The sequence below is a fragment of the Lacinutrix sp. C3R15 genome (genome assembly GCF_018860825.1).
GTDB lineage: Bacteria > Bacteroidota > Bacteroidia > Flavobacteriales > Flavobacteriaceae > Oceanihabitans.
In genome coordinates this window covers 1-230686 of record NZ_JAHKPZ010000034.1, presented here as the reverse complement: position 1 = coordinate 230686, position 230686 = coordinate 1, and the positions used below count along the sequence as shown (strand labels likewise).

Genomic DNA, 230686 nt, shown 5'->3' with positions numbered 1-230686 from the left:
GATGTTTCTGATTATATCATAGAAGATATTGTAGTTGCAGATGCTGTATTACAAAGCTATGTTGGTGCCTATCAAATAACTCCAGAGTTTATTATTACAGTCACCAAAGAAGGAAGCCAATTAAAAACACAAGCAACAGGACAACCTGTTTTCAATATTTTTCCAAAATCGGATACTGTATTTTATTTAAAAGTAGTTGAAGCGCAATTAACTTTTAATAAAAATGAAGCAGGAGATGTGGTAAGTGTAACCCTTTTGCAAGGCGGAAGAGAAATAACAGGAATTAAAATGTAAAACAATTATTATTTTCATACTAAAAAACCCTGGATGCTACTACAGGGTTTTTGTTTTTTATGCAGTAATACATAGGGAATGCTAATAGAAATCTACTTGTAATTTTACTTAAAGCCCTCTGTAATAAAAACCTAAAGCATCCTTTTTAAAATTTATTTAGAATTGTTATAAATAATTTGGTCGTTTTGTAATACATATATATTTTTGCTATTATTTATAAATAGTCTAAATAAGAATTAATGAAAAGTATTATACCATTTTTAGCTTTTTTCTTGCTAACAAGCGTAGCGTTTGCTCAAAACGCAAGCATATCTGGAACAGTTACAGATAATAACCAAACTCCTTTATTAGGAGTTAATGTGTTGCTAAAAAACACTTCTAAAGGATCACAAACCGATGAAAACGGAAAATTTGAAATTAATAAACTTCAAAATGGAGATTATGTAATTACCATATCTTATTTAGGGTTTAAAACCAAAGAAGTAAAAGCAACAATAACTAATAATCAAAATCTAGAGCTAGGAAACATTACACTTTTTGAAGGTAATGAAATATTAGGCGAAGTTTTTTTAGAGGGAAATAGAAAAAATAAATTTTCAAGAAAGCGAACAGCTTATGTTTCTAAAATGCCTTTAAAAAACATTGAAAATGCTCAAGTATACAATACCATTACTAATCAATTAATGATTTCTCAATCGGTAAATACTTTTGAAGATGCATTAAAAAATGCTTCAGGTATTAGTAAATTATGGTCTTCTACAGGAAGAAGTGGTGATGGAGCAGGATATTATTCTAGTAGAGGTTTTTCGGTACAACCACAATTAGTAAATGGTGTTGCTGGTATTACTAACGGATTTATAAATCCTTCAAACGTAGAAAGAGTAGAGGTTATTAAAGGCCCTTCTGGTACTTTATTTGGTAGTACAGTTACCTCTTACGGAGGATTAATAAATATTATTACTAAAAAGCCATACAATACTACAGGAGGAGAAATTTTAGTTTCTGGTGGTACTAATGATTTTGCTAAGCTAAATGTAGATGTAAATTTAGCTGCTAATGATAAGTTTTCTTTACGATTAAATGGAGGTTTTCAACAAGAAGATAGTTTTCAAGATGCTGGTTTTAAAAAATCGGTATTTATAGCTCCATCTATTTCTTATAAATTAAACAATAAGCTAACGTTTAATTTCTCTTATGAAGCTTCTGCAAATGAACAAACCAATGAAACATTTCTATTCTTAAATAGATATGGACCATTAGCATTTGATTCTATTGAAGATTTAAACTATGATACAAACTTATCTTTTACAAATGATGATGTAACTATAGATAATGTAACGCAAAACTATCGTGGTGAAGTTGCTTGGAAAATTTCAGATAACTGGTCTTCTCAAACACTTATTGCTGGTGGTTTAGCTAAGTCTTTAGGTTTTTATACGTATTTATGGAATGCTGCAGATTATTCTAACCCTACTGCTCCTGTAGGAACAGAGAATTTTAGCTTATATGCACAAGATACAAATGCTAGAACCAAAACCGTAAACCTGCAACAAAACTTTACAGGAACTTTTAAAATTGCAGGGCTAGAAAATAAATTATTAGTTGGTTTTGATTACTTAGACTCTAAAATTATAGACAATAGCTCTAATTGGGGATATTTACATACTATAAACTTAAATGGAGATTTAATTTATGGGGAGCCAGAAATTAATGCAGATAATTTAAATACAGCGCTTTCTGGTTTAGGTTTTGTAGATAGTGATGTACGACAAAATGTACTTGGTGCTTATGTTTCAGATGTTATTAAAATATTACCTTCTTTATCTGTAATGGCAAGTGTACGTTATGATAGATTTGACTACCAAGGAGATAGAAATACCAATACAGATGATGATACGGAATATACAGAATCTACATTTTCTCCAAAATTGGGTGTTGTTTACCAACCAATTATAGATAAGGTTTCTGTATTTGCTAATTACCAAAATGGTTTCTCTTATGTAAATCCACAGTACATTACAGATTTTACTACAGGAGATGTGGCTTTACAGTCTTATGATGTAGAACAAGCAAACCAATTTGAATTTGGTGTAAAAACTAACTTATTAGACAGTAAACTAGAAACAACATTAAGTTTTTATAACATAAATGTAGATAATAAATACTATTGGTCTACACAAACCCAAGATTTAGAAGTTAATAGTAAAGGTGTAGAATTAGAAGTAAATGCAAACCTAATTGAAGGTTTAAATATACATACTGGTTTTAGTTATAATGACTCTGAAATTACAAATTCTCCTTCTGCAACCTTTTTAGAAGGTAACAGATATGGGGAGTCAGGACCAGAATTTACCTACAACTTTTGGGCAGATTATAAATTTTTAGGAAACTTTGGTCTAGGAGCTGGTTTTAACGGTCAATCGGAGTATGACACTATGGTAGATTACAAAACAGTAACAGGAAGTTTTTATATTCCTGCTTATACTATATTTAATGCATCTGCTTATTATGATACAGATAAATTTAGAATTGGAGTGAAAGCAAATAACTTAACAGATGAAACTTATTATTCTGGTTGGAGTACAGTTACACCACAACAAACCAGAACACTTTTAGGTACTTTTAGTTATAAGTTTTAAGAAGTAGGTAACCTATAAATACAGTATATAATTATCCTGTCTGGAATGTAAAATTATTGATGTTTTTTATTCCAGGCAGTATTTATTTTAAAAAATAATGAGGAAAAAAATTCTAGTATTGCATAAAATTCTTGGTCTAACTACAGGAATTGTTGTTTTTGTTGTAGCAATAACAGGTTGTTGTTGGGCTTTTAGAGATGAAATTGAAAGTTTGTATGATGATTATAAAACTGTAACACCACAAGAAACTGCTATCATTACACCAACGCAAGCAAGAGAAATAGCGCAAAGCGTTTTTCCTGATAATTCTATTCATGGTACATTATTTAAAAACTCTGATGCTGCAGCTGTAGAAGTTATTTTTTATGACGCCGAACCAGAATTTTATCAGAGTGTATTTTTAAATCCGTATTCTGGAGAGATAATTCAAGTAGACAATCATATGTCTGGTTTTTTTGCCTTTATTTTAAAAGGACACATGCGTATGTGGTTACCAAAAAGTATAGGAGAACAGGTAGTACGTATTTCTATTTTAATTTTTCTATTTATTATTATTTCAGGTATTGTTTTATGGTGGCCTAAAAAGAGAAAAAATTTAAAGCAACGTGTTACTTTTGATTGGAAAGCTACTACACGTTGGAAACGTAAAAACTTCGATTTACACACTGTTGTAGGCTTTTATATTTGTTGGTTAGCTTTTATAATAGCTTTTACAGGATCTGTTATTTCTTATGATTGGTTAAAATATGTGGTGTACGTATCTACAGGAGGAGATAAAGTGCCTGCTTTTATTATTCCAGAAAATGTAAGTGAAACTCCAAAAGATGCTTATGCTGTATTACCAATGGATAATTTAATTACTAAGTTGAAAAAGGAAGCGCCTCACGCAGAAAGTTATGAGTTGCATTATCCTGAAAGCGATAGTACGAGTGTTTATGTAGAGGTTTCTAACACCAAAGGTCTTTATTATGATTCTGATTATCGTTTTTTTGATCAAAATACATTAGAAGAAATTGAAACACCTGCCATTTTTGGTAAATACAAAGATGCTAAATTTGCCGATAAAGTTTTACGAATGAATTATGATATTCATATTGGTGCCATTGGTGGTATTGTTGGTAAAATAATTGCTTTTTTAATTAGTTTCATTGTAGCAACATTACCTGTAACTGGTGTATTATTATGGTATGGACGAAATTATAAAAACAAAAAGGCTTAGTATTAAAAGTAAATTGTTTAAAAACCTTTAAAAATAGTTTTCTTTATTTCTGGCCATTCTTCTTTTAAAATGCCATAATAACAAGTGTTGCGCTTAAATCCATCACGCATAAGTGTGTCTTTACGTAATAGACCTTCAAAAGTACCTCCAATTTTTTCTACGGCTTTTCTAGATCTTAAATTACGTTCATCTACTTTAAATGCTACTTTATCAAATTTTAATGTTTCAAAAGCATATTGTAGCATTAAAAATTTTACTTGTGTATTTAATCCAGAACCTTGAAAATTTTTGCTAATCCATGTCCAACCAATGTATAGTACTTTATTTTTATGGTTTATTAATCCAAATCGTGTGCATCCTGCATATACTTGTTTTTTCTTATTATAAATAAGAAACGGAATTGCTGTTTTGTGGTAGTAAGCATCTACAGCAAGTTGTACATATTCTTTTAGCTTTTCAGGAGGAGAAATAGCACTAGGTGAGTAGTATACTAAATCTTTTTCTTCTGCAATTGTAGCTAGATGTTTATAGTTACTCAGGTCTAAGAGCGAAAGTTTTACATACTCGTTTTCAAGATGAGGTGTATACATTTATACTAATTGATTTATCAATTCAACATTAACCACATGCTTGCCTTTAAAAGAAATAATATGCAATCTATCTGTAAATAATTCTTTTGCTCTATTGGTTTCGTAGACAATGCGTGCTTCATTTAAATACTCATCTTCTGTACCATAAATCATAGTTACTTTTGCTTTTAAAAAGCTAAAGTCTTCAGGTTTTAATTCTTTAGGTATACTTCCAGAGTGCAATATTAATTGCGAACAAGATAGTTTTCGTTTTGCAACATATCGCGTTGCCACACTCACACCTTGTGAGTATCCTAAAACAATAAGGTTTATGTTTTTTGGTAAGGCTTCGGCAGCTAAAACAGCATCAAAATTACGCATCACGTTTTCGGTTTCTGTTGCGGTGTTTTCTTTGGTTAGCCAGCTTGCGCCAACATGTTTAAATTTTGGAGTACTATAATATTTACTTTGTGCTTGTGGTGCAATAATATAGTTCTCGTCTTTATTTAATCCTTCAAAATACCTTAAAAAATACCTGCTTAAATACCCCATTCCGTGACATACAAACCAAACATTTTTAGTCTTGTCGCTTAATGTGTTTAAAGTAGCATAACTATTGGTAGTTGTGTATGAAATTTCTTTTTCTTCTAAATTCATTTTGTACTTTTACAATCCGACAATAAAAATACATATTTATATGCAATTAACTAAAGAAAGCGTTTTAGCAAAAGCAAATGAGGCTAGTAAAAACACCTTAATGGAAACCTTAAATATTGAAATGGTAGATTATGGCGAAGATTTTTTAGTTGCCAGAATGCCTGTAGATTCTAGAGTGTATCAGCCAGACGGAGTTTTGCATGGTGGTGCTACTGCAGCTTTAGCAGAAAGTGTTGGTAGTTTTGCGTCGCATATTTTTATAGATACCGAAAATAAATTTGTTCGTGGTTTAGAAATTACGGCAAACCACTTAAAAAGTGTTACCGAAGGCTTTATCTATGCAAAAGCTACTTTTTTACACAAGGGTAGAACCACACAATTATTAGATATTAGAATTACCGATGATCATGATAATTTAATATCTATATGTAGATTATCAACCATTTCATTACCTAAAAAGAAGTAATGAATTCTACTGATTTTATTGAAGAAATACAACAGCATTTTAATCGCGCATTACCATTTGTAGTTTACAGAAAACCAAATAGGTTAGAGGTGTATGCAATGCTTCAAAAGGATGAAAAACTGCATATTATACAAGATTATACTGAAAGCGGATTTGTTTTTTCGCCTTTTGATGCTAAAGAACAAGCGGTTTTAATTCCTTCAAATTCTTCAGAAGTATTAAAAACAGATGATGTGATCTCGTTTACAACAGAAGCATCTAGCATACACAAAAATACTTCAGAAAAAAACAAAGAAGCGCATGTACAATTAGTGCAAAAAGGAATAGATGCTATAAAAAATAAAGATTTACAAAAGGTAGTTTTGTCTAGGTGTGAAACACAAGAACTTACAGAAGAAAATCCTTTAAAAATTTTTAAAAATTTATTACAAAAGTATGCTACAGCATTTGTGTACTGTTGGTATCATCCACAAGTAGGTTTGTGGTTAGGTGCAACACCAGAAACTTTGTTGAAAGTGCAAGGAAATAGGTTTAGTACTATGGCTTTAGCAGGAACGCAAATATACTCTGGAACAGAAGATGTAGTTTGGCAAAATAAAGAAAAAGAAGAACAGCAAATAGTTACAGATTTTGTAGTAAACAGCCTGAGTTTTGCGGTAAAAAGTATAAACGTATCTCAAGTAGAAACGGTTAGAGCAGGAAGCTTATTGCATCTTAAAACAGCAATTTCAGGAACTTTAAATAAAGAACTTTTCTCTTTTAAACAGTTACTTTCTAGCTTGCATCCAACTCCTGCAGTTTGTGGTTTTCCTAAAGAAAGTGCAAAACAATTTATTATAAAAAATGAAAATTATAAAAGAGGTTTTTATGCAGGTTTTTTAGGAGAATTAAACATAAAAGAAACTAAATCTAGAAATACAAACAGACGCAATGTAGAAAACAACGCATACGCATCTATAAAAACAGTTTCTAATTTATATGTAAATTTACGTTGTATGCAACTAACAAATAAACAAGCTTTAATTTATGTTGGTGGCGGAATTACAAAAGATTCTATTGCCGAAAATGAATGGGAAGAAACGGTAAATAAAACACAAACAATTAAGGCTGTTTTGTAAATAAGTTGCAATACGATGTAATTGTAAATAGTTTATTATAAATATTTTTTTTAATACTAGTTTACTTCATATATAAATTGCAAAATACGTTCGTGTATTACTCGCAAAAACTTACATTTGTATATACCTTTTTTTTAATTTAAAAAGACTCCCATTTTCATGGGAAGTACACATGAAATACCCAAAAATCCCTTTAGCACAAACCGTAATACAGCTTTGTAAAGCAAAGCATATTAAGCATATTGTAATTTCTCCAGGTAGCAGAAGTGCACCTTTAACTATAGGTTTTACACATGATGCGTATTTTTCCTGTTACAGCATTGTTGATGAGCGTTGTGCTGCATTTTTTGCTTTAGGTATTGCGCAACAAATACAAAAACCGGTTGCTGTAGTTTGTTCTTCTGGTAGTGCTCTGTTAAACTATTATCCTGCCATTGCAGAAGCTTTTTATAGTAATATACCATTAGTAGTTTTATCTGCAGATAGACCAAAACATTTAATAGGAATTGGTGACGGACAAACCATTAACCAAGAAAATGTGTATGAAAATCACATTCTCTATTCTGCCAATTTAAAGCAAGATGTTAAAGCAGAAAATAGCTTTGCACCACAAGAAGAGGTGCCAATTTTTAAGAATATTGAAACTAAAATAGAAAAACTTTTAGGTCTGCAACAAAATATTCAAACGCAAAACGAAGCAGAAATAAATAAGGCTTTAAATGTGGTGACACATAAAAGCGGACCTGTACATATAAATATTCCGTTTGATGAACCTTTATATGAAACTATAAGCTCCTTAACAGTAAACCCTAAAGTAGAAGAAGTAACTGTTAAATCGAACAAAATAGAAGCCTTACAGGTGGCAGATTTAGTTTCTAATTGGTATGATGCTAAAAAAAAGCTAATTGTTGTAGGTGTTAATAAACCTAACAGTATCGAGCAGAAATGGTTAGATGAATTGGCAGAAGATGAAAGTGTTGTGGTGTTTACAGAAACTACTTCTAATTTACACCATCCTCAGTTTTTTTCAAGTATAGATAAAATAATTGCGCCTTTAGATACAGAAGAATTTAAAGCCTTGCAACCAGATATTTTATTGACTTTTGGAGGATTAATAGTATCTAAAAAAATTAAAGCTTTTTTACGTACTTATAAACCAAAGCAACATTGGCATATTGGTACAGAAAAAGCTAATGATACTTTTTTCTGTTTAGAACACCATATTAAAATAGCTCCAAATCAGTTTTTTACACAGTTTTTACAAGAAGTAAAACACCTAACAAAAAGTGATTATCAAAAATATTGGAGTCACATAAAAAAAGTTAGAAAAAAGAAGCATGCTGCTTTTTTTGAAAACTTAGAATTTTCAGACTTAAAAGCATTTCAATTTATTTTAAAATCTATTCCAGATAATAGCATTTTACAATTAAGTAACAGTTCTACTATTAGATATGCACAACTGTTTAATATAAATAAAACGCTAGAGGTTTTTTGTAATCGAGGTACTAGTGGTATTGATGGTAGTACAAGTACTGCTGTTGGTTGTGCTGTTGCTAACACAAAACAAACGGTATTTATTACAGGCGATTTAAGTTTCTTTTATGATAGTAATGCACTTTGGAATAATTACATTCCTAATGACTTTAGAATTATTGTAATAAATAATCAAGGAGGCGGTATTTTTAGAATTCTTCCTGGAGATAAAAACTCTGAAAATTTTGACACTTATTTTGAAACGAAACACCAATTATCAGTAAAACATTTATGTGATATGTATGGTTTTGAGTATGTAAAAGCATCTAATATTGATACCTTAAAAGACACATTGCAGTCTTTTTACTTAGCGTCTGATTCCCCTAAAATATTAGAGGTTTTTACACCAAGAACAATCAATGATACTATTTTGCTGCGTTACTTTAAGGCATTAAAGTAGATTGGTCGGTAAATACTAACTTTTAATCGTTAAAATAAAGTATTTAAGAATTAATTAATTGGTGTACTGTACTTTAATTCTTATCTTTAAGTTACTTAAAAATCATTAACTAAAAAATAATAAAAATGAGTAAAAGAGACGATTTAATTGTAAAGTATGCAGCAGATTTAAAAGATAAAATTGGTGTAACACCTGATATGGATTTACTAACTAAAGTTACTATTGGTTGTGGTCCATCTATTTACAATGCTGATGCTGCAACAGTTTCAGGATCTGATGCCTCTGAGTTAGCAACAGTTAAAAATAATTTTTTAATTAAAAAATTAGGTTTAAAAGATAGTGAAGAATTAGACAAAGCTATAGATACTGTAATGGAAAAATATGGTAAATCTAATAGAAGTAAATACAGAGCAGTTGTATATTATTTATTAACACAACATTTTAAAAAAGAGTCTGTTTATAAATAGAATCTTTATCAAATTTATTAAAGCGCTACTAAAAAGTAGCGCTTTTTTCTTTTCTAGCAATTTCGTAATTAAAAAAAAGCATTTTTAATTTTTAATATCCTTACTTTTGTAGCATGATACAAATAGGAAAATACAATACACTTGCTATAATACGTGAAACAGAACCAGGATTATTCTTGAGTGATGATGATGACAATGAAGTTTTACTACCAAATAGATATGTGCCAGAAGAATTTAAAATTTGGGACAAGTTAGAAGTGTTTGTTTATTTAGATAATCAAGAACGTTTAGTAGCAGTTACAGATAAACCGTATATACAACGTGGTGAATTTGCATTATTACGTTGTAATGAAGAAACAAAACATGGTGCTTTTTTAGATTGGGGAATGGTAAAAGAATTATTCTGCCCTTTTAAAGAGCAAGCCTTTAAAATGAAAAAAGGAGGTTGGTATTTGGTATATTGTTATCTAGATGAAGAAAGTAATAGATTAGTCGCTTCTAGTAAAACCAATCAATTTTTAGATAATAGAGAGTTAACCGTTTCTGAGTTTGATGAGGTAGATTTAATAGCTTCGCATCCTAGTGATATTGGTTGGAATGTGATTATAAATAAAAAACATTCTGGTTTAATATATACCGATAATATTTTTCAAGATATTAGCGTAGGAGACAAGCTAAAAGGAATTGTTAAAAAAATAAGACCAGGAAATAAAATAGATATTATTTTAGGGCAAGTTGGTTATAGAAATATTGAGCCAAATGCAGATAAAATAATGAAGCATTTACAAGATAATAGTGGGTTTTTAAATCTTACCGATAAATCAAACCCAGAGCTTATTAAAGAGATGCTGCAAATGAGTAAAAAAAGTTTTAAAAAAGCTATAGGTACTTTATATAAACAAAAACTTATTGCAATTAAGCAAGATGGTATTTATTTAATATAATAGATTGTTACTTTTGGTTTTTTTTATATAAAATTTGCTGTTCTAAATTAATTGTCTTTACCCAATTTACAGCTTCAAAAATACTATTGAAGCGTTCTATTTTTGATTTAAAAAACAATTTTTCAACAGCCACATTTGCCCAGGATTTTTCAGTATAAGATACAACAGCAAGACCATTTAGCTTCCTTCCAGATTTAAAAAAATGCTGCCAACCTAAAGGGTTTATAGAGTATTGGTTTATTCTGTTAGATATTAAGCTTATAACAGGTCTGTTTTTGTAATAATTAGTAGCTATATTTATTATTTCTTGAGAAATTTCCCAGTTATAAACAACACCTTCATGTATCTCTGAAACAATAAAATCTTTAAAAAAATAGTAGTTTCCATGTTCTAAAAAATGAGCATCTTCTATAAATTCTTTTAAAGTAGTATCTGTAATTTTCATTAATAGCCAATTTAAATTATTAGTAATCTGTAGTTTCGAATAAATGTTATTTAACCGAAAAAAGTAGGTAGGTAGATTTGAGGAATTTAAGTAAGCTATTGGTAGATAGAATAATTAGTTTTTAGGAGGTTCTATCTATAATCAGGGCTTTAAACAATTACGCTATTAATTGTATTAAGCAATTTTTCTATTAGGTATATTTGAAATGGTACATATAGCATCATCTAAGTTTTTAAAACATTCTGTTTTACACTTAATAAATTTTTCTTCTAGTTTAGCATTTAAATATGCTAATTCATTATAATAAACAAAAGAGACACTTTTTAATTGGTTAGCATTTTTGTTCTTATAAAAATTAAACCAATATGTTGGTACAATAGAATAATTATTTACTCTATTAGATATTACATGTAAATTATAATTAGGTCCATAATAATCAAAAATTAATGCTGTTAATTCTTTAGAATAGTTTAAATCAAAAATAACCCCTTCATTTATTTCGGTTACAATAAAATTATCAAAGCAATACACCATGCCAAAACCTGTTTTAAAAGCATTTTTTATTAATTGATTGTATTTGGTATTAGATAACTTCATTAATTAACCTTAAATTTTAAGCTAAATTATATGCTGTAGTTTTCAATTTTAAACTGAAAAATTACAAATACGCAATACACGATGTAATGCTTGAAATGTTCGATGAAATACAATGTTTGTGTAAGAAAATACGCTTTTATTAAATTTTGAATGATTTTTAACCTTCTGTTTTGTAGTGTTTTACAAAAATCAAGTGTACTTTTCAATATTTTTAAGTTGTAACAGTGTTAAAAAAAAATAGTATTTTTACTCACCAAAAAAAAAATATGAGTCAATTAAACTGGGAAACAGCTAAAGAGTACGAAGACATTACCTATAAAAAATGTAATGGAGTTGCAAGAATTGCTTTTAACAGGCCAAATGTAAGAAATGCATTTAGACCCAAAACCACTAAAGAATTATATGATGCATTTTATGATGCAGGAGAAGATACTAGTATAGGTGTAGTTTTATTATCTGCAGAAGGTCCTTCTACTAAAGATGGTATTTGGAGTTTTTGCTCTGGAGGCGATCAAAAAGCAAGAGGGCATCAAGGATATGTAGGAGATGATGGTTACCACAGATTAAATATTCTAGAAGTACAACGTTTAATTCGCTTTATGCCAAAAGCAGTAATTGCAGTTGTTCCTGGTTGGGCAGTTGGAGGAGGTCATAGTTTACATGTGGTTTGCGATTTAACTTTAGCAAGTAAAGAACACGCTATTTTTAAACAAACAGATGCAGATGTTACTAGTTTTGATGGAGGCTATGGTTCTGCATATTTAGCCAAAATGGTTGGTCAGAAAAAAGCACGTGAAATCTTTTTCTTAGGAAGAAATTATTCTGCACAAGAAGCCTATGAAATGGGAATGGTAAATGCTGTTATTCCTCATGAAGAATTAGAAGAAACTGCTTATAATTGGGCGCAAGAAATATTAGAAAAATCACCTACATCTATTAAAATGTTAAAATTTGCAATGAATTTAACAGATGATGGTATGGTTGGTCAACAAGTATTTGCTGGTGAAGCTACACGTTTAGCTTATATGACAGACGAAGCCAAAGAAGGTCGTGATGCTTTTCTTGAAAAGCGCAAGCCTAACTTTCCTAAAAAGTGGATACCATAATCTATGAGTACTTTTTCATATTGGATAGAAGCTGCAAGATTAAGAACATTACCGCTTTCTTTATCCGGAATTATAGTTGCTTCGGCATTAGCAGCTTATAATAACGTTTTTAATTGGACCATTTTTATATTGGCTATTTGTACTACCATAAGTTTTCAAGTTTTATCAAATTTTGCAAATGATTATGGTGATGGTGTAAAAGGAACAGATAATGAAGATAGAATAGGTCCTGAACGTGCGTTACAAAGCGGAAAAATTTCTGAGAAAGCAATGCTAAAAGGGATAAAAATTAATATTGTTATAGCAATTATCTTATCTTTTGTATTAATTCTCGCTGCTTTTGGTACTAGTCACTTACTATATACATTGGTGTTTTTTATTTTAGGCTTAGCTTCTATTTATGCAGCAATTAAATATACTATGGGAAACAATGCTTATGGCTATAGAGGTTTAGGAGATGTTTTTGTTTTTGTGTTTTTTGGCTTGCTAAGTGTAATAGGAGGCTATTTTTTATATAGTAAACAAATAGATTTTATTACTTTTTTGCCAGCTTGCACCTTAGGTTTTTTAAGTACTGCAGTATTAAACCTTAATAATATGAGAGATATTGCATCTGATAAAAAAGCAAATAAAAATACCTTGGTAGTTAAATTAGGTAGCGTAAAAGCTAAAAAATACCATTATCTTTTAATTGTTTCAGCAATGCTTCTGTCTTTACTTTTTGCAATTTTATATTATAACTCCATATTTAATCTAATATTTCTTATAGCTTTTGTTCCTTTATTTATACATCTAAAAAAAGTAAAAAATAATACAGAGCCTGTACACTTAGATCCTGAACTAAAAAAAGTAGCACTTAGCACCTTTTTATTAGCTATTCTTTTTGCTATAGGATACATATTGTAATCTGTTTCTTGTTAAATATGCTAAAAAGCATAATTTTAACCATAATTATTTGTAAATCAAACAATTATGGTTAACTTTAGACTATTGATACTTCATGGTAAAGTAAAAATACTAAGTATTAATTTCAATTTTGGGGATTGAGAAACTCAGACAAATTCTACAATTGGTCTGAGTTTTTTTTGTAATTTACTTTTTTTAAAAATTAATTATGAAAATAACATTTTACGGTCACGCCAGTTTAGGTATTCAAATAGAAGATATACACATTCTTGTAGATCCATTTATAACAGGAAACCCAAAAGCTTCGCATATTGATATAAATACGCTAAAAGCAGATTATATTTTATTAACGCATGCACATCAAGATCATATTCTTGATGTAGAAGCAATTGCAAAACGCACAGATGCTGTTATCGTTTCTAATTTTGAAATAGTAACACACTTTCAAAATTTAGGTTTAGAAGGTCACCCAATGAATCATGGTGGTACTTGGGATTTTGATTTTGGTAATCTTAAATACGTTAACGCTATTCATACTTCATCTTTTCCTGATGGAAAATATGGAGGACAGCCAGGAGGATTTGTGTTAGAAAGTGAACATAAAAATATTTACATAGCAGGAGATACAGCCTTAACTATGGATATGAAATTAATACCAATGCAAACCAAGTTAGATTTAGCTATTTTACCTATTGGTGATAATTTTACCATGGGAATTAATGATGCTATTCTTGCTAGTGATTTTGTAGATTGCGATAAGGTTTTAGGGTATCATTTTGATACTTTTGGTTATATAGAAATAGACCATGAAAATGCTAAAAAACAGTTTTTTAATAAAAATAAAGACCTTATGTTGTTAGCAATAGGGGAAAGTATTGAACTTTAAAACTAAAATTAATGAATTGTTTATAGTTGTTAAAGAAAGAAAAGCACTTGAACAAGTTCGTAAACTATTAGAGAATAATCAGGATGATTTAAGCGAATGCAATACCCTTAAAGGAAGTATAAATAATAGATTCTATATCATTGCATAATACAATACCTATAAAGAATAGTATTATTCTTCTAGTTCCTCTAAAGCCATATTATAATCATACTGTAAATCTTCATGCAAACCTGAGATGATTTTTTTTATCGAAGTGATTTGTCTATCGTAAATATTGATAAGTGTAACGTTTCTTTGTATAGATGGTTTAAAATCTTTAAGTTTTTGGCAGAAGTAGAGTAGTAGCTCTACTTCTGTTTCCTTTTTTAAAGAGTATCTGCTAAACTTTTTAATCAGTCTTAATATTTTACGAACGCTTTTTTTTATGTAAAAATAACTGTCTGTATTAATGGTTTCAAACTGTAAATCAATTTCTTGTTTTACGTTTTCAATATAACCAGCTTCGTCATGTGCTTCAAAAAGTAAATAGGTAAGTAATTCTTTATTTTCCTTTTTAAAGCGAGATAAACGCAAACAAAGATTCATTAACTCTTCGGTAGAGTTATGCTTTAGTTCGTCTTTAAGTTGTTTTACAGTAGCTGTTTTCATTGAAGAAAGGGAGTTTTTTATTTTCTTAAATCTTAGAAAATTCTAAACAAAATTGTTTTTTATTATAGGTAAATTAAACCTTATAATGTTTTTTAATAGTTTTTTTTACTAAAAATAATCTAACAATACCAATAAATAGTATTACTGGAGAAGTAGCAACTAGTAGAATTCCAAAAGTTTCTAATTCTGTAAAAAGTTCTAATTTTAAAATAGCAAGTCCTGTTCCTAGAAAGACTACAAAAGTTCTAAAATAAGCTAAAAAAGTACGTTCATTTGCTAATTTTGTTCTTTCTATTGCTAGCCAATCTCTTGTTGTTAAGCTGTTTTCTTCTGTCATTTTAATTGTGCCCTTTTAATAAATTAATACTTACTGTTGCTAAATTGTTATTAGGAAATTTTGAAAAATAGTTGTTATCAGGATGTAAACCAACCTCTGTTGCTATTTTATTAAAAACATCTATTTCTAAAATATATTGATCGCTATAACCATGCGTAGCATCATAAGCAGTAGCAGCAGTTTTACCAAGATTTGTTGCTGTAAATTTAGGATTAATTGTGTGTAATTCTATAATTAACAAGCCAAATTTTTCAACATAGGGTTTCCATTTTTGCAAATGTTCACGTAATGAATCTTCTACCAAATTATTACTAAGGCGTTTGCCTTGGCTAGAAAAGGCACCAGAAGAAGAACTTGTTTTATTGGTGATGGTTTTAGGGGTTTCCCAAATTCTGTTATGATCTAAAAAAGTACGTACATTAAGCAAATCTTTAAGTTCAATATTATAATCTTCTTTTAAGTCTTTAGCCAATAAATCTGGTCTGCCAATATCTCCCCAAATTACTTTAGCCCAAATATCTGCTTTAATTAAATTGGCTCTGGTTACTTTTAATGCTGCTTGATTAAAATCTGCGCCAACCAATAATAATGGATGTTCTTCAAGTATTTTACCACGTAATGTTTGGTGTTCAATAACATCAAAAATATGGTTAATAAAAGCACCATTACCACAACCCATATCTAGAATACCTTTAGGCTGTTCTTCAATAGGTTTATTAAAGAGTTTAATAATTACTTGGTCTATAACTTTAAAGTAGGTAGCATGTGCACCACCACTTCCCCAAACATTCATTTCTCTATGCACGTGTTTTTCGGTTTCGTCTGGAGCGCTTGTTTTTAGTACCAAAGGATTACCAAAAAGTAATTGGTCTAGTTGTAAAAAGGTTGGTAAGTATGAAACGGTTACACCATACGCACTTGCTCTTTTTGCAAAAAATAATCCTTGATCTGTAAACTGGTAGGTGTTTTTCTTTTTAGTAAACCAGCCTAAATGTGAAAAGAAATCTAGTATTTTTTTAAAACTTTCTGGGTCTTTATGATATTCCTCAGCTGTAAAAGATGCTTCCATAAAGTATTTATGAAACAAACCATTTACACCTAACATGACAATTATAGGAGCAACAATGCAGCCTTCAATATGTTTTAAGACTTGTTGTTCTATTGCTGTATTTGCTTGTAAATTAAAACTTTTTTGATAATTTTTAAAAATACGTTCTAAAGCTATAAAGGCATCTGCACTAACATGTTTTTCTGGAAAAGTAACCGAATAGGAGAGTAACTTTATAGCTTCTTCATATAAAGGTGCTAGTTTAAAAGCTTTTTCACTATTTTGGTTGGTTTGGTAAGAGACAATATTGGTAGTGTTGTTTATATCTTGTACCAACCAACCTTGTGCTGCTAAAACGCGTAAGGCAATGTTTAAATAGCCTTCATTAGCTTTAAATGTTGCAGCAAGATCTGTTGTGTTTATATTTTTGTTTTTTAGTAAAAAATCTAAAACCCCTTTTTTATGTAGTGCAAAAGTTGTTGTTGCAGTTGCTATACCATCTAAATGTCTAAAAATTGTTCCTCTAAGCTGTTCTTTATCTTTTTTGGTAAGCATTTGTTGTTGGTTTGATTTACTATAAATATAAAAAAAACCTTTCAAGTATTTCTTGAAAGGTTTTTTTAAGTATATATAAATCTTATGGTTATCTTAATTTTGGATAATTATTAGGATTAGCCTCATGCATTACTTGATATACAGCTTCAAAAATATCTTCGTGCGATGGTTTTGAAAAGTAATCACCATCTGTACCATAAGCAGGACGATGGCTTTTTGCAGTTAAAGTTTGAGGCTTACTATCTAAAAACTGGTAAGCATTTTGCGTATTTAATATTTCGTTTAAAATATAAGCAGATGCTCCTCCAGGAACGTCTTCGTCAATAACCATTAGACGATTTGTTTTTTCAATGCTTTTAACAATATCGTGATTTAGATCAAAAGGAAGTAAAGATTGCACATCTATAACTTCTGCATCAATACCAACTTCTACTAATTCTTTAGCAACTTGAGCTACAATATTTAAAGTAGAACCATAAGAAACTAAAGTAATATCATTTCCTTCTTTTACAGTTTCGACAATACCTAAAGGTGTTTTAAAGGCACCAATATTGTTTGGCATTTTTTCTTTTAGTCTGTATCCATTTAAGCATTCTACAATTAAAGCAGGCTCGTCACTTTCAAGTAAAGTATTATAAAAACCAGCAGCTTTGGTCATGTTTCTTGGTACTAAAACATGAATACCACGAACAAGGTTAATAATACCACCCATTTGTGATCCAGAATGCCAAATACCTTCTAGTCTGTGCCCACGTGTTCTAATAATTAATGGAGCTTTTTGTCTACCATGTGTTCTATAGTGTACTGTAGCTAAATCATCACTAATTATCTGTAATGCGTATAATAAATAGTCTAGGTATTGAATTTCTGCAATAGGTCTTAAACCACGCATAGCCAACCCAATTCCTTGACCTAAAATAGTAGCTTCTCTAATTCCTGTATCAGAAACACGAAATTTACCGTATTTTTCTTGCATGCCTTCAAGACCTTGGTTTACATCACCAATATGTCCTGCATCTTCACCAAAAATTAAAACTTCAGGGTGTTTGGCAAAAAGCGCATCAAAATTATCTCTAATTACTAGTCTTGCATCTACCATTTTAGCATCTGCATCATAGGTAGGTTTTACTTCTTCAACTTGTAAAGCAGAACGGTTTGATTGGCTATATAAATGCGAGCTGTATTTAGGTTGTATGGTATTAATATAATTATTTATCCAATTAACAAGTTGTGTTTTTTCTGCTGAATTTTCGCTAATTACATAGCGTAAAGCTTTTCTAGCAGTAGAAAGGTTGTCTTTTCTTATTGGCTCTATAATAGCAGTTAAATCATTTTTAAGTTTAGTTATAAAAACTTTATTAGCACTAGTATTAGCAATATTTTCTAAAAGCGAAATAAGTTCACTACGTTCTTGAATAATAGGGTTGCTATAGGCAGACCACGCAGCTTTTTTACCTTCGCGAACACGCTTTTTTATGTCTTTTTCAATTTCTCTAAGTTCTTCTTTGGTTGCAAAATTATTTGCAATTATCCATTCTCGCATTTTAAGGTTACAGTCATGATCTGCTTCCCAATTAAGTCTTTCTGCATCTTTGTAACGTTCATGTGATCCTGAAGTAGAGTGTCCTTGAGGTTGTGTTAATTCATTAACGTGAATTAAAACAGGAATATGGTTTTTTCTGGCAATTTCACCAGCTTTTTGGTAAGTTTCTATTAAGTTAGGATAATCCCAACCTTTTACTCTTAAAATTTCGTAACCATTAGTATTATTTTCACGTTGAAATCCTTTTAAAATTTCAGAAATGTTTTCTTTGGTAGTTTGGTGTTTTGCGTGTACAGAAATTCCGTATTCATCATCCCAAACACTTATTACCATAGGTACTTGTAAAACACCAGCAGCGTTTATGGTTTCAAAAAACAGACCTTCACTAGTACTCGCGTTACCAATGGTTCCCCAAGCTACTTCGTTACCATTAACAGAAAAGTTAGAGGTATCTATACCTTCAACATTTTTATAAATTTTTGAGGCTTGTGCTAAACCTAGTAAGCGAGGCATTTGTGCAGCAGTAGGTGAAATATCTGCACTAGAGTTTTTTTGTTGGGTTAAATTGTTCCAATTTCCGTTTTCATCTAAACTATGTGTAGCAAAATGTCCTCCCATTTGTCTACCAGCAGACATTGGGTCTTTGTTTATATCTGTGTGTGCATACAAGCCAGCAAAAAATTGCTCGATGGTAAGTTCACCAATAGCCATCATAAAGGTTTGATCTCGATAATAACCAGATCTAAAATCTCCATTTTTAAAGGCTTTAGCCCAAGCTAGTTGTGGTATTTCTTTACCATCACCAAAAATTCCAAATTTTGCTTTTCCTGTAAGAACTTCACGACGACCTAATAAACTGCATTCTCTGGAGGTTACAGCAATAGTATAATCTTTTAAAACTTCAGCTTTAAAATCGTTAAAAGAAATGTCTTCAATTGTTTCTGGATTTGTTGTCATTTTTGATGCTTTCATAAGTGGCAAATTTACATAAAATAAAGCGTTTTTGCAATATACTAATGTCTTTAAGTATTGCGAAATTAACAATATAAAGGTGTTAATTTTATAAATAACAAAATATAAACCATTAATATAGAAAATTTATGAATATATTTTAATGCATTTTCAACTTAAATATAATTTATTTAACTATTTAAAAGGAAGACTTTTATAGCTGTTAATATACTTTTTTTCGATAAATTTTAAAATAGATACAAGTATAAAACTTTAAAAATGATGTTATATGCTTGTAGTTGCGCTTTCGTTTTAAGGTAAAATAGAAATTAATACCAGCGTCTTCTAAACAGGCCGAGTAGCGATTGTATATCTGCAGTAAATTTAAAACGTATTTTTTGGCTGTACTGTGGTTGTGCAATTTCCCATCCTAGATTTGAGTATACCGGAAAGTAAATTTCAAAATAATCTTCTACTAAATTTATTCTTAAACCTGAATCATAAATTAATTTAGCTTTTTGATTTTTGTTTTTTAATGTTCCTAAATCTCCATATGCATGAATGTATTGCCAAATAGATGTACTTATGTTTGTAGTTGCCATCCATTGGTTGGCAAAAGGAGTTTCTAGTTTAGACTTAAAACCACCTTCAGCAATAATTAGTTCCTGACTAAATATACCAGTGCTTTCAGACCTTCCTAAATAACTATAATCAAATAAATAATCAGTAGGTCTGTCCAGGGCAAAACTAAAATAATTATTACTTGCTAGGTTGTTGTTTTTTAAGAATGCTCCTGCAAAGAATCTAACATTAAGTTGTCTGTTGTTTTGGTATAGCTTTCTGTATTCGTAATTAAAAGATATTTTACTAAACGTTTGTGATGCTTGAAAATCTGCAAACCAACTAGAAAACTCTATTAAACCAGGGTTTTTGTTTATATATCTTAAATTAAATACATTATAGTTTGGTTCTGCTTCGTCTAATAGAATGTTATTAATGTCTTTATCTCTTCTAATACTAACATATCTTACATTTAAATAGCCTCTTTTATTTGCTCGTAAATTTTCGGTATCTCTAAAATGAAAAGTTATAGATGGTTTTATTGAGGTTACAAAAAGATCAGGAGCATAACTATCATAACTACCTGTTAGTACATATTGAATTTTAAATAAATTTCTGTTGCTATTATTATATTGATGGTATACAAGGTTAGCAGAACCAGTTAAAGCATTAGATTTTAAACCATACTGAGGAGCAATTTTATAGGTGAAATCTTTTTTAAGTACGGTTTTATTGTATGCTTTTGTACCTACCACAATACCATCATAAATATTGTTAAACTCTAAAATTGGCATAATTAAAACTTGATTATACCTAGTATCTTCAACGTCTTTTAACAGTCTTATTTGTAGTGGTTTGTTGAATAGAGAATTAGTTAATGATTGTGTGTTGTTTCTATTATTTAGCTCTGGTGTTAAGTTGTCTTGATTAATAACAAGTTTTGTAGCGTTGTTTTTTGGTAGTTTTATAGTGTCATAAAGAGAATTGTTATTAATCCAATATTTAGCTGTAATACTATCTTTATTTAAAGTAAATAATGAAGTAGGCATGCTTGTTTTGCTTTTATTTTTAATAACAACTTTAATAGAGTCTCTACTTTCTTCAACCTTTTTTATTTTGTAATCTATTTTTTTTGAGGTTTTTAAAAATTCATCAAAAAACCAATTAATGTCTTTAGAAGCTTTTGTTTTTATAAATTTTTCAAAATCTTTGGTTGTTGTAGCTTTTAGTTTTTGATTGGTTAAAAATTCAGGTATAGATTGATTTAATTGTATACTTTCATCATAACTATTTAAATACTCTAAGCCTATTGCAGCTTTGTTTGGGTTTGCTATGTTTTTGTTGAATTTTAATAAGGAATCTTTTTGCTTGGTAAGTGGTTGGTCTTGGTTCCCTCTTGCCATATTCATATATAATAAATTATACTGATCATTAAAATTAAGTTGTGCAGCACGAAAAGATTTTATTCCCCAGATATTAGAAAGGCTTCCAAAGATTTTCATATCTGGATAATATTCTTTCACGTATTTTTTTAAGAAATATATTTGAAAACCATCTACTAACCACTGGTCTTTTCTTGGGTTTATTAAAAGTGTGTTTTCTAAATAATTGTATAAGGCTGTTTTTAATAATTTTAATTCGTATTGAAAGCTATCTGGAAATGGACGAAAAAAGTCTGGTAATAGGTTTAAACCATAAATAGGTTTTTTCTTATAATCTGTGTTTGATACTAATAAACGTTCGTGCGGATAATTGCCAAGGTTTTTAGTTATGAATCCAGCAACCTTATCTGTAATTAATACTCTTTCTGTTTGCGATAAATTTACATCACCAATACTAGATACCACACTAAAATAATCTGTTTGTACTGTATTAAAACGAGGTTCTTGAAATAAAAATAATTTGGTGTTAATTCTATCTTTTCCTTTTAAAGTGGTTATAATGTTGTTGTTACGCTTCGTGCTTCCTACTTCATTAAGTTCTGAGGTTAAGATATAGCTTTCTGGATATGTAATTTCAAAGGTTTGATCTGCTTTAGGTATGTATGCATCTTCAATACCTTTGTTACTAAAGTAATGCCAAGTACCATCATAAACAGCAGGAGTTATATACCAATATTTTAAATTTATATTATTATCACTGTCTATACCATAGCGTGTAAATTTAGCATTAGGTATTTGTATAATATAATTTAAGTGCAGTGTATAGGTTTGGTTTGGTGCTAATGCAGTATTTAATCTTACTTTTATAATATCTAATTGATTTTTTAATCTTTCATGACTTACCTCTTTATTGTCCTGCTTTAAAGAAGTAATAACAGTGAAACCTCTGTCTTCGTTTTTTGCAAAGTGAAAATCATTTTTATATTCTTCGGCAAAACGTTTGGCTAAAGGAGTGTTTTTTGTAGAATAGCTATTGCTCCAATCTGTTAAATAAATATATTGTAATGTATTGTTTGATGTGTTTTGATATTGAATAGTTTGTTCTATTTTAATTTTTTTACTTTCCACATCAAAAGTTGCCTTTAGGTCAATGGTGTTTTGACTAAAGCTTAAAAAATTCACTAAGGTGAATAGAAAAAAAAGTAGGTAGCGATTTATCAATTTACTTTCACAAACTTTAAAGGTTCTTTATTAAAATTAGGGGTCACTATATAATATATTCCATTAGTTAAATTAGAAACGTCTATATAATGTGTTTTTGTATTATTTAAACGAATTGTTTTTACTAATTGACCTAAAGTATTAAAAATATTTAGTTTTTTGTTATTGATTTCTTGATTGTTAGTTTGTAAATTTAAGGTATTAGAAATAATATTAGTGCCAATTATTTCATAATAATTTGATGTTATATATTCTGGAATGCTTAAAAATTGCTGATTGGTTTGTATTTGTAAGGTAACTGGAAGATGGTCACTAAAATTATATAAAGATTCTCTAATTTCTAACGAATAATCTGTTGTGTTAGGATTGCTGTCTTCTGCACAATTTGCCGAATTGATTTCTTGATTATAGCAGTTTACATTAGCATTGTTGCCAAATACTTGATAAGAATTTTCTACAAAAAACACATCAGAATTTTCTCCTGAAGCATTACTCATGCTTTCTGATGCTAATATAAAATCAAACCTATCATCAAAACCACCTGTAGCACCACCTAAACCTGTTGTGGTCCTGGTAGACTGTGTAAATACATCTATATAATTGGTGTTATTATGCCAAGAGCCTATTTTATCAGCTGGATCTGTAAATATAATATGGTTTTGTGTATTTATTAATTCTTGAAAAGCAGGTTCAGAACTTCTATATAAATTTAAATCACCAGAAAGTAATATGTGACTGTCTTGTGGCAGATTGTTTAAATAATTTTCTAAATCTTCTACCATTTGTAAACGTAATGCTTGGTTGTCAACACCATCTGAAGCTTTTAAATGGCCAACTATTACTTCAAGATATAAAGGGTTTACGTCTTGGTCTGTAGTATTAAGTTTTAATTTATAATGATTAAAATCTCTATAAATGGTTGTAATTATGGTTTGGCTTTGTAAACTAAACTTGGTGTTATCAAAAAAAAGAAGGTTTTGCAAATCGTTTTGATTGCCTAATGTATCATCAGAAGTGTTTAACTCAAAGTTTGCCATGGCATAGTTTGGGTTTATTTCTTGCTGCATCATATTAATAATGCTATTGGCACCTGCTTGGCTATTTAATTCACAAACCATAAAAATATCGGGTTTGTAGTCGTTTAAAATAATGCTTAAATAATCTATTCTGTTTTCAGGTACGGTTTGCAGAGGGAAATTTAATACATTATAAAACATAGCATTAAAAGTATCTTGAGATAAGACACTTTTAATGCTTAGTAAACTTATAAAAACTAGAAGTAGTTTTTTATTAAATTTAGTAGTAATCACTAATTAAAAATTAGGGCTAAAGCCATATTCTTTATAGAAGGCATCTAAGATATCTATAACTTCATCTTCTGTATCTACTAGATGAATTAAATCTAAATCTTTAGGACTAATATTATTAAATTTAGCTAATAAGGTAGATTTTACCCAATCAAATAAACCTTCCCAGAATTCTCTACCAACTAAAATAATTGGAAATTTTTCAATTTTATTAGTTTGAATTAAAGTAATTGCTTCAAATAACTCATCTAAAGTACCGAAGCCTCCAGGCATTACCACAAAACCTTGTGAGTATTTTACAAACATAACTTTACGTACAAAGAAGTAGTCAAAATCTAAACTTTTGTCATGATCTATGTAAGGGTTATCGTGTTGCTCAAAAGGTAATTCAATGTTTAAACCAACCGAAGTACCACCACCAAGGTGTGCTCCTTTATTACCAGCTTCCATAATTCCTGGTCCTCCACCAGTAATTACACCATAACCATGATCTACAATTTTATGTGCTACTTTTTCTGTTAGTTTATAGTATTTATCTTCAGGTTTTGTTCTTGCAGATCCAAAAATGGATACACAAGGACCAATTTTACTTAATTTTTCATAACCATTAACAAACTCTCCCATTATTTTAAAAATGGCCCAAGAATCATTTGTTTTCTTTTCATTCCATCCTTTTGGATGTTGTTCTTTTCTCATGTATTTTAATATTTATTTTTAGTATTTTGTTTTTTCAGCAACTTGCTAATTTAGTTCTTTTTTTAGCACAGTAACAAAACTAGATACTATTTTTTAATTCAATTCTTTCTTTAAAAACTTGGCAGTATAGCTGGTTTTATGTTTTGCCACTTTTTCAGGTGTTCCTTCTACTAAAACTTCACCACCATTTTTTCCGCCTTCATAACCAATATCTATAATGTGGTCTACGGTTTTAATAACATCTAGATTATGTTCAATAATTAAAACGGTATTTCCTTTGTTGGCTAGCTTGTTTAATACAATCATTAGCACTCTAATGTCTTCAAAATGTAATCCTGTAGTAGGCTCATCAAGAATATAAAAAGTGTTTCCTGTATCGCGTTTACTTAATTCTGTAGCTAGTTTAATACGTTGTGCTTCTCCTCCAGAAAGGGTGGTACTTTGTTGTCCGAGTGTAATATAACCCAAACCAACATCTTTAATGGTTTTTAGTTTTTTATGAATTTTAGGAATGTGCTCAAAGAAATCAACAGCTTCATTAATGGTCATGTTTAAAACATCACTAATGCTTTTTCCTTTATAGCGAATTTCTAAAGTTTCACGATTAAATCTTTTTCCTTGACAAGTTTCGCATTCTACATATACATCTGGAAGAAAATTCATTTCAATAACACGTAAACCACCACCTTGACAGGTTTCGCATCGTCCTCCTTTTACATTAAAACTAAATCTTCCTGGTTTATAACCACGAATCATTGCTTCTGGTATTTTAGCAAATAAACTACGTATTTCGCTAAATGTACCTGTATACGTAGCAGGATTACTACGTGGTGTTCTACCAATTGGAGATTGGTTTATATCAATTACTTTATCTATGTGTTCTAAGCCTTTTATACTTTTGTAAGGCATTGGTTTTTTTACGCCATTAAAATAATAGGCATTAAGAATAGGATAGAGGGTTTCATTAATTAAAGTAGATTTTCCGCTACCAGAAACTCCTGTTACGCCAATCATTTTTCCTAAAGGAAATTTTACAGATACATTTTTTAAATTGTTTCCTGTACAGCCTTTAAGTTCTAAAAATTTTCCGTTTCCTTCTCTACGTGTTTTAGGAACTTCAATTTGCTTGCTTCCGTTTAGGTATTCTGCAGTGAGTGTATGGTGTTTTAAGACTTCTTGAGGAGTACCTTGGCTAATAATTTCGCCTCCATGTTTTCCTGCATGCGGACCAATATCAATTACATGATCTGCTCTTAAAATCATGTCTTTATCGTGTTCTACAACAATAACCGAGTTGCCAACATCACGTAAAGCTACTAATGAGTTTATTAGTTTTTCGTTATCGCGTTGGTGTAAACCAATACTAGGCTCATCTAAAATATAAAGTACACCAACTAATTGCGAGCCTATTTGAGTGGCTAAACGAATTCGTTGTGCTTCTCCACCAGAAAGGGTTTTAGAGCTTCGGTTTAGTGAAAGATAATTTAAACCAACATCTAATAAAAACTGTAATCTTGCTTTGATTTCTTTGATGATTTCTTCGGCAATTTTTAGTTGTGTTTTAGATAGGTTTTTGTGTAAATCTTTAAACCATGCTGCTAAATCAATTATATCTTTATTGGCTAATTCTGCTATGTTTTGGTTGTTTATTTTAAAGTAAAGCGATTCTTGGCGTAAACGTGCGCCATGACATTGACCACAATCCACTTTATCCATATACTCTTTTGCCCAACGTTTTAACGAGGTAGAATCTGCATTTGCATATTGGCTTTCTATAAAGTTAGCAACACCTTCAAAATCTATTTTGTAATCTCTTTTAATACCTAGTGTTTTGCTATCTACCGTAAATTTTTCGTTTCCACCATATAAAATCATTTGTTTGGCTTCTTCCGGAATATCTTTATAGGCATCACTTAATTTAAAGTTATAGCGTTGTGCAATTAATTCTAACTGTTTAAAAATCCATGAATTTTTTTCTGGACCATGAGGAGCAAGGGCTCCATTTTTAATAGAAAGGGATGGGTCTGGAATTATCTTTTGTTGGTTAACTTGATACAAAGTACCAATTCCGTTACATTTAGGACAAGCACCTTTTGGTGAGTTAAACGAAAAATTATTAGGTTCTGGGTTAGGATATGAAATACCGGAACTAGGACACATTAAACTTCTGCTGAAGAATCTAGTTTCGTTCGTGTCTTGATCTAAAACCATAAGTACGTCATTACCATGATACATGGCAGTATTTATGGTTTCGGTTAAACGTTTATCATTATCTACAGATGTATCAATTTTTAATCTATCGATTACAATTTCAATATCATGATTTTTGTATCTGTCTAGCTTCATACCTTTTACAAGGTCTTTTATTTCGCCATCTGCTCTAACCTTTACAAAGCCTTGTTTTGCAATTTGCTCAAACAATTCTCTATAATGCCCTTTACGGGAACGCACAACAGGAGCCAGAACATTAATGCGTTTACCCGAAAAATTTTCTATTATTAAAGCTTTTATTTGCTCATCATTATAGCTTACCATTTTTTCGCCAGTGTTGTAACTGTATGCATCACTAGCTCTAGCAAAGAGTAGACGTAAAAAATCATAAATCTCAGTAATGGTGCCAACGGTAGAACGTGGTGATTTGCTAGTTGTTTTTTGCTCTATAGCAATAACAGGAGAAAGACCATCAATTTTATCTACATCAGGACGCTCTAGGCCACCAAGAAACTGTCTTGCATAGGCAGAAAAAGTTTCAATATAACGTCTTTGCCCTTCGGCATAAATGGTATCAAAAGCTAATGAGGATTTTCCGCTACCAGATAAACCAGTAATAACCACTAGTTTTTCTCTAGGAATAGTAACATCAATGTTCTTTAAATTATGAACACGAGCACCTTGAACTTCTATATTTTCTTCGAATTTGGACATAAATTTGCAAAGGTGCGAAGATACAGCTTTTACTTGTCTTTAAGAAAGGTAATTAGTTAGGATTTTATTAAAACTAGGATACTAGATAACTTTAAAATTTAATTTTTGTTTTGCATTTTAAAGGAAACATTACTTTGTGTTTTAGCGTGTTTTAGTAAATAATTTGGTAAATAAATTACAGATAGAAAGTCTGCGACAATTTTTTGTAAGTAGGCTAGAACTAGCAATAAATTATATAGGATGTTAGCTTTTAGTATTTTTAGCTAAATATGTTTTGTCTAATTCTTTTGCTATATCAATTGCTTCTTTGACAACCTCTTTTGGATAATCATTAATTTCAAGTATTCTAATAGCGTTTCTGTTTTTTAATTTTCCTACTTTTAGTTTGTAATCAAAACCTACATTCTTGTCATGTACTGTTTCGCTAAAATGAAACAATTCGTATGCATTTGAAAGCATATCTGTTAATTCTATGTCGTGAGTTGAAACCAATACTTTATTGTTATGCTTTGTTAGAGCAGATAAAACAGATTTTCCAGCAGAAATACGCTCTACTGTATTTGTACCTTTAAATAGTTCATCTAAAAGAAAGAGGTTTTTATTTTTGTTTTCACTCTCTTTAAGCATTTCCTTAATAGTTACTACTTCTTCAAAATAATAACTTTTATCATTCATTAAATCATCACTTATTCGGATGGCTGAAAACACTTTTAATAAAGGAAAACTCATTGATTTTGCAAAACAAGTATTAATGGTAAGTCCTGTGATTATATTTAGTCCAATGGCACGAATAAAAGAAGTTTTTCCAGACATATTTGAACCTGTAAGAAGTATGGATTTTTCAGCTATTTCAATACTGTTTGTTGTGCAATTAATAATTAAAGGATGACTGATATCTTTAACAATAATTTTATCTCCATCATTAATAGTTGGCAAACAGAATGTTTCAAGTCCGTTTCTTAAAGACGCTATTGAAATTAGCATATCCATATGTCCAACAAAATTAAATACATTTTCTATGTCTCCTCTTTTGTTATTTAGCCTTTTTAAAACTCCAAATAATAATAAAGGTTCAAGTAAAAACAGTGTTTTAAAAATCTCAAATACAAGCCAAGCTATGATTTCAAATTCTCCTTGAAGTTTGGCTTCAAGTGAAAAAAATGACATTTTACTTTTAACTTGATTTATTAATTTGATGGACTTTGGTAAGTCAGGATTTATTTTTTTAAATAATGGGTTGGTAAATAAATGAGAAGCGACATTATTAAGTCTTAAAAGTTGCGGAATTGAACTCACATACTGAACTAAATTATTTTTGTTCCAATAATGTAACACAAAATTCACACAAAAGATACCTAATAAAACTATGAAAAATATAGGATTAAAATAGGCAAAAATCAATGAAACTAAACTTGTAAACGACAATAATTTTATAACAAAAAACCATTTTGGTGGATTTATATGCTCTTCTTGAAATAATGTAGTTATGTAGTATGCATCTTTATGTTTTAGTTTTTCAATCTTTTTTTGAACCGAAATTCTTAATTCTGGGTTTTCAGATAATTCAGTTATTATTTCTTCGTTCAGCTTGGTTTGCTTTTTATTTACTTTTATTGTCCGAAGAGTATTGTATAAGTATTGTTGACCAACTTTTGAATTCGTTCGGTCAAGAAACATAAATAAATCATCAAAATCTAAGTCGTTACAGGTTTTATCTGATAATACTTGATGTGCTTTTGAATTGTCTTTTTTTCTGAAGTATTTTTCAATGCTGTCAAAGTCAAAAGAATCATCTTTCAATGCTCCAAAAGATTCTTTTAACCTTTGGTTTATCTCTTTTTTTCTATTGAATTTTAGTTGAGAAAAAGTGTATTTAATTTGAAATAATATGTCTTTAATCATTAAACAATTAGTGTATAATTTCTATTTAATGTTACAAAACATGTTTCGTTTCATGTTTGTTTGGTGAGTTTTTGCATTTCTGTAAGGCTGTTGTTTTTTGCAGAAAAAGCAGACGTTACAAAAGCGCAACGACGTTGGTGTTAGCTAGAGCTATTTTTAAGGTATTAGGATTTATTGCTTTCTTTTGATGTATTTTTTTTATCAAGTGTGGTTCCTATTCCGACTCCAATAGCTATTCCTAGACTAAGCCATAATCCTAGATTATCGGTTGCAACTCCAACAGCGGTTCCTATTCCAACTCCAATCGCAATTCCAATTGCTAGTTTGTTATTTTTTTCATAAAGATCTTATTATTTAAATTTTTTGATGTCTATTTTGTTCAAGATATAATGTCATTACAGACACCAATATTATTAGTACTCTTGTGGTATTAAATGTTACAAATCTTATTTAGAATCTTTAGTATATTGCTTATAAGTGTTTTTAAAATAATTGTATCTAGCGTTATTGATTATGAGTTCGTTACGTATTTAGGTGACTAATTTAGCCAAAAGAAACCGAATATAAATTTGTGATGATTTTTGTAAGTAGGCTAGAACTAGCAATAAATTATATATGTTGCTGTATGTAGTTTATTATTCAGTAACTCTAATGTGGTTTTCCCAATAATCTCCTCTTACAATACTAAGAGTATCGCTTATAAAAGTAAATTCTGAAGTGTAATCAAATCCAAACTCAATTTTAAATATTGCCCTATTAGCAATAAATAAGGTGTCTGTTATTAAATAAGTAGATTCTACTTCAATTATGTTATTTATTTTTTCAACGTATTCAAGGTTGTTTTTGAATTCAACCATTTTTGTGTAATCTCCTGTTGAATACCAACAATCATCGGCAATTCCTCCACAGCTTGAAACCATATTCCATTTTCCAGTTATACTTGGGTATTCTAATTCGGTATCTTCATTAGTTATAACTGTTTCATCATCAGCGCTACACGAAACAAGGCTAATTCCTAGAATGAGGATAGAAACAAATTTTTTCATAAGGTTTGTTTTTTTTAAGATACTTTAATTCTCATTTGGTTGCGTTAAATTACAACGTTGATGTATAAGAATAGTGCGGTTTTGTGTGCGAGGATTTTCCGAAGGAAAATCAGACGTAACAAAAATGCACTGACTCTTGATTAAGCACTAAACTACGCATTATTTTTATACGGTGTTGTGCATAGTTTTTATTTTTCCTTAATCAATTCTGTTATCAATAATTCATTCTCTAAAAACGGATTCATAAATTCATTTCTAAAATTCATAATAGCTTTATGGAAATTCTGACAATCATTTTTAGTGATAAGTTCGATATGATTATTATTTTTTAATTCAATTTCTTTCCCAAGCTCTAAATCTTTATGCAAATCTAATTCCGTTGTTTGAAGTAAAGGTTTTTTATGTAAAATCTTATTCCTCAACGAAATCAGTTTTTCAAGAGTCTTTATTGTAAAACAGTCGGAATTAAAATAATATTTCGATTTAGTAACTATGTTTGGTGTTGAGTGTAGTTTGTTTTTAAAGCTTATGTTTATAAGACTATCTGCGAAATTTTTATAATCAACAGGTCCAAATTCGTTTATATAATAATGAAAAATGATATAATTCAATGAAGCTTCTAGGGTACTTGAACATAAAGTAACATATGCGAAATTCATATAATTTATATCATATTCACTCTCTAGATAGTTGTAAACACTTTCTAAATTCCGATAATAAATTTCAGTATCATCAAGATGGAAATAATTTTTTCCATTTTGTTTAAACATTGAAACTTTTCTTTTCATTTGAGTGAGTTTAAATTATGCACAACTTATTTATACACGTGTATAACCAACGCTTTATTTCTATTATAGGTTGTATAAAAGTGGTTTTTATTGAAACGATCTAAATAATACAAAGGTTTTATGAATTCAATATATTAATAGCGAGAACAATATAGGAAATTTCTTCTTTTGTTTATTAAGGAAAATCGTAGTTTATTTATTATACCTAATATTTTATTACTATGTTTTTTCTGCAACTAAAACGATGACTGACGAACACTTTATTACTTGCCTAGTTTGATTTTGAAGTTAGTACAAAAGATGAAATAAAGGATAGGTTGTGTTTTTGTAAAAGATATTGGTTGTAGTAATGTAGCCTATATTTAGGACGGGTCATAATTAGAATAAAATAGCAAAAAAAAGCTTATAAAATCAATGGTTCCATTTAATAAGCCAATATTATAGTGTCTAAATTTAATGAAGAAAAGTGTTTTTTTTTACCTGTGTTCTTTGTTGGGCACTGGCTTTTTAATTTTTTAGTCAAAAACTTATAATTTGGTCAGTTTGTATTTATTATATTTTCCTAAATTAATCTCACTTATTTCGGGGTTTCTTTTGGAATAAACTACTTTGAATGTCATTCCAACACATCCTTTCTTATTATTATCTTCCTCATCGCATTTAAAAGAAGAAACAGCCTCCTGTCCTTCATATTCAATTCCATCAACAGAGTATTTATAAGTAACCCAGTTTTTACCTTGACTACCATAGGAATAATTTATGATTTTAGTATTAGTAGAAACACCAAAATCAATGACCTCTCTTTTTTGTTTGTAGTTAAAAAAATAATACAAAACACAAATGGCGACAATTATCAATATCGCTGTTATTTTGTTTTTATTCATTTTGTAATTCCGATAGATTTAGTTTACTCACTTATTTTAGTTTTTCACCCAGTTCCTCAGCTTGTGCCCAACTACTTACTAAAGATAGTTGTTAATAAATAATTTGATTGTGATACTATAAACAGCTTATGTCTTCTAGTTCTATACCTAAAACTAAAAGTTTATGAAAAGTAGGAAGCATTGCACCTGTTTTTGTAATTGTCCAATTGCTCCAAGAAGCTTCTAAACCATCAATAGGTAAAATAGAGGTCCATAATTTAAAACTTGTTGGTTTACCAGAAGGATCTAATTCCCATAAATAAGAGTCTCCAGGAGTAGAGCCTCCAGAAGTGTAGGTAATAAGTAAAGCGTCTTTATTATCTTTTGTTTTAACCAATCTTCGTTCTGTACCTGGATCTAAAACTTTGTAAGGAGCTACTAACCAAAAAGTATCGTTGTTAAAATAGCTTGTAGCTTTTTGTATGAAGCTTGTAGCATCTTTAGCAGCAACTTTTTGCTCTCCTTTAAAGGCTTCGCTTTTAGCAGTATTGTTAAAATCTAAATATACTTTATAGTTTTTCCAATAGACTTCACAAGTGTTTTCTTTTTTATTCCATTTATAATGGTGTCTTTTTTTAAAGGTAAACTCTATATAATCTGTAGCTTTATATTTTTTATAATCTAAGGCATCTAGCATTTTATAAGCTAAAGCATCTGCTTGTTCACCTTGTATTCCTGAAGGTAATTCTTGGTTGTATTTAAAATATAAAAAACCAAAAAAAAGAAAGCTAGGTAAGGTGAAGAAAATAATTACTCCTGCTATTATTTTTAGTATTTTTTTTAGGTTTGTTTTTTTAGCCACTTTCTTTGTTTTTATGTCTATTAGTTTAAAAGGTATATTAGATAATTAAAAGTTTAATTTATATTAATTTTCTAATTGCTTCTCGTGTACTTAAAGGTTTTAAGTTATTTGATTTTACAAAGGTAAGCACATCTTTTGGATTATAACTACCATATTCTCTAAGTGCCCAACCAATAGCTTTTTGAATGAAAAACTCATTAGAATTTTTATGTTTTAAACATTGATTAAAAAGTAATTGTTTGTTGGTGTTTTCTTTATAACCCAATTGAAAAATAATGCTGCATCTGTTTAGCCACATGTTATTAGAGTTTGAAAAATCACGTATTATCTTTTCTGTTTCGTTAGGATGAATAATCAAGTATTTTCCTAGAATTTGTTTGGCAATAAAATCTACAGAATCCCACCATGAATTTGTAGTTATTAGTTTTTCAATTAAATAGATGTCTTCTTTTTTGTAAGATTTGCGCAGTTGTTTTTCAAACAATTCTATGGCACATAAATGCATTTCACGTTGCTTAAATTGATATAAATCAAAAGTTAAGGTTCTTATGGTATCTCTAATTTCTAATTGGTGTTTTTGAGCCAAAGGTTGTAGTAAGTCTCTACGCAGCTTAGCTTTTATGCCATAAAAATCAAACCTGTTTTTTAAATAGGCTTTCATTTGAGCAGCAAATTCTAGATTTTCATTTTTGCTAAAAGTATTGTCTAGTGCTGAAATGAAATTCATAATAAGCAGTAGTTTTATTTGTTATTAAAATCCAGAAGCAGCATCATCACCACGTCTGTCTGCGCCACCTTCTAATTTGCCATTATCTAAAACTAAAATAGCATCAACTTTACCTATAACAGGAGCATCTTCTTCATTAATGGTATAGCCTTTTTCTTGTAAGTTTTTAATGGTTTGGTCTGGAAAAGAATAAGGTTCCATCATGATTACATCTGGCAACCATTGGTGGTGAAAACGAGGTACATTTACAGCGTCTTGCATATTCATTTTGTATTCATGAACATTTAAAATGGTTTGCATTACCGAAGTAATAATAGTAGAGCCTCCAGGAGAACCAACAACCATATGTAGTTTACCGTTTTTTTCTACAATGGTAGGTGTCATTGAGCTCAACATGCGCTTTTCTGGTAAAATACTATTGGCTTCTGCACCAATTAAACCATATACATTAGGTATACCAGGTTTACTAGAAAAATCATCCATTTCATTATTTAAAAAGAAACCTAGTTCACTACAATACAATTTAGAACCATAGCCAGAATTTAAGGTGGTGGTTACAGAAACTGCATTACCAAAAGGGTCTACAATAGAGTAATGTGTGGTTTCATTACTTTCTATAACCTCTACTGTTCCATGAGATACGTCTGTAGATTTTGTAGCTTTTTCAAACGAAAAATCTTGCATTCTGCCTTGTAAATAAGCACTACTAATTAATTGTTGTTGTGGTACATTAACAAAATCAGGATCGCCTAAATAAAAACTTCTGTCTGCATAGGCACGACGTTCGGCTTCTGTAATAATCTGGATAGCTTTAGTAGAGTTATGTCCTAGTTTATCTAAATCATAAGGTTCAATCATTTTCATAATTTGTGCCAGACAAATACCACCACTAGAAGGCGGAGACATGGAAATGATGTTTAAATCATCATAAGAAAAAGTAATAGGTGTACGCCATTTAGGTTTGTAATTTGCTAAGTCTTCTTCGGTTATAATACCTCCATTATCTTGAATGTGTTTTGCTAGTATTTTTGCCGTTTGTCCTTTGTAGAATTCATCAGGACCATTTTTCATGATTCTAGTTAGGGTTTCGGCAAGTTTTGGAAACTGAATAACATCATTTTCTTTCCAATCTTTGGTAAAAAGAAAATCAGATTTATTGGCTAATTTAAAGTCTTCTTGTTTTTCCGCTAGGCGAATTTCCTGTTTTTTGGTTACTATTATCCCTTTTTTTGCAAGTGCAATAACTGGTTTCATAATAGTTTCAACAGGTAGTTTCCCAAAACGTTTATGTGCTTCAAAAGTACCAGCAACAGTGCCAGGAATACCTACAGCCATAGCACCACGAGTACTTAAGTTAGGAATGATATTACCAAGCGAATCTAAATACATGTTTTTGGTTGCAGCTAAAGGAGCTTTTTCTCTATAATCTAAAGCACCAATTTCTCCGTTTTCTAATCGATATACCATAAAACCACCACCACCAAGATTTCCTGCATATGGATAGGCTACTGCTAAAGCTAAATCTGTAGCAAGCATAGCATCAAAAGCATTACCACCTTGTTTCATTATAACTGCACCAATTTTTGAAGCTTCTTCACGCGCAGAAACAACCATTGCTTTTTCTGTAATTAGTCGTGTTGTAATTTTTTCTTCTTGTTTTTTACAAGCGCATAAAACAATACTTATGAGTAGAAATAAAATGTGTTTTTTCATAATAGTTTCGTTTTGTTTAAAATTGCATGGTGGCAAGCAAAGTTATTTTATTGTTTTTATCTGGTTTGTAATTCTAGTAATTTGGTTTTTGAAAAAGCAATAAGTTCTTCAAAAAACCGTGTAAATTCATCCTCAAATTCGTTATAAAATTCAAGTAGTTCTTTTACTGCTAGATTCATTTTAGAGCGGTTTTCTGTTCTTCGGTTCATTCCTTCTAAAACTTTGCTAATACCTTCAATAGAGGCATAGCTTAATAACCAATTATCTGCTATCATATAAGGCATCATTTTTTGAATTCTTGTAGGTAAAATTTCAAAATTATCTTGTAACGAATCGTAAAAATTATTGGCATAATTTTCTAACGGAATGTTGCAATAGTTGCTCCAGTTTTTAGCAAGAAAATGATCGTATAATATATCTACAATAACTCCAGAATAATGGCTGTAATTTTTATGCAAACGTTTGGTGCTTTCTCTAACCGTTTTATGTGCATCTGTAAAGGTATCTATTTCCCTATGTAATAGTATACCAATTTGTATGTCTTTAGAGAATTCTTGATACTTTTTACCTCTAATGCCGTCGGCAATAAAGTTACCAATAGTAATTAATTCGTTGTTTCCAGAAAGGTAAATGTGTGCTAAAAAATTCATTCTGTGAATTTACAAATTCATAACATAAGATTCCCAATTTGAAATATTATATTTGTTGCAAACATTAAATATTTATGACTTTAATAAAATCAATTTCTGGAATTAGAGGAACTATAGGAGGGCAAGTAGGTGATAATTTAACACCTTTAGATGCTGTAAAATTTGCAGCTGCATATGGTACATGGTTAAAAGAGCAACGCTATAAAGAACACTATAAAGTTGTGGTTGGTAGAGATGCTAGAATCTCTGGTGAAATGATTCAGAATTTGGTAATGAATACTTTAGTTGGTCTTGGTATTGATGTGGTAGATTTAGGTTTGTCTACAACACCAACTGTTGAAATTGCTGTGCCAATGGAACATGCAGATGGTGGTATTATTTTAACGGCAAGCCATAATCCAAAACAATGGAATGCTTTAAAACTTTTAAATGCAAAAGGCGAATTTTTAAATGGAGTAGAAGGAGAGAAGATTTTAAAAATAGCAGAAGCAGATACCATGCAATTTGCCGAAGTAGATGACTTAGGAGAAATAACAAAAAACCAAGCATATATAGATTTACATATTGATGAAGTTTTAAATTTAGACCTAGTAAATGTAAAAGCTATTAAGGATGCTAATTTAAAAGTAGTGGTAGATGGTGTGAACTCTACAGGAGGAATTGCTATTCCAGAATTACTAGAGCGTTTAGGTGTACATCCTGTTAAATTGTATTGTGAGCCTAACGGACAATTTCCGCATAACCCAGAACCTTTAAAAGAGCATTTAACCGACTTATCTGAAATGGTAGTTAAAGAAAATGCTGATTTTGGTATTGTAGTAGATCCAGATGTAGATAGATTGGCATTTATGGATGAAAATGGGGAAATGTTTGGAGAAGAATATACCTTGGTTGCTTGTGCAGATTACGTTTTAAGTAAAACGCCAGGAAATACAGTAAGTAACATGAGTTCTTCTAGAGCTTTACGCGATGTTACAGAAAAGCATGGAGGTACTTATGAGGCTAGTGCTGTTGGAGAAGTAAATGTGGTAGCTTTAATGAAAAAGAATAAGGCAGTAATAGGAGGTGAAGGTAATGGCGGAATTATCTATCCAGAATCTCATTATGGTAGAGACTCTTTAGTGGGAGTAGCTTTGTTTTTAAGTCTTCTAGCCGAAAAAGAAATGCAGGTAAGCGAATTACGTAAAACCTACACGAGCTATTTTATGAGCAAAAAGAAAATTCAACTTACACCACAAATTGATGTAGATGCGGTTTTAAATACCATGCAATCGCGTTATGCAAATGAAAATATCACCACTGTTGATGGTGTTAAAATTGATTTTGCTGAAAATTGGGTGCATCTTAGAAAAAGTAACACCGAACCAATAATTAGAATTTATACCGAAGCAAAATCACAAGAAATTGCAGATGCTTTAGCAGATAGGTTTATTGCAGAACTAAAAGAAATTGCAGGAATTTAATAGACAATAAAAAAAATCCTTAAAACAATGTTTTAAGGATTTTTTTTACTTAAAGTTATTTAAACTTAGCAGGAACTTTATCTTTATGTTTCCAGCGTTTATGTGTCCATAAATAATATTCAGGAGCTTCTAGTATTTGTTTTTCTACTAATTTTAAAAACATATCTGTAATTTCATAGTCTTTATAGTCGTTGGCATTTAAAGCGAGGGTTTTAAATGAGGTTTCATAATAGCCACGTTTTATTTTTTTAACACCAAAGAAAACTACAGACATATCTAAACGTTTAGCAAGCATTTCTGCTCCTGTGTGTACAGGAACTTTAATGCCCATAAACGCATTCCAGTGAAAAGCTTTTTGCGCTTTTGGTGATTGGTCAGATACAAATCCGCTAATAGATAGTTCTCCGGTTTTTTTAGATTCTAATAAAGTAGGAATAGTTTCTTTAGTAGTAATTAAATAGCTATTGTATCTAGCTCTAATACGTTTAACCAAAGCATCAAAATATTTGTTGGTTAAGCGTTTGTATACCGCATAACCTTTTCTGTTAACGTAGGTTTGTAGTATAAAAATCCATTCAAAATTTGCATAATGTGCACACATTAAAGCAATGTTTTTATCTGTTTTTTCTAACTCTTGAATAAGTTCTACATTAGTAAATGTGAAATGTTTTTTCATTTCCTTTTCAGAAATAGTTAATGATTTTATAGATTCTAAAATCATATCACATAAATGGTGAAAAAATTTTTTAGAAATGCTAATGCGTTCTTTTTCGGTTTTATCAGGAAAAACAAGTCTTAAGTTATACATAACTGTTTTCTTTCTGTAACCAATTACATAATAGACTAAAACATATAAAATATCTGAAATAAAGTATAATACTTTAAACGGAAGAATAGAAATAATCCATAAAAATGGATAAATTAAAATGTAAGCAAGAAATTGCATGAAATAATTTTAGATTTGCAAGAGCAAATATATGTTATATTTGATTTAAAAGTTTCAAATTTATGGGCAATTTAAGTATTGTAACAATAGTAATTATTGTTGCAAATGTGTTAATCTCTTATAAGGGGTTTAATGATTTTAATTTTTTTGATACATATAAGTTTCATGTAGGAGGTATAAAACGTGGTGAAAAGTTTAGAATGTTTAGTTCTGGTTTTTTACATGTTGATACACAACATTTATTGTTTAACATGTTAACCTTATACTTTTTTGCCGATATTGTTATACAAGATTTAGGTACCTTAAGTTTCTTATTTGTTTATATTGGCAGCTTGTTACTTGGTAGTTTATTGTCTTTATATTTTCATAAAGACGAGTACCATTATAGTGCTGTTGGAGCTAGTGGTGCTGTAACCGGTATTTTATATTCTGCTATTTTATTGCGTCCGGAAATGAGTTTGTATATGTTTTTTGTACCTATACCAATACCTGCTTATGTGTTTGGAATAGGATACCTTTTATATTCTATTTACGGAATGAAAAATAAAGTGGGTAATATTGGGCATGATGCCCATTTTGGAGGTGCAATTGGTGGTTATATAATTACACTGTTTTTGGCTACTTGGCTTTTTAAAACAAACTTGTTAATGATTGGTTTGTTAGCAATACCAATTGTATTATTGTTTGTTTTAAAACGAATGAATAAGATGTAAAAAGAAGAAATAAACTAAAAAAAAGCTGAAAATTAATTCAGCTTTTTTTTATATAATAATTTGGTATAAAAACAAGTTTCCTTGCTTATTAGTTTAGCAATGCTGCTATCTTTTCTTCTAAAGCAGGACCTCTTAAATTTTTTGCAATTATTTTACCCTCTGCATCAATAATAAAGGTTGCAGGAATAGCATTGATATTAAACTCTTTTGCAATAGGGTCATTAAAATATTTTAAATTAGAAACATGATGCCAAGTTAAATTATCTTTTTCAATAGCATCTAACCAAGCTTGTTTAGCATCTTTTTGTTGTGGTGTACCATCTAAAGAAACACCAATAATTTCCAGCCCTTTTTCATGGTATTTTTCATATACTTTTACCACATTTGGGTTTTCTTTTCGGCATGGTCCACACCAAGCAGCCCAAAAATCAATAATAGTAACCTTTCCTTTAATTTCGTTTAAAGAAATTGTTTCACCTTCAGGATTTGGAGCAGAAAAATCTGGAACTATACTGCCAACTGCTGTTTTTTCATTTGCTTTAATAAATGTGGCTATGGCTTTTCCGGCTCTTGTGTCTTTTATTGTTTGGTCAAAATTAGCATATAACTCTTTTCCTTTTGCAAATTCAATTTTGTTGCCCATTAAAGCGCGTTCTAAAATAAGAGCAGATAAAGTGGCGTCTTTATTTTTTGTCATGAATGCAATGTCATTCTCGTCGTTTTCTTTTAAAATGCCTTCATAAGTTTTTCTAAGTTCATTTATTTTAGCTGTATCTTGATTTCGCTTTGCAATATTAAACTCTTCAGATAGCTTTTTGTTTTTGTTACGTAGTGTTTGAACAAAATCCTGATATTCATTAAAATAATCGTTTTGTTTTCCTCCTTGAATATCTGAAGCAAAAATACTATCTGTATAAATATTTAAATTAATCTTTTCATTATCAATTATAAACGGAAGACTACTCTTTACTCCGTTAATGGTAAGAAATACCATGTCTGAGCTCTCTACTTTTCCGTTTAGGGTAAATGTATTATTGGTAACTCTTGCAGTGTCTAAAAGCACTTTTTTTCTGCCGTCTGCTTTTAAAAGTTGTACTAAACTATTGTCTTGCGGATTGTCTAATTTTCCATGAATTACATAACCTTCATTTTTTTCTTTAGAACAAGAAATTAAAAAAAGAGAAATACATAATACGGATATAATTCGTTGCATAAAATTGTTTTTTTTACCACAAATATAAGAGTTATAACTAATTTATTTTCAAAATGTAAATATGTTAGTTTTATTTTAACAATTGCTTACTTTTGTATCATGATATTAAATGATACAATTGTTGCACTAGCAACTCCTTCAGGAGCAGGAGCTATTGCTGTTATAAGACTTTCTGGACCTGAGGCAATTACTATTTGTTCTACATTTTTTAAATCAATTCACAATAAAGATTTAAGTAAACAGAAAACACACACCATTCATTTAGGTCATATTATTGAAAACAACAAAACTTTAGATGAGGTTTTAGTTTCTATTTTTAAGAATCCACATTCCTATACAGGAGAAAATGTTATAGAAATTTCTTGTCATGGATCTATATTTATTCAGCAAGAAATTATACAATTGTTTTTACGTAATGGTTGCAGAATGGCTAATGCAGGAGAATTTACTTTACGTGCTTTTTTAAACGGAAAATTAGATTTAAGTCAGGCAGAAGCTGTAGCAGATTTAATTGCTAGTGATAATGAAGCATCGCATCAAATAGCTATGCAACAAATGCGTGGAGGTTTTTCTTCAGAAATTGCGAAACTACGTGAAGAGCTTTTAAACTTTGCTTCTTTAATAGAATTAGAACTTGACTTTGCTGAAGAAGATGTAGAATTTGCAGACAGAACACAATTTAAAGATTTAGTAAATAGAATTGTTTTTGTGTTAAAACGATTGATAGATAGTTTTGCCGTTGGAAATGTGATTAAAAACGGAATTCCGGTTGCTATTGTAGGGGAACCTAATGTTGGTAAATCTACATTACTTAATGCCCTTTTAAACGAAGAACGTGCCATTGTTAGTGAAATAGCAGGTACTACTAGAGACACCATTGAAGATGAAATAGTTATTGGTGGCATTGGTTTTAGGTTTATTGATACTGCAGGAATAAGAGAAACAGTTGATGTGGTGGAAAGTATTGGTATTAAGAAAACTTTTGAAAAAATAGAACAAGCACAAGTAGTAGTATACCTATTTGATGCAGAACAATTTAAAACCGATAGTGAAAAATTTATTGTTGAAATTGAAAAAATAAAGAATAAATACCCTTTAAAACCATTGGTAGTAATAGCTAATAAAGTAGATAAATTATCCAATACAGAGGTAGAAACATTAAAAGCAACTATAAATAATCTACATTTATTATCTGCTAAAACAGGAGTTGGAGTAGAAGAGTTAAAAGAAAAACTTTTAGGTTTTGTAAATACTGGAGCTTTACGTAATAACGAAACTATTGTTACTAATTCTAGGCATTATGATGCACTACAAAAAGCATTTGAAGAGGTAACCAAAGTAAAATATGGTTTAGAGTCTAGTTTGTCAGGAGATTTGCTTGCCATAGATATTAGGCAAGCTTTATATCACTTTGGTGAAATTACAGGAGAAATTACAAGCGATGATTTATTAGGTAATATCTTTGCTAATTTCTGTATCGGGAAATGATAATTGGTTGTACTTATATTTAAATAATTCATTTATTTAAAATAAATCTTTAACCTCTTTAAAGGTTATTTCTTTAAAACTTGAAACCACTTTATTTGCTAATGTATAATCTTGGTTTTTAGAGTTTAAACTATCGTAACCAATACAATAAATTCCAGCATCATAAGCTGCTTTTATTCCGTTAGTAGAATCTTCAATTACCATGCATTCTTCTCTTTTATAACCAGAAGCTTCAGCTGCTTTAATAAATATTTCAGGATGCGGTTTAGAGGCCTTCAAGTCTGCTCCACTTAATTTTGCAATAAAATACTGGTCTAAATCAAAACGAGTAAAAACATTGTTAATAGTAAGCATCGATGCAGAAGAGGCTAGCACTAAGGTTAATCCGTTATTGTAGTAGTCTTTAATTATGTCATGTACACCATCAATTAAACCTAAACTAGAATCATTAAAAAAAAGATCTTTAAAATGATATCGTTTTCTATCAACAAGTTCATTAGCAGGAACATCTAATTTAAAATGGGTACATAATCTTTTACAAACATTTATTGTAGATTGTCCTGTAAAAGACTGGTATAAAGCATCATTAACTTCTAGTTTATAGTCATTAAACATGCCGTAATATGCTTTGTAATGTAGCGGCTCTGTGTCTACAATTACACCATCCATATCAAATAAAACAGCTTTTACCATTATAAATATATTTTTAAAAGCGAAGATATAAAAGCTAATTTGTTTTCTTTCATATTAGGCGTTACATTTAAGTTATTTATATAACTTTGTAAGGGTAAAATTGTTATTATGCTAGAAGAATTACAACAACATTATGGTTATTTATTTGAAGATGAATTGCTTCAAGAAATTAATAACGTTGGTACGTTTAAAGATATTCCTGAGGGTTTCAAGTTAATTGAAATAGGCGATTATATAAAGTCTATGCCTCTTTTGGTTAGTGGTGCCATTAAAATTTTAAGAGAAGACGATGATGGAGATGAACTTATTCTTTATTTTATAGAACAAGGGGATACTTGTGCTATGACATTATCTTGTTGTTTAGGAAATTCTAAAAGTGAAATTAGAGCCATAGCAGAAACAGACACCAAGTTAATTATGGTACCAGTTTCAAAAATGGAAGAGTGGTTAGGTAAATATAAAACATGGCAACAATTTGTATTACAAAGTTACCATAATCGCATGTCTGAGTTACTGGAAGCCATAGATACTATTGCGTTTTTAAAAATGGACGAGCGTTTATTTAAATACCTAAAAGATAAAGCAATGGTTAACCATAGTGAAGTAATTCATGTTACACATCAAGAAATAGCAAGAGATTTGCATACGTCTAGAGTGGTGATCTCTAGGTTGTTAAAAACTTTAGAAATTAACAAAAAAATTGAATTGCATAGAAATAATATAAAAGTTATTGATTTGTAAATATGTAACCTTTGTTACTATAAAAGCTAAATATGCTAACTAAATTTGGCTTTTAATATTATTTAAATGGACTTACAACAAATAATAACTTATTTAGGTGCTTTTTTAATTGGAGCCATATTAGGATTAATAGGAGGAGGAGGCTCTATTTTAACCGTACCCTTATTAGTATATTTTTTAAGTTATAACCCCGTTATAGCTACTGCTTATTCCTTATTTGTTGTTGGCTCATCCTCATTGGTTGGTGTTATTCAAAAACATCAAAAAGGATTAGTTGACTTTAAAACTGGATTAGCATTTTCATTTCCATCTTTTATTGCAGTTTATGTTTCAAGAAGATTTCTTGTTCCTGCAATTCCTGAAACACTTTTTTCTATTGGAGGCTTTTCTTTAACTAAAGAAATGGCAATCATGATATTTTTTGCCATAATCATGTTGCTAGCAGCTATTTCCATGATTAAATCTAAATCTAAAAATCAAACAAGTAAAGGTGCACAACCCTATTACAAAACTTTTAGTCAAGGTGTGGTTATAGGTGTTATTACAGGGTTAATTGGTGCAGGAGGAGGTTTTTTATATGTGCCAGCATTAGTCCTTTGGGCAGGTTTAGATATGAAAAAAGCTGTAGGTACTTCATTAATAATTATAGCATTAAATTCCTTAATAGGTTTTTTAGGTGATGTACAAATATTAGATATTGAATGGCATTTTTTACTGACCTTTTCTTTTTTAACAATTATAGGCATTTTAGTAGGTGGTTACTTTTCTAAGTTTATATCCAATAAAAAATTAAAAAAGAGTTTTGGCTGGTTTGTATTAGCCATGTCTGTTTACATTGTATTAAAAGAGTTAGTTTTTTAATTATGTAACTAATGTTGCTGTAAAAACTTAAAAACATTAGTAAATTTGAAGAATAAAATAGATAAAATGTCCTAAACCGAAAGGTGAACACAATTTTACCAAATTTTAAAAAGAATTAGAAAATGAAAATAGAGCAAATTTATACAGGTTGTTTAGCACATGCGGCTTATTATATTGAAAGTAATGGTGAAGCAGCAATTATTGACCCATTAAGAGAAGTACAGCCTTATATTAATAGAGCAAAATTAGATGATGCTAAAATAAAATACATATTTGAAACACATTTTCATGCAGATTTTGTTTCAGGTCATTTAGATTTAAAAGAAAAATCGGGAGCACAAATAGTGTTTGGCCCAACAGCAAAACCTTCTTATGATGCTATAATTGCTGAAGACGGACAAGTATTTGAAGTTGGTGATTACAAAATAAAAGTCATCCATACTCCAGGGCATACTATGGAAAGTACTACCTATTTGTTGATAGATGAAAACGAAAAAGAGCATGGTATTGTTACAGGAGATACATTGTTTATTGGTGATGTTGGTCGTCCTGATTTAGCACAAAAAATTGTTTCAGATTTAACACAAGAAAAATTAGCAGGCTATTTATATGATTCTCTTCGTAATAAAATTATGCCTTTAAGTGATGATTTAATTGTGTACCCTAATCATGGTGCAGGTTCTGCTTGTGGTAAAAACATGAGTAAAGAAACTACAGATACTTTAGGGCATCAAAAAGAAGTAAATTATGCATTACGTGCAGATATGACTAAAGCCGAATTTATAGCCGAACTATTAGATGGTTTGTCAGAGCCTCCAGCATATTTTCCGCAAAATGTAATGATGAATATTCAAGGTTATGAAAGCTTTGATAAAGTAATGACAAAATCTCAAAAACCATTAGCACCAAAAGCTTTTGAAGCTGTAGCTAATGACACAGAAGCTATAGTGTTAGATGTGCGTCATCAAACCGAATTTGTAAAAGGACATATTCCGCGTTCTATTTTTATAGGAATAGATGGTGGTTTTGCTCCATGGGTTGGTGCTTTAATTGCAGATGTAAGTCAGCCTATTTTATTAGTAGCTCCAAAAGGTAGAGAAGAAGAAGTAATTACACGTTTATCTCGTGTTGGTTTTGATAATGTTATTGGTTACTTAGAAGGTAGTTTTGAAGCTTGGAAAAAAGCAGGAATGGAATATGATACCTTAACATCTATTTCTGCAGAAGAATTTGAAAAGCGTTATGAAGATAACAAAGATGTTGTTTTTGATGTTAGAAAAGATGGAGAGTTCACAGCAGAGCATGTAGATGGAGCAAAACACACTGCCTTAGATAATATTAATAACCATTTAAGTGAATTTCCAGAAGATAAACCTTTTTATGTACATTGTGCAGGTGGTTATAGATCTGTAATTGCAGCTTCTATTTTAAAAAGTAGAGGTATACACAACTTAATAGATGTTGCTGGTGGTTATGATGCCATTAAAAAAACATCCTTACCAAGAACAGATTTTGTTTGTCCTACCACATTAAAATAATTCTTAGTTTTTTTAGTTCGTTAAAAGCGCATATTACACTCTTGTAGTATGCGCTTTTTTGTATATAATATGTAACAAAAGTTACCTGCTATGGTTTTATAATTTATTAACTTTATAGAAATATAAAACACGTTATAAAGAGTAGATTTACAGTGATTTATGTTGTTTTTTTGCTAAGGCATAAAATTAGCAAAAATAAATCTTAGTCTTAAGGGTGAACCCATTTTACCATAATATAAAATTATAACAAAAATGAAAACTTCAATAATAGTACAAAATTTAAAATGTGGTGGTTGTGCACATACTATTACTACTAAACTTTCAGAAATTGAAAACATATCAAACATTACTATAGATGTAAATGATAGTAAAGTATTTTTTAATTATATTAATGAGGCAGATGCTTTAGCTGTAAAAGATAAGCTTAAAACTTTAGGTTATCCTTCTATTGATGATGCTAATTCATTAACCTCAAAAGCCAAATCTTTTGTAAGTTGTGCAACAGGTAAGCTTTCAACATAAAATATCATAAAATGAAAAAATCAATAGTACTCACTTTTTTATCTATTTTAATTTTTAGCTGTAATAATTCTAAAAGCAAAGAATATACAGCTTTTGAAAAAAAAATGGAGGCCAAAAAGCACCCTGGAAAAAAATTAATGGAAACCAATTGCTATACTTGTCATAGTCCAACTGCTAGCCAGGAAGATAGAATTGGTCCGCCAATGGTTGCTATAAAAAAACATTATATTAACGAAAACACCTCAAAAGAAGAATTTATAGCTGCAATGCAATCTTGGATTAAAAACCCAAATGCAGAAGATGCAAAAATGTTTGGCGCAGTAAAACGTTTTGGGGTTATGCCAAAACAAGCATTTCCTGAGGAGACCATTTTTCAAATTTCAGATTATATGTTTGATTTTGATATAGAGCAACCAGAATGGTTTGAAAACCATTTTAATCAAGAAAGAGGAAAAGGTAAGGGACAAGGAAAAGGTAAAGGTATGAACATGCAGCAAGCACAAACAAATTTTGATACTTTACCTTATGGAGAACGTGGTTTAAAATATGCATTATCTACTAAAGCTGTTTTAGGTAAAAACTTAATGGGAACCATTCAAAAAAAAGGAACTTTAGAAGCTTTAGCATTTTGTAACGAAAAAGCATATCCTTTAACAGATAGTATGTCTGTAGTACATCAAGCTACTATTAAACGTGTTTCAGATAAACCTAGAAACCAAAATAATAAAGCAAATAATAAAGAATTAGCATATATTAATTCTTTTAAAAAAGATATAAAAAACAATATGGAGCCAAAACCTATTGTAGATCAGCTAGACAATAAAGTACATGTATATTACCCTATTACAACAAATGCCATGTGTTTACAATGTCATGGCAAACCAGAACAAGATATAACGAAACCTACATTAAGTAAACTTACTAGTTTATATCCTCAAGACAAAGCTACAGGTTATACTATAAATGAGGTTAGAGGTATTTGGAGTATAACTTTTGATAAATAAATAGTATCAGGTATGAGCAAATTTTCAGAATTAATAAATAAAGACACTCCTGTATTAGTAGATTTTTATGCAGAGTGGTGTGGACCATGTAAAATGATGAGTCCTATTTTAAAGGATCTTAAAGATACTTTAAAAGATAGAGTATCTATTATTAAAATTGATGTAGATAAAAATCAGGCTCTTGCAGCAAAATATCAAGTAAGAGGTGTGCCTACAATGCTTTTGTTTAAAAATGGAAAGCAGGTATGGAGACAATCTGGTATGCTTCAAAAAGAAGAATTAATGAACGTAATTACAGCGCCTTATTAATGGATTTGACCGAAGGTTTTTGGGATAATAGATATAAAACATTGGATATTGGTTGGGACTTAGGAAAAATATCTCCTCCTTTAAAAAACTATTTTGATCAATTAACCAATAAAAATCTAAGAATATTAATTCCAGGAGGTGGTAATAGTTATGAGGCAGAGTACCTTCATCATAAAGGGTTTAATAATGTGTATGTAGTAGATTTATCTAAAACAGCACTTAAAAATATTAAAACTAGAGTACCATCATTTCCTTCATCACATCTTATTCAAAATAATTTTTTTGATGTAGATATGCGTTTCGATGTAATTATAGAACAAACTTTTTTTTGTGCAATACATCCTAGTTTAAGACTTTCTTACGCTGCCAAACTTTTTGAAATCTTGCATGCAAAAGGCAAAGTTGTAGGTTTACTTTTTAATGTTCCTTTAAAGGATACAAAACCACCTTTTGGAGGATGTAAAAAAGAATATTTACAACATTTTAATCCTTATTTTGATATTAAAATAATGGAAGAAGCTAAAAACTCCGTGGTAGCAAGACAAGGAAAAGAGTTGTTTTTTATTATGCAGAAAAAAAAATTAAACCACTAAAATTTATTAGTTATACTATATGTAACTTATGTTACTTACCTCCTTTAACTAATGTCTTACATTTGAAAAATAGAAGTTGTTCTTGCAACTTAATGATTGATTAATAGCAAAAAAAGCATCTTAACCCCTTAAGATGCTTTTTATTTCCTGACAAATGTCATATTTATAATTAATGATTAATAGTATTTTTACATTGTTAAATACTAAAAAATAATTTTATGATATCTCAAAGCATTGCATTATCTAATTGGAATAACGGAGTTATAATAATTGCTATTTTTGGATTGGTTTGTCTAGCACTTGTTGGTTTTTTAATAAAGTTTATGGCTACAAGTGACAGAAATAAAAAAGATGAGCCTAAAGAAAGATAACTTTTATTAAAGATAAAGAGTACGTATAAAGAATAATTTATATTTAAATACTAAAATAAAAAAGTAGCGCATATATACATGCGCTACTTTTTTTATGCAAGCTGTGTTGTATTAAAATTTATATTGTAAAAAGGCTGAAAAATTACGACCTGGTTCTGTAATTGGTGTTCTTCCAAAGTCTGCTTGGTTTGTAAACGAAAAGTTTAAATGGTTGTTATATGCTTCGTCTAAAACATTAATTACTGCTACACCTAAAGTAATATTATTAATAGGTTTTACACCAAAACGTACATCTAAAGTTTGGTAACCATCAGTTTCTGTTTCTCCAAAACTTTCAGATATATTTTCTTGTTTAGATACTACGTTGTATTGTATGTTTCCCCATAATTTTTCTTTTTGAAATCCTAAACTTAATGTAGTATTAAATGGAGGAGTTAAAGGTAGTGACTCTTTTAAGTCTTTGTTTTTTGCATACACATAGGCAAACGCTGTTTTAAAATAATAGTCTTTTAAAAAGTCTAATTGCGCCATTGCTTCAAAACCAGTTTTATAAGCTTCGTCTATGTTTTTAAATACTTTTACGCTTGTAGGCTCTGCTGTGGCATTAAACTTTTTTGTAATGGTTGGGTCTATTACACCAACAATATAATTTTCAAAAAAGGAATAATAAAAAGAAGTTTCATAAGTAAATCTATTAAAGCCGTTTTTTAAAGTTTCTTTTCCTTTAAAACCAATTTCAAATTGATTATTTACTTCTGCTTTTAAATTTGGGTTACCAACATACTCATAAGGATCTTGACCAACAGTAAAGTGATTAATAAAACGTTCAATCATATTTGCAGAACGTACACCACGACCATAAGCAGCTTCTAATGTAAAATTATTTGATACTTTGTTTTTAATAGAGAAGGTTCCGCTTACATTGTGTTCTGTTTGCTTTTCTAAATCATACATAGCAGCAAAATCTGCTTCAGGATCTTGTATGTCTGATGTTACATTGTCATAACGTATTCCTGCGGTAAATATGGTTTTAGTATTTATAGTGTATTTTGCTTCTGTAAATATCCCTAAATCTGTAATGTAAGCGTCTTGCCAAACTTTATCATTAAATGTCATAGGTGTTGTTAACATATTTCCATTCATTATTTTAACTAATCTAGTTCTTCCGCCATCTCTAGCAATATGCATAGCATCTAAACCAGAAAATAGGTTTAGTTTTTTTAATGGTTTCCAGTTTAGTTCTAATTTTCCACCAATGGTTGTAGCATCTACAGCAGATGAGGCTTCGGTCATCATAAATGAAGGTCTATTGGCATTAGTCATTAAATGATCTACATAACTGTAATAGGCTTTTGCTGTTAATGATGTAGCTATTTTACCCATATTATCTAATTTATAATCTAAAGATAAAATACTACTATCATCATACTCTGTGTCCATTGCTAATGCAGCATGTTGTACATCACGACCAAAAGATTGTCTCCAATGGGCTTGCAAACGTTGGTTATCTGTGAAATTATAACCTAATTTAATTCCGTAATCTGTACTTCTAAAAGACGAAGGGATTTCGGTTCCATCACCATCTTCGTAATTGCCAAAATCTCTGTAACCAGCGTTAGCAACAATATCATATTTTTCTTGAATGTATTGTAATTGCGCAAGGTTAACTAAAGAGTTTCCGTTGCTTTCATAGCCAGCAGAAATTTTTCCGTGTAAGCCATAATCTTCATAATCTGGTTTTTGCGTTACTAAATTAACAATACCTCCAAAAGTAGCTCCATATCTTACAGTATAAGGGCCTTTTATAATTTCAATTTTCGATATTTCTTCAGGAATAATATGTGTTGTTATAGGATCCATTCTGTTTGGGCATGCATGCATTGCCTTTGTACCACCATCATATTGAATATTTAATTGTTCATACTGCGAAGCTCTAAAGGAAGGATCTATAGCATAGTTACCTCTTTTAATAACCGAAAAACCGTTGATATTATTAAATAAGTCGGCAACGTTTTTAGGTTGTACAATTTTTTCGTCATATTTATTAGATACAATTGTTAGCACTGGATCTTTTTTTAAATCTCCGGTAACAATAACTTCATCTAAGGTGGTTAATTTTTTTTCTGTACTGTCTTTTTTAGTTTCTTTCTGTTCTTGACCAAAAGACATAGCTGTAATTAGTGTGCATAATAACACACCATATAATGTTTTCATGTATAGTATTTTTATGTTTTATTTCTGTGTTTGCAGTATAGATTACTGCTGTCTACGTTATAAAATCTATACTTGAGGAGGATGAAAACAATCGTTTGTTTTATTAAACGAATATAGGTTTTGATATGCTATTGCGTTTTGTTTTTTAAGATATGTTGTTTTAGTAAATACAAATGTTTCTAATGGGTTTGTATAAAAGATTAATACTTTAAAATCAATAATGTTTTCTGGTGTTTTTTGCTCTTTATCTTGTGTTTGTGCAACTTTTTTTAAATGACATTTACCATTACATTTTAATTCTGGTTTATCTTGGTTTATACAAAAGGACTCTATAAAACCAATAGTATCTATATTATAATAAGCATAAGTTAAAGATACTCTTGTACTATTTACTAATAGGAGTAGTGTTAAAATAATTGCAAATATGTACGTGCTTATTTTCATAATAGCAAAAATAAGATATAGTGTTAGTATCAAAGATGATTTTTATCATGTTTAGCTTTAATAAAGACCTTTTTATCCAATATTGTTAATGCTTATAATACTATAGGTATTTGATATGGTTTAAGTGATATTTGTTACACATTATCAGGTACTTATAAGGTAATTTTACATTATTGATAATTAATAAAACACGACATATTATGAATACATTAGAAACAACACAAGAAGAAACATCAGCAATGCCAAGAATTGGAGATAAAGCACCTCAATTTAAAGCAGTAACAACACAAGGAGAAATTAATTACCCTTCAGATTATAAAGGAAAATGGTCTATACTATTTAGTCATCCTGCAGATTTTACACCAGTGTGTACATCAGAGTTTATGACCTTTGCACATTTAGAAGAAAAATTTGAAAAAGCTAACTGTAGCCTTATAGGTTTATCTATTGATGGTTTATATAGTCATATTGCTTGGCTTAGAACTATTAAAGATAAAATGGAGTTTAACGGCATGAAAAACATAGAGGTTAAATTTCCTTTAATTGAAGATATTTCTATGGAAGTGGCTAAAAAATACGGAATGATTCAGCCAGGAGAAAGTAAAACTCAAGCGGTTAGAGCTGTCTTTTTTGTAGATCCAAATGAAACTGTTAGAGCTATTATTTATTACCCATTAAGTTTAGGTCGTAATTTTGATGAGTTATACAGAGCCTTAATAGCAATGCAAACTTCTGATAAGTTTAACGTTGCAACTCCTGCAGATTGGAATCCTGGTGATGATGTTATTGTATCTCCAGCAGGATCTTGTGGTGTGGCTGAAGAACGTATGACATCTACTGAAGAATTAGATTGTAAAGATTGGTTCTTCTGTACCAAAAAACTAGGTAAAGAGGAAGTTTTAGACGCAATTCTTAAAAAGTAAAAGATAGATTAGGTGTAGATAAAAGCCTCATTTTGAGGCTTTTTTTTATAAAAGGCTTTAGGATTTGCACTTGCTTTTAGTTATATTTCTATAAAGCGATTTTTTGATTAATACATAAAATAATCATTGTTTAATGTTACTATATATAGTAGCAATTATAAACCATTAAAAAGAAAATTATTATGAAGGTTATACAATTTGAAGACAAACCATTAGCGCATTATTCATACGCTATTATTAGTGGTAATGAAATGGCTTTAGTAGATCCAGCAAGAGATCCAAAACCCTATTATCAATTGGCAGAAAAGCATCATGCTACAATTAAAGCTGTTTTTGAAACACATCCTCATGCAGATTTTGTGAGTAGTCATTTGCAAATTCATCATGAAACAGGAGCAAAAATTTATGTTAGTAAATTAGTAGGTGCTAATTATAAACATGAAACTTTTGATGATGGTAAAACAATCACTTTAGGTAAAGTTGTCTTTTCTGCAATCAATTCTCCTGGTCACTCTCCAGATAGTATAACTATACTAGCTGTAGATGCTAAAAATAATCATGCTATGTTCTCTGGTGACACTCTCTTTATTGGTGATGTAGGTCGTCCAGATTTAAGAGAAAAAGCAGGTAATATGAAAGCTAAAAGAGAAGAATTAGCAAAAAGCATGTATCATACCATGCAAACTAAATTTAATCATTTACCAGATACTACAATTGTATATCCTGCTCATGGAGCAGGTTCTTTGTGTGGTAAAAATATGAGTTTAGATTCTCAAAGTACCTTAGGAAGGGAACGCAAAGAAAATTGGGCGTTTAAAAATATGGCCGAAGAACAATTTGTAAACCACATTTTAAAAGATCAGTCATTTATTCCTTCGTATTTTGGGTTTAATGTGGATATTAATAAAACTGGTGCAAATAATTTTAATTCTGATTTTTGTCGTATTCCATTTCAATTCAGAATTACAACATTTATACCAGATAGTAATGTAATTGTAGATGTTAGAAAAGCTTCAGATTTTAAAGAAAACCATTTAAAAGGAAGTATCAATATAATAGCGGAAACCGAAGATGATAAGCTGGAAACTTGGTTAGGATCTATTATAGCACCTAATGAAGGTTTTCATTTGGTTATAAATTCTGTAAACGATTTAAATACTATACTTAGCCGAATAGCTAAAATTGGGTACGAAAAACAAATACAATCTATAATTACTTTAGGAACAAAGCGTTTTGAAACTTTTAAAGACTTAGATCTTAAAGATTTCAAAAATAATCCAGAAAAATTCACAATTATTGATATTAGAAATAAAAGTGAAGTAGCGGAAAGCAAAATTTTTGAAAAAGCTATTTCCATTCCTTTACATGAATTAAGAAATTCAAAAGATAAAATCCCAACCAATAAGCCAATCGTTGTTCATTGTGCTGGAGGTTACAGAAGTGCTGCAGGAAGCAGTGTGATTTCTAATATATTAGAAAACAAAACGGTTTATGATTTAAGTGATGATGTAGAACAATTTAAAGAGTAGAGGTATTGAAGTCTAAAAATGATTATAGGTGTCTTGCTATTCAATCAGTGCTTTTTGTAGTCTATTATCTTCGGTTAAAACCTACAGTAATTTTTTCAGATTGATTACGCTATCAAATATTAACAAATACATAAAAACAGAATTAACAATGAACAAATCAAAATATCTATTCTTAGTGCTAACTATGGTTTTGACTTTTATAGGTTGTAAAGAAAAAAAGGACCATCCTAATGCAAATCATCACACCAAACAAGACTCGAAAAAAGAGGAAGGCCATCATGGACATCATCATAAATCGGACAGTTCAAAAACGGCAAATGACTATATGCACCAATCAAATACTGAAGATTTAATAGAACGTTTTGAATCAAAAGAGCGTGATGACTACCAAAAGCCAGAAATAGTGCTTGAATACCTTGGAGATTTAAAGAATAAAAAAATAATGGATATTGGTGCAGGTTCAGGCTATTTCTCAGTAAAACTAGCAGAAAAAGGAGCACAAGTTATTGCAGCTGATGTTAGTGATGAATTTCAAGAGGTCATACAAAAACGCATAGAAGATAATAAACTAGAAAATATAGAGCTTCGAAAAATTCCATACGACAGTCCAAATTTAGCAGATAATGAAGTTGACATGGTGTTAATTGTAAATACCTATCATCATATTGAAAACCGAATCGATTATTTTTTAAAAGTTAAAAAAGGAATCAAACAAGAAGGTGAATTGGTTATCATCGATTATTTTAAAAAAGAACTTCCGGTTGGCCCACCAACAAACCATAAAATTGATTTGGAAACTGTAAAACAAGAATTAACAAAAGCAGGTTACACACAATTAGATGTCAATGTAGATTTACTGCCTTACCAATTTATCATTAGAGCAAAGTAATTATGAAAGACTTTTGGAATGAACGGTATGCAAATGAAGAATTTGCTTATGGTACCGAACCTAACGTGTTTTTTAAGCAACAATTAGATAAACTAAAACCAGGAAAACTATTGCTTCCGGCTGAAGGTGAAGGTCGAAATGCAGTATATGCAGCCGCTCAAGGTTGGGAAGTAACTGCTTTTGATATGAGTGTAAAAGGTAAAGAAAAAGCCTTACAATTAGCAAAATTGAAAGGCGTTGCTATTACTTATGAAGTTGTAGGTGTAGAAGAATTTAAAACCGATGAGAAGTTTGATGCTATAGGTTTAAGTTTTGTGCATTTTCCAGTAGAAATTCGTAAAAAGGCACATCAAAATTTACTTCCATTTTTAAAAGTTGGAGGAGAAGTTGTTTTAGAAGGTTTTGCAAAAGCGCAATTAGGTAATGCTTCTGGTGGACCTAAAAAGGAAAGTATGTTGTTTTCTATAGAAGAAATAAAAGAAGATTTTTCGGCATTAGAGGTTAAATTGTTACAAGAGAATACTATCGAACTTTCTGAAGGTAATTATCACAAAGGAAAAGCAGAAGTGATACGGTTTTTGGGTGTAAAGCCTTAAAAAAATATAATTAGAATAATAAAAAAAAGCCTCCTAAGAGGCTTTTTTTTATTAAAACAGTTATGCTTTATCCATCTAGGTTTACCGTTTTAATGAAATTCATAATCCGTTTGAGGTACTGTTGAAAAAGAATACTCACCAAGATAATCACAGTATGCTCTTCCTTCTAAAGTTGGCGATACAGGCGAATTCTTTTTTAAGTATTCTTCAACAGCTTCATGTATGGTGTAATCTTTTACTTCAACATCCTTAACATTTGCCATTCTACATAAATTGTCAATTGGATCACCAGGACGCACACATGCAGAAATGGTATAATATGCATCGTCTTGCATTTCTTTTCCTTTCACAATTATAGATTTAATTCTTTTTCCTCTTTCCTTCTGACTATTAAAATCTACTTTCATACCAGAAAAACGTACCAACCAACCTCCAAAACGTTCGGTTGGGTCTTGCGAAAAGGCATTATGCATTTCTTTTTCTAACCACTCTTTAATTTGTTTACCAGTTGCTTTTCCTGTTTTTACAGGCTCATTTACAGGAAGTAAATTCCATAAATTAGCTCTTGTAATTGGAGCTGGTTTACCATCTGCAGGAACTATTGGGTTTCCAAAACGAAAACCATTAGATATAGAAATATCTACACCAGTTTTCCAACGTGCAGCATCTGTAATCATATTATCCATTGGGTTTTCAACCGTTAAGTATCTGTAAATTGGTGTGTTGGTATATCCAATAATGGTTTCTAAATTTTCTTTGTAAGGTGCTTTTTCGGTATCTATAAGATCCTGAATCGTTTTGTCTGCAGGATATACTTCAGGATCTACATCAATAAGTTTATAATCATCTCCTACTAATTTGCCATCTACAAAATGCAAGGTTAGCTTACCAACAAAAGAACCAAAGGCACCTGGTTCTGTAACTTTAGCATATTTTCCTTGAATCATTTCACGTACACGTTCATGCGTATCGTTACCTAATATATAATCGACATGTTCTGCAATAGGATTATTAGCCAATTCTACTTGTTTAAAAATACCAATATGTGTTACCAAGAAAAGGACATCTATTTTTTCTTTAATCTTGATATCATCTACCATTTTTTTAAGTTTTTCATCCAAACCACTAAAACCAATACCTTTACTAAAAATAGGGTTTTGTCTAACAGGAACGTCTGGATCATTAATGCCCACAAAACCTAAACGGATGCCATCGATTTCTTTTACAGCATATGCAGGAAATAATGGTTTTTCATCATCATCATTAAACATATTTTGAACTATAACGTTGGTTTCGTAACCTTTCATAATTTCTAGCATCATGTCCTTGCCATAAACCACTTCCCAGTTACCAGGAATAATAACATCGTAGCCCATGTTTTTAACAACATCTTGCATTACTTTACCTTCAGATAAAGCAGCATAACCACTTCCTTGTATTAAATCGCCTCCATCTACAATAATGGTTTTGTTTGGGTTTGCTTCACGTTCTTTATCAAAAAGGGTTTTAATATTGGCAAGACCACCACGATTTTTAAAGACAATTTTTTCGTCTTCCCAAAATAATTCGGGATGTGTGTCTAACTGTCCGTGAATATCTGCAGTTTGTAAAATGCTTATACTTAAAGTGTCTTTTTTGGTTGTACTAATATCTGCTTTTTGATTTTTCTTTTCCGAATTACAAGAAAAGATTGAAGCTAAAATTCCTAAAACAAAAACAGTTTTAAAAATTAATTTTTTATTGGTTGTCATAATTAAAGGCTTAAGTTTTTATAATCTTGTTTTTGAAGTTGGAAGTTGTATAAAATTCCGTTTTCAACAATTTTAATTGCTTTAGGAACAGATGCTCTTTCTATTTTAAATTTATCAAGTGAAAATCCGCAAGCAACTATAGTTACTCCAGCTTTTTCTGCTTTTTCAATGAATTTATTAATTTTCTCAGGATCTGTTATATCTCCAATATTTTGACCGCAAATAATAACTTCAAAATCACCAAAATCTTTTCCTTCTTCGGCTTTTAGCGCTTCAGCAGTTAAGATAATAGGTTGTAATTGTGCTACTTTTTTTGTTACTACTACGTAATCATTTTTTGTATGATTTTGTGAGTTTTGTGCTTGAATGGTAGTACTAACAAATAATGTAAGTACTAAAAGTATTGAAGTATAAAATATGTTTTTCATTTTTAATTTTGTTTTAAGAGGTTGTTGGTGTCGTTCAGTATAAAAAATAGAAGTCCACCTAAAATTGCTATGTTTTTAAATAAAGGCCCAAGTGTGGTAATTTGACCAACTTGAATGGTTAAGGTAATAGGTACTAAAACTGCCACCAATACAATTGCTGCCCATTTGGTTTTGTAACCAATAAGGAATAGAAATCCAGCGATAAGCATTACAATACCAGAAAGTATAATTAGCCATTTTGGTTCGCCAAAAAAGTAAGCGATACCTTTAAAACTGGCTTGTTCTATTCGTTGCGTAGTTTTTTCTATATGAAGCAAGTGGTTAAAACCAGCTATTAGAAATATGCCACTCACCAATATGCGTAACAATTGTATGGAACGACGGCTTATTAAAATTTTTGTCGCCATTATTAAATAGTATAAAATGAGTATTAAATATGTGAAAACTATCTTTGTGAGATGTTTTTCAGGTTGCTGCTATCACAAACGATAGCATGAATTAAAACATTAAATTATACCAAACGAGGAGGAGGAGCAATATGCTCTAAATATCTAAAGCTTAATTTTGAAGAAAAATGTTCATTAAAAACGGTAAAGGGTTCGTTATATAGTATATCCCATGAAAATAACTGAAATTGAAATTGAGATGTACAATAACTGTCTAAACTAATCATTTGTGTAGATAAAGAATTAGTTTGTAATACATTTATATTATCTTTTGCTAGTTTTGGAGAATTCTTCTTTTTGCAATTTGGTTTTACAAAAGTGATTTCATTACCACTAAAAAGAAAATTTAATCCATTAGCATCTATTGCACCTAATTTCACCAAAAAGAGGAGCATTAAAATTATTGATATGTATGCTTTTGTTTTCAAAATAAATACAATTATATAATAAAATATAGGTTTTAAGTGTAACTAATGTTACTTAAAAACGTTAATACGCTGTTAAACACATTTTTTTAAATTTTACTAAGGGTATTCGAGTTTTAACACATTTTAGTTACTTATGTTACATAGTATAAAAAGGATTTAAAATATCTTTACAAAATAAATTTATTGTTTAAAAAAGTCTTTTCAATATGGAGGATATGCTCTTTTACGATAGAATGCAGTTTGCATTTACTATTACATTTCACTATTTATTTCCGCAATTAACCATGGGATTATCATTAATGATAGTCTATTTTAAAGGTAAGTTTCTATTTTCTAAATTGGAAAAATATAACGATGCTGCAAAATTTTGGATGAAGATTTTTGCGCTTAACTTTGCTATGGGTGTGGTTACAGGAATACCAATGGAGTTTCAGTTTGGTACCAATTGGGCTAAGTTTTCAGAGCTTACAGGAGGTATTATTGGCCAGACTTTAGCCATGGAAGGTATGTTTTCCTTCTTTTTAGAATCGTCCTTTTTAGGACTCTTTTTATTTGGCGAAAAACTAATGGGTCATAAACTGCATTTTCTCACTGGTTTCCTTGTTTTTTTAGGTTCCTGGGCAAGTGGTTATTTAATTATAGCAACCCATTCTTGGATGCAACATCCTGTAGGTTATGAGATTATAGAGAACGGGAGATTTGTATTAAATAACTTTGGCGCTTTATTTTCTAACCCTTGGTTGTTACCTTCTTATTTGCACAATCAAGCTGCTTCTATTGTTACTTCTTCCTTTGTGGTTGCTGCTATTGGAGCCTTTTATTTACTAAATAATAAGCATAATGAATTTGGTAAACTATTTGTAAAAACAGGTGTTGTTTTTGGTTTAATTTCTAGTTTGTTAGTAGCTTTTCCTACAGGAGACTGGACAGCTAAAAACGTAGTAAAACACCAGCCTGCAACATTTGCAGCTATGGAAGGGATTTTTGAAACCGAAGAGGGTGGATCAGAAATTGTATTGATTGGGCAGCCTAATATGTTAGAGAAAAAACTAGATAATAAAATAGCTGTTCCTAATATTTTAAGTTTTTTAACCTATCAAGAATGGGATGCGCAAATAAAAGGTTTAAATGAATTTGATGAAAGTGTACACCCAACAAATGTTCCTGGTTTGTATTACTCTTACCATATTATGGTTGGTTTAGGAACCATTTTTATTGGGTTAATGTTAATTGCTGCAGTACAGTTGTTTAGAAAAAAACTATTTAAAACAAAATGGATTTTATGGTCGCTCATGTTTATGTTACCATTTCCTTATATTGCTAATACAACAGGTTGGTACACTGCAGAATTAGGAAGACAGCCTTGGCTTGTTTATAACCTATTGCGTACTGCAGATGGCGCATCGCCAACAGTATCTTCTGGTAATACTTTATTTACCTTATTAGGTTTTATAGGTTTATACTTACTTCTTGGCTTACTATTTTTAATGTTAGCAGGAAAAATTATTAATAAAGGCCCACAACTAAATCAACACTAATTATGGAATTATTTTGGTATATCGTTTTAATGACAATGTTAGCTGTTTATGTAATTTTAGATGGTTATGATTTTGGAGCAGGAATTATTCATTTATTCTTTGCTAAAAAAGAAAAAGATAAAAAAGCAATCACCAATGCCATTGGTCCTTTTTGGGATGCTAATGAAGTTTGGCTAATTGCAGCAGGAGGTGTTTTGTTTTTTGCTTTTCCTACTTTATATGCTTCTTCTTTTAGCGGCTTTTACTTACCCTTAATAATGATTCTTTGGCTGCTTATTTTTAGAGCTATAGGCTTAGAGTTAAGAGGGCAAATTCACAATACTATATGGCAATCTATTTGGGATAAAGCTTTTGGTATTTCAAGTTTACTTTTAGCACTCTTTTTTGGTGTGGCTTTAGGTAATGTTGTAAGAGGAGTTAATTTAGGAAGTGTGGTTAATGGTGTGTCTACACATGAGGCGCATTATTTTTTCTTACCGCTTTGGAATCCAACTTTTAGTCCGCAAGCAGAACAATTAGGAATTCTAGATTGGTTTACGGTTTTATTAGGAATTGTTGGAGTAGTCGCTTTAACCATTCATGGTGCCAATTGGATTATATTTAAAACCAATTCGGACTTAAATGAAAAATTAAAACGTGTCGTTTTTAATCTTAATTTTGTGCTTTTAGCTTTAGTAATTATTTCATTGCTGGTTTGGCATATTATTGAGCCAAAACCGTTTCATAACTTTTTAGATACACCTTGGTTATGGATTTTTCCTATAATTACATTTACAGGATTATTTGGGTTATTTAAAGTAAAATCATTTCAAAAACACGGAATGGGGTTTTTGTTTTCCTCTTTGTTTTTATTTGGTGGTTTAACATCAACCGTAGCTTCTATTTTTCCAAAAGTATTGCCCTCTACAAATAATGTCAATCCAGATTTAACCTTATACAATGTAGCAGCTCATGAATATGGCCTATCGGTTGGTGTATATTGGTTTGCAATAGCAGTGGTTTTAGTTGCTGCTTATATGGTAATTCAATATCGTGTTTTTAAAGGAAAAATGGATGATGTTGGTTATGGTGAGCATTAATTAAAATTTAAAATTATGACAGGAACATTAATTTCTTTAATTAGTATTTTCATAGGAATCTTAACCGCAAATGTATTTGCTTACATTAAAAAACAATATTCTTTTGGCTTTACAGGAAACACATTAGTAGGTGTTTTTGGTAGCATTTTTTTAATCAAATCTTTTGGTAGGTTAGGTTTTGATCCTTGGTCTATTATGCAAAACGGAACATTTCACAGTTCATTATTTATTATTAACTGTTTGGTTTCTGTTTTAGGAGCTATTTTAGGGCTTATTGCTGTTAAATTTATAACACGCAAATTAAAGTACTCTACCTAAAATATTATATAAAGTAAATAAAAATAATCAAACCGTATTATGTTTGATTATTTTTTGTAAATTTATTAACCAAATGGTTAAACTATATAGTTGATAATGAAAAGAGCAAAAGACGAAAATACCGAAGAGAGAATTTTAGAAGCGGCAAAAAATATTTTTCAATCTAAAGGAATGAATGGAGCACGCATGCAAGAAATTGCAGATAAAGCAGGAATTAATAAGGCAATGCTTCACTATTATTACAGAAATAAACAGTTGTTGTTTGAAGCAGTTTTTAAAAATGCATTTTCCTTATTAGCACCTCAATTAAATGCTGTTTTAAATGAAGATTCTTCCATTGAAGAAAAAGTAAAAAAATTTACTTTAAACTATATAACATTCATTGTTAAGCATCCGTATTTACCAAATTTTATCATTCAAGAACTGAATAGAAATCCAGATTTTATTTTGCAAATGAAAAATAACGAAGGTTTTCCAAATCTAGATATATTTAAAAAACAAGTAGATAAAGAAGTGAAAAAAGGTACTATAAAACCAATTTCTGCTGAACAATTGTTTATCCATATTCTAGCCCTAAATATTTTTCCTTTTGTAGCAAAACCATTAATCATGGCTTTTACAAATGTAGATGAAAAAGCATACAAACAATTAATAGAAGACCGTAAAACGGAAGTTGCTAATTTTATTATCAACTCCATAAAGAATATTTAAAATGAAACATGTAATAGTCCTTTTTATAATCTTAATTACATTATCAAGTACAGCACAACAAAGTATTACTTTACAAGAATGTTACCAGTTAGTTGATCAAAATTATCCGTTAGTAAAACAAAATAAACTTTTAGAGGAGCAAAATAAATTAGATTATCAAGTTTTATCTACATCTAAATTACCTCAAATTAGTTTAGATGCTAAAGCTACCTATCAATCTGATGTGATAGAAATACCTATTGCAAATACAAGTATAGAGCCTTTAAATAAAGATCAATATCGAGCAACACTTTCTGTAAATCAATTAATTTTTAATGGAGGAGCAACAGATGCTTCATTACATTTAAAAACTACACAATTAAAAACAAAACAAAAACAGGTAGAGGTTAGTTTGTATCAACTAAAACAACAAATTAACCAACTCTATTTTTCGGTTTTATTAACTCAAGAAGCTGCCTTGTTATTAAACGCTAAACAAGCGCAATTACAAGCAAAATTAAAAGAAGTGCAATCTGGTATTACATATGGTGTTATTTTACCTACTTCTGATAAAATCTTACAAGCAGAACTATTAAAAATTAAACAACAATATCAAGAGTTAATAAGTAATAAAAGAACACTTATAGAAACGTTATCTAGTTTAATTAATCAACCATTACCAGTTGCAACACAATTTCAAAATCCATTAGTAGAAACAACATTAGAACAGGATTTAAAAAGACCTGAATTAGCACTTTTTGAGCTTAAAAAAGAGGAAATTGAAAATTCAGAAAGTTTATTATCTAAACAAAATGCGCCAAAATTTATTGGTTTTGCAACAGGTGGTTATGGTAATCCAGGATTGAATATGTTAGATAATTCATTTCAAACATTTTATACTGTTGGTGTTTCATTGCAATGGAATGTTTTTGATTGGAATTCTAATAAAAAGCAACGTGAATCACTTATTATTAATAAAGATATTATTGATATAGAAACCGAAATTTTTAAACTAAATACCAATATAGAACTGAATAAACAAATAAAAGAAATTGCTAAAATTGAAACTTTTATAGCTTCCGATGTAGAAATAATCAACCTAAGAAAAGAGGTGCTAAAATCTGCAGATTCACAACTTAAAAATGGTGTGATTACTTCTTCAGCATATATAACAGAATTAACCAATTTATATGAAGACGAAAATACTTTAGTAAAACATAAAATGGAGTTACAACTCGCAAAAGCAAATTATAATATTATCAAAGGACAATAAAAAGAAACAGATGAAAAAATACAAATATATATTAGGAGTAAGCATACTAGTAATTAGCTTGTTTTCTTGTAAAAACGACAAAGGTAAAGCAGATGGTTACGGTAACTTTGAAGCTACTGAAATTACTGTTTCTGCTGAAAATAACGGAAAACTTATACAGTTTGCTATTAATGAAGGAGACCACCTTGAAAAAGAACAATTTATAGGTTATATAGATACCATTCCGTTAGCATTAAAAAAAGAACAGTTAATAGTTAATAAAGCAGTAATTAGTTCTAAATCTAAAGGAGTACTTTCTCAAATAGCTGTTTTAAATGCGAAATTAAAAACAGCAAAGACCAATAAAAATAGAGTTAAAAATTTAATAAAAGATAATGCAGCAACGCAAAAGCAATTAGATGATGTTTCTGGAGAAATTGATGTGATAAAAAATGAAATAAGAAGCGTAGAAATTAAAAATGCACCTGTTGTAAACGAATTAAAATCTATAGATGTGCAACTAAAACAAATTGATGATCAAATTGAAAAAAGTAAAATTAAAAACCCTATTAAAGGTACCGTTTTAACCAAATATGCAGAGCCTAATGAAATTACAGCTTTTGGAAAACCACTATATAAAATTGCCGATTTAAACACTATGCAATTGCGAGTTTATATTAGCGAAACCCAATTAGCGAATATAAAAATAGGGCAAGAGGTAACTGTAAAAATTGATAATGCAGATGCTATGAAAACGTATAAAGGAAAAGTAAGTTGGATAGCTTCAGAAGCAGAATTTACACCAAAAATTATTCAAACCAAAGAAGAACGCGTGGCTTTGGTGTATGCTACAAAAGTAGATGTTAAAAATGATGGTAGTCTAAAAATAGGTATGCCTGCAGAACTATGGTTAAACAATACAACAGAAAATAATTAATAATTAAAAATATAAGAATATGGATAAGCATTCTTACAGCGTTACAATAAACTGGTTACAAGACAGAAAAGGTACCATGTGTTCCCCAGAATTAAATAATAACATAACCAATGAAACAAATTGTATAGAAGTAGCAACACCTCCAGGATTTCCTGGAGGAATGCCTAATATTTGGTCACCAGAACATTTGTTCACAGCTGCTGTTAGTAGTTGTTTAATGACTACTTTTTTGGCGATTGCAGAATTTTCAAAATTAGAATACCTGAGTTTTAAATGTGACTCAAAAGGAATTTTAGAGAAAGTAGACGGCAAATTTATAATGAGCGAGGTGCTCTTGTTTCCAGAAGTTGTTATTACTGACGAATCTAAACGTGAACGTGCAGCACGTATTGTAGAAAAAGCAGAAAAAGCCTGTTTGATTTCAAACTCTATTACTTCTAAAATAACGATGAAAACTAATATCATTATCAAATAGAATTAAAAACAAAATACTATGAATTTAAAAGATCTTCATACCGAAAATAAACCAGTTCAAACGCACTTGTTGTTTGAACCTAAAGAATCAAGCGTTTTATCCATGCAAATTGAAAACGGCCAAATACTTAAAGAGCATGTTTCAAAAACACCAGCATTATTGGTTTGTGTTTCTGGAAAGGCTGTTTTTTCTAATGAAATAGGTCAAATCATCAATCTATCATCTGGTAGTTATGTCAAGATTGAAGTGAATGTTAAACATGAAGTCAAAGCTATTGAAGAAAGTAATTTTTTATTGATTAAATAATGAGTATCAGTGTTTCTAACATATCAAAATCTTACAAAAACGTAACAGCCTTACAGGATATTTCTTTTAATGTCAAGGCTGGAGAACTTTTTGGTTTAATTGGACCTGATGGCGCAGGAAAAACCACCTTATTCAGGATTTTAACTACACTGTTAATTGCTAATAAAGGCATAGCTACAGTTGCTGGTTTTGATGTGGTTTCCGAGTATAAAAAGATTAGAAATAATGTTGGTTACATGCCTGGAAAATTTTCACTCTATCAAGATTTAACTGTTGAAGAAAACCTTGAGTTTTTTGCTACAATCTTCGGTACAACTATTGAAGAAAACTACGATTTAATAAGAGACATTTACGTGCAAATAGAACCCTTTAAAGATCGTAGAGCAGGAAAATTATCTGGCGGAATGAAGCAAAAACTAGCTTTATGTTGTGCATTAATTCACAAACCTAAAGTCTTATTTTTAGATGAGCCAACTACAGGAGTTGACCCAGTTTCGAGAAAAGAATTTTGGGAGATGCTAAAGCGTTTACAACAAAAAGATATTACCATTTTGGTGTCTACACCTTATATGGATGAAGCAGCTTTATGTGATAGAATTGCATTAATTCAAGACGGAAAAATTTTACAAATAGACACTCCTCAAGCTATAGTAAAACATTATCCAAAGCAAATTTACAATGTAAGTGCTAATGATACTTATCAGTTACTAAAAAGCTTAAACGCTTATTCATATAACCATAGTGTGTATCCTTTTGGTGAGTTTGTGCATTACACAGATAGCAGAGCCAATTTTAATCCTAAAGATTTAATAGCTTATTTAGAATCAAAAAAACTATCAAATATAGAAATATACAAAACAGAACCAACCATTGAAGATACCTTTATGGAATTAGCTAAATAATGAAAAACAATAATGTCATAGAAGCTCAAGAATTAACCAAAATGTTTGGCGATTTCGCAGCAGTAAACGCCATTTCTTTTAACGTTAAAAAAGGAGAAATATTTGGTTTTTTAGGCGCAAATGGAGCAGGAAAAACAACAGCTATGAAAATGCTAATAGGAATTTCTATTCCTACCTCAGGAAAAGCTAAGGTAGCAGGTTTTGATGTGTTTACCCAAGCAGAGGATATTAAAAAAAATATAGGGTATATGAGTCAGAGATTTGCTTTATATGATGATTTAACGGTTAAAGAAAATATTACATTCTTTGGAGGTATTTATGGTTTATCACGAAAACAAATAAAAGAAAAAGCTACAGTTTTAATAGAAGAATTAGGTTTAGAAAAGGTAGCAAATACTTTAGTTGGCGCTTTACCATTAGGCTGGAAACAAAAATTATCCTTTTCGGTATCCTTACTTCACGACCCTAAAATTGTTTTTTTAGATGAACCAACAGGAGGAGTAGACCCAATTACTAGACGTCAATTTTGGGAAATGATTTATAAAGCTGCTAACCAAGGAACAACGGTTTTTGTTACTACACATTATATGGATGAAGCAGAATATTGTGACCGAGTTTCTATTATGGTTAATGGAAAAATAGAAGCTTTAGGCACTCCCAAAAAATTGAAAGAACAGTTTAAAGCAGATAATATGAATGATGTGTTTTTAAAACTAGCAAGAGGATGAAAAGATTCATAGGCTTTATAAAAAAAGAATTCTACCATATATTTAGAGATAGACGTTCCTTGTTTATCCTCTTCGGGATGCCTATTGCTCAAATTATGTTATTTGGCTTTGCTATAACAAATGAAATCAATAATGTAGATATTGCTGTTTTAGATCATTCTAAAGATGCCATAACCGAAGAAATTATCAATAAAATTTCTGCTTCAAAATATTTTAGTATCCATCAATTTATTGAAAAAGAAAGAGCTATTGAAGCTGTTTTTAAAAAAGGAAAAATAAAAGCAGTTTTAAATTTTGAAAAAGAGTTCAGTAAAAACTTAGTTAAAGAGCACAAAGCAACCATACAAATTATTACAGATGCTACAGATCCAAATACTGCAAATACTATCAGTAATTATGTAAACGCTATTCTTATACAGTATCAACAAGAATTAAACAAAGACATTACTATTGAATATCAAATAGTGCCACAAACACGCATGGTTTATAATCCAGAACTAAAAAGTGTGTACATGTTTGTTCCAGGTGTAATGACTATTATTTTAATGTTGGTTTCTGCAATGATGACTTCTATTTCTATTACAAGAGAAAAAGAATTAGGTACCATGGAAATTCTTTTAGTATCGCCTTTAAAACCAATTCAGGTTATTGTTGGTAAGGTGTTTCCGTATATTTTTCTATCTGTCATTAATGCCATTGTCATCGTTTTATTAAGTATTTTTATTTTTAAGATGCCAGTGCAAGGAAGCTTGTTTTTACTTGCAATAGAAAGTGTTTTATTTATCATATCAGCATTAGCCTTAGGTATTTTAATTTCAACCATTTCAACAACCCAACAAACAGCTATGATGATTTCCTTAATGGGGCTCATGCTTCCCGTAATATTACTCTCAGGATTTATTTTTCCAATATCAAGCATGCCTTTACCATTGCAAATCATTAGTAATATTATTCCAGCAAAATGGTTTATCATCATCATAAAAGGTATTATGCTAAAAGGAGTAGGGTTGCAATTTATTTGGAAGGAAACTTTGATTTTGTTAGCTATGACTGTGTTTTTTATAGTATTAAGCGTAAAAAAATATAAAATTAGATTGGAGTAGCGAAGCAAGTCATCCTTCAGGATTTTAATAACCTTGTTGGCATTATTAAAAAAATAAAAAGATTTTCACTTTCGTGGAAAAAGTTATGAAAACAATTCTATACATCATACAAAAAGAGTTTAAGCAAATCTTTAGAAATAAAGGCATGCTTCCTATTATTTTTGTGTTGCCAATATTGCAATTGGTTATATTATCAAATGCAGCCACTTTTGAAGTAAAAAACATCAAATTTGGTTATATTGATAATGATCACTCCTCAACTTCTAGAGCATTAGTTGAAAAATTTAATGCGTCAACCTATTTTAATGTATTAACTGTTTTTCCTTCAGAAGCAATAGCAAGTGCAGCAATGTTAAAAGGAGAAGTAGATGTGCTTTTGGAAATTCCGAATTATTTTGAACGCGATTTACAAAATGAAAAACGCAATAATTTAGGTATTACTATTAATGCTATTGATGGTGCAGCTGCAGGAATTGAAAATGTATATGTAACACAAATTGTACAAGGTTTTAATCAAAATATAAAAATGGATGTGTTACAAGTATCAGATAAACAAATACAACCAATTGTAATAGAAACGATTCCTTTATTTTGGTATAACAAAACTTTAAATTACAAAACCTTTATGGTTCCTGGTATATTGGTTTTATTAGTAACTATGATTACTTTATTTCTTTCAGGAATGAATATTGTAAGAGAAAAAGAAATAGGAACTTTAGAGCAAATTAACGTTACACCAATTAAAAAAAGTCAGTTTATTATTGGTAAACTTTTTCCTTTTTGGGTAATAGGAATGGGCTTATTAACCGTTGGTTTAATTTTAGCTAGACTCATATTTAATGTACCAATGCTTGGTAGTTTAGCACTCATGTATTTGTATACTTCTATTTATATTTTAGTGATTTTAGGTATTGGTTTATTCATTTCAAATTTTACAGATACGCAACAACAAGCTATGTTTATTGCTTGGTTTTTTACTGTTATTTTTATTTTAATGAGTGGGTTATTCACTCCTATAGAAAGCATGCCAAAATGGGCACAAACCCTTACCAAATTTAACCCAATACGATATTTTGTTGAAGTCATGCGTATGGTAATGTTAAAAGGTTCTGGCTTTACAGATATTCTACCACAATTATTTAAAACAGCTCTTTATGCTTTTATAATGAACGGCTTGGCTGTTTGGAGTTATAAGAAAACAAATTAAAATACTTGTGTAACAAAAGTCACTGTATAGTGTTTTAGTTGAATTTATCTTTACATAAAAATAACAATCATGTCTAAAATAGTCATTCTAGGAGCAGGAATTTCTGGTCACGTTGCGGCAACTCATTTACGTAGAAAACTGCAAAAAAAACACGAAGTTGTTGTGGTATCTCCTAATAGTAATTATCAATGGATTCCTTCAAATATTTGGGTAGGAATTGGTAGAATGAAATCCAAAAAAATCTTATTTCCATTAGCTCCTTTGTATAAAAAGAAAGGAATAGAGTTTAAACAAGCCAAAGCAATTTCCTTTTTTCCTGAAGGAGATAAAACAGAAGAAAAACCATATGTTTTGTCAGAATATGTAACAGGAGAACATAAAGGAAAACAAGAAAAAGTAACCTATGATTATTTAATTAATGCTACAGGTCCAAAATTAAATTTTGAAGCAACTGAAGGCTTAATTCCTGGTGAAAATAAAACATATTCTGTTTGTACGTATACACATGCAGATCATGCATGGCAAGGGTTGAGTGCTTTAATTAAGCAAATGAAAGCGGGAAAAAAAGCTAAAATTTTAATTGGTACAGGACACGCAAAATCTACCTGTCAAGGTGCTGCTTTTGAGTATATTTTAAATGTAGAACAAGAATTACGCAACCATAATGTGCGTGATATGGCAGAAGTTATTTGGATTTCTAACGAATACCAATTAGGTGATTTTGGTATGGATGGTATGCTTTTAAGCTACGGAAGTTTATCTATGAAATCTCATGAAATGATTGAAATGATTTTTGAAGATAGAGGCATTAAATGGATTCTTGGTGCTGGAGTAAATAAAATTGAAGATGGTGTAGCGTATTATGAAAACTTAGATGGTGAACACAAATCAGAAACTTTTGATTTCGCCATGTTAATACCTTCTTTTTCAGGACACGGTTTTAAAGCCTATGATAAAAATGAAAAAGATATTACAGAAAAACTTTTTAAAGGTTTTATGCTAGTAGATGCAGATTACACACCAAAACCTTATGAAGAATGGTCTGTTAAAGATTGGCCAGAAACCTATCAAAACCCAAGTTATAAAAACATATTTGCACCAGGAATAGCCTTTGCGCCTCCTCATGCTATTTCTAAACCAAGAAAAAGCAAAAATGGTACAGATATCTCTCCTGCGCCACCACGTACAGGAATGCCTTCTGGTATTACGGCAAAATTGGTTGCAGATAATATAATAGATAGCATTAAAAGCGGAAAAGAATCCTTAAACCATAAAGGTTCTTTAGGTAATATGGGAGCAGCTTGTATTGCGTCTGCAGGTTTTGGAATGACTACAGGAAGTGGTGTAAGTATTACTACGTATCCCATTGTTCCAGATTATGAAAAATATCCAAAAACTCAAGGTAGACATTTAGGTAAAACCTTTGGTGATATTGGTTTAGCAGGTCATTGGTTAAAATTAGCTCTGCATTATGCTTTTATTTATAAAGCAAAAATGAAACCTTTTTGGTGGCTGATTCCCGAGTAAAATTTATTTACTCATTGTACCACGACATAATAAATACGTATAGAGATTTAAAATTTTTAATAGAATATCATGACACAAAGAATATCAAAATATAAAAGATTTAAAATGATGAATCCTATTCTTCAGTTTTTCAAGTTTATTTATTTAAGTATAAAAATAATGCTTGTAGTAGCAGGAGGACATGGAGGTACTAGAAAAACAAACTGATTTATTAGGTTGTTTTTGCATGGTTAGTGAAAAAGCATTTATAAGTTATTATAAGTGCTTTTTTTATTAAAATAGAATTAGCTGTATTTTAAAGTTAACTAAATAGATGCTGAGGTAACCATCTTAATTCCCATAGTAATCATGCTTTTTTTAAGATTTTCAAATTCTTTAGTATCCAATGCTTTAGAAGCATCTTCAATAAAAAAGCAGGTAAAACCTTCTTTAAAAGCATCAATAATAGAAAAATAAACACAGATGTCTGAAGCTAAACCACATAGAAAAAGCTGTGTGGTTCCTTTTTCTTTTAAATAACCTGTCAATCCTGTAGATTTTAAATGTCCATTGTCATAAAATGCACTATAACTATCTATGGTTGTATCTGTTCCTTTTCTAAAAATGGCTTCCATTTTTTCAGTATTTAAATCCCGATGAAATGCTGCACCTTCTGTGCCTTGTATGCAGTGGTCTGGCCATAATGTTTGTGTTTTACCATAAATTTCTATTTCATCAAAGTTAGATTTTCCTTCATGGTTATTGGCAAAACTCACATGATTTCTAGGATGCCAATCTTGTGTAGCAACTATCAAATCAAATTTATCTTGTATCGCATTAATAACAGGTACAATTTCATTTCCGTAAGGAACAGGAAGTGATCCACTTGGCATAAAATCGTTCTGTACATCAATGATTAGTAGCGTTTTCATAAGTAATTTTTTTTTGAATTGCTTTATAAAGCTGGTGAATTGTATATTTTTTTTGAAATTATCAATATTAGAACTTGTGTTTTTTAATTAAAGAATCTCGTTCTTTTTTTAGCGCTGTACTTAGTCCAATTTTGTATATATGCGGATTCTGAAAACGCTTATATTCATTAGGAAGTTGCTTTAATCGCGATTGCGAAAATTTTGAAATTTCACTAACAGATCGAGAAGGAACTATTTTTTTTCCGTCTTTCATCACCTGTTCTAGCAAAGGCTCTTTTGTAAAAGAATTTAGTTCTAAACTTTTAGTAATATCAAAGGGATGCTCCATTACAGTTACTTCATTTTCTGTAGAAAGTGTTATTGCATCTGCTCCGTAAAACATTCCTTTGTCGTCTATCATTCGGTACACTTGTTTTTTAAAAGGAAGCGATATTTTAATTATATTTTCAGAAAGTTTGATTCTTGGAGTATCATTATATTCTGCTAATTTATACACACCATCTAAGGCAGCATCTGGTTTTCCTGTAACCAGGTTTGTACCAACACCAAATATATCAATTGGTGCACCTTGTTCTTTTAGACTTTTAATTACATATTCATCTAATTGGTTAGAGGCTACAATTTTTACATAATTTAAATTGGCATTATCAAGTATCTCTCGTGTTTTTTTAGATAAATAGGCTAAATCACCACTGTCTAAACGTACGCCTAATAATTGCTCGCCTCTCTTTTCCATTTCTTTAGCTACAGCAATGGCATTTGGTAGTCCACTTTTAAGAGTATTGTAAGTATCAATTAAGAGAACACAATTTTCTGATCGCATTTTAGCAAAGTCTCTAAAAGCCTGTAATTCGTCGTCATAACTTTGTATAAAAGAGTGAGCCATGGTACCAGAAGAAGGAATGTTATAATCTTCGGCAGCTTTAACATTACTTGTTCCGTCAAAACCACCAATAGCAGCAGCTCTAGACGCATAGTATCCACCTGTGGCATGTGCGCGACGTAAGCCCATGTCTAATAGAATTCCGTCTTTAGCGCTAAATTTTATTCTGCTGGCTTTTGTAGCAATCAAGGTTTGAAAATTAAGAATGTTTAGTAAAACCGTCTCAATAATCTGGGCTTCTATAATATTAGCTTCTACTTGTAATATAGGTCGGTTTGGGAACACGACATCACCTTCTTTGTTAGAATAAATGTTTCCTTTAAAACGAAAATTCTCTAAATACTCTAAAAAATCACTTTCAAATCCCTTTTGTTTTAAATACGAAATATCTGAGGCTGTAAACTCTAAAGTTTCAAGTATATCTAAAACATCTTCTAGTCCAGCAAAAATGGAATAACCACTGTTAAAAGGATTGTGTCTAAAATAATAATCGAAAACCGCTCTTCCTTTGGGTTTCGTTTTAAAATAAACTTGAGCCATTGTAATTTGATAGAGGTCTGTATATGCAGCTGTAATATTCATGAGAATTTTAAAAAAAATTAAGGGAATAAATTTAAGGATATTTTGCCTCACCAAGAACGAAGTAGTAAGAAATATTGTATTTGTTTATTTATAAGTTAGATTTCATTATAATTTTTTTCTTGCGTAACATTAGTTACTGAAGGTTATTATATGTTGCCTTATTTTTGTGATATAAAGTAATTTTTTGTTGGGCTTTAATAAAAATATAAGCGTTTTGTAATATTTACAAACGTTTGTAATGACACAAAGAATTATAAAATATTAAAGGTTTAAAAAGAGGCATCCTATATTTTCTTTTTTCAAGTTTCTTTATTTAAGTATAAAAATAATGCTTGTTGTAAGATATGGAGGCTCTCTAAAGGTTAACTGATGTGGTTATCAGTTTTTTTGGTTGATTGGTAAAAAGCATTTATAATTATTTATAGATGCTTTTTCGTTAAAATTATTTTTTAATTTCCCTTTACACGTTGCCACAATTCGTTTATCAATTTTTTACCATCTCTATTGTTTTTTTGTTCTTCAGTAAATGTAAGTTTACCAGAAGCATCAACATCTATTCTATATTTAAAAACAAAGTTGTTAGATTTTGGTGTTAAACTTAATAACCCAAAACGTAAATCGTTAAAATATAGAATACCTTCTTTTTTAGTAATAGTATACCAACCTTCAGAAATAGCAATCATACGTTGTACTTTTTCGTTTGTAATTAAATTACCTAATAACTCATGCTGTTTTGGGTAAGTTTCAAAAGATATTGCTTGTGTATCAAAAAAAGAATAATTCCCTAATAAATATGCTTCTTCCGTTTCTACATTAGCGCTCCAAAGTATGGTGTTTAAAGGAGAAGGTCTGGTGTCCATATCTAAATAAGCAATATTTTGATTGGCTAAAGCAGATTCAAATTTACGGTAAGCAATGCCTTTTAAAAGAAACGTTAATACTAAATAAGAGGTACTTATTATTAAACCTAACTTGTTATAAAAATGACGTTTGTTAGCCGTGCGTTTTTGTAGCATAGCCAAAATTAAAAAGACTAAAAAAGGTACAGTGTATAAAGGGTCTATAACAAAAATGGTTTTAAATGCTAACCGTAAATCTAAAGGCCAAAACAATTGCGTTCCCCAAGTAGTGTGTGCATCTAAAATAGGATGCGTTACAAATGCCCAAAAGAATAGCCACGACCAGTCTTTAAAATTTTTATAGGTTTCATACCTAGTAACTAACCAAGCTAAAATGGGAGCAAAAAGTACAGAAAACACAATAGAATGTGTAAAACCTCTGTGTATAGAAAGTGCAGAAACCGTATCTGTAAAATAAGAAGCAAATACATCAAAATCAGGAATGGTTCCAGCAACAGCACCATAAAGCATGGCTTTGTTTCCTATTTTTTTACCTAAAACAACTTCTCCTACAGCTGCTCCTAATACTATTTGCGTTAATGAATCCATATAGCATGCAAAAGTAAGTGATACTAGTATAATTACAATACCACTTTGTTTTTATGTCATTTCTCTTGGTAACTTATGTTACTGACTTCGGTGTTTTTCTAATGTACATTTGTACAGTAAATTAATAATTAATGAAAAAATATATTTATATACCATTGTTCTTTTTGGTTTGCACAATTTCTGTGCAAGCACAAGATTTAGTGCCTATTGCTAAAACAGATGTTTTGGCAAAAGTGTCTGAAAACAATTCAAGTATTAAGATCTCTGAAGAAGAGTTTAAGCAAGCAAAAGCAGATTACAGACAAACAAACGCTGTATTTTTACCAAATATTACAGCAAGTCATACAGGAATTGCCACTACCAATCCGTTAATGGCTTTTGGATCTAAATTAAATCAGGAAATTTTAACACAAAATGATTTTAGTCCTGCATTATTAAATGACCCTTCTCAGATAGAAAATTACGCAACAAAGTTTGAGTTTCAGCAACCACTAATAAATTTAGATGGTATGTATCAACGTAAGGCTGCTAAATCTAAAATGGAAGCTATGTCTTTAAAAACAGAACGTACCCAAGATTATTTAGCCTTTGAAGTAGAAAAAGCATATATGCAATTACAACTGGCATATAAAGCAGTTGCTGTTTTAGAAAAAGCATTAGATGCTGCCAATGCTAATAAAAAATTAGCCGATGATAGTTTTAAACAAGGCTATTTACAACGTGCAGATGTATTAAATGTAGAAGTGCGTGTAACCGAAGTGCAAAACCAGTTGCAAACAGCAAAAAGTAATGTGCAAAACGCTTCTAATTATTTGTCTTTTTTAATGAATGATGATACCTATGTTATATATACACCTACAGATGAATTAGTAGTTTCTTCATTTACAATGCAAGACAAAAAAGTGTCTGAAAACCGTTCAGATATTAAAGCCATGCAATTAGCATCTAATGCTTATGAAGCCATGAATAAAGCCGATAAAATGGCCTTTTTACCAAGACTAAATGCTTTTGGTAGTTATGAGCTGTATGACGATCAAGTTTTTCAAGGCGATGCTAATGGGTATTTATTTGGAGCACAATTAAGTTGGGATATTTTTCAAGGTTCTAAACGTTTTGGAAAAGCGCAAAAAAGTAAAGCCGAATTTGAAAAATCAAAACTAGAATACACACAATATGTATCACAAAGTAATTTAGAATTAAATAAGGCAAGACGTGCTTTTTTAGATGCTGAAAATAAGTTGAAATTAACAACTTTAGCCTTAGAGCAATCGGAAGAATCTTTACGAATAAGAACCAATAGATTTAAAGAAGGTCTAGAAAAAACATCCGATTTATTAATGGCTGAAACACAATATGCGCAGAAGCAATTAGAATATTATCAAACCATTTTTGAATATAATTATGCACAAGCATACTTACAATTTTTAACTAAAGAATAATTTTAATGATGAAAAAAACATATACAATCCTAGCATGTTCTGTTGCCTTGTTACTAGCAAGTTGTGGTAACGAAGAAAAAAAGCCAGTGGTAGACAATTCGCCAGCAATTAGTGTAAAAACAAATCAGGTGGTTGCTAATGATAATAGTCCGTTTTTAAGTGTAAGCGGAAAAATACAAGCTACCAATAGTGCAGATTTAAGTACAAGAATGATGGGATACGTGAATAAAGTACACGTAAATGTTGGAGATAAAGTACGCAAAGGACAAATATTAGTATCTATTAATAATAGTGATTTACAAGCTAAAAGAGCACAAGTAAACGCTAGTATAACTGAAGCTACAGCAGCTTTTAATAATGCGCAAAAAGATTACAATCGTTTTAAAAGCTTATTTGCAGATAATAGTGCATCGCAAAAAGAAATGGATGATATGACTGCCAATTTTAATATGGCAAAAGCACGTTTAGAAGGAGCTAAACAAATGAAAAACGAAATCAATGCCCAATTTACCTATAGTAATATTACGGCTCCTTTTAGTGGTACTATTACAAGCAAGAATGTAGAAGCAGGAAATATGGCTAATCCAGGAATGCCATTAATTAGTATGGAAACTCCTGGTAGTTTTGAAGTGATAGCAAGGATTCCAGAAACAGAGATTTCTGCTATAAAAAACGGAGTTTCGGTAGACGTTTTAGTAAAATCAATTAACCAAACCTTAAAGGGAAAAGTTGTAGAAGTAAGTACCTCGGCTAAAAATACAGGAGGACAATATTTAGTAAAAATAGCTTTAAATAAAACCGATGCCAATATTTTATCTGGTATGTTTACAACGGTTCAATTTCCTGTGGAAAGAAAAGCAAAATCGACTATGGTTTTAATTCCTAATGATGCTATTATAACCAATGGGCAATTATCTGGAGTATATACGGTAAGTCAAAGTAATACAGCAATGCTACGTTGGTTGCGATTAGGAAGAACATTTGGAGAGCAGGTAGAAGTGTTATCTGGTTTAAATGCAGACGAAGCTTACATTGTTTCTGCTGAAGGAAAGCTTTACAATGGCGCTAAAATTACCATTCAATAACTAATAAGTTGCGTTAAGGATAGAAGAGGAAATCCTTTTTTCTATACTGAACTAGTTTTAGTATCTCTTTCAAAAAAGCATGGAGTTTAAATTGAAAGATGTTGAAATAAAATCAGTACTAGAAAAAAGATTGCAACGGATAGCCTGTTAAAACGCCCAAAATATAAAGATTTCCACTTTCGTGGGAATGAAAAAAAAGTAATAATTATGAAAGAAGGAATCGCAGGTAAAATTGCCAAAGTCTTTATGCAGTCTAAGCTTACAGTGCTTTTAATGATTGTTTTTATGGTGGTTGGTGTGTACAGTTCGTTTTTAATTCCGCGTGAAGAAGAACCACAAATTGATGTGCCTATGGCAGATATTTTTGTAGGTTATCCTGGCGCTAGCCCAACAGAAGTAGAGTCGCGTGTAATTAAACCTTTAGAGCAATTAATCTCTAATATTAAAGGCGTGGAGTATGTGTATTCTACCTCTATGAAAGAGCAAGGTATGGTTATTGTACAGTTTTATGTAGGTGAAGATATTGAGCGATCTTTTGTAAAGTTATACAACGAAATTAATAAGCATATGGACCAAATGCCAGCAGGAGTAACTTTTCCGTTGGTAAAAACCAGAGCGATTGATGATGTACCTATGTTGGGTTTAACCTTATGGAGTGAAAACTACAACGATTATCAGTTAAGCCAAATGGCGCAAGAGTTAGAGTCAGAAATTAAAAAGGTAAACGATGTAGCAATTACACACAAAATAGGAGGTAGAGATCGTCAATTACGTGTGGTTTTAGATAAGGATAAATTAGCTGCAAGTGGCTTAGATTTCTTGTCTGTTTCTGAAATGATAAAGGCGAATAATAGCCAATTAAATTCTGGGAGTTTTGATAAAAACGACAATGAGTTTTTAGTAAATACTGGCAAGTTCTTAGAATCGGTTACAGATGTAGAAAATTTAGTGGTTGGTGTGCAACAAAATCAACCTGTTTACTTAAAGCAAGTAGCACGTATAATTGATGGTCCAGAAGTACCACAAAATTATGTGAGTTTAGGATTTGGTAAAGGCGCAGAAAAATCTGCAGAATACAAGTCTGAATATCCTGCAGTTACTATTTCGGTTGCTAAAAGAAAAGGTGCAGATGCCATGAAAATTGCCGAAGTAATAATTAATAAAGTAGATCATTTAAGAAGCACTTTAATTCCAGATGATGTACATGTAGAAATTACCAGAAACTATGGCCAAACAGCATCGCATAAAGTATCAGAATTGTTGTTGCACCTTATTGGTTCTATCGTTGCTGTTACGCTTGTTGTAATGCTTGCTATGGGTTGGCGAGGAGGATTGGTAGTATTTTTATCTGTGCCAATTACTTTTGCTTTAACCTTGTTAAGCTACTATATGTTAGATTATACGCTTAACAGAATTACTTTGTTTGCCTTAGTATTTGTAACAGGTATTGTGGTGGATGATTCTATTATTATTGCCGAAAACATGCACAGGCATTTTAAAATGAAACGCTTGCCTTTTAAACAAGCTGCGTTATATGCTATTAATGAAGTTGGTAATCCAACCATTTTGGCAACATTTACGGTTATAGCCTCTGTATTACCAATGGCTTTTGTTTCTGGACTGATGGGACCATATATGGCACCAATGCCAATAGGAGCGTCTATAGCTATGATTTTATCGCTATTTGTAGCTTTGACTATTACACCTTATTTAGGCTATATTTTCTTAAGAGAAAAAGACAAAAAAGGAGTTGAAGAAAAACCAGAAAAAGCAATAGAAGATACTCTTATTTATAAAGTATATAACAAATTTGAGCGTCCGTTATTAGAAAGTAAAGGAAAACGCTGGATGTTTTTAGGTGTAACTTTTCTTGTATTGATGGGAACTATGGTGTTGTTTTTTACCAAATCGGTTGCAGTAAAAATGTTGCCATTTGATAATAAAAATGAATTTCAAGTAGTAATTGATATGCCAGAAGGTACTACCTTAGAACGTACAGGAGTAGTAGCACAAGAGATTTCACAATATTTATCTACCAGACCAGAAGTAGTGAATTACCAAAACTATGTTGGTACTTCTGCGCCAATAACATTTAATGGATTGGTACGTCATTATGATTTACGTGGAGGATCTAATATGGCAGATATTCAAGTAAATTTATTAGATAAAGAATCACGCTCTGCACAGAGTCATGATATTGCTAAATTACTGCGTCCAGATATTCAAAAAATAGCAGCAAAATACAATGCCAATGTAAAATTAGTAGAGGTTCCGCCAGGACCACCAGTACTTTCTACTATTGTTGCTGAAGTGTATGGTCCTGATTATAAAGAGCAAATAAAAATAGCAAACAGTGTTCAAGATATCTTAAAAAATACCGATGATGTGGTGGATATTGATTGGATGGTGGAAGCAGATCAAACAGAATATCAATTTGATATTAATAAAGAAAAAGCCATGTTGTATGGTGTTGCTCCACAACAAATAGCGTATACCATGCATATGGCATTGTCTAATAGAGCTATTACTAATTTGTATGATGAAGATGCGGTAAACCAAGTTGGTTTGGTATTGTCTTTAGATGAAAAAGAGAAATCTACTATTACAGATATATCGCAATTAAAAGTAAAATCGAAACAAGGAAACATGGTGCCTATTGCTGATTTGGTAACCATTACAGAAAATACTGCAGCAAAAAGTATTTATCGAAAAAACCAAAAACGTGTAGTGTATGTCATGGCAGATATGGCTGGTGAGTTAGAAAGTCCTGCCTATGCCATTTTAGGAATGGAAGAAAAGTTAAAAGAAATTCCGTTACCTAAAGGCTATCAAATAAACGAAATGTATTTAGGGCAGCCAGATTTTGAGGATAATTATACCGTAAAATGGGATGGAGAATGGCAAATTACTTTAGAAGTATTTAGAGATTTAGGAATTGCCTTTTTAGGAGCCATTATCTTAATCTACATCTTAATTGTAGGCTGGTTTCAAAACTTTAAAGCACCAATTGTTATGATGGTTGCTATACCATTGTCACTAATTGGAATTATACTAGGTCACTGGATTATGGGAGCCTTTTTTACAGCAACTTCATTTATAGGTATGATTGCCTTAGCAGGAATTATGGTTAGAAACTCTGTTTTACTAATTGATTTTATAAACTTAAGAATAGCAGAAGGTATTCCTTTAAAACAAGCAGCGATTGAAGCAGGAGCAGTACGTACAACACCTATTTTGCTAACAGCAGGAACGGTTGTTATTGGAGCCTTTGTGATACTGTTTGACCCAATATTTCAAGGATTAGCAATCTCATTAATGGGAGGGACTATTGTATCTACAGTCTTGACCTTATTGGTTGTTCCATTGGTGTATTATATGATAGAAAAGAAAAATTATAAATAAAAAAAATCATGAAATTAGTCATAGTTACAGCAGTTGAAGCATTTCAAGAAGAAGTTTTAAAGCTTTTTAAAAAAGCAAACATTCACAATTTTAGTAGTTCTGATATTGATGGTTATAAAAATGGATCTTCAATAACTATGGCTTCTAGTTGGTTTCCAGGTGATGAATTTGGTAATGAATCGCGTTTGTTTTTTTCGTTTGCGGAAACTGAAAGTATTGATACGCTATTCCATTTGATAAAAGAATTTAATGCAAATTTAGAAACTAATAACCCTTTAAAAGCGGTTGTTGTTCCTATAGAAAAATCTATATAAATTAAAAAAATAATAAAATGTTAAATACATATTTTCGTGTTATTGTTGGCATCATGGTATTACTAAGTGTTGTGCTTACGGTTTATGTAAACCCTAATTGGATGTGGTTTACTGTATTTATTGGTGTAAACCTAATTCAGTCTGCTTTTACTAAATGGTGTTTGTTAGAAACTATTTTGGTGAAATTAGGCATAAAAAAAGAAGCTTCAGGCTGTAGTATAAAATAAATAGGAAAGATAGTGAAAGCTTATTCCTATGGATTTAATAGGATAAAATTTCTGTAAATTAGTTTATAGCATGTATTTTTGCAATAAAATTTAATTTATGGAATTTTTACTTCAGCCATGGCCTTGGTATATATCAGGTTTTTTAATAGCATGTACTATGCTTATTCTCTTACTTATGGGAAAAAAGTTTGGTATGTCTTCTAATTTAAAGACGTTTTGTTCTGCTTGTGGAGCAGGTAAGGTAAGTTCCTTTTTTCAATTTGATTGGAAAGCAGATCGATGGAATTTACTCGTTGTGCTAGGAGCAATGCTTGGTGGCTTTGTAGCTGCTAATTTTATGTCTAATGGAGATATTCCAGCTATTAGTGAAGCTACTAAGGTTTCGTTAGCAAATATTAATATCTCTACAGATAATACATACTTACCAAAAGAATTATTTTCTATTTCCGCTTTAAGCGATATAAAAACCATTTTAATATTAGTAGTAGGAGGAATACTTATTGGTTTTGGCGCTCGTTATGCAGGAGGTTGTACTTCTGGTCACGCTATTTCTGGCTTAAGTAATTTGCAAGTGCCTTCTTTAATTGCTGTAATAGGCTTTTTTATTGGAGGATTGCTAATGGTTCATGTATTATTCCCATTAATATTTTAAAGATGAAAAGTATTTTATATATCCTTGTTGGTTTTTTCTTTGGTGTAATAATGTACAAATCGGAAGCAGCTTCATGGTTTCGTATTTATGAAATGTTTCGGTTTGAATCTTTTCATATGTATGGTATAATAGGAACAGCTTTAGCTTTTGGTATTTTATTTGTGCAAATAATAAACCGTTACCAATTAAAATCATTTGATGGTAATCCTGTGGTAATACTTCCTAAAGAAAAATCATTTTCTAGATATATGCTTGGAGGTATTATTTTTGGATTAGGTTGGGCTTTGGCAGGAGCTTGTCCTGGACCCATTTTTGTACTTGTAGGAGCAGGATATGTACCAATAATTATTGTTTTACTAGCAGCAATATTGGGTACGTTTTTATATGGTTTATTAAAAGATAAATTGCCACACTAATAATTTTCTTGTTTTATGTAACAATTTTTAGCCTTGTACGTCTTATAAGTATCAATCAATAATACAATCATCATGAAAAGACAAGACAAACAGCTTTTAGTTATTACCCACTTAAGTCAACTAGTTACTCTAGTTATTGGTTTTGGTAGTTTAATAGTGCCTCTTATTCTTTGGGCTACCCAAAAAGAAAAAGTGCAAGAAATGGACGCGCATGGTAAAAACATTATAAACTTTCAATTAAGCTTAATTGTGTACTGTATAATTTGTGTACCATTAATTTTATTATTTGGCTTAGGACTTTTAGGCTTTGTTCTATTAGGAATTATAGCAATAGTATTTCCTATTGTAAATGCTATTAAAGCTAGCAATGGAGAAACGCCAACATATCCTTTATCTTTTAATTTTATTAGTTAGTTAATTCCCTTGAAGAAGGGAGTCTTTAAGAGATAAAGAAAAACGCAACCTAAAAGGTTGCGTTTTTTGTTTTAGAAAAAAATAACTTGCATACAGAAAAAAATAAATAAGGTTTCGTTATTTAATATTAAGTTTGTTAGCTTATTATTATGTTTCGCTATTTTTATTACATATTCACTATCTTATTTTCATTGGCTTTACATGCCCAAAACCCTGTTTTTGAGCATATGGCAAATGTTTCAAATCTTCCAGATGTTGAATTTTATGATGTGCTTGAAGATAAAGAAAACTATATATGGTTAGCAGCAGACAAAGGCTTGTATCGTTATAATGGTAAGTCTTATCAACGTTTTAGCCATCCAGACCAAAAAGCAAACTCCTTATTTCAGTTAAAACTAGACAGCAATGGTATTTTGTGGTGTAATAATGTTTACGGACAAATTTTTTATGTAAAAAATAATACATTAAAATTGTTTTATGATGCTAATAAATTGGTAAAAGGACAATTGGCTCAGTACGAAATATTAGAAAACAGCATAAGATTATTTACCGTTACTGGCATTTTTGATATTAATAAAAAAACAAAGCAAGTTACCGAAGTCTTTAAAGGTATGTGTATTACTAATGCTAAAGATAACAGCAGTAATTACACATTTGTAATCAATTTTGAAGGCGATTTAAAACAACATCGATTATACAAATTTGATAACAATACAAATACAAAAATACTTGAAATTGCAAGCAGTTATCTTATACAATCACCTAGAATTTTTGCATTTAAAAACACTGTTTTTTTTACGCACAAAAGTTCTACTGGAAATGTAATTTATAGAATAGATAAAACAAAAAACACCTCAAAAAAAGTAATAACACCTGCTAGATTAAAAAATGAAACTATTTATAATGTTTTAAATATTGAAAGCAACTATTGGTTTTTAACAAGTTCTGGTGTGTTTATTTATGGTTTTGAAAATGAAACGTTTACGTTTAAAGAACAACTTTTTACAACAGAGTCTATTACCGATGTTCAAATAGATTTTAATAAAAATTATTGGTTTACAACTTTAGATAATGGCGTGTTTGTGTCGCCAAACTTAAATATTCGTCGTGTAGAATTATCAAATATAGACTCTAAAGTCACAGCTTCTGCAGCGTTACAAAATAATCAATTTGTTTTAGGAACAAATGATGGTAAATTATTGTTTTACAATCAAAATGAGCTAATAAAAACACTGCAATTACCAGGAAAAAAAATCATCGGTAAACTTTTTTTTGATGTTCAAAGCAAACAATTAATAGTAAGTATTAATGCTTCAGAATCGTTTGTAGTTAATTTGAAGAATGATGAAATTTTAGACGTAAATAACCGATTTTCAGTTGCTAAAACATTTTCTAAAATTGATGATAACACTTTGTTTTATGGTAATTATCGTCAAGGTATTGTATATAAAAATCCGTTTAATCATCCTGAAAAACAAATTCTAAAAGAAAGTCGTGTAAAAGCTTCTGTAGTAATTGGTAATACATTGTTTGTGTCTTATATTGATGGGTTTTATAAATACAATACCAATACGTTTTCTTCAGAAGAAATAAAATATGATAACAATAGTTTATTGGTGAATGCCATTACAAAAGGTGATGATGACATTTGGTTGGCAACACAGCATAACGGTTTATTGAAATTTGAAAATGATAAATTATCAAAATTAGAAATTCAATTGCCAAAACAGCTTCAAATTAATAATATTCGCTGTAATGATGACGTATTGTGGATTTCAACAGATGAAGGCTTATTTCAGTATCAATTAAAAAGCAAAACGGTTAAATTATTAAGTGCGCAAGATGGTTTAAATACTGCAGTAAACAATTTTTTGATACTTCAAGATCAAATTATAATAACTTCACCAAAAGCATTTTATACCCTTCCTAAAACAAAAGGATTATTTAAATCCTTTAAAACAGCCAATGTTAAGGTAAAAACAGTTTCCTTAAACGATCGCGATACTTTGGTTGCAAGCAACTATAAATTACCTTACAATTTAAATAAAATTGGCATCACATTCAACTCAAACGGATTTCAATCTAATCACCACGTCAACTATCAATATCGTGTAAAACAGATGGATTCGAGTTGGCATAACATTCCATTAAATACACACTTTGTTAATTTTAACAGTTTGTCTAGTGGTACTTATACATTTGAGCTTAAAGCAAAAAACATCAGTGCCCAAAAACCTGTTTTAGCTACACCAATTACGTTTGAAATAGCAAAACCATTTTGGGAAACCTATTGGTTTTATAGTTTGGTTCTATTCACTATTTTTGGGTTGATTTGGTTGTATTTTAGATGGCGATTACAACAAAAAGAAACCCAACGTATTGCAGAAATTGATAAAATTTTAATCGATAAAAAAATCACGAATTTAAGATTGGAAAATCTGCGTTCGCAAATGAATCCGCATTTTATTTTCAATGCTTTAAATTCTATTCAAGATTATATTATTTCGAATGAAAAGGAATTAGCAAGCTCGTATTTAGTCAAGTTTAGCAGATTAATAAGAATGTATTTAGATTATAGTCAGCAAAACGAAATCACTTTAGAAGAAGAATTAAATGCATTAAAATTGTATTTAGAATTAGAAAAAGTGCGTTTTGAAGACGAATTAGAATATAATATTACCATTGATGAACAGTTAAATACGAAACAAATAAAAGTCCCTTCATTGTTCATTCAACCCTATGTAGAGAATGCTTTAAAACACGGATTATTACATAAGTTAACCAATAGACAATTAAAGGTTGAAGCTAAAATAATTCAGCAACATAAATTACAAATTACAGTTGAAGATAATGGTATAGGTCGCGCACAATCTGAAAAATTAAAACGACCAAACCAACAACACAAACCCTTTGCTACAAAAGCCAATGAAGAACGTGTGCATCTGTATAAAAATAAATTAAAACGCGATATAACCATCGCTATTGAAGATTTATACAATGATAATCAAATCGCTTCAGGAACCAAAGTGGTTATAACAATGCCTATATAATACAACTATGAAAGCCATAATTATAGACGACGAAAAACGCGCCAGACATTTATTATCTAAGCTCATAACCGAACATTGTAAAAGTGTTACTAGTATTGCCGAAGCCCAAGATTTAGCATCTGGTGTAGATTTGATTAAAACGTCAAAACCAGACGTGGTGTTTTTAGATATTGAAATGCCTAATCAGTCCGGTTTAGATATTTTAGAATACTTTCCAAATCACATTGATTTTAAAATCATTTTTGTAACTGCGTATAACCAATATGCTATTGAAGCCTTTAAGTTATCTGCAGTAGATTATCTGTTAAAACCCGTAGATACTAGCGAATTAAAAGAAGCCGTTGCAAAAGCCGAAGAAGCTATAAAAGCCAACAACTTAAACGACCAGTTAAACAAGTTGCGCGACTCGTTAAAACAATTGTCTATAGATAAAATTGCATTAGAAATACCTAAAGGCATTATGTTTGCTTCGCATAGCGACATCGTCTATTTTGAAGCCGATGGTATGTATACCAACGTACAATTAATAGATGGAAAACAAAAAACAATTTGTAAGCCCTTAAAACATTTTGTAGAGCAGTTAGAGCGTAATGCCATGTTTTTTAAATGTCATCGTTCGTATTTAATTAACTTAAAATACGTAGACGAATTGGTAAAAGACGATGGTGATTATTTACTGATGAATAACAAAAAACGCATTCCTATTTCAAAATCTAAACGCGATCAGTTTCTAGAAGTCATTAAGGAAACTTTTATGTAAATTTTATTCAGAAAAAAATTAGCACTATTCAGAAAAAAGCACCTTAAAAACCTTAAGGTTGGTTGTTGTTTTGTAGTTGAATAAATAAATCTCAACTACAATGAAAAAAACATTACTCCTATTTACAACCTGCTTATGTTTTGGTTTGTTTTCGGCTTTTGCTCAAAACGTAAACATTCCAGATGCTAATTTTAAAAGCTATCTGACAGCAGATTTAGCAATTAACACCAATAACGATTCTGAAATTTCTGTTGCCGAAGCGCAAGCTTTTACAGGTGAATTATTAATTAATGGTTTGTCCATTTCAGATTTAACAGGTATTGAAGCTTTTGTTAATATTACACGTTTAGATTGCTATAACAATAATTTAACGTCTTTAGATGTAAGTAATAACCTTGCATTAACGCGTTTACACTGTTCTGATAATCAAATAGAAACATTAGATATTAGTGCAAATACGCAAATTACAGATATTCAATGTCATAACAATGGTGTTTTATATCAGTTAAATATTGCAAACGGAAATAACAGCAATATAAATTGGATGAAAGCCTATGGTAATAGTTTATCATGTATTCAAATAGACGCTGGTTTTACACCACCAGCAGATGCAGGAATATACAGTCAAGGTTGGACCAAAGGTAACTCAGCAGTTTATGGTGACGATTGTGCTGCTCTTAGTCAAGTAGTAAACATTCCTGATACCAATTTTAAAAACTTTTTAGTAAGCGATAACATTATCAATTTAAATGGAGATTCTGAAATAACGCTTGCAGAAGCACAAGCTACAACCGAGTTAATTATGGACGGTATTGGTATTGCAGACTTAACAGGTATTGAAGCTTTTATCAATTTAACGCGTTTAGATGTGCCTAATAATAGCTTAACTACTATTGACGTGAGTAACAACTTATCATTAACACGTTTGCATGCTGGTTTCAACAACTTAACAAGTTTAGACATACGTTTAAATACAAATATTAATGAATTGTTTTGTCATGAAAATAGTGCATTAGAAACGTTGTTAATCTCTAACGGAAACAATAGCAATTTCATCTACATGAAAGCGTATAGTAATCCAAGTTTAACATGTATTCAAGTTGATGCAGGCTTTTCACCACCAGCAAACAGTGGTCAGTATAATGTAGGTTGGACTATAGATAATCAAACAAGTTATAGCGAAAATTGTATACCAGCAGTGTATTATGTAGATGCCAATGCAACAGGTGCCAACGATGGTAGCTCATGGACAGATGCTTTTACAAACGTAACAGACGCTTTAGCACTTACCAATTTAAATGATGCTGTTTGGGTAGCAAGAGGAACGTATACATTGGCAGATAAAAATACACCAATAGCCGTTAATACAGACGAAGTAGATATTATTGGAGGTTTTGCAGGAACCGAAACAACCTTAGCAGATAGAGACTTAACAGCTATTCATACTACAAATGCAACCATTTTTACTGGTGATATTAATGGTGATGATATTGATGGTGATTTCTCTTCGAATAAAACCGATAATGCAGAGCGTTTATTTGAATTAAGAACAAGTAACGTTACTTTTGATGGTATTATTTTTGAAAATATTTACGACACATCACAATCGGGTGGTGTTGAAGAAAACGGTGTGATTTTTATTCCAAATAGTTTAAATGCTAATAATTTAAAAATTAAAAATTCGGTATTTAGAAATAACTATTCCAATGGATATTTACTTAAAATGAGAAAGTTTAATCAAGGTTTACTTATTGAAAACACCAAGTTTACCAATAATACCATTGTTAATATGGGATTGGTTTACGTACAATCTGACAGCACAAACGGTTATATTTTTACACGATGGGCAAATGTTTTGGTGGCAGATAATGATATTAATCTTTCAGCTTTAAATATTTATAGAGAAGGCTGGAATAATGGTAATACTTTAGATGTAGTAATAAATAACAGTACATTTGTTAATAATGATTATAATGGTACTTATGGTAATTCTATTACGGCATCAGGAGATGGAAGTGTCAACCTAAATGTTAATAATTCTATCTTTTGGCAGAATACTGTTAATGGTTCAGCAGCTACTAGAGATATTTCCGACGGATTAGATTCTACTTACAATGTATTTATTAAAAATACTATTGCAGCAGTACCTTCAAATGCTGGAACATACGGAACGTTTTCTACTACTAATCTAACAACTTTAGATCCTGCTACCGATAACTTAAATTTAGATGCTGATTATAAACCTACATCAGCTTCAAGTTATATTATAGACCAAGGTGATAATTCACTTTTTGATGTGGCTTTATTTGGTGATTTGGACTTATCTGGAAACGATAGGGTTTTCAATACCACTATAGATTTAGGGGCTTATGAGTATAATTCTACCTTAGGAGTAAATGATGTTGTTTTAAATGAAAACACAGTGAAACTATATCCAAATCCAGCAAGCGACAAATTGTTTGTTAGCACAACAGCACTGGTAGAACGTATCGCTATTTACAACATAAACGGTCAATTGGTAAAGCAAACTAATACTGTAGTAAATGGTATAGACGTATCACAATTACCAACCGGTTTATATATGATGCAAATACAAACGAATGCGCATACCACAACTCAAAAATTTATTAAAAAATAAGTTGATATCATACAGATTTATATTAAATGGCCCACTGTAAAAAGTGGGCTTTTTCTAACCTTTAAAATGTAAAAAAATGAAAAATTTAAAATATTTTGTAGTTGCAGTTGTAACTATCTTAAGTGTGTCATGTTCATCAGATGATGATAATTCTGGTTCTAGTAACGAAAACAATATTACGGTAGAAACATTGGTTTATGAAATGAAAACAGCAATTGTAGAACCTACATTAAATAACTCGGTATTTTTAAGTTTAACAAGCAGTACTGAAGCAGAAATTGAGGCATCTTTAAATGGTACTACTCTTAATAATGTAGGCTATTTTACAGCTAGAATTAGTTATTCAGATCTTACATTAGGTGAAACGTATGATTTGGATGCTATTTCAAGTTTGGAGTTTATTGTTGATGGAGATGTTATAAATTCTGAATTTGAAAATGGTATAAGTCAGTTTTACAAAAGTGGAAGTAATCCAGATTTAGAAGTTGTAGCTGGTAATATAACTATAACCAATTATACAGAAGATTTTATAGGCTTAACTCTTAATTTTACAAGAAACGATGGCGTTGAAATTTCAGGAACCTATGAAGGTCATTTTATTAATTTAAGTAATGGTTTAGATTAAGAAAGAATGAGGTGAAATATCAAAAGCGCATATAAATTTATATGCGCTTTTGTATATAAAATGTTTATTGTTTAATAAATTCAAAATCCGAAAAATTAGCTAAAACTAAATTGCCATTAGGTGTAAACACATAGGTGGTAAGTGTTACTATTTCGTCTTGTGTTATAGTTAATAAGTCATTGGTAATATTCCATTCTATTGAGTTAATATTAGAAATAATGCCATCCTGGGTTGTTACTTGATTTATTATAGATCCTGTATGGTTTTGATTAAAGTATAATTTATATTCAAAATTAGATGTAAAATCGCTACGTAACCATTCTCCAATAAAGTCATTATCAATACTAGATGTACTATCGTCATTTTTACAAGAAAACTGCGCAGCACAAAGTATAACAAGTAAGAATAATTTAATTCTACTATTCATTTTTTAGGATTAATTAATAATTAAAAGATAATAACCAGATTTAAGGGAATCTGTAGGTTATTGCTTATTGTAAAAGTAATAAGATAATTTTACAATTAAATTAAAAATCTAATAATAAATAAATTGCATAAAAAAAGCAATTCTTTTTGAATTGCTTTTTTTATTTATTTTATTAAAATGATTTTAGCTATTTAGCATCACTGGCATAACAAGCATGGTAACTTGTTCTCCTTCATCTAACCCGTCAACAGGAGTTAAAATTCCTGCTCTGTTTGGTAGGCTCATTTCTAACTGTACCTCATCAGAAGTTAAGTTGTTTAACATCTCTGTTAAAAAACGCGAGTTAAAACCAATTTGCATATCGTCCCCTTGATAATCACAAGTTAAACGTTCTTCTGCTTTGTTAGAGTAGTCAATATCTTCAGCAGAGATATTAAGTTCAGCTCCTGCAATTTTTAAACGTATTTGGTGAGTCGTTTTATTAGAGAAAATACTAACACGACGAACCGAGTTTAAAAATTGTGTTCTGTCTATGCTTAATTTATTCGGATTTTCTTTTGGTATTACAGCTTCATAGTTAGGATATTTTCCATCAATTAGTCTACATACTAATTCTGTGTTTTCAAAAGTAAATTTTGCGTTAGAATCGTTATACTCAATAGTTACATCTTCATCACTAGCAGCTAATATTCCTTTTAAAAGATTTAAAGGTTTTTTAGGCATAATAAATTCTGCTACTTGGCTAGCTTTTATATCTTCACGAGTATATTTAACTAATTTGTGAGCATCTGTTGCAACAAAAGTTAAACCTTCGGTAGAAAACTGAAAAAATACACCACTCATTACAGGTCGTAAATCATCATTACCAGCAGCAAAAATAGTTTTGCTTACAGCTGTTGCTAAAATATCACCAGAAATAGTTGTAGCGCTAGGGTTTTCTAAAGCTACAGCTTTAGGAAACTCAGCACCATCTGCATATGCTAAGGCATATTTACCATGGTTAGAGCTAATTTCTATGGTGTTATTTTCTTCTACAACAAAAGTTAAAGGTTGCTCAGGAAAAGTCTTTAAAGTATCTAAAAGTAAACGTGCAGGAACAGCAATGCTTCCTTCGTTATCACTTTCTACATCTAATTTAGAAGACATGGTAGTTTCTAAGTCACTTGCAGAAACTATAAGTTGATTTTGCTGTAATTCGAATAAAAAATTATCTAAAATTGGTAAAGTATTAGAGCTGTTTATTACACCTCCAAGAACTTGTAGTTGTTTAAGTAAATAGGTACTTGATACTATAAATTTCATATATAATACGTTAATTCGATTCAATATTGAATAGATACAAATATATCTTAAACCTAGAGAAAATGGAAACAAACTTATTAACAACTTTTTCTTACTAAAGAAGTAATTTAATGCAGTAATAAAATGTTATTTGGCGTATTTTTTTCTTCGTAAAAAATTAAAGATAAACCCGAAAACCCCTAATAAAACTAATGGTAGCAGAATGTTAGTTAACTGCCATTTTGTTTTTTCTAATGCTACTTTATTAGGATCTAAAAACGCAACAGCAATTTCTTTTGTACGAATGTTTATAAGTCCGTTGTCATCTAATAAGTAATTTACAGCATTTAAAAGAAATTCTTTGTTTCCGTATGTTTGTCCAGACCATTTATCAAAACCAAGTTCTTGAGGTCCGTTTCTGCCAACATCATTTTTAATAACATCACCATCTGCAATAACAATCATTTTAGTTGGTATACTTTTGTTTAATTCTTTTTCTAGTGAAAAAGGTTTAATTCTATTGTTGTAAACAGAAGTAAATTCCCCCTCTAATAATACAGCTAGGTTTTGATTGCCTTTGTTATATTCATTAGGGTTTGGTTCTTTTTGTGTCATTTCTAAGCTAACCTCACGTGGTGTACCATCTAATTTGGTAAGTACAGAACTTTTTAAAAGTATGGTTTTAGAAACATTGTTTTTTAAAGTGTCTATTTGGTTGGCAAAATCAAACTTTATTAAATTTAAATTATTAGTAATAGCATGTTTGTTTTCTGCATTTACTAATGGTGAGTAGTACCAAGGTAGTTGTTGAAACTGTGATTGGCTACCTTCTCCAATTGCTAAAGTAATTGGAGCAGAGTAGAGGTCATTTACTAAATACGGATTGATACGTACTCCATATTTAAAAAAGAAATCGGTAAGGTTTAAATCTCTGGCTATAGCAACACTTTTTCCTGTAGGATTGTATAAACTGTCTTTTTCTGTAGCTACAGCATCAACTAACCAAAGGCTTTTTCCGCCTTTCATGGTAAATTGATCTAACACATATTTTTCTTTTTCAGAAAACGCTTCTGTTGGTTTTACAGAAATGAGTAAATCAAATTCACTTAAAGCTTTTACTGTTTTTTGTGCATTACTAGCAACACTATCTAAGGTAAAAGGAGCTATAAAGTAGTAATCACCAATGGTTTTTACAAAGTCGAAAATATACTTGTCTTCTAATTGATTGTTTCCTTTAAGTATGGCTACTTTTCTTTTTTTAGGGTTTATTAATTTACTAAAACCATCTGCAAAAGCATATTCTAAATGTTGTACAGAGTTTGTAACAAGCTCTTGTTGTGTAGCTCCTATTTTATTTTTTACTAATGGAATTTTAACCGTTACACCATCATGACTTGCTAAAGCCCAAGGAAAAATTACTGCTTGGCTAGATTTACCACTTTCTTGAACCGTTAATTGCATTGGTATTAAACCTCTGTCGTTTAATTGTTGCATGTTACGCTCACGAGTAGCTTCGTCTTCAATAGGATTTATAAAATTAAATTTTATGTTTTCGTTTTCTGCTTCAAATTCTTCTAATAATTGTTTGGTTTCAGACTGTAGTCGTCTAAATTCTGTAGGGAAATCTTCGCCTTCTAAAAATACATCTACTAAAATTGGCGATTCTACTTTATTTACAATTTGCAAGGCTGCATCACTAATAGTATAGCGTTTGTCTTGTGTTAAATCTAAGCGTTGGTATAAACCACTTTTAGCAGTAAGTGCATTAAAAATAAAAAGCCCTAAAGGGAATAATAAAAAGAGTATATAATTTCTTTTAATAAAAGTTTTTGTTTGAATTTTTCTAACCGTAAAAAAAATAAAAAGTACAGTAACGCTTAAAAAGTATACAATATCTCTAGTGTCTAAAACTCCACGACTCATACTTTTATAGTGTGCACTCATACCTAATTGCTCTACAAAATTACTAGACATAAAGTCTGCTACACCTTGAAAACCTATATAAAAAACAAAACACAAAAATACCGAAGTTATAAATGCTACAATTTGATTGTCTGTTATACTAGAGGTAAATACACCTATTGCAATGTAAGCAGCTACTAAAAAGAGTAATCCGAAATACGAGCCAAGCGTACTACCAACATCTATATTACCTAAAGGGTTGCCCAGTTGATATACTGTATATACATAAAGTAGTGTTGGTAAAAGCGCGATTAAAATTAATACAAATGCGCCAAAATATTTACCAAGTACAATGTTTATATTGCTAATAGGTTTGGTAAGTAAAAGTTCTAGAGTGCCTTGCTTTTTCTCATCGCTAAAACTACGCATGGTAACTGCTGGAATAAGAAAAATAAGTATCCAAGGAGCAAGTAAAAAGAACGAAGATAAATCTGCAAAACCATTATCTAAAATATTAAATTCACCTTTAAATAACCAAAGGAATAAACCGTTTAATAATAGAAAAATGGCAATAACCAAATAGCCAATTGGTGAAGCGAAGAAGGAGTTTATTTCTTTTTTGAGTATTGCTAGCATACTTTGTTTATGTGTTTTCTTTATGTATTATCTGTTTATGTATTACAGTGTTTTTTTTGCTCACTGCTCACTGCTCACTGCTCACATAAGAGAAGTGAGTTTATCTACACTCCATGCTTCTGGTTTTGCATTAAACAAAGGTTTTGTTTTTGACCACACATCTTTAAATAAGTTAGAGTGTCTATAGTTTTCTAAATCGGCTTCGGTTTCCCAATAACTATAGGTAAAAAAGATATTGTCTTGCTGTTTGTCTCTATACAATTCTAAAAAACGACAACCTTTAAAGTTTCGTATTTTTTCTTTCTTTTCATTAAAGTTTTCTAAAAACACTTCTGTTTTTGAAGGTTCAAAACTCATTTTTACAATACGTACAAACATAAATGTATTTTGTTTTTTTTCCGCGAAAGCGAAAAATAATTAAACTTTATTAATATTAATAGTTACTGTGTCTCTAAGTTTTAATCCCATTAATGTAGATGCACTACCAACAGTTTCTGTATTGCTTTTATACAATGCAATTTCTAAATAGTTAGAGGAGTTAAAAACAACAACTTCTCGACCTATATCATGTCTTTTTTCTTCGGGAATATCAAAGTTTACAATGTCACTATATTTTTTGCTAATGGTTTTAAATTTATAATTTCTAGCAGAAATTTCAAAAGCTCGTCCTTTTTGTATTTCTTCAAAAAAAGATTTTTTAATATTGGTAACTACATTTCCGTAATTGTCAATATAAATAATGCTTCCTATAATTTGTGTTTTCTCATCATTTACAAAAGGATGCATGTTGGTAATAGGTTTAATTTCTGTTATGGGCTTACCAATTACTTCAAGCGTACCACCACGAGCCATATGTGAGGCTACCTTTACAAACACATCTAAAACAGGAAAACTAGTAACTATTTTATCATGTATATTAATTTCTACAATTTTTTCTGGAGCAATTTCGGCGCAAATCATACTCATTATTCCATTATTAGCACAAATAAAATAATGCCCATCTAACTTTACAGCAATATGTTTGTTTTCAGGGTTTATTTCTGCGTCTACACCAATTAAATGAATACTCCCTTTAGGAAAACTACTATACGCATTTTGAATAATATATGCAGCCTCAGGAATATTAAATGGCGACACAGAATGTGAGATATCAACAATTTTAACATCTGGAATTTCACTGTAGATAGCTCCTTTTATCGCGCCAGCAAAGTGATCTTTCTCTCCAAAGTCAGTTGTTAAAGTTATTATTGCCATGAATTATTGTTGATATTTTTTTAACCTAAAACACCTTAAAATTGATTAAGTTTGTTTAGCTTTCTAATTGGAAAACAAATCTAATAAAATTGAACAGATTACTATAATTAAATCGATGCGCTTTTGAACGAATTAATACTTGAACTTGAAGAAATAACTCCAAAAGAATTTTTTGGAGCACAGAACCGAAACATTGAACTCCTAAAAAAGTATTTTCCCAAACTTAAAATTGTAGCCAGAGGCAATAAAATTAAAGCCTATGGAGATGAAGATTTGTTAGAAGAATTTGACCGAAGGCTTTATATGCTTATGGAGCATTTTGGGAAATATAACAAGCTAGACGAAAACGTAATTGAACGTATTTTAACAAGCCAAAGTAAGGAAGATTATGATACTAGTAAAGAGAGCGGACAAGTAATAGTTCATGGTGTAAACGGAAAGCTTGTAAAAGCACAAACCGCTAACCAAAGAAAACTGGTAGAACTAGTACGTAAAAATGATATGGTTTTTGCTATTGGTCCTGCAGGAACAGGAAAAACATATACAGGAGTAGCTTTAGCAGTACAAGCATTAAAAAATAAAGAAGTAAAACGCATTATTTTAACACGTCCAGCAGTAGAAGCAGGTGAAAATTTAGGGTTTCTTCCTGGAGATTTAAAAGAAAAATTAGATCCGTACATGCAACCACTTTATGATGCATTACGCGATATGATTGCGCCAGAAAAACTAACACAATATATAGAAAACGGAACCATACAAATTGCACCTTTGGCTTTTATGCGTGGACGTACTTTAGATAATGCTTTTGTAATTTTAGACGAAGGACAAAATACTACACACGCGCAAATGAAAATGTTTTTAACCAGAATGGGTAAAAACGCAAAGTTTTTATTAACAGGTGATCCAGGGCAAATAGATTTGCCTCGTCGTACGGTTTCTGGACTTAAAGAAGCTTTGTTGGTGCTAAAAGATATTGAAGGAATTGGCATGGTTTACTTAGATGATAAAGACGTAATTCGTCATAAACTTGTAAAGAAAGTTATTGCAGCATATAGAAATATTGAAAATATTGAAGCATAATTTTTTTAGTAGCCAGGAACCTGCTTTTCGCTATATCTTTTTTTAAAAAAATAAAAAAAGGATGCCGCTGCAATCAGGGCTAGAAATAAAAACTAAAAAGTTAATTTTGTCATTCTGTATAACAATGCAGAATTCATAATTTATAAAAAAACAAACACAATTAATAGTTATATGTTATGCTGCGCTTGTTAAGCATTTCAAACAAACAAAAAAATAATAATGAACAACACAATTACAGATACCAACTTTAATTTTCCTAACCAAAAAAGCCTATACAAAGGTAAAGTAAGAGCTGTTTATAATATTAATGACCAAGAATTGGTAATGATTGCTACAGATAGACTATCTGCTTTTGATGTAGTAATGCCAAAAGGAATTCCTTACAAAGGGCAAATACTTAACCAGATAGCAACAAGTATGATGAAAGCTACTCAAGATATTGTGCCAAATTGGTTAACAGCAACACCAGATCCTAACGTAGCAGTTGGTTATTTATGTGAGCCATTTAAAGTAGAAATGGTAATACGTGGTTATATGTCTGGTCATGCTGCAAGAGAATATAAAGCAGGAAAACGCATGCTTTGTGGTGTTGCAATGCCAGAAGGTTTAAAAGAAAACGATAAGTTTCCAGAGCCTATAATTACTCCTGCAACCAAAGCAGAAATGGGTGATCATGATGAAGATATTTCACGTGAAGATATTTTAAAACGCGGTATTGTAAGTGAAGAAGATTATATTGTTTTAGAAGATTATACTAGAAAATTATTTCAAAGAGGAACAGAAATTGCAGCTTCTCGTGGCTTAATTTTGGTAGATACTAAATATGAATTTGGTAAAACTAAAGACGGAAAAATTGTTTTAATAGATGAAATACATACACCAGATTCTTCGCGTTACTTTTATGCCGATGGCTATCAAGATCGTCAAGATAAAGGCGAAGCACAAAAACAACTTTCTAAAGAGTTTGTGCGCCAATGGTTAATAGAAAATAATTTTCAAGGGTTAGAAGGGCAAACCGTTCCAGAGATGACAGATGCGTACATTGAAACCGTTTCAGAACGCTATATAGAGCTTTATGAAAAAATCATGGGAGAAACCTTTGTTAAAGCAGACGTGACTAATATTCAAGAGCGTATAGAAAAAAATGTTTTAGCATATTTAAAACAATAATATAATTTCCATAATAAAAAAAGCCAGTAAACATTACTGGCTTTTTTATTTGCTTTTATTTTGCGTTAGCAAATTTGTTGGCGTATTCCTTTTCTTTACTAAAATTAGGGGTTAGGTAGCTGGTTTTTATGCTGCTTAACCTTTTATCTTAAAATAAAGCCTGCGAAATTGCTGGTAAACAAAAGCATTAGATTTTACATAATAAAAAGATAGCAAGCAAACTACAACAATAAATATAAGCGCTCCAGCAATAGCTTGTGTTGGTGTTAAACTATGGTAATAAAAATGTTTTAAGCCAATACCACTAAAGCTTCCAAAAATAATAACAAAATGAATACAGTAAATAGAGAGGGTTTTTTCACCAATTTTAGTAATTATAGCTTGTTTTAAATAGTTTTCTAAACAAAAAAACAAACCAAATATTGCAAAAACATTTCCTAAACGCGTAAACAAATAATTGTAATATGCTGAAGCTTTAAAAATAGGTATGTCTGTTAAATTGTAGAGTTGTATTAATACCCAAGAAGAGTATTCAATTAATATATAACCAAAACTAAATAATAAACCGATAGTAATTAGTTTAAAATATTTTTTGTGAATATGCTTAAAGAATAAAATAGCTAATAAACTTCCAAAAGACACAAAACCAAACCAAGGAATAATAGTGAAAATAGAACCATTAGTTTTTGTAACGTAATTAGCTAATAGTAGCGGTAAAGAATCAAAAGTATAACCTTTGTATATGGGTTCGTATAAGAAAGAGAGACAACCAATACTTAAAAAAACTAATGATAAAACTTGGGTGTTTTTTTTAAATAATAAATATAAACCTATAAGTATTAATAAAGATAACCCAATACATTGTAATACATCTACTACTAAAAAGTAGCTATTAAAATCTCCGTAAAGCCAACCTAAAAAAGGTATTCGTAATAAATATCCCAAGCCAATAAGCATTAACCCTCGTTCTACACCTTTTTTAATTCTTATTTTGTCTTTGCCTTTTTCTTTAGCTTTTAAAAGTAAGTACATAAATACTAAACCAGAAATGGTAAAAAAAATAGGAGCTGTAATCCCTCTAAAATACACCCATATATTATACATTATGTTGTTAGTGTCTTTGTATATAGGGTTTAAAAGAGTGTCTATAAAATGCCCTTGAAGCATCATTAATATAGCAAAAGCACGTACGGCATCTAGAAAATATATTCTATTTGCGTTTAAGGTTTTTGGGTTGGTCAATATTAAATATCTTTGAATAATTATAAAGTAACTAAAGCTAAAGTAATATATTTAGTGTTTTAATCAGGTTGTTATTCTTAATTTTCTCATGAATCAATTTATAGCAGATTTCGCTTCCTTTGTTTGGGGTCTTCCATTATTAATTTTATTAATAGGAGGTGGTTTATATCTTCTTTTTTTATCTCGATTTTTGCCCTTTCGTTATTTGGTGCATGCTATTCAGGTGCTTCGTGGTAAATATGATAATCCTGAAGATAAAGGTGAAATATCACATTTTCAAGCATTAACAACTGCGTTATCTTCTACTATAGGAATGGGAAATATAGCAGGTGTTGCTGTTGCTATCTCTATTGGAGGTCCAGGAGCAGTATTCTGGATGTGGATTAGCGCTGTTATTGGTATGGCTACAAAATTCTTTACTTCTAGTTTAGCAATTATGTACAGAGGGCAAGATAGTGAAGGCAATACGCAAGGTGGTCCCATGTATTTTATAATAGAAGGTTTGGGTAAAAAATGGAAACCTTTAGCAGTATTTTTTAGTCTTTGTGGATTAATTGGTGCATTGCCTGTTTTTAACGTGAACCAGTTAACACAAGCTATTAACGATATTGTTTTAAAACCCAACGGAGTAGAAGTAGACTTTACCTCTAATCTAATTATAGGACTTATTTTGGTAAGTATTACTTCAGTAGTTATTTTAGGAGGATTAAATAGAATTAGCAAAGTAGCTTCTAAATTGGTGCCAAGTATGGTGTTGCTTTATTTTGCACTTATTCTTATTATATTATTTGCTAATGCAGAAGTGGTACCAACTTATTTGAAACTTATTTTCACAGATGCTTTTGCTGCAGAAAACTATAAAGGAGATACTTTTTTAGGAGGTCTTTTAGGAGGATTAATTATTCTTGGTGTTCGTCGTGGTGCATTTTCAAACGAAGCAGGAATTGGTACAGCTCCTTTAGCTCATGGAGCAGCAAAAACCAATGAGCCAATACGTGAAGGTCTTGTGGCTATGTTAGGTCCTGCAATAGATACTTTGGTAGTTTGTACACTTACCGCTTTAGCTATTTTAGTAACAGGAGTATGGCAAACAACAGAAGCTAATGGGGTTAGTCTTACAGCAAATGCTTTTGGTAATGCAATGCCACTTTATGGTAAATATTTATTGCTAATTTGTATTGTGGTTTTTAGCGTGTCTTCCTTGTTTTCTTATGCCTATTATGGTGGTAAATGTTTATCGTTTTTAATAGGAGAAAAAAACAAACATTACTATAACTATTTCTATATATTAAGTATTATTCTAGGTGCAACAACCTCTTTGGCTTTAATGATAAACTTAATTGATGGTGTGTTTGCCCTTATGGCAATTCCTACCATGACAGCAACGTTAATTTTAGCACCAAAAGTAGTGAAAGAAGCAAAACTGTATTTTAAACGTATGGAATAAATTAAGCTTTATTAATAGACATCTTAAATTGTTGTGGCGTCATTAACTCCATCTTTTTAAATTGTCTGTTAAAGTAACTCGTATTATTAAAACCAGATTTAAAAGCAATTTCAGACATTCTAAAATCTTTAGATTCTTTAATAAGTTTTTTAGAAAACTTTATTTTTTCAGAATTAATGTAATCAATTGGTGAAATCCCTAAGGTGTTTTTAAACTGCTTATGAAAATGAGAAGTACTCATGTGTGCTTTCTCTGCTAACAAATCTACAGTAATATCTTTATTGGTTAAATTGTCTTTTATATACTTTATAACAGTACCTATTCTGGTATCATTAAAAATTTGAAGCGGATCATTTATTATTAAAGATTTTGCCTTTGTTTGCAGCAGTCTTACTATTAATTCTTGAATCATTAAATCTAATAACACATCTTTAGATTTGTTATTATTGGTAAAGGTGTAGGTTAATCTTTCAATTAAATGATTTACATCTGCATTGTTTATTAAATGAGAGCTAGTTTCGTTTAAACTCCATTTATTGTTTTCGTTTTCAATAGCAACCTGCTGGTTAAATTTTTCAACCACCTCATTAATTTTAGAAGTATCTATTCCTAAAGCTAAACATTGTGTTGGTTTCTCTTTTGTTGCTATAGGAAAATCAATAACCATTTCCTTATTGGTTGGCATTACTACAGATTCTCCAGGAAAAAAGTCAAAAGGAGCAAAGCCTTCCAAATGCATGACTTTCTTTCCGGTAAGCATACTTGCTATAATAGGAAAGCTAAAAGTTAGTGATATTTTTTCAGCAACTGCATGCGTTTCAAATATATTAAGCTCAGCATAATCTGCATTATAGGTAGTTCTATTTTCTACCAAACTAGTTAGTTTTCTGGTGCTTTTATGCTTGTTTAAAACGGAATTCATACTCAATATTACAAAATTTTAATGTGTATTAGTTGAAATAATAGATATGTTCAAGAATATAATAATTATGTTCAATAAAATTAGAATATGATAAAATAACTTTATCAAAAATAAAGATAATCTATTTTTTGGATTATTAAATTGTATAATTACTAATTTAACAAAAATTTTTATGAGTTATTCAAAACCTAAGTTTAAAGAAAAATATGGCAATTTTATTAATGGAAAATTTGTGGAACCTTTAGGAGGTCAGTATTTTGATAATACTTCTCCAATAGATAATAGTTTTATTGCTAAATATCCGCGTTCCCAAAAAGAAGATGTTGAATTGGCATTAGATGCGGCAAATGCAGCAAAAGAAGCATGGGGAAATACCTCAGCAACAGAAAGAGCTACTTTACTTAATAAGGTAGCAGATATAATAGAGGCTAATTTAGAAGAATTTGCACTTATTGAAACCTGTGATAACGGAAAACCTATTCGTGAAACTTTAAATGCAGATGTTCCTTTGGCTGCAGATCATTGGCGTTATTTTGCTGCTTGTATTCGCTCTGAAGAAGGAAGCGCAACAGAACTAGACCAAAATACTTTGTCTATGAATATTAAAGAACCATTAGGTGTGGTAGGACAAATTATTCCGTGGAACTTTCCATTATTAATGTTGTCTTGGAAATTGCCTCCAGCTTTAGTAACAGGTAATTGTGTGGTTTTAAAACCAGCAGAGCAAACACCTTCTTCTGCTACTTTTTTAATGGAAAAAATTGCAGAGGTATTTCCTCCTGGAGTGGTAAATATTGTACATGGTTTTGGTCCTGAAGCAGGAAAACCTTTAGCTTCCAGTCCAAGAGTAGATAAAGTAGCCTTTACAGGTGAAACTACCACAGGACAATTAATTATGCAATATGCCTCTAAAAACTTGAATCCTGTTACTATGGAACTTGGTGGAAAATCGCCAAACGTTTTCTTTAATTCGGTAATGGATCATGATGATGCGTATTTAGATAAAGCTATTGAAGGAGCTGTTTTATTTGCTTTTAATCAAGGAGAGGTGTGTACCTGTCCTTCCAGAATTTTAGTGCAAGAAGATATTTATGATGCGTTTATGGAGCGTGTTATTGAAAGAACAAATGCTATAATTCAAGATAGTCCGTATGATGTAAATACTATGGTTGGTGCACAAGCATCTAATGATCAATATGAAAAAATACAATCCTATTTTAAAATTGGTAAAGACGAAGGAGCAAAAGTATTAACAGGAGGATCTGCTAATAAATTACCTGGAGATTTAGCAAACGGATTTTATATAAAACCTACAATTTTAGAAGGACACAATAAAATGAGAGTCTTTCAAGAAGAAATTTTCGGACCAGTAGCTTGTGTTACCAAGTTTAAAGATGAAGCAGAAGCTATTGAAATTGCAAACGATACGCTGTACGGATTAGGAGCAGGAGTTTGGACACGTGATGCACACCAGTTATATCAAATACCAAGAGCTATAAAAGCAGGTCGTGTTTGGGTAAACTGTTACCACGCTTATCCTGCTCATGCACCATTTGGTGGTTACAAAAAATCAGGTTTTGGTAGAGAAAACCACGTGATGATGCTTAATTACTATCGTCAAACTAAAAACATGTTAATCTCTTATGATAAAAATAAATTAGGTTTCTTTTAGTAGAGTAGATTAATAGCGAGAAAGGCTGAATTGTATTGTAATTCAGCCTTTTTTAATACCTTTAAATTATGGAAAGAATAGCAATTACAAAAGAAGCAAAAAAAATATTAGAACAGTTAAAAGAAAAACATGGCGAACTAATTTTTCACCAAAGTGGTGGTTGTTGTGATGGTTCTGCACCTATGCTTTTAGAAAAAGAAGAAATGTATCTGGATGAAAGCGATGTGCTTTTAGGTACATTAAATGGTGTGAATTTTTATATGAACCAAGATCAATTTGAATATTGGAAACATACCCATTTAACAGTAGATGTAACTGAAGGTCGTGGTGCTAGCTTTTCTTTAGAAATTCCTTTAGGACTTCGTTTTTTAATTCATTCTCGATTATTAACTAAAGAAGAGGAAGCTTTTTTTAATGCATAATACGCTTAAGTAAAATACAAGGTATTTTTATTTTAATAATTTTAGCTCTAAAAATCATGCATATTAATGATTTTAGAGCTTTTTTTATTGTTAATAATCAAATTTTTAACAAATTCAATTTAATTATATTGCTAAATTACTATATTTATGCTAAATTAATATATATGAAAATAGATTTATGTCCAAACTGTGGGTCAGATCATTACATTAAAAGCGGAATAGTAAATGACAGGCAACGTTATAAGTGTAAAAAATGTAACTATTTTTTTTCAGTAAATAAGATAGGTAAGAAGATAGATGACTATTACGTTAATAAATCCTTACAATTATATTTAGAAGGCTTAACGTATCGTGAAATTGAACGCATCTTAGGTATTTCGCATGTTAGTATCATGAATTGGGTGAAAAAATATAATATTAAACGTCCAATGAATTCTAATTATCATCCAACATATAAAATTTTAAATGCAAAAGAGTTGGCAATTTATTTTAGTAATGCAGAAAATATTAAAGGCGCAGGAGTTGTAGTTACAGAGCTAGGAGATAAATTCATGCTTATTAAATGGGAACGTTTTAAAGATTAGTATAATAAATTAACAAATAAATATATTATTTTTTTGTTAACAGATTGTTTTTAAGAGATTAGTAGTGCACACAAAACCAATTAATTACTAACTAACCTTTTTTTAACAATGAAAAAACAAACCCTTTTGTTGCTAGGACTCTTTTTATTGTCCTTTCAATTCATTAAAGCTCAAGGATCTCCTGACTATACAGGAGGTCTTAAGTTTAAATTTAATGAAGATGGCTCTAAGTATCTTCGGCTAATTTCCTGGGCCCAAGTTCAAGCCAATTATAATACAGACGAAACTTTTGATGCTAACGGAAACGAAAACAGTAAATTAAACTTTAATTTACGTCGTGCTCGTGTTTTAATGTTTGCTCAAATTAACAAAGACTTCTTAATTGTTACGCATTTCGGATTAAATAGTTTAACAAGTACCACCTTAAGTCCTACAGGTAAAGGAGATGGCTCACAACTCTTTTTTCACGATGTTTGGGCACAATATAATGTAGCCGATAATCATACTGTTGGTGGAGGTTTGCATTATTTTAATGGTATTTCAAGATTAAATAATCAAAGTACCCTAAACATGATGACTTTAGATAACAACCGTCAATCCTGGGCTACTATAGGTCTTTCTGATCAATTTGCACGCCACTTAGGGATTTTTGCAAAAGGTAGTTTTAACAAATTACAATATCGTGTTGCAATAAATGATGCTTCTAGTTCTTCTTTAGATTCGCGTACTGCTGTTGCAGGAGAAGATGCTGTCTATAATGGTCGTGCTTCTTTAGGTTCTAAAGATGCAGGAAAAACATATGCAGGATATTTTGATTATCATTTTTTAGATCAAGAATCTAACTTTTTACCTTATAAAGTAGGAACTTATTTAGGTACTAAAAAAGTATTTAATGTAGGAGCTGGTTTTTTCTTACACCCAAAAGGAGCTGTTATAGATACAGGTACTGCTTTAACACCAGAGTTAAAAGGAGAAGATGTTTCCATTTTTGCTGTTGATGCATTTTATGATGCACCAATAGGTGAAAAAGGAAGCGCTATTACAGCCTATGCTGTTTATCAAAATAGTGACTACGGAAAAAATTACTTGTATAGTGCTTACGGTACAGGAAGTATGCTTTATGGTCACGTAGGTTATGTTTTTAATGGTGAAAACACAAAAACAAGACTGCAACCTTATGTAAGTTATGGTACGCATAGTTATGATGCTGTAAGTGACAATAGGTCTACATTAGGTATTGGTGTAAATGCTTTTATGAATGGACACAATTCCAAACTAACTTTAGAGTATAATAATCAACAATTTGGTGCTATAGATACTAATACTATTTCACTGCAAGCAATGATTTATCTATAAAAACGTATAACTATGAGTGAAAAACAAGAACACGCATCTGCGTACTGGAAAGAAAACCTTAAATATTTAATCATTTTACTTACCATTTGGTTTGTAGTATCCTTTGGTTGCGGCATATTATTTAGAGAGGCTTTAAATGAAATTAGACTAGGAGGCTTTAAACTAGGTTTCTGGTTTGCACAGCAAGGGTCTATTTATGTATTCGTAATTCTCATTTTCGTTTACGTAAGATTAATGAATAAACTAGATAAAAAATACGGTTTTGACGAGTAGTCTTAACTAATAACTTAATTGTTTGTTTTAAATTTTTTTAAACGTGAATTCCAAAATTATTATTTGGTAGAGCAATCGTTTTAATAGCATTTTAAAATTTAATTCAAACCTAAAAAAATAAAAATATTATGAGTGTACAAACTTGGACCTGGTTATTAGTAGGAATTACTTTTGCCTTATATTTTGGAATCGCAATTTGGGCTAGAGCTGGCTCAACTAAAGAATTTTATGTTGCTGGTGGAGGGGTTTCTCCTTTAGCTAATGGTATGGCAACAGCAGCCGATTGGATGAGTGCTGCCTCCTTTATTAGTATGGCAGGAATTATATCCTTTGCAGGTTATGATGGTTCTGTGTATTTGATGGGTTGGACAGGCGGATACGTGCTTCTGGCATTACTACTAGCACCTTATTTGCGTAAGTTTGGTAAATTTACTGTACCAGATTTTATTGGAGATAGATATTACTCTAATACTGCTAGAACAGTTGCCGTAATTTGTGCTTTAATTGTATCCTTTACCTACGTTGCAGGCCAAATGCGTGGTGTAGGTATTGTGTTTTCGCAATTCTTACAAGTAGATATTAATTTAGGGGTAATTATAGGAATGACTGTAGTGCTAACTTTTGCATTATTAGGTGGTATGAAAGGAATTACATATACGCAAGTAGCACAATACTGTGTGTTAATCTTTGCCTTTATGGTTCCTGCGTTTTTTATCTCTATGCAAATGACAGGAAATATTATACCGCAAATAGGAATGGGAGGTACCCTTGAAGGTGGTGAGTTTTTATTAGATAAATTAGATAAACTACATACAGAACTCGGTTTTAACGAATATACTAGCGGAACAAAATCTACTTGGGATGTTTTTGCAATTACTTTAGCTTTAATGACAGGAACAGCAGGATTACCTCACGTAATTGTGCGTTTCTTTACAGTGCCTAAAGTAAAAGATGCACGTAAATCTGCTGGATACGCATTATTTTTAATTGCTATTTTATATACTACAGCACCAGCAATTGCAGTATTTTCTAGAACAAACTTAATTGAAACAGTAAGTAATAAAGAATATACAGAAATTCCAGAATGGTTTAAAAACTGGGAAAACACAGGTTTAATTGCTTGGGCAGATAAAAATGGTGACGGTAAAATTCAATACGTAGCAGGAGCCGCTTTATCTAGTAAAAAACCAGATTATACAGATGCAAGAGGAGCTCATGGAGAGCGTATGATTACTAATGCTAGTGCTGCAGAAAATGAATTGTATGTAGATAGAGATATTATGGTATTGGCAAATCCGGAAATTGCAAATCTTCCTAATTGGGTGATTGCATTAGTCGCAGCTGGTGGTTTAGCAGCAGCATTGTCTACAGCAGCTGGATTGTTATTGGTAATTTCAACTTCTATTTCTCATGATTTAATTAAAAAACAATTAAAACCAAATATTTCGGATAAAGGAGAGTTAACAGCAGCAAGAATTTCCATTTTTGTTGCCATCTTAATTGCAGGTTATTTTGGTATTAATCCACCAGGATTTGTAGCAGCAGTCGTCGCATTGGCCTTTGGTCTTGCAGCAGCATCTTTTTTTCCTGCTATTATTTTAGGAATTTTTGATAAGCGTATGAACAGTCAAGGTGCTATCTCAGGAATGGTAGTAGGTATCGTATTAATGCTGTTTTATATGATGAAATTTAAACTCAACATGTTTGGTGGTGGTACAAGTGCAGATTGGTGGTTTGGTACTTCTCCAGAAGGATTTGGTACTGTAGCAATGTGTGTAAATATTGTGATTTCGGTTGTTGTTTCAAGAATGACTCCAGCACCACCTCAAAATGTGCAAGATATGGTAGAAAGTATAAGAATACCTTCAGGAGCAGGTGAAGCTTCAGAGCATTAAAAAATTGTTTGTCAACATTTTATAGTCTCTTAATTTTAGTTTACTTAGTTAGCAAATCAGCATTACTATTTTGTAGTGCTGATTTCTTATATTAGTAAAATATTATTGTTTTACTTCTCTATTAAGTAATGGGTGTAAAAGCACTCTTCTTTTTTTTTGAAGGGAAAGCAATATTTAACTTTATTAAATTAATTAAAGGAGCAAAACCAAGCAAATGAAAAAACGTCACGAACAAAAACTTGTGGTATTATCTATCGCTTTATTTTTAATTTTTAATATACCATTTATTCTAATTTTTAATTTGGAAGGCGCTATTTTTGGTATACCAACGCTCTATTTTTCTATATTTTCTGTTTGGCTGGTATCTATTATAATTTCTTATATCGTATTAAAACGTCATTATGAATAATTACGCTTTAATCTCCATTATTGTAATTTATTTGGCAGTGCTATTTTACATTGCTTTTCTTGCTGAAAAAAAACGACAAAGCAAATGGGTAAATAATCCGTATGTGTACACCTTGTCTTTAGCAGTATATTGTTCTGCATGGACCTATTATGGTAGTGTTGGTATAGCTGCAAATTCAGGTATTAACTTTTTGCCTATTTATTTAGGTCCTGTAATTGCTGTGCCTTTATGGATTGTAGTACTCAGAAAAATTATTAGAATTTCTAAACAACATAAAATTTCATCTATAGCAGATTTTATTTCCCTTCGTTACGGAAACAATAGGTTTTTAGGAGCATTAGTAACTATTGTTTGTCTTTTTGGTACGTTACCATACATTTCTTTACAGCTAAAAGCAGTTTCTGAAACTTTTGAAATCATGTCTGATGATACCAGTTATATTTCTACAGCAGTAATAGACGATTCTACATTTTATGTAGCCTTGTTGTTAGCTGTTTTTGCTACTTTTTTTGGTACGCAAAATACAGATGCTTCAGAAAAACACAAAGGAATCATTGCCACTGTAGCTTTTGAGTCTGTTTTAAAATTAGTATTCTTTTTAATTATTGGTGTGTATGTAACTTATTATTTGTTTGATGGTACAACAGATATTTATGATCAAATTTCTATATCTCAAAATTTTAAACAACTCACTACGCTAAACGGAGTAGAAGACGGACTTAATTGGTTGTTTTTAATTTCTTTATCCTTTATGGCTGTTTTTTTATTGCCAAGACAATTTCAAGTTTCGGTATTAGAAAATAATAGAGAAAAGCATTTAAAAAAAGCCATTTGGTTGTTTCCGTTATACTTATTACTGTTTAATTTGTTTGTTATTTTTATTGCTTGGGCAGGTAAACTCACCTTTGGTAGCACTAAAAATGCCGAATACTATTCTTTGTTATTGCCATTAGAAAACAATAATTCTTTTTTAGCAACATTGGTGTTTTTAGGTGGCTTTTCAGCAGTTATCTCTATGGTTATTGTTTCTACATTAGCCTTGTCTACTATGGTAAGTAATAACTTAATTATACCTTATGGTTTTCTTGATAAATTCATAAAAAACCAACCCGAACGCAATTCTAAGTACATAAAAAACATACGTCGTATTTCTATTTTTACTATTATAATTACTGCGTATTTCTTTTATGTGTTGTTTTCTAAAGAGTTGTCGTTATATTCTATAGGATTAATATCTTTTGTTATTATAGCGCAATTAGCACCTTCTTTTTTTCTTGGTTTGTATTGGAATCGTGGTTCGTCAAAAGCAGCTATTATAGGTGTTCTCGTTGGTTTTTGTATTGCTGTTTATACCTTGATTTTACCTTTTACTTTACGTGTATATACAGGAACAGATGATTTTACTCAATTTGGTTTATTTAATGTTACTAATTTAAAACCTTATGCGCTTTTTGGTATCGATTTTTTAAGTCCGCCAGCACATGCTTTTTTCTGGAGTATGACTTTTAATATAATGACCTATATGGTGGTTTCCTTACTGGCAAAAGGAAATTATAGAGAACGTAATTATGCCGAAATGTTTGTAGATAGTAAGAATTTTACAACACTTCAAGATAGTGCTTTGGTGTGGAAAGGAGAGGCTTATGTTGCAGATATTAAAAATGTATTGATTCGTTTTTTAGGAGAAAAAAGAGCAACACGAGCTTTGGGTATTTTCTTCACAAAATATAAACTACCAAAAGACACACAGTTAGCAGATGCGCGTTTAATTAATTTTTCTGAAAAGCTGTTAACAGGTAGTATAGGCTCAGCTTCTGCTAAAATACTTATTGCTAGTGTGGTAAAAGAAGAGCGTGTTAGTTTAGTAGAAGTTTTAAAAATTTTAGAAGAATCTAAAGAGAATATTGTTAGTAATAAGGTGCTGCTAGAAAAATCGAATGAGCTTACTCAACTTTCGTCTAAACTTAAAGAGGCCAATGAAGAATTAATAAGTAAAGACAAACAAAAAGATGAATTTTTAGATACAGTAGCTCATGAACTTAAAACGCCAATTACAGGTATTCGTGCAGCAACAGAGTTATTGATGGATGAAGAAGATGATATGCCAAAAGAAATAAAGGCACAGTTTTTAAAAAACATTCTTCAAGATTCTGATCGTTTAGGAAGATTAATTCATAATATTCTAGATTTTGAAAAACTAGAAACAGGACGTTTAAATTTAGACTTAGAATACCACGATATTCAAAAAACCATTGTAAAAGCAATTAGTAGTATTGCGCAAATTGCAGCCAAAAAAGAAGTGCAAATTATAAATAAAAATACACATAGTTTTAAAACTAATTATGATGAAGATAGAATTCTTCAGGTATTAACCAACTTATTGTCTAATGCGATTAAGTTTTGTGAAAGCAAAAAAGGAAAGATTATAGTAGATTATAAATTAGGAAATGAAAGAATTGAAATCTCTGTAACAGATAATGGTAAAGGAATTCCTGAAGAAGATTTTGATTATATTTTCGATAAATTTTACCAGTCTAAACACCAAAATACCAGAAAACCAGAAGGTAGTGGTTTAGGTTTAGCAATAACCAAACAAATAATAGAAAAACACCAAGGAAAAATTTGGGCTACAAAAGGCGTAAAAAAAGGAGCAATACTTGTTTTTACCATACCTTTTAAGTAAATTGTTCCCTCAAAGTATGAAGAAGAAAATTTTAATTGTAGACGACGAGCCAAATATTGTCATGTCGTTAGAATACACCTTTAAAAAACAAGATTTTGAAGTGTTTATTGCAAGAGATGGAAGTGAAGCTTTAGAAATTTTAAAACATCATATACCAGACGTAGTTTTGTTAGATATTATGATGCCTAATGTAGATGGTTACCAAACCTTGACACAAATAAAAAAAACAGATAGTTTAAAAAATACTAAAGTCGTATTTTTAACTGCTAAAAATAAAGCTTCAGATATAGAAAAGGGTTTAAAACTAGGAGCAGATAAGTATTTAAACAAACCTTTTTCAGTTAAAAAAATAGTTTCAGAAATACTGGAACTCATAGCTTAGAAATAGTTTTTTAAGTTTTTTTAAAATTGGTTTTGTGTGCAAACAAACTAAGTTTAATTAAAGTTTAAAGACATGAAATTTCGCATCAACCCATTAATGTCAGATATTATTATTAGTATCTATATTATTGGTACCCTTTTTTTAAGGTTTAAATTCGAAAACAAAACCAACGTTAGCCCTTTGCTATCTATAGTCATGGGAGTTTGTTTTGTAATTATTATTTGGGCGCTTATCAAGCTAAAAGTGCTTAATCCCAATTGGTTTGGCTTATTTAATTATAAAAAAGCATAGCCATGAAATATCAAAATTTTTATCAAGAAAGTATTGCACACCCAGAACAATTCTGGAGTGAACAAGCAAAGCAATTAGATTGGTTTAAAGTACCAAAAAACATCTTGTCTAAAGATGCCTTTAATTATAACCAATGGTTTGAAGATGGAGAACTTAATCTAAGTTATTTGTGTATAGACAAACATATTAACGACGGTTTTGGAGCTCAAAATGCTATTATTTATGATTCGCCAGTAACCAACACAAAACAACACATAACTTTTAATCAATTACACCACGAGGTTTCTAAACTTGCTGGTGGATTACAAGGTTTAGGTTTACAAAAAGGAGATACCTGTATTATTTATATGCCAATGATTCCGCAAGCATTATATGCAATGTTAGCCTGTGCTAGAATAGGTGTAATACACTCGGTTGTGTTTGGTGGTTTTGCACCACATGAATTGGCTATTCGTATAGATGATTCTAAACCAAAAGTAATTATTACAGCATCTAACGGAGTAGAAATTGAACGTATTATTCCATACAAACCTTTTGTAGATGAAGCGATTGAAAAAGCTAAAAATAAACCAGAACGTGTTGTAGTTTTTGATAGACAATTAGGTGTAGAAATACCTAATAAAAGCTACGATATAAATTATACCACTTTAGTAGCAGAATCTCCTTCTGTAGCACCTGTTTCTGTTAAATCGACACATCCTTCCTATATACTGTATACTTCAGGAACAACAGGAACACCAAAAGGAATAATTAGAGATACAGGAGGTTATGCAACTGCTTTAAAATTTTCAATGAAATATATCTATGGCGTAAATGAAGGCGAAACTTTTTGGGCTGCAAGTGATGTTGGTTGGGTTGTAGGACATAGCTTTATTGCTTACGGACCTTTATTAAACAGAAATACTTCCGTATTATTTGAAGGAAAACCTATTCGTACTCCAGATGCATCTACGTTTTGGCGAGTAATAAGTGAACATAATGTAAAAGCAATGTTTACTGCACCAACTGCAATTAGAGCCATAAAAAAAGAAGATCCTGAAGGTGAATTTATTAAAAGATATGATTTATCGTGTTTAAAATATCAGTTTTTGGCTGGTGAGCGTTGTGATGTAGCAACATTAACCTGGGCAGAAGAGCAGTTAGGTATTCCTGTAATAGACCATTGGTGGCAAACCGAAAGTGGTTGGCCTATGTTAGCCAATATGGTTGGTGTAGATTTACAAGAAATAAGACCAGGTTCTGCAGGTTCTCCTGTTTGTGGTTATGATATTCAAATTTTAGATGAAGATGGTGAGCAAGTAGAGTCAAGTGTAGAAGGTTATGTTGCTGTAAAACTACCATTACCACCAGGAACATTAAGTAACCTTTGGGGAAATCCAGAACGTTTTAAGTCTGGATACTTAGATCGTTTTCCGGGATATTATTTTTCGGGAGATGGTGGCTATAAAGACGAAGACAATTATGTGTTTATTACTGGTCGTGTTGATGATATTATTAATGTTGCAGGACACCGTTTATCTACAGCAGAAATGGAAGAAATTGTAGCCTCACATAGTGATGTTGCAGAATGTGCTGTTTTTGGAGTGCATTGCGAACTTAAAGGACAAAAACCATTGGGTTTAGTCGTTTTAAAATCTAATGAAACTCCAGGAAAACAACAAACCATTCAAAAAGAAATTATTCAAGATGTACGTAAAGAAATTGGTGCTGTAGCATCTTTTAGAGATGTGTTAGTGGTTAACAGATTACCCAAAACGCGAAGCGGAAAAATTCTTCGTAAATTATTACGAAACATTGCAGATGAACAACAATATAATATACCTTCTACTATTGATGATGTATCAATAATAGAAGAAATTAAAACCGTTTATCAAACCCATAAAATTGGAATTCATAACTAAGTGCTTGCTATCCTGCTTTTAAAAATAACAATAAACCATCATTGCAATTGGTAATTTTATAAGTAGAAGCAACTGGTATTGAAATCTAAAGAATTAATGTAAAATATAATTAATGTAAGGTCAAGCACAGTCTAGACCTATTTAATAAAAACCTTAAACAATCAAATTATGAGTAATTATCACATAAAACACCTAGAAGAGTACTACCAAGTCTATAGAAAATCCGTTAGGAATCCTGAGAATTTCTGGGAAGAAATAGCCGAAGAGCATTTTTTATGGCGAAAAAAATGGGATAATGTTTTAGAATGGGATTTTTCTAAACCAGAAGTAAAATGGTTTGAAGGAGCGCAATTAAATATTACCGAAAACTGTATAGACAGACATTTAGCCACTCGTGGTGATAAAACAGCAATCTTATTTGAGCCTAATGACCCAAATGAAGGAGCAGAGCATATTACGTATAGACAATTATACCATAGAGTTAATCAATTTGCTAATGTATTAAAAGAGCAAGGTGTAAAAAAAGGAGACAGAGTGTGTATTTATGTGCCTATGATTCCTGAATTGGCTATTTCGGTTTTAGCTTGTGCTAGAATAGGAGCAATTCACTCTGTAGTTTTTGCAGGTTTTTCGGCAACAGCATTAGCCACAAGAATTAATGATAGTGATTGTAAAATTGTAATTACTGCAGATGGTTCGTATCGAGGTTCCAAAACTATCGATTTAAAAGGTATTGTAGATGAAGCTTTAGAGAGTTGTGATGGTGTAAATACGGTTTTAGTAGCAAAACGAATTCATTCCGATATTCAAATGAAAGAAGGTAGAGATAAATGGTTACAACCTTTATTAGACGCTGCTTCAGACCAATGTAAAGCAGAAATAATGCAAGCCGAAGATCCGTTATTTATATTATATACTTCAGGATCTACTGGTAAACCAAAAGGAATGGTACATACTACAGCTGGTTATATGGTGTATACTGCATACTCCTTTAAAAATGCCTTTCAATATAGAGAAAATGATGTGTATTGGTGTACTGCAGATATAGGATGGATTACTGGGCATTCTTACATTGTATATGGTCCATTATGTAATGGTGCAACCACAGTGCTTTTTGAAGGAGTACCTAGCTATCCAGATTTTGGACGTTTTTGGAATATTGTAGAAAAACATAAAGTAAATCAGTTTTATACAGCACCAACAGCTATTCGTGCCTTAGCAAAACAAGGAGTAGAGTTAGTAGAAAAATACGATTTATCTTCTCTAAAAGTTTTAGGTAGTGTAGGAGAACCCATTAATGAAGAAGCTTGGCATTGGTATAATGACAATGTAGGAAAAGGAAAAAGTCCAATTATAGATTCTTGGTGGCAAACCGAAACAGGAGGTATTATGATAACACCAATTCCGTATGTAACACCAACAAAACCAACCTATGCAACTTTACCTTTTATAGGTATACAGCCTTGTTTAATGGATGAAAATGGCGAAGAATTAAAAGGAAATCAAGTAGAAGGTCGATTATGTGTTAAATTCCCTTGGCCAAGTATTGCTAGAACCATTTGGGGAAATCACCAACGCTATAAAGACACCTATTTTTCAAGTTTTGAAAATAAATATTTTACAGGAGATGGTGCTTTACGTGATGAGGTTGGCTATTACAGAATAACAGGTAGAGTAGATGATGTTATTATTGTTTCGGGTCATAATTTAGGTACAGCACCAATTGAAGATGCTATTAATGAGCATCAAGCAATTTCTGAAAGTGCCATTGTAGGTTTTCCTCATGATGTAAAAGGAAGTGCACTTTATGGTTATATTACTTTAAAAGACGCTGGAGAATATAGAAACCAGGATAACCTAAGAAAAGAGATTAATCAATTAATTTCAGATAAAATTGGTCCTATTGCTAAACTAGATAAAATTCAGTTTACAGAAGGTTTACCAAAAACACGAAGCGGAAAAATTATGCGTCGTATTTTACGTAAAATAGCAGAAAAAGATACAAGTAATTTAGGAGATATTAGTACTTTATTAAATCCAGAATGTGTGCAGGATATTATTGATAACGCATTATAATACATCTCCTTTATTACTGTTTTATTACATAAATAACGTAAAAAAGTATTGCCCTCTTTCCTTTTTTGATGAAAGAGGGTTTGTACTTTTAAAAAACAAACCAATTTTTTCTTAAAAAAAGCAGTAATAAATTCTTTTCCTTATCACAAGAAGGAGATTTTTTTACACACATTTTTTGTTCAGAAATACGTATTATAATACTGTATTTATAACAAAATTATTACAACTATAAAATTAAATTCCTTTCTTTGCTTTACACAAAAAAAGGAATGGATTTTAGAGAGTATATTGAAAAAACAGTGCCTGTTTCTGATGCAGATTGGCAATTGTTTTCTTCAAAATTAGAAAAGAGAGTTATTAAAAAAAAGAGCAAATTGTTAGATGTTGGCGAAACAGAAAACTATATATCTTTTATAGAAAAAGGAATTGCACGTTTTTTAATACCTAAAGAAGATAAAGAAAAAGAAATAACCTTTGGTTTTTGTTTTAAAAATGAATTTATAAGTGCTTATGATTCTTTTTTAACAAGAACACCATCACTTTATCAAATAGAAGCTTTAAGTACTTTGACTATTTGGAGTATTTCATATGCAGATTTGCAAGAAGTATATGAAAAAACGGCAATGGGTAATTTAATTGGCAGATTATCTTCAGAACGTTTATTTCTTATAAAATCTAAACGCGAACAATCGCTTTTAAATGAAACTGCAGAAGAGCGTTACTTAAACCTTTTTACAGAAAGACCAAACCTTATTAAAGAAGTTCCTTTAAAATACATAGCATCGTATATTGGTGTTACAGCACAGGCTTTAAGCCGAATAAGAAAACGTATTTCTTAATGTAATTTAGCACGTTTGTTATATATAGTAAACAATACCTTTACGTATTTTATATTATTTATAAAAATAAAAAACCATTTCTTAACCTAGGTTCATTGTAATTATATTGCCTTATTAAGACCTTTGCGTTTTAATAAAAACTATGAGTATATTATTATTTGTTATCATTTTATGGTACACAGGTTTGTTTTTTCAAACTTTCTTTTTACATCGTTACGCAGCTCATCAAACCTTTACCATGTCTAAAACGGCAGAGCGCGTATGCTTTTTTTTAACTTGGGTATTTCAAGGGTCTAATTATTTAAGTGCTTATGGTTATGGGGTAATGCATAGAATGCACCATGCCTATGCAGACACAGAAAAAGATCCGCACTCTCCAAAATACGATGCTAATGTGTTTTCTATGATGTGGCGTACCAAAAACATATATCAAGACATTAACCAAAAACGCATTGCTGTTGCAGATAAGTTTACTAAAAACGTTCCGCAATGGGAGTCTTTTGATAAATTTGCAAGCTCTAGAGCATCCAGATTAGTTTGGGCTGCATTATATACCTTGTTTTTTATTGTATTTGCTACTGCTTGGTGGCATTGGTTATTATTACCTATTGCTTTTTTTATGGCGCCAATACATGGTGTAATTATTAACTGGTTTGCACATATTTATGGCTACAGAAACTTTAAGGTAAGTGATACTTCTAAAAACCTTTTACCATTTGATTTTTTAATGATGGGAGAAGGTTACCATAACAACCATCATTCGCATAGCGGACGCGCAAATTTTGGTGTAAAATGGCATGAAATAGATATTACCTATTGTATTATGGTGGTGCTAGATAAGTTGCGTTTTATTAAATTAAATAAAGCAACTTCTTAAGGCTAATTACCTGGCTTATTTTATAAAGCACTTCAATTTACTTATACATACTACCATAAATCTTTAATCTCTTGTTTTTGTAGCAGGAAAGAGGAATTTAAAAATAATAATTTATTACAAGTCTTACATTTATTTGTGAGACTTTTTTTTGTGTTTTTGTGGAGCTTATGGTGTTACTATTATATTACATCTTAACGTTGTAAAGCACAAACAAAAATTTTAATTCTAGATAGCAAGCAAGGACGTTTTCTTTGTAAGAAAATATTTATGTTTTTTTTGCTAAAAAAAAAGTGTTTTTTTATATTGCCCTCGCTATTAATTAATTATGCCCTAAACTAGTTAAAATAACATTTTAGATAAGAAACATATAATACACACTTATGCGGTTTTATAAGGTTTTAAACGATGGGTTTTGTAGTTATATAAATTAGTTGCCAGTAATTTGAGAAAAATATCACAATATGATAATAGGAATATTCCTCAGACATTATAAGGTTTACAAAGGAGCTAATTACATTCCCTTTGGAACTAAACAAATTGAAAATCTAAATCTTTTTATTGGACAAAATGGAGCTGGAAAAAGTTCAATATTAGAAGCTCTTGATACGTATTTCAATCAGCGAGAGTTTATATTTCATACAACAGAAAAAAAGACAGAAGCATTTGTTGCACCATTATTTTACATTCCTAAAGACGAATTATTAAGAAAATTTTCAAAAAACTCTCAAAAAGCAATTCCAATAATAAGTGAGTTTTTATTTAGCATAAATTACAGTCCATCATCAAACTACAAACAATATGAAAGTTTTTTTAAACAACAAAAAAACTTAGAATCAGATAAGGAAAATAACTACTTATTTTTATTAGCTAATTGGGGACAAACAGAAAGAAATGATGAAGTATTCATCACCTTCAATGTTTCTATTAAGAAAAAACTACAAGAGTTAGAAGATTTTAATGACGAAAGAAAGTATAATAAATTGATTAATTCTCTAAAATCTGATATCTCAAAATATTTCGCATATCAATATATTCCTGTTGAAACATCAATTCAAGACTTCTTACGACTAGAATCAAAAGGAATGCAAGATTTAATGAGTGAAAATGTAAAAAAGAGAATTGAAAAAACCTTAAATGAAAAGCTTCCTATAAAAGCAGGAAGAACTCGAAGTCAAAGTATTTTAGATATTGTCAATACAGATTTAGAAAATTTTGTATCAGAAGTTGAAACTACTATACAAGAAATTGACAATGATTACGACTTTCAAAAAAAATTCAAAGAAAAAACTAAAATTACAGCGAATCATCTAACAGATGTAATGATTGAAACTTTTTTTTCTAAAAGAAAGTTGAAAAAAGGAGAAAAACCTATAAAAAACCTTTCTGCAGGAGAGCGTAAAAAAGCATTAATTGATATTGCTTATGCTTTTTTAACTCAAAATACTATTAGAGATAAGAAATTTATTTTGGCAATTGATGAACCTGAATCCTCATTACATATCTCTATGTGCTATGAACAATTTGACAGGTTAGAAAAATTAGCTAACAACTTTGATACTCAACTGCTTTTAACCTCTCATTGGTACGGAGCTTTACCAATAATTGACAAAGGAAATTTATATCATATAAGTCCATCTGACTCATCCACCGCACCTAATATTTCTGAATTTTCTTTTAGAAATTATTTTGAAGATAATGGTAGTCATCCTAATGATGTTCAATTTAAAAGCTTTTTCGATTTAGCTTCAGCAATTATAAGCTCACTAAGGAATAAAGAAAATAACTGGATGATTGTTGAGAGTGAAGAAGATAAAAATTATATTAACAAGCATATTGACCCAAATATTAATATTAAATATCTTCCTGTTGGTGGATGTGGAGTAGTAAAACTATTGTATAATTACCTATATACACCTATTTCTCATAAGGCAGAAAAAAAAGAATTATTAGGTAGAGTGTTTTGCTTAATTGACACAGATATACAAGGTGTAGGTACTCAAGATATTCCAACTGAATTAAATGGAAATCTACTTAAAATAAGAAGACTTCAAGTAGAAGAAAGTCAAGAAATAACTTTACATAAGTTGGAGACAGACATAAAATATCCAACTGAAATAGAGGAATCAATGATTCCCAAAGCTTTTTATCTAGCTTTAAAGAAAACAATAAACGAAAGTGAAAATGAGGAAATTAAAATGGAATTTTTAAATTTCGGATTTGATGAAGAAGCAAAAAATAGTTATATAAAGGGAGATAACTCTATAATTTACCCAACTAAAATTGAAGAAGGAAAAAAACCAAATCGAATCAAAGATAAAATAGTTGATTTTATCGATTCTAATAAAAAATTAATTTGCAAAAATTATTGTGAATTAAATATTGAACACAAACCAAAATGGATTGAGAAAATAGAGAAATTTTACACAAAATAAAAAACTACTGGCAACACCGTATATAATTTATTGCTGGCTTCTAGCCTACTTACGAAAGTCCTCGCGGACTTTCTTTGTCGGTAATTATTTACTAAATTAGTTGCTTAAACCACGCAACAAACCATATACAAACACGTTATGCCCAATTTTAGAAAATGACACAACACAGGAGAAGAAACAAGAATTTAGGTTTAGCAGAATTAATTGCAATTGCTCTTGGTGGAATGGTTGGAGGTGGAATTTTTACAATACTCGGAATTTCAGTTTCGTTAATTGGAAACCTGACACCATTTGCAATAATTATTGGTGGACTAATTGCAGCATTAGCCGCTTATTCATATGTAAAATTAGGGCTTTATTACAAAGATGAAGGAGCTACATATTCTTTTTTCAAAAAAACCTATTCAAAATCAAATTTTTCTGCTTCTGCAATAGGTTGGTTTATTATTTTCGGTTACATAAGTACATTGGCTTTATATGCTTATACATTTTCATCCTATGCAATTAGTAGTACCAACTTTGCTGATAATATTTGGATAAGAAAAGGTGTCGCAATTGGAGTTATTGCAATTTTTACTTTAATAAACATTTGGAGCGTAAATGGAATGGGAAAAATTGAAGATTTAATGGTTTATACCAAACTTGTAGTTTTAACAATTATCTCAATTGTATTAATGACCCACGGAACAACTGATTTTAATACATTCATTGAGAATATGGCTTCAGATTTAGAGCAATCAAGTGTTTTTTCAATTTTAATAGTTTCTTCATTAACTTTTGTAGCTTTTGAAGGGTTTCAATTAGTAATTAATGCAGTCAACGAAATGACTAATCCAGAAAAAAACATACCAAGAGCAATTTATAGCGCAATTTCTTTAGCTGTCATAATTTATGTAGTCATTGCAATGGGTGCTTTGTTTGCGATACCTACAGAAGAAATCATTAAAAATAAAGAGTTTGCTCTCGCATCAGGTGCAGGAAATGTTTTGGGTTCATTAGGTACAAATCTTGTTATATTTGGTGCAATTTTGGCTACAAGTAGTGCGATTAGTGGAACAGTTTTTGGCTCTTCTCGTCAAATGTCTGTAATAGCTAAAGATGGATATTTTCCTAAAATTTTATCTATCCGAAAAAATAACAGTCCGCAAAATGCAATTATTGCTATGGCAGTAATTTCTTGTCTTTTAATCTCAATTGGCGGATTAGAATTAATTCTTGAGTTTGGGAGTGTTACCTTTCTATTAGTTTCATTATTAATGGCAATTGCAAATTTTAAAATTCGAAAAAAAACGAATTCATCAACTTTTTTGACAATACTATCCATAATCGGATTGAGTATTGGTGGAATATTAATTCTATATTATGAATTGACAAACAATTGGCAACAAATGGCAGCAATAATTATAATTTATATTCTACTCGCATTTGGAGCTTGGAGGTTTTCATCCCATAAAAAAACTTTGGCTAACAACATGTAAAAGTAATTGCTTGTTTTTGACTACTTAGGAATATTCCTGCGAAATATTCTATTCGGTTTGTTTTTGCTAAATTAGTTGCTCAAACACGCAACGGAATCATACACAAAACCGTTGTAAACATTAAAATAATTATGCAAAAAAAAATACTAATCCTATTATTCCTTTTTTGTACTATTCAAATATTTTCTCAAAATTATGAAAGCTACAAAAAGATTGCAGATACAACTATATCATCATCTTATTTAGGATACAATAAAAGCATCTCTGTAATTGTACCAAAAGATTGGCAACAAAATATCGAAAAAAAATATCCTTTAACTATAATATTTGACAGACAGAATAAAAGAAGTAATCAATTTATCATAAACACCATTGATTATTTGACTATTAATGACCAAATGCCAGCTTCAATTATTGTTAGTGTTAACTCTCAACAAATGAAGCGCACAAAAGAGACTCTACATAAAAAAACAAATTCTATAGGTAAGGCTAAAGAGAATGAGCTTTTTATATTTAATGAATTAATTCCATTTATTGATAAAAATTATAAAGCAAGTAAGTTTAGAGTTTTAATTGGACATTCAAGATATGGATATTTAACTACTTATTTATTTGAAAAAAGACTACATCAACTAAATGCTGTCATTTCGTTGAGCCCATTTTTTACTACTCAAAAAAATATGAATCTCACTGACTCAATAATCAAAGTCAATTCATATAAAGGAAAACAAACAAAGTATTATAGATATGGTATAGGAAATGATTTCCCCAAAGAATTTGAGATTATGGAACAATCATTAAAATTAATAGATAATAAATTTATAAATGCAAAAGGAATTCTATTACCAGAGGCTTATCATAATGTAACACCAGGCTTAATAGCACCAATAGCCATTTACGAAGTTTTTGAATATTGGAGTAAACAGGTACACCTGTTTTTTGACATAAGCAATAAAAATATTAATGCATTAGAAATTGCTTCAAAAAATATTGAAAATCATTATGGTGAAAAGTTACGTCCATCAATTGGCATCTTAAATGGGAAAGGTTGGGAATTTTACAATGACAAACAATATCAAAAAGCAATTACGGTTTGGGAAATTCTTTTAACCGAATACCCAAACTATTCTGAAGGATATCTAAATATTATATGGGCTCAAGAAGAACTAAAATTAGACACTAAACAAACTAAAGAAAGGCTGATAAAAAATCTTAATCAATCAGAATTTTATACCAATTCTCAAAAGAAGGAAATTTTAAAAGAAATAGAATAAAACGTTTGCTAACAATGGCTATAGTTTATTGCGACGGAATTTTCTCTCAGAAATCCCTGTGTATTTGCTAGTTTTAGTGTCTAAAACACCCAATATGGTATATAAATTAGCAGCGTAAATTCAATTATAACCTGTAGCCATATTTAAAGGTGAGACAAAAATAAATTAAAGAATAAGTCAAAGGTAAAACACTTATAACAAGAATAATGAAACCATCACATCAACATTATGCCATTGAAGATACCACACGTTCACCACAAGAGTATTGGTTATCTCATTTATTGAGTGGTACCTATAAATTACCAGGATTAGAAGGAAAGCGAGGGGTTTTATTTTCAAATTCCGTTTTAGAAAAATATATTGAAGAGGAAGAAAAACACGATAATTTTGAGTTAACATCAGAAATAAACAGAAGTCTCAGAACATTATCTACTGGTGAACAAAAAAAAGCATTGTTAGCTTATTTACTGCAACAAAACCCAGATTTTATAGTATTAAACAATCCTTACGAAGCGCTAGACAAAGAATCTGTAGCTGTATTAAAACAACAGTTAATTACTTTATCTAAAGAGATGCCTCTCGTGTTTATATTAAACAGACAGGATGATTTATTACCAGTAATTACACATATTATTACCTTTGAAAGAGAGGAGCTCAAAGCATTAGTGCCAATTGAAGATTATAATTTTAAAAGAAGTGAGTTTGTTTTTGATAAAGATATACCAGCGGCAATAACAAAGTACACAAATATTCCAGAAGTGCTCGTAGAGCTTAAAAATGTAAATGTAAATTATGAGAATCGTTCCATTTTAAAAGATATCAGCTGGACCATTAAGAAAAAAGAGTTTTGGCATTTAATTGGCCCTAATGGATCTGGTAAAACGACGTTACTATCTATGATTTATGGTAACAATAGCAAGGCTTATGGCCAAGAGGTATATCTCTTTGGTAAGAAAAAAGGTAGTGGTGAAAGCGTTTGGGATATAAAACAGAAGATTGGATATATTAGCCCTGCTATTTTAGAATTATTTAAAAGAAGCTATACCGTAGAGCAAATGATTGTTTCGGGTTTTTTTGATAGTATTGGCTTATACCAATCACCATCTACGGCACAAATACATACAGCTGCTCAGTGGATAGACGTATTAAATTTAAATCAAGAAAAGAACACCTCTTTTCTTAAATTATCACCAGCTATTCAACGCTTAATATTAATAGCAAGAGCTATGATTAAGCATCCTCCTTTATTAATATTAGATGAACCATTAATTAATGTAGATGATCAAGGTGCAGCACTTATTTCTGCACTAATAAACAAAATAGCAAAAGAAAGTGATACCAGTATTTTGTTTGTATCACATCGTGATGAGCCTAATATACATCCCAATTTTACCTTTGCGCTTCAATCTTCTTCAAAGGGTTCTGTTGGTATACAAAAATAAGATATAGTGAGATTTTGCTTATACCTATGTCAATTCTGTTTTATTTGCTAAATTAGGTGATTAAACAGCGCAATAAACCAAATACAACAACGTAGATTACTAAAAATAGATAAACTCCAACCAAACTTTATAGTGGTATAAATTAAATGTTAAAAGTATGATTAATATAAATGAAGTTTTTTTGACCAGAATGTTACAAGAAATAGGCTATGCTTTTCAACATGGAGTAAATATTAAAACACCAGCTACATATTCATTTCCACCAAAAGGAATTATTAATAATAACGCTAATTTACCTAAAAGCATTCTTGATTTATATAATCAAACTTCTGGAGTTGAGATTATTTGGGAATTGCAGCAAACCGAAGAAAACACCAAACAATTTAAAGAAGATACGTTTCTTAATGAAAAATATTTAAACAACAATTATACTTGGGGAGTTGTACATGAATATTTAAGTGGATTTATAAATATAACAAAGGCCGAAAATTTGTTTAATCCAAATTTTTGCAGAGACCAAGCTTTTTACCATACTTTATCTAATAAAGAAGAAAACCAAGATGATTTCTTTCCTTTTGATATCTGTTGGAGCCTAACGGCTTGTTTAAAAAGGGAAGGAGATGAAATAGTTGATAATATTTGGTTGGTACATACTGATGCAGCTGCTATTTATAATATGGAAATTACCATAGAAGAATATTTAAACCTGGCTTATCAAGCAAAGGGATTTCATTATTGGCAGCTCAGTTACCTCTTTAAAGAGAAGACGGAATATCATGAATTAATAAAACGATTTTTACCAAAAATACTTCCGCATGTAACACTAGATTTAAAAGCTTTTGAAATTGAAAACGTATAAAAACGAACTGCAATAATGTATATAATTTATTGCGAGTTACAGTTTTACTTACTAAAATTCTATCGGAATTTCTATTTGGTTTTATTTGCTAAATAAAGAGCGTAACCATATACAAAACCGTTAAAAAAATAATTTATTACAAGTCTTACATTAATCTGTAAGACTTTTTTTGTGTTTTTGTGGAGCTTATGGTGTTACTATTGTATAACATCTTACCGTTGTAAAGCACAAACAAATATTTTAATTCTTAAAAACAAGAGCGTTCTCTTTGTAAGAAAATATTTATGTTTTTTTATTGTTAAAAAAAAGTATTTTTTTATATTGCTCTCGCTATTAATTAATTATACCCTAAACCAGTTAAAATAACATTTTATATAGAAACATATAATACACACTTATGCGGTTTCATAAGGTTTTAAACGATGGGTTTTGTAGTTATATGAATTAGTTGTGCATAATGCGGAAAATCGTGCAAACCATCAAATTTAGTTCTGAAAAATCCAACGCTCAAACAGCACATTTATTTTTTTGCCAACGCGAAAAGCCAATGCTTAAAAAATAAAAGAGCTGTTTCTGCCGAGGCACGAAAATAGAAACCAATTGAAATTTTTATTACCTTTGCTGTAGAATTTTATGAAAAACAAAACGCAAATATTAATCCTCTTTTTAATATTATTGGTTATTCCAACCAGTACAACATTTGCGTGCGGAAAAACTTCTGACAAAGAAAAAACTGAAAAAACATCTTGCGAAAAACAAGACGACCATTCTGAAAAAAAATCGTGTTGCGATAAGGGAGAAAAAGACGATGATGGTTGTGATGGTGCTTGTGACAACACTTCTTGTCATTGCCCAATTGTCGTAAACATTTCTGTTTCATTCAACGATTTTGAATTTTCTAATTCAAATAATTTCAAACTTTTGGTTAACGAATGGACTTACGTTCAAAACAAACCAAAAGCAGTATATCTTTCCATTTGGCAACCGCCAAAAATAAGCTAAAAACCTTTTTGACAGCCAAAGGTCTGTCTTTTTGAAAACAAGCCTACGGCTTGTATTCTTTAGTTTTTACAACAATTTAAAATTTATAAAATGAAATCAATATCAAAAATATTGGTAGCAATCATTGTATTGTTATCATTCACATCGTGTAATGCACAAACAAAAAATCAAAAAACAGAAACTGTAAAAATCTACGGTAATTGTGGAATGTGCAAAAGCACAATTGAAAAAGCTGGAAATTTGAAAAACCAATCTATTGTAAATTGGGACAAGGAAACCAAAATGGCAACTATTTCATACGACAGTTTGAAAACTTCAAAAGAAAAAATATTAAAACGTATTGCTTTAGCAGGTTATGACAGCGATATTTTTTTAGCACCAAACGACACTTATTCTAATTTAGCAGGTTGTTGCCAATACGAAAGAGCTGAAAAAACAATTGCCAAAATGGACGAAACAAAAATGGAAATGGAAACAAAAGACCATTCTATGCATTCTGACGAAATGACCGAAACGCAAGAGACAAATACACTTTCAGTAGTTTTCGATACTTATTTTTCTGTAAAAGATGCTTTGGTAAAAACAGATGGAAATACAGCATCAGCAAAAGCAACAGAGTTGCTTTCTGCAATTAATAAAGTGAAAATGGAAACTCTAAAAATGGACGTTCATATGGTTTGGATGAAAGTTTTAGAAAACCTAAAAGCAGAAACAACTTCAATTTCAGCTTCAAAAGACACAAAAGAACAAAGAGCATCTTTTATTTCACTTTCTGAATCTATGTATAAATTAATTAAAATTTCAAAACAAGAAACACCAACATATTACCAACATTGTCCAATGGCAAATGATGGAAAAGGTGCAAACTGGTTGAGCAAAGAAAAAGAAGTAAAAAACCCTTATTATGGTTCAATGATGTTGAGTTGTGGTAAAACTGTTGAAACAATAAATTAGTCAAAATGAAAAATATAAAATTAAACTTAACAGCGTTTTTTGGAATGCTGTTAAGTCATTTTGCTTATGCTCAAAATGTTGTCAATTACGATTTAACCATTACAGATACAATCGTAAATTATTCTGGTAAAGAAAAAAGAGCAATTGCTGTAAACGGACAAATTCCGATGCCAACATTGACTTTTACAGAAGGAGATATTGCGGAAATTGTGGTTCATAATAAATTAAAAGAAAGTACTTCTTTACATTGGCACGGACTTTTTCTACCAAACAAAGAAGATGGTGTTCCGTATTTAACGCAAATGCCAATTGAACCTAGCGAAACATTTACCTATCGTTTTCCAATAATTCAAAGCGGAACACATTGGTATCACAGTCATAGTGGTTTACAAGAGCAAATTGGAATGTATGGCTCATTAGTTTTATTAAAGAAAAAAGACGACCCAACGTTTAGAAAAGGAATTGACGATTTACCAGAAGTTCCGATAATTTTGAGCGAATGGACAGATATTAAACCCGAAAATGTACATCGAATGTTGCACAATGCAAACGATTGGTCTGCGATTAAAAAAGGAACAGTTCAAAGTTATTCCGAAGCCATAAAAGCAGGGCATTTCAAAACCAAATTAGGTAATGAAATGAAACGAATGTTAGCAATGGATGTAAGCGATGTTTATTACGACAAGTTTTTAATCAACGGAAAAAACGAAAGTCAATTATCTCAATTTAAAGGTGGAGAAAAAGTGCGTTTACGCATTTCAAATGGTGGAGCTTCGTCCTATTTTTGGCTGAATTATGCAGGTGGAAAAATGACAGTTGTTGCCAATGATGGAAATGATGTTGAACCTTTAGAAGTAGATAGATTAATTATTGGAGTTTCAGAAACTTACGATGTTGTGGTTACAATTCCCAACGAAGATATTGCTTACGAGTTTTTGGCAACACCAGAAGACCGAACAAATTCTGCTTCAATATATTTAGGAAATGGAAAAATTCAGCTTAAAAGCAGAATGCCAAAACTAAAATATTTTGAAGGAATGAAAATGATGAACGATATGATGAATATGGACGGAAGTATGGATGATATGGGAATGGATATGTCGTTACAAAAAATGGATATGAATACTGTTATGTATCCTGAAATTACTGGAAATTCTGAAATGAAAATGGACGACAAAATGGACCATTCCAATCATTCAATGAAAACAAACCAAGATATTGTAACTTTAAATTATGGAATGTTAAAAGCACCACAGCCAACAACATTGCCAAAAGATGCACCAGTAAGAGAAATCCAATTTGAATTGACTGGAAATATGAACCGTTACGTTTGGAGTATGGACAATAAAGTACTTTCAGAAAGTGATAAAATTTTAATCAAGAAAGGTGAAAATGTTAGGATAACACTTTATAACAATTCAATGATGCGACATCCAATGCATCTTCACGGACAAGATTTTAGAGTGTTGAACGGGAAAGAAGAATATGCACCACTTAAAAACGTGTTAGATATAATGCCAATGGAAACCGATACTATTGAGTTTTCAGCAAATGCTGAAGGCGATTGGTTTTTTCATTGCCATATTTTATATCATATGATGGCTGGAATGAATAGAGTATTTTCAACAGGTGACTACGTAAACCCAAATCTACCAGATAAAAAATGGGCTTATAAAAAATTACAAGCAGAAAGTAACAAATTTCATTTTATGATTGAAAATGACTTTGCAACAAACGGAAACGATGGAATGGCAATGTTACAAAATACACGTTGGAGTATTGGAACGGAATGGAGTTTAGGCTATCACGATGGACACGGTTACGAAACCGAAACACACATTGGACGATATATTGGAAAAAACCAATGGTTTATGCCATTTATTGGTTTTGATTGGAGATACAGAAAACAAAATGGCGAAATTGAAAAAAATCTTTTTGGACAAACTAATACAAAAGACCAACGAGCAGTTTTGAGTTTAGGAGCAGAATATACGTTGCCAATGCTTGTAAAATTACAAGGAGAAGTATTTTCTGATGGAAATGTACGCTTTCAATTAATGCGAGAGGATATTCCTTTAACACCAAGATTACGTTGGGCTTTTATGGTAAATACTGACAAGGAATATATGACTGGATTTAAGTATATCACAACTCGAAATATAGCGATTTCAACACATTACGATAGTGATATGGGTATTGGATTTGGAGCAACATTAAACTATTAGCATCTTAATTTCCAACGCTGAAAGCCATACACATTTGCAATTCGCTACAGCCAATGCTACGCCAAAAATTGTAAAAGAGTATGTCTTGCAAACACACACTTCCGAACTGAAATAAAACATCTGAAAACCAAGCAGAAGGTGAAAAGCACTATGCACAACAACGTATATAAAACATAGCTATTACAGGCCTTTCGAGAGGTTTGTGTGTATTTTCGAAGTCCACCAAATTTTTATTTTTGTATATTTAGAAAATTAAAAGATAAATAGAAAAAATAAAAATTTGGCTCGTGCATAATCCGAAAAGTTAGCGTTTATTTAGACGCTACGTTTCATATACAAGACCGTTGTGTGTAATGCGAAAAAAACAAATGAAATTATGAAACAAGTATTTACAATTCTATTTTTCTTTCTATTCTTATTTTCATTTGCGCAAACAAATCCAAATCACGTTTATGTTAGTGGATATTATAGAAGTAATGGTACTTATGTAAAGCCTCATTATCGAACTGCGCCTAACAGTACAAATAGAGATAATTTCTCAACGAGAGGAAATACGAATCCATATACAGGGCAAGCCGGATATATTACACCTGACAATAATACATCTTCAACTTATACACCAAGCACATATTCAACTACCACTACAAGTTATCCTAAAACAACATATAACAATACATCATCGAGTACGTCAAACAGTTCATATAATTCGAGTACCATTTATACTACTACAAGTTCCTATGGTCAACTATGGAGAACACCATCACAATACGACGCAATTCGTCCATTAAAAAAAGGTAGTAGTGTTAAGGTAATTGAATATGACAATGGGTTTTATAAGGTAATATCAAACGGCACAGTTGGATATGTAAATTATATTACAATAAATGAAAATTCTTCAATGAAAAGTCTAAAAAACACAGAAGAAAAATTTTCAGATAATGATGACAACAAAGCAACAGTAAATGAGATATTTGATATAGATGTTTCAAAAATTTATGCTTTACCAAGTAAATACGTTTCTGCAAGAAAAGCCAATTTGAGATTAGGACCGACAACAATAACAAACGTGCTAACTACAATTGAGCGGAACGAAAAAATTCGAATAATTGACAATTCAACTTATAGCTCTTGGACAAAAATTATAGTAGAAGTTGATGATGGATTTTTCATAGGGTTTTTAAGTAATAGTCTAATATCTAATAATAAAATTACCGAAAGCGACCAAAAAGATAGCCCGACCTCTGTTGTTAAGAGTTTTTTAAAACATTTAGGAAATGAAGAATTTTATAATGCATTTTCATTAACTAATAATCCAAGCTGGAATAAAAACGGTGGTTATAAATGGTTTTCGTCAACTGATGCTTATGGTGGAATTGATTATGTTACTATTTATGAAGTAAGACTTGAAAATGCTTTTGATGATCAAGCAGTTGTTTTTGCTGATTATTATGCAAGCGATCCTTTGCACACTTCAAGAAGATGGAAACAAATACTGATTTTAGAATATCAATACGGGAAATGGAAAATAGTGAGAACTAAATTAGCGGAATAGCACTACACACAACACCGTGTAAAATTAATTGCTAGTTCTAGCCTACTTACGAATATTCCTGCGGAATATTCTATTCAGTTTTTATTTGCTAAATTAGTTGCTCATACACGCAACGTATCATATACAAAACCGTTGTAGGTAATATATAGATGAAATATTTAAGCAGAAAAAAAGTCCTTCAAGATCCAATATTTGCATCGTTCATATCTGGCTGGCAAAACACAAGGTATCCTTCTGAAAGTGCTGCAAGAAAGGAAGGTGAATATTATGATGAAAAATCTGACACCGATCGCTTTTATTCGCAGAATGAATTGAACGAAATATTAGATAAAGAAATTAACGAATTTAAAAAAATCACTGACGATATTAAGAAACAAGATTTTGAGATGATATGCAATATTGTGATTGACTCACCTCCCGATGAAGATGAAATTGTATACTTGAGTAAAATATTAACGTTATTTGCCAAAGAAAATAAGATTGAATATACTTTCATTCCTTTGTTTAATTTACCTTGGTTTCATGAAAAAATTGAACGTCACCATCCTTCAACAAAAACTGCTTATTCCAATTTTAAAAAGTTTATCGGAGACTCAAATTATAGTGGTGGAATTTTAGTCTCTGACTATTCTGAATTGGAAAAAATGTTACTCAACTATTTCAATTTGGTTCAATCAAATTATTACGGCAACAACTTTTTCTATTCAGAGACTTTGAAAACAGTTTTTTCATTTCATTATTCTGGACAAATTTGGTTTTATATTTATTCCAAAGAGTCAATGAAAAAAATTGAATCGTTTATAAATCAGAATAATTTGATTCTTAATGATGCATATACTACCTACAACTTCGTGTAAAATTAATTGCTAGTTCTAGCCTACTTACAAAAATCCTATCGGATTTTCTATTCGGTTTGTATTTGCTAAATTTGGTGCTTAAACGTGCCACTAACCACACACAAACATGTCAGGCATAATTAAGCCCTTTCCTGAGGTAAAAGGTAAAAAACTAAATTTAAAAATCACGCAAACGCAGGTTTCTGTTTTTTTTCTTTTTTAGTAAAGCGCAGCACTTTAAAAAAATTATAGCTGTTAAGTATGCATCGCCAGAGGCTGTATGCCTATCGTGCATTTTAATATTAAAAGTAGTACACAAGGCATCTAAACTATAATGTTTGTGGTCTTTTACATATTTTGTTTTTTTATAAAGTTGCCCTGTATCTACTAATTTATTTTTAAGTTTTGGTAAATCCATTCGTTTTAAAGCCTGGTTTATCATAGCGACATCAAATGCAATATGGTGAGCAACCAAAACAGCACCTTCAATATGTTTTAAAAAGCGTTTTATAGCTTCGGTTTCTTCTATTTTACCAATTGATCCTGCTTTTAAAATACCATGTATTTCTACTGTTTTTGCATTGTAATTGTCTTGTTGTATATAACATTCTAGACTATCTGCTACATGTATATTAAAATTTTGTATGGTTACTGTACCAATAGACAATATGAAATCTTCTTTAGGGTTTAGCCCTGTGGTTTCGGTGTCAAATACTACAAAGCGTATGTTTTCTAGAGGCTTATTTTTTTGCTTAAAGCTTTCCGCGTAAGCGTTATAAAAATCAGGATATGTCTTGCGTGTAAACCAACCCATTTTATAATAATTGTGAAAGTTTAAATCTTGTTTTTAATAGCTCTTGTATTTCTTTTATAGGTTTAAAACATCCTTTTAATTTTAACCTGTCTGCTTTGCTTAGGCTTTGTAGGTCTATAAAACGTCCAGAATCCTTATTTTTTAATCCTTGTTGGGTTCTAAAACGCAGTAAAATTTTAAATGCATTCATGCAAGAATGGTATAAGTTTTTATTTTGAGGTTCTATTTCTGCTAGTTTATTATAACGTGCTATGGTGCTATTTACATCTTTTATATTATGAGAAAGTACTAGTAAACGTGCAGCGTCTACAAGTGGCATAATAGCACGAGCTTTAATATCAAACTGGTCTTTGTGCTCACCAGAATCTTCTACCAAAAAGTTTCTAAAAAAACTTAAAGGAGCAGGGTTTTTTAAGGCATTTTGTCCCATGAAATTTAAAAAAATCTCATAGCTATCAATAGCTTCAAAAATACTAGTAGACATTTTTGAGACTAATTCTTGTTTTCCATAGACTAATGCATAATCAAAAAATATATTACAAAGCATGATTTTATCGGCATCAGGATGTGTAATCCAGTTTTTAAATTGCGCTTTCCATTCTGTAATACTTAAACACCATTTTGGGTTACTAGCCATCATATTTGCAGGACAAAGTGCAAAACCAACAATATTAAGTTGCTGGTTAATAGCTTTAGCTAGTGTAATAAAATAAGAGCTAACGGTTTCTTTTTGGTCTTCTGTTACATCTTCAAATACCAATGCATTATCCTGATCTGTAAGTAGTAATTGTTCTTTTCTACCTTGACTACCAATAGCTAGCCAAGCAAAAGCAACAGGAGGTTTTGTAGGCATTTTTGTAATGCTTAAGGTAATAATGCGTTTGGTAATGGCTTCGTTTATAGCAGAAATAACGTTAGCTATAAATAAAATTGGTATATGTTGCTCTATATAATTGTTTAACAACAGCTGCGCTTTTTCTCGTATATACTTTAACGTTTCTGCAGTGGTTGCTCTTTTAATTTCTTTAATTAATACCGAAGGATTATTACCATGAATAACAATAATATCATGTTCAGATAGTATGCCAATTAAATTTGTGTTAGGTGTACCATCTGTAGTAATACACAAATGCGAAATTTCGTGTTTTAACATGGCTATTTGCGCTTCGGCAACCGTTATTGTTGGTGCAAATGTAATTACAGGAGCAGACATAATGGTTTCTACTTCTTCGGTTATGGTATGCAGGCCTGTTGCAATTTTATTACGTAAATCTTTGTCTGTAATAATACCAATAGGTTTTTGGTTTTCTGTAATAATAATAGAGCCAATTTTGTTTGTACTCATTATTATAGAGGCTTCTTTTATACAGGTATATGCTGCACAAACAATTGGGTTTTTAGAGAAGTTGGCAGACTGCACTTCGGTAAAACTATTGCTGTTTGGTAGTAATATATCTTCGTTAGCAAAGAGGGTTCCTTTGTCTTCTTCAGAATACGGATTACGCGTATTGGTAGCAAAACTGGCAATTAAAAACCGATTAGCTTTTGTATTCGTGATAAGTATTTCTTCTAGTACTTTAGAAGACATACTGTATACAATACTTTCTTCAATAGCTTTGGCGTTAAGTAAATATTTGTCTTTTCTTATTAAAGCGCGTAGTCCAAAAATATCGCCTTCATCACATTGGTCAACCAAAATATTTTCTCTGTAAATACCAATACCACCATCTTTTACAACATAAAAAGAATCGTGCAAATCTTCATTTTGTTTAAATATAAAGCTGTCTTTTTCTACGTACATTACTTGTACTTGTGTTGCAATGCTTAACAGCTGTTCATAGGTTAATGCATCAAAAGGAGGGAAGCCTTTTAAGAAATCTAAAATGCGTTCTGCAATGGTATTCTTCATTGTACTAAGTTATAGAAAATCAGGCAGTAATATTCGCTTAATTATCAGGTATTTGCTAAATTACTATAGTTAAATTGAAAAATAATTTAACTAACTTAGTATGCTAAAGCCATTTATTATGAAAGTTAATTATGCATTACTAAGTTTGCTTGTTTTATTTTGTTTTAATTGTAAAGAAAAACACGAGCATGGTCAGGATACAGAGCTACTTAATATTACTGCAGAAAAATATTTAGAACCTCAAAAAGGCGATCAGTTTTTAGGAGGAATTAAAATGATTCCCATTAAAACTCCTAAGGGAGAATTTAAAGTTTGGACCAAACGTGTTGGTAATAATCCTACCATGAAAGTATTGTTGCTTCATGGAGGACCAGGAATGACACATGAAATTTATGAATGTTTTGATGGCTACTTTCCGCAGGAAAATATAGAGTATTATTACTATGATCAATTGGGTTCTTATTACAGCGACCAGCCAAAAGATGTATCGCTTTGGGATTTAGACCGTTTTGTAGAAGAAGTAGAGCAGGTACGTATTGCTCTGGGTTTAAATAAAGATAATTTTTATCTCTACGGACAATCTTGGGGAGGCATTTTAGGAATGCAATATGCCTTAAAATATCAAGAAAATTTAAAAGGCTTAATAATATCGAATATGGTGGCTTCTATTCCAGAATATCAAAAATATTCAGACCAAGTGTTAGCGCCAAAAATGAAACCAGAAGTTTTAAAAGAGATACTGCAATATGAAGCAAACGAAGACTATAGTAACCCTAGGTATTTAGAACTTATTGTAAATAATTATTATACAGAACATGTGATTAGAATGCCTGTTGCAGATTGGCCAGAGCCTGTTAATAGAGGGTTTAAACATTTAAATCCAGAAGTATATGTTACCATGCAAGGACCAAGTGAGTTTGGTATAAAAGGAGATGCAACACTTAAAGAATGGGATGTTACCAAAAAGTTACATAAAATAACAGTACCAACATTAACTATTGGTGCAACGCATGATACTATGGATCCTGAACATATGAAATGGATAAGTACAGAAGTGCAAAACGGACGATTTTTACTTTGCCCAAACGGAAGTCATTTATCGCAATTTGATGACCAGAAAGTATTTTTTAAAGGGTTAATACGCTTTATTAAAGATGTAGATGCTGGTGCGTTTTAGTGTTTTGTTACTGGTATTGTTTAGAGAGTTTCTACTTTTATAAAAGGTATAGCTTGCAAGCTTAGATTACTAAGCAGTAGCTAGATTTCTTTTGTGTAACACACGCATTCTAATAAAAATTAAAAAAGAAAGCGTGCCAAATACAGTAAAACCAATAAATAGAGGTAAGGCAGTATCTTTTACAAAACTACCAATATAATTAGCTATTGGTACAGCCATGATTGTAGAAACAAACCCAGTAATGGCAGCACCAATTCCTGCAATGTGGCCTATAGGCTCCATGGCAATAGCTCTTAAGTTTCCAAAAATAAAACCAATGGTAAAAAACTGAATCGCCATAAATAAAAGTATTATAGCTAATGGAGGGTTTGTAGTAGAACTCCAAAAAAGCAATACATAAATTAGTGCGTTTAAACTAAATACTACAATTGCTATGTATGATAAGCGCCACATGCCTAAACGCATAACAAAACTACCATTTAAAAAAGTAGATAATCCAACTCCAGCAGCCAATCCAGCAAAAATGTACGGAAACTCATTTACTAAACCATATTGGGTTTCAAAAATAACTTGTGATGCACTTAAATACACAATAAAAGCACCAGAAATAAAACCAGAAATAATAGTAAAACCAATGGTTTCTTTATATTTTAGTAATTCTTTTAAGCCATCAATAAACACATGAGAACTAAATTTTATTTTGTATTCGGGCTTTAGTGTTTCTGGTTGTCTTTTCCAAAACCAGATACTTACTAAAAGTGCCATAATTAGTTGTACATAAAAAATACCTTTCCAATTATAATGGTTTAATATAAATTTTCCCATTACAGGAGCAATTACAGGAACTAAAATAAAAAAGGTAGTTACAAATGACATGATTTTAGCCATGTAGTCCCCTTTATACATATCTCTAATAACAGCAATAGCAATTGTTCTTGGAGCAGCTAAACCTACACCTTGTAATATTCTACCAAACACCATCCATTCTAAACTTGGTGATAGTACACATATCATGCTAGCAATGGTAAAAACTGTAAAGCCTAAGTAAACTATTGGTTTTCTTCCAAAACTATCTGATAATGGTCCAAATAATAATTGTCCAAACCCTAAACCAAGAAAAATCATGGTTATTAAAAGTTGGTTATTTACTGCATCAAAACTATTAATAGAAATTCCTATAGAAGTCATTGCAGGTAAAATAGCGTCTATAGCTAAAGCTACTATAGACATTAAAGACGCCATTAAGGCTATAAACTCTAATTTTACAGATTGATTTTCTTGCATGCTGCAAAAGTAAGCCATTTAATAGCTATTTTTGCTTTTCATTTCTTAATAAAATATTAATTATGTTGTTAGTAACCTTAGTAAAACTTTATACGCGAGACTTACATGCTGTAATAGCAGAACTAGAGGCTTATTCTAGTGAAAAAAATATATGGAAAGTGCAAGGAGACGTTAAAAATTCTGCAGGAAATTTATGTCTTCATTTAGTAGGTAATTTAAATGCTTTTATTGGAGCAGCACTAGGAAACACAGGATACATAAGAAAACGAGATTTAGAATTTTCACTAAAAGATATTCCTAGAATAGAATTAATTCAACAAATAAAAGATACTGTTAAAGTAGTTGAAAATACTTTGAAAAACCTAACAGAAGAAGATTTACAAAAAGAATATAAGCGACGTGTTTTTGAAGATACAATGACTACCGAATATTTTTTAGTACATCTTACTATGCATCTTTCGTATCATTTAGGACAAATAAATTATCACAGACGTTTGCTAGATAATTAAAAGATCCATTTTTTAATGATATATTAAACCAATACAGCTTTTCAATAGTGTAAAATTCATTATAATATTTTTTACATTTACACTTTCATTAAATAAAGTATATACATGTTTAATTGCTACCTAAAAGGTATTTTTTATTATTTCGTATTCTCTTTAAGTATTTTTTGCTCATTTGCACAATCTAGTAATAATGAGTTTTTAAAATATATAGATTCTGCTTGGACTATTATTGATGAAAATCCGAAACTAGCGAAGGCTTATTTAGACTCTATTACAGAGCCTGTTGATAAAAAAATAGAAGGCCGTTTGGCTGAGTATTATCAATTAAAAGGCCTTGTTAATGATGGATTGCACGAGCAAGCATTGATTATTCATAATTTTATGCAAGCTTTAAAATATGCTAAAAAAGAAAAAAACTATGATGTTGCAGGAATGAGTAGTTTAGAGCTTTTTTATAACACTTATTTAGTAAAAAAAGATTCTGTTTTAGCATTCCGTTATTTAAATGAAGCCCAGAAATATTATTCACTATCTAATAATATTAATGGTTTGGCAGAGGTAAAGCAAATGCCTGCTTATGTTGCTTTAAATAATAAAAAACACCATAAAAGTAATGCCATAATACTTAAAGATTTAGAGTATTATAAAAATATAACAGATGATGCGTATTATTATATGTATGCTTTATTTATGCTAACTACTAACTATATTGGGTTAGATGATATAGCTAATGCACATAAGTATTTTAATAAATTAAAAAAGCTAAAAAATAATAAGACCATACCACAAGCATTATTTAATAGACATATTGTTACTTTATATGGTGATGTAGCTGATTTTCATTTTAAAAATAAAGCAATAGATTCCTTACAGCTGTATCTTCAAAAATTTGGGGCTTTGCGTTCTGCAATGAATGATCAAGATACTAGAAATTATTTTAGATTACAGCTTGATTATTATGATTTAACTAATGATATAGAATTGAAAAATGCTTTTAAAGATTCTTTACGAAACTTTGAAACTGCGCAAATGAACAAAACATTAAATGCAAGTATTAAAATTAATACAGATTTAATGGAAGCCGAAACCAAGTTAGAAGCTGAAAGAAAGAAAAAGCATAGAAACAGTTATATAATAGGACTTTTAGTAATTTTATTAATAGCATTTGCTACTATTGTAATAGCAAGGTATAAAAAAATTAAAGCAGCAATTTTAGAGTATACAAAAAGCGATAAAGAGTTTTCTTTTTTAAAAACCAATCATGAAAAATTAAAAGTAAAAACTCGTGGTTTAGAAGATTATATTAAAGAAGTTAAAAAAGAAATAAAGGCTATTTCTTCAATTAATAATTCTTTAGAACAAAAAGAAAAAATTAAAGAACTATATAAAAACATTAACCTTAATTCTTCCACGTTTTTAGCAAAAGAAGAAAATTATTTAGAACTTATAAATGATCTAAATATTGATTTTTTTACGCAAATGAAAACCTTGCATCCTAAGTTAAACGATTCAGAAATCACTATTTGTTATTACCTTTCTATAGGATTTAAAAATAAGGAAATTGCTACCTTTTTAAATTCTTCTACTCGAGCAATTGAAAGTAAACGTTATCGTATTTCTAAAAAAATGGATACAAAAACTAATAATATTACGCTGGTAGAATATTTAAATGAAACATTTAAATAAACTAAAATCAAGGAAGCTTAAGGTGTAATTCTTTTAATTATTGCTTTGTTTTTTTTAGTTGCGTAGTTAATACGTAGTATAAAATTCTTGTTTTTACTATACCATATAGATATTTGTAGTATCAAATAATAAACTACAAAGTCATGAAAAAACTATACGTAATAACATTGTTGTTTTCTTCGGTATTCATGTTTTCGCAAACAAAACCTCAGGCGAAAATTAATTGGACCAAAATGAACAATAATGAAGGAGCAACTTTTTATCAAGTTCAAGAAAATTTTAATAATTACTGGAAAGATAAAACGCCAGAGAGAGGAAAAGGGTATAAACCTTTTAAGCGTTGGGAAGACTATATGGCACCAAGAGTATATCCTTCTGGTGATATGTCTTTACCAACTACAACTTATGATAATTATATGAAATGGCAATTAGGTAGAACTAATCCGTTTAGTAGATCATCTGCAGAAGTAACAAGCAACTGGACACAACTTGGTCCAATAGGAGCTGCTAATGGTCCTGCACCATATACAGGAACTGGAGCTGGACGTGTTAATTTTGTGCGTTTTGACCCTACAAATGCAAATACTATGTATGTAGGTGCTCCAGATGGTGGTTTATGGAAATCAACAAATGGAGGTGCTTCTTGGTCTACAAATACAGATTTCTTAACTGTTATAGGGTGTTCTGATTTAGCTATTGATCCAACCAATACTCAAATAATGTATTTAGCAACTGGTGATCTTGAAGGTAACAGAAACAGTTTAGGTATATTAAAATCTACTGATGGAGGTGCAACATGGAATCCTACATCTCTGGTTTTTGATCCTGCTTTCTATCCAGAGCAACTCTCTAAATTATTAATGGATCCAAATGATCCTTTAAAAATGGTTGTAGCTTCTAGTTATGGAGCATATTATACTACAGATGGTTGGGATACTTACTACAGTAGTGTGTTTAGTGGTTCTACTCCTGCGTTGAAGGATATGGAATTTAAACCAGGATTATTAAATGCAAGTACAGTATATGCTTCTGGTACAGAGTTTTATAAATCAACAGATTTTGGAGCAAACTGGACGCAAATTACAAGTGGATTACCAACTTCTGGAATTTCGCGTATAGCTCTTGCTGTAACACCTGGAGATGACTCTTATGTGTATGCCGTTATTGGTAAGGATAGCGATCAATCTTATATGGGAACCTATCGCTCTACTGATAGTGGAAATAATTTTACAACCATGTCTACAACACCAAATTTATTAGGGTATGAGATGGATGGTTCAGATTTTGGAGGGCAAGCATTTTTTGATTTAGCAATTGTAGCTTCATCAACTGATGTAGATAATATTACCGTTGGTGGTGTTAATCATTGGAGATCTTTTGATGGTGGTTCTACTTGGGAAAACGTTTCAGTTTGGGATTCTGGAGAAATTCATGCAGATGTGCATGAACTTAACTATCATCCAGGTAGTTCTTCAACTATGTATTCTTGTAACGATGGAGGTTTTTTTATTTCTGTAGATAATGGGGATTCATGGACAGATATTAGTGGAAATTTAGCTATTGGTCAAGTTGTTAAATTAGGATTATCTAGTAGTAATGCTTTCGGAATTGTTGCAGGAGAGCAAGATAATGGTACCATACTCAATGAAGTTTCATTAAATGATTGGTATGGTATTAATGGTGGTGATGGTGGTGAATGTTTCATTGATTATACCGATGATAACATCGTTTATGTGCAATATGTTGAAGGTAAATATGGACGTATTGAATATCCAGCTGAAACAAATACACCAATTACATCTGGTCTTCCAAGTGGAATAGATTTTTATAGCCCTTTTAAAATGGATCCAGTAAATCACTTGAAACTATATTCTGGTGGTACACCAACTTTATATACGTCTGATGACCAAGGTGATAACTGGACAGCTTTAGCAACTTCTCCAGGAACAGGTAGTATTAAAGATTTTGTAGTTGCACCAAGTGATCCATCGGTAATTTATACGGTACAAACAGATGCAATTTCTAAATCAACAGATTCAGGAGCTACATTTACAAATATTACAGGTTCATTGCCAACAACAGTTGCATTTTCTAGTATAACTGTATCTAATGTAGATACAGATAAAGTTTGGGTAACCTATTCAGGTTATGATGCTGCTAACAAAGTCTTTAAATCTGTAAATGGAGGTTTAACATGGACTAATATTTCTACAGGGTTACCAAACGTACCAATGAATACATTAGTATTTAGAAACGCTGGTATTGCAGACGAGATTTATCTAGGAGCAGATGTAGGAGTTTTTATTATTAATAATAATGTGAGTACATGGCAAGCGTTTATGACTAATTTACCTAATGCAGCTGTTAGAGATTTAGAGATATTTTATCCAACAAATAAACTAAGAGCAGGAACTTATGGTAGAGGCGTTTGGGAAACAGATCTTAATAATGAAACTTTAGGTGTTCAAGATATTGCTAATATTAATAATGATAGTACTGTACTTATTTCTAGTGTTGAAAATGAAAACCTACAAATAAAGTCTTCTTTACATAACATTGATAAAGTAGCGATTTATGATATTTTAGGAAAAAGAATATTTCAAAAAGAAGGAATTAACGCAACAATATTTAAGGATAATTCTATAACTAAAAGTCAGCGTGTTTTATTTGTTAGAACATCACTTTCTGATGGTTCTATTGCCATAAACAAAATTATATTTTAGATTAATAGCTTAATTTAAAATAAAACAGCCTTCTAGTGAAAACATGGAGGCTGTTTTTAATTTTATTATGTTTTTTATTCACATTAATAGCATAGTGCGTAGTAGGTGCGTAGTAGAAATTCAATTTTAATATAATTGAATTTCGATATTTGTATAGTTCAAAATATTAATATAGAAAAAATGAAAAAAACAATTACTCTTTTATTAATGGTCTTTACAATTGTGTCCTATTCACAATCTATAGACTATAAAGCGGCTACTAAAATAAAAGGTAGCAATTATTATGAAATCACTAATAAGGTTAGAGAAGAACTAGGAGAATATAACAAGAATGCTACTAAAGCGGAAATAAAAAAGCATAAACAATTTGAAAGATGGGCTTATTACTGGAAAGATAGAGTAGATATAAACGGTAACTTTCCTAATGCTTTTTCTGGATGGTATAATGCAGGAATTATTGATGCTAATGGAAAATTAAATACTACTACAAATACAACAAATAGAGTTTCAGGTACTCAAGAAACTTGGACTAATATTGGTCCTCAAGAAGTGCCAGATGCTAATGGATATCCTAATAATCCGCAATTAGGACGTTTAACTAATTTTTTAAGATATAAACACGCTACAGATGCTAGCCAAAATGTACTATTTGTAAGCGCTCCAGTTGGAGGTGTTTGGAAATCTTTAGATAATGGTGAAACATGGTCTCCAAAATTAGATTTTCTAGCAGGTATTGGTGTTACAGATATAAAAAGTAGTTCGTCTGATATTAATAATCCTGGTACTATTTACATCTCTACAGGAGATTTTGATGCCAAACATATTAACTCAATTGGTGTATATAAATCAACAGATTTTGGTGAAACCTACCAGCCAACAAGTCTTACATTTAGTTTAGACGAGAAAGAAACTACTTCTAATTTAATTGTTATAGATGCAAACACTGTAGTAGTTGGAACCAATAAATACATTAAAAAAACTACAGATGGAGGGCTAACATGGTCTAATGTATATACACATAATTATGATGATGCTGTTTTAGGAAAGTTTCATAGAAATGGAACAAACATAATGTGTTCTGGTAGTTGGGGAGGGTTATTCTTTTCTTCTAACAACGGAAACACATGGAGTGTATTAATCTCAGAAGGCGAAAATAGTGCACGTCATGCTATTACTACAGATGAAAATGGTGTGTTTTATGTGCAAGCAGAAAGCGGTCAAGTTTCTTCATACAACCCTAGCGCTACATCTCCAGTGTTAACTGCTGTTGGTAGTCCTACAGTTGGTTATAATACTCAAGATTCTTATAACCAATGTTTAGCCGTTAAAAACGGACTTATTGTAAGTGGTGGAGTAGATGGTATTAATTCTGATGATCTTGGTAATACTTGGTATATTACTTTAAATAATGCATGGCAAGATAATTCTTCTGACGGTTCTTATGGTCATGCAGATATTCATGAAATTGGTTATTTAGATAACGGATTTTCTTTTTGGAATGTAAATGATGGTGGTTTAAATTTTGTTACTTATTCAAATATCGCAGAAGAAAAACCTACAGTAGAATACAAATCTAATGGTGTAATAGTTACGCAACTATATTCTGTAGCAATAACACCACAAACGAGTACAGATAACATTATTATGGGTAACCAAGATAATGATGGTTATAGTTTAGAAATGGTAGGAGGTAGCCCAACTTGGGTTACTGCAGGAGCAGGAGATGGTACTTGTACAGCCGTAGATTATTCTAACCCACAGATTAGATATTTAGGTTCTCAAAATGGTGGGCTAACAAGAGCTGATAATGGATTTTTAGGTGATGTTTGGGGTACAAATTTAACTACTCCAACTACAGGAGCTCCTTTTGTTTGGACATTAAAAATGCACTCTACAACTTCTACAACACTATATGGTGGTTTTGCCGATGTATATAAGTCTACAAATAAAGGAGATACTTGGTCTAACCTTAATTCTGGAGCAGGTCAAATAGAATTCATCGAAACCTTTGGAGATAATTTATTTGTAATTGGTGAAAACGCTATTAAAAAATCAACTAATGATGGTAGCTCATGGAGTTCGGTTACAGAACCAGAAGCAGGAGCAAAAATGAACTCTATTTCGTTAGACCAAAATAATACAAACACTGTTTACGCTACAGTTAATGGGTATGTAGACGGTTCTAAAGTTTTTAAATCTACAAATGGAGGAACAACTTGGACCAACATTTCTACAGGTTTGCCTAATGTTGTTGCAAAGCAAGTTGTACTAAAACAAAATCAAGGACAAGAAATTTTGTTTCTAGGTACAGAAATTGGGGTTTATTATAAAATAGGAACAGATAGTTGGACTAAATTAGGTCAAGGTTTACCTAATGTTGTAGTTAGTGATATTGAAATTAATTATACACAAGATAAGTTAGTTGTAGGTACTTTTGGTAGAGGTTTATGGGAAATTAGTATAGCAAATAACACGCTTGGTGTAAATGAGGTAGAGGCTGATGAATTAACAGCTCCTACAATATATCCAAATCCAGTAGAAGACGGAGTATTAAACATTAAATTAAATGATACAAATAGCAATTATGACTATAAAATGTATAATGTTATTGGTGGTTTGGTTAAAAAAGGAACATTAAATACAGGTCTAAATACATTAGATGTTAGCAATGTAGCTACAGGAGTATATGTAGTCAGAATGACAGATGGTAAAACAGTGTCATCACAAAAGGTAATTATTAAGTAAGTTGTAATTATTAATAGTTATTAAGGAAGAAAGGGGTTTCGTAAGAAGCCCTTTTTTTGTATTCATAATTATTAGTATATTTTGTTTTATCTTTTAACTTAGTATATATAATACATTGCTAATATTTAGTTAGCTAATAAAATATGTATTTTTGTTTAGTAAACAATAACAATGGCTCCATTAATTACTACAGAAGAAAAATTAAAAGAACGTATAAAAGAACTTACCTGTTTATATACAATAAGCTCTTATATAGCAAATTGTGATTTCGAAAATTTAAACCCTACCATACAAGCAATTGCTATAAGTCTACAAAAAGCAATTCGCTATCCAGAAGATGCTTCTGTTGAAATTTTTATTAATAATGAATTGTTTAAAACAGGAAAAGAACCTGTAGAAAAGGTGTTTATTCTTTCTGCTATAAAAACATTTAATACACCAATAGGTTCTATTAAAATTGGCTATTCGCAATCTAAATACACTTCTAGTAGTTTTTTTAATGAAGAAAAACAACTACTAGAAAAAGTAGCTTTAGAGATTGGTAATTTATTAGAACGTAAACAAATTATTGTAAACGAAGCCATAACCAGAAGACAAATAGAACGTACAGATAGATTATCTATTTTAGGAGAAATTACAGCAGGTATTGCTCATGAACTTAATACGCCTTTAGCAAATATTTTAGGTTATTCAGAATTACTAAAAGAGCAGTTTTTAGATAACTCCGAAGCTTTAAAAGACTTAGAAAAAATTACAAACAGTGCCATTTACTCTAGAGAAGTAGTTAAAAAGCTCATGTTTTTTTCATGTGATATGCCACAGCAAATGAAATTAACAAACATAGTACCTATAGTAAAAGACGCAATTAGCTTGTTAAAACCTAATTTTATAAAAAAGAATTTAGACTGCCAATTGCATATTATAGATAAAAATATACCTCTTCGTGTAGATGCCATTCAATTAACACAAGTTATTTTTAATTTAGTAATTAATGCAATTTACTTTTCGCCAGAAAAAGGGGTTATTCAAGTAAGTGTAAAACAATCTAAAAAAGATATTGAAATAGAAATAAGTGATCAAGGAAAAGGGATTGAAGCAGGTAATAGTGAAAATGTATTCCATCCATTTTATACCACAAAACCTGTTGGTGAAGGTTCTGGTCTTGGTTTAAGTGTAGTACATGGCATTGTTAAAAGTCATAAAGGAAGCATAAAACATACACCTAATATACCAAAAGGTACTATTTTTACAATTCAGCTTCCTAAAAATTAAAACATGGAATTAAATCGTGAAAACATATTAATTGTAGATGATGATGTGCACATTTTAGAACTTATTCAGAGGCATTTAAAAACATTAAACTATCATACATACAAGGCTGTTTCTGTAAAAGAAGCTATTGCTATTTTACAAGATAAAAATATAGATTTGTTAATAACAGATTTAAAAATGCCTGGAGTGGATGGTTTAGAGTTGGTAAAATATGTTTCTGAACATTTTCCTAGTATTCCTAAACTTGTGGTAACAGGATACCCTTCTATTGATGGTGCTTTAGATGCTTTAAAATCTGGTGCTATGGAGTATGTAACCAAGCCATTCACAAAAGAAGAATTAAAAAACGCAGTTGTAAAAGCATTACTTGAAAAACCTAAAACAACCAAAGTTGATTCTTCTAAAGCAACCGATAAAACAGCTTATGGCGATCTCATCGGACAATCTAAAGCAATAAAAAAAGTAACTGCTGTTATTGAGCGTGTAAAAGACAATAAGGCAACAGTTTTTATTACAGGTGAAAGTGGTACAGGAAAAGAATTAGTGGCACGTTCTATTCATTATAAGGGTAAATATGCAGCAGCTCCTTTTGTAGCTGTAAATTGTGGTGCTATACCAGAAAATTTATTAGAAGCAGAATTGTTTGGTTATACTAAAGGCGCTTTTACTGGAGCAGAAAAGGATAGAAACGGATTTTTTCAAGCAGCTAATAAAGGAACCATATTTTTAGATGAAATAGGTAATGCATCTTTAGCAACCCAATTGCGTTTACTACGGGTGCTACAAGAAAAAGAAGTGCTTAGGGTTGGTTCTCAAAAAGTAGAACCCATAGATGTACGTGTCATTGCAGCAACTAATGTAGATTTAAAAAACTTAATATCAAAAGAGCGTTTTCGCGAAGACCTTTATTATCGTTTAACCGTTGTAGAAATTAATGTACCTCCATTACGTGAGCGTAAAGAAGATATTTTGCTTTTAGTAAATAAATTTTTGTTTAAGTATGGTGTAGAGTTTAAAGATAGGTTAATATCAATTACTCCAGAAGCACTAACAGCTCTTGAACGCTATAACTGGCCAGGAAATATTAGAGAATTAGAAAACGTTATACAACGTGCTGTAATTATGTGTAATAAACAGGTTACTATACAAGACTTACCAGAACATTTAAAGTATACCATAGTTTTTCCTGAAGAAAATCAAGAACTCCTTCCTTTAAAAGAAATAGAAAAAAAGTATATTCTTAAGGTACTTAAGGCTACTAATAACAATAAAACAAAAGCAGCAAAAATTTTACAAATTGACCGAAAAACTTTAGGTGAAAAAATAAAATAAAGGCTACCTAAAACCGAGTAATTTTTACGCAGTTGTGTAATTTTACCACACTTCTATATTATACCATATTCTTTATAAAACCATGTAAACACCTGTTTTTTTAAGGTGTTTTTGTGTTTCTTATTATACTGTTTTTTTTAATGGCATGGCACTTGCTTTTAGGTTTGCAATATGTAAAACTAAAAATATGAATAGTGTTATGGAAAACAGCCTATGCAGTACTTGCAAGTTTAACAACGACTGTAGTTTAACATCCAATAAAAATTTTATATGGTCCTGTAGTGAATTTGAAGTAACTACTACAAACAATTTAGAACAACAAAAAGGAACAACTAAAAATGCTTTCGAGTACCAAGCTACCGAATACACAGTTTAAAAATTTAAAACAAATCTTACAATGACTTTAACAAAAGAATTAAAAAAGAAAAAGCAACCAAAGCAAGGTATGCTAGCAAATGTGATGAAACAATTTGACACTGCAGCAAATTTGGTTAATTTAAATCCTAACATAAAAAAAATACTAGAAGTTACCAATAATGAATTAATTATTCATTTTCCGGTACGTATGGATAATGGCGAAGTAGAAATTTTTAAAGGCTACAGAGTACAACACAATAATGCATTAGGACCTTATAAAGGAGGTTTGCGTTACCATCCAACTATTGATATAGATTCTGTAAAAGCATTAGCTATGTGGATGACCTGGAAAACGTCTCTTGCAGGTTTGCCTTATGGTGGAGCTAAAGGAGGAATACAAATGGATCCTAAAAAGTATTCTAATGCAGAATTAGAGCGTATTACAAGACGTTTTACCTATGCTTTAGGCGAAAATATTGGCCCAGAACATGATATTCCTGCTCCAGATGTAAATACCAATGCACAAACTATGGCGTGGATTGCAGATACTTATATGTCTACAAAAGCACCATCAGAGCGTTCTAAAAATCAACATGTAGTAACGGGTAAACCTGTTGGTTCTGGTGGTTTAGAAGGTAGAGATAGAGCAACAGGTTTTGGTGTGTTTTTAACTATTAAATATTGGGCACAAAACAAAAATGTAGATTTAAAAGGCAAAACATTTATGGTGCAAGGGTTTGGTAATGTTGGTTATTGGGCAGCGCACTTTTTAGAGTTAGAAGGTGCAAAAATGGTTGGTGTTCAAGATGCTTTTGCTTCTATTGGTAGTACCAAAGGTTTATCTGTAGAAGATTTATTAGCGTACATTAAAAACAATCAGGGTAGTGTTCAAGGATTTCCTGGTGCTACAGCTGTGGTTAAAGAAGATTTCTTTGCTTTAGATTGTGATATTTTTATTCCTGCAGCCTTAGGAAATCAAATTACTAAAGATAATGCTAATGATATAAAAGCTTTTTTAATTGCTGAAGGCGCAAACGGACCTACAACAGTAGAAGCAGAAAAGATTTTGTTAGAAAAAGGAGTTACTGTTATTCCTGATATTTTATGTAATTCTGGAGGTGTAATTGGTAGCTATTTTGAATGGTTACAAAACCGTAATGGAGAACTTTGGGAGCTGGATGAAATATTAATAAAACTAGATAAAAAAATTAAAGAAGTTTTTAATAGGGTTTTAAATACCGCAGAGAGCAAAGAAATTGATTTACGTTCGGCAGCTTATTTTATAGCAATAGAACGTATTGAAAAAGCATATATACAAAGAGGAATTTTTCCTTGATAATTTAAAATTATGAAACATGAAGTATGGTAATATTGTATTAGAAAAAAAGGAATTTGTGACTATAAAGCAATTACTTAATCTATCAGAAGGTTATAAAGAAACTGTTAGAAAACAATCTGTTTTAAGGTTACATGAAGAATTAAAAAGCGCTATTGTATTAGATGAAGAGGAATTGCCAGATGATGTTATTCGTTTTAACTCTTATGTAGTGGTTGCAACTAAAGATGGATGGCAAAATGAGTTTCAATTAGTAACACCAACAGAAAGCAATTTTTCTAATAAAAAGGTATCTGTTTTAACTCCAATGGGTTTAGCTATAATTGGCTATGCAAAAGGAGATATTATAGATTGGGAATTTCCTGGTGGTGTAAAATCTCTAGAAATTAAAGAGGTGAAACAAACAGAAAAAGTAAAGTAATAAAATAAAAAATTATGGAATTAAATACATTTTTTAACCATGATAGCGATGAGCAAATTGTTCAAAAAAGAACCGCTGAAGAATTACGCTTATGGATGTCTCATATTAGTTATGCAATTAAAGAAAGTGATAGGTTAGCAAAAATAGCTTCAAATGTAATTAAAAACAGAGATTTTAGAGATCTGTTTTTAGAGCTAATCATTAAAAACCAATCTGTTTTAAATACATTAGTTAACTATAAAAGTACCATGGTACAGTACAAAGAATGTGATAATTTTGAATGCGATCTATACTATATTAATAAACATGAAAATTTTAGAGTTTTGTATTTAAAAACGATTACTGATTTTAGAAAACAGAAAGACAAATTTTATTCTGAAATACTTAAATAAAAAATGCTTTATATTTTATGCAAAAGCCAAAACAGAAACCTGTTTTGGCTTTTTTTATAAAGTAATAATTCTCTTGTAAAGTGCTAGAATGTAGAGGAGAATTAAAAAAGAAGCAGCTAAGATAAAAACACAGGCTGCTATATATCATAAATACTAAATATAGCAACAGTTAAGATGTGTATATTTGCAATTCATTTATATACTTATGCAGCATTTAAAAACTTCAGATTCTAAAGATAAAACCAAATCAAAAGTAACTTTAAAACAAGCGTTTAAAACCATTATTTGGCCAAGACGTAAGTTGGTATTTATTGGTTTGGTGCTAATCGTTATAAAAAGTATTTCTGGTTTAATACTGCCTTGGCAGAGTAAGGTATTGCTAGATGAGGTTGTACCAAGTGGTGATTCCAGTAAACTATGGATGCTAATTGCTATTGTAATTTTGGCTATTACAGCACAAGCAGTTACTTCTTTTTTGCTTACAAAAATATTAAGTGTTCAAGCGCAATATTTAATATCAGAATTACGTGCCCAAGTACAAAAGAAAGTATTATCACTACCTATTCGTTTTTTTGATAATACAAAATCAGGAGCCTTAGTTTCAAGAATAATGACAGATGTAGAAGGAGTTAGAAATCTTATAGGTACAGGTTTAGTACAATTAGTAGGAGGTACTTTTACAGCAATTATATCTCTAATTATATTGATTAAACTAAACCCTTGGATGACACTTTTTGTGTTTATTCCATTATCTGTTTTTGGTATAATCGCTTTAAAAGCGTTTAAATATATACGTCCTATTTTTAGAACTAGAGGAAAAATTAATGCAGAAGTTACAGGTAGATTAACCGAAACTTTAGCAGGAGTTCGCGTTATAAAAGCCTTTAATGCCGAAGAACAAGAAAACATAATCTTTGAAAAAGGAGTAGATAGATTGTATCAAAATGTAAAAAAGAGTTTAACAGCAACAGCTTTAATGACTAGTTCGTCTACTTTTTTAATAGGAGTTGCTACCACAGGAATCATGGGAATTGGTGGTTATTATATGATGCAAAACGAAATGACTACAGGTGATTTTTTGTTTTTTACTTTGGTTTTAGGGTTTATGATTGCACCAATTATACAAATGAGTAATATTGGTAGTCAGTTAACCGAAGCTTTAGCAGGATTAGACAGAACCGAAGAACTAATGAATATGGCTGCCGAAGACGAAGACGAAAACCGTACCATTGAATTACCAAGCCTAAAAGGAGATATAGCATTTAATAAGGTTAATTTTTCTTATGAAGAAGGTAAACCAGTACTTCATAATATAGATTTTAAAGCACCTTCGGGTTCTGTAATAGCCTTAGTAGGAAGCTCAGGTTCTGGAAAATCAACTATTGCAGGATTGTCTGCCACTTTTTTAAATCCAGAATCTGGTAAAATCACTATTGATGGTCAAGATCTTTCTAAAGTAAAATTAAACAGTTTTAGAAAACACTTGGGTGTTGTTTTGCAAGATGAATTTTTATTTGAAGGTACCATACGTGAAAACATTATGTTTCCTAGACCAAATGCTACCGAAGATCAGGTACAAGCAGCAATTAAAGCGGCTTATGTAAATGAGTTTACAGATAGATTTGAGGATGGTTTAGAAACTTTAATAGGAGAAAGAGGAGTGAAGCTCTCTGGAGGACAAAGACAGCGTATTGCAATTGCAAGAGCTATTTTAGCAGATCCTAAAGTTATTATTCTTGACGAAGCTACCTCAAACTTAGATACAGAAAGTGAAGCGTTGATTCAAAAATCTTTAACACAATTAACCAAGAACAGAACTACAATAGTTATTGCACATAGATTAAGTACTATTAGAAAAGCAGATCAAATTTTAGTTATTGAAAACGGAAAAATTGCCGAACGTGGTAATCATGATACTCTTATTGCTGCTAAAGGAAGATACTTTGATTTGTATACCTATCAGGCTAAAATTTAAATAAAGTTGAGGTTTAAGCTTTAAATTTTTATGCCATTAAACTCCATCCATTGTTTTACTGTGTGTATCCAATATTTTAAAAAATCTTCGCTTAAAAAAGGATTTGAAAAATCATTAAATCTATTTATATGAATACTATTATAATGCAACCAGATAGCTAAACCTCCATACGGAATTAGTTTTTTCTCTTCATCAGAAACATGAGCAATAGTGGTATAGCCTTGATAAAAACTAGCTTGTTTTTCTTTAAAATTATCTTTGTTTGCTTCGTTTCTAAAAAGAATCATTAATGTATAAGAAAGATCTAAAAACAGCCAGCCATTACCACAATTATCAAAATCGAAAACAGTAATTTCAGAGGTCTCTTTAACTTTTAAATTTTCATACCAAAAGTCTAAGTGAACAATACCTTTTCGTAATTTAGAAGTATCTGCGTTTTCAAATTTAGAAGTGATTATGGTATTTGCTTGTTGGTAATAAGCCATCTCTTCTGTGTTCTTTTTAAAGAATGTATTGGCAGAATTAAAAGCATCATTTACTAGAGTTTTGGCAGTGTAATCTATTCTGTTAATGTGTTTGTCTAGCGTTAGTTGATGAAATTTTGCCATGGTTTCACCAAGGGTAAAGCAAACTTCTTTTGAAGGGTTTCTAACTGTTTCGCCTTTGGCGTAAGAAAACAAAACAGCATATCTTTTACCTTCAAAAGCAGGAATACTTTGAATGTATTGGTTGTTTTTGTCTTTTATAGGAAAAGAAACAGAAATACCGTTTGCCTTTAAAAAGTCTAATAGTTGGAGCTCTTCTTCAATTTCGTTTTGTGTTCTCCAGTCTAAAAAATATACTCTGAGAACATATTTTGTATTCGGTTCTGTAATTAAATACGTATGGTTTATTCCGGTTTTTAAGATGCTACATGTTGTTGTTGCATCTAAGTTGTACCGTTGTTTTACTAATCCAGCAAGGTATTTTGGAGAAAGAATACTGCTAATAGCAGGAGCATAATCCATGAATTAAAAGATTTGTTTTAAAAGAATTTTATAACGGAATATTACCATGTTTACGTTTAGGTCTTTCTATTGCTTTGTTTTCTAGCATTGCAAAGGCTTTTATTAGCTTTCTTCTGGTGTCTTGCGGTAAGATTACTTCGTCTATAAAACCACGTTCTGCAGCGCTATACGGATTTGCAAAAAGGTCTGCATATTCCGCTTCCTTTTCTTTCCATTTTTCTTCTTTATTTTCAGCAGTTTGTATTTCTTTTTTAAAGATAATTTCTGCTGCACCTTTTGCTCCCATAACTGCAATTTCTGCACTTGGCCAAGCAAAATTCATATCACTACCAATATGTTTTGAGTTCATTACATCATAAGCTCCACCATAAGCTTTACGCGTAATTACGGTAATTCTTGGTACTGTAGCTTCACTAAAAGCGTATAAAAGTTTAGCACCATGCACAATAATACCATTCCACTCTTGGTCTGTTCCTGGTAAAAATCCAGGTACATCTTCTAAGGTTAGTAAAGGTATATTAAAGGCATCGCAAAAACGAACAAAACGCGCTGCTTTTTTAGAGCTATTAACATCTAAAACACCAGCTAAATACATTGGCTGATTGGCTATAATACCAATGCTTCTTCCTCCTAAACGAGCAAATCCTACAACAATATTTTCTGCATGATCTTTATGTATTTCATAAAACGAATCTGCATCAATAATACCAGAAATTACCGCATGCATATCATACGGAGTACTGGCATTTTCAGGAATTATGCTAGATAGTGTATCGCGTACTTCATCTTGTAATTCATAAGGTAAAAGGGCAGGAGTTTCCGTATTATTTTGAGGCAAGTAGCTTAGTAGTTTTTTTATGTCTTCTAAGCATTCTACATCATTTGATGATGTTTTGTGTGCAACTCCAGATTTTGTAGAGTGTGTGCTTGCTCCACCAAGTTCTTCACTAGTAACTTCTTCATTAGTAACCGTTTTTACAACATTTGGACCTGTTACAAACATATAGCTAGTATCTTCTACCATAATGGTGAAATCGGTCATTGCAGGTGAGTAAACTGCTCCTCCAGCACATGGACCCATAATTGCTGAAATTTGAGGAATAACACCTGAAGATTGTACGTTTTTGTAAAAAATATCTGCGTAACCACCTAGCGAGCGAACACCTTCTTGAATTCTTGCTCCTCCAGAATCATTTAAACCAATTATAGGAGCACCAACCTTTAAGGCTAAGTCCATAACCTTACAAATTTTTTCAGCATGTGTTTCAGAAAGTGAGCCACCAAAAACCGTGAAATCTTGGGCAAATACATAAATTAATTTACCGTTTACGGTTCCGTAACCAGTAACTACACCATCGCCATAAAACTGTTGCTTTTCCATGCCAAAATCTTTGGTTCTATGGGTAACTAAAGCTCCAATTTCTTCAAAAGAACCTTCGTCTAGTAAATACATAACGCGTTCTCTTGCTGTTAGTTTTTTCTTTTCGTGTTGTTTGTCTATTCTCGCTTGTCCACCACCTAAATAGGCTTGGTCAAGTTTTTTGTTAAGGTCTTTTATTTTGGCTTCCATAATTTTTCAAATAATACACATGAATACGCTTAGTGTGATACTGGTAAAATAATTTTAGTTGTTTGGTAATCTCAATAATTTTTGATCTTCAATATATTGTTTTACAGCAATAAGTGCTGCTATTTTTGCTTCTTCCTCCTGTTTACTTTTTAAGGCTTCTGGCGAATAATATTTTTTAACAAAATGGGTATCAAAGTTTCCAGAACGGAAGGCTTCATGTTCGCAGACAAAGCTTCCGAATGGTAAAGTGGTTTCAATACCTTCAATTTTATATGCTTTTATTGCTTGTAGCATTAGTTGAATTGCCTCTTCACGTGACGCGCCATAAGTAATTAATTTAGAAAGCATTGGGTCGTAATAAATAGGAATATCCATTCCTTCTTCAAAACCATTATCTACACGAATATTTTTTCCTTCTGGTAATTGGTATACTTCTAAATTACCAACGCTAGGAAGAAAATCATTTAAAGGGTCTTCGGCATACACACGTAACTCTAAAGCATGACCATGAATTTTTAATTCTTCTTGTTTAACAGGAAGTGTTTCTCCTCTGGCAACACGAATTTGCAACGCTACTAAATCTGTATTTGTTATTAGTTCTGTAACAGGGTGTTCTACTTGTAATCGCGTATTCATTTCTAAAAAATAGAAATTTTTAGCTTCATCTAGTAAAAACTCTACAGTTCCTGCACCAACATAATCACAAGATCTTGCTACTTTAATAGCTGCATCTCCCATTTTCTCGCGTAATTCTGGAGTTAAAACACTTGAAGGAGCTTCTTCAACCACTTTTTGATGACGACGTTGTACGCTACATTCTCTTTCAAACAGATGTACTACATTACCATGCGTATCTGCCATGATTTGTATTTCAATATGTCTAGGTGAGGCTACGTATTTTTCAATAAACACAGAGCCATCTCCAAATGCGTTAATAGCTTCACTAATGGCTCTATCCATTTGTGAGGTAAAATCGGCTTCTTTTTCAACAATACGCATTCCTTTACCACCACCACCAGCAGAGGCTTTAATTAATATTGGAAAGCCAATTTCTTTGGCTATTTTTTTAGCTTCTGGTATGTCTGTAATTGCTTGGTCTGTACCAGGAACCATTGGTATGTTGTATGCTTTAACAGCTTCTTTTGCTGCTAATTTGCTTCCCATTATTTGTATGGCTTTTGATTTAGGACCAATAAAAATGATGTTATTTTTTTCGCAAGCTTCGGCAAAATCGGCATTTTCAGAAAGAAAGCCATAACCAGGATGTATAGCGTCTACGTCTAGCTTTTTAGCAACGTCAATAATTTTATTTCCTAATAAATACGATTGGTTAGAAGGTGCTTCGCCAATTAAAACGGCTTCATCTGCAAATTTTACATGAGGAGCATTTCTATCTGCAGTAGAGTAGATAGCAACTGTTTTAATACCCATTTTTTTAGCAGTTTGCATAACGCGAATTGCAATTTCTCCTCTATTTGCTACTAGTAATTTTTTCATATTATTCGAACTCTATTAAAAGTTGATTTTTTTCAACAGCTTCTCCTTTTGTTATTGAAATAGATTTTATAATGCCGTCTCTTGGAGAAGTTAAAACGTTTTCCATTTTCATTGCTTCTAATATTAAAAGCGAATCATCTTCCTGCACCTCTTGACCTACTTGTACATTAATTTCTAATATTAATCCTGGCATTGGTGCTTTAATATCATTTACCTTTTTTGTAGCTCCAACTTCAAATCCCATTTCTTTTATTAACAAATCTAAATCATTGTTAATGTTTATGTTGTAAGTGTTGTTGTTAACTTTTACTTTATATGTTTTCTCGTTAAAATTTGCTTCTGTAATTTCAGCTTTATACGAGTTGTTTTCTTGAAGTATGTGAAATTTTGAGGAAGATATTTCTATAGCGTCAAGAGCTAAAGCATCATTTTTGGTAATATCAATTTCTGTAGTATTATTGATTTTTACGGTATAGGATGTATTCATTTTTAATGCGTTTAATTACAAGCAAATATATATATAATTACGAAAACGATTTAGTAGAATAATTATATTTATGCTAATTTAATATAGTTATTTGTTTTAAAAAGTTGAAGAATTTTTAAATCTAGAATTGTTAGAGTGTTTTTTTATGGCTTTTTTAGAGAGCATTAATCCAATGAAAAGGGAAATAAATGCACCAACCCAAATACCTGGAATGAATTCTAGAAACAAAAAGAAATCATAAGCACCATGAAATAGAATAGCTAAAAAGAGCCCTAGTAAATTTAGAGTTCTTTTGTTGTTTGAAAACTTTGCTTTCCCCATAAAGTATCCCATTAAAACGGCAAAGGTTGCATGTGCAGGAATAGCTGTAAAAGCTCTTAAAAAAGCAGTTTGTGCACCTCCTTGAAGCACATATAAGATGTTTTCGGTTGCAGCAAAACCCATAGAAACCATTACTGCGTATACTATACCATCAAATTGCTCATTAAATGCTTTTTTGTTTTGAGCAAAGTAGCGTACAATAATATATTTACTAAACTCTTCAATAAAACCAACTATAAAAAAGGCTTTAATAAAAAGTTGTAGCACACTTGTGTTTCCTTTAATAGCAATAGGAATGGTGTAATCTGAAATGATGTAAAGTATGGTTGTTACTATGATGCTTACAATAGCACCAAGTAAAAAACTGTACAAAAGTAAACGTTTGGGTTCTTTATCGTATTTATCTTTATAATAAATATATAAGATAATTATAAAAACTGGAGCTATAGCTAAGGAGAGTAAATACATAATTCAAAAATAATTAAAAAATAGAGACTACTTGCTTTCTACTTTTTTTATCTATTAAAATATAGGCAATATTTGTAATAAAATGACTGGATAAAACTGCAATTGCAGCACCATTAACGTAATAAACAGGAATTAATAAATAGCACAAAATTACGTTTACTACACAGCCTAATATAAAACGATATACGTTTTTTTGTAAATCTTCTGTATTGATAAGGTGTTTTTCATAAATCATACCTATAAAAACGAATAGAGGAGCCCAACAGAATATTAATAAAGCTGTTTTTGCTTGGGCAAAAGATGCTGTAAAAAAGGTGTCTAAAATATGGTTTCCAAAGAAAGTGTAAAAACTAGCAATAATAAACCCTAAGACAAGCATGATTTTTAAAAGCTTTTTTATTTTTTTGATATATAGGGTTCTGCTTTGCTGAAAGGATTCTGCCAAAGAAGGGTATAACGCATTGATAATAGAAAACCCAATATTCCAACTCAGGCCAAGCACTAAAAACTGTACTGTAGCAAAAAGTCCGTTGGCATAATCGTCATAAAAATATTTTAAAAACAATTCATCAACAGAAATGTAAAACATTATCAAACTGTTAGAAAGTATAAAAGGAAAAGACATCTTTAATAAAGATTTTCCTAAAGGCCATGAAAATTTCCATTGCTTAAACAGAAGCGGTTTCTTAAATTTTAAAATGATGCCATAAATGCATCCCTGAATTATAAAATCAAGAATAATAAGTTTGGCAAAATAATATACATCGAATTGTTTTTTAACACCATAGTATTGCAAGGAAACAATAATAATTAAGCTTATTATTTTACTAATAAAAATATATTTTGTCGATTTTTTTGCTAGTAAATAATACTCAAAAATATCGGTTAATTTAAAAAAGTAACTACAGGTAATAATGAGGTACAGGCTAGTTAATACGTTTTCCTGAGCAATACTAAAATAAATTAAAATGCCAATAAATAGAGCAAACCAGCTTATAAGTCTAAGGTAAAAAGCTGTAGCTAGAATTTGGGAGCTGTTTTTGGGCTTGTATACTATTTCTCTTATGCATATAGAAGACAAGCCTAAAAAAAATAAAGGAGTAAGCATGCCTAAAACAGATTCTACTAATTTGAGTTTTCCTAGATCTATGGTGCCAAGAACATTAAATATTTGTGGAACTATAAAAACACCAGTTATAAGCTGTACCATTTTTTCTAGAGTAAACCATTTGGTAGCAATAAAATCTTTTTTACTAAAAACCGATGTCATGAAATGTATTTAGTTTTCAAATATATAAAAACGGATTACTTTTAAGTGTTTGAAAGATTATTATTACATTCGTTTTTACAAATAGAAAGTATGACTCCAGAGTTTCTTAGGCGCTATTATGTATTACGTATTATTTCTAATCCTAAAGTGTATGGAATTGAAAAAAATGGCTATGTGCCACTTTCTGATCTGCAAAATGCTTTAAGTCTGTTACATGCTAATAATCTTGAAGACGCTCTTTATGATAAATTGAGTCAATCTTCACAAAAAACGATTAAACGCGATCTTAATAAAATAAAATCCTATTATCATGTAGTAGTTTTACATAAACGCAACTATGGTTATTATATAGATGAATTTGAGATAGGTCCAGCGTTAAAAGAAGTTTATGAAAAAACAGAGCTATATCTCTTGCATCATCACGCGCATGCATGGAAAACACATGTTACCACAGCACGAAGTTCTTTAAGTTCGCGAGTAGATCTGGTTCCTTTAATACAAGCAATAGAACAACAAGTATTAGTGCATATTTCTTATTCTGGCTGGTATGATGATAATGGTTTTCAAACTATTACTGGTTTATTTCAACCTTTGCATATTAAAGAAATTAATAAAGCTTGGTATTTAATGGCAAATAATAAGCAGTATGGTGTGTATGCTTTTTGTTTGGATGAAAGAATTAAAATGTTGCAGATTACCAAGCATCAGGTAAAAGACCCAATAAGTTTTACTCCAGAAGCTTATTTTAAAGATGTTATAGGTATTTTAAAATCTAGTTTAGCTCCAGTATGGATTTATATGCAAGTTGCTAATCATCATTTTAAGTATTTAGAGGCAAACCCCTTACATCACTCTCAAGAAATTGTATCGGTTCCTAAAAGACAAGACACAAAGCATTTAGATTATACTAATCCGGAGATTTGGGGAGAAATTAAAGTGTTTGTAGAGCCTAATTATGAATTTTTAATGGAGGTGTTAAAATATAATCTTTGGGTAAAAGTGGTTAGTCCGTTGTCTATTAAAAATTATGTAAAGCATCATTTAGAACTTATGTTAGACTACTATAAGTAATCTCCAGCCTTAACGGTAATTATTCTTTTTTTTCAATTTTATTTTTAGTTAATGTATGTCCATTTACATGGAGAATCTCTGTTTTATTGTTACAAAATGATTGTAATAAAATTTAAACGGACAGGTTTTGTCTGTTTAGAATATAGATTTACAATTGAAATTAAAACCAAACTACTTAAACCTATTAAATTATGGCTACCTACAAATGTCAAATTTGTGGCATTCAGAAATATGACACGGTATCTTCTCAATTAAATACATCTATAACTTGTAAAGGGACAGAAGTGGATCCTGAGGTTGGTTTTCATGGTTGGGAACTGGTTTCTAGTGAAGATTTAATTTGTAATTAAAACCCCAAAGTTATTATGGCAACATTTGAAATTAAAACCAAACGCGCAATACATGTGCAAGGTGATTATGTAGATGCTGGATTATCTGTACAGATAAGCAGTATGTTTTCTAACCCTTTTGACGAAGTCGAAAAAATATACAAAGCTTTTATAAGAGTTCATGGTATTGATTTAAAACCTGAAGGGTATTTGAGTTTGGGGTGGTTGGAATATAAAATGGTTTAGGAATTAAAAACATTGAAATGAGTGAAATTTTAGAAGTTATAAATAAATATAAGAATAGACTATTAAAGGAGCCTGGTCTTGTTGGGGATATGTTTTTTTACGAGAATGGAAGTTTAAATATTGATAAAAATCTTTATGATGCTTTTCATAAAAAAATGAATAAACTTGCTTTAGAGAACTATAATTTTGATTTACAATTTGAAACAAAAGAATTGTTTTTAGGATTTCTTTCAGTAGGTATTGTTGATGAAGATCATTATGATTTCTGTTTTATTAATGACTTAGGAATTTTTACAATCTATTATGATCCTCCTTTTGAAGAGTTTGAAGCAGAATATGTATTAGAAATAATATATTGGGATGATATTTCGTCTATTGATTTAGAATACGTAAATGAACATCATACTCGGATAAATTTTGATATTAAAAATGGAGAAAATAACGATAGTTTTTATAAATTACTGATTGAATTTGGTAAATTTGGTAGTCATTTTAATGCTCAAAATTATCAAGCATGTAAATTAGTAGTAGAGCTGCTTAACGATATAATTGAAGTATTAAATAAAAATGTTTGTAATGAGAAAATAGAAGAATTAAATGTGCTTTTAGAAGAGGAGCAGTATGATGAGCTATTGATAGAGTTGGAGTCAATAGATAGAGATGATTTAGAAAATGTCTATACTTATCACTTTCTTAGAATGGAAGCTTTTCATGGTCTGGGCGAAAATTTAAAAACTTTAGAGGAAGCCAATGAGTATAGAAGGTTTTTAGATAGAAATGATAAAAGTCATGATTTTCAGTTGGGTAATTTATATAGTTTAGCCTATAAATACAATGAAGACGGTCTAAATTCAATAAAATGGTTTAATGAGACTTTGCAATTGTATACTAAAGCCAATAGAAACGTTGAAGTAGATGTAATTGAAGAATTACAATCAGAATTAGAAAATAGCTATGAAGTTCTTAAAAAAGAATTTGTAGATATATCATTTCAAAAAAGAAAATTCATTTTTATGAGTGACGAATTATTATATTCTGAAATGGAAGGATTGGTTGTTCTGAAAGTGAATGATATACCTGAAAATATTAAGTTTCCACTTTCTCATCCACAATTAAATGAAGTTTATACTTTTCATCCAAATAATGCTAATAGCTATATTCCGCTCAAAGATTATCAAAAAGAACTTTTTGTAGATAAACTAAGAGAGTTTCTCATATTGTTAGATACTTTAGGAGCAACTAAAATAGATATTATTAATAAAAACAGAAACATCGATAAAAATGAAAATAGTTCTGAGAAAAAAATAGGAGTAAAAGCTAGTTATAAAGTTGTTAGCACAAATGTAGATTATAATAACAAAGAAAATAATAATAATCAATTAGAGCGTGAATTAAACTTAGCTTTTCATCAAAAATTGAGTCCTAAAAAAGCACCTTATATTCCAGAAGGGCTAGTTTGGTTACCTACAGATTTAAATTGGCAACGTATGGCTGAACAAAGAATGAATGGGAGTTTGATGAGTCATAGAGAAATAATAACTTCTAAGCAAATAGAGAGCTTGTCATCTCATGAATTAACAAAAGTGAATGTAGAGTTAAACGTCCTCTTAGCAAAAGCTAATGTCGATTACCAAAAGGACGATATAAGTAAATCTAGTTCAGAGAATCATTTCGAGTTAGAGATTCAAGTTGAGTTTGAAGATATAGATAATCTAAAACAAGTTCATAATAATTTAAATAATAACGAACGTTCTAATAATAATTTAGATAAGTATAAAGAGGATGTTTTATTTATGCTTGAAGATGACGGCATTATAGATGAAATAGAAAGGAAGTTGTTAAATAGAAAGATTGAAAAATACGGCATATCAATAGATGAAGCAGAACAAGTAGAGAAAGAGTTGATGTTTAATAATGATGAGTTGAAATATTTGGAAGAATATAAGCTATTATTGTTAGAAGGTGAGATTGGTGAAATTGAACAAAAAATGTTACTACGCTATGCTAAGCGTTATAATATTAGTGAGGAAAGACAAAAAGTTTTAAATAATAGTTTTAAATAAAATTAATATAGTGAAATAAACAAAAATAAATTAGTGAATAATTTCAACCCAACCCGCCCATACCACCGCCAAGAAATAGACCTTCTCTTCACCAAAGTAAAAGCACAAATGCACCAACAAGCTTTGGTTAGAGGTGGAGATGGTATAGCGCTTTATAGCGATTGTTACACAGGAGAAACTTTACGTGGAGGTGATAGATATGATTATGAGCACATACGTTCTTCTGAAGCTATATTTATGGCGTATCGAGATCGATTAACCAATGCAGAAATAGCAGAAGTGGTTAACTGTCCAGAAAATGTTTCAGTTACGCAGCGTACCATCAATCAATCGAAAGGTAAAATGCGAATGGAAGATTGGATGTCAAATGCGGATAATATCCATAAGTACAGCATAAATGTTGCATTAACTAAAAAAGTTTTGGTTAAAGCAGATAGAGGGATTCAGCAAAAGGCAAGTACATTTATATAAAACGATGAATCAAAGTATGTTGTAATTAACCATTTAATAAATTGACTTCAATTTATGTGTTTCTAAATTTCTTTATAGTACGTTTCGTGCCCTATAAACTTAAGAAAAAGCTCTATTTTTTATTGTCAAATATTTAAAACGGACATATAATGTCTGTTTAGGAGTTAGTTTTGTTTTATAATATAAAGATACTCAGCTGAAAATCTTGTTTAATATTATTGTAATCGATAAATCACGATTTGTAACCAAAAAGTATGACATTTTAGGGGTATTATTTCAGTCTATTTAATCAGTCAATTAGGGACTTTAAGGTAATAATCGTGATAATTTATAAAATCTCAATCGTAAAGGTTGAGATTTTTTATTTGTACAATACGTGAAATCTAATAAAATGATTTTATAGTAAAGCGTTTAGTGTATTTTTAATATAATGGCATCTAGTACTTTCATGTAATAGTTATAGTTACTTGCTATAAAGTGATGGTTGTTTTCGCTATTGTTTAAAAGTGTTTTAAATTTGGAAATAGTAACTAGTTTTAGCGCTTCAACTTCTTCATTTTGATATACTAAAGTTGAAAAGTCTACTTGTAATTCTGTTATAAAGGTATGATGAAACTCGTTATCTATAATTCCGTTAGTATAATTTTGAAAGCAATCAAAAACACCAATTTTTTCTAAATCTTTTTCTAAAATGCTAAGGCCTATTTCTTCTTTTACTTCTCTAATTGCAGCTTGTGTAATGGTCTCTCCAGCATCTACATGACCAGCAACAGAAACATCCCAAAGTAAAGGGCAGATAATTTTTGAAGCCGCTCTTTGTGCTAATAAAACTTCTCCTTTTTTTGTGTATAACCAAATATGAGCAGTATTGTGATAATGCCCTTTTGCATGTATTTCAGATTTTAGAGCAGATTTACCTGTTAGCAACCCTGTTTTGGTAACAATATCTATTAATTCGTCCATAATAAAAGAATTACATGTGTTTTTTTAAGCAATTAATTAAAGGTATAAAATCTTCTTTAGTATTAAATACGTGACAGGAAACTCTAATATAGTTGCCTCTAAAAGAAACAAAAATATGGTTATTTACTAAGTTTTCTTTCAATACATCTAAGTTTATGTTTTCTGGTAATTCTATTCCGAAAAGATGATGCGTTCTTTGGTCATCGGCTTCTATTTTACAGCCTAAAGCTTTTAATTCTTTTACTGCTTCTGCCGAAATCTCTTTGCAATATTCTTGAATGGCCTTTGGTGTCCATTCTAAAACTTGTTTTAATGCTGCAATTTGCATTTTTACATGTATAAAGTTTCCGCTTTCACCAACTTGATATCTATTTGCTAATGGTTTATATTGGTTTTGGTAATTGGTTAAACCTGCAAAGTTTTCGCTATCTAATCGGTTTGACCAATTTTCTTCAATAGGTTTTCCGTTATTAAAATATTCTCCATAGTATGCATATGCACATCCATAAGGACCAAATAACCACTTGTAGCCAGCGCAGATTAATGCATCTGGTTGTATCTCTTTCACCGAAAAAGGTAAAGCGCCAACACTCTGGCTACCATCAATAATAACTAAGGCATTTTGTTGTTTTGCTTTAGTACTAATAGCTTTTAAATTAAATAAGCTTCCGTTAGACCAATGTATATTTCCTATAGCAACAACAGCTGTTTTGTTTGTTATTGCGTTTAAAACATTGGTATTCCAATGCTCACCTTCCTTTTTGCCTACTGTTATAATTGTGGCATTGTAGGTTTCTGCCAGTTTTTGCCAAGAGTAATAATTACTAGGAAACTGTTCCTCGATGACCAAAATTTCATCGCCTTCCTTTAAAACAATATTATTAGTAACTGTTGCTATTGCGTAAGAAGCAGAAGGAATGCTTACAATGCTGTTATAATTGTTAGCATCAATTAGTTTTGCAAAGAGTTTTTTAAGCGTTACTACAGGTTCAAAATAATCGGAACCTTTAATGGTATAAGGTCTGTTTTTTTGCTTTAAACCTTCTAATCCTGCTTCGTAAATTGCTTGAAATGCTGGTGATTGTGATGCTATGTTTAGATAGGTGATATCTTTAGGAAGATCGAAAAGGTGTTTTTGGTTTTGTAATTGCATAATTGCTGGTGTAATTGAAAGTATAAAGCTACTAAAGTTTGGGTAGATTGAATAGGAGCGGCGTAAGAATAAAAAAAGCCTCAACAATAGAGGCTTTTAATTTATAGTATTTAAAATGTTGCTTATTTAAAATAAGAAAATGTTTCCCCATCTTCAATTTTAAGAAGTGTTTCATAAATCATTTTAATAACATTCTCTACATCGTCTCTATGTACCATTTCTACCGTAGTATGCATGTAACGTAAAGGCAATGAAATTAAAGCAGAAGCAACGCCACCATTGCTATATGCAAAGGCATCGGTATCTGTTCCTGTAGCTCTTGATAAAGCAGAACGTTGAAAAGGAATTTTTTTAGCTTCGGCAGTATCTGTAATTAAATCGCGTAGTTTTTGTTGCACAGCAGGAGCAAAGGCTACCACAGGACCTTTACCTAGTTCTAAATGACCTTCTTTCTTTTTGTCAATCATTGGCGTAGTGGTATCATGTGTAACATCTGTAACTATAGCAACATTAGGCTTAATAGTTTGTGTAATCATTTCTGCACCACGTAACCCAATTTCTTCTTGTACCGAGTTGGTAATGTATAAACCAAAAGGTAATGTTTTGTTGTTTTCTTTTAATAAACGTGCCACTTCAGCAATCATAAATCCACCCATTCTGTTGTCTAAAGCACGACAAACAAATTTGTCTTTGTTAAGAATATGAAATTCATCTGGGTAAGTAATAACACAACCAACATGCACACCAAGGGCTTCTACTTCTTCTTTAGTAGTGCAACCACAATCAATAAAAATATTATCTGGTTTTGGTGCTTCTTCTTTTGCTTTGTTTCTTGTATGTATTGCAGGCCAGCCAAATACTCCTTTTACAATACCGTTTTTGGTATGTATATTAACAATTTTACTAGGTGCAATCTGGTGATCACTTCCTCCGTTTCTAATTACGTAAATTAATCCGTCATCACTAATATAGTTTACGTACCATGAAATTTCGTCAGCATGTCCTTCAATAACTACTTTGTATTTTGCTTTAGGGTTAATTACACCAACAGCAGTTCCGTAGGTATCTGTAATAAACTCATCAACATAAGGCTTTAAATAGTCCATCCAAATTTTTTGTCCTTCCCATTCGTACCCAGTTGGAGCTGCATTATTTAAATATTTTTCTAAAAAGTCTATAGACTTTTTGTTAAGTATGCTCTTTTTTGCCATTTGTAAAATTTTTTACTAAAATAATAATATTAATACTATTTTAAGGTTTAACAAGAGGTAAATTATTAATTTTACTTCCATACTTTTATATTGCATTTAAGCTAGATTTTTACACTTAGCTTTAAATGATTAAAAGTTTGGTTTCTAATTTATTTTGGAACGATTTTGGTGTTTTAAATTAAAAAAATGTTGTTACTAAAAGTACATGAAACACATTAGTTACTTATTGATGCTATTTCCTTTTTTAATTTTTGGACAAATTAAGGAGGTGAAGCAAGACACTACCGACTATGATTACATTATAGTTGCGGGAGATTCTATTGCAAAATCTGCTATAAACCTAGAAGAAGTGATACTATTAAATAAACTAAAATTTGATAGTAGAGCAGATAGAAAACGATACCTTATTTTAAGACGAAAAACCATAAAAGTTTATCCGTATGCCAAATTAGCAGCCGAACGTTTGCAAACCATGCAGAAAAGAATGGATGGTATAGAACGAAATAGCTTAAAAAAAGTATATGCTAAACGTGTGCAAAAATATATTGAAGAGGAGTTTTCTGAAGAATTAAAAAAACTAACAAGAACCGAAGGGCAAATACTTGTAAAGTTAATACATAGACAAACAGGGCAAACCGCTTTTGATTTAATTAAAGAATTGCGTAGTGGTTGGAGAGCCTTTTGGTTTAATAGTACTGCAAATCTTTTTGATATTTCATTAAAACGTGAGTTTAACCCTGAAATAGAAAAGGAAGATTATCTTATTGAAGATATATTACAACGAAATTTTCAAAGTGGTGTTTTAGAAAATCAGGAACCTGCAATTTATTTTGATTTTTATGCACTTTCAAATAAATGGTTATCTAATAAAAATAAGCCATAAATGCACATTCAAACTCCTTTTGAAGAAAAACTAAATGCCCTAACCCATAGTATTGGAGTTTTGTTTGGTATTGTGGGACTTGTTTCACTTATTTTTAAAAATACCCATAAAAGTGATTGGAGTTTTTTTAGTGTTTTAGTGTATGGTATTTCTATTATAATTTTATTTTCTGCATCTACTATGTACCATTATGTGCAAAACGAAAAACAGAAGCATTATTTTAGAATTATTGATCATATAAGTATTTATATTTTAATTGCAGGAACTTACACGCCAATTTTATTAATCTCTTTACAAAGTAGTTTAGGTTGGCCTTTGTTTTATACCGTTTGGGGCATTGCTGCTTTTGGCGTACTATTAAAAATATTCTTTACAGGACGGTTTGAAGCTTTTTCTGTATTGCTATATTTAGCAATGGGCTGGTTGGTAGTATTTGACTTTACTCATTTAAGAGAGGTTATTGGTGATAATGGCATTTTATGTTTATTTGCAGGAGGCCTTGCGTACACAGGAGGCATTATCTTTTATGCTATTAATAAAATACCATACAATCATGTTATTTGGCATTTATTTGTGCTAGCAGGTGCAATCTTTCACTTTTTTATGGTGTATTTTTATGTGATTTAATACATATAGGCTCTTTGGTACTAATCTTGTCATTTAAAGACATAAAAAAACAAGGTCTACAGGGTAGCCTTGTTTTTTTAATAATCTAAATATATAGAAGCTTTTAAGCTACTACTTCTTTTTTCTTAATTTTTCGGTACGGAAAAGAGTTAAATATGCTACGTTTACCAAAGCGGTTTTGCTTGTCACTTTGCGAAAACTTAATATATAACCCTTTGTTAACACCAAAGTATTCATACGTGTTACCATCTAAAAAAGTAACCTCTAATAATAAACCTTTATGTTGCCAATCTACAATAGCACTAGAAATTGTAGTAGCGTATTCTTCTTTGTTAGCCTCAATAGTTTCAGGAGCCATACTTACTAAAAAGTGATAACCATCAATAACTTTACGGCTCATAAGTTCTGCTTCTGCAGCTTTTTCATCACCATCTTGAAACTTATCTGGATGCCATTCTTTTACTAAACTTCTGTACGTAGTTTTTAAACTTTTTAAAGTCATTTCTTTTTCTACGTTAAATAGCTTTTTATACTCGTTAATACGTTTCATAAATAAAGGTGTTTTTTTAAACCGAGTGCAAAGGTACTACTTCTTTTTACAATGTGCTGATTTAGTTTAAAAAAGAAATTTTTTGTTTTAAGGTTGTTATTATATCGTTGTACTATTTTCTAAAATAATTCGTCAAGATTAGCGCGAACACCAATTACAAACATACCTGTTTTTGTAGTTTGTGTATCACTATCTCCTCCTTCAATATTTGCTAAACCTAAACGGTAACCAATATAAATATCATCTGCAAAATCGGTCCATGACATTACATAAGATACTTTTGCTGTTAGTCCATAGTTAATACTTTTGTATGGTGCATCATTACCATCTATTTTTTTAAATAAATCTACTTTATCGCTTCCTTCAGATTTTTGTGTTCCTGCAATACCATAATCTACAAATAGACCTAGTCCAGCAGATAATTTATCTTCAATAAGTTGGTAGTCTGCTTGTGCATGTGTTCCTACCCAATAAGTAGTGTATTTAATATCTAAGCCTAGATCTGGCTGGTCTATAGAGCTATTATGGTTTGTAAGCGTAAGACCTGTACCAACAGTAAGTCTGTCTTTTTTTAAAAGATCATAGTCTAGTCCTAACAGAAATCCTATTCCATAAGAATATTCAATTTCTACATCTTGGGTATCAGAGCTAAAGGTATAGTCTCCTAAAGTTACTGCAGCATTTAATCTTAAATTTTCCCAGAAATCGTTAGTGTCACCTTCTTGACCATAAGTAATAGAAATAGTTAAAAATAGCGTTAACAATGTTAAAAATTTTTTCATGATTTGAGTTTTAATTGGTTTTTAAGCAAAAGAAATACAATTCTAAAAAAGCTACAATACTCAATTTGAGTAGTTTACAAGGTGTATAATAGAGCAAGCATTATTTGTAAAGGATTTTTATTGTGTTATTTTACTTACATACAGTGGTTTATGGTTGTTCTTATTTTATTTACATTAAACTCAATTTGTATAAGAAATAATGAAAAGTAGGAGTGTCAAACTATTTTTACATTAATTTAAAGACATTACACATTTTTACTTTTGGGTTTACGCACTATAAATCTTTTCTATATTTTTACAACAAAATCTACTTTTATATCCATTATATAAGTGTTTTTTTTTAATAATATGAATAATAAATGGAGTAATTCAAATAAAATTCATTTGTTATTTTGTTAGTGATTTAGCATTAATGTTGGTTATTTTTTGTGTTTTATTAAATTTACGACTACTATTTTGTTGTTATTTTAATTATTTCAAAACTTTCTATATAGGTTTTTTTTACGTTTTTGTATCTTTGGTAACTAGGATTTAATTTCTTAAAAGTGATAAATATGGCATTTTTCAATAAGTTGAAATGGATACTCGGATTTTTAATGATTTTTTTACTAATCATTACTACAAATTTGATAGATAAGAACAATTTTGTACGTGTTCGTGATTCTGTAGTTACTATCTACGAAGACAGATTAATAGCAAAAGAATTAATTTTTGAAATGCTAAAGTCCGTTCAGGATAAGGAGTTGGCAGTATTGCTATCTGATTCCATTTTTTTTAAAACTCAAAACCCAAAAGTTAATAATGATTTACAATCTTTAATTTCCAGATTTGAGCAAACCAAATTAACGGTAAAAGAGGATCGTGTATTTAATGATTTTAAAAAAAATATTCAGTTGTTATTAGATGCTGAAAGTCGTTTTTTAGACTCTAATTATAGTGATAATACGCAGGTAATCAATTATATTGAGGGTTTAAAAACAAACCTCAATGATTTGTCTAAAATACAGATTATTGAAGGAAGCAGACAAATGTCAATTAGTAAACGCGCTATTGATACGGTAGAATTGTTTACCCAAATTGAAATTTACATATTGATTTTCTTGGCTATTTTAATTCAGATTATTGTAATGTATAAGCCTAAAGCAAGGTTATGAATTTAATATTCATTTATTTTTTATACAATGTTTTAATTTACTAATTACTAGTAGTATCAATTAGGTTTAAACCAAAAAACTATTATTTGTAATAAATAATAGTTTTTTGGTTTTTTATATCCATTAAAAAGGATGGATTTCTTTTATAAAGCAATAATTAATTTACTGCATGCACAAAATATTTTTTTCGTAACCAAAAGGATACTCTAACTAATAAAATTAAAGCAGGTACTTCTACCAAAGGGCCAATAACTCCTGCAAATGCTTGTCCGGAATTTAAACCGAAAACAGCAATGGCAACAGCAATAGCTAATTCAAAGTTATTACCTGCTGCAGTAAATGCAACAGAGGCTGTTTTATCATAAGTGGCACCAGTAGCTTTAGTAAAGAAAAAGCCAATAATAAACATTAAGGTAAAATAAACCAATAACGGAATAGCAATAATAACCACATCCATTGGTATTTCAACAATTAACTCTCCTTTTAATGAAAACATTATTACTATAGTAAATAAAAGTGCAATTAGTGTTATAGGCGAAATGGTTGGTATAAACTTTTTAGTATACCATTCTTCTCCTTTTAAAGGCACTAAAATAACACGACTTAGTATTCCTAAAGCAAACGGAATACCTAAATAAATAGCAACACTTTCTGCAATAGTAGCAATAGATATATCTACAATAGCACCTTCAAAACCAAAATAGGGAGGAAGTACTGTTATAAAAAGCCATGCATAAAAACTATAGGCAAATACTTGAAAAATACTATTTAAAGCTACTAAACCTGCACCATACTCGCTGTTTCCTTCTGCAAGATCATTCCAAACTAAAACCATGGCAATGCAACGCGCAAGGCCAATTAATATAAGGCCAACCATATATTCTGGATAATCTCTTAAAAAAATAATGGCTAAAAAAAACATTAAAACAGGACCAATAATCCAGTTTAGAATTAGTGAAATAGAAAGTATTTTTGTGTTTTTAAAAACTTTGGGTAATAAAGTATAATTTACCTTTGCAAGAGGAGGGTACATCATTAAAATTAAACCAATAGCAATAGGTATGTTTGTAGTACCACTACTTAGTGCGTTTACAAAATCTGGAAAAGTAGGAATAAAATATCCTATAGAAACTCCTACAGCCATTGCTATAAAAATCCATAAGGTTAGATTTTTATCTAGAAAACTTAGTTTTTTATTTGCCATTTTTAAGATTGAATTTGGGAGAATATGTAAAACATTTCGGTTGCAATTTGTAAGCTTCTTTCATTGTACTTTTCGGCTTGTTGTGGTGTGTTATCAAAAGCTTTAGGGTCTTCAAAAGTAATAGGAATACGTTTTTCTGCACCAGCAATAAAAGGGCAAGCACCATCTGCCTGCGAGCAAGTCATGATAGCAGCAAAAGCAGATGTAGGGTTAAAGGCATCTCCTAATTTTTTAGAATACCCAATAACAGGATGTTCATTATCTGCATATTTAATAGTATAAATAGGGTTATTCCCTTTAGAAATGGTTTGTATTTGAAAACCAGAATCCTCTAAAGTTTTAGCAACCATAGGAAACAATGCAGTAGCTTCTGTACCACCAGAATAACAAAACACATTTTTAATATTAAAGTGGTTTGCCATAGTTTGTGCCCAAACTTGTGAGAAATGACTTCTTCTTGAATTGTGTGTACAAATAAAATGCAATCTTATCTCTTGCTTGTTATTTACCTTTGTTTGTATAAAATCTGCTAAAGGTTGTAAAACAGCTTGGCGTTCTTTAGAAATAGTTTGTATGTTTAAATTGTCAATTACATTTACTATTTCTTGAAATGTAGAGGGTTGTGTGGTTATCATTTTTTTTGAAGGTTTAGTTACTAATTAACAACAGTTTCCGTCTGGTGAACAGCAAGGTTCATCATTAGAAGTTGTAAGTTGAGAGAATTGTAATTTTGGTTTTTCTGTAGGAATTCCGCAGTTATCTTTTGCTAAACAATCGGTTTGTTTAGATGTTAGTAAGAAATTTTTTCCGTTATAATCTAAACCAAATTTTTCAATAGTTTGTCCTTGGTATTCTACTTCAATTTCTAAATCTTCAATACCCAGTGTTTTTTCAGAAAGTTCAATAATATGCACTAATTTTTCAGGGTGTAATCTATGGTCATAATCATTAGCATTCCATAATTGAAAGTTAACCACTTCTTCTTTTCTAACGGTTCCGCCACAATCAATAAAGTGTTTTGTAATTTTACCAACTTCTGTTACATGAAAGTGATTTGGTACTAATTCGCCATTTGGCAATTGAAATGCAATAGTTTCTAACTGTTGTAATTTGTTTTTAATTTCTGAGAGTTTCATAACTATATTTGTTTATTGCGATTATACGATTAATGTGTTAAATTTTTTTTAGCAACAATCTGTGTTTTGTATATCTTGATCTAAAAAGGCAAGCATTACATTTTTCATTGTACTCCAGTTTTTAGTATCAATACAGTAGCAAACACTTGTTCCTTCAACGTTTCCTTTAATTAAACCTAGGTGTTTTAGTTCTTTTAAATGTTGTGAAATAGTAGGTTGTGCCAAGCCTATTTGGTTTACTAAATCACCACAAACACAAGAGTTTATTTTAAATAGATGTTGTAAAATAGCAACTCTTGCAGGATGCCCAAAAGCCTTAGCAAATAGTGCAATTTCATTTTGCTGGTCTGTAAACATTTCGGTTTTAGCTAATCCCATTTCTTTTGTTTATTTATTCATTGCAATATTACGATAAATATTTTAATACTGTTTTATTTTTAATAAAAATTTAAGGAAGGTGTAATTTTTTTATTGTAGTTATCCTTTTATAAAGTCTTGATATTCTTCAAAAAAGCTTTCAAATTGCTGCATGTTTTCATTAAAGAATACCATGACCTCTTGCCAAGTATTTTTGTTGTGTATAGATACTTTTTTTTCTAGCGGAATGTAAATACGCGAAATTTCTTTTCCATTATCTAAAAAATATTCTTCTTTAAAAATGGCATCTGGCAGATATTCGTTTTGCAAAATAGATTTTAAGGATTGTAGTTTTTCCCAGTAGGTAATTCGGTTTTCTAGATCATCTTCTAAGTCTAGTGCAACTAAAGCCGATTTATTATCAAAATGAAACTTAAAGCTTAAACCTTTTATTTTGGTATTGTATAAGGTCCATTTTCTTGGAAATGATTTTCCAAAACTAGTCCAGAATAATTGTTTTATTTTTCTTGATTCTTCTTTACTAAACATAGAAAAATTGTAAATTTTACATTCCCTTGAAAAAAAGGGAATCTTATTTTTAATTGTTTTAACTCCTCTTAATACAAGGAGGAGAGTACTTACTTTATAACCATAGGGTTTCCACGAAAGTGAAAACTACACAAAATAAGCAATTGCAATAGCTGTAATAATGGTTATTAATTTGGTAATATTAAACTTGTGGTCTTCATTACTTTCAAACAAAATAGTAGTAGAAATATGTAAAAATATACCAATTACTATTGCTGAAATTTCATAATAATAGGTTTGAATAAAAGAGAAATTTTCAGATAGTAAAACTCCAAAAGGAGTCATTAATGCAAACAGAATTAAGAAAAAAGCAATTTTTACTTTTGGTAATTTTGATGCAAAAAAGAAGGTAGCTAAAATAATAGCAACAGGTAGCTTATGTATTATAATACCTAAAAGTAAACTGCTATGGTTATCTATTGGTATGCCTTCTAAAACGCTGTGAATACTTAAACTAATAAATAACAACCAAGGGAAAATGGTTGCGTTTTTATTTAAATGTACATGACCATGCTCTGCACCTTTAGAAAAGAACTCTAACACTATTTGCATTAAAATACCAATCATTATAAATAAACCAACAGAGTCATTACTATTAGAATAGACTTCTGGTAGAAAGTTAAATACCGTGATAGATAGTAGGAAAGCACCACTAAAAGCCAATAGTAATTTTAGGTTTTTATTTTGCGATGGTTTTAAAATTAAAACAATGGCATAACCTAAAAGTACACTTAATATTGGTAGTAATATGTTTTGCATCTATAATTAATGAAATATTTAAAAGACTCTTTGACAAGCTTAGAGTGTTATTTATACTAATTTATAAAAGTTTGTATAGACTAATTATTTAAAAATCAGGATTAGTCTTTCACTTTGTTTGGCATGAAACTTTTGCAATTTATAATTACCAAATATATCTAATAAATACACGCCAGCTTTATTAAAAAGAGCTTCAAAATCTGCTAAAGTAAATCCTCTAACACGTTCTTGAAAACTATAGTTTTTATTATCTGCAGTAAAAGTAATGTCTTTAATGATATATCCATTTTCAACGTATCGTTTTTGGGTAAAAGCAATACCATCAACAATTTTTACATCTTCTGCAACTAGGTTATCTATTACATATTCGCTATTCATAAAATCGATAACAGCAAAACCATTGGTATTAATTTCTGCTTTAATTGCTTTAATGGTGTTTAGGTTGTCTTCTTCATTTTCAAAATATCCAAAACTAGTAAACAAATTAAAAACAGCGTCAAACTTTTTGGTATAGGGTTTACTCATATCATGCACATTAAAATGCAAGGTATCGTTTTCAAACTGTTTGGCATGAGCAATGCTGTTAGGAGATAAATCTATTCCTGTTACATTATACCCTAAAGTGTTTAAATATATAGAGTGTCTGCCTTTTCCGCAGGCAAGGTCTAGTATATTCCCTCCTTCAGGAATATTTAAATAATTGGTAAGATTATCCATGAAGTGTTGTGCTTCGGTATAATCTCTATCTTTGTAAAGAATATGGTAAAATGGAGAATCAAACCACGAAGCAAACCATTCTTTTTCGCTTTTTATCATGTATTGTTATATATCAGGACAAAAATAATCTATTTTTGCAATCTATTTGTCGAAAAACATGGAGAATAATTATAAAATGCTAGCCAAAACTTTATTTGGCTTTGAAGATTTATTAGCAAAAGAGTTAACACAACTTGGTGCACAACAGGTTAAAGTAGGAGTGCGAAGTGTTTCTTTTGTTGGAGATAAAGGTTTTATGTATAAAGCCAATTTAGGATTACGTACTGCAATTAAAATTTTAAAGCCTATTAAAACCTTTAGAATTGTTAATGAAGAAGACTTATACAAGCAAGTATATAAAATGGATTGGAGTGAATACCTAAAGTCTTCTGGTACTTTAGCTGTTAGCTCAACAGTAAACTCTAAACAGTTTACACACTCGCAATACATTTCACTTAAAACTAAGGATGCTATTGTAGATAAGTTTAGAGATACTACTGGCGAAAGACCAAATGTAGATTTGCGTTTTCCAGATTTAAAAATAAATGTACATATAGATAGACAATTGTGTACCATTTCTTTAGATTCTTCTGGTGAGTCTTTGCATAAACGTGGTTATAAAACAGCAACCAATATTGCACCAATTAACGAAGTACTTGCTGCTGGATTAATCATGCTATCTGGTTGGGATGGGCAAACAGATTTTATGGACCCAATGTGTGGTTCTGGTACTATGCTTGTTGAAGCTGCAATGATTGCGTGTAATATACCTCCAAATTTAATGCGTAAGGAATTTGGTTTTGAAAGATGGAACGATTGGGATGTTGAGCTTTTTGAAAAAATTGAAGAATCTTTACTTAAAAAAACCAGAGATTTTCATCATAGATTATTAGGTTTTGATAAATCGCCAAGTGCAGTTGCTAAAGCAAAAGAAAACTTGAAGAATGCACATTTAGAGGAGTTTGCAACCATTAAACATGAAGATTTCTTTAAAACCCAAAAAGGAGGAGAAGCAAAATTACACATGGTTTTTAATCCACCTTATGGTGAACGTTTAGATAATTTAGATGTAAAAGATTTTTACGGAAAAATTGGAGATACCTTAAAACAAGGCTATCCAGGAACAGATGCTTGGTTAGTTACTTCTAATTTAGAAGCCTTGAAGTTTGTTGGCCTACGTCCTTCACGAAAAATAAAAGTATTTAATGCAAAGCTTGAAGCGCGTTTGGTTAAGTATGAAATGTATGCAGGAAGTAAAAAAGGGAAATATATGAAAGAAGATTAGCTTAATAAGCTATTATAAGTAGTTTGTTAAACAGTTTGAAATTTGAAAGTTTAGAATTAGATATTTTTAATATTATCAAATTCTAAACTTTTTTTTAGCTACTTATTCACTTCGGGAAATTCTAAAAAGAGCTGTTCTACCAACAATTTGATTTCTTTTTTTAATGCATTTTTAGGTTTGTCTAACTCACAAGGAATGGTTGCTTGCCATATTACTTGATTCTTTTCTAGATCAGAAACATACACAATAAGTGTTTCTTTAGTATACACAACAGTATTTATGGTACACGTTCTCCAATAATCAAATTCACTATCAAGCTCACAGTTTTTTACAATACTTTCTTCTTCTGTTATAGCAATTTTAAAACCAGCTTGAAGTTGTGGTTTAAATACATTGGTTCTGTAGCCTAAAGCAGCCATGTGGTTATCTACTTCATCACCAATTAATTGACGAACAAATGCATTATCTAGATTTGGGTATTTGGTATTGTCTACATGAAAGTCTTCTAAACAAAGTATATAGGTTTCGTAGTAGTTAAAATCTACTTCTTCATCATATTCAGATATAATATCTATTGTTGCTGCACAACCAAAAAGCAGAAAGAAAGTAATAAGACTAAAAAAAGGTAATGACTTCATGATATATGTTTATGTCATAAAGGTCATTGATTTTTAGTTGATTAACTATGATAATTGTCAGTTTTTCTCTTTTAAATGCAATATATTTATATTCTTTTTTTTGTGGTAGTTTATCCTTTTTTAAATAAAGGAATTAGGTAAGAAATATTATAACTATACCCTACGCCAAAATTACTTCCATCATAGGTTCTATTATAACCAGGAACATACAAATTTTCAAAATTATCTGGTTGGTCTTGACTAAAGATATTTTTTAATTGTGCATTAATACCAATATATAAATTGGTTAATATTTCTGCTTTAATACCAATTATTAATTCTGCCCAAATAGCAGTCAAGCCACTAAATTTTTCGGCATCAGTAGAAGAAAAATGAGGTTCCCAATACTGGTTTTGTTCGTATACGGCAAAGCTATTTCTTGTTTGACTAAAGGTACTAGCACCAACACGCAAACCACCATAAATCATGTTATGCATACCAAACCAATTGGTATAAGAGTTATAGTCTACTCCAGCTTTAAAATAAGAACCTGAAGCAGTTGCATTAATATAATCATTACCTAAAGTTCTTTCTTCGGTACCTAGTTCACCTGCAAGATATAAGCGTTTAGATAATCTAAAATCTGCCATGATTTCAAAGCCTTTGTAGTCATCTTCAAGTGCAGTTCTAATTAATTTACTTAAATCACCACCAACACGAAGTCCGTATTTTTGTATGTGTTTAATAGAGTCTTTTTTAACTTTTGCAATGCTATCATTTTGTGCATTTACAGAAACACAAAACAGCATAAAAAAAACAAATATATTAATGGTAAAGGTTAAAGTGGGCTTCATCTTCATTGCTTATAGGTTCGTTATCTGTTGCTGAAAGTATATAGTCTATCCATTTATCTCCATCGTCTTCTACGCTAATAGTTACGTTATCAAAAACGGTTTTATAGCCACATGCTTTAGATACATATTCTAGTTCTGTTGCATAATTAATAGTAATAGTGTCAGCGTTTCCTTCTGTAGTACCATCATCATTTAAAACATAGTCTTTATGCAATACAAACTGCGTGCTGTTTTCTGTAGTTTTTAATGGTAAGTATATACTGTTTGCTGTAACTATATTATAGTCGCTTAGTACTTCATCATTACCAACACCTTGTATTCTAAGCTTAGATGCATTTTTTACATTGTCTGTATTTGCACTATTGTAAAACTGTATGTATAAACGAGAAGTGGTAGAGGTATCATCTGAACAAATATCATCTCTTTCGCAACTTAAAAAAGCTACAAAGGTTATAAGAGCGGTTAGGATTATAAATTTTAGTTTTTTCATGTTTACTTTCCGCGAAAGCGGTAATATTTTCAATACAAAATTAACGTTTTTCTAAAAGTACAACATTTTCTACATGAAAGGTCTGCGGAAACATATCTACAGGTTGTAGTTTTGTTACTTTATACATAGCATTCATTAACGCTAGGTCTCTAGCTTGTGTTGCACTATTGCAACTTACATAAACTATTTTATTTGGCGCAATGTTTAGTATTTGATTAACAACATCTTTATGCATACCATCACGAGGAGGGTCTGTAATAATTACATCTGGTTTACCGTGTGTTTTAATAAATGCATCATTAAAAACGTTTTTCATGTCACCTACAAAAAAATCGGTATTGTCAATATTATTTAGTTTTGCATTTGCTTTAGCAGCAAGAATAGCGTCTGGAACAGCTTCAACACCTACCACTTTTTTAGCTTGTTTTGCAACAAACTGCGCTATGGTTCCTGTACCAGTATATAAATCATACACCAACTCATTACCAGATAAACCTGCAAAATCGCGTGTTATTTTATACAATTCATACGCTTGCGCGGAATTGGTTTGGTAAAAGGATTTGGCATTAATTTTAAATTTTAAGCCTTCCATTTCTTCAAAAATATGATCTTCTCCTTTATAGCAAATTACTTCTTGGTCATAAATAGTATCATTTGCTTTTTCATTAATGATATATTGTAAGGAAGTGATTTGTTTAAATTCTTCAGCAAGAAAATTCAATAATAATTCACGTTTTTCTTTGTCTTCTTTAAAAAACTGTACAACAACCATAATATCTCCTGTTGAAGAAGTACGAATCATTAAGGTTCTTAATAATCCGGTTTGATTTCTGGTATTAAAAAACGCCATGTCGTTATCTAATGCAAATTGTTTTACAGCGTTACGTATAGCGTTAGAAGGATCTGCTTGCAAATGGCATTTTTTTACATCTAGAATTTTGTCCCACATACCAGGAATATGAAATCCTAAAGCATTTCTGTCTCCTAAATCTTCGGTAGATTCCACTTCTTCAAAAGTTAACCAACGAGAATCACTAAAAGAGAATTCCATTTTATTTCTGTAAAAATATTGTTCTGCCGATCCTAAAATAGGCGTAACTTCTGGTAACTCTATGTGTCCAATTCTGGTTAAATTATTAGTAACCTCTTTTTGTTTGTAAAATAATTGATGCTCATAGGCCATGTCTTGCCATTTACAACCACCACAAGTACCAAAATGCTCACATGCTGGTTCTGTACGTTTATCTGATAATTTATGAAAAACGGTTGCTTTACCTTCATAGTAGGCTTTACGTTTTTTAAATGTTTGTACATCTACCACATCACCAGGAACAGCGTTTGGTAAAAATATAACTTTTCCATCTGGAGCTTTAGCAACGGTTTTACCTTTTGCACCTGCATCTATAACTTCCACGTTTGTGAAAACTTGTTTTCTGTTTTTTCTTCTTGACATAGTTGCAAAAGTAAGCAAAGGATTTTCTTTTTTCGAGTATTGATTTGTGATTTTTTAAATAAAAATGAGAATAGAAATATTTTAATTCGACCTGAATATTTAGTATTTTGCAAGTCTTTAGGGATGATTTCTTTCCCACGCTGAATTTTCGACACTTCGAAAGGATAAAGGTAGATAAGGAATGGCTTTTTTATTCACTAATAAAATTATTTAAAATGGCTGTTTTAGACCAATTAACATCGCAGGAAGCGATGGATTTAGAAAACAAGTATGGCGCGCACAATTACCATCCACTTCCAGTAGTACTGAGTAGAGGAGAAGGTGTATATGTTTGGGATGTAGAAGGAAAAAAATATTATGATTTTCTTTCTGCTTATTCTGCAGTAAACCAAGGACATTGTCATCCTAAAATTGTAGAAGCAATGGTTAATCAAGCACAAACGCTAACATTAACCTCTAGAGCATTTTATAATGACATGCTAGGTAAATTTGAAAAATTTGCTACAGAAACCTTTAACTACGATAAGCTGTTACCAATGAATACAGGTGCAGAAGCTGTAGAAACCGCTTTAAAACTTTGTAGAAAATGGGCTTATGAGGTAAAAGGAATTGATGAAAACGAAGCAGAAATTATAGTATGTGAAAATAACTTTCATGGTAGAACAACAACTATTATATCTTTTTCAAACGATCCTGTTGCAAGAAAAAACTTTGGACCTTACACTAAAGGTTTTATAAAAATTGAATACGATAACCTACAAGCTTTAGAAGAAGCACTTGCTGGTAATAAGAACGTTGCAGGGTTTTTAGTAGAACCAATTCAAGGAGAAGCTGGTGTGTATGTACCTACAGAAGGGTATTTAACAAAAGCGAAAGCTTTATGTGAAAAGTATAACGTTTTATTTATTGCAGACGAAGTACAAACAGGAATTGCAAGAACAGGTAAAATGTTAGCTATTGATCATGAAAATATTAAAGCAGATATATTAATACTTGGTAAAGCTTTAAGTGGAGGAGCATATCCTGTTTCTGCAGTATTGGCAAATGATAGCATTATGCATGTTATTAAACCAGGAAATCACGGAAGTACATTTGGAGGAAATCCAGTAGCAGCTGCTGTTGGTATGGCTGCATTACAAGTGATTAAAGACGAAAAACTTGCGGAAAACGCACAAGTTTTAGGTGAATTGTTTAGAGCAGAATTAAATAAATATATTGCTAATTCAAGCATTGTAAATGCTGTTAGAGGTAAAGGTTTATTAAATGCTATTTTAATTAATGATGCAGAAGATAGTGAAACGGCTTGGAACATTTGTTTGGCTTTACGTGATAATGGTTTATTGGCAAAACCTACACATGGAAACATTATTAGATTTGCACCTCCTTTAGTTATGACAAAAGAACAACTATTAGATTGTGTTGCTATTATTGTAAAAACATTAAAGCAATTTGAAGCCTAAGCTTTTCAATTTATAATAATAGTATTACTAAATACAAAAAGCGACCTAATGGTCGCTTTTTGTTTATATAATAAAATGGTTTTATTGATTTTGTTGTTGTAATTCTTCTATTTTTTGTCTCATAAGTTCTGGATCTTGCATGGTATCCCAACCAAAATACATAATGGTTGCAATAATTGAAATTATAGTAATAAGTGATAATACAATACCAACTATAGCCATTATTTTTCCTGCTTTTACGTTTCCGTAACCTAAATAATCTTCTGGTGCACTTTTGTATAATAAAGTTGCTTTATTGGCTAAAATAAGCGCTAAAATCCCTAAGGTGATACCTAAAACACCATAACACCAACAGGTTACAATAGATAATATTCCAAAAACTAAAATAAGCGTTGCGTTTGGTAGTGTTTGTTTTTCCATAGTTAATTTTATATAAATTTAAAGATATAGTTAGTAAAGATAATTACAATATTGATACTAAATAATAAAAGTAAATAGTTGTGTCCGTTTTTAAATTTAAATTTTAAATGTAATACTAAAAGCAGCAGCATTAAAAGTATAGTAAAAATGGCAGGATATATTTTAAAAGCCGCAGAGAAATCTCCTTGAATTAAGTAAGCTACAGAGCGTTGCATACCACAACCTGGACATTCTATACCAAATAGTTTTTTATTTAAACAAGGTAGCATGTAGGCTTCAAAAGAAGACATATAATGTTTGTTTAGTTAATACAAGTTTAAAAAGCAGTTGTCTTAACAGGTAATGTTTTAGCTGTTAAGACAAGCTTTTTTAAGTTTCAATTTTTGTAATTGTTTAGTTTTTTTGAGCAATCACTACTTTTTTAATCTTCGTACTTTGATTAGCAAAAGTCACTTGGGTAATATAAACTCCATCGCTTAAATTTTTAGTTGAAAATTCGTATCTATTTTTTGTAGATAGGTTGTTTTCTTTAAAAATTATTTTTCCACTAACATCAAAAAGTGAAATAGTTTTTACTTCTAGTTGGTTTGGATTTAAAATAGTTAATACCGAATTAGTATTGTTTTGCATTACTAAGAAATCTTCGTCAATAAATTCTTGAGAAGAAAGTGTTTCGTTTTGAAAAACAATTTCAAAACGGTCTGTATAGTTTCCAGCTTCAAGTGTTATTTCATAGGCTTGGTCTTGAAGATTTACATACAAATTGTTTTGTTTATCATGAATGTAAATTGGCTGACTTTCCTCAAAATTTTGAACATCATAAATACCAAAACGCACTAGTTGTTGGTTGTGTATATTAACAAGTAAAGGTATTTGTAAACTTTCGTCATAATTAAATGCTTGTATAGCATAAGGTGTATTGTCAAGAATCCAATTAGCATCAGAAGCAACTTGCTCAGCAATTGGCGCTTCTAAACCATAATCAAAACCATCTGTTGCAGTATAGTGAAAGTTCATTAATAATTGACGTGTATACGAATCATTTCCGTTATTATCAAAACCAACATTAATTCTAAAGCGTTTAAAATCTGTAGGAACTATGTTATAGCCATCTTCGTTATATTCCGTTTCAGGAAATGTTTCTCTTTCTGTTGCTGTGCTTTCGGTTCTAAAAAACTCACTATCTGCATCAGATTGTTTATAAAACACTCTATGTGCGTTAGAAAAAGTAACACTAGTTGCACTAGCTGTTCCTTCTACCATGAAACCTTGCCCTACAGGAATATAGCGTCTTGCTGTTTTTGTTCCTGTTCCAGCACTAGGACCTCCAGCTACTGTACCATTTAATAAATACATTCTAAATACAGCAGGAGTAAAAGATTCTGTACCTGTTGAAGAAATAGTATATAAAGCATAACCACCTACATAGTTTGATAGTACATGAGAAGTAGCTCCAGTAGCTTGTTCCCAATATTTTAAAACACCAGTCATATACGGGAATTCAACTGGATGATATGCGTCTGAAATTCCAGAATTACGAGTATCATGAATAAACGCAAGTGCATCTATAGCAGAAGGATATGGATTACCAACAAGGGTTTCTCTGTTTGGATTTAAAGTTACGGTAATATCTCCATTATTTGGTTTTCCTCTAAAGTCATATTTTTGAGCACCACTAGTGTTTCCTTTCATGCTAAAACCATAACCAGAATCTAATGTTCCGTTAGGATCACCACCAACAGGTAAAGAACCACCACCAAGACCTATCCAATCTTCGTAGGCATTAGATGTTGTTGGTAAACCTATAAATGTATATAACCAATAACTAGAAATTTCTGTATTTGTACCATCATAACCAGAAGTATAATTATAAGGAGTACTTGTTATTGGAGCGGTTACTTCGCGATAGAAATTATTACTTGGCATAAATGCCGAATTTCCTGTTGCAGCAATGTTTTGGCCTACTGGTGAAGCCCAATAATTATACATATAGGTGTTAGAATTACCTGTTTGGTATACGCTTAGCTTTCCTTCTCCAGAGTTTCCAACATTGTTACCTTGTAAAAGATGTGCATCATTACGTAAATAAAGATGCCCATTTGTGTCTAAATTAACATCGTCTGTTACATATAATGGAGCAACATTTGGGCCACTTAAAAAAGCTGTACCATCTACATAAACAAAACTACCATTGCTAACATATAGGTCTGATTGCGCAAACGTTATACTGCAACATGTTAAAAGAATTAAGGCGAGGGAATATTTCATGAGGGTATTGTTTACTTTGTTAATGGTAATGTGTTATGGATAAATTTCGAAGAATGGTAATGTTTTAATTTCGTTCTTCAATTACAGTGTTTAATCTACTCTCTAGTAATAAAATTTTATTTTCTAAGTTAGATATTCTTTTATTTTCTATAATTTTTTGTTGTTCTTTAATTGCTTCAACAGTAATAATTATAGATTTAATTTTTTTAAAATTAATTAAAAATTAGTGTTGTTTTTTAAATAATTGGCTATTTTCGATATACAGTAAATATGTTAGATAAATGTTATGTAAATATTATGAAAAATGTAAAAAAATACGATTATCTGTTGGTTTTGTTAGGTAGTGTTGCAGCAATTTATGCACAAGCAGGAGCACAGCAAAACACGTTGTTATTAGTTTTAGGAATTGTATTTTTAATGTTTGGTTTGTATCGCATTTATAGTACAATACCTAGTAAAAAAGAAGAAGAAAAGAATGAGTTTTAAAGTAGGTGATTTTGTTTTTGTTTTAGATGATGATTTATCTGGTGAAATAGTTCGTGTTTCGGGAGATAAAATCACCATTTTAACGAAAGATGATTTTGAATTAGATTTTAATAGTAATGAAGTTGTTAAACAAGAAAACACAAATACTTTAAAGCATAATGTTTTTACAAATGCTTCGTTGCAACATGTGGTTTCAGAAAAAGAAACTAAAAAAAGAAAAGTAGTTACTAAAAAGGCTAAAGAGCGTTATGAGCCAACTTTTGAAGTAGATTTACATATTCATCATTTAACAAAATCTTCTCGAGGTATGTCTAACCATGATATGTTAAACTTGCAATTAGATACAGCCAGAAGACAACTTGAGTTTGCTATAAATAAACGCATACAAAAAATGGTGTTTATTCATGGTGTTGGTGAAGGGGTTTTAAAAACCGAATTAGAATATCTTTTAGGTAGATATAACGTGAAATATTATGAAGCCAATTACCAAAAATATGGTTTAGGAGCTACAGAAGTATATATTTACCAGAATACAAAACCTTAAAAAGGAATTTCTACGGTTCTTTCATCTTCTAAGTTGTCATCTTCTAAAGTACCAAAATCTAAATAATCATAAGTAATTGAAGGCAGTTCAAGGTTTATTATTTCTAAGGTAACCTCAAAAGTTTGCTGTATGTCATGATCTCTATACGCTGTTGTGGTAATAGAATCATCATCAATTGAAAAATTTAAATAATCTGCAATTTCAGGATTTGTAAAATCGTTTGAAGGGTCTAAATCTTCATTTGCATCTTCATTAATTGTTAAAACACCATCACCATCATCATCAGTATCTAAATAGTTTGGTATTCCATCACCATCCGTATCTAAATAGTTTGTTGTTGGGTCATCATCACCATCTTCATCATCAGTATCAATTTCTAAACGTGTAAGTACATTGTCACCATCATCATCTTCATCTAAATAATTTGGTAAGCCATCTCCATCAGTATCATCATCAGTTAAATCTCCATTTCCATTAATATCTTCTAATTCTGCATCAATACCATCATCATCATCTTCGGTTAAAGAAATATAAACGGTTGCTGTTCCTGTTGTACTCTCTTCGTCATGTGTAATAGTGATATCTGATGAAGGTACATCATCACAAAAGAAATCTGTAGGAGTAGTATCATACCTTCTGTAGTTAAAGAAGTTTGAGGTACCGTTAATGGTATATTCTTCTTCGGTAAGGTATAATTCGCCATTTTCATCAGTAGCTATTAAACTATCTAATGACTTAGTAACAGAAGTAATTTGTAAAGAAATAGATTCTGCAGGATCTTCTTTTATTTTATAAAACACCAATTCTCCGCAGGCGGAAAAAGTATCTTCAAAATCAAGTTCTTCTGTAATAATATCTCCATCGTTACAAGAAAAAAGCATAAAAACAGATAAAATAACAAAAAGTAACTTTTTCATAATATTGTAATTTTTGAACAAAAATAATAGAATTGTTAAACTTATAACGATGCTTCTTGCAAATAATTTTAATTGCACTATTTTTGTTGCTTCAAACACACAATTATATTTATGAAAACTGTTTATTTTGATAGTGCTGCAACTACGCAAGTACGAGACGAAGTGATAAAAGATATGCAAGATGTTCTTGCTTCACAATATGGAAATCCTTCTTCTACACATGCATTTGGTCGTGCATCTAAATCTATTATAGAAACTGCAAGAAAAACTATAGCAAAACAATTGCACGCGTTACCACAGGAAATAATTTTTACTTCTGGAGGTACAGAAGCAGATAATATGATTTTGCGTTGTGCTGTTAGAGATGGTAATGTTACAACAATAATTACCTCACCAATTGAACACCATGCTGTTTTGCATACAGTTGAAGAGTTAAGAAATGAGTATAATGTAACTGTAGAGTACGTTAAGCTACAAGCTTGTGGTACTCCAGATTATGAAGATTTAGAAAGATTACTAGCTGCTAATGATGAGCGTAAATTAGTAAGCTTAATGCATATTAATAATGAAATAGGAAATATTTTAGATATTGATAAAGTTGCTACTTTATGCAAAGCTAATAATGCTCTTTTTCATAGTGATACAGTACAATCTATAGGTCATTTTAATTGGAATGTAGAAAAAACTCCTATTGATTTTATGACAGCTGCAGCACATAAATTTCATGGTCCAAAAGGTATTGGTTTTGCATACATACGAAAAAACAGCAATTTTAAACCACTTATATTTGGAGGAGCACAAGAGCGTGGTCATCGAGCAGGAACAGAACCTGTACACAACATAAAGGGCTTAGAAAGTGCGTTTAAATTAGCATATGAAAACTTAGAAGAAGAAAGCGCTTATATACAATCTTTAAAAGATTATTTTAAAACAGCTATAAAAAAGGCAATACCAGCAGTAAAATTTAATGGTAATTGTGAGGACCAAGGAAAAAGTACTTATACTTTAATTAATGTGTGTTTACCAATGAGTCCTGAAAAAGCATTGACTTTACAATTTCAATTAGACTTAAAAGGAATTGCTTGTTCTAAAGGTTCTGCTTGCCAAAGTGGAAGCGGAAAAGGATCTCATGTTTTAGCACAAATATTAGAAGAAGAAGATATACAAAAACCATCTATTCGATTTTCGTTTTGTAGATACAATACTAAAGAGGAGATCGATTATGTTATAGCAGTTTTAAAAGAGTTTGTTTAGTTAAAGTTAATTGACAAGAATTATTATAAACATAAAAAAACCTTCAAAAATTATTTTTCTGAAGGTTTTTTTTACTACTCAATTAACACTTAAGCAGCTTGTTCTTTTTGTAGTATATTACTTTTAATTTTAGTTTCCCATTTTTCTAATAACGAAACTTCATTACTCATTTCAATATTTACATCTACATTATAAAACTCTAACACTTCTTTAGGTTTGTTAGTTGTTTTATATTCAATAACTAAGTCTATTTTATCTGTTTCTGTTTTAAAAGTGTTTTTGTTTTTAAAAGTTCTGTTTGTTCTAACAATAGCACAAGAACGTACTTGGTTTAACTCTATAATTTTGGTGTTATATACTTCGTTTATTATTTTAGAATATATAAGTTTGTTTTGATCTGTATCTAAAGCAATAGCATAGTAGCTTCCCCAGAAATCAGGCTGATCTATGGTTACATTATTTTGTAAAGCTTCGTTAATAAAGCCTTTTCTTGATTTTTTCTTTTTACTAGTTTGTGATCTTTGTATTGCTACTATTGGTAATACTATTATAAAAACAATTAATACGCCAATAATGGTGGTTGTTGAATCCATGATTTTATTTTTTTATTTTATTATACGTGTTGTTTCTTGGTGAAATACCAAGAATGATAAAGTGCAACTAAATGATTTTGTTGTGTTTAGTTGTGCTGTGAAATAAAAAAATAATATTATGAAAACGTATGAAAAGGGTAGAGTAGCGCATCTAAATCTAAGCCTGGCTGTATGTTTACACAGCTAAAAAGATATTGATTATCTTTAGTTTCTGTATAGTTTTCAATGTATTTGAAAAGCGGAAACTGAGATTTAAATTTTTCGGAATGAAAATTAAAATAGCTTTCATTTCCTAAATCAGATAATAGTTCTAAATCTGGAAAAGCAGATAATTCTGGCGTTTTAGAATTAGAAGTATTAAGGGCTACATCATGTTGTTGACTGTTCTCTGAAACAACATCAATAAGCATGTTTTGCATAGAAATGCTTATGCTTAAACTATAAGCAAGTAGCAGGCTTAACGCCATTATATTTCTAAACAATTGTTTCATGGCTACAAATTTACCAAGGTTAATGGTTTTGTTATTAAATAAAATGTTAAAATATGTTTAAGCAGTATTTTTTTTAAGAGTGTAAAAAGCTCTAAGGTTATTTTATTTAAAATTTCATTGTAGTTCTTACATTAAAAACTCTAGGTGTTAGGTAATTTGGTATTGCATATTGGCGCTTGCTATATACATCTCTAACCCAAGTATTGGTAATCGAGTTTTGTACATCAAAAACATTAAAAATTTCTAGTCCTAAAGTAAGTTCTTTAAAAGGTTTTCGCCAACCAGAAGTATACTGTTTATTATCATCTACAATTACATATTGAAAACCTAAATCTGCACGTTTGTAATCTGGTAAACGGTTTTGGTACACATAAGGATCTGCATAACTTGGTGAACCACCAGGTAGTCCAGTATTATATACCAAGTTTAAATACATTTTTAAGTTTGGCATATTAGGCACATAATCTTGAAATAAAGCTGCAAATTTTAAACGTTGGTCTGTTGGTCTTGCTATATAGCCACGATTATCAATGTTTTCTTCGGTTTTTAAATAACCAAAACTAAACCAAGATTCTGTTCCTGTAACAAACTCTCCGTTTAATCTTAAGTCTAATCCGTAGGCATATGCTTCGGCATTATTACTAGCGCTGTAACGTATTCTTACGTTTTCAACGGTATATGGGTTTACATCGTTTAACTTTTTGTAGTATGCTTCAGAGGTAAGTTTAAAAGGTCTATTCCACATTTTAAAACTATAATCATTACCTAAAACAAAATGTATAGATTGTTGGGCTTTTACATTTGGCTGTACTTCTCCATTTTCATCACGAAGTTCTCTATAAAAAGGAGGTTGGTAATATAAACCAGTTCCAAATCTAAAAAGCATGTCTTTTTTCCAATTAGGTTTTATGGCAACTTGTGCTCTAGGGCTAAAAACAGTTTGATTATTACTTTCAATACCATCACCTTGTACATTCCAGTTATGCATTCTTGCTCCAGCATTTAGCCAAAGTTCACTTTCACCAACGTCAAAGCGTCTGCTCCATTGTAAATAGGCTTGAATTCTGTCTATAGATGTATTGTTGGTAGCCCTAACATTTTGGTATGCTTCAATTGGGCCTTCATTGGGTTGGTATGGTTGTTCATCAAAATAATCAAGGTCAGGAGGATTTATAGAAAAGCCTGCAGAGTCTATAACTTCCCATTCTACTAGTCTGTCTCTAATATCTTCATTAGTATATTTTATAGACCATTCAAAGTTATTTTCTTCTAATTTATAATCTCCTTTGTGTTCAATAGTGGTAATAAGTGCATCTAAATCATTTCTACCATGATTTAATTGTCCGCCAATACCTTCGCTAAACTCTACTTCACCTAAATCTTCATCACCAATATTAGTGTTTACTTCACCAAGTCTGTATTGGGCTAAAATATCAAAATATTCTTCTTCTGTAGTATGGTATGTAGAGGCTACTAAATTTAAGTTTAAGTTGTCATTAACTTTATAGCTTCCTTGTATGGCTCCAAAAAGGGTTTGGTATGCATCTTTTTCTTGTCCTTCATAATAAACAAGTAAAGCAATTGGGTCTGATAGTGTACCAAAATTAGTTTGTCTTGTTTGTGGCTCATAATTGTACTTGTTAAGCGAAGCGTTTCCTAAAAAGCTTAGGCTAAACTTATCTGTAAACTTATAAGTAACAAAAGATTGAACATCTAAAAATTTAGGGTCATAATTGGTTTCTGTTTCTTTGGCGTTTACTAATAAACTATTATCTCTATAACGCACACCAACAATTCCTGTTAGTTTGTTGTCATTACTTATGGCTTCAATAGCAAGACTTCCGCCAAGTAAGCTTAAATCTGCAGCGATACCAAAATCTGTAGGTTTTCTGTAGGTAATATCTAAAACAGAAGAAAGCTTATCTCCATATTTGGCTTGAAATCCTCCTGCAGAAAAGTCTACATTTTGAACTAAATCTGTATTTACAAAACTTAATCCTTCTTGTTGTCCTGAGCGAATTAAAAACGGTCTGTACACTTCAATACCATTAACATAAACAAGGTTTTCATCATAATTACCACCACGAACTGAATATTGAGTACTTAGCTCATTATTACTACTCACACCAGGAAGTGTTTTTAATAAATTTTCTACACCTGCATTAGCACCAGGAATTTTTCTGATAGTTGCAGGTTTTAGGGTAATTATACCTTCTACATCTTTTCTTTTTCTTCCTGAAATAACTACTGTAGCAATTTGTTCTACATTAGTTTTCATAACAGGATTAAACTCTATTTCTTCTCCGTTTTTTAGGTTAAAAGTAGCAACTGTTTTTTTTAAAGAGATATGACTAAAAGTTACAGTTATATCTTGATTAGCCGGAATTTTTAAAAGATAAAAACCATTTTCATTGGTTGTAGTACCAGCTTCTTTAGTTTTAATGTTTATGTTATCTACAGGGTTATTAAACTCATCAAGTATTACACCTTTTATAGTTCCTGTTTGTGCAAACATAAAACATGGTATAATTAAAAAGAAAGCCGCTAGGAGTTGAAATTTAGTATTCAAGATTGTTTTTTTATTTTCGGTAAAACATAGTTTCAAATGTAGAATTATTTCCAACATTATCAGTAACAATTAGCTTTAAATTATTTTTAGTTTCTGTAGAAACCGCGTCATTAAAGTTGTAAGTTAATGTTTTTGTTTTATAGTCATACTCCATTAATATCCATTTTCCGTTTAAAGTTGCTCTATAATTAGATATACCTGAGTCTTTGTCTTCAATTTTTAGTTTTAAATATTTGTACTTACTAAGCCATTTTCCTTTAGAAAAATTTAGAGGAGTAATGGTAGGAGCTACAGTGTCTGCTGCTAAAGCATATTTACCTAAATCTCTTGTGCTGGTTGTTAAAATATTTCCTTTTCTTTTTGTGTTAGAATATAACGGATAATCATTCCAACCAACTAACCTTGCTATATATAATTTGCTGGCATCTTCGGTTTTATAATCACTTAAATCATAACTAATATTGAAATATTTTATTGCAGGAATGGTATTTTTATGAAGTGTTAAGGTGTCATTAGAAACTTTAAAATCTATAAAAAAATCATCATAAAACGTGTTTTTAGGTATGCTAACCTTTACACGACCTTCATTTAAGTGCATTTCTTCATTTGCGTAAAGATAATGAGAAGTAGCGGTGTTTTCTTTAGGTTGTACCTCTTTTGTTTTTACACCTTTAATATTTATTTGCAACCAGGTATCATTAGATTCAAAATCTGTTACACGAACTTTATATACAGAAGAAGTACTGTCTTCAACTTCAATAAAACCATCATTAGCTTCTCTATTATAAAGACTTAAAGGATTGTTTTCTTCAATAAATAATTTTTGAAGTCTTTGTTTTTTTGTTTTGTAATGCGCATAATCTATAAAACGATTTAAATGTCTAGTTTCACTAAAAGAAAAACGTTTAAAGTCTATTTCAAAACACAAATCACCATTATATCTTGTTTGAATATTATAAACCCCATTTTTATTGGCCGCTAAATCCTGTCTGTCTATGGTTGCAATGGCAAAGCCAATTTTTCCGTAGGCTTCAAGGTTTTCTACAGAATAGGTACCATTTTTATTATCTATTAAACGTAGTTTTTGTTTTCTTTTAGATTTATTTACGTGAGCATTTTCACCAATAGCATAGGCATAAACTTCTGTAATTATAGGTTTGGTACTATCTTTTATGTCTAAACCAAAAAGTAAAGGGTTTAAAGGTCTTTCTTCATTATCTCTAATTTCATAATGTAAATGCGGACCTCCAGAACCGCCTGTGTTACCAGAATAAGCTACAATATCTCCTTTTTTAATTGGTAATTCTTCCGGATTAGGAAAAAGTTGAATTTCAAAAGATTCCTCTTCGTATTGGTGCTTTTTTACATAAGCTTCAATTTCTTTAGAAAAACTTTGTAAATGACCATAAACCGTAGTATACCCATTAGGGTGTGTTATATATAATGCTTTTCCGTATCCAAAATGAGAAACTTTAATTCTACTTACATAGCCATCTGCAGAACCATAAACATTTAAGCCTTGACGCTGTTGTGTTTTTAAATCTATGCCAGAATGAAAATGGTTTGATCTTAATTCACCAAAAGTACCTGCAGCCACTAAAGTAATATCTAAAGGAGATCTAAAGTAATCTAAAGGATATATGCTTTGAGCATAACTTAAAGTAGAAAAAAGGAGCAATGAAATAAATAAAATTCTCATAAAATAAATTGTAATGCTAATGTATTTAATTTGAAATAAAACTGCAAAGTTTTAATCAAATACTACGCCATAGTATTGATAGTTAGCCGTTTTAAAGAATTTTTATTTTTATTATAAAAAACAATTGTTAATTCGATTTAGGAATGTTAACTTTGTGAGATAAGTATTGAATTTGTAAATGAGTCATATTGAAGATATTGTAGATGCTTTAGAAAATAAAATTAACAAAGTGTTGCATAAACAAGAAGTTTTAAAGCAAACTAATGTTAAACTAGAAGAGGCTTTACAGGTATCTAATAGAAAACTTCAAGAGCAACAAAAACAAATTGTTGATTGGCAAGAAAAATATGAAGCACTTAAAATGGCAAATTCTTTGCTTGGCAGTGATAATAATAAGAGAGAAACTAAGCTTAAAATAAATACATTAATTAGAGAGATAGATTATTGTATATCGCAACTTTCTGAATAATGATACATAGTTAAATGGCAGAACAGCTTAAAATAAAGCTATCTATAGCTAATAGAGTATATCCTTTAACCATAAACCCAAGTCAGGAAGAAGGTTTACGTAAAGCAGCTAAAAATATTGAAGCTATGATTACGCAGTTTGAGCAAAGTTATTCTGTAAGAGATAAACAAGATGTTTTAGCCATGTGTGCTTTACAGTTTGCTTCTCAAGCAGAACAAAATACTATAGATAAAGAAAATACAAATGAACATGTACAGCAAAAGCTAAATGCTTTAAATAATTTGTTACATGAACATTTAAATTCTTAAAGTCGTTCTTTAAATAAAATAAAGGTTACTGCCTGCATTAGTTATTTTTTTTGATAAACTCAACGTTAATTCTTTAAAAAGGGTGAGTTTAAGTTGTAAAAGCGAGCTACCTTGAGTAGATACTTGATCAGCTTGTTAGCCCTAAACTTGTTTTTAAGGAGTTTATACAAAACTTTATACTGATGTAGGCTTTTTTATATATTAAAACTAATTAACAAAACATGAGTAATACAATTATATTTGCAATAATAGGCATTGTAACAGGTGTAATTATAGGATATATTATAGCTAAAACATTAGAAAAAAATAATGCATCAAAGCTTATTAAAAATGCAGAAAAATCTGCTACATCTATTTTAAAAGAAGCAAAAAGTGAAGGAGAGACTATAAAAAAAGATAAAATTCTTCAAGCAAAAGAAAAGTTTATTGAATTAAAAGCTGAACATGAAAAAGTAATCTTATCTAGAGATAAGAAAATGGCTGAAACAGAGAAACGTATTCGCGATAAAGAATCACAATTATCTAGTGAGCTATCTAAAAATAAAAAAGTAAATATACAAGTAGAAGCAAAGATTAAGGACTATAACCATAGGTTAGATATTCTTGAAAAAAAGCAAGTTGAACTTGATAAACTACATAAAAGTCAAGTAGAACAACTAGAGGTTATTTCTAGTCTTTCTGCAGAAGAAGCTAAAGAGCAACTAGTAGAATCTTTAAAAGGTGAAGCTAAAAATGATGCTATGGCTTTTGTACAAAGCACACTTGAAGAAGCTAAAATGACTGCACAGCAAGAAGCTAAAAAAGTTATTATTAACACCATACAACGTATAGGTACAGAAGAAGCAGTAGATAATTGCGTGTCTGTATTTAATATTGAATCTGATGACGTTAAAGGACGTATCATTGGTAGAGAAGGAAGAAATATACGTGCTATTGAGGCTGCTACAGGAGTAGAGATTATTGTAGATGATACACCAGAAGCAATTATACTATCTTGTTTTGATTCTGTAAGAAGAGAAGTTGCTCGTTTGTCTTTACATAAATTAGTAACAGATGGACGTATTCATCCTGCTAGAATTGAAGAAGTAGTAAAGAAAACGCAAAAGCAAATTGAACAAGAAATTATTGAAGTTGGTAAGCGTACAGTTATTGATTTAGGAATACACAACTTACATCCAGAGTTAATTAAAATGGTTGGTAGAATGAAGTATCGTTCTTCTTACGGTCAAAATTTATTACAACACTCTAGAGAAGTAGCAAAACTTTGTGGTGTAATGGCTGCAGAATTAGGTTTAAATCCTAAACTAGCAAAACGAGCAGGTTTATTACATGATATAGGTAAAGTACCAGATGCAGAAGCAGATATGGAAACTCCTCACGCTATATTAGGGATGCAATGGGCTGAAAAGTTTGGTGAAAAAGAAGATGTGTGTAATGCTATTGGTGCACACCATGATGAAATAGAAATGACCTCTTTATTGTCTCCTATTATTCAAGTATGTGATGCTATTTCAGGAGCAAGACCAGGAGCTAGAAGACAAGTTTTAGATAGTTATATACAACGTTTAAAAGACTTAGAGGAAATAGCGTTTGGATTTCAAGGTGTTAAGAAAGCATATGCTATACAAGCAGGACGTGAATTAAGAGTAATTGTAGAAAGTGAAAAAGTTTCTGATCAAAATGCAGTAGACTTATCGTTTAACATTTCGCAAAAAATACAAACCGACATGACTTATCCTGGTCAGGTTAAAGTTACAGTTATACGTGAAACTAGAGCTGTGAATATTGCTAAGTAAGAATTTAATTATTTATGTAAAAAAAAGTCTAGCAAATTTGCTAGACTTTTTTTATTTTGAAAAGGTTAAAGTAAAAGAAGTACCTACATTTACGGTACTTTCAATATCTATAGTACCATTTAAAGCTTCAATTTGATTTTTTATAAGATATAAACCAACACCTTCTGAGTTTTTGTTATTATGAAAAGTTCTATACAAACCAAAAACAGCATCTCCATATTTATTTAAATCTAAACCTAAACCATTATCCTTTATGATAATAGTTATGTTTTTTTCAGTTGTTTTGGCATCTATATTTATAATAGGTACTCTATTAGGATGCCTATATTTTATTGCATTAGAAAGTAGGTTTTGAATTATACTTTCAAAATAAACTAAATTAAATTCTAATTTTAGAGTACTATCTATATTAATATTAACAATTGTATTTGTTTTCTTTATTTTAACTTCTAATAGTTTTATAGTACTAACAATTACCTCTCTTAAATTAAGGGTTTGTGTACTTAGGTTGTCTATATTGTGAGTATTTACAATTTTATTTAAATTAGATATTGTTTTGGTTAGTGAAGAATTTACCGTTTTTAAATGCGTTATAATTTCATTTCTTTCTTTTTCATCTTTCGTATCATCATAAAACTCTAATAAACTTTCAAAATTAGCAGTATGAGATTTTAAATTATGAGAAACTATAAGAGCAAAGTTTTTAAGTTGTTTATTTTGCTCTTTAATAATATTTTGATTTTCTATTAATTTTGCTTCTTGTTTTTTACGTTTGTCAATGTTGGTAGTAGTACCTAACATACGTGTGTAATTTCCATCTTTATCTCTTTCAATAATTTTACCTATATCTTTTATCCATTTATAAGTGCCATCTTTCATCAATATTCTATGCTCACTTATGTAGTTTGGTTGCTCATTATTGATATGGCTTAATAAATTTTTAAGTACATTATCTAAATCGTCTGGGTGAATTTTTTCTTGCCAATTATAAGAAGCAATATTATCTTCCTCTAGTTCTAGATTAAGTATTTTTTTTGCTTCTTCAGAGTAATTAACTTTTTTATTAATAACATCAAAATCCCAAACACCTATATTAGAGCTGTCTAATGCAAATTTAGATATTCTTTCTTCTAAGATTAATTCGGAATTATAAACAACACTTTTGTTTAATTCTTGTGTTGATTTTAATTGGGTTTTCATGTTGTGTGTAATATTAGGGAAAACTAAATGTAAAAAACTAGCTTTTATTAATTGTTTTTAACAAATTGTTTTTCAAAAATACGATTAAATACAATAAAACACGATAAAACGCATAATTATTTTAAGATTATGTTGATATATAATCTTAAATTATGTTCTAAACATGAAAATAAATAGATTACAAATGAGTAGTAGTAATAGTAAATGTGGTACCTATATTTACTTGACTTTCAATAGCAATTTTACCACCAAAAGATTCTATTTGGTTTTTTATGAGGTATAAACCAACTCCTTCTGAGTTATCGTTTTTATGAAACGTTTTATAAAGGCCAAATACATTATCACCATATTTATTTAAATCAATACCTAGACCATTATCAGAAATTATTAAATATAAAGTTTTGTTCTCTACCTTAGAGTCTATACTAATAACAGGGTCTCTTTCTGGATGTTTATATTTTATAGCATTTGTTAAAAGGTTAAGTATAACACTTTCAAAATAAGAAGGGTTGTAATTAATGAATAAGTTGGTATTAATGTTATTATGTATTGTTACTTTATTTTCTGCTATAACAAAATCTAAAGAGTTTAATACGTTTTTAACTTCTTGAGCTATAAATATTTTTTCAACCCTATTATTTTTATTAGCTTGTACAGAAACAACTTGGTTTAAATTATTTATGGTTTTAGTTAATGAATTAGAAAGAGTTTCAAGATGATTTATTAACTCTTTTTTTTCACTGTTTGTTTCTGCTTCATGATACAGGTAAATTAAGCTTTCAAAATTACCAGCATGTTGTTTTAGGTTGTGGGTAACAATATGAGCAAAATTTCTTAATTGATTATTTTGCTTACTAGCTAAGTTTAGAGCATCTTTTGTAATCTGCTCTGAGTTTTTTAAAATAGTTATGTCTGTATGTGTACCAATTACTCTTTTGGGTTGGCCGTTTTTTAGCCAAGAAACTATTTTACCTTTGTCTAAAATCCATTTATAGCTACCATCTTTACAACGTATTCTGTGTTCGTTTTGGTAGTTAGGTGTTACACCATTTAGTAGTTCTGTAAAATCTTGAAAGTAGGCCACTCTATCTTTTTCATGAACTCTATCATTCCAAGCGTTAATATTATCTTTTAAGACGTTGTCTTCATCAAAACCTAATATTTTATTAGATTCGTTAGAGTAAAAAACTTCTTTGGTTTCCGCGTCGTATTCCCAAACACCAATGTTGGTATACTCTAAGGCTAATTTCCAAATATTATCATCAGGTATGCTCAAAATTATATTATTTCTATTTTTTTTGTTAAAACAGAGAAAAGTAAATCATGTTAATTGTTAATAGGGACAACTAATCTAATATAATGAAAATTATAGCAATATTATTGTTTTAAAATTTTATATTTTATCGATAAAAGAACAGTAATATACGTTGAAATACGTTATTTTCTAGGGTGAAAGGTGTTCATAATTTCCTTTAAATGGCTTTTATCTACATGCATATATATTTCTGTTGTTGTAATGTTTTCGTGACCTAGCATTAATTGTATAGCACGTAGGTCTGCACCATTTTCTAATAAATGCGTTGCAAAAGAATGTCTGAAAGTATGCGGAGAAATATTTTTATTTAAATCAATTTTAATAGCAAGCTGTTTAATTATTGTAAATATCATTGCTCTAGTAAGTTGTTTTCCTCTTCTATTTAAAAACAAAATATCTTGAAACTCCTCTTTAATAGGTGTATGTACTCTTACTTGGTTTTTATATATATTTATAATTTTTTGTGTTTCTGGTACTATTGGTACAAAGCGTTGTTTATTACCTTTTCCTGTTACTTTTATAAAGCCTTCATCAAAAAATAAATCAGAAATTTTTAAACTTACTAGTTCACTAACACGCAAACCACAACTGTAAAGAGTTTCTAAAATTGCTCGATTTCTTTCGCCTTGTGGCTTACTTAAATCTATTGCAGTTATAAGTGAATTTATATCTTTTTCAGAAAGAGTATCAGGAAGTTTTCTTCCTATTTTAGGAGCTTCAATAAGTTCTAGAGGGTTTGTTTTTATATAATCTTCAAAAACAAGGTAGTTAAAGAAACTACGTAAACCAGAAATTATTCTAGATTGTGATCTTGCATTGACTTGTTTGGCTATTTCATATATAAATTGTTGTATTATTTCTGCTGTAATTGTTAATGGTGATTCTTGTATTTTATGGTTTTCTAGGTATGTTAATAACTTATTAACATCTAGGGCATAGTTATCTATAGAATTTTGAGATAAACCACGTTCTATCTTTAAATACATTTTAAAATCTAAAAGCGCTTGTTGCCATTTCATGGGGTTAAAATAGCCTTTTTTTTATAATTTTTTATAGATTTATATAAGTTATTGATTGTTAAGTGTTAGTGTTTTTATTGTTAATAATATTGTTGATAATGTAACATTTTACGCTTTTTATTAAATAAATAGCTTCGGCTTTTTTTATTCCTTTTTTTAATATCTTTACTTTATGAAGAAACTCATTATTATAAATGGTCCTAATTTAAATTTATTAGGTACACGTGAACCCGAAATTTATGGAAGTTTATCTTTTACAGAATTTTTAGAGAAAATAAAAGAAAAGTATCCCAATGCAGATTTAGATTATTACCAATCTAATGTAGAAGGAGAACTTGTAAATAAATTACATGAGGTAGGGTTTACATATGATGGAATTATATTAAACGCGGCAGCATATACACATACTTCTGTAGCTATAGGTGACGCTATAAATGCTATAAAAACACCTGTAGTAGAAGTACATATATCTAATACCTTTTCACGTGAAGAATTTAGACATACCTCTTATGTCTCTCCTAATGCTAGAGGTGTTATATTAGGTTTTGGGTTGCAGAGTTATGAATTGGCAATACAGAGTTTTTTATAAAAACTATTTTTGTAGTTACTTATAAAACCAAGATAAAAAAAAATCCCAGAATTTTCTGGGATATTTTTTATTCAATATTTAGTATCTAAACGTTTGCATTGCAAACGTTTTATTTTTTTATAAATGAATTACTTCATCATAAGCAGCAGCTACAGCTTCCATAACGGCTTCACTCATTGTAGGGTGAGGATGTACTGTTTTTAATACTTCATGACCCGTTGTTTCAAGTTTACGACCTAAAACAGCTTCAGCAATCATATCTGTAACTCCAGCACCAATCATATGGCAACCTAACCATTCTCCATATTTAGCATCAAATATTACTTTTACAAATCCGTCTTTGTTTCCTGCAGCACTTGCTTTACCAGAAGCAGAGAAAGGGAATTTACCTACTTTAATTTCAATACCTTGCTCTTTTGCTTGTTTTTCTGTTAAACCAACAGATGCAATTTCTGGAGTACAATAAGTACAACCAGGAATGTTACCATAATCTAAAGCTTGTACATGCTGTCCTGCAATTTTTTCAACACATAAAATAGCTTCTGCAGAAGCAACGTGAGCTAGTGCTTGACCAGGTGTTACGTCTCCAATAGCATAATAACCAGGGATATTTGTTTGATAGAAATCGTTTACTAAAATTTTATCTCTATCTACAGCAATACCAACGTCTTCAAGACCAATACCTTCTATGTTAGTTTTAATTCCTACTGCAGAAAGTATAATGTCTGCTTCTAAAACTTCTTCACCTTTACTTGTTTTTACTGTTGCTTTTACTCCTTTTCCAGAAGTATCTACACTAGTTACTTCAGCAGAGGTCATGATGTTTATACCACTTTTCTTAAAGCTTTTTTCTAATTGTTTAGAAACATCAATATCTTCAACAGGAACTATGTTTGGTAAGTACTCTACAATGGTTACATCTGTTCCCATAGACTTATAAAAGTATGCAAACTCAACACCAATAGCACCAGAACCTACTACTATCATAGATTTTGGTTGTTTTGGTAAAACCATTGCTTCTCTATAACCTATTACTTTTTTTCCATCTTGTGGTAAGCTAGGTAACTCACGAGAACGTGCTCCAGTAGCAATAATAATATGATCTGCAGAATATTCTTTTCCGTCTACATCAATTTTCTTTCCAGTTTTTAGTTTTCCAAAACCATCAATAACATCAATTTTATTTTTTTTCATTAAAAACTTAACGCCATTGCTCATTCCTTCTGCAACACCACGACTACGTTTCACTACAGCTTCAAAATCTTTGTCATATTCTTTTACAGAAAGACCATAGGCATCTGCATGTTTTAAATATTCAAAAACTTGGGCAGATTTTAATAAGGCTTTGGTAGGAATACAACCCCAATTTAGGCAGATACCACCAAGACTTTCTTTTTCTACAACAGCTGTTTTAAAACCTAATTGAGATGCTCTAATAGCAGCTACGTAGCCTCCAGGACCACTTCCAAGTACAATTATATCGTATTTACTCATTATGTGTTTTTTTAGTCGATTTTTTTGAAGTTACGAAGTTACAAAACCAAACCTAAAAATTATAATAACATTATTAAAATTTCAAATTCTAAAAACTAAAATACTAAAACTATATTTTATTTAAAGTCTTTGTTTCTGTAAGATTATTAAATGGGTTGTGTTTTTTAAAATGTAATTTTAAAGATTATCTGTAAAGTGTTTTTTTTCTTTTTTTTGAGTAAATTTTTCTTGATTATAGCTGTTAGATTTTCCTTTAGCAATAGAGAGTGATTGCCATTTTTCTGCTTTTAAAAGTTTTCCTAAAAATACCATTTGGCCTATGTGATAGGCGTAGTGTGTTAACTGTCTGTTTATTGCCTCTGTAACTGTGTGGCCTTGATTTCTTATGTAAATAAGGGCTTCTTTATCTTCGGGTTTTAATGGTTTAATGGCGTTAAATAAGCAATACCAACCACTTTCCCAAGAGGCAACTAGTTGTTCTTTTGTGGTAAATGATTCTTCAAATTCAGCATCTCTGTTTCTCCACTCTTTTTCACCATCTTCGGTTAAAAAATTTGTCCAACGTGATAACATATTACCTACTATATGTTTTACTAAAATAGATATGCTATTAGCACCTTCATTTGGTTGCCATTGTAATTCTTCAAAAGATAATTGATGTATGGTTTTGTCGCCTAAAGATTTATAATATTCAAATTGTTTGATACTACTGGATAAATAAGAGCTTTTCATGTTATTAAATTTATAAATAAAAATACTACTTATAAAAGAAATACAACATGATTAACTATAAATAAATTTTATTCTGCAGCAACAAATTTTAAAGCAATACCGTTAATACAGTGACGTTTTCCTGTGGTTTCTTTTGGGCCATCATTAAAAACATGACCTAAGTGACTACCACAATTAGCGCAGTGTTCTTCATCTCTTACATAGCCTAATTTAGTGTCAGAACCAAAGGCTACATTGCCTTCAATTTCTCTGTCAAAACTTGGCCAACCTGTACCTGAATCAAACTTGTGTTCACTTTTAAATAGAGCAATATTACAAGCAGCGCAATGGTATGTTCCTTTTTTATAGTTTTTGTTTAAAGGGCTAGAAAAAGGGCGTTCTGTTCCTTCTTCACGTAAAACATAATATTGTTCTTGGCTAAGTTGTTTTTTCCATGCTGTTTCTGTTTTATTAACAGGGAAAGTTGCTTTATTTTCTGTATTTTTTTTTTGTGCGGAAGAATTACAACTAAAAAAAATAAATATAAGACTAACTATTACGTACGTTTTCATAAAATAAATTTTAATTTAAGTCGAAAAAAACATTTTTTCATTACGAAATCATTATAATATTATATTTCTATTAACTAATTGCTGTTATGTGTATTCTATTAATAATAATTTATTAAATTAGAAGATAAATAATGATAATCAATTAATGAATATAACACATATTAGTGCAGAATGTTACCCAATAGCTAAAGTAGGAGGATTGGCAGATGTTGTTGGTGCTTTACCAAAATACCAAAATGTACTTGGTTTAAAGAGTAGTGTAATAATGCCTTTTTATGATAATAGTTTTACAACAGATAACACGTTTGTTTCTATTTTTAACTCTCAAGTAACACTTGGTGAAACAACGCATGCGTTTAATGTATTACAACTAAATAATAACACATTAGCATTTGATGTTTTTTTTATTGACGTTCCAGATTTATTGTATAAAGATTATGTGTATTCTTTTGATGATACAGATCGGTTTTTAGCTTTTCAAATAGTTGCTTTAAATTGGATACTTACATTATCTGTTAAGCCAGATATTATACATTGTCATGATCATCATACAGGGCTTATTCCTTTTATGTTACAAGAAAGTTTTAAATATAAAACTTTAAATAAAATACCTGTTATAGCTACTATACATAATGCACAATATCAAGGATGGTTTTCTTATGATAAGTTGCATTTTATTCCAGAATTTGATATGCAAAAAGTAGGATTGTTAGATTGGAATGGTGTAATAAATCCGTTAGCAGCTGCTATAAAATGTGCATGGCGAGTTACTACAGTTTCACCAAGTTATTTAGAAGAATTAAAACAAGAAGCCAACGGGTTACAAGATTTATTAAAACATGAGTATAAAAAATGTGTTGGTATTTTAAATGGTATTGATGCCAATGTTTGGAATCCTGAAACAGATACTTTTATCTTAGAAAATTTCTCTATAGATCATATTGATTCTGGTAAAAAACAAAATAAAAATTGGCTGTGTGAAACTTTTAATTTAGACAAAAGTAAACCATTGTTTGCCTTTATAGGAAGATTGGTAGGTGAAAAAGGAGCAGATTTACTACCAGAAGTATGTGATACCATTTTACAAAATAAAGAGTCTAATATTTTGCTTTTGGGTTCTGGTAATACAGAGGTTGAAGCGCAATTAAATGCATTAAAAGAAACACATAAAGCAAACTATAATGTTTTTATTGGGTATGATGAAAAACTATCTCATATTATTTATGCAGGAGCAGATTTTTTAATAATGCCATCTCGTGTAGAACCTTGTGGCTTAAACCAAATGTATTCTTTAAGATACGGAACCATACCAATAGTAAGAAGTACAGGCGGACTAAAAGATACTGTAGTTGATATTAAAGATAAAAAAGGCTTTGGTATTTGCCATGATGAAACCAATGCTTTAGAAATAGAACAAGCTATATATAGAGCTATTATTCTGTATAAGAATCAAGAGGAATTTAATAAAATAAGAAAATATATCATGACTATTGATCATTCTTGGAATGCATCAATGAAAGAATATATTACATTGTATAATTCATTAAAATAAAAAACTATGATCAACAACAAGGTGCTATCAATTATTTTAGGAGGAGGACAAGGATCAAGGCTGTATCCATTAACAGCTGTAAGATCTAAACCTGCAGTTTCTATTGCAGGAAAATACAGATTGGTAGATATACCAATTTCTAATTGTATTAACTCAGATCTTAAAAGAATTTATGTTTTAACGCAATTTAATTCTGCTTCTTTAAATAAACATATTAAAAACACCTATCATTTTAGTTTTTTTAGCCACGCTTTTGTTGATGTTTTAGCTGCAGAACAAACCATGCATAGTGATAAGTGGTTTCAAGGCACTGCAGATGCAGTAAGACAAAGTATGCACCATTTTTTAAGAAATGATTTTAAGTATGCATTAATTCTTTCTGGTGACCAGTTGTATAATATGGATTTACAAGATATGATTGATAAACATGAAGCAAGTAATGCCGAAATTACAGTAGCAACCTATCCTGTTAATGCTAAAGACGCTACTTCCTTTGGTCTTTTAAAAACCGATAGTGATAATACAATTACTTCATTTATTGAAAAACCAGCTTCCGATTTATTACCAGGTTGGAAAGTAGATGTTGGTGAAGAAATGGAAAAAGAAGGAAGACACTATCTAGCTTCTATGGGTATTTATATATTTAATAAAGACCTTTTAATTAAATTAATGAATGATCCAGATACTAATGATTTTGGTAAAGAAATAATTCCGCAGTCCATTCATAAATACAAAACCAAAAGTTATCAATATGAAGGGTATTGGACAGATATTGGTACTATAGAATCGTTTTTTGAAGCCAATTTAGGACTTACAGATGATATACCTAAGTTTAATTTATATGCAGAAGATAGAGTGTATACAAGAGCTAGAATTTTACCTACCTCTAAAATTTCTGGAACGATATTAAATAAAACAGTAATAGCAGAAGGTTGCATCATTCAAGCTGCTAAAATAGAAAGAAGTGTTATTGGAATTCGCTCTAGAATTGGTAAAGATTCTGTTGTCTCTAATACCTATATGATGGGGAATGATTTTTATGAATCTTTACAAATTATGGAAGAAAATAAAATTGATATTATTCTTGGTATAGGAGACAGGTGCTATATAAACAACTGTATTATAGATAAAAATTGTAGAATTGGTGACGATGTTAAAATTGAAGGAGGTAAACACTTAAAAGATCAAGAAACAGATACTTATTTAATAAAAGACGGCATTGTTGTTATTAAAAAAGGAGCAACCATACCAAAAGGAACTATAATTAAATAATCTTATTTATCTTAAAAACTATATATGTCTCAAGTAATAGCGCATAGCTTATTTACAGATTTTGATATTAATTTATTTAAAGCAGGAAAGCATTACAAACTTTACGAAAAATTTGGCTCTCATATAACTACAGTAAATAAAGTAGAAGGAACTTATTTTGCAGTTTGGGCTCCAAGCGCTAAAAAGGTTTCTGTAATTGGTGATTTTAATTTTTGGCAAGAAGGAGAACACCAATTAAATGTACGTTGGGATGAAAGTGGTATTTGGGAAGGCTTTATACCAAATATTGGTAAAGGTTCTCTGTATAAGTACAAAATTGAAAGTCATAATCAAGGTATTGTTACCGAAAAATCAGATCCTTACGCAAGACGATTTGAGCATAACCCTAAAACAGCATCTATAGTTTGGGAAGATGCATATAGCTGGAAAGATGCCAAATGGATGAAATCCAGAAAAAACAAAAACGCATTAAACGCACCATTTTCTGTATACGAAGTACATTTAGGTTCCTGGAAAAAACAAATAGAAGAAAATCGTTTTCTTTCTTATGTAGAATTGGCAGATTCATTAGTTAGCTATGTAAAAGAAATGAATTTTACGCATGTAGAACTCATGCCAATTATGGAGTTTCCATATGATCCAAGTTGGGGTTATCAAATAACTGGATATTTTGCACCAACATCTAGATTTGGTTATCCCGAAGAATTTAAACTTTTAGTAGACAAACTACACCAAAACAATATTGGCATTCTTTTAGATTGGGTACCATCGCATTTTCCAGAAGATGCACACGGACTTGGGTTTTTCGATGGTTCTTGTTTGTATGAACATCCAGATAAACGTAAAGGCTATCACCAAGACTGGAAAAGCTTGATTTTTAATTACGGTCGTAATGAAGTAAAATCTTTTTTAATAAGTAATGCGCTTTTTTGGTTAGATCAATACCATGCAGACGGTTTACGCGTAGACGCTGTAGCATCTATGTTGTTTTTAGATTATTCTAGAGAAGAAGGAGAATGGGAACCAAACCAATTTGGTGGCAGAGAAAACCTAGAAGCTATTGCATTTATAAAAGAGTTAAACCAGGCTATTTATGGTGCTTTTCCAGATGTACAATCAATAGCAGAAGAATCTACTTCATTTCCTGGAGTATCTAAACCTGTTTTTTTAGGAGGTTTAGGTTTTGGTATGAAATGGATGATGGGCTGGATGCATGATACACTTCAGTATTTTGCTAAAGAACCAATATATAGAAAACACCACCAAAATGATTTAACCTTTAGTATGACGTATGCATTTACCGAAAATTTTATGTTGCCTTTAAGTCATGATGAAGTAGTATATGGTAAAAAATCTATTTTAAACAGAATGCCTGGTGATGAGTGGCAAAAATTTGCAAATTTACGCTTACTCTATAGCTATATGTTTACACATCCAGGAACAAAATTATTATTTCAAGGAGCAGAATTTGGTCAAAGTGAAGAATGGAATTTTCAAAAAAGTTTAGATTGGCATTTACTGCAATATAAACCACATCAAGGTGTACAAAAACTAATAAAAGATCTAAATACCTTATACAAAACAGAACCTGCTTTACACCAAAATCAATTCACACAAGAGGGTTTTGAATGGATAGATTATAATGATGCAGAAAACTCTGTTTTAGTCTATATTAGAAAAGGAAATAAACCCAAAGATAATATTATTATTGCTTGTAATATGACTCCTGTTCCTAGAGAGAATTATCGTATCGGACTTCCTAAAAAAGGAAAATTAAAAGAAATTTTTAATAGTAATGAAAAGGACTATTTTGGCACTGGAGATTTTAAAAATAAGCCACTAACTTCACAAGCAAAAAGCTGGCAATTTAGAAAACATTCTGTAGCTATAAATATTTCACCTTTAAGCATGGTAGTGTTTAAGTATCAGTAAAATAAAAGTATAATTTTAAGGCTTTTTTTTTGCAAATTCAATAAAAATAAGAAGCTAAAACGATGTAGTTAACAATTAGTTAAAAGAACTAATGTTATATTTTTTATTTCCACTTTTTTTTATGTTTTTTTACATGCCTATAAAAATTGCAAGATGATTGTAAATACAGAATTAGAACAAAAAGGAAACCTGTTTCCTTCAAAGATTATTAAATTTAAAAAAGACGTAGATACCTTATTCTTTTACACAGATAATAATGTAATACTTCAGCTTAAAGTATTAAGAGATAGTGTGCTTCGGTTTAGATATACCACTACAGGTACTTTTGAAAACGACTTCTCTTATGCAATTACAAAATATGCAAGTACAGGGTATAATAAGTTAGAAATTGAAGAAAAAGAGGAATACTATGAGGTTTCTACTTCTAAATTAATTTGTAAAATTTCTAAAGAAAACTTAAGTGTTTCGTTATATGATGCTTTAGACATGACACTTGTCAATCAAGATGAAATAGGTTTTCACTGGGAAGAAAGTTATGAGTTTGGAGGCAACATTGTAAAAATGAGCAAAGTTGTTAATGAAAGAGAAAGTTATTTTGGTCTTGGTGATAAACCAGAACATTTAAATTTAAAAGGAAAACGTTTTCAAAATTGGGTAACAGACTCTTACGCATTTGGTAAAGATACAGACCCTATTTATAAAGCAATACCGTTTTTTACAGGATTACACCACAATAAAGCTTACGGTATATTTTTTGACAACACTTTTCAATCTTTTTTCGATTTTGGTCAAGAAAGACGAAACGTTACTAGTTTTTGGGCACAAGGTGGTGAAATGAATTACTACTTTATTTATGGGCCTAAAATACAATCTGTTGTAGAAAAATACACAGACCTAACTGGTAAACCACATCAATTACCACCACTTTGGGCATTAGGTTTTCATCAATGTAAATGGAGCTACTATCCAGAAAGCAATGTAAAAGAAATAACCAAAAACTTTAGAGACTTAAAAATACCTTGTGATGCTATTTATTTAGATATTGACTATATGGATGGTTTTAGATGTTTCACTTGGAACAAAGATTACTTTCCAGACCCTAAACGTATGGTAAAAGAATTAGCAGATGATGGTTTTAAAACCGTTGCTATTATTGATCCAGGAATTAAAATAGACAATGAATATTCTGTATTTAAAGAAGCATTAGATAAAGACTATTTTTGTAAACGTGCAGATGGACCATACATGAAAGGTAAAGTATGGCCAGGGGAATGTTATTTTCCAGATTTCACAAAATCAGAAGTTCGTGATTGGTGGTCAGGATTATTTCAAGAGCTAATTGAAGATGTTGGTATTCAAGGGGTTTGGAATGATATGAACGAGCCAGCAGTTATGGAAGTGCCAAATAAAACATTTCCAGATGATGTACGTCATGATTATGATGGTAACCCTTGTAGCCATAGAAAAGCACATAACGTGTATGGCATGCAAATGGCTAGAGCAACATACCATGGTTTAAAAAAGTTTAACTATCCAAAAAGACCTTTTGTAATTACTAGAGCTGCATATTCTGGTACGCAACGTTATACTTCTACATGGACAGGTGATAACGTAGCTACTTGGGAGCACTTATGGATTGCTAATGTACAAGCACAACGTATGGCTATGTCTGGATTTAGTTTTGCAGGTAGTGATATTGGTGGCTTTGCAGAACAACCGCAAGGAGAACTTTTTACACGTTGGATACAATTAGGAATTTTTCATCCCTTTTGTCGTGTGCATTCTTCTGGTGATCATGGTGATCAAGAACCTTGGGCTTTTGATGAAGACGTAACAGATATAGTTAGAAAATTTATTGAACTACGTTATCAGTTACTTCCGTACTTATATACTTGTTTCTGGAACTTGGTAGAGCATGGTACTCCAATTCTGCAATCTTTAGTAATGTATGATCAAGAAGATTCTCAAACACATTACAGAACAGATGAATTTGTTTTTGGTAACCATATATTAGCTTGCCCTATTTTAGAAGCTAATGCTAAAGGAAGACGTATGTATATTCCAAGAGGTAGTTGGTATAATATCTGGACAGATGAGTTAATAGAAGGTGGAAAAGAAAAATGGGTAGACGCAGAAATAGATAGTATGCCAATTTTTGTAAAAGCAGGTGCAATAATTCCTAAATATCCAGTGCAACAATATACTGATGAAGTTGATATTGAAGAGCTTACTTTAGATATATATTATAAAGAAGGGAAAGAAGTATCACAAGTATTTGAAGATGCTCATGATGGATATGATTATACAAAAGGACGTTATAGTTTTAGAAATATTAAATTAACAGGAAAACCTAATGAGCTAATTTTACAACAACATAAAGAAGGTACCTATGAAGCACCATATAAATTGTTTAAATTAAAAATTCATGGTTTACCTTTCCAGATTAAAGAAATAGAAATAGATAATGTTAGTATTCCTCTAGATCATTTAATAGAAAACGGAACATCTTCTATGATTATTAGTAAAAAATTTAGCGAAATACATATTAAAGGAAACCTTTTAAAGGATTAATTTGTATTTGGTCGATAATGCAGTAGTACTTATAGTACAGCTATATGCTGTTTTAGGTACAGTTTTTGTAAATTTATAAAAACTATTAATAAACACTTAACTAATGAAATTTAAAAATGTAATAATTGCTTGTAGTACCATTGCGTTATTTCTGTCATGTGCAACCAATCCATTCACAGGAAAATCTACAATGGCATTAGTGCCAAATTCACAATTATTTCCAACGGCTTTTGCACAATACAATCAAGTTTTGTCAGAAAGTAATGTAGAAACAGGAACAGCTAGAGCAGATATGATTACTAGAGTAGGACAGCGTATTGCTGTTGCTGCAGAACGTTGGTTAAATGCAAATGGACATCAAGGGTATTTAGCAGATTACCAATGGGAATATAATTTAATAAATGATCCAACAGTAAATGCTTGGTGTATGCCTGGAGGAAAAATTGTATTTTATACAGGAATTTTACCAATAGCAGAAAACGAAACAGGTGTTGCTGCAATTATGGGACATGAGGTAGCGCATGCTTTAGCAAATCATGGGCAACAACGTATGAGTGCATCATACATACAGCAAGGATTAGCTATTGCAGGAAATGTAGCTATTGAAGATGATAAAAGCAGAGATGCATTTAATCAATACTATGGTGTTGGCTCTAATGTATTAGGTATGTTGCCTTTTAGCAGAAGTCATGAAACAGAAGCAGATAAAATAGGACTGTATTTAATGGGTATTGCTGGTTATAACCCTACAGAAGCTTCTAACCTTTGGGTTAGAATGAAAGCTAATAGTGGAGGAGAATCTACTCCAGAATTTTTAAGTACACACCCATCTAACGACAGTAGAATTGCTAATTTAAAAGAATTGGCACCACAAGCTATTGCTGAAGCTAAAAAGTTTGGCGTGCAATCTTTTAGACCAATCACTAGTTTCTCATACTAATTAAAAAATATTTGTTTACTTTACAAGCTGCTCATAAAAGAGCAGCTTTTTTATTTAAAGTTATTGTAATAAAAAGGAAAACTTAAATAAATTCAACTAAATTGAAATCTCTTAAATTTAATGTTTCTTTTTGTAAAAAATATTTATGAATACATTTAAAAAAGGAAGTAAAAAACTTCTAAATGCCTGGGCTTTTTATGATTGGGCAAATTCTGTTTACACACTTACCATTGCATCTTCTATATTTCCAATATTCTATTCGGCACTATTTCTTTCCGAAATTAAAACCGTACATGCTTTTGGTATGGATTTTAAAAGTACAGCATTAATTACTTATGTTACAGCATTTACATTTTTAGTAGTTGCTTTTACATCTCCAATTCTTTCCGGAATTGCTGATTATGTTGGTAATAAAAAGAATTTTATGAAATTCTTTTGCTACGTTGGTGGTTTAGGATGTATCGGTTTGTATTGGTTTAGTCTAGAAAATATACACGTAAGTTTGTTATTCTATTTTATGGGTTTAATTGGGTATTGGGGAAGCCTGGTTTTTTATAACTCCTACTTACCAGATATTGCCTTTCCTGAACAACAAGATAGTATTAGTGCAAAGGGATTTAGTTTTGGTTATATAGGTAGTGTGTTACTTTTACTAATTAATTTAGCAATGGTAATGACACAAGATAATGGTGAAGCCAAAATGCAAATGATGCGATATTCATTTATTACTGTAGGTTTATGGTGGATTTTATTTAGCCAATACACTTTTTATATTTTACCAAGTGGAGTGTCTTCAGGACATAAAGTAACCAAAGATGTTGTTTTTAATGGGTTAAAAGAATTAAGACAAGTTTGGAAACAGTTAAAAGAAAACTTAAGATTAAAACGCTATTTAATTGCCTTTTTTGTGTTTAGTATGGCTGTACAAACCATTATGTTAGTTGCAGTATATTTTGGTGAAGAAGAAATAGCTTGGGGAACAGATGGTGATAAAACCATAGGCTTAATAGTTAGTATTTTAGTTATTCAATTAGTGGCTATACTTGGGGCTTATTTAACCTCATTAGCTTCTTCAAAATTTGGTAACATAAAAACACTAATTGTAGTAAATGTAATCTGGATGGCTTTATGTTTTTATGCGTTTTTTATGTATACACCATTGCAATTTTATGTTGCAGCAAGTATTGTTGGTCTTGTCATGGGAGGAATTCAAGCTCTAGCACGATCTACCTATTCTAAATTTTTACCAGAAACCGAAGATACTACCTCTTATTTTAGCTTTTTTGATGTAGCAGAAAAAATAGGAATTGTAATTGGTATGGTAATTTTTGCAACCATTGACCAAATTACAGGAAGTATGCGTAATGCTATATTGTTTTTATTTGTTTTCTTTTTAATAGGAATTGTTCTTTTACTTAGAGTGCCTAAAGAAGATGTTAATTAAAATATTTTGTTAAGTTTGTTTATTATTAAAAATTAATTTCAATAAAAAATTATGAAGAGCCTAAAGATTGCTAGCATTGTTATTTTGTCACTATTTACATTCTTTTCTTGTGATAATGAACCGTTAGATGGAGATTTTGCAATAGAAAATGAAGAAACAGAATTAACCTGTGTAGAAGCTACGCAAAATCTTGCTGAAATATCAGAAACTTATGCAATTACACCAACAGATGATGCTAGTTATGCAGTAATTTGTAATGATTATGCTGAAGCTTTACAAAATATGATTACCTCATGTGGTGATAACACAGGAGCTTTACAAAGTTTGCTAGACTCTTTAAATTGCCCTGATGCTACTAATAGTTGCACAACAGCACAAGCAGCAACAGATACTGCGGAAAGTGCATACCAAGCAGATGCTACAAATACAACTTTGTGTAATGCCTATAAAACAGCTCTGCAAAATGAAATTACGCAATGTGGTGATGCAGATGGAAGTTTACAAGCTATTGTAGACGGATTGGATTGTGGAACTACTAATTCAGAAGATTTATTATTAACAGAAATGATTTGGACAGAATTAGATGGTACGACGTATACAGATACCTTTTCTTATGATGGAAATAAATTAACATCTATAACAGAAAGTGGTAATTTAGTTAATACGTATGAATATGAAAGTGATCAATTAATTAGAATTAATAGTTATGAAGAAGATGGTAGTATCAGTGACTATGTGATACCAGAATATGATGCAGATGATAAATTGATTTCTTATGTGGTATATATTACTAATGGAAATGAGGGTTTAAAATTTGACCTTACCTATAATGCCAACGGAACCATTACAGAAAATAAATATAGTGGAGACCATGTTTCTCAAACCAACTTTCTTAGTGAAACTATAATTACCCTACAAAATGATCAAATAATAGTAGAAAGTTTTGATGATGGAACAGATTCTACCTATGCTTATGATACCCAAAATGGGATGTTTAAAAATATTTCTAATTTAAATACACTTAACTTAATTAATATAGATTTTTCTGGCTATATAGATGGAGGAATGAATAATCTTGTATCATTAACAGAAGATGTTAATGGTAATCCTGTTGTTTATGAGAATTATGAATATACGTATAACTCTAATAATTATCCGGAAAGTTCTAATGATTATATAGAAGGAGATTTAGATACAACAAGAGAATATATCTACGAATAATATTTTCAAAACATAAAAAAAGCCACTCTATTAGAGTGGCTTTTTTATTAATATTAATTTCTAACTTCCACTTATACTTCCAGAACCAGAAACTTTAGTGTCTTCTTTTGTTGGGTTTCCGGAATATTCAATATCTCCAGAGCCAGATACTCTTGCTTTTAAAGTTCCTGTGCTTACTACTTCTGCGTCACCAGATCCTGTTACAGACACTTCGGTATTTTCTGCTTGTAAATGATTAGCATTAAAATCTCCAGAACCAGTTACATTAGCTTCTAGGTTTATTGTTTTTCCTTTTAAAGTAACATCTCCTGAGCCTGTTATGCTTCCGGATACACTATTGGTATCTATATCTAAAATAACATCACCAGATCCTGTTAATTCAACTTTTAAGTTGTTTTCTGAAATGGTATTTGTATTCCATAAGTCACCAGAACCTGTAAGTGACACTTTTTGAATGTCATTGTAAGGAATGGTTATTTTAATGGTTTTATTATAACTTTCGTTAAGATGTACTCCTTTTTCTACTTTTACAATAAGGGTGTTATTTTTAACCTCTGTAACAATATGTTCTAATAAATTAGATTCTCCTTCTAGAGTTATTTTTCCTTCTTGTCCTTCAACTAAAATAAAATCCATAGATCCAGCACAAGCAATTGCGTCATAACTGTTAGTAGTTCTTGTAATAGTAGTTACGTTTCCATTTCCTTTTACTTTATTACTAAACCAAGACTGTGCTTGTAGCTGTGTAGTAAGTAAAATGGTTGTTATAAGAAAAATGGTTTTTTGAAATGTTTTTAAATGTTTCATAATGTTTGTTTTTTGATGGTTGATGGATGATTAATTTTGTTTTAATGTTACGCTTCCGTAATCAGAAGATATTTTAAGTGTATTTCCAGAGTTGTCTTTACCATGATAGCCTTGGTAATATTTGTCTGTAGATTCTATTCGTTTTTTAGTAAATTCTAATCCTTCGTAATCTCTTAATGAAGCATATTCTAAATCTATATTAAAACTAAAGTTGTAAGCAGGATCATACCCAATGGTTATTCCAACATAATCCGATGCTATGTTTATATTTTCTGCATTAGCAGTTATATTGTCAATTTTAATAGAACCATAATCTGCGTTAATATTTAGGTTTTTGTAGATGTTTCCTATTCGTGTAGTAAGGTAATCTCCATCTCCATTAATATGGTTTGCTTTTTCTATATGTATAGAGCCATAATCGCAATTGTAGGTAACCTCTTCTGCTATTTCTACTACAGACTTTGTGTAGTCTGCTTCAATGTTTATTTTTTTAGCTTTTGCTACAGTAAAACCACTATAATCAGCAGTGATTTTTCCACTTTTTAGGTATTCAAAATAACAATTATTAGAGTAGTCAAAATGAATATCATTATTGTCTGCTAAAAGCTCCTTGGTTGTAATTTTTCCGTAGTCACAATTTATTATTGCTCGACCCTTTAGTTTATCTAAATTAATGTTTCCATAATCATTAGTTAAGTTTACTTGATTGGTAATAGGCATTTTAATAACATAATTAATTTTCATGTTTACGTTGTTGCCACTGTTCCATTTAAACCAGGAGTTTGATTTACTTTTATTAAAAATTGTTTTTGCAGAAACTAGGCTAGGGGAGTTTTCAAAATTTACAGAAATTTCGTCTAGTTTTTCTTCTACTTTTTCTAGATCATTGCCATTAGTAGTAATGGTTATTTCAAAAGAAATTCTATTTTCTTCCCAAGTAACAATATCTATATTGCCATAGCTATTAGCTACTTTTAAAGTGGTATCTGCGTTTACAGAAAATTCTTTTTTAATAATTTTTTCTTTGGTATGTTTTCCTTTTGTAACAGGGTTGTTGTTTGCTACAAGTAACATAGGAATAAGCAAGAATGCTATTGTGATTTTATATAGTAGTACTGTTTTCATTAGTGCTATTTTTTAATTTTTTAATGTTTTCTATTTGGGTTAAGGTGTTTTCAAGAATATCTATTCTATTTTGAAAATTGCTAATCATGGCATAAATAACGCGTTTATCTTCGCCACTTTCAGACAAGTCTTTTTTTAAGGCTGTGTATTCTTTTTCTAATCGTTGCATTTGCATCATAGCATCTGCAATTAATAATTTTGTTTCTGGGTTGGTTTCGGTTTCTAGTTTTGTTAATTCTCTTGCAATTGTTGTTGTAAAGAAATTTTGAGTTTCTGCCATTTCTGGTGAAATACTTGCTAAATCATAAACGTTTTCCTCTTGTTGTGTTGTAATAAAAACAGTAACTAAAATTGCTATAGTTGCAGCAATACTAAGAAAAGGTTTCCAAAAATTATTTTTTGGTATAGTAGTATGTGCAAGCTCTTGCTTGTTTAATTTCTTTAAAAATCTTTTTTCATGATCTAGCGTAGGTATTTCTACATCAAAATCATCTTTTAAAGTAGCAAAGAGAGTATCTAAATTGTCTTTTTTCATCATTAAAATTTTAATGTTCTACTAATTCTAATTTTTTTCTTAAACTGTCTTTAGCTCTAGAAACGGTTGTTCTGCAATTAGCATAAGTAATGTTCATGATTTCGCTTATTTCTTCGTAATCATACCCTTCAATAAGGTGTAGTGTTAGTGCAATTCTGTAATTGTCTTTAAGTAATTTCATGGTCTCTAAAACTTGTTGCGCCTTTAAGTTTGTAAACTCATAATCACTAGAAATTCCATCATTATACTCTGTTTTATACAATACATCCTCTAAAGGAACGTCTTGGTATTTATTATTTTTATTAAAATGATAAATACTGTTGTTAATAACAATTCGTTTTAGCCAGGCTCCAAAAGTCATAGTATCTTTTATAGTGTCTAGTTTTGTAAAAGCTTTAAGAAAAGAATCTTGCATAATATCTTCTGCTTCAAATCTATCTTTTACTATTCTATAAGACACGTTAAACATTGCTTTGTAATACCTATTATAAATCTCCAATTGCGCAAATTGGTTGTTAGATTTACATAGCATTATGAGCTGCTCGATATTTTGGTTGGTTAGTGACAAAGATTAAATCAAATTGTTATAGTATAGACAAGCATAAAGATAAACTGTTACAGTTTAGTTATTTTTTTTAATTAAAAATTTAAACTTTTAATTTAGAGTATATAATGTTTATGTGTTAAATGGTTTTCTTGTGTAAGAAAATAAAAGAAGAACAAGAATTCTTTAAACCCAAAATATTAAACTTTAAAGCATTAAAATGGCATATTAATTGATTTAAATAGAGTGTAAGCTTAGTTAATGTTTGTTGGTAACTCTATGATTGTTAGCTAAATAATGTAAAAATCAAATAATAATTTTAAACTCAAATCATTTTGTTGTTTTTTTAATAATGACAGAATGACTTAATTATATATATGAAGAAATCTAGTTTATTAAGCCTTGACAGTTTGTCATTACAAGATATTGATGAAAATTCAGAATTAATCCCTTTAATGACTCCAGAGGATGAAGAAAAAATAAATAACGAAGAACTACCAGAAACTTTACCTATTCTGTCTTTAAGAAACACGGTTTTGTTTCCTGGAGTAGTTATACCTATAACAGCAGGAAGAGATAAATCTATTAAGCTAATTAACGATGCTAACAAAGGCAGCAAAGTTATTGGTGTAGTTGCACAAAAAGATGAAGCTGTAGAAGACCCAAAAGCAGGAGATATACACGAAACAGGTACAGTTGCTAGAATTTTACGTGTTTTAAAAATGCCTGATGGTAATACAACAGTTATTATTCAAGGTAAAAAACGTTTTAAAGTAGCAGAGGTAATAACAGAAGAACCTTACATGAATGCTACTATTCGTGAAGTCCCTGAAGCTAAACCAGCAAAAGAAAATAAAGAATTTGATGCTATTATTGAGTCTATTAAAGATCTTGCACTTCAAATTATTAAAGACAGTCCTAACATACCAAGTGAGGCTTCTTTTGCTATTAAAAATATTGAAAGCAAATCGTTTTTAATAAATTTTGTGTCTTCTAACATGAATCTTTCAGTAAAAGAAAAACAACTTTTATTAGAAAATAATGATTTAAAAGAACGTGCCTTAGCAACATTAAAATATATGAATATTGAGTTTCAGAAAATGGAACTTAAAAATGATATTCAATTAAAGGTTCAAAGTGATATGAACCAACAGCAACGTGAGTATTTTTTACATCAACAAATGAAAACCATTCAAGAAGAACTTGGAGGAGGAGTTTCGTCTGGTGAAGAAATAGAAGAAATGCGCCAACGTGCTAAAACTAAAAAATGGGAGGATAAAGTAGCAGAGCATTTTAATAAAGAACTATCTAAAATGCAACGTATGAATCCACAAGTTGCAGAATACTCTATACAACGTAATTATTTAGAGCTGTTTTTAGATTTGCCATGGAATGAGTTTTCTAAAGATAAATTTGATTTAAAACGTGCTAAGAAAATATTAGATAGAGACCATTATGGTTTAGATGATGTTAAACAACGTATTATTGAACACTTGGCAGTTATTAAATTACGTAATGATATGAAATCACCAATTATATGTCTTTACGGACCTCCAGGAGTTGGTAAAACATCACTAGGTAAATCTATTGCAGAAGCCTTAGGTAGAGAATATATACGTATGTCTCTTGGTGGTTTACGTGATGAAGCAGAAATAAGAGGGCATAGAAAAACATATATTGGTGCAATGCCAGGAAGAATACTTCAAAATTTAAAGAAAGCAGGAACAGCAAACCCTGTTTTTGTGTTAGATGAAATAGATAAGCTATCTAATTCGCATCAAGGAGATCCATCTTCTGCATTGTTAGAGGTATTAGACCCTGAACAAAATAATGACTTTCATGATAACTTTTTAGAAATGGGATTTGACCTTTCTAAAGTAATGTTTATTGCAACGTCTAATAGTTTATCAACCATTCAGCCTGCATTACTAGATAGAATGGAAATTATTAATGTAACAGGATATACTATTGAAGAAAAAGTAGAAATAGCAAAACGCCATTTACTACCAAAACAATTAAAAGAACATGGTTTAACAGATGCACATCTTAAAATAGGAAAACCACAGTTAGAAAAAATAGTAGAAGGTTATACTCGAGAATCTGGTGTTCGTGGTTTAGAAAAACAGATAGCTAAAATGGTACGTTATGCTGCGAAAAATATAGCAATGGAAGAAGACTACAATATAAAAGTATCTAATGAAGATATTATTGAAGTTCTTGGAGGACCTAAATTAGAAAGAGATAAATACGAAAACAATAACGTAGCAGGAGTTGTTACAGGTTTGGCATGGACAAGAGTAGGAGGTGATATCTTGTTTATAGAATCTATACTTTCTAAAGGTAAAGGTGCTATGACTATTACAGGTAATCTTGGTAAAGTCATGAAAGAATCTGCCACTATTGCTATGGAATATATTAAAGCAAATGCCGAAGAATTAGGTGTAGATCCAGATGTATTTGGTAAATACAATGTGCATATTCACGTTCCTGAAGGTGCAACACCTAAAGATGGACCAAGTGCAGGAGTTACCATGTTAACTTCTTTAGTATCTTTGTTTACACAACGCAAAGTAAAAAAGAGCCTAGCAATGACTGGAGAAATTACGTTAAGAGGAAAAGTATTACCTGTTGGCGGAATTAAAGAAAAAATTCTTGCTGCAAAGCGTGCAAGAATAAAAGAAATATTACTTTGTGAAGATAATAGACGTGATATTGAAGAAATTAAGCCTGAATATTTAAAAGGTTTAACTTTTCATTATGTTTCAGAAATGAAAGATGTAATCGATATTGCTATAACTAATTCTAAAGTCAAGAATTATAAAAAATTATAAATTATGAAGTCTCTAATTTTTATTTTAGCATGTTTTCTTTCTATTGTTTCTATTTCACAAGAAACTGAAACAACTGAAGAATTTCTTCCAATACATTTGGAAGGTAAAGAAGCTTTTCTTTCTACTAAAACCGGAGAGTACGTTTTTTTAGATCATAATGCAACGGATGCTACAAAATTAGAGACTACAAATAATGGTGTTATTTATACAGATATTAAAATACATCAAGTAGCTAAAAAAGAAACCATTTCTAAAATAGCCAAACAATATGATGTGAGTGAAGAAGAAATCTTAAAACAAAATAAGCTGTCTTCTAATAAATTAAGTATTGGTCAGGAACTTAAAATTATTAAAAAAGTTATTGTAAAATCTAGTAGTCCAGTAATAAGCCAAGGAGAATCTAAAATTATAGCAAAATTACATCCAGGTCAAACACCAGCAGGATTAGAAGTTACACCGCCAAATACTACACCTGTAGTATCACAAAATACGTTGTATAATACAAATGCTAAAACAGAAGAGGTTACGCAGAAAATAGACGTTGTTGAAGACAAAACAATAAAGAATATTGAAAAATCTTCAATAGAAAATGCAAAATCTTTTTATATAGTTAAAAAAGGAGATAATCTGTATAATATTGCTAAAACACACGGTATTCCTTTAAATACCTTAAAAGAAATTAATAATTTAGACACAAATAATATCCATATTGGGCAAAAGTTAAAACTAAAATAAAAATATATTTCTTATCTATGCGTTTTAAGATAGATTTAGTTAATTTGCACCTCTATGATTAAGAAATATTTAACATGTATTTGTCTGTTATACGTTGTAACTTCTAATGCGCAATTAGGAGGAGAAACAACCTACCAGTTTTTAAACTTAGTATCCTCACCAAGACAAGCCGCTTTAGGAGGTAAAGTACTTACTAATGTAGATTATGATGTAACACAAGCTATTTTTAATCCCGCAACTATTAATTTAGATATGGATAATCAACTTGCTGTTAATTATTCTAGTTATTTAGGAGGTATAAATTATGGTACAGCAGCCTATGCTTACACAGTAGATAGAAGAAATTTAACGTATCATATAGGTGTTTCTTATATTAATTACGGAAGTTTTGATGGTTATGATGAGCAAGGTGTGGCTACAGGGTCTTTTACAGGTAATGAAGCTGCAGTTTCATTTGGTCATGCAAGACAAATTGGTTATTCAGATTTTTACTTAGGCGGAAATTTAAAAGTTATAACTTCAAAATTAGAGCAATATAGTTCTTTAGGTATTGCTGTAGATGCAGGATTAATCTATATTAATGAAGATATTGAGTTTCAAGCTACTTTGGTGCTTAGAAACGCAGGAACACAAATTACAACTTATGCAGGACTGCATGAACCTTTGCCTTTTGAGGTAGATTTTGGTATGTCGCAAACCCTAGAAAATGTACCAATACGCTGGCACCTAACTTTTGAGAATTTACAAAAATGGCCAATAGGAGCTTCAAATCCTGCAAGAGCAACTACAGATCTTGAAGGTAACCAAACCCAAGAAGATATTAGCTTTTTTAATGAAGCATTAAGACATACTATATTAGGTCTTGAGTTATTTCCTGAAGGAGGTTTTCAATTTAGAATAGGATATAACTTTAGAAGAGCAGAAGAACTACGTATTGTTGAGCAACGTAATTTCTCTGGTTTATCTGCAGGTATTTCTATAAAATTAAATAAACTGCGTTTTAGTTATACACATGCTAAATATACAAGCGCATCTAACGCAAACTTTTTTGGCTTACAAATAGACTTACAATAAAAAAGTTTTTGAAGTACCTTTAATTAATTATATGAATAATATTACCATTGCCATAGACGGATTTTCATCTACAGGAAAAAGCACAATTGCAAAGCAACTAGCAAAGCATTTGGGCTATATTTATGTTGATTCTGGCGCTATGTATAGAGCAGTAACTCTATTTGCAATGCAGCATAATTTTATTGATGCTAACCATTTTGATAGAGAAGGTTTAGTGGCTAAACTTGCAGAAGTAACTATTAGTTTTTCTTTTAATCCAGAATTAGGTTTTGCAGAAGTATATTTAAATGGTGTAAATGTTGAAAAACAAATAAGAACCCTAGAGGTTTCTAGTTTTGTTAGCCAAATAGCAACCATTCCAGAAGTGCGTTACCAATTGGTGAAACAACAACAGCAAATGGGAAAAGATAAAGGCGTTGTTATGGATGGTCGTGATATTGGTACTGTTGTATTTCCTAATGCAGAAGTAAAAATATTTATGACAGCTTCTGCAGAAACAAGAGCACAACGTAGGTTTGATGAGCTTGTTAGTAGAGGAGATGAGGTTTTATATAAAGATGTATTACATAATGTACAAGAACGTGACTATATAGACTCTAACAGAAAAGACTCCCCTTTAGTAAAAGCAGAAGATGCTATAGAAATTGACAACTCTAACCTTTCTTTAGAAGAGCAATTTAATAAAGTACTGGCATTAGTTACTAATTCGTTAAAAGCTAATTAATTACTAAAACAAACAATACTTTAGTGTCTTTGTAAAATATAAGCTTACTATTAAATTTCTATCAATAAACATTTGACATTCAAAAATATAATTGTATTTTTGCACTCCTTTTAGCGAATAGTGGAAAGATAAAAGGGGTAAATAAAAAACAATTTTAACACTTCTGTGTGTTGTCGCAATCATATCTTCCTAAAACACAACAGAATACAAAACGTAATGTAAAAACGTTTTCAAAAAAAAGAAAACATTACATTATTAAATTATTTAAATGGCTGAAAAAGCAAAACAAGCTGAAGTTGAAGCAACAGAAGCAAAAGAAGTAAAAGAAACTCCTCAAGTTTCTGAAGCACAAGCAAACCCAGAAAAATTCTTAGCAGATTTCAATTGGCACAATTACCAAGAAGGTATTGATGAGGTTGAAGATTCTCAATTAAAAGAATTTGAAAAATTAGTATCAGAAAATTTCGTAGATACTTTAGATGATGAAGTAGTAGAAGGTGAAGTAATTCACATTTCAGATCGTGATGCAATTATTGACATCAACGCAAAATCTGAAGGTGTAATTTCATTAAACGAATTTCGTTACAATCCTAACTTAGCTGTTGGTGATAAAGTAGAAGTATTAATTGATGTTCGTGAAGACGCAACAGGACAATTAGTATTATCTCACAGAAAAGCACGTGTAATTAAAGCTTGGGATAGAGTTAACAATGCACATGATACAGGTGAAATCGTTAATGGTTTTGTAAAATGCAGAACTAAAGGTGGTATGATTGTAGATGTATTTGGTATTGAAGCATTCTTACCAGGTTCTCAAATTGATGTAAAACCAATTAGAGATTACGATCAGTATGTGAATAAAACTATGGAATTTAAAGTGGTAAAAATTAACCACGAATTTAAAAACGTAGTAGTATCTCATAAAGCACTTATTGAGGCTGATATTGAAGTACAAAAGAAAGAAATTATTGGTCAATTAGAAAAAGGTCAAGTACTAGAAGGTGTTGTTAAAAACATTACTTCTTACGGTGTATTTATTGATCTTGGTGGTGTTGACGGTTTAGTACATATTACAGATCTTTCTTGGTCTAGAATCAACCATCCAAATGAGATTGTTGAGTTAGATCAAAAATTAAATGTGGTAATCCTTGATTTTGATGAAAACAAATCAAGAATCCAATTAGGTCTTAAACAATTATCTAAACATCCTTGGGATGCTTTAGGAGAAGATGTAAAAGTAGGTGATAAAGTAAAAGGTAAAGTAGTAGTTATTGCTGACTATGGTGCTTTTGTTGAAGTCGCTGAAGGTGTTGAAGGATTAGTTCACGTAAGTGAAATGTCTTGGTCTACACATTTACGTTCTGCTCAAGATTTCGTTTCTGTTGGAGACGTTGTTGAAGCGCAAATCTTAACTTTAGATAGAGAAGATAGAAAAATGTCTCTTGGTATCAAGCAATTATCTGCAGATCCATGGACAGATATTACAACAAAATACCCTGTAGGTTCTAAACACTCTGGAACAGTTCGTAACTTTACAAACTTTGGTGTTTTTGTTGAATTAGAAGAAGGTATTGATGGATTAATTTATATCTCTGATTTATCTTGGACTAAGAAAATTAAGCATCCATCTGAGTTCTGTGCAGTTGGTGATACTTTAGATGTTGTTGTTCTTGAATTAGATGTTGAAGGACGTAAATTATCTTTAGGTCATAAACAAACTACAGATAACCCTTGGGATAAATACGAAACTGAATTTGCTTTAGGTACTACACATACTGCAGAAATTGCTGAAGTTGTAGATAAAGGAGCAACTATTGAGTTTAACGAAGATATCGTTGCCTTTGTTCCTTCTCGTCACCTTGAAAAAGAAGATGGTAAGAAACTTAAAAAAGGAGATTCAGCAGAATTTAAGATTATCGAATTTAATAAAGAATTTAAAAGAGTAGTTGCTTCGCATACTGCTATCTTTAGAGAAGAAGAAATCAAAAATGTAAAAGAAGCTGTTAAAAAAGCAGAAAGTCAAGCTGCAGAAGCTAAACCAACTTTAGGTGATGCTAACGAAGCTTTACAAGCGCTTAAAGACAAAATGGACGGAAAGAAATAATGCTTCCTGAATATTTATAAATTAAAGCCTCTTAGAAATAAGAGGCTTTTTTATTTCTTATAATTAACCTTTCTAGACTTATTGACTTTCTTTATTTTATATATTTCTTTACATAACACTTTACAAACACATTGTACACTATTAATATTTACCTTAACTTTGCTTTTAAAATACGTTTGTATATTCTATGAGTCAAAAAGTGTTACTTAACGCAAAAGAGGTAAACATCATTCTTCATCGATTGGCTTGTCAACTTATTGAAAATCATAAAGATTTTACTAATACTGTTTTAATTGGTATACAACCTAGAGGTAAATTTTTAGCAAATAGGTTAATTACATTATTAAAAGAAGATTATAAAATTAAAAACCTACAATCGGGTCAGTTAGATATTACCTTTTATCGAGATGATTTTAGAAGAAGTGACAAACCACTAGAAGCAAATGCTACAGAAATGAATTGTGTAGTAGAAGATAAAAAAGTAGTTTTTATAGATGATGTTTTATATACAGGACGAAGTATTCGTGCTGCATTAACAGCTATTCAGTCTTTTGGTAGACCAAATGAAATAGAGCTTTTAACCTTAATAGATAGAAGATTTAGCAGACATTTACCTATTCAACCAGATTATAGAGGTAGGCAAGTAGATGCTATTAATAAAGAAAAAGTAAAAGTTAATTGGGTAGAAAATGAAGGAGAAGATGCTGTTTACCTAATTAATAGTTAGAATTTAAAAAAAAATTAATAAACAGCAGTTTTAAAACTGCAAACTGAATACTTAAAAACATGAGCGAATTAAGTGTAAACCACTTATTAGGAATTAAATATCTTAACAAACAAGATATACAACTCATTTTTGAAACTGCAGATCATTTTAAAGAAGTGATTAACAGACCAATTAAAAAAGTACCTTCACTTAGAGATATTACTATTGCCAATTTATTTTTTGAAAATTCTACGCGCACAAAACTATCTTTTGAGCTAGCAGAAAAAAGACTTTCTGCAGATGTAATAAATTTTTCAGCAGCACAATCATCAGTTAAAAAAGGAGAAACATTAATAGATACCGTAAATAACATTCTTTCTATGAAAGTAGATATGGTTGTTATGCGTCACCCAAATCCTGGTGCAGGAGTGTTTTTATCTAAACACGTGAACGCAAGTATTATAAATGCTGGAGATGGTGCACATGAACATCCAACACAAGCTCTATTAGATTCGTATTCTATAAGAGAAAGATTTGGCGAAGTAAAAGGGAAAAATGTAGTTATTGTTGGAGATATTTTACATAGTAGAGTAGCATTATCAAACATTTTTGCTTTACAATTACAAGGTGCAAATGTTATGGTTTGTGGGCCAAAAACATTAATACCAAAATATATAGATAAACTAGGTGTAAAAGTAGAAACTAACTTGCGCAAAGCATTAAATTGGTGTGATGTAGCAAATATGTTACGTGTACAAAACGAAAGAATGGATGTAAGTTATTTTCCTTCAACTAGAGAATATGCACAACAATTTGGAGTAGATAAAGCACTTTTAAATTCTTTAGATAAAGAGATTACCATCATGCACCCAGGACCAATAAATAGAGGTGTAGAGATTACTAGTGATGTAGCAGATTCTAAACAAGCTATCATTTTAGATCAAGTACAAAATGGTGTAGCAATTAGGATGGCAGTGATTTATTTATTAGCTTCAAAAATAAAACAGTAAATTATGATTTTTGATAAAGACGAAAATATCACCATTATAACACAAGAAAAAGCTTCTATTATTGAGTTAGTTAAAAAATTAAACGTGTTATATAAAAAGTTTAAAAACGATAACGTAATTGTTAATTTAACAAGTTTAAAACCTGTTACATTAGAAGATATTATTGAGTTTTTACAAATATCTAACACACATAGAAAAGCAAAAAAATCTTTTGTTATTGTAACAGATAAAATAAACTTAAACGAAACTCCAGACGAAATAGTTGTAGTGCCAACCATAAAGGAAGCCTATGATATTATTGAAATGGAAGAAATGGAACGTGACTTAGGTTTTTAAATGTTTATTTTGATTTATATTCATCAGAATCTACATAGCAACAAAAACAAACTAACATTCATTAATGAAATTACGCATTTTAGGCTGTTATAGTGCTACTCCAAGAGTTAACACTAATCCAACAGCACAAGTACTTGAAATTAACAATCATCTGTTTTTAATAGATTGTGGAGAAGGTACACAAGTACAATTGCGTAAACACAAAATTAAGTTTAATAGAATTAAACACATATTTATATCGCATTTACATGGCGATCATTTTTTTGGTTTAGTAGGTCTAATTTCTACACTTACATTACTTACTCGCGAAACAGATTTACATATTTATGCACCAAAAGGGTTAAAACAAATAATTACGCTTCAAATGAAATTAACAGGTTCTTGGACTAATTATAAACTCTTTTTTCATGAGCTAAATTCAAAAAAATCTGAAATTATTTTTGAAGATGATACTGTAGAAGTACACACTATACCACTAGATCACAGAATATATACTAACGGTTTTTTATTTAAAGAAAAAGAAGGAGAACGTAAACTAGATATAAGTAAAGTAGAAGAAGCTAATATTAATGTAGCATATTACAGAAAGTTAAAACAAGGGTTTGATGTTGTTAATGAAGATGATATTTTAATAGATAATACCAAAGTAACCTTACCAGCTAATGCACCTAGAAGTTATGCTTATTGTAGTGATACAGCATATTCAGAAAGTATAATACCTATAATTAAAGAAGTAAATGTACTTTATCATGAATCTACATTTTTAGATAAAAATAAAAATCTTACCATTACCACAAAACATAGTACTGCAAAACAAGCAGCAACAATTGCACTAAAAGCTAATGTAGGTACTTTAATTCTTGGTCATTACTCTACAAGATATGAACGTTTAAATGATTTTAAAGAAGAAGCAAAAACCATTTTTGCTAATGTAGAACTTGCTAAAGACGGAAAATTATTTGAGTTTAATGAATTTATTTAAACTCCTCTAAATTTAATACCCAAGAAACAGCTTCTTCTAGAGAGTTGGAACGCTTTACACTTTTAGATGAAATTTGTTTTTCTAAAGAGGCATTGATATAACTCATTTCAGAATAACAAATAGATACACTAGCAACTACAAAATTATAATGTTTAAAAAAGTAAACCCAATGATTGGGATCATATGAATAAGAATTTATTTTATTAGATATATATGCAATTTTACAGTTTACACCATAATGTAAATGTATAACATCAATCATTTTAACAATTTTATTCCAACTTAAATGAATACCATGATTCATTTCTGCTATAATAAAATTATCTAAAAAGTATAACTCACCAAAAGCAAGCGTTTTTTTAGTATAAGTATATTTTTTACTTATAATAGAATCTTCAAATTTCATTATTAATTTTTAGGAATCACAAAGTAATATAAATTATTAAAAAATAATAAAATTTGCTTACTATACCTGTAAACCTAACAAGTATTACCTGTTTTTTTTAACAATATAAAGTTGTAAAAAGTGAATTAAACTTATTTAAAAAACTTGTAAATTGCCATATGGAAAAAGACCTAGGAAATTATAGAAAATCTTACGAAAAAGGAGCTCTTTTACTAAAGGACACTCCAGAGAACCCAATGGAACTATTTCAAAAATGGTTTTATGAAGTAGATATGCATTTTCCAGAAGATGAAACTAATGCAATGACAGTTTCTACTATTGGTTTAGATTCATACCCAAAGAGTAGAGTAGTGTTACTTAAAAAATATACCTATGAAGGTTTTATCTTTTATACTAATTATAATAGTGAAAAAGGTAAGGCTATAGCACAAAACCCTAAAGTCTGTTTGTCTTTTTTTTGGCATGGTGCAGAAAGACAAATAATTATTAAAGGTAAAGCAGAGAAAATAGCAGCTAATTTAAGTGATGGCTATTTTGAGTCTAGACCAAGAGGTAGTCAATTGGGTGCTTTGGCATCTAACCAAAGTGAGATTATTGAAAGTAGAGAGTTTCTGGAATCAAAACTTAACAAATTAGAATTAGACTTTGATGGTAAAGAAATACATCGTCCAGAATTTTGGGGTGGTTTTTTAGTTAAACCTGTTGAAATGGAGTTTTGGCAAGGTAGAGCTAATAGATTACATGATAGAATTCGTTATACATTAGATAAAGAATATTTCTGGATTAAAAACCGATTATCTCCTTAAAAAACCGACGAAATACTTAAAAATACTTTTAAAAAATGCATTTCGTCGATTATGTGTAATTAAAACCGATGAAATACATGTGTTTTATCGATTTTAACATTTAGTTAACATTTAGTCTGTTAATGGTTATTATATTTACAATCCCAAATCATAATAACTATTCCCATGAAAAAACCTACTTTATGGCTTATTGCCCTGACAATCTTATTTACTTCTTTTTCTTGTTCAACAGATAACACAGATCATGAGGTAGAAAATGTAAGCAGTGAATACACTGTTCCAGAAACTAAAGTTATAGAAATAGAAATTCTTGAACTTATAAATGAATATAGAATGGATATGGGTTTAAGTGCTCTAGAGGCATTAGACTTAATTAAATCACAAGCTTATGTGCATACTGATTATATGGTAGCATCTAGTAATATATCTCATGATAACTTTTCTCAAAGAAGTGCATTTTTAAGACAGTACGCTGGAGCAAATAGAGTTTCAGAAAATGTTGCATTTGGTTATAGTAGTGCAGCTTCTGTTGTTAATGCTTGGTTAAATAGTGAAAGCCATAGAGGAGCCATTGAAGGAGATTATACGCATTTTGATATATCTGCAGAACTTGATAGTCGCGGACAATGGTATTATACTAATATTTTTGTAAAAAGGTAATTTTAATCACAATAAATATTACACCTAAAATATATTGATATAGGTTTTTAAAAATAATTTAATTAAAACAGAGAAGGCGACTTCTCTGTTTTTTTAGTTTTATGGTATAAAGATATCTTATTCGCTCATGTTATGTAATGTACAATAAACTGTTATATTAGACTTTTTTTATACGGTTTGTACTATATATAGAATTACTTTTTTTTAATGATGAATAAAACGGGTTATTTATAATTTTAATATTGTATTTAATAATTGAATTTTAAACCTAATAATACAAGAAAACCTGTTTTATTTATCATTGTTAACGTATACCTTTTGTTATTATTTAACTATGTATAGAAACAATATAATTTAAAAAGCCACTCTATTTAGAGTGGCTTTTTTAGTATAGAATGTTGTTAGGGAATTTTAATAAACTAATTAAGTAACATCTTATACTTTATTCATAATCATTTGTAATAATAAATTTTGATCTACGATTTTCTTGGTGTTCTTCTTCAGAACATATTCTTCTATGTTCGTTATCACATCTATTTACTAATTGTGATTCACCATAACCAATTGCACTATCAATTCTATTAGAAGTAATTCCTCTAGAAATAATATAGTCTCTAGTAGATTTTGCACGTCTGTCAGATAGTTTCATATTATATTCATCTCTACCACGACTATCTGTATGTGATTCTATTTTAATATGCATTTTTGGGTGATTTTTCATCACTGTTACAATATTTTCTAACTCATATGCTGCATCTGGTCTTATATTAGATTTATCATAATCAAAGAAAATAGGGTTAATTACAATTTCATTATTAACAATAAACGGTGTTAACAATAAATCTTGAATTTGTTCTTCATCAGGAACATTAGTAGTTTCTACATCTTGTATATCGTCTCTATAGTCTAATTTATGACCAATAATGGTGTATTTTTTTTCACATTCAACTTCAAATTCAAAGGCACCATTTTCATCTGCTAATACTTCTTCAAGTTCTTTACCTGTTTCATCTAGAAGTTTTACTTTAGCTTCTGGAATTGGTACTAGGCTTACTTTATCTTTTACAATTCCTTTAATTACTTGTTTACATTGGAAAGACCCAAATTGGTAAATATCATCGCTGCCACTGCCTTCTTCTCTGTTTGAAGAAAGAAATCCTCTATCTTTATCTGAATCAATAAAGAAAGCAAAATCATCAAACCTACTGTTAAAAGGAGCACCTAAATTTTCTGGTGCTGTAATAGAATCTTTATCTTTTACCTGAAGTATATTAGACTTAAAAATATCTAATAATCCTAAACTAATGTGTCCATCTGACGAAAAGTAAAAGGTACTGTCTTTTGCAACAAAAGGAAACATATCTCTGCCAGGAGTATTAATTTTATTGCCTAAGTTTATAGGTTCTCCATAAGTTCCTGACCCTTTAATTTCAACACTGTAAATATCTGTACTTCCTAAACCTCCTTCACGATCGGAAACAAAATATAGTGTTTTGTTATCTGGGCTTAATGCAGGATGGCCTGTTGAATGTATTTTATCATTAAAAGGGAGCTCTACAACATTATCCCATTTTTCTCCAATTTTTGAAGCTTTATATATTTTTAAATAAGAGGTACCTTCATCATCATAAGAAATCTTTTTACGTTTGTTGATATTATCTCTAGTAAAATACATGGTTTTACCATCGTTTGTAATAGCAACGGAAGCTTCATGGAACTCTGTATTTATATCTTCTGAAAGTGCCTTAATATTTTCAATAGTAACATTATCTTCGTCGTAGGTAATAGTACTTTCAAAAATATCTAAATAAGGTTCTTCATTCCATTTATAAATTTTTGCGTTATTGCCCTCTCCTGAAACTTTGGTAGAAGAATAGTAGAATGTACCTTCATGAATATACCCTCCAAATTCTGAGTATTCTGTATTAATTCCTAAAGGTGAAAACGTAACATATTTTCCTTCTGTAGAAGATAATTCTTGGTATTTGGCAAGATCCATAATCTCAAAATCCTCGGCTCTTTTATCACTTGCTTGTAGTTCTTTAAACTTAGTTATCCAATTATTAGCACCTTCATAATCTCCCAAACTTCTTAAAGATTGAATGTATTTATAGATATATTCTGGACTAATTTTATTGTATTTGTTAACTGCTTTTCCATACCATAAAGCTGCTTTTTCAGAATTAGAATTGTTGTAATAACAATCGCCTAATCTAGTTAATACATGCTCACTACTATCTCCTTTTTTTACTGCAGCTTCATAAAGTTCACTGGCTTTAATATAAGCATAGTCTCTAAAAAAGTTATCAGCAACTTTTACTTGAGCGAACAACATGGTATTGCTTAGAACTAATAGTATTAATATAAATTTTGTTTTCATCTGATTATTTTTTAGAAATATCTAGGTGATTTTATACGTTTAACTTTAAATACTTCAAACATTAATAAAATTTCATGGGTACCACCAGTATATGCATTAATATCAGAAATAGGATACTCATAGGTATACCCAATTCTTATTTCTTTAGAAATTTGAAAATCTGCTAATCCACCAATAGCAGATGTATAGTTGTTTATTCTGTAGGAAGCACCTAACCAAAGTTTTTCATGAAATAAAAAGTTTGCAGTAATGTCATAAGACAATGGGGCTCCATTAGTAGCTTTTATTAAAGCTGCTGGTTTAAATTTAGTATTGTCACTTAAAGTAAATACATAACCACCAGTAAAATAATAACTAATACGCTCTAAAGCTTCATATTGCACTCCGCTAGAATTTCCTTCTTTATTATAATCCGTATTTAAAATTCTAGGAGCAGATAGACCAATGTACCATTTTTGAGTATGCCAAAAGAAACCAACACCTATATTAGGGCTCCATCTGTCTTCTACGCCATAAATAGAAGGGTCTTCAGGTTCATTACCTCTTAAAGTAGCACTAAGACTGTATTGGGTAAATCCTGCTTTTAAACCAAATGCTAATTTTGTCTTTTCTCCAGTGTTTATTGTGTAAGAAAAATCACCATAAATATAGGAGAAATCTTGATATCCTAATTTATCATTAATTAAAGATAAACCAACACCAATTTTATCATTAGTGAGTGGCGTATGCGCAGAAAGTGTTTGTGTAATAGGCCCTCCTTTAAAGCCAACCCATTGACTTCTATGAAGACCAACAACACTTAGTGTTTCTCTACTTCCTGCATAAGCAGGATTGATGGATATTGTATTATACATGTATTGAGTAAACTGCGGTAATTGCTGGGTAAACCCAACTGTACAGCTTAATAACGCAAATGCAACAATATAATTTTTTATAAGTTTCATAGGTTAATATTTTATTATTTGGTTCCTACGTAGATATATCCATTTATAGGATCTATTCCACTATTTTTTAGTGTTACTATATAATAATAAGTACCATCAGGAACCGTGTTAGATCCGCCAACTGCGTTTTTATGTGCTGTTCCTGCCCAGTTATTTTGATAATCATTAGATTCATAAATCAATGCTCCCCATCTGTTGAATATTTTTACGTCAATAACGTAGCCACAAAGTTCTACACCACTAACTTCAAAGTACTCATTATATTGATCTCCATTAGGTGTTACAGCATTAGATATTTCTACATCATCTTCACCACAGTTTAATACAAAACATCTATTATGAACTTCTATAGTAGCCTCTACATAAGTAGGGCAGGCAGAATCATTTTCGGTATAACTAAATTCAACAAATATACCTACATTTTCTCCTTCTAGCGTTATACTTAAAGGGTCAAAATAATGTCCATCAATAATTTGAGCATTACCCGAAATTACTTCCCAAGTACCACTATCATCATAATAGCCACTTAATAAATCAAATAAGTCAAATATTTGAGCTTCAAATTCATCGGTATTACAAAGTGTAGTATCGTTTGCAGTTACAGAATTATTCTGTAAAGTTAACATTGCGTAAACTGATGTTTCATTACCACAATCATCTGTGATTATATATTCTACATCTAGCATACCACCTAAACCAGGGGCAGAAGATAAATTATCAAAGTCATAATCTGAAGTTACTTGACCACTAAAGTCTGTATCGCAACCATCTGCTGCACATGCTTCTAAGGCAGCAATATTTTCTGCATTCCATTGGTCAGCAATTGCTTCGTTATTATCTCCATCACAACTTAATGTTTGATCTGTTACATCACAATTAGTTAAATCTGGAGGAGTAGTATCATCAAGGGTAAGTGTAGCATTTAATGTTGAACTATTACCACAATCATCCGTAATTGTATATACTACATCTATTGTTCCAGCTAGACCACAAGTAGATACTAAATTAGCAAAGTCAAAGTCTGAAGTTACCTGACCTGTAAAGTCGGTATCACAACTATCTACCACGCAATTTTCAAGTGCTAAAATGTTATCTGCATTCCATTCATTTGCCATGATTTCATTATTTTCTCCATCACATTCTATAATTTCATCTAATACATCACAAGCTGTTAATTCTGGAGCAATAGTATCTTCTATTGTTAATGTAGCCGTAAGAGTAGTTTCGTTATCACAATCATCTGCTACAGTATAGGTAACA

Annotated in this window: 210 protein-coding genes and 1 other RNA gene (1 of these 211 cut by a window edge); 125 read left to right on the top strand and 86 right to left on the bottom strand. The window is 30.5% G+C overall.

Annotated features, from left to right (window positions below; all coding sequences use genetic code 11):
* The 3 genes from KO494_RS13205 to KO494_RS13195 form a co-directional block, all read left to right on the top strand.
* A protein-coding gene (locus KO494_RS13205; RefSeq protein ID WP_215968085.1) for a serine hydrolase crosses the window boundary here: on the top strand, positions 1-294 show its final stretch. It extends 1467 nt beyond the left edge of the window; 294 of the gene's 1761 nt are visible here — the last part of the coding sequence; its start codon lies off the left edge, out of view; it ends in the stop codon at positions 292-294.
* 239 nt (positions 295-533) lie between these two features.
* A complete protein-coding gene (locus KO494_RS13200) occupies positions 534-2933 on the top strand; it encodes a TonB-dependent receptor (RefSeq protein WP_215968084.1) in 2400 nt (799 codons plus the stop codon).
* Between the two features lie 97 nt (positions 2934-3030).
* A complete protein-coding gene (locus tag KO494_RS13195) occupies positions 3031-4152 on the top strand; it encodes a PepSY domain-containing protein (RefSeq protein WP_215968083.1) in 1122 nt (373 codons plus the stop codon).
* Positions 4153-4169: 17 nt separating this feature from the next.
* Here KO494_RS13195 and KO494_RS13190 read toward each other — a convergent pair whose 3' ends face one another.
* Positions 4170-4742, bottom strand: coding sequence for a GNAT family N-acetyltransferase (locus tag KO494_RS13190; RefSeq protein ID WP_215968082.1), 573 nt, complete (start codon positions 4740-4742; stop codon positions 4170-4172).
* Positions 4743-5378 carry an alpha/beta hydrolase gene (locus tag KO494_RS13185; protein ID WP_215968081.1) on the bottom strand — a complete coding sequence of 212 codons (636 nt, stop codon included), beginning with the start codon at positions 5376-5378 and terminating at the stop codon, positions 4743-4745. It lies immediately after the preceding gene.
* Between the two features lie 40 nt (positions 5379-5418).
* Here KO494_RS13185 and KO494_RS13180 point away from each other — a divergent pair, with 40 nt between their 5' ends.
* The 5 genes from KO494_RS13180 to KO494_RS13160 all read left to right on the top strand — a co-directional run bounded on the left by KO494_RS13180 (position 5419) and on the right by KO494_RS13160 (position 10306).
* Positions 5419-5844: a PaaI family thioesterase gene (locus tag KO494_RS13180; protein WP_215968080.1), complete on the top strand. Its 426-nt coding sequence runs from the start codon at positions 5419-5421 to the stop codon at positions 5842-5844.
* Positions 5844-6962 carry a chorismate-binding protein gene (locus KO494_RS13175; protein ID WP_215968079.1) on the top strand — a complete coding sequence of 373 codons (1119 nt, stop codon included), beginning with the start codon at positions 5844-5846 and terminating at the stop codon, positions 6960-6962. The genes KO494_RS13180 and KO494_RS13175 overlap by 1 nt, the downstream gene beginning before the upstream one ends.
* 172 nt (positions 6963-7134) lie before the next feature.
* A complete protein-coding gene (gene menD, locus KO494_RS13170) occupies positions 7135-8895 on the top strand; it encodes a 2-succinyl-5-enolpyruvyl-6-hydroxy-3-cyclohexene-1-carboxylate synthase (RefSeq protein ID WP_215968078.1) in 1761 nt (586 codons plus the stop codon).
* Between the two features lie 125 nt (positions 8896-9020).
* Complete coding sequence (locus KO494_RS13165; RefSeq protein WP_215968077.1) at positions 9021-9362, top strand: DUF2853 family protein; 342 nt, start codon at positions 9021-9023, stop codon at positions 9360-9362.
* Between the two features lie 113 nt (positions 9363-9475).
* Positions 9476-10306: a S1 RNA-binding domain-containing protein gene (locus KO494_RS13160; protein ID WP_215968076.1), complete on the top strand. Its 831-nt coding sequence runs from the start codon at positions 9476-9478 to the stop codon at positions 10304-10306.
* A 7-nt stretch (positions 10307-10313) separates the two neighbouring features.
* On the opposite strand, the gene KO494_RS13155 is transcribed toward KO494_RS13160, so the two are convergent.
* Together KO494_RS13155 and KO494_RS13150 are read right to left on the bottom strand one after the other, a co-directional pair.
* Entirely contained in the window at positions 10314-10751 is a 438-nt protein-coding gene (locus KO494_RS13155; protein ID WP_215968075.1) for a hypothetical protein, read from the bottom strand.
* Positions 10752-10925: 174 nt separating this feature from the next.
* Complete coding sequence (locus tag KO494_RS13150; protein WP_215968074.1) at positions 10926-11348, bottom strand: hypothetical protein; 423 nt, start codon at positions 11346-11348, stop codon at positions 10926-10928.
* 266 nt (positions 11349-11614) lie between these two features.
* On the opposite strand from KO494_RS13150, the gene KO494_RS13145 reads away from it, so the two are divergent.
* The 3 genes from KO494_RS13145 to KO494_RS13135 all read left to right on the top strand — a co-directional run bounded on the left by KO494_RS13145 (position 11615) and on the right by KO494_RS13135 (position 14246).
* Entirely contained in the window at positions 11615-12454 is an 840-nt protein-coding gene (locus KO494_RS13145) for a 1,4-dihydroxy-2-naphthoyl-CoA synthase (RefSeq protein WP_215968073.1), read from the top strand.
* A gap of 3 nt (positions 12455-12457) precedes the next feature.
* Entirely contained in the window at positions 12458-13360 is a 903-nt protein-coding gene (locus tag KO494_RS13140) for a 1,4-dihydroxy-2-naphthoate polyprenyltransferase (protein WP_215968072.1), read from the top strand.
* A 208-nt stretch (positions 13361-13568) separates the two neighbouring features.
* On the top strand, positions 13569-14246 hold the full coding sequence (locus tag KO494_RS13135; protein WP_215968071.1) for a metal-dependent hydrolase: 678 nt from the start codon (positions 13569-13571) through the stop codon (positions 14244-14246).
* A 171-nt stretch (positions 14247-14417) separates the two neighbouring features.
* Here KO494_RS13135 and KO494_RS13130 read toward each other — a convergent pair whose 3' ends face one another.
* From KO494_RS13130 to KO494_RS13055, 16 genes are all read right to left on the bottom strand, one after another.
* A complete protein-coding gene (locus KO494_RS13130) occupies positions 14418-14894 on the bottom strand; it encodes a hypothetical protein (protein ID WP_215968070.1) in 477 nt (158 codons plus the stop codon).
* A 73-nt stretch (positions 14895-14967) separates the two neighbouring features.
* Positions 14968-15231: a DUF202 domain-containing protein gene (locus tag KO494_RS13125; RefSeq protein ID WP_215968069.1), complete on the bottom strand. Its 264-nt coding sequence runs from the start codon at positions 15229-15231 to the stop codon at positions 14968-14970.
* 1 nt (position 15232) lies between these two features.
* Positions 15233-16834: a class I SAM-dependent methyltransferase gene (locus KO494_RS13120; RefSeq protein ID WP_215968068.1), complete on the bottom strand. Its 1602-nt coding sequence runs from the start codon at positions 16832-16834 to the stop codon at positions 15233-15235.
* An 88-nt stretch (positions 16835-16922) separates the two neighbouring features.
* Positions 16923-19334, bottom strand: a complete 2412-nt coding sequence (locus tag KO494_RS13115) for a thiamine pyrophosphate-dependent enzyme (protein WP_215968246.1) — start codon at positions 19332-19334, stop codon at positions 16923-16925.
* A gap of 323 nt (positions 19335-19657) precedes the next feature.
* The gene (locus KO494_RS13110; protein ID WP_252730395.1) at positions 19658-22453 is read right to left on the bottom strand and encodes a metalloprotease; all 2796 of its coding nucleotides are present in this window, start codon (positions 22451-22453) and stop codon (positions 19658-19660) included.
* 35 nt (positions 22454-22488) lie between these two features.
* Positions 22489-23802, bottom strand: coding sequence for a T9SS type A sorting domain-containing protein (locus tag KO494_RS16115; protein ID WP_215968066.1), 1314 nt, complete (start codon positions 23800-23802; stop codon positions 22489-22491).
* Positions 23803-23805: 3 nt separating this feature from the next.
* Positions 23806-24495 (bottom strand): TIGR00730 family Rossman fold protein, encoded by a 690-nt coding sequence (locus KO494_RS13100; protein ID WP_215968065.1) that lies wholly within the window; start codon positions 24493-24495, stop codon positions 23806-23808.
* A 93-nt stretch (positions 24496-24588) separates the two neighbouring features.
* Positions 24589-27420 carry an excinuclease ABC subunit UvrA gene (gene uvrA, locus KO494_RS13095; RefSeq protein WP_215968064.1) on the bottom strand — a complete coding sequence of 944 codons (2832 nt, stop codon included), beginning with the start codon at positions 27418-27420 and terminating at the stop codon, positions 24589-24591.
* 243 nt (positions 27421-27663) lie between these two features.
* Positions 27664-29322: a DNA mismatch repair protein MutS gene (locus KO494_RS13090; RefSeq protein WP_215968063.1), complete on the bottom strand. Its 1659-nt coding sequence runs from the start codon at positions 29320-29322 to the stop codon at positions 27664-27666.
* A 635-nt stretch (positions 29323-29957) separates the two neighbouring features.
* Positions 29958-30368, bottom strand: coding sequence for a hypothetical protein (locus KO494_RS13085; protein WP_215968062.1), 411 nt, complete (start codon positions 30366-30368; stop codon positions 29958-29960).
* 188 nt (positions 30369-30556) lie between these two features.
* On the bottom strand, positions 30557-31156 hold the full coding sequence (locus tag KO494_RS13080) for a hypothetical protein (RefSeq protein ID WP_215968061.1): 600 nt from the start codon (positions 31154-31156) through the stop codon (positions 30557-30559).
* 527 nt (positions 31157-31683) lie between these two features.
* Complete coding sequence (locus KO494_RS13075; protein WP_215968060.1) at positions 31684-32040, bottom strand: hypothetical protein; 357 nt, start codon at positions 32038-32040, stop codon at positions 31684-31686.
* Positions 32041-32155: 115 nt separating this feature from the next.
* Complete coding sequence (locus tag KO494_RS13070) at positions 32156-32881, bottom strand: hypothetical protein (protein ID WP_215968059.1); 726 nt, start codon at positions 32879-32881, stop codon at positions 32156-32158.
* 58 nt (positions 32882-32939) lie between these two features.
* Positions 32940-33608 carry a DNA alkylation repair protein gene (locus KO494_RS13065; protein ID WP_215968058.1) on the bottom strand — a complete coding sequence of 223 codons (669 nt, stop codon included), beginning with the start codon at positions 33606-33608 and terminating at the stop codon, positions 32940-32942.
* Between the two features lie 24 nt (positions 33609-33632).
* Positions 33633-35321: a gamma-glutamyltransferase gene (gene ggt / locus KO494_RS13060; RefSeq protein ID WP_215968057.1), complete on the bottom strand. Its 1689-nt coding sequence runs from the start codon at positions 35319-35321 to the stop codon at positions 33633-33635.
* Positions 35322-35377: 56 nt separating this feature from the next.
* Complete coding sequence (locus KO494_RS13055) at positions 35378-35971, bottom strand: ACP phosphodiesterase (RefSeq protein WP_215968056.1); 594 nt, start codon at positions 35969-35971, stop codon at positions 35378-35380.
* Between the two features lie 74 nt (positions 35972-36045).
* Between KO494_RS13055 and glmM the strand changes: the two genes are divergently transcribed.
* Positions 36046-37434 carry a phosphoglucosamine mutase gene (gene glmM, locus KO494_RS13050; RefSeq protein WP_215968055.1) on the top strand — a complete coding sequence of 463 codons (1389 nt, stop codon included), beginning with the start codon at positions 36046-36048 and terminating at the stop codon, positions 37432-37434.
* 55 nt (positions 37435-37489) lie between these two features.
* Here the strand turns inward: glmM and KO494_RS13045 are convergent, their stop codons facing one another.
* Positions 37490-38380, bottom strand: coding sequence for a lysophospholipid acyltransferase family protein (locus tag KO494_RS13045; RefSeq protein WP_215968054.1), 891 nt, complete (start codon positions 38378-38380; stop codon positions 37490-37492).
* Between the two features lie 62 nt (positions 38381-38442).
* Here KO494_RS13045 and KO494_RS13040 point away from each other — a divergent pair, with 62 nt between their 5' ends.
* Complete coding sequence (locus KO494_RS13040; protein ID WP_215968053.1) at positions 38443-39093, top strand: rhomboid family intramembrane serine protease; 651 nt, start codon at positions 38443-38445, stop codon at positions 39091-39093.
* An 88-nt stretch (positions 39094-39181) separates the two neighbouring features.
* Here the strand turns inward: KO494_RS13040 and KO494_RS13035 are convergent, their stop codons facing one another.
* Positions 39182-40306: a TlpA disulfide reductase family protein gene (locus KO494_RS13035; protein WP_215968052.1), complete on the bottom strand. Its 1125-nt coding sequence runs from the start codon at positions 40304-40306 to the stop codon at positions 39182-39184.
* Positions 40307-40405: 99 nt separating this feature from the next.
* Here KO494_RS13035 and mnmE point away from each other — a divergent pair, with 99 nt between their 5' ends.
* On the top strand, positions 40406-41794 hold the full coding sequence (gene mnmE / locus KO494_RS13030) for a tRNA uridine-5-carboxymethylaminomethyl(34) synthesis GTPase MnmE (protein WP_215968051.1): 1389 nt from the start codon (positions 40406-40408) through the stop codon (positions 41792-41794).
* A gap of 36 nt (positions 41795-41830) precedes the next feature.
* On the opposite strand, the gene KO494_RS13025 is transcribed toward mnmE, so the two are convergent.
* On the bottom strand, positions 41831-42487 hold the full coding sequence (locus KO494_RS13025) for an HAD family phosphatase (RefSeq protein ID WP_215968050.1): 657 nt from the start codon (positions 42485-42487) through the stop codon (positions 41831-41833).
* A gap of 108 nt (positions 42488-42595) precedes the next feature.
* On the opposite strand from KO494_RS13025, the gene KO494_RS13020 reads away from it, so the two are divergent.
* The 8 genes from KO494_RS13020 to KO494_RS12985 all read left to right on the top strand — a co-directional run bounded on the left by KO494_RS13020 (position 42596) and on the right by KO494_RS12985 (position 48426).
* Positions 42596-43228 (top strand): Crp/Fnr family transcriptional regulator, encoded by a 633-nt coding sequence (locus tag KO494_RS13020; RefSeq protein ID WP_215968049.1) that lies wholly within the window; start codon positions 42596-42598, stop codon positions 43226-43228.
* Positions 43229-43294: 66 nt separating this feature from the next.
* Positions 43295-44089 carry a sulfite exporter TauE/SafE family protein gene (locus KO494_RS13015; RefSeq protein ID WP_215968048.1) on the top strand — a complete coding sequence of 265 codons (795 nt, stop codon included), beginning with the start codon at positions 43295-43297 and terminating at the stop codon, positions 44087-44089.
* 122 nt (positions 44090-44211) lie between these two features.
* Positions 44212-45627: a rhodanese-like domain-containing protein gene (locus KO494_RS13010; protein WP_215968047.1), complete on the top strand. Its 1416-nt coding sequence runs from the start codon at positions 44212-44214 to the stop codon at positions 45625-45627.
* Positions 45628-45879: 252 nt separating this feature from the next.
* The gene (locus tag KO494_RS13005; protein ID WP_215968046.1) at positions 45880-46149 is read left to right on the top strand and encodes a heavy-metal-associated domain-containing protein; all 270 of its coding nucleotides are present in this window, start codon (positions 45880-45882) and stop codon (positions 46147-46149) included.
* 11 nt (positions 46150-46160) lie between these two features.
* Positions 46161-47153: a DUF3365 domain-containing protein gene (locus tag KO494_RS13000; RefSeq protein WP_215968045.1), complete on the top strand. Its 993-nt coding sequence runs from the start codon at positions 46161-46163 to the stop codon at positions 47151-47153.
* 12 nt (positions 47154-47165) lie between these two features.
* Positions 47166-47462, top strand: a complete 297-nt coding sequence (gene trxA / locus KO494_RS12995; RefSeq protein ID WP_215968044.1) for a thioredoxin — start codon at positions 47166-47168, stop codon at positions 47460-47462.
* Positions 47399-48055, top strand: coding sequence for an SAM-dependent methyltransferase (locus tag KO494_RS12990; protein ID WP_368496237.1), 657 nt, complete (start codon positions 47399-47401; stop codon positions 48053-48055). Before trxA ends, KO494_RS12990 begins: the two co-directional genes overlap by 64 nt.
* Positions 48056-48273: 218 nt before the next feature.
* On the top strand, positions 48274-48426 hold the full coding sequence (locus KO494_RS12985) for a hypothetical protein (protein ID WP_215968043.1): 153 nt from the start codon (positions 48274-48276) through the stop codon (positions 48424-48426).
* 111 nt (positions 48427-48537) lie between these two features.
* Here KO494_RS12985 and KO494_RS12980 read toward each other — a convergent pair whose 3' ends face one another.
* A complete protein-coding gene (locus KO494_RS12980) occupies positions 48538-50640 on the bottom strand; it encodes a TonB-dependent receptor (protein ID WP_215968042.1) in 2103 nt (700 codons plus the stop codon).
* A 66-nt stretch (positions 50641-50706) separates the two neighbouring features.
* A complete protein-coding gene (locus KO494_RS12975) occupies positions 50707-51084 on the bottom strand; it encodes a hypothetical protein (protein ID WP_215968041.1) in 378 nt (125 codons plus the stop codon).
* A 200-nt stretch (positions 51085-51284) separates the two neighbouring features.
* Here KO494_RS12975 and KO494_RS12970 point away from each other — a divergent pair, with 200 nt between their 5' ends.
* The 4 genes from KO494_RS12970 (at position 51285) to KO494_RS12955 (ending at position 55021) form a co-directional block, all read left to right on the top strand.
* Positions 51285-52007 carry a peroxiredoxin gene (locus KO494_RS12970; protein ID WP_215968040.1) on the top strand — a complete coding sequence of 241 codons (723 nt, stop codon included), beginning with the start codon at positions 51285-51287 and terminating at the stop codon, positions 52005-52007.
* Positions 52008-52189: 182 nt separating this feature from the next.
* Positions 52190-53536, top strand: coding sequence for a rhodanese-like domain-containing protein (locus tag KO494_RS12965; protein ID WP_215968039.1), 1347 nt, complete (start codon positions 52190-52192; stop codon positions 53534-53536).
* 184 nt (positions 53537-53720) lie between these two features.
* On the top strand, positions 53721-54425 hold the full coding sequence (locus KO494_RS12960) for a class I SAM-dependent methyltransferase (protein ID WP_252730394.1): 705 nt from the start codon (positions 53721-53723) through the stop codon (positions 54423-54425).
* A gap of 2 nt (positions 54426-54427) precedes the next feature.
* The gene (locus KO494_RS12955) at positions 54428-55021 is read left to right on the top strand and encodes a bifunctional 2-polyprenyl-6-hydroxyphenol methylase/3-demethylubiquinol 3-O-methyltransferase UbiG (RefSeq protein ID WP_215968038.1); all 594 of its coding nucleotides are present in this window, start codon (positions 54428-54430) and stop codon (positions 55019-55021) included.
* A gap of 89 nt (positions 55022-55110) precedes the next feature.
* Here KO494_RS12955 and KO494_RS12950 read toward each other — a convergent pair whose 3' ends face one another.
* The 4 genes from KO494_RS12950 to KO494_RS12935 form a co-directional block, all read right to left on the bottom strand.
* Entirely contained in the window at positions 55111-56772 is a 1662-nt protein-coding gene (locus tag KO494_RS12950) for a bifunctional UDP-sugar hydrolase/5'-nucleotidase (protein ID WP_215968037.1), read from the bottom strand.
* A gap of 2 nt (positions 56773-56774) precedes the next feature.
* Positions 56775-57200, bottom strand: a complete 426-nt coding sequence (locus tag KO494_RS12945; RefSeq protein WP_215968036.1) for a sulfur reduction protein DsrE — start codon at positions 57198-57200, stop codon at positions 56775-56777.
* 2 nt (positions 57201-57202) lie between these two features.
* Entirely contained in the window at positions 57203-57607 is a 405-nt protein-coding gene (locus tag KO494_RS12940; protein ID WP_215968035.1) for a DoxX family protein, read from the bottom strand.
* 104 nt (positions 57608-57711) lie between these two features.
* Positions 57712-58074, bottom strand: a complete 363-nt coding sequence (locus KO494_RS12935; protein WP_252730393.1) for a hypothetical protein — start codon at positions 58072-58074, stop codon at positions 57712-57714.
* Positions 58075-58280: 206 nt separating this feature from the next.
* On the opposite strand from KO494_RS12935, the gene KO494_RS12930 reads away from it, so the two are divergent.
* The 14 genes from KO494_RS12930 (at position 58281) to KO494_RS12865 (ending at position 70343) form a co-directional block, all read left to right on the top strand.
* On the top strand, positions 58281-59612 hold the full coding sequence (locus tag KO494_RS12930; protein WP_215968034.1) for a cytochrome ubiquinol oxidase subunit I: 1332 nt from the start codon (positions 58281-58283) through the stop codon (positions 59610-59612).
* A 2-nt stretch (positions 59613-59614) separates the two neighbouring features.
* A complete protein-coding gene (cydB, locus tag KO494_RS12925; protein ID WP_215968033.1) occupies positions 59615-60691 on the top strand; it encodes a cytochrome d ubiquinol oxidase subunit II in 1077 nt (358 codons plus the stop codon).
* 15 nt (positions 60692-60706) lie between these two features.
* The gene (locus tag KO494_RS12920; protein WP_215968032.1) at positions 60707-61009 is read left to right on the top strand and encodes a hypothetical protein; all 303 of its coding nucleotides are present in this window, start codon (positions 60707-60709) and stop codon (positions 61007-61009) included.
* 96 nt (positions 61010-61105) lie between these two features.
* Entirely contained in the window at positions 61106-61720 is a 615-nt protein-coding gene (locus KO494_RS12915) for a TetR/AcrR family transcriptional regulator (RefSeq protein ID WP_215968031.1), read from the top strand.
* A 1-nt stretch (position 61721) separates the two neighbouring features.
* Entirely contained in the window at positions 61722-62972 is a 1251-nt protein-coding gene (locus KO494_RS12910) for a TolC family protein (RefSeq protein ID WP_215968030.1), read from the top strand.
* A gap of 10 nt (positions 62973-62982) precedes the next feature.
* Positions 62983-63888: an HlyD family secretion protein gene (locus tag KO494_RS12905; RefSeq protein ID WP_215968029.1), complete on the top strand. Its 906-nt coding sequence runs from the start codon at positions 62983-62985 to the stop codon at positions 63886-63888.
* Positions 63889-63907: 19 nt separating this feature from the next.
* Positions 63908-64363, top strand: a complete 456-nt coding sequence (locus KO494_RS12900) for an OsmC family protein (protein ID WP_215968028.1) — start codon at positions 63908-63910, stop codon at positions 64361-64363.
* An 18-nt stretch (positions 64364-64381) separates the two neighbouring features.
* The gene (locus tag KO494_RS12895; protein ID WP_215968027.1) at positions 64382-64669 is read left to right on the top strand and encodes a hypothetical protein; all 288 of its coding nucleotides are present in this window, start codon (positions 64382-64384) and stop codon (positions 64667-64669) included.
* A complete protein-coding gene (locus KO494_RS12890) occupies positions 64669-65571 on the top strand; it encodes an ABC transporter ATP-binding protein (protein WP_215968026.1) in 903 nt (300 codons plus the stop codon). Before KO494_RS12895 ends, KO494_RS12890 begins: the two co-directional genes overlap by 1 nt.
* A complete protein-coding gene (locus tag KO494_RS12885; protein WP_215968025.1) occupies positions 65571-66299 on the top strand; it encodes an ABC transporter ATP-binding protein in 729 nt (242 codons plus the stop codon). The genes KO494_RS12890 and KO494_RS12885 overlap by 1 nt, the downstream gene beginning before the upstream one ends.
* Positions 66296-67402 carry an ABC transporter permease gene (locus KO494_RS12880; RefSeq protein ID WP_215968024.1) on the top strand — a complete coding sequence of 369 codons (1107 nt, stop codon included), beginning with the start codon at positions 66296-66298 and terminating at the stop codon, positions 67400-67402. Before KO494_RS12885 ends, KO494_RS12880 begins: the two co-directional genes overlap by 4 nt.
* 85 nt (positions 67403-67487) lie before the next feature.
* Positions 67488-68609 (top strand): ABC transporter permease, encoded by a 1122-nt coding sequence (locus tag KO494_RS12875; RefSeq protein WP_215968023.1) that lies wholly within the window; start codon positions 67488-67490, stop codon positions 68607-68609.
* Positions 68610-68678: 69 nt separating this feature from the next.
* Entirely contained in the window at positions 68679-70136 is a 1458-nt protein-coding gene (locus tag KO494_RS12870; RefSeq protein ID WP_215968022.1) for an NAD(P)/FAD-dependent oxidoreductase, read from the top strand.
* A gap of 69 nt (positions 70137-70205) precedes the next feature.
* Positions 70206-70343 (top strand): hypothetical protein, encoded by a 138-nt coding sequence (locus KO494_RS12865; protein ID WP_215968021.1) that lies wholly within the window; start codon positions 70206-70208, stop codon positions 70341-70343.
* 98 nt (positions 70344-70441) lie between these two features.
* Here KO494_RS12865 and pncA read toward each other — a convergent pair whose 3' ends face one another.
* From pncA to KO494_RS12850, 3 genes are all read right to left on the bottom strand, one after another.
* A complete protein-coding gene (pncA, locus tag KO494_RS12860) occupies positions 70442-71047 on the bottom strand; it encodes a bifunctional nicotinamidase/pyrazinamidase (RefSeq protein ID WP_215968020.1) in 606 nt (201 codons plus the stop codon).
* Positions 71048-71114: 67 nt separating this feature from the next.
* Positions 71115-72512 (bottom strand): nicotinate phosphoribosyltransferase, encoded by a 1398-nt coding sequence (locus KO494_RS12855; protein WP_215968019.1) that lies wholly within the window; start codon positions 72510-72512, stop codon positions 71115-71117.
* Between the two features lie 449 nt (positions 72513-72961).
* Positions 72962-73960: a metal-dependent hydrolase gene (locus KO494_RS12850; protein ID WP_215968018.1), complete on the bottom strand. Its 999-nt coding sequence runs from the start codon at positions 73958-73960 to the stop codon at positions 72962-72964.
* Positions 73961-74091: 131 nt separating this feature from the next.
* Here KO494_RS12850 and KO494_RS12845 point away from each other — a divergent pair, with 131 nt between their 5' ends.
* The 12 genes from KO494_RS12845 (at position 74092) to KO494_RS12790 (ending at position 88982) form a co-directional block, all read left to right on the top strand.
* On the top strand, positions 74092-75399 hold the full coding sequence (locus KO494_RS12845) for a TolC family protein (RefSeq protein ID WP_215968017.1): 1308 nt from the start codon (positions 74092-74094) through the stop codon (positions 75397-75399).
* A gap of 8 nt (positions 75400-75407) precedes the next feature.
* A complete protein-coding gene (locus KO494_RS12840) occupies positions 75408-76484 on the top strand; it encodes an efflux RND transporter periplasmic adaptor subunit (protein ID WP_215968242.1) in 1077 nt (358 codons plus the stop codon).
* Positions 76485-76691: 207 nt separating this feature from the next.
* On the top strand, positions 76692-79886 hold the full coding sequence (locus KO494_RS12835) for an efflux RND transporter permease subunit (RefSeq protein ID WP_215968016.1): 3195 nt from the start codon (positions 76692-76694) through the stop codon (positions 79884-79886).
* 8 nt (positions 79887-79894) lie between these two features.
* The gene (locus tag KO494_RS12830) at positions 79895-80200 is read left to right on the top strand and encodes a hypothetical protein (protein ID WP_215968015.1); all 306 of its coding nucleotides are present in this window, start codon (positions 79895-79897) and stop codon (positions 80198-80200) included.
* 17 nt (positions 80201-80217) lie between these two features.
* Positions 80218-80427 (top strand): DUF2892 domain-containing protein, encoded by a 210-nt coding sequence (locus KO494_RS12825; protein WP_215968014.1) that lies wholly within the window; start codon positions 80218-80220, stop codon positions 80425-80427.
* 97 nt (positions 80428-80524) lie between these two features.
* On the top strand, positions 80525-81079 hold the full coding sequence (locus KO494_RS12820; protein WP_215968013.1) for a YeeE/YedE family protein: 555 nt from the start codon (positions 80525-80527) through the stop codon (positions 81077-81079).
* A 2-nt stretch (positions 81080-81081) separates the two neighbouring features.
* On the top strand, positions 81082-81495 hold the full coding sequence (locus tag KO494_RS12815; RefSeq protein ID WP_215968012.1) for a DUF6691 family protein: 414 nt from the start codon (positions 81082-81084) through the stop codon (positions 81493-81495).
* A 72-nt stretch (positions 81496-81567) separates the two neighbouring features.
* Positions 81568-81909, top strand: a complete 342-nt coding sequence (locus KO494_RS12810; RefSeq protein WP_215968011.1) for a DUF4870 domain-containing protein — start codon at positions 81568-81570, stop codon at positions 81907-81909.
* A gap of 227 nt (positions 81910-82136) precedes the next feature.
* Positions 82137-84959, top strand: a complete 2823-nt coding sequence (locus KO494_RS12805; protein WP_252730392.1) for a histidine kinase — start codon at positions 82137-82139, stop codon at positions 84957-84959.
* Positions 84960-84966: 7 nt separating this feature from the next.
* On the top strand, positions 84967-85719 hold the full coding sequence (locus KO494_RS12800; protein ID WP_215968009.1) for a LytTR family DNA-binding domain-containing protein: 753 nt from the start codon (positions 84967-84969) through the stop codon (positions 85717-85719).
* Positions 85720-85819: 100 nt separating this feature from the next.
* Positions 85820-88357 (top strand): T9SS type A sorting domain-containing protein, encoded by a 2538-nt coding sequence (locus KO494_RS12795; protein ID WP_215968008.1) that lies wholly within the window; start codon positions 85820-85822, stop codon positions 88355-88357.
* 76 nt (positions 88358-88433) lie between these two features.
* Positions 88434-88982: a hypothetical protein gene (locus KO494_RS12790; RefSeq protein ID WP_215968007.1), complete on the top strand. Its 549-nt coding sequence runs from the start codon at positions 88434-88436 to the stop codon at positions 88980-88982.
* A 64-nt stretch (positions 88983-89046) separates the two neighbouring features.
* Here the strand turns inward: KO494_RS12790 and KO494_RS12785 are convergent, their stop codons facing one another.
* The 5 genes from KO494_RS12785 to KO494_RS12765 form a co-directional block, all read right to left on the bottom strand.
* Positions 89047-89409 (bottom strand): hypothetical protein, encoded by a 363-nt coding sequence (locus KO494_RS12785; protein ID WP_215968006.1) that lies wholly within the window; start codon positions 89407-89409, stop codon positions 89047-89049.
* A gap of 183 nt (positions 89410-89592) precedes the next feature.
* Positions 89593-90711, bottom strand: coding sequence for a DNA polymerase III subunit beta (gene dnaN, locus KO494_RS12780; RefSeq protein ID WP_215968005.1), 1119 nt, complete (start codon positions 90709-90711; stop codon positions 89593-89595).
* Positions 90712-90837: 126 nt separating this feature from the next.
* Positions 90838-93228: a gliding motility-associated ABC transporter substrate-binding protein GldG gene (gene gldG, locus KO494_RS12775; protein WP_215968004.1), complete on the bottom strand. Its 2391-nt coding sequence runs from the start codon at positions 93226-93228 to the stop codon at positions 90838-90840.
* 81 nt (positions 93229-93309) lie between these two features.
* Entirely contained in the window at positions 93310-93606 is a 297-nt protein-coding gene (locus KO494_RS12770; protein WP_215968003.1) for a putative quinol monooxygenase, read from the bottom strand.
* A gap of 39 nt (positions 93607-93645) precedes the next feature.
* Positions 93646-94482 (bottom strand): S-adenosyl-l-methionine hydroxide adenosyltransferase family protein, encoded by an 837-nt coding sequence (locus tag KO494_RS12765; RefSeq protein WP_215968002.1) that lies wholly within the window; start codon positions 94480-94482, stop codon positions 93646-93648.
* A gap of 123 nt (positions 94483-94605) precedes the next feature.
* Between KO494_RS12765 and KO494_RS12760 the strand changes: the two genes are divergently transcribed.
* Together KO494_RS12760 and KO494_RS12755 are read left to right on the top strand one after the other, a co-directional pair.
* The gene (locus tag KO494_RS12760; protein ID WP_215968001.1) at positions 94606-95562 is read left to right on the top strand and encodes a PhoH family protein; all 957 of its coding nucleotides are present in this window, start codon (positions 94606-94608) and stop codon (positions 95560-95562) included.
* Positions 95563-95781: 219 nt separating this feature from the next.
* Positions 95782-96732, top strand: a complete 951-nt coding sequence (locus KO494_RS12755; RefSeq protein WP_215968000.1) for a phosphoribosylaminoimidazolesuccinocarboxamide synthase — start codon at positions 95782-95784, stop codon at positions 96730-96732.
* Positions 96733-96867: 135 nt separating this feature from the next.
* Here the strand turns inward: KO494_RS12755 and KO494_RS12750 are convergent, their stop codons facing one another.
* A complete protein-coding gene (locus KO494_RS12750) occupies positions 96868-97974 on the bottom strand; it encodes a heparan-alpha-glucosaminide N-acetyltransferase domain-containing protein (protein ID WP_252730391.1) in 1107 nt (368 codons plus the stop codon).
* 88 nt (positions 97975-98062) lie between these two features.
* Between KO494_RS12750 and KO494_RS12745 the strand changes: the two genes are divergently transcribed.
* The gene (locus KO494_RS12745; protein ID WP_215967999.1) at positions 98063-99421 is read left to right on the top strand and encodes a sodium:alanine symporter family protein; all 1359 of its coding nucleotides are present in this window, start codon (positions 98063-98065) and stop codon (positions 99419-99421) included.
* 1 nt (position 99422) lies between these two features.
* Here the strand turns inward: KO494_RS12745 and KO494_RS12740 are convergent, their stop codons facing one another.
* Positions 99423-100343: an AraC family transcriptional regulator gene (locus tag KO494_RS12740; RefSeq protein WP_215967998.1), complete on the bottom strand. Its 921-nt coding sequence runs from the start codon at positions 100341-100343 to the stop codon at positions 99423-99425.
* Positions 100344-100515: 172 nt separating this feature from the next.
* On the opposite strand from KO494_RS12740, the gene KO494_RS12735 reads away from it, so the two are divergent.
* The 23 genes from KO494_RS12735 (at position 100516) to KO494_RS12625 (ending at position 130078) form a co-directional block, all read left to right on the top strand.
* Positions 100516-102015, top strand: coding sequence for an aldehyde dehydrogenase family protein (locus KO494_RS12735; RefSeq protein ID WP_215967997.1), 1500 nt, complete (start codon positions 100516-100518; stop codon positions 102013-102015).
* A gap of 68 nt (positions 102016-102083) precedes the next feature.
* Positions 102084-102437: a DUF779 domain-containing protein gene (locus tag KO494_RS12730; RefSeq protein WP_215967996.1), complete on the top strand. Its 354-nt coding sequence runs from the start codon at positions 102084-102086 to the stop codon at positions 102435-102437.
* 164 nt (positions 102438-102601) lie between these two features.
* Positions 102602-103021, top strand: coding sequence for a helix-turn-helix domain-containing protein (locus tag KO494_RS12725; protein ID WP_215967995.1), 420 nt, complete (start codon positions 102602-102604; stop codon positions 103019-103021).
* A gap of 108 nt (positions 103022-103129) precedes the next feature.
* Positions 103130-104377, top strand: coding sequence for a hypothetical protein (locus KO494_RS12720; RefSeq protein WP_215967994.1), 1248 nt, complete (start codon positions 103130-103132; stop codon positions 104375-104377).
* Between the two features lie 12 nt (positions 104378-104389).
* Positions 104390-104650 (top strand): DUF4212 domain-containing protein, encoded by a 261-nt coding sequence (locus KO494_RS12715; protein WP_215967993.1) that lies wholly within the window; start codon positions 104390-104392, stop codon positions 104648-104650.
* A 128-nt stretch (positions 104651-104778) separates the two neighbouring features.
* Positions 104779-106545 carry a sodium:solute symporter family protein gene (locus KO494_RS12710; protein ID WP_215967992.1) on the top strand — a complete coding sequence of 589 codons (1767 nt, stop codon included), beginning with the start codon at positions 104779-104781 and terminating at the stop codon, positions 106543-106545.
* Between the two features lie 214 nt (positions 106546-106759).
* The gene (locus tag KO494_RS12705; RefSeq protein WP_215967991.1) at positions 106760-106954 is read left to right on the top strand and encodes a hypothetical protein; all 195 of its coding nucleotides are present in this window, start codon (positions 106760-106762) and stop codon (positions 106952-106954) included.
* A complete protein-coding gene (locus KO494_RS12700) occupies positions 106947-109637 on the top strand; it encodes a sensor histidine kinase (RefSeq protein WP_215967990.1) in 2691 nt (896 codons plus the stop codon). Before KO494_RS12705 ends, KO494_RS12700 begins: the two co-directional genes overlap by 8 nt.
* Before the next feature lie 16 nt (positions 109638-109653).
* Entirely contained in the window at positions 109654-110019 is a 366-nt protein-coding gene (locus KO494_RS12695; protein ID WP_215967989.1) for a response regulator transcription factor, read from the top strand.
* Between the two features lie 293 nt (positions 110020-110312).
* Positions 110313-112211, top strand: coding sequence for an acetate--CoA ligase (locus KO494_RS12690; RefSeq protein WP_215967988.1), 1899 nt, complete (start codon positions 110313-110315; stop codon positions 112209-112211).
* A gap of 168 nt (positions 112212-112379) precedes the next feature.
* Positions 112380-114287, top strand: a complete 1908-nt coding sequence (gene acs, locus KO494_RS12685) for an acetate--CoA ligase (RefSeq protein WP_215967987.1) — start codon at positions 112380-112382, stop codon at positions 114285-114287.
* 269 nt (positions 114288-114556) lie between these two features.
* Positions 114557-115126, top strand: coding sequence for a Crp/Fnr family transcriptional regulator (locus KO494_RS12680; RefSeq protein WP_215968240.1), 570 nt, complete (start codon positions 114557-114559; stop codon positions 115124-115126).
* A 142-nt stretch (positions 115127-115268) separates the two neighbouring features.
* Positions 115269-116003: an acyl-CoA desaturase gene (locus KO494_RS12675; RefSeq protein WP_215967986.1), complete on the top strand. Its 735-nt coding sequence runs from the start codon at positions 115269-115271 to the stop codon at positions 116001-116003.
* 461 nt (positions 116004-116464) lie between these two features.
* On the top strand, positions 116465-118435 hold the full coding sequence (locus tag KO494_RS12670) for an AAA family ATPase (protein ID WP_215967985.1): 1971 nt from the start codon (positions 116465-116467) through the stop codon (positions 118433-118435).
* Positions 118436-118590: 155 nt separating this feature from the next.
* Positions 118591-119913, top strand: a complete 1323-nt coding sequence (locus KO494_RS12665) for an APC family permease (protein ID WP_215967984.1) — start codon at positions 118591-118593, stop codon at positions 119911-119913.
* Positions 119914-120044: 131 nt separating this feature from the next.
* The gene (locus tag KO494_RS12660; protein WP_215967983.1) at positions 120045-121187 is read left to right on the top strand and encodes an alpha/beta hydrolase-fold protein; all 1143 of its coding nucleotides are present in this window, start codon (positions 120045-120047) and stop codon (positions 121185-121187) included.
* Between the two features lie 206 nt (positions 121188-121393).
* Positions 121394-122629: an ATP-binding cassette domain-containing protein gene (locus KO494_RS12655; protein ID WP_215967982.1), complete on the top strand. Its 1236-nt coding sequence runs from the start codon at positions 121394-121396 to the stop codon at positions 122627-122629.
* 157 nt (positions 122630-122786) lie between these two features.
* Positions 122787-123488 (top strand): hypothetical protein, encoded by a 702-nt coding sequence (locus KO494_RS12650; protein WP_215967981.1) that lies wholly within the window; start codon positions 122787-122789, stop codon positions 123486-123488.
* Positions 123489-124121: 633 nt separating this feature from the next.
* Positions 124122-124490, top strand: a complete 369-nt coding sequence (locus KO494_RS12645) for a hypothetical protein (protein WP_215967980.1) — start codon at positions 124122-124124, stop codon at positions 124488-124490.
* Between the two features lie 90 nt (positions 124491-124580).
* Entirely contained in the window at positions 124581-125444 is an 864-nt protein-coding gene (locus tag KO494_RS12640; RefSeq protein WP_215967979.1) for a DUF3347 domain-containing protein, read from the top strand.
* A 5-nt stretch (positions 125445-125449) separates the two neighbouring features.
* Positions 125450-127669: a multicopper oxidase domain-containing protein gene (locus tag KO494_RS12635; RefSeq protein ID WP_215967978.1), complete on the top strand. Its 2220-nt coding sequence runs from the start codon at positions 125450-125452 to the stop codon at positions 127667-127669.
* A gap of 376 nt (positions 127670-128045) precedes the next feature.
* Positions 128046-129221, top strand: coding sequence for a hypothetical protein (locus tag KO494_RS12630; RefSeq protein ID WP_215967977.1), 1176 nt, complete (start codon positions 128046-128048; stop codon positions 129219-129221).
* A gap of 149 nt (positions 129222-129370) precedes the next feature.
* A complete protein-coding gene (locus KO494_RS12625) occupies positions 129371-130078 on the top strand; it encodes a hypothetical protein (protein ID WP_215967976.1) in 708 nt (235 codons plus the stop codon).
* Positions 130079-130235: 157 nt separating this feature from the next.
* Here the strand turns inward: KO494_RS12625 and KO494_RS12620 are convergent, their stop codons facing one another.
* Positions 130236-130871: a PolC-type DNA polymerase III gene (locus KO494_RS12620; RefSeq protein ID WP_215967975.1), complete on the bottom strand. Its 636-nt coding sequence runs from the start codon at positions 130869-130871 to the stop codon at positions 130236-130238.
* 1 nt (position 130872) lies between these two features.
* Positions 130873-132780 (bottom strand): DUF294 nucleotidyltransferase-like domain-containing protein, encoded by a 1908-nt coding sequence (locus tag KO494_RS12615; RefSeq protein ID WP_215967974.1) that lies wholly within the window; start codon positions 132778-132780, stop codon positions 130873-130875.
* A 118-nt stretch (positions 132781-132898) separates the two neighbouring features.
* Between KO494_RS12615 and KO494_RS12610 the strand changes: the two genes are divergently transcribed.
* On the top strand, positions 132899-133957 hold the full coding sequence (locus tag KO494_RS12610) for a proline iminopeptidase-family hydrolase (protein ID WP_215967973.1): 1059 nt from the start codon (positions 132899-132901) through the stop codon (positions 133955-133957).
* Between the two features lie 69 nt (positions 133958-134026).
* On the opposite strand, the gene KO494_RS12605 is transcribed toward KO494_RS12610, so the two are convergent.
* Positions 134027-135259: a multidrug effflux MFS transporter gene (locus tag KO494_RS12605; protein ID WP_252730390.1), complete on the bottom strand. Its 1233-nt coding sequence runs from the start codon at positions 135257-135259 to the stop codon at positions 134027-134029.
* 44 nt (positions 135260-135303) lie between these two features.
* On the opposite strand from KO494_RS12605, the gene KO494_RS12600 reads away from it, so the two are divergent.
* The 10 genes from KO494_RS12600 (at position 135304) to KO494_RS12555 (ending at position 149989) form a co-directional block, all read left to right on the top strand.
* Positions 135304-135750 (top strand): DinB family protein, encoded by a 447-nt coding sequence (locus tag KO494_RS12600; protein WP_215967972.1) that lies wholly within the window; start codon positions 135304-135306, stop codon positions 135748-135750.
* 105 nt (positions 135751-135855) lie between these two features.
* Positions 135856-137436: a LuxR C-terminal-related transcriptional regulator gene (locus tag KO494_RS12595; protein ID WP_215967971.1), complete on the top strand. Its 1581-nt coding sequence runs from the start codon at positions 135856-135858 to the stop codon at positions 137434-137436.
* A 143-nt stretch (positions 137437-137579) separates the two neighbouring features.
* Positions 137580-140159: a glycoside hydrolase gene (locus KO494_RS12590; protein WP_215967970.1), complete on the top strand. Its 2580-nt coding sequence runs from the start codon at positions 137580-137582 to the stop codon at positions 140157-140159.
* A 180-nt stretch (positions 140160-140339) separates the two neighbouring features.
* Positions 140340-142904, top strand: coding sequence for a T9SS type A sorting domain-containing protein (locus KO494_RS12585; RefSeq protein WP_215967969.1), 2565 nt, complete (start codon positions 140340-140342; stop codon positions 142902-142904).
* A 171-nt stretch (positions 142905-143075) separates the two neighbouring features.
* Positions 143076-144176: a sensor histidine kinase gene (locus KO494_RS12580; RefSeq protein WP_215967968.1), complete on the top strand. Its 1101-nt coding sequence runs from the start codon at positions 143076-143078 to the stop codon at positions 144174-144176.
* 3 nt (positions 144177-144179) lie between these two features.
* A complete protein-coding gene (locus KO494_RS12575) occupies positions 144180-145508 on the top strand; it encodes a sigma-54 dependent transcriptional regulator (protein WP_215967967.1) in 1329 nt (442 codons plus the stop codon).
* 397 nt (positions 145509-145905) lie between these two features.
* Positions 145906-147201 carry a Glu/Leu/Phe/Val dehydrogenase gene (locus tag KO494_RS12570; RefSeq protein ID WP_215967966.1) on the top strand — a complete coding sequence of 432 codons (1296 nt, stop codon included), beginning with the start codon at positions 145906-145908 and terminating at the stop codon, positions 147199-147201.
* A gap of 19 nt (positions 147202-147220) precedes the next feature.
* The gene (locus KO494_RS12565) at positions 147221-147622 is read left to right on the top strand and encodes a GreA/GreB family elongation factor (protein WP_215967965.1); all 402 of its coding nucleotides are present in this window, start codon (positions 147221-147223) and stop codon (positions 147620-147622) included.
* Positions 147623-147636: 14 nt separating this feature from the next.
* Positions 147637-148014 carry a hypothetical protein gene (locus KO494_RS12560; protein WP_215967964.1) on the top strand — a complete coding sequence of 126 codons (378 nt, stop codon included), beginning with the start codon at positions 147637-147639 and terminating at the stop codon, positions 148012-148014.
* A 205-nt stretch (positions 148015-148219) separates the two neighbouring features.
* Entirely contained in the window at positions 148220-149989 is a 1770-nt protein-coding gene (locus KO494_RS12555; RefSeq protein ID WP_215967963.1) for an ABC transporter ATP-binding protein, read from the top strand.
* Between the two features lie 20 nt (positions 149990-150009).
* Here the strand turns inward: KO494_RS12555 and KO494_RS12550 are convergent, their stop codons facing one another.
* The 6 genes from KO494_RS12550 to KO494_RS12525 form a co-directional block, all read right to left on the bottom strand.
* Positions 150010-150996, bottom strand: a complete 987-nt coding sequence (locus tag KO494_RS12550; protein WP_215967962.1) for a phosphotransferase — start codon at positions 150994-150996, stop codon at positions 150010-150012.
* A gap of 28 nt (positions 150997-151024) precedes the next feature.
* The gene (locus tag KO494_RS12545) at positions 151025-152566 is read right to left on the bottom strand and encodes an acyl-CoA carboxylase subunit beta (RefSeq protein ID WP_215967961.1); all 1542 of its coding nucleotides are present in this window, start codon (positions 152564-152566) and stop codon (positions 151025-151027) included.
* A 54-nt stretch (positions 152567-152620) separates the two neighbouring features.
* Complete coding sequence (accC, locus tag KO494_RS12540) at positions 152621-154063, bottom strand: acetyl-CoA carboxylase biotin carboxylase subunit (protein WP_215967960.1); 1443 nt, start codon at positions 154061-154063, stop codon at positions 152621-152623.
* Position 154064: 1 nt separating this feature from the next.
* Positions 154065-154550: an acetyl-CoA carboxylase biotin carboxyl carrier protein subunit gene (locus KO494_RS12535; protein ID WP_215967959.1), complete on the bottom strand. Its 486-nt coding sequence runs from the start codon at positions 154548-154550 to the stop codon at positions 154065-154067.
* Between the two features lie 96 nt (positions 154551-154646).
* On the bottom strand, positions 154647-155339 hold the full coding sequence (locus KO494_RS12530) for a PrsW family intramembrane metalloprotease (protein WP_215967958.1): 693 nt from the start codon (positions 155337-155339) through the stop codon (positions 154647-154649).
* Between the two features lie 13 nt (positions 155340-155352).
* On the bottom strand, positions 155353-156609 hold the full coding sequence (locus KO494_RS12525) for an oligosaccharide flippase family protein (RefSeq protein WP_215967957.1): 1257 nt from the start codon (positions 156607-156609) through the stop codon (positions 155353-155355).
* A gap of 90 nt (positions 156610-156699) precedes the next feature.
* Here KO494_RS12525 and KO494_RS12520 point away from each other — a divergent pair, with 90 nt between their 5' ends.
* The 5 genes from KO494_RS12520 (at position 156700) to KO494_RS12500 (ending at position 160789) form a co-directional block, all read left to right on the top strand.
* Positions 156700-157680, top strand: coding sequence for a YafY family protein (locus KO494_RS12520; protein ID WP_215967956.1), 981 nt, complete (start codon positions 156700-156702; stop codon positions 157678-157680).
* A 191-nt stretch (positions 157681-157871) separates the two neighbouring features.
* On the top strand, positions 157872-158030 hold the full coding sequence (locus KO494_RS12515) for a hypothetical protein (RefSeq protein WP_215967955.1): 159 nt from the start codon (positions 157872-157874) through the stop codon (positions 158028-158030).
* 15 nt (positions 158031-158045) lie between these two features.
* Entirely contained in the window at positions 158046-158255 is a 210-nt protein-coding gene (locus tag KO494_RS12510) for a DUF6140 family protein (RefSeq protein WP_215967954.1), read from the top strand.
* Between the two features lie 17 nt (positions 158256-158272).
* On the top strand, positions 158273-160318 hold the full coding sequence (locus KO494_RS12505) for a hypothetical protein (protein ID WP_215967953.1): 2046 nt from the start codon (positions 158273-158275) through the stop codon (positions 160316-160318).
* A 108-nt stretch (positions 160319-160426) separates the two neighbouring features.
* Positions 160427-160789: a hypothetical protein gene (locus KO494_RS12500; protein ID WP_215967952.1), complete on the top strand. Its 363-nt coding sequence runs from the start codon at positions 160427-160429 to the stop codon at positions 160787-160789.
* A gap of 411 nt (positions 160790-161200) precedes the next feature.
* Here the strand turns inward: KO494_RS12500 and KO494_RS12495 are convergent, their stop codons facing one another.
* The 3 genes from KO494_RS12495 to KO494_RS12485 all read right to left on the bottom strand — a co-directional run bounded on the left by KO494_RS12495 (position 161201) and on the right by KO494_RS12485 (position 164116).
* Positions 161201-161752 carry an NUDIX domain-containing protein gene (locus KO494_RS12495; RefSeq protein ID WP_215967951.1) on the bottom strand — a complete coding sequence of 184 codons (552 nt, stop codon included), beginning with the start codon at positions 161750-161752 and terminating at the stop codon, positions 161201-161203.
* A 10-nt stretch (positions 161753-161762) separates the two neighbouring features.
* Complete coding sequence (locus tag KO494_RS12490) at positions 161763-162905, bottom strand: aminotransferase class V-fold PLP-dependent enzyme (protein WP_215967950.1); 1143 nt, start codon at positions 162903-162905, stop codon at positions 161763-161765.
* Positions 162906-163027: 122 nt separating this feature from the next.
* Positions 163028-164116: a M42 family metallopeptidase gene (locus KO494_RS12485; protein WP_215967949.1), complete on the bottom strand. Its 1089-nt coding sequence runs from the start codon at positions 164114-164116 to the stop codon at positions 163028-163030.
* Positions 164117-164321: 205 nt separating this feature from the next.
* On the opposite strand from KO494_RS12485, the gene KO494_RS12480 reads away from it, so the two are divergent.
* Positions 164322-164999, top strand: coding sequence for a DUF4294 domain-containing protein (locus KO494_RS12480; RefSeq protein ID WP_215967948.1), 678 nt, complete (start codon positions 164322-164324; stop codon positions 164997-164999).
* The gene (locus KO494_RS12475; protein ID WP_215967947.1) at positions 165000-165626 is read left to right on the top strand and encodes a hemolysin III family protein; all 627 of its coding nucleotides are present in this window, start codon (positions 165000-165002) and stop codon (positions 165624-165626) included.
* Between the two features lie 103 nt (positions 165627-165729).
* Here KO494_RS12475 and KO494_RS12470 read toward each other — a convergent pair whose 3' ends face one another.
* Together KO494_RS12470 and KO494_RS12465 are read right to left on the bottom strand one after the other, a co-directional pair.
* Complete coding sequence (locus KO494_RS12470; protein WP_215967946.1) at positions 165730-166176, bottom strand: KTSC domain-containing protein; 447 nt, start codon at positions 166174-166176, stop codon at positions 165730-165732.
* Positions 166177-166295: 119 nt separating this feature from the next.
* Positions 166296-166958 carry an outer membrane beta-barrel protein gene (locus tag KO494_RS12465; RefSeq protein WP_215967945.1) on the bottom strand — a complete coding sequence of 221 codons (663 nt, stop codon included), beginning with the start codon at positions 166956-166958 and terminating at the stop codon, positions 166296-166298.
* Positions 166959-167512: 554 nt separating this feature from the next.
* Between KO494_RS12465 and KO494_RS12460 the strand changes: the two genes are divergently transcribed.
* Positions 167513-168112, top strand: coding sequence for an MCP four helix bundle domain-containing protein (locus tag KO494_RS12460; protein WP_215967944.1), 600 nt, complete (start codon positions 167513-167515; stop codon positions 168110-168112).
* A gap of 157 nt (positions 168113-168269) precedes the next feature.
* Here the strand turns inward: KO494_RS12460 and arsB are convergent, their stop codons facing one another.
* From arsB to KO494_RS12425, 7 genes are all read right to left on the bottom strand, one after another.
* Positions 168270-169316, bottom strand: a complete 1047-nt coding sequence (gene arsB / locus KO494_RS12455) for an ACR3 family arsenite efflux transporter (RefSeq protein WP_215967943.1) — start codon at positions 169314-169316, stop codon at positions 168270-168272.
* Between the two features lie 2 nt (positions 169317-169318).
* Positions 169319-169951, bottom strand: coding sequence for a low molecular weight phosphatase family protein (locus tag KO494_RS12450; protein ID WP_215967942.1), 633 nt, complete (start codon positions 169949-169951; stop codon positions 169319-169321).
* A 24-nt stretch (positions 169952-169975) separates the two neighbouring features.
* Entirely contained in the window at positions 169976-170452 is a 477-nt protein-coding gene (locus tag KO494_RS12445) for a DUF6428 family protein (RefSeq protein ID WP_215967941.1), read from the bottom strand.
* A gap of 48 nt (positions 170453-170500) precedes the next feature.
* Complete coding sequence (locus tag KO494_RS12440; protein ID WP_215967940.1) at positions 170501-170830, bottom strand: helix-turn-helix transcriptional regulator; 330 nt, start codon at positions 170828-170830, stop codon at positions 170501-170503.
* A gap of 99 nt (positions 170831-170929) precedes the next feature.
* Positions 170930-171358 (bottom strand): DUF4268 domain-containing protein, encoded by a 429-nt coding sequence (locus KO494_RS12435; protein WP_215967939.1) that lies wholly within the window; start codon positions 171356-171358, stop codon positions 170930-170932.
* 126 nt (positions 171359-171484) lie between these two features.
* The gene (locus KO494_RS12430; RefSeq protein WP_215967938.1) at positions 171485-172156 is read right to left on the bottom strand and encodes a ZIP family metal transporter; all 672 of its coding nucleotides are present in this window, start codon (positions 172154-172156) and stop codon (positions 171485-171487) included.
* An 84-nt stretch (positions 172157-172240) separates the two neighbouring features.
* The gene (locus KO494_RS12425) at positions 172241-172972 is read right to left on the bottom strand and encodes a bifunctional 2-polyprenyl-6-hydroxyphenol methylase/3-demethylubiquinol 3-O-methyltransferase UbiG (RefSeq protein WP_215967937.1); all 732 of its coding nucleotides are present in this window, start codon (positions 172970-172972) and stop codon (positions 172241-172243) included.
* Positions 172973-173030: 58 nt separating this feature from the next.
* Between KO494_RS12425 and KO494_RS12420 the strand changes: the two genes are divergently transcribed.
* Positions 173031-174197, top strand: coding sequence for a class I SAM-dependent RNA methyltransferase (locus tag KO494_RS12420; RefSeq protein WP_215967936.1), 1167 nt, complete (start codon positions 173031-173033; stop codon positions 174195-174197).
* A 98-nt stretch (positions 174198-174295) separates the two neighbouring features.
* On the opposite strand, the gene KO494_RS12415 is transcribed toward KO494_RS12420, so the two are convergent.
* The 4 genes from KO494_RS12415 to rlmD all read right to left on the bottom strand — a co-directional run bounded on the left by KO494_RS12415 (position 174296) and on the right by rlmD (position 177611).
* Positions 174296-174835: a DUF4136 domain-containing protein gene (locus tag KO494_RS12415; protein ID WP_215967935.1), complete on the bottom strand. Its 540-nt coding sequence runs from the start codon at positions 174833-174835 to the stop codon at positions 174296-174298.
* Between the two features lie 110 nt (positions 174836-174945).
* Positions 174946-175668: a DUF6048 family protein gene (locus KO494_RS12410; protein WP_252730388.1), complete on the bottom strand. Its 723-nt coding sequence runs from the start codon at positions 175666-175668 to the stop codon at positions 174946-174948.
* Positions 175640-176158 (bottom strand): DUF6452 family protein, encoded by a 519-nt coding sequence (locus KO494_RS12405; protein WP_215967933.1) that lies wholly within the window; start codon positions 176156-176158, stop codon positions 175640-175642. The genes KO494_RS12410 and KO494_RS12405 overlap by 29 nt, the downstream gene beginning before the upstream one ends.
* A 40-nt stretch (positions 176159-176198) precedes the next feature.
* On the bottom strand, positions 176199-177611 hold the full coding sequence (gene rlmD, locus KO494_RS12400; protein ID WP_215967932.1) for a 23S rRNA (uracil(1939)-C(5))-methyltransferase RlmD: 1413 nt from the start codon (positions 177609-177611) through the stop codon (positions 176199-176201).
* A gap of 215 nt (positions 177612-177826) precedes the next feature.
* On the opposite strand from rlmD, the gene rocD reads away from it, so the two are divergent.
* Positions 177827-179071, top strand: a complete 1245-nt coding sequence (gene rocD / locus KO494_RS12395) for an ornithine--oxo-acid transaminase (RefSeq protein WP_215967931.1) — start codon at positions 177827-177829, stop codon at positions 179069-179071.
* Positions 179072-179152: 81 nt separating this feature from the next.
* Here the strand turns inward: rocD and KO494_RS12390 are convergent, their stop codons facing one another.
* The 3 genes from KO494_RS12390 to KO494_RS12380 form a co-directional block, all read right to left on the bottom strand.
* Positions 179153-179491 (bottom strand): CCC motif membrane protein, encoded by a 339-nt coding sequence (locus KO494_RS12390; protein WP_215967930.1) that lies wholly within the window; start codon positions 179489-179491, stop codon positions 179153-179155.
* 8 nt (positions 179492-179499) lie between these two features.
* Positions 179500-179781 (bottom strand): DUF2752 domain-containing protein, encoded by a 282-nt coding sequence (locus KO494_RS12385; protein ID WP_252730387.1) that lies wholly within the window; start codon positions 179779-179781, stop codon positions 179500-179502.
* Between the two features lie 103 nt (positions 179782-179884).
* Positions 179885-181759, bottom strand: coding sequence for a T9SS type A sorting domain-containing protein (locus tag KO494_RS12380; protein ID WP_215967929.1), 1875 nt, complete (start codon positions 181757-181759; stop codon positions 179885-179887).
* 297 nt (positions 181760-182056) lie between these two features.
* Between KO494_RS12380 and KO494_RS12375 the strand changes: the two genes are divergently transcribed.
* Together KO494_RS12375 and KO494_RS12370 are read left to right on the top strand one after the other, a co-directional pair.
* Entirely contained in the window at positions 182057-182245 is a 189-nt protein-coding gene (locus KO494_RS12375; protein ID WP_215967928.1) for a hypothetical protein, read from the top strand.
* The gene (locus KO494_RS12370; protein ID WP_215967927.1) at positions 182235-182789 is read left to right on the top strand and encodes a Smr/MutS family protein; all 555 of its coding nucleotides are present in this window, start codon (positions 182235-182237) and stop codon (positions 182787-182789) included. Before KO494_RS12375 ends, KO494_RS12370 begins: the two co-directional genes overlap by 11 nt.
* On the opposite strand, the gene KO494_RS12365 is transcribed toward KO494_RS12370, so the two are convergent.
* A complete protein-coding gene (locus tag KO494_RS12365; protein ID WP_215967926.1) occupies positions 182786-183706 on the bottom strand; it encodes a hypothetical protein in 921 nt (306 codons plus the stop codon). The two genes, KO494_RS12370 and KO494_RS12365, sit on opposite strands and share 4 nt — an antisense overlap.
* Positions 183707-183817: 111 nt before the next feature.
* Between KO494_RS12365 and KO494_RS12360 the strand changes: the two genes are divergently transcribed.
* Positions 183818-184960 carry a cysteine desulfurase family protein gene (locus tag KO494_RS12360; protein ID WP_215967925.1) on the top strand — a complete coding sequence of 381 codons (1143 nt, stop codon included), beginning with the start codon at positions 183818-183820 and terminating at the stop codon, positions 184958-184960.
* Between the two features lie 89 nt (positions 184961-185049).
* Here the strand turns inward: KO494_RS12360 and KO494_RS12355 are convergent, their stop codons facing one another.
* The 4 genes from KO494_RS12355 to KO494_RS12340 form a co-directional block, all read right to left on the bottom strand.
* Positions 185050-185553 carry a hypothetical protein gene (locus KO494_RS12355; RefSeq protein WP_215967924.1) on the bottom strand — a complete coding sequence of 168 codons (504 nt, stop codon included), beginning with the start codon at positions 185551-185553 and terminating at the stop codon, positions 185050-185052.
* 116 nt (positions 185554-185669) lie between these two features.
* Entirely contained in the window at positions 185670-186044 is a 375-nt protein-coding gene (locus tag KO494_RS12350; protein WP_215967923.1) for a hypothetical protein, read from the bottom strand.
* A 106-nt stretch (positions 186045-186150) separates the two neighbouring features.
* Entirely contained in the window at positions 186151-188559 is a 2409-nt protein-coding gene (locus tag KO494_RS12345) for a carboxypeptidase-like regulatory domain-containing protein (protein ID WP_252730404.1), read from the bottom strand.
* A gap of 64 nt (positions 188560-188623) precedes the next feature.
* Complete coding sequence (locus KO494_RS12340) at positions 188624-190312, bottom strand: M23 family metallopeptidase (protein ID WP_215967921.1); 1689 nt, start codon at positions 190310-190312, stop codon at positions 188624-188626.
* A gap of 178 nt (positions 190313-190490) precedes the next feature.
* On the opposite strand from KO494_RS12340, the gene KO494_RS12335 reads away from it, so the two are divergent.
* The 4 genes from KO494_RS12335 to rny all read left to right on the top strand — a co-directional run bounded on the left by KO494_RS12335 (position 190491) and on the right by rny (position 192885).
* Positions 190491-190781 (top strand): hypothetical protein, encoded by a 291-nt coding sequence (locus KO494_RS12335; protein ID WP_215967920.1) that lies wholly within the window; start codon positions 190491-190493, stop codon positions 190779-190781.
* A 14-nt stretch (positions 190782-190795) separates the two neighbouring features.
* Positions 190796-191089 (top strand): cell division protein ZapA, encoded by a 294-nt coding sequence (locus KO494_RS12330; protein ID WP_215967919.1) that lies wholly within the window; start codon positions 190796-190798, stop codon positions 191087-191089.
* A 57-nt stretch (positions 191090-191146) separates the two neighbouring features.
* Positions 191147-191253, top strand: a non-coding RNA gene (gene ssrS / locus KO494_RS12325) — 6S RNA.
* 57 nt (positions 191254-191310) lie between these two features.
* The gene (gene rny, locus KO494_RS12320; RefSeq protein WP_215967918.1) at positions 191311-192885 is read left to right on the top strand and encodes a ribonuclease Y; all 1575 of its coding nucleotides are present in this window, start codon (positions 191311-191313) and stop codon (positions 192883-192885) included.
* A gap of 51 nt (positions 192886-192936) precedes the next feature.
* On the opposite strand, the gene KO494_RS12315 is transcribed toward rny, so the two are convergent.
* From KO494_RS12315 to xerD, 3 genes are all read right to left on the bottom strand, one after another.
* Positions 192937-194085: a PAS domain-containing protein gene (locus KO494_RS12315; protein WP_215967917.1), complete on the bottom strand. Its 1149-nt coding sequence runs from the start codon at positions 194083-194085 to the stop codon at positions 192937-192939.
* Positions 194086-194263: 178 nt separating this feature from the next.
* The gene (locus KO494_RS12310; RefSeq protein ID WP_252730386.1) at positions 194264-195361 is read right to left on the bottom strand and encodes a PAS domain-containing protein; all 1098 of its coding nucleotides are present in this window, start codon (positions 195359-195361) and stop codon (positions 194264-194266) included.
* A 161-nt stretch (positions 195362-195522) separates the two neighbouring features.
* On the bottom strand, positions 195523-196419 hold the full coding sequence (gene xerD / locus KO494_RS12305; RefSeq protein ID WP_215967916.1) for a site-specific tyrosine recombinase XerD: 897 nt from the start codon (positions 196417-196419) through the stop codon (positions 195523-195525).
* Between the two features lie 172 nt (positions 196420-196591).
* Here xerD and aroQ point away from each other — a divergent pair, with 172 nt between their 5' ends.
* Positions 196592-197008: a type II 3-dehydroquinate dehydratase gene (gene aroQ / locus KO494_RS12300; RefSeq protein ID WP_215967915.1), complete on the top strand. Its 417-nt coding sequence runs from the start codon at positions 196592-196594 to the stop codon at positions 197006-197008.
* Positions 197009-197125: 117 nt separating this feature from the next.
* Here aroQ and lpdA read toward each other — a convergent pair whose 3' ends face one another.
* The 3 genes from lpdA to msrB form a co-directional block, all read right to left on the bottom strand.
* The gene (lpdA, locus tag KO494_RS12295; RefSeq protein ID WP_215967914.1) at positions 197126-198502 is read right to left on the bottom strand and encodes a dihydrolipoyl dehydrogenase; all 1377 of its coding nucleotides are present in this window, start codon (positions 198500-198502) and stop codon (positions 197126-197128) included.
* A 177-nt stretch (positions 198503-198679) separates the two neighbouring features.
* Positions 198680-199234 carry a DUF1572 family protein gene (locus KO494_RS12290; protein WP_215967913.1) on the bottom strand — a complete coding sequence of 185 codons (555 nt, stop codon included), beginning with the start codon at positions 199232-199234 and terminating at the stop codon, positions 198680-198682.
* A 68-nt stretch (positions 199235-199302) separates the two neighbouring features.
* Entirely contained in the window at positions 199303-199785 is a 483-nt protein-coding gene (gene msrB, locus KO494_RS12285; RefSeq protein ID WP_215967912.1) for a peptide-methionine (R)-S-oxide reductase MsrB, read from the bottom strand.
* Between the two features lie 145 nt (positions 199786-199930).
* Here msrB and KO494_RS12280 point away from each other — a divergent pair, with 145 nt between their 5' ends.
* The 7 genes from KO494_RS12280 (at position 199931) to KO494_RS12250 (ending at position 210717) form a co-directional block, all read left to right on the top strand.
* Positions 199931-201337 carry a glycogen synthase gene (locus tag KO494_RS12280; protein ID WP_215967911.1) on the top strand — a complete coding sequence of 469 codons (1407 nt, stop codon included), beginning with the start codon at positions 199931-199933 and terminating at the stop codon, positions 201335-201337.
* A 6-nt stretch (positions 201338-201343) separates the two neighbouring features.
* Positions 201344-202609, top strand: a complete 1266-nt coding sequence (locus tag KO494_RS12275) for a glucose-1-phosphate adenylyltransferase (RefSeq protein ID WP_215967910.1) — start codon at positions 201344-201346, stop codon at positions 202607-202609.
* Between the two features lie 24 nt (positions 202610-202633).
* Positions 202634-204541 carry a 1,4-alpha-glucan branching protein GlgB gene (gene glgB, locus KO494_RS12270; RefSeq protein WP_215967909.1) on the top strand — a complete coding sequence of 636 codons (1908 nt, stop codon included), beginning with the start codon at positions 202634-202636 and terminating at the stop codon, positions 204539-204541.
* Between the two features lie 153 nt (positions 204542-204694).
* Positions 204695-207112 (top strand): glycoside hydrolase family 31 protein, encoded by a 2418-nt coding sequence (locus KO494_RS12265; protein WP_215967908.1) that lies wholly within the window; start codon positions 204695-204697, stop codon positions 207110-207112.
* Between the two features lie 103 nt (positions 207113-207215).
* Entirely contained in the window at positions 207216-208052 is an 837-nt protein-coding gene (locus tag KO494_RS12260; RefSeq protein WP_215967907.1) for a M48 family metallopeptidase, read from the top strand.
* 145 nt (positions 208053-208197) lie between these two features.
* Complete coding sequence (locus tag KO494_RS12255) at positions 208198-209496, top strand: MFS transporter (RefSeq protein ID WP_215967906.1); 1299 nt, start codon at positions 208198-208200, stop codon at positions 209494-209496.
* Positions 209497-209547: 51 nt separating this feature from the next.
* Entirely contained in the window at positions 209548-210717 is a 1170-nt protein-coding gene (locus KO494_RS12250; RefSeq protein ID WP_215967905.1) for a hypothetical protein, read from the top strand.
* A gap of 60 nt (positions 210718-210777) precedes the next feature.
* On the opposite strand, the gene KO494_RS12245 is transcribed toward KO494_RS12250, so the two are convergent.
* From KO494_RS12245 to KO494_RS12230, 4 genes are read right to left on the bottom strand one after another with little or no spacing between them, the layout of a single operon-like run.
* Positions 210778-211524: a head GIN domain-containing protein gene (locus KO494_RS12245; protein WP_215967904.1), complete on the bottom strand. Its 747-nt coding sequence runs from the start codon at positions 211522-211524 to the stop codon at positions 210778-210780.
* 30 nt (positions 211525-211554) lie between these two features.
* A complete protein-coding gene (locus tag KO494_RS12240) occupies positions 211555-212649 on the bottom strand; it encodes a hypothetical protein (protein ID WP_215967903.1) in 1095 nt (364 codons plus the stop codon).
* Entirely contained in the window at positions 212627-213187 is a 561-nt protein-coding gene (locus KO494_RS12235; RefSeq protein WP_252730385.1) for a hypothetical protein, read from the bottom strand. Before KO494_RS12235 ends, KO494_RS12240 begins: the two co-directional genes overlap by 23 nt.
* 7 nt (positions 213188-213194) lie before the next feature.
* Positions 213195-213752, bottom strand: coding sequence for an RNA polymerase sigma factor (locus tag KO494_RS12230; RefSeq protein WP_215967902.1), 558 nt, complete (start codon positions 213750-213752; stop codon positions 213195-213197).
* Between the two features lie 353 nt (positions 213753-214105).
* Between KO494_RS12230 and lon the strand changes: the two genes are divergently transcribed.
* From lon to KO494_RS12185, 9 genes are all read left to right on the top strand, one after another.
* Positions 214106-216559, top strand: coding sequence for an endopeptidase La (gene lon / locus KO494_RS12225; RefSeq protein WP_215967901.1), 2454 nt, complete (start codon positions 214106-214108; stop codon positions 216557-216559).
* A gap of 3 nt (positions 216560-216562) precedes the next feature.
* Positions 216563-217294 carry a LysM peptidoglycan-binding domain-containing protein gene (locus KO494_RS12220; RefSeq protein ID WP_215967900.1) on the top strand — a complete coding sequence of 244 codons (732 nt, stop codon included), beginning with the start codon at positions 216563-216565 and terminating at the stop codon, positions 217292-217294.
* A gap of 54 nt (positions 217295-217348) precedes the next feature.
* On the top strand, positions 217349-218368 hold the full coding sequence (gene porQ / locus KO494_RS12215; protein WP_215967899.1) for a type IX secretion system protein PorQ: 1020 nt from the start codon (positions 217349-217351) through the stop codon (positions 218366-218368).
* Between the two features lie 31 nt (positions 218369-218399).
* On the top strand, positions 218400-219092 hold the full coding sequence (gene cmk / locus KO494_RS12210) for a (d)CMP kinase (protein ID WP_215967898.1): 693 nt from the start codon (positions 218400-218402) through the stop codon (positions 219090-219092).
* 268 nt (positions 219093-219360) lie between these two features.
* Positions 219361-221196, top strand: a complete 1836-nt coding sequence (gene rpsA / locus KO494_RS12205) for a 30S ribosomal protein S1 (RefSeq protein ID WP_215967897.1) — start codon at positions 219361-219363, stop codon at positions 221194-221196.
* Between the two features lie 187 nt (positions 221197-221383).
* Complete coding sequence (gene pyrR, locus KO494_RS12200) at positions 221384-221923, top strand: bifunctional pyr operon transcriptional regulator/uracil phosphoribosyltransferase PyrR (RefSeq protein ID WP_215967896.1); 540 nt, start codon at positions 221384-221386, stop codon at positions 221921-221923.
* Between the two features lie 59 nt (positions 221924-221982).
* Positions 221983-222912: an aspartate carbamoyltransferase catalytic subunit gene (locus KO494_RS12195; protein ID WP_215967895.1), complete on the top strand. Its 930-nt coding sequence runs from the start codon at positions 221983-221985 to the stop codon at positions 222910-222912.
* A 3-nt stretch (positions 222913-222915) separates the two neighbouring features.
* The gene (locus KO494_RS12190) at positions 222916-223248 is read left to right on the top strand and encodes a ribonuclease Z (protein ID WP_215967894.1); all 333 of its coding nucleotides are present in this window, start codon (positions 222916-222918) and stop codon (positions 223246-223248) included.
* A 64-nt stretch (positions 223249-223312) separates the two neighbouring features.
* Positions 223313-224230: a ribonuclease Z gene (locus KO494_RS12185; protein WP_215967893.1), complete on the top strand. Its 918-nt coding sequence runs from the start codon at positions 223313-223315 to the stop codon at positions 224228-224230.
* Here KO494_RS12185 and KO494_RS12180 read toward each other — a convergent pair.
* Positions 224223-224636: a hypothetical protein gene (locus tag KO494_RS12180; protein ID WP_215967892.1), complete on the bottom strand. Its 414-nt coding sequence runs from the start codon at positions 224634-224636 to the stop codon at positions 224223-224225. The two genes, KO494_RS12185 and KO494_RS12180, sit on opposite strands and share 8 nt — an antisense overlap.
* Positions 224637-224794: 158 nt before the next feature.
* Between KO494_RS12180 and pdxH the strand changes: the two genes are divergently transcribed.
* Both pdxH and KO494_RS12170 read left to right on the top strand, forming a co-directional pair.
* Positions 224795-225442 (top strand): pyridoxamine 5'-phosphate oxidase, encoded by a 648-nt coding sequence (pdxH, locus tag KO494_RS12175; RefSeq protein WP_215967891.1) that lies wholly within the window; start codon positions 224795-224797, stop codon positions 225440-225442.
* A 165-nt stretch (positions 225443-225607) separates the two neighbouring features.
* Positions 225608-226102, top strand: coding sequence for a CAP domain-containing protein (locus KO494_RS12170; RefSeq protein ID WP_215967890.1), 495 nt, complete (start codon positions 225608-225610; stop codon positions 226100-226102).
* A 442-nt stretch (positions 226103-226544) separates the two neighbouring features.
* Here the strand turns inward: KO494_RS12170 and KO494_RS12165 are convergent, their stop codons facing one another.
* The 3 genes from KO494_RS12165 to KO494_RS12155 form a co-directional block, all read right to left on the bottom strand.
* Positions 226545-228482 (bottom strand): OmpA family protein, encoded by a 1938-nt coding sequence (locus KO494_RS12165; RefSeq protein WP_215967889.1) that lies wholly within the window; start codon positions 228480-228482, stop codon positions 226545-226547.
* 11 nt (positions 228483-228493) lie between these two features.
* Positions 228494-229426, bottom strand: coding sequence for a type IX secretion system membrane protein PorP/SprF (locus KO494_RS12160; RefSeq protein WP_215967888.1), 933 nt, complete (start codon positions 229424-229426; stop codon positions 228494-228496).
* Positions 229427-229440: 14 nt separating this feature from the next.
* A partial coding sequence (locus tag KO494_RS12155) for a gliding motility-associated C-terminal domain-containing protein (protein WP_215967887.1) occupies positions 229441-230686 on the bottom strand: 1246 nt, incomplete at its 5' end.

What these genes read in the sequence shown, in the direction of transcription:
- KO494_RS12755 (WP_215968000.1), top strand. Translation starts at nt 95,782, where the DNA reads ATGAACAACACAATTACAGATACCAACTTTAATTTTCCTAACCAAAAA.
- KO494_RS13010 (WP_215968047.1), top strand. Translation starts at nt 44,212, where the DNA reads ATGAAAATAGAGCAAATTTATACAGGTTGTTTAGCACATGCGGCTTAT.
- KO494_RS12410 (WP_252730388.1), bottom strand. Translation starts at nt 175,668, where the DNA reads ATGAAGCCCACTTTAACCTTTACCATTAATATATTTGTTTTTTTTATG.
- KO494_RS12550 (WP_215967962.1), bottom strand. Translation starts at nt 150,996, where the DNA reads ATGGATTATGCTCCTGCTATTAGCAGTATTCTTTCTCCAAAATACCTT.
- KO494_RS12690 (WP_215967988.1), top strand. Translation starts at nt 110,313, where the DNA reads ATGAAATATCAAAATTTTTATCAAGAAAGTATTGCACACCCAGAACAA.
- KO494_RS12280 (WP_215967911.1), top strand. Translation starts at nt 199,931, where the DNA reads ATGAATATAACACATATTAGTGCAGAATGTTACCCAATAGCTAAAGTA.
- KO494_RS12525 (WP_215967957.1), bottom strand. Translation starts at nt 156,609, where the DNA reads ATGACATCGGTTTTTAGTAAAAAAGATTTTATTGCTACCAAATGGTTT.
- KO494_RS12725 (WP_215967995.1), top strand. Translation starts at nt 102,602, where the DNA reads ATGAAAATAGATTTATGTCCAAACTGTGGGTCAGATCATTACATTAAA.
- KO494_RS12490 (WP_215967950.1), bottom strand. Translation starts at nt 162,905, where the DNA reads ATGCAATTACAAAACCAAAAACACCTTTTCGATCTTCCTAAAGATATC.
- KO494_RS13150 (WP_215968074.1), bottom strand. Translation starts at nt 11,348, where the DNA reads ATGAAGTTATCTAATACCAAATACAATCAATTAATAAAAAATGCTTTT.
- mnmE (WP_215968051.1), top strand. Translation starts at nt 40,406, where the DNA reads ATGATATTAAATGATACAATTGTTGCACTAGCAACTCCTTCAGGAGCA.
- KO494_RS12565 (WP_215967965.1), top strand. Translation starts at nt 147,221, where the DNA reads ATGAAGTATGGTAATATTGTATTAGAAAAAAAGGAATTTGTGACTATA.
- KO494_RS12545 (WP_215967961.1), bottom strand. Translation starts at nt 152,566, where the DNA reads ATGGAAGCCAAAATAAAAGACCTTAACAAAAAACTTGACCAAGCCTAT.
- KO494_RS12435 (WP_215967939.1), bottom strand. Translation starts at nt 171,358, where the DNA reads ATGTTTAGTAAAGAAGAATCAAGAAAAATAAAACAATTATTCTGGACT.
- KO494_RS13140 (WP_215968072.1), top strand. Translation starts at nt 12,458, where the DNA reads ATGAGTACTTTTTCATATTGGATAGAAGCTGCAAGATTAAGAACATTA.
- KO494_RS12610 (WP_215967973.1), top strand. Translation starts at nt 132,899, where the DNA reads ATGAAAGTTAATTATGCATTACTAAGTTTGCTTGTTTTATTTTGTTTT.
- rny (WP_215967918.1), top strand. Translation starts at nt 191,311, where the DNA reads ATGAGTAATACAATTATATTTGCAATAATAGGCATTGTAACAGGTGTA.
- KO494_RS12895 (WP_215968027.1), top strand. Translation starts at nt 64,382, where the DNA reads ATGAATTTAAAAGATCTTCATACCGAAAATAAACCAGTTCAAACGCAC.
- KO494_RS12720 (WP_215967994.1), top strand. Translation starts at nt 103,130, where the DNA reads ATGAAAAAACAAACCCTTTTGTTGCTAGGACTCTTTTTATTGTCCTTT.
- glmM (WP_215968055.1), top strand. Translation starts at nt 36,046, where the DNA reads ATGACTTTAATAAAATCAATTTCTGGAATTAGAGGAACTATAGGAGGG.
- KO494_RS12580 (WP_215967968.1), top strand. Translation starts at nt 143,076, where the DNA reads ATGGCTCCATTAATTACTACAGAAGAAAAATTAAAAGAACGTATAAAA.
- cydB (WP_215968033.1), top strand. Translation starts at nt 59,615, where the DNA reads ATGGAATTATTTTGGTATATCGTTTTAATGACAATGTTAGCTGTTTAT.
- KO494_RS12350 (WP_215967923.1), bottom strand. Translation starts at nt 186,044, where the DNA reads ATGAAACAATTGTTTAGAAATATAATGGCGTTAAGCCTGCTACTTGCT.
- KO494_RS12245 (WP_215967904.1), bottom strand. Translation starts at nt 211,524, where the DNA reads ATGAAACATTTAAAAACATTTCAAAAAACCATTTTTCTTATAACAACC.
- KO494_RS12845 (WP_215968017.1), top strand. Translation starts at nt 74,092, where the DNA reads ATGAAAAAATATATTTATATACCATTGTTCTTTTTGGTTTGCACAATT.
- KO494_RS12575 (WP_215967967.1), top strand. Translation starts at nt 144,180, where the DNA reads ATGGAATTAAATCGTGAAAACATATTAATTGTAGATGATGATGTGCAC.
- menD (WP_215968078.1), top strand. Translation starts at nt 7,135, where the DNA reads ATGAAATACCCAAAAATCCCTTTAGCACAAACCGTAATACAGCTTTGT.
- KO494_RS12335 (WP_215967920.1), top strand. Translation starts at nt 190,491, where the DNA reads ATGAGTCATATTGAAGATATTGTAGATGCTTTAGAAAATAAAATTAAC.
- KO494_RS12890 (WP_215968026.1), top strand. Translation starts at nt 64,669, where the DNA reads ATGAGTATCAGTGTTTCTAACATATCAAAATCTTACAAAAACGTAACA.
- KO494_RS12445 (WP_215967941.1), bottom strand. Translation starts at nt 170,452, where the DNA reads ATGAAACTCTCAGAAATTAAAAACAAATTACAACAGTTAGAAACTATT.
- dnaN (WP_215968005.1), bottom strand. Translation starts at nt 90,711, where the DNA reads ATGAAATTTATAGTATCAAGTACCTATTTACTTAAACAACTACAAGTT.
- KO494_RS13020 (WP_215968049.1), top strand. Translation starts at nt 42,596, where the DNA reads ATGCTAGAAGAATTACAACAACATTATGGTTATTTATTTGAAGATGAA.
- KO494_RS12770 (WP_215968003.1), bottom strand. Translation starts at nt 93,606, where the DNA reads ATGTTTGTACGTATTGTAAAAATGAGTTTTGAACCTTCAAAAACAGAA.
- KO494_RS13100 (WP_215968065.1), bottom strand. Translation starts at nt 24,495, where the DNA reads ATGAGAAAAGAACAACATCCAAAAGGATGGAATGAAAAGAAAACAAAT.
- KO494_RS12665 (WP_215967984.1), top strand. Translation starts at nt 118,591, where the DNA reads ATGACACAACACAGGAGAAGAAACAAGAATTTAGGTTTAGCAGAATTA.
- KO494_RS12815 (WP_215968012.1), top strand. Translation starts at nt 81,082, where the DNA reads ATGAAAAGTATTTTATATATCCTTGTTGGTTTTTTCTTTGGTGTAATA.
- KO494_RS13185 (WP_215968081.1), bottom strand. Translation starts at nt 5,378, where the DNA reads ATGAATTTAGAAGAAAAAGAAATTTCATACACAACTACCAATAGTTAT.
- KO494_RS12510 (WP_215967954.1), top strand. Translation starts at nt 158,046, where the DNA reads ATGGCAACATTTGAAATTAAAACCAAACGCGCAATACATGTGCAAGGT.
- KO494_RS12660 (WP_215967983.1), top strand. Translation starts at nt 120,045, where the DNA reads ATGCAAAAAAAAATACTAATCCTATTATTCCTTTTTTGTACTATTCAA.
- KO494_RS12425 (WP_215967937.1), bottom strand. Translation starts at nt 172,972, where the DNA reads ATGATAAAAAGCGAAAAAGAATGGTTTGCTTCGTGGTTTGATTCTCCA.
- KO494_RS13075 (WP_215968060.1), bottom strand. Translation starts at nt 32,040, where the DNA reads ATGAATAAAAACAAAATAACAGCGATATTGATAATTGTCGCCATTTGT.
- KO494_RS12505 (WP_215967953.1), top strand. Translation starts at nt 158,273, where the DNA reads ATGAGTGAAATTTTAGAAGTTATAAATAAATATAAGAATAGACTATTA.
- KO494_RS12485 (WP_215967949.1), bottom strand. Translation starts at nt 164,116, where the DNA reads ATGGCAAAAAAGAGCATACTTAACAAAAAGTCTATAGACTTTTTAGAA.
- KO494_RS12915 (WP_215968031.1), top strand. Translation starts at nt 61,106, where the DNA reads ATGAAAAGAGCAAAAGACGAAAATACCGAAGAGAGAATTTTAGAAGCG.
- KO494_RS12260 (WP_215967907.1), top strand. Translation starts at nt 207,216, where the DNA reads ATGAAATTTAAAAATGTAATAATTGCTTGTAGTACCATTGCGTTATTT.
- KO494_RS13125 (WP_215968069.1), bottom strand. Translation starts at nt 15,231, where the DNA reads ATGACAGAAGAAAACAGCTTAACAACAAGAGATTGGCTAGCAATAGAA.
- KO494_RS12600 (WP_215967972.1), top strand. Translation starts at nt 135,304, where the DNA reads ATGTTGTTAGTAACCTTAGTAAAACTTTATACGCGAGACTTACATGCT.
- KO494_RS13195 (WP_215968083.1), top strand. Translation starts at nt 3,031, where the DNA reads ATGAGGAAAAAAATTCTAGTATTGCATAAAATTCTTGGTCTAACTACA.
- KO494_RS12185 (WP_215967893.1), top strand. Translation starts at nt 223,313, where the DNA reads ATGAAATTACGCATTTTAGGCTGTTATAGTGCTACTCCAAGAGTTAAC.
- KO494_RS13155 (WP_215968075.1), bottom strand. Translation starts at nt 10,751, where the DNA reads ATGAAAATTACAGATACTACTTTAAAAGAATTTATAGAAGATGCTCAT.
- KO494_RS12480 (WP_215967948.1), top strand. Translation starts at nt 164,322, where the DNA reads ATGAAACACATTAGTTACTTATTGATGCTATTTCCTTTTTTAATTTTT.
- KO494_RS12950 (WP_215968037.1), bottom strand. Translation starts at nt 56,772, where the DNA reads ATGACAACCAATAAAAAATTAATTTTTAAAACTGTTTTTGTTTTAGGA.
- KO494_RS12830 (WP_215968015.1), top strand. Translation starts at nt 79,895, where the DNA reads ATGAAATTAGTCATAGTTACAGCAGTTGAAGCATTTCAAGAAGAAGTT.
- KO494_RS12765 (WP_215968002.1), bottom strand. Translation starts at nt 94,482, where the DNA reads ATGGCAATAATAACTTTAACAACTGACTTTGGAGAGAAAGATCACTTT.
- KO494_RS12375 (WP_215967928.1), top strand. Translation starts at nt 182,057, where the DNA reads ATGAAAAATGTAAAAAAATACGATTATCTGTTGGTTTTGTTAGGTAGT.
- KO494_RS13040 (WP_215968053.1), top strand. Translation starts at nt 38,443, where the DNA reads ATGGGCAATTTAAGTATTGTAACAATAGTAATTATTGTTGCAAATGTG.
- KO494_RS12340 (WP_215967921.1), bottom strand. Translation starts at nt 190,312, where the DNA reads ATGAGAATTTTATTTATTTCATTGCTCCTTTTTTCTACTTTAAGTTAT.
- KO494_RS12705 (WP_215967991.1), top strand. Translation starts at nt 106,760, where the DNA reads ATGAAAAAACGTCACGAACAAAAACTTGTGGTATTATCTATCGCTTTA.
- KO494_RS12650 (WP_215967981.1), top strand. Translation starts at nt 122,787, where the DNA reads ATGATTAATATAAATGAAGTTTTTTTGACCAGAATGTTACAAGAAATA.
- KO494_RS12885 (WP_215968025.1), top strand. Translation starts at nt 65,571, where the DNA reads ATGAAAAACAATAATGTCATAGAAGCTCAAGAATTAACCAAAATGTTT.
- KO494_RS12990 (WP_368496237.1), top strand. Translation starts at nt 47,399, where the DNA reads ATGGAGACAATCTGGTATGCTTCAAAAAGAAGAATTAATGAACGTAAT.
- KO494_RS13005 (WP_215968046.1), top strand. Translation starts at nt 45,880, where the DNA reads ATGAAAACTTCAATAATAGTACAAAATTTAAAATGTGGTGGTTGTGCA.
- KO494_RS12980 (WP_215968042.1), bottom strand. Translation starts at nt 50,640, where the DNA reads ATGAAAACATTATATGGTGTGTTATTATGCACACTAATTACAGCTATG.
- KO494_RS12680 (WP_215968240.1), top strand. Translation starts at nt 114,557, where the DNA reads ATGGATTTTAGAGAGTATATTGAAAAAACAGTGCCTGTTTCTGATGCA.
- cmk (WP_215967898.1), top strand. Translation starts at nt 218,400, where the DNA reads ATGAATAATATTACCATTGCCATAGACGGATTTTCATCTACAGGAAAA.
- KO494_RS13085 (WP_215968062.1), bottom strand. Translation starts at nt 30,368, where the DNA reads ATGAAAAAATTTGTTTCTATCCTCATTCTAGGAATTAGCCTTGTTTCG.
- KO494_RS12290 (WP_215967913.1), bottom strand. Translation starts at nt 199,234, where the DNA reads ATGAAAAGCTCTTATTTATCCAGTAGTATCAAACAATTTGAATATTAT.
- KO494_RS12810 (WP_215968011.1), top strand. Translation starts at nt 81,568, where the DNA reads ATGAAAAGACAAGACAAACAGCTTTTAGTTATTACCCACTTAAGTCAA.
- KO494_RS13045 (WP_215968054.1), bottom strand. Translation starts at nt 38,380, where the DNA reads ATGCAATTTCTTGCTTACATTTTAATTTATCCATTTTTATGGATTATT.
- KO494_RS13130 (WP_215968070.1), bottom strand. Translation starts at nt 14,894, where the DNA reads ATGAAAACAGCTACTGTAAAACAACTTAAAGACGAACTAAAGCATAAC.
- KO494_RS12165 (WP_215967889.1), bottom strand. Translation starts at nt 228,482, where the DNA reads ATGAAAACAAAATTTATATTAATACTATTAGTTCTAAGCAATACCATG.
- KO494_RS12735 (WP_215967997.1), top strand. Translation starts at nt 100,516, where the DNA reads ATGAGTTATTCAAAACCTAAGTTTAAAGAAAAATATGGCAATTTTATT.
- KO494_RS12160 (WP_215967888.1), bottom strand. Translation starts at nt 229,426, where the DNA reads ATGAAACTTATAAAAAATTATATTGTTGCATTTGCGTTATTAAGCTGT.
- KO494_RS12930 (WP_215968034.1), top strand. Translation starts at nt 58,281, where the DNA reads ATGGAGGATATGCTCTTTTACGATAGAATGCAGTTTGCATTTACTATT.
- porQ (WP_215967899.1), top strand. Translation starts at nt 217,349, where the DNA reads ATGATTAAGAAATATTTAACATGTATTTGTCTGTTATACGTTGTAACT.
- KO494_RS12785 (WP_215968006.1), bottom strand. Translation starts at nt 89,409, where the DNA reads ATGAATAGTAGAATTAAATTATTCTTACTTGTTATACTTTGTGCTGCG.
- KO494_RS12390 (WP_215967930.1), bottom strand. Translation starts at nt 179,491, where the DNA reads ATGGAAAAACAAACACTACCAAACGCAACGCTTATTTTAGTTTTTGGA.
- KO494_RS12740 (WP_215967998.1), bottom strand. Translation starts at nt 100,343, where the DNA reads ATGAATTCCGTTTTAAACAAGCATAAAAGCACCAGAAAACTAACTAGT.
- KO494_RS12745 (WP_215967999.1), top strand. Translation starts at nt 98,063, where the DNA reads ATGAATCAATTTATAGCAGATTTCGCTTCCTTTGTTTGGGGTCTTCCA.
- KO494_RS12900 (WP_215968028.1), top strand. Translation starts at nt 63,908, where the DNA reads ATGGATAAGCATTCTTACAGCGTTACAATAAACTGGTTACAAGACAGA.
- KO494_RS12840 (WP_215968242.1), top strand. Translation starts at nt 75,408, where the DNA reads ATGAAAAAAACATATACAATCCTAGCATGTTCTGTTGCCTTGTTACTA.
- KO494_RS12615 (WP_215967974.1), bottom strand. Translation starts at nt 132,780, where the DNA reads ATGAAGAATACCATTGCAGAACGCATTTTAGATTTCTTAAAAGGCTTC.
- KO494_RS12235 (WP_252730385.1), bottom strand. Translation starts at nt 213,187, where the DNA reads ATGATGAAAAAAGACAATTTAGATACTCTCTTTGCTACTTTAAAAGAT.
- KO494_RS12875 (WP_215968023.1), top strand. Translation starts at nt 67,488, where the DNA reads ATGAAAACAATTCTATACATCATACAAAAAGAGTTTAAGCAAATCTTT.
- KO494_RS12625 (WP_215967976.1), top strand. Translation starts at nt 129,371, where the DNA reads ATGAAATATTTAAGCAGAAAAAAAGTCCTTCAAGATCCAATATTTGCA.
- KO494_RS12555 (WP_215967963.1), top strand. Translation starts at nt 148,220, where the DNA reads ATGCAGCATTTAAAAACTTCAGATTCTAAAGATAAAACCAAATCAAAA.
- KO494_RS12870 (WP_215968022.1), top strand. Translation starts at nt 68,679, where the DNA reads ATGTCTAAAATAGTCATTCTAGGAGCAGGAATTTCTGGTCACGTTGCG.
- rpsA (WP_215967897.1), top strand. Translation starts at nt 219,361, where the DNA reads ATGGCTGAAAAAGCAAAACAAGCTGAAGTTGAAGCAACAGAAGCAAAA.
- KO494_RS12330 (WP_215967919.1), top strand. Translation starts at nt 190,796, where the DNA reads ATGGCAGAACAGCTTAAAATAAAGCTATCTATAGCTAATAGAGTATAT.
- KO494_RS12965 (WP_215968039.1), top strand. Translation starts at nt 52,190, where the DNA reads ATGAAGGTTATACAATTTGAAGACAAACCATTAGCGCATTATTCATAC.
- KO494_RS12795 (WP_215968008.1), top strand. Translation starts at nt 85,820, where the DNA reads ATGAAAAAAACATTACTCCTATTTACAACCTGCTTATGTTTTGGTTTG.
- KO494_RS12365 (WP_215967926.1), bottom strand. Translation starts at nt 183,706, where the DNA reads ATGAAAAAGTTACTTTTTGTTATTTTATCTGTTTTTATGCTTTTTTCT.
- KO494_RS12560 (WP_215967964.1), top strand. Translation starts at nt 147,637, where the DNA reads ATGGAATTAAATACATTTTTTAACCATGATAGCGATGAGCAAATTGTT.
- msrB (WP_215967912.1), bottom strand. Translation starts at nt 199,785, where the DNA reads ATGAAAACGTACGTAATAGTTAGTCTTATATTTATTTTTTTTAGTTGT.
- KO494_RS12500 (WP_215967952.1), top strand. Translation starts at nt 160,427, where the DNA reads ATGCACCAACAAGCTTTGGTTAGAGGTGGAGATGGTATAGCGCTTTAT.
- KO494_RS12710 (WP_215967992.1), top strand. Translation starts at nt 104,779, where the DNA reads ATGAGTGTACAAACTTGGACCTGGTTATTAGTAGGAATTACTTTTGCC.
- KO494_RS12475 (WP_215967947.1), top strand. Translation starts at nt 165,000, where the DNA reads ATGCACATTCAAACTCCTTTTGAAGAAAAACTAAATGCCCTAACCCAT.
- KO494_RS12970 (WP_215968040.1), top strand. Translation starts at nt 51,285, where the DNA reads ATGAATACATTAGAAACAACACAAGAAGAAACATCAGCAATGCCAAGA.
- KO494_RS12670 (WP_215967985.1), top strand. Translation starts at nt 116,465, where the DNA reads ATGATAATAGGAATATTCCTCAGACATTATAAGGTTTACAAAGGAGCT.
- KO494_RS12985 (WP_215968043.1), top strand. Translation starts at nt 48,274, where the DNA reads ATGATATCTCAAAGCATTGCATTATCTAATTGGAATAACGGAGTTATA.
- KO494_RS12605 (WP_252730390.1), bottom strand. Translation starts at nt 135,259, where the DNA reads ATGGCTTACTTTTGCAGCATGCAAGAAAATCAATCTGTAAAATTAGAG.
- KO494_RS13080 (WP_215968061.1), bottom strand. Translation starts at nt 31,156, where the DNA reads ATGAAAAGAAAAGTTTCAATGTTTAAACAAAATGGAAAAAATTATTTC.
- KO494_RS12520 (WP_215967956.1), top strand. Translation starts at nt 156,700, where the DNA reads ATGACTCCAGAGTTTCTTAGGCGCTATTATGTATTACGTATTATTTCT.
- KO494_RS12405 (WP_215967933.1), bottom strand. Translation starts at nt 176,158, where the DNA reads ATGAAAAAACTAAAATTTATAATCCTAACCGCTCTTATAACCTTTGTA.
- arsB (WP_215967943.1), bottom strand. Translation starts at nt 169,316, where the DNA reads ATGGCAAATAAAAAACTAAGTTTTCTAGATAAAAATCTAACCTTATGG.
- KO494_RS12465 (WP_215967945.1), bottom strand. Translation starts at nt 166,958, where the DNA reads ATGAAAAAATTTTTAACATTGTTAACGCTATTTTTAACTATTTCTATT.
- KO494_RS13190 (WP_215968082.1), bottom strand. Translation starts at nt 4,742, where the DNA reads ATGTATACACCTCATCTTGAAAACGAGTATGTAAAACTTTCGCTCTTA.
- KO494_RS12585 (WP_215967969.1), top strand. Translation starts at nt 140,340, where the DNA reads ATGAAAAAAACAATTACTCTTTTATTAATGGTCTTTACAATTGTGTCC.
- gldG (WP_215968004.1), bottom strand. Translation starts at nt 93,228, where the DNA reads ATGCTAGCAATACTCAAAAAAGAAATAAACTCCTTCTTCGCTTCACCA.
- KO494_RS12415 (WP_215967935.1), bottom strand. Translation starts at nt 174,835, where the DNA reads ATGAAGTCATTACCTTTTTTTAGTCTTATTACTTTCTTTCTGCTTTTT.
- KO494_RS12440 (WP_215967940.1), bottom strand. Translation starts at nt 170,830, where the DNA reads ATGGGATTAGCTAAAACCGAAATGTTTACAGACCAGCAAAATGAAATT.
- KO494_RS12370 (WP_215967927.1), top strand. Translation starts at nt 182,235, where the DNA reads ATGAGTTTTAAAGTAGGTGATTTTGTTTTTGTTTTAGATGATGATTTA.
- KO494_RS12800 (WP_215968009.1), top strand. Translation starts at nt 84,967, where the DNA reads ATGAAAGCCATAATTATAGACGACGAAAAACGCGCCAGACATTTATTA.
- KO494_RS13065 (WP_215968058.1), bottom strand. Translation starts at nt 33,608, where the DNA reads ATGAATTTCATTTCAGCACTAGACAATACTTTTAGCAAAAATGAAAAT.
- KO494_RS12240 (WP_215967903.1), bottom strand. Translation starts at nt 212,649, where the DNA reads ATGAAAACAGTACTACTATATAAAATCACAATAGCATTCTTGCTTATT.
- KO494_RS12530 (WP_215967958.1), bottom strand. Translation starts at nt 155,339, where the DNA reads ATGTATTTACTCTCCTTAGCTATAGCTCCAGTTTTTATAATTATCTTA.
- lon (WP_215967901.1), top strand. Translation starts at nt 214,106, where the DNA reads ATGAAGAAATCTAGTTTATTAAGCCTTGACAGTTTGTCATTACAAGAT.
- KO494_RS12700 (WP_215967990.1), top strand. Translation starts at nt 106,947, where the DNA reads ATGAATAATTACGCTTTAATCTCCATTATTGTAATTTATTTGGCAGTG.
- KO494_RS12495 (WP_215967951.1), bottom strand. Translation starts at nt 161,752, where the DNA reads ATGGACGAATTAATAGATATTGTTACCAAAACAGGGTTGCTAACAGGT.
- KO494_RS12835 (WP_215968016.1), top strand. Translation starts at nt 76,692, where the DNA reads ATGAAAGAAGGAATCGCAGGTAAAATTGCCAAAGTCTTTATGCAGTCT.
- KO494_RS13035 (WP_215968052.1), bottom strand. Translation starts at nt 40,306, where the DNA reads ATGCAACGAATTATATCCGTATTATGTATTTCTCTTTTTTTAATTTCT.
- glgB (WP_215967909.1), top strand. Translation starts at nt 202,634, where the DNA reads ATGTCTCAAGTAATAGCGCATAGCTTATTTACAGATTTTGATATTAAT.
- KO494_RS12345 (WP_252730404.1), bottom strand. Translation starts at nt 188,559, where the DNA reads ATGTTTGCACAAACAGGAACTATAAAAGGTGTAATACTTGATGAGTTT.
- xerD (WP_215967916.1), bottom strand. Translation starts at nt 196,419, where the DNA reads ATGAAATGGCAACAAGCGCTTTTAGATTTTAAAATGTATTTAAAGATA.
- KO494_RS12730 (WP_215967996.1), top strand. Translation starts at nt 102,084, where the DNA reads ATGGAAAGAATAGCAATTACAAAAGAAGCAAAAAAAATATTAGAACAG.
- KO494_RS13175 (WP_215968079.1), top strand. Translation starts at nt 5,844, where the DNA reads ATGAATTCTACTGATTTTATTGAAGAAATACAACAGCATTTTAATCGC.
- KO494_RS12450 (WP_215967942.1), bottom strand. Translation starts at nt 169,951, where the DNA reads ATGATAACCACACAACCCTCTACATTTCAAGAAATAGTAAATGTAATT.
- KO494_RS12265 (WP_215967908.1), top strand. Translation starts at nt 204,695, where the DNA reads ATGATTGTAAATACAGAATTAGAACAAAAAGGAAACCTGTTTCCTTCA.
- KO494_RS12855 (WP_215968019.1), bottom strand. Translation starts at nt 72,512, where the DNA reads ATGAATATTACAGCTGCATATACAGACCTCTATCAAATTACAATGGCT.
- KO494_RS13165 (WP_215968077.1), top strand. Translation starts at nt 9,021, where the DNA reads ATGAGTAAAAGAGACGATTTAATTGTAAAGTATGCAGCAGATTTAAAA.
- KO494_RS12620 (WP_215967975.1), bottom strand. Translation starts at nt 130,871, where the DNA reads ATGGGTTGGTTTACACGCAAGACATATCCTGATTTTTATAACGCTTAC.
- KO494_RS12180 (WP_215967892.1), bottom strand. Translation starts at nt 224,636, where the DNA reads ATGAAATTTGAAGATTCTATTATAAGTAAAAAATATACTTATACTAAA.
- KO494_RS12170 (WP_215967890.1), top strand. Translation starts at nt 225,608, where the DNA reads ATGAAAAAACCTACTTTATGGCTTATTGCCCTGACAATCTTATTTACT.
- KO494_RS13025 (WP_215968050.1), bottom strand. Translation starts at nt 42,487, where the DNA reads ATGGTAAAAGCTGTTTTATTTGATATGGATGGTGTAATTGTAGACACA.
- KO494_RS12820 (WP_215968013.1), top strand. Translation starts at nt 80,525, where the DNA reads ATGGAATTTTTACTTCAGCCATGGCCTTGGTATATATCAGGTTTTTTA.
- KO494_RS12195 (WP_215967895.1), top strand. Translation starts at nt 221,983, where the DNA reads ATGAGCGAATTAAGTGTAAACCACTTATTAGGAATTAAATATCTTAAC.
- KO494_RS12630 (WP_215967977.1), top strand. Translation starts at nt 128,046, where the DNA reads ATGAAACAAGTATTTACAATTCTATTTTTCTTTCTATTCTTATTTTCA.
- KO494_RS12905 (WP_215968029.1), top strand. Translation starts at nt 62,983, where the DNA reads ATGAAAAAATACAAATATATATTAGGAGTAAGCATACTAGTAATTAGC.
- KO494_RS12360 (WP_215967925.1), top strand. Translation starts at nt 183,818, where the DNA reads ATGAAAACTGTTTATTTTGATAGTGCTGCAACTACGCAAGTACGAGAC.
- rlmD (WP_215967932.1), bottom strand. Translation starts at nt 177,611, where the DNA reads ATGTCAAGAAGAAAAAACAGAAAACAAGTTTTCACAAACGTGGAAGTT.
- KO494_RS12315 (WP_215967917.1), bottom strand. Translation starts at nt 194,085, where the DNA reads ATGAAAACCCAATTAAAATCAACACAAGAATTAAACAAAAGTGTTGTT.
- pncA (WP_215968020.1), bottom strand. Translation starts at nt 71,047, where the DNA reads ATGAAAACGCTACTAATCATTGATGTACAGAACGATTTTATGCCAAGT.
- KO494_RS12850 (WP_215968018.1), bottom strand. Translation starts at nt 73,960, where the DNA reads ATGGATTCATTAACGCAAATAGTATTAGGAGCAGCTGTAGGAGAAGTT.
- KO494_RS13135 (WP_215968071.1), top strand. Translation starts at nt 13,569, where the DNA reads ATGAAAATAACATTTTACGGTCACGCCAGTTTAGGTATTCAAATAGAA.
- KO494_RS13000 (WP_215968045.1), top strand. Translation starts at nt 46,161, where the DNA reads ATGAAAAAATCAATAGTACTCACTTTTTTATCTATTTTAATTTTTAGC.
- KO494_RS12275 (WP_215967910.1), top strand. Translation starts at nt 201,344, where the DNA reads ATGATCAACAACAAGGTGCTATCAATTATTTTAGGAGGAGGACAAGGA.
- KO494_RS12470 (WP_215967946.1), bottom strand. Translation starts at nt 166,176, where the DNA reads ATGAAACGTATTAACGAGTATAAAAAGCTATTTAACGTAGAAAAAGAA.
- KO494_RS13090 (WP_215968063.1), bottom strand. Translation starts at nt 29,322, where the DNA reads ATGATTAAAGACATATTATTTCAAATTAAATACACTTTTTCTCAACTA.
- KO494_RS12960 (WP_252730394.1), top strand. Translation starts at nt 53,721, where the DNA reads ATGGTTTTGACTTTTATAGGTTGTAAAGAAAAAAAGGACCATCCTAAT.
- KO494_RS12805 (WP_252730392.1), top strand. Translation starts at nt 82,137, where the DNA reads ATGGCAAATGTTTCAAATCTTCCAGATGTTGAATTTTATGATGTGCTT.
- KO494_RS12355 (WP_215967924.1), bottom strand. Translation starts at nt 185,553, where the DNA reads ATGGATTCAACAACCACCATTATTGGCGTATTAATTGTTTTTATAATA.
- KO494_RS12695 (WP_215967989.1), top strand. Translation starts at nt 109,654, where the DNA reads ATGAAGAAGAAAATTTTAATTGTAGACGACGAGCCAAATATTGTCATG.
- KO494_RS12420 (WP_215967936.1), top strand. Translation starts at nt 173,031, where the DNA reads ATGGAGAATAATTATAAAATGCTAGCCAAAACTTTATTTGGCTTTGAA.
- aroQ (WP_215967915.1), top strand. Translation starts at nt 196,592, where the DNA reads ATGAAGAAACTCATTATTATAAATGGTCCTAATTTAAATTTATTAGGT.
- KO494_RS12865 (WP_215968021.1), top strand. Translation starts at nt 70,206, where the DNA reads ATGACACAAAGAATATCAAAATATAAAAGATTTAAAATGATGAATCCT.
- accC (WP_215967960.1), bottom strand. Translation starts at nt 154,063, where the DNA reads ATGAAAAAATTACTAGTAGCAAATAGAGGAGAAATTGCAATTCGCGTT.
- KO494_RS12910 (WP_215968030.1), top strand. Translation starts at nt 61,722, where the DNA reads ATGAAACATGTAATAGTCCTTTTTATAATCTTAATTACATTATCAAGT.
- KO494_RS13015 (WP_215968048.1), top strand. Translation starts at nt 43,295, where the DNA reads ATGGACTTACAACAAATAATAACTTATTTAGGTGCTTTTTTAATTGGA.
- KO494_RS12535 (WP_215967959.1), bottom strand. Translation starts at nt 154,550, where the DNA reads ATGAATACATCCTATACCGTAAAAATCAATAATACTACAGAAATTGAT.
- KO494_RS13200 (WP_215968084.1), top strand. Translation starts at nt 534, where the DNA reads ATGAAAAGTATTATACCATTTTTAGCTTTTTTCTTGCTAACAAGCGTA.
- KO494_RS12955 (WP_215968038.1), top strand. Translation starts at nt 54,428, where the DNA reads ATGAAAGACTTTTGGAATGAACGGTATGCAAATGAAGAATTTGCTTAT.
- KO494_RS13160 (WP_215968076.1), top strand. Translation starts at nt 9,476, where the DNA reads ATGATACAAATAGGAAAATACAATACACTTGCTATAATACGTGAAACA.
- pdxH (WP_215967891.1), top strand. Translation starts at nt 224,795, where the DNA reads ATGGAAAAAGACCTAGGAAATTATAGAAAATCTTACGAAAAAGGAGCT.
- lpdA (WP_215967914.1), bottom strand. Translation starts at nt 198,502, where the DNA reads ATGAGTAAATACGATATAATTGTACTTGGAAGTGGTCCTGGAGGCTAC.
- KO494_RS12595 (WP_215967971.1), top strand. Translation starts at nt 135,856, where the DNA reads ATGTTTAATTGCTACCTAAAAGGTATTTTTTATTATTTCGTATTCTCT.
- KO494_RS12255 (WP_215967906.1), top strand. Translation starts at nt 208,198, where the DNA reads ATGAATACATTTAAAAAAGGAAGTAAAAAACTTCTAAATGCCTGGGCT.
- KO494_RS12825 (WP_215968014.1), top strand. Translation starts at nt 80,218, where the DNA reads ATGTTAAATACATATTTTCGTGTTATTGTTGGCATCATGGTATTACTA.
- KO494_RS13055 (WP_215968056.1), bottom strand. Translation starts at nt 35,971, where the DNA reads ATGAATTTTTTAGCACACATTTACCTTTCTGGAAACAACGAATTAATT.
- pyrR (WP_215967896.1), top strand. Translation starts at nt 221,384, where the DNA reads ATGAGTCAAAAAGTGTTACTTAACGCAAAAGAGGTAAACATCATTCTT.
- KO494_RS13120 (WP_215968068.1), bottom strand. Translation starts at nt 16,834, where the DNA reads ATGCTTACCAAAAAAGATAAAGAACAGCTTAGAGGAACAATTTTTAGA.
- KO494_RS12250 (WP_215967905.1), top strand. Translation starts at nt 209,548, where the DNA reads ATGAAGAGCCTAAAGATTGCTAGCATTGTTATTTTGTCACTATTTACA.
- KO494_RS12190 (WP_215967894.1), top strand. Translation starts at nt 222,916, where the DNA reads ATGATTTTTGATAAAGACGAAAATATCACCATTATAACACAAGAAAAA.
- KO494_RS12430 (WP_215967938.1), bottom strand. Translation starts at nt 172,156, where the DNA reads ATGCAAAACATATTACTACCAATATTAAGTGTACTTTTAGGTTATGCC.
- KO494_RS12640 (WP_215967979.1), top strand. Translation starts at nt 124,581, where the DNA reads ATGAAATCAATATCAAAAATATTGGTAGCAATCATTGTATTGTTATCA.
- ggt (WP_215968057.1), bottom strand. Translation starts at nt 35,321, where the DNA reads ATGAAAAAACACATTTTATTTCTACTCATAAGTATTGTTTTATGCGCT.
- KO494_RS12880 (WP_215968024.1), top strand. Translation starts at nt 66,296, where the DNA reads ATGAAAAGATTCATAGGCTTTATAAAAAAAGAATTCTACCATATATTT.
- acs (WP_215967987.1), top strand. Translation starts at nt 112,380, where the DNA reads ATGAGTAATTATCACATAAAACACCTAGAAGAGTACTACCAAGTCTAT.
- KO494_RS13115 (WP_215968246.1), bottom strand. Translation starts at nt 19,334, where the DNA reads ATGACAACAAATCCAGAAACAATTGAAGACATTTCTTTTAACGATTTT.
- KO494_RS12715 (WP_215967993.1), top strand. Translation starts at nt 104,390, where the DNA reads ATGAGTGAAAAACAAGAACACGCATCTGCGTACTGGAAAGAAAACCTT.
- KO494_RS12940 (WP_215968035.1), bottom strand. Translation starts at nt 57,607, where the DNA reads ATGGCGACAAAAATTTTAATAAGCCGTCGTTCCATACAATTGTTACGC.
- KO494_RS12645 (WP_215967980.1), top strand. Translation starts at nt 124,122, where the DNA reads ATGAAAAACAAAACGCAAATATTAATCCTCTTTTTAATATTATTGGTT.
- KO494_RS12945 (WP_215968036.1), bottom strand. Translation starts at nt 57,200, where the DNA reads ATGAAAAACATATTTTATACTTCAATACTTTTAGTACTTACATTATTT.
- KO494_RS13180 (WP_215968080.1), top strand. Translation starts at nt 5,419, where the DNA reads ATGCAATTAACTAAAGAAAGCGTTTTAGCAAAAGCAAATGAGGCTAGT.
- KO494_RS13145 (WP_215968073.1), top strand. Translation starts at nt 11,615, where the DNA reads ATGAGTCAATTAAACTGGGAAACAGCTAAAGAGTACGAAGACATTACC.
- uvrA (WP_215968064.1), bottom strand. Translation starts at nt 27,420, where the DNA reads ATGTCCAAATTCGAAGAAAATATAGAAGTTCAAGGTGCTCGTGTTCAT.
- KO494_RS12460 (WP_215967944.1), top strand. Translation starts at nt 167,513, where the DNA reads ATGGCATTTTTCAATAAGTTGAAATGGATACTCGGATTTTTAATGATT.
- KO494_RS12385 (WP_252730387.1), bottom strand. Translation starts at nt 179,781, where the DNA reads ATGTCTTCTTTTGAAGCCTACATGCTACCTTGTTTAAATAAAAAACTA.
- KO494_RS12920 (WP_215968032.1), top strand. Translation starts at nt 60,707, where the DNA reads ATGACAGGAACATTAATTTCTTTAATTAGTATTTTCATAGGAATCTTA.
- trxA (WP_215968044.1), top strand. Translation starts at nt 47,166, where the DNA reads ATGAGCAAATTTTCAGAATTAATAAATAAAGACACTCCTGTATTAGTA.
- KO494_RS12590 (WP_215967970.1), top strand. Translation starts at nt 137,580, where the DNA reads ATGAAAAAACTATACGTAATAACATTGTTGTTTTCTTCGGTATTCATG.
- KO494_RS12515 (WP_215967955.1), top strand. Translation starts at nt 157,872, where the DNA reads ATGGCTACCTACAAATGTCAAATTTGTGGCATTCAGAAATATGACACG.
- KO494_RS12570 (WP_215967966.1), top strand. Translation starts at nt 145,906, where the DNA reads ATGACTTTAACAAAAGAATTAAAAAAGAAAAAGCAACCAAAGCAAGGT.
- KO494_RS12675 (WP_215967986.1), top strand. Translation starts at nt 115,269, where the DNA reads ATGAGTATATTATTATTTGTTATCATTTTATGGTACACAGGTTTGTTT.
- KO494_RS12220 (WP_215967900.1), top strand. Translation starts at nt 216,563, where the DNA reads ATGAAGTCTCTAATTTTTATTTTAGCATGTTTTCTTTCTATTGTTTCT.
- KO494_RS12655 (WP_215967982.1), top strand. Translation starts at nt 121,394, where the DNA reads ATGAAACCATCACATCAACATTATGCCATTGAAGATACCACACGTTCA.
- KO494_RS12790 (WP_215968007.1), top strand. Translation starts at nt 88,434, where the DNA reads ATGAAAAATTTAAAATATTTTGTAGTTGCAGTTGTAACTATCTTAAGT.
- KO494_RS12975 (WP_215968041.1), bottom strand. Translation starts at nt 51,084, where the DNA reads ATGAAAATAAGCACGTACATATTTGCAATTATTTTAACACTACTCCTA.
- rocD (WP_215967931.1), top strand. Translation starts at nt 177,827, where the DNA reads ATGGCTGTTTTAGACCAATTAACATCGCAGGAAGCGATGGATTTAGAA.
- KO494_RS12635 (WP_215967978.1), top strand. Translation starts at nt 125,450, where the DNA reads ATGAAAAATATAAAATTAAACTTAACAGCGTTTTTTGGAATGCTGTTA.
- KO494_RS12380 (WP_215967929.1), bottom strand. Translation starts at nt 181,759, where the DNA reads ATGAAATATTCCCTCGCCTTAATTCTTTTAACATGTTGCAGTATAACG.